At 38.9% G+C, this 230686-nt stretch carries 209 protein-coding genes, 1 tRNA gene and 36 pseudogenes (1 of these 246 cut by a window edge); 103 read left to right on the plus strand and 143 right to left on the minus strand.

Annotated features, from left to right (window positions below; genetic code table 11):
• The first annotated feature begins 134 nt into the window (after window positions 1-134).
• A pseudogene (locus JEU79_RS20350) lies at window positions 135-1289 on the plus strand (IS3 family transposase).
• 275 nt (window positions 1290-1564) lie between these two features.
• Complete coding sequence (dctP, locus tag JEU79_RS20355) at window positions 1565-1831, plus strand: TRAP transporter substrate-binding protein DctP (protein ID WP_198265539.1); 267 nt, start codon at window positions 1565-1567, stop codon at window positions 1829-1831.
• Between the two features lie 812 nt (window positions 1832-2643).
• Here the strand turns inward: dctP and JEU79_RS29130 are convergent.
• Window positions 2644-3793, minus strand: a pseudogene (locus JEU79_RS29130) (IS3 family transposase).
• A 36-nt stretch (window positions 3794-3829) separates the two neighbouring features.
• On the opposite strand from JEU79_RS29130, the gene JEU79_RS20370 reads away from it, so the two are divergent.
• The 3 genes from JEU79_RS20370 (at window position 3830) to JEU79_RS20380 (ending at window position 6781) form a co-directional block, all read left to right on the plus strand.
• Complete coding sequence (locus JEU79_RS20370) at window positions 3830-4051, plus strand: hypothetical protein (protein ID WP_198265541.1); 222 nt, start codon at window positions 3830-3832, stop codon at window positions 4049-4051.
• 45 nt (window positions 4052-4096) lie between these two features.
• Window positions 4097-5377: a TRAP transporter large permease gene (locus JEU79_RS20375; protein WP_198265542.1), complete on the plus strand. Its 1281-nt coding sequence runs from the start codon at window positions 4097-4099 to the stop codon at window positions 5375-5377.
• Between the two features lie 117 nt (window positions 5378-5494).
• Complete coding sequence (locus JEU79_RS20380) at window positions 5495-6781, plus strand: diguanylate cyclase (RefSeq protein WP_198265543.1); 1287 nt, start codon at window positions 5495-5497, stop codon at window positions 6779-6781.
• On the opposite strand, the gene pyrF is transcribed toward JEU79_RS20380, so the two are convergent.
• The 15 genes from pyrF to mtnA all read right to left on the minus strand — a co-directional run bounded on the left by pyrF (window position 6778) and on the right by mtnA (window position 23355).
• Window positions 6778-7485, minus strand: a complete 708-nt coding sequence (gene pyrF / locus JEU79_RS20385; RefSeq protein WP_198265544.1) for an orotidine-5'-phosphate decarboxylase — start codon at window positions 7483-7485, stop codon at window positions 6778-6780. The genes JEU79_RS20380 and pyrF overlap by 4 nt on opposite strands.
• A gap of 34 nt (window positions 7486-7519) precedes the next feature.
• The gene (gene lapB / locus JEU79_RS20390; RefSeq protein ID WP_198265545.1) at window positions 7520-8698 is read right to left on the minus strand and encodes a lipopolysaccharide assembly protein LapB; all 1179 of its coding nucleotides are present in this window, start codon (window positions 8696-8698) and stop codon (window positions 7520-7522) included.
• 28 nt (window positions 8699-8726) lie between these two features.
• The gene (locus tag JEU79_RS20395; protein WP_198265546.1) at window positions 8727-9017 is read right to left on the minus strand and encodes a LapA family protein; all 291 of its coding nucleotides are present in this window, start codon (window positions 9015-9017) and stop codon (window positions 8727-8729) included.
• Window positions 9018-9341: 324 nt separating this feature from the next.
• The gene (locus JEU79_RS20400) at window positions 9342-9641 is read right to left on the minus strand and encodes an integration host factor subunit beta (RefSeq protein ID WP_198265547.1); all 300 of its coding nucleotides are present in this window, start codon (window positions 9639-9641) and stop codon (window positions 9342-9344) included.
• A gap of 198 nt (window positions 9642-9839) precedes the next feature.
• A complete protein-coding gene (cmk, locus tag JEU79_RS20405) occupies window positions 9840-10535 on the minus strand; it encodes a (d)CMP kinase (protein WP_198265548.1) in 696 nt (231 codons plus the stop codon).
• The gene (aroA, locus tag JEU79_RS20410; protein ID WP_198265549.1) at window positions 10535-11905 is read right to left on the minus strand and encodes a 3-phosphoshikimate 1-carboxyvinyltransferase; all 1371 of its coding nucleotides are present in this window, start codon (window positions 11903-11905) and stop codon (window positions 10535-10537) included. Before aroA ends, cmk begins: the two co-directional genes overlap by 1 nt.
• 205 nt (window positions 11906-12110) lie before the next feature.
• Complete coding sequence (locus JEU79_RS20415) at window positions 12111-12905, minus strand: inositol monophosphatase family protein (protein ID WP_281400998.1); 795 nt, start codon at window positions 12903-12905, stop codon at window positions 12111-12113.
• Between the two features lie 38 nt (window positions 12906-12943).
• Window positions 12944-13489 carry a hypothetical protein gene (locus JEU79_RS20420; RefSeq protein WP_198265551.1) on the minus strand — a complete coding sequence of 182 codons (546 nt, stop codon included), beginning with the start codon at window positions 13487-13489 and terminating at the stop codon, window positions 12944-12946.
• Window positions 13476-14360, minus strand: coding sequence for a prephenate dehydrogenase (locus tag JEU79_RS20425; protein ID WP_198265552.1), 885 nt, complete (start codon window positions 14358-14360; stop codon window positions 13476-13478). Before JEU79_RS20425 ends, JEU79_RS20420 begins: the two co-directional genes overlap by 14 nt.
• Window positions 14357-15556 (minus strand): histidinol-phosphate transaminase, encoded by a 1200-nt coding sequence (gene hisC, locus JEU79_RS20430; RefSeq protein ID WP_198265553.1) that lies wholly within the window; start codon window positions 15554-15556, stop codon window positions 14357-14359. Before hisC ends, JEU79_RS20425 begins: the two co-directional genes overlap by 4 nt.
• A complete protein-coding gene (gene pheA, locus JEU79_RS20435) occupies window positions 15556-16689 on the minus strand; it encodes a prephenate dehydratase (RefSeq protein WP_198265554.1) in 1134 nt (377 codons plus the stop codon). The genes hisC and pheA overlap by 1 nt, the downstream gene beginning before the upstream one ends.
• An 81-nt stretch (window positions 16690-16770) precedes the next feature.
• The gene (locus JEU79_RS20440) at window positions 16771-17940 is read right to left on the minus strand and encodes a phosphoglycerate dehydrogenase (protein ID WP_198265555.1); all 1170 of its coding nucleotides are present in this window, start codon (window positions 17938-17940) and stop codon (window positions 16771-16773) included.
• Window positions 17941-18069: 129 nt separating this feature from the next.
• Window positions 18070-19152, minus strand: a complete 1083-nt coding sequence (serC, locus tag JEU79_RS20445) for a 3-phosphoserine/phosphohydroxythreonine transaminase (protein ID WP_198265556.1) — start codon at window positions 19150-19152, stop codon at window positions 18070-18072.
• A 250-nt stretch (window positions 19153-19402) separates the two neighbouring features.
• Entirely contained in the window at window positions 19403-22069 is a 2667-nt protein-coding gene (gene gyrA / locus JEU79_RS20450; protein WP_198265557.1) for a DNA gyrase subunit A, read from the minus strand.
• A 191-nt stretch (window positions 22070-22260) separates the two neighbouring features.
• Window positions 22261-23355 carry an S-methyl-5-thioribose-1-phosphate isomerase gene (gene mtnA / locus JEU79_RS20455; RefSeq protein WP_198265558.1) on the minus strand — a complete coding sequence of 365 codons (1095 nt, stop codon included), beginning with the start codon at window positions 23353-23355 and terminating at the stop codon, window positions 22261-22263.
• Window positions 23356-23547: 192 nt separating this feature from the next.
• Here mtnA and JEU79_RS20460 point away from each other — a divergent pair, with 192 nt between their 5' ends.
• The 3 genes from JEU79_RS20460 to gph all read left to right on the plus strand — a co-directional run bounded on the left by JEU79_RS20460 (window position 23548) and on the right by gph (window position 26396).
• A complete protein-coding gene (locus tag JEU79_RS20460; protein ID WP_198265559.1) occupies window positions 23548-24885 on the plus strand; it encodes a TRZ/ATZ family hydrolase in 1338 nt (445 codons plus the stop codon).
• A gap of 70 nt (window positions 24886-24955) precedes the next feature.
• A complete protein-coding gene (gene ubiG, locus JEU79_RS20465) occupies window positions 24956-25711 on the plus strand; it encodes a bifunctional 2-polyprenyl-6-hydroxyphenol methylase/3-demethylubiquinol 3-O-methyltransferase UbiG (protein ID WP_198265560.1) in 756 nt (251 codons plus the stop codon).
• A 31-nt stretch (window positions 25712-25742) separates the two neighbouring features.
• The gene (gene gph, locus JEU79_RS20470; protein ID WP_198265561.1) at window positions 25743-26396 is read left to right on the plus strand and encodes a phosphoglycolate phosphatase; all 654 of its coding nucleotides are present in this window, start codon (window positions 25743-25745) and stop codon (window positions 26394-26396) included.
• Here gph and JEU79_RS20475 read toward each other — a convergent pair.
• Window positions 26393-26611: a hypothetical protein gene (locus tag JEU79_RS20475; protein ID WP_198265562.1), complete on the minus strand. Its 219-nt coding sequence runs from the start codon at window positions 26609-26611 to the stop codon at window positions 26393-26395. The genes gph and JEU79_RS20475 overlap by 4 nt on opposite strands.
• A gap of 194 nt (window positions 26612-26805) precedes the next feature.
• On the opposite strand from JEU79_RS20475, the gene hpnC reads away from it, so the two are divergent.
• Both hpnC and JEU79_RS20485 read left to right on the plus strand, forming a co-directional pair.
• Window positions 26806-27720: a squalene synthase HpnC gene (gene hpnC, locus JEU79_RS20480; RefSeq protein WP_198265563.1), complete on the plus strand. Its 915-nt coding sequence runs from the start codon at window positions 26806-26808 to the stop codon at window positions 27718-27720.
• Window positions 27721-27853: 133 nt separating this feature from the next.
• Window positions 27854-29494 carry an RNA-binding domain-containing protein gene (locus tag JEU79_RS20485; RefSeq protein ID WP_198265564.1) on the plus strand — a complete coding sequence of 547 codons (1641 nt, stop codon included), beginning with the start codon at window positions 27854-27856 and terminating at the stop codon, window positions 29492-29494.
• On the opposite strand, the gene JEU79_RS20490 is transcribed toward JEU79_RS20485, so the two are convergent.
• Window positions 29488-29757, minus strand: a complete 270-nt coding sequence (locus JEU79_RS20490; protein ID WP_198265565.1) for a hypothetical protein — start codon at window positions 29755-29757, stop codon at window positions 29488-29490. The two genes, JEU79_RS20485 and JEU79_RS20490, sit on opposite strands and share 7 nt — an antisense overlap.
• A 233-nt stretch (window positions 29758-29990) precedes the next feature.
• On the opposite strand from JEU79_RS20490, the gene hpnD reads away from it, so the two are divergent.
• The 3 genes from hpnD (at window position 29991) to JEU79_RS20505 (ending at window position 33054) form a co-directional block, all read left to right on the plus strand.
• A complete protein-coding gene (gene hpnD / locus JEU79_RS20495) occupies window positions 29991-30851 on the plus strand; it encodes a presqualene diphosphate synthase HpnD (protein WP_198265566.1) in 861 nt (286 codons plus the stop codon).
• A 6-nt stretch (window positions 30852-30857) separates the two neighbouring features.
• Window positions 30858-32237: a hydroxysqualene dehydroxylase HpnE gene (hpnE, locus tag JEU79_RS20500; protein WP_198265567.1), complete on the plus strand. Its 1380-nt coding sequence runs from the start codon at window positions 30858-30860 to the stop codon at window positions 32235-32237.
• Window positions 32238-32310: 73 nt separating this feature from the next.
• Window positions 32311-33054 carry a YciK family oxidoreductase gene (locus JEU79_RS20505; protein ID WP_198265568.1) on the plus strand — a complete coding sequence of 248 codons (744 nt, stop codon included), beginning with the start codon at window positions 32311-32313 and terminating at the stop codon, window positions 33052-33054.
• Between the two features lie 28 nt (window positions 33055-33082).
• On the opposite strand, the gene JEU79_RS27770 is transcribed toward JEU79_RS20505, so the two are convergent.
• From JEU79_RS27770 to JEU79_RS28945, 7 genes and pseudogenes are all read right to left on the minus strand, one after another.
• Window positions 33083-34981, minus strand: coding sequence for an EAL domain-containing protein (locus JEU79_RS27770; protein WP_343075018.1), 1899 nt, complete (start codon window positions 34979-34981; stop codon window positions 33083-33085).
• Window positions 34967-35518, minus strand: a pseudogene (locus tag JEU79_RS27775) (DUF1631 family protein); the annotation flags it as partial. The gene JEU79_RS27770 and the pseudogene JEU79_RS27775, both read right to left, overlap by 15 nt.
• Window positions 35519-35827: 309 nt before the next feature.
• Window positions 35828-36637, minus strand: coding sequence for an IS3 family transposase (locus JEU79_RS20515; RefSeq protein WP_198263365.1), 810 nt, complete (start codon window positions 36635-36637; stop codon window positions 35828-35830).
• A 30-nt stretch (window positions 36638-36667) separates the two neighbouring features.
• Window positions 36668-36988: a transposase gene (locus JEU79_RS26950; RefSeq protein WP_198263033.1), complete on the minus strand. Its 321-nt coding sequence runs from the start codon at window positions 36986-36988 to the stop codon at window positions 36668-36670.
• 63 nt (window positions 36989-37051) lie between these two features.
• Window positions 37052-37255 (minus strand): hypothetical protein, encoded by a 204-nt coding sequence (locus JEU79_RS20520; protein WP_198265570.1) that lies wholly within the window; start codon window positions 37253-37255, stop codon window positions 37052-37054.
• Window positions 37256-37348: 93 nt separating this feature from the next.
• Entirely contained in the window at window positions 37349-37513 is a 165-nt protein-coding gene (locus JEU79_RS20525; RefSeq protein ID WP_198265571.1) for a hypothetical protein, read from the minus strand.
• Between the two features lie 107 nt (window positions 37514-37620).
• Window positions 37621-37827 (minus strand): annotated as a pseudogene (locus tag JEU79_RS28945) (transposase); the annotation flags it as partial.
• 414 nt (window positions 37828-38241) lie between these two features.
• Here JEU79_RS28945 and JEU79_RS26955 point away from each other — a divergent pair.
• The 4 genes and pseudogenes from JEU79_RS26955 to JEU79_RS26970 form a co-directional block, all read left to right on the plus strand.
• Window positions 38242-38322 (plus strand): annotated as a pseudogene (locus JEU79_RS26955) (hypothetical protein); the annotation flags it as partial.
• Entirely contained in the window at window positions 38319-38474 is a 156-nt protein-coding gene (locus JEU79_RS26960; RefSeq protein WP_198263364.1) for a hypothetical protein, read from the plus strand. The pseudogene JEU79_RS26955 and the gene JEU79_RS26960, both read left to right, overlap by 4 nt.
• The gene (locus JEU79_RS26965; protein ID WP_246540433.1) at window positions 38452-38604 is read left to right on the plus strand and encodes a hypothetical protein; all 153 of its coding nucleotides are present in this window, start codon (window positions 38452-38454) and stop codon (window positions 38602-38604) included. The genes JEU79_RS26960 and JEU79_RS26965 overlap by 23 nt, the downstream gene beginning before the upstream one ends.
• An 8-nt stretch (window positions 38605-38612) precedes the next feature.
• A complete protein-coding gene (locus tag JEU79_RS26970; RefSeq protein WP_198264404.1) occupies window positions 38613-39314 on the plus strand; it encodes an IS3 family transposase in 702 nt (233 codons plus the stop codon).
• Window positions 39315-39418: 104 nt separating this feature from the next.
• On the opposite strand, the gene JEU79_RS20540 is transcribed toward JEU79_RS26970, so the two are convergent.
• On the minus strand, window positions 39419-39847 hold the full coding sequence (locus JEU79_RS20540; protein WP_198265572.1) for a DUF1631 family protein: 429 nt from the start codon (window positions 39845-39847) through the stop codon (window positions 39419-39421).
• Window positions 39848-39979: 132 nt separating this feature from the next.
• Between JEU79_RS20540 and JEU79_RS26975 the strand changes: the two genes are divergently transcribed.
• The 6 genes and pseudogenes from JEU79_RS26975 to JEU79_RS28950 all read left to right on the plus strand — a co-directional run.
• Window positions 39980-40300 carry a transposase gene (locus JEU79_RS26975; RefSeq protein ID WP_198263033.1) on the plus strand — a complete coding sequence of 107 codons (321 nt, stop codon included), beginning with the start codon at window positions 39980-39982 and terminating at the stop codon, window positions 40298-40300.
• Window positions 40278-41141, plus strand: coding sequence for an IS3 family transposase (locus JEU79_RS20545; RefSeq protein WP_198263029.1), 864 nt, complete (start codon window positions 40278-40280; stop codon window positions 41139-41141). Before JEU79_RS26975 ends, JEU79_RS20545 begins: the two co-directional genes overlap by 23 nt.
• A 405-nt stretch (window positions 41142-41546) precedes the next feature.
• Window positions 41547-41970, plus strand: a pseudogene (locus JEU79_RS20550) (transposase); the annotation flags it as partial.
• 68 nt (window positions 41971-42038) lie between these two features.
• Window positions 42039-43199, plus strand: a pseudogene (locus JEU79_RS20560) (IS3 family transposase).
• 398 nt (window positions 43200-43597) lie between these two features.
• Window positions 43598-44027 (plus strand): annotated as a pseudogene (locus JEU79_RS20565) (transposase); the annotation flags it as partial.
• Window positions 44028-44095: 68 nt separating this feature from the next.
• Window positions 44096-45186: pseudogene (locus tag JEU79_RS28950) on the plus strand (IS3 family transposase); the annotation flags it as partial.
• A 215-nt stretch (window positions 45187-45401) separates the two neighbouring features.
• On the opposite strand, the gene JEU79_RS20590 reads toward JEU79_RS28950, so the two are convergent.
• From JEU79_RS20590 to aroC, 13 genes are all read right to left on the minus strand, one after another.
• Complete coding sequence (locus tag JEU79_RS20590) at window positions 45402-45908, minus strand: hypothetical protein (RefSeq protein WP_198265574.1); 507 nt, start codon at window positions 45906-45908, stop codon at window positions 45402-45404.
• Window positions 45909-46143: 235 nt separating this feature from the next.
• The gene (purF, locus tag JEU79_RS20595) at window positions 46144-47655 is read right to left on the minus strand and encodes an amidophosphoribosyltransferase (RefSeq protein WP_198265575.1); all 1512 of its coding nucleotides are present in this window, start codon (window positions 47653-47655) and stop codon (window positions 46144-46146) included.
• Window positions 47656-47670: 15 nt separating this feature from the next.
• The gene (locus JEU79_RS20600; RefSeq protein ID WP_198265576.1) at window positions 47671-48168 is read right to left on the minus strand and encodes a CvpA family protein; all 498 of its coding nucleotides are present in this window, start codon (window positions 48166-48168) and stop codon (window positions 47671-47673) included.
• A gap of 95 nt (window positions 48169-48263) precedes the next feature.
• Window positions 48264-48935: an SPOR domain-containing protein gene (locus tag JEU79_RS20605; protein ID WP_198265577.1), complete on the minus strand. Its 672-nt coding sequence runs from the start codon at window positions 48933-48935 to the stop codon at window positions 48264-48266.
• The gene (gene folC, locus JEU79_RS20610) at window positions 48932-50329 is read right to left on the minus strand and encodes a bifunctional tetrahydrofolate synthase/dihydrofolate synthase (RefSeq protein ID WP_198265578.1); all 1398 of its coding nucleotides are present in this window, start codon (window positions 50327-50329) and stop codon (window positions 48932-48934) included. Before folC ends, JEU79_RS20605 begins: the two co-directional genes overlap by 4 nt.
• 20 nt (window positions 50330-50349) lie before the next feature.
• Window positions 50350-51204: an acetyl-CoA carboxylase, carboxyltransferase subunit beta gene (accD, locus tag JEU79_RS20615; RefSeq protein WP_198265579.1), complete on the minus strand. Its 855-nt coding sequence runs from the start codon at window positions 51202-51204 to the stop codon at window positions 50350-50352.
• A gap of 58 nt (window positions 51205-51262) precedes the next feature.
• Window positions 51263-52084 carry a tryptophan synthase subunit alpha gene (trpA, locus tag JEU79_RS20620; protein ID WP_198265580.1) on the minus strand — a complete coding sequence of 274 codons (822 nt, stop codon included), beginning with the start codon at window positions 52082-52084 and terminating at the stop codon, window positions 51263-51265.
• A 71-nt stretch (window positions 52085-52155) separates the two neighbouring features.
• Window positions 52156-53379 (minus strand): tryptophan synthase subunit beta, encoded by a 1224-nt coding sequence (gene trpB, locus JEU79_RS20625; protein ID WP_198265581.1) that lies wholly within the window; start codon window positions 53377-53379, stop codon window positions 52156-52158.
• Window positions 53380-53442: 63 nt separating this feature from the next.
• The gene (locus JEU79_RS20630) at window positions 53443-54057 is read right to left on the minus strand and encodes a phosphoribosylanthranilate isomerase (protein WP_198265582.1); all 615 of its coding nucleotides are present in this window, start codon (window positions 54055-54057) and stop codon (window positions 53443-53445) included.
• 212 nt (window positions 54058-54269) lie between these two features.
• Complete coding sequence (locus tag JEU79_RS20635; protein ID WP_198265583.1) at window positions 54270-54794, minus strand: hypothetical protein; 525 nt, start codon at window positions 54792-54794, stop codon at window positions 54270-54272.
• Window positions 54795-54836: 42 nt separating this feature from the next.
• Entirely contained in the window at window positions 54837-55382 is a 546-nt protein-coding gene (locus tag JEU79_RS20640; protein WP_198265584.1) for a hypothetical protein, read from the minus strand.
• Between the two features lie 127 nt (window positions 55383-55509).
• Window positions 55510-56649 carry an MFS transporter gene (locus JEU79_RS20645; protein ID WP_246540435.1) on the minus strand — a complete coding sequence of 380 codons (1140 nt, stop codon included), beginning with the start codon at window positions 56647-56649 and terminating at the stop codon, window positions 55510-55512.
• A gap of 2 nt (window positions 56650-56651) precedes the next feature.
• Window positions 56652-57782: a chorismate synthase gene (aroC, locus tag JEU79_RS20650; RefSeq protein WP_198265585.1), complete on the minus strand. Its 1131-nt coding sequence runs from the start codon at window positions 57780-57782 to the stop codon at window positions 56652-56654.
• A 115-nt stretch (window positions 57783-57897) separates the two neighbouring features.
• Between aroC and JEU79_RS20655 the strand changes: the two genes are divergently transcribed.
• The 3 genes from JEU79_RS20655 to JEU79_RS20665 are packed head-to-tail and all read left to right on the plus strand — an operon-like array spanning window position 57898 to window position 60008.
• Complete coding sequence (locus tag JEU79_RS20655) at window positions 57898-58569, plus strand: response regulator transcription factor (RefSeq protein WP_198265586.1); 672 nt, start codon at window positions 57898-57900, stop codon at window positions 58567-58569.
• A gap of 15 nt (window positions 58570-58584) precedes the next feature.
• Window positions 58585-59823 carry a histidine kinase dimerization/phospho-acceptor domain-containing protein gene (locus tag JEU79_RS20660; RefSeq protein WP_198265587.1) on the plus strand — a complete coding sequence of 413 codons (1239 nt, stop codon included), beginning with the start codon at window positions 58585-58587 and terminating at the stop codon, window positions 59821-59823.
• Window positions 59787-60008 carry an ATP-binding protein gene (locus JEU79_RS20665; protein WP_198265588.1) on the plus strand — a complete coding sequence of 74 codons (222 nt, stop codon included), beginning with the start codon at window positions 59787-59789 and terminating at the stop codon, window positions 60006-60008. Before JEU79_RS20660 ends, JEU79_RS20665 begins: the two co-directional genes overlap by 37 nt.
• Here JEU79_RS20665 and prmB read toward each other — a convergent pair.
• Window positions 59995-60939 (minus strand): 50S ribosomal protein L3 N(5)-glutamine methyltransferase, encoded by a 945-nt coding sequence (gene prmB, locus JEU79_RS20670; protein WP_198265589.1) that lies wholly within the window; start codon window positions 60937-60939, stop codon window positions 59995-59997. The two genes, JEU79_RS20665 and prmB, sit on opposite strands and share 14 nt — an antisense overlap.
• 181 nt (window positions 60940-61120) lie before the next feature.
• On the opposite strand from prmB, the gene JEU79_RS20675 reads away from it, so the two are divergent.
• From JEU79_RS20675 to JEU79_RS20685, 4 genes are all read left to right on the plus strand, one after another.
• The gene (locus JEU79_RS20675; protein ID WP_198265590.1) at window positions 61121-62188 is read left to right on the plus strand and encodes a tetratricopeptide repeat protein; all 1068 of its coding nucleotides are present in this window, start codon (window positions 61121-61123) and stop codon (window positions 62186-62188) included.
• A 30-nt stretch (window positions 62189-62218) separates the two neighbouring features.
• Complete coding sequence (locus tag JEU79_RS26985; RefSeq protein ID WP_246540436.1) at window positions 62219-62527, plus strand: transposase; 309 nt, start codon at window positions 62219-62221, stop codon at window positions 62525-62527.
• Window positions 62505-63368, plus strand: coding sequence for an IS3 family transposase (locus tag JEU79_RS20680; RefSeq protein ID WP_198263029.1), 864 nt, complete (start codon window positions 62505-62507; stop codon window positions 63366-63368). The genes JEU79_RS26985 and JEU79_RS20680 overlap by 23 nt, the downstream gene beginning before the upstream one ends.
• Before the next feature lie 299 nt (window positions 63369-63667).
• Window positions 63668-63808: an EscU/YscU/HrcU family type III secretion system export apparatus switch protein gene (locus JEU79_RS20685; protein WP_281401088.1), complete on the plus strand. Its 141-nt coding sequence runs from the start codon at window positions 63668-63670 to the stop codon at window positions 63806-63808.
• Here JEU79_RS20685 and JEU79_RS20690 read toward each other — a convergent pair.
• From JEU79_RS20690 to JEU79_RS20760, 15 genes are all read right to left on the minus strand, one after another.
• Window positions 63805-64614: a TatD family hydrolase gene (locus JEU79_RS20690; RefSeq protein WP_198265591.1), complete on the minus strand. Its 810-nt coding sequence runs from the start codon at window positions 64612-64614 to the stop codon at window positions 63805-63807. The two genes, JEU79_RS20685 and JEU79_RS20690, sit on opposite strands and share 4 nt — an antisense overlap.
• Window positions 64615-64681: 67 nt before the next feature.
• On the minus strand, window positions 64682-65035 hold the full coding sequence (locus JEU79_RS20695) for a PilZ domain-containing protein (protein ID WP_425511156.1): 354 nt from the start codon (window positions 65033-65035) through the stop codon (window positions 64682-64684).
• Window positions 65036-65115: 80 nt separating this feature from the next.
• A complete protein-coding gene (gene holB, locus JEU79_RS20700; protein WP_198265592.1) occupies window positions 65116-66264 on the minus strand; it encodes a DNA polymerase III subunit delta' in 1149 nt (382 codons plus the stop codon).
• Window positions 66264-66890: a dTMP kinase gene (gene tmk, locus JEU79_RS20705; RefSeq protein ID WP_198265593.1), complete on the minus strand. Its 627-nt coding sequence runs from the start codon at window positions 66888-66890 to the stop codon at window positions 66264-66266. The genes holB and tmk overlap by 1 nt, the downstream gene beginning before the upstream one ends.
• A gap of 15 nt (window positions 66891-66905) precedes the next feature.
• On the minus strand, window positions 66906-67940 hold the full coding sequence (gene mltG / locus JEU79_RS20710) for an endolytic transglycosylase MltG (RefSeq protein ID WP_198265594.1): 1035 nt from the start codon (window positions 67938-67940) through the stop codon (window positions 66906-66908).
• Window positions 67941-67951: 11 nt separating this feature from the next.
• Window positions 67952-68854 carry an aminodeoxychorismate lyase gene (pabC, locus tag JEU79_RS20715; protein WP_198265595.1) on the minus strand — a complete coding sequence of 301 codons (903 nt, stop codon included), beginning with the start codon at window positions 68852-68854 and terminating at the stop codon, window positions 67952-67954.
• Window positions 68851-70350: an aminodeoxychorismate synthase component I gene (locus tag JEU79_RS20720; protein ID WP_198266098.1), complete on the minus strand. Its 1500-nt coding sequence runs from the start codon at window positions 70348-70350 to the stop codon at window positions 68851-68853. Before JEU79_RS20720 ends, pabC begins: the two co-directional genes overlap by 4 nt.
• Before the next feature lie 127 nt (window positions 70351-70477).
• Window positions 70478-71716, minus strand: a complete 1239-nt coding sequence (fabF, locus tag JEU79_RS20725) for a beta-ketoacyl-ACP synthase II (RefSeq protein WP_198265596.1) — start codon at window positions 71714-71716, stop codon at window positions 70478-70480.
• 205 nt (window positions 71717-71921) lie between these two features.
• A complete protein-coding gene (gene acpP, locus JEU79_RS20730) occupies window positions 71922-72161 on the minus strand; it encodes an acyl carrier protein (RefSeq protein WP_198265597.1) in 240 nt (79 codons plus the stop codon).
• Between the two features lie 322 nt (window positions 72162-72483).
• Window positions 72484-73227 carry a 3-oxoacyl-ACP reductase FabG gene (gene fabG, locus JEU79_RS20735; RefSeq protein ID WP_198265598.1) on the minus strand — a complete coding sequence of 248 codons (744 nt, stop codon included), beginning with the start codon at window positions 73225-73227 and terminating at the stop codon, window positions 72484-72486.
• A complete protein-coding gene (gene fabD / locus JEU79_RS20740; protein WP_198265599.1) occupies window positions 73224-74177 on the minus strand; it encodes an ACP S-malonyltransferase in 954 nt (317 codons plus the stop codon). The genes fabG and fabD overlap by 4 nt, the downstream gene beginning before the upstream one ends.
• A gap of 43 nt (window positions 74178-74220) precedes the next feature.
• Window positions 74221-75183, minus strand: a complete 963-nt coding sequence (locus tag JEU79_RS20745; RefSeq protein ID WP_198265600.1) for a beta-ketoacyl-ACP synthase III — start codon at window positions 75181-75183, stop codon at window positions 74221-74223.
• 252 nt (window positions 75184-75435) lie between these two features.
• Window positions 75436-76458, minus strand: coding sequence for a phosphate acyltransferase PlsX (gene plsX, locus JEU79_RS20750; protein WP_198265601.1), 1023 nt, complete (start codon window positions 76456-76458; stop codon window positions 75436-75438).
• A 191-nt stretch (window positions 76459-76649) separates the two neighbouring features.
• Window positions 76650-76820, minus strand: a complete 171-nt coding sequence (rpmF, locus tag JEU79_RS20755) for a 50S ribosomal protein L32 (protein ID WP_198265602.1) — start codon at window positions 76818-76820, stop codon at window positions 76650-76652.
• Window positions 76821-76954: 134 nt separating this feature from the next.
• Window positions 76955-77533, minus strand: a complete 579-nt coding sequence (locus tag JEU79_RS20760) for a YceD family protein (protein WP_198265603.1) — start codon at window positions 77531-77533, stop codon at window positions 76955-76957.
• Between the two features lie 266 nt (window positions 77534-77799).
• Between JEU79_RS20760 and JEU79_RS20765 the strand changes: the two genes are divergently transcribed.
• From JEU79_RS20765 to JEU79_RS20820, 13 genes and pseudogenes are all read left to right on the plus strand, one after another.
• Window positions 77800-79218: an acetyl-CoA carboxylase biotin carboxylase subunit gene (locus tag JEU79_RS20765; RefSeq protein ID WP_198265604.1), complete on the plus strand. Its 1419-nt coding sequence runs from the start codon at window positions 77800-77802 to the stop codon at window positions 79216-79218.
• A 122-nt stretch (window positions 79219-79340) separates the two neighbouring features.
• Window positions 79341-80075: pseudogene (locus tag JEU79_RS20770) on the plus strand (pyruvate carboxylase subunit B); the annotation flags it as partial.
• Window positions 80076-80153: 78 nt separating this feature from the next.
• Window positions 80154-81092, plus strand: a complete 939-nt coding sequence (locus JEU79_RS26990) for a hypothetical protein (RefSeq protein WP_246540438.1) — start codon at window positions 80154-80156, stop codon at window positions 81090-81092.
• Window positions 81093-81506: 414 nt separating this feature from the next.
• A complete protein-coding gene (locus JEU79_RS26995; protein ID WP_246539859.1) occupies window positions 81507-81704 on the plus strand; it encodes a hypothetical protein in 198 nt (65 codons plus the stop codon).
• Between the two features lie 223 nt (window positions 81705-81927).
• A complete protein-coding gene (locus JEU79_RS20780) occupies window positions 81928-82227 on the plus strand; it encodes a hypothetical protein (RefSeq protein WP_198262483.1) in 300 nt (99 codons plus the stop codon).
• Window positions 82228-82319: 92 nt separating this feature from the next.
• Window positions 82320-82484, plus strand: a complete 165-nt coding sequence (locus tag JEU79_RS20785; protein WP_198262596.1) for a hypothetical protein — start codon at window positions 82320-82322, stop codon at window positions 82482-82484.
• Between the two features lie 169 nt (window positions 82485-82653).
• On the plus strand, window positions 82654-83073 hold the full coding sequence (locus JEU79_RS20790) for a cupredoxin domain-containing protein (protein WP_198262481.1): 420 nt from the start codon (window positions 82654-82656) through the stop codon (window positions 83071-83073).
• A gap of 115 nt (window positions 83074-83188) precedes the next feature.
• On the plus strand, window positions 83189-83380 hold the full coding sequence (locus tag JEU79_RS20795) for a hypothetical protein (RefSeq protein ID WP_198262480.1): 192 nt from the start codon (window positions 83189-83191) through the stop codon (window positions 83378-83380).
• On the plus strand, window positions 83377-83550 hold the full coding sequence (locus JEU79_RS20800) for a hypothetical protein (RefSeq protein WP_198265606.1): 174 nt from the start codon (window positions 83377-83379) through the stop codon (window positions 83548-83550). The genes JEU79_RS20795 and JEU79_RS20800 overlap by 4 nt, the downstream gene beginning before the upstream one ends.
• A 14-nt stretch (window positions 83551-83564) precedes the next feature.
• The gene (locus tag JEU79_RS20805) at window positions 83565-84287 is read left to right on the plus strand and encodes an Eco57I restriction-modification methylase domain-containing protein (RefSeq protein ID WP_198265607.1); all 723 of its coding nucleotides are present in this window, start codon (window positions 83565-83567) and stop codon (window positions 84285-84287) included.
• 660 nt (window positions 84288-84947) lie between these two features.
• Window positions 84948-85091, plus strand: coding sequence for a hypothetical protein (locus tag JEU79_RS20810; RefSeq protein WP_198264411.1), 144 nt, complete (start codon window positions 84948-84950; stop codon window positions 85089-85091).
• 54 nt (window positions 85092-85145) lie between these two features.
• Window positions 85146-86234: pseudogene (locus JEU79_RS20815) on the plus strand (pyruvate carboxylase subunit B); the annotation flags it as partial.
• Window positions 86235-86857: 623 nt separating this feature from the next.
• On the plus strand, window positions 86858-87805 hold the full coding sequence (locus tag JEU79_RS20820) for an IS1595 family transposase (RefSeq protein ID WP_198262526.1): 948 nt from the start codon (window positions 86858-86860) through the stop codon (window positions 87803-87805).
• Here JEU79_RS20820 and JEU79_RS20825 read toward each other — a convergent pair.
• The 13 genes and pseudogenes from JEU79_RS20825 to JEU79_RS20885 all read right to left on the minus strand — a co-directional run.
• Window positions 87762-89066 carry a DUF2235 domain-containing protein gene (locus JEU79_RS20825; protein WP_198265608.1) on the minus strand — a complete coding sequence of 435 codons (1305 nt, stop codon included), beginning with the start codon at window positions 89064-89066 and terminating at the stop codon, window positions 87762-87764. The two genes, JEU79_RS20820 and JEU79_RS20825, sit on opposite strands and share 44 nt — an antisense overlap.
• A 138-nt stretch (window positions 89067-89204) precedes the next feature.
• On the minus strand, window positions 89205-90086 hold the full coding sequence (locus tag JEU79_RS20830) for a tetratricopeptide repeat protein (protein WP_198265609.1): 882 nt from the start codon (window positions 90084-90086) through the stop codon (window positions 89205-89207).
• 24 nt (window positions 90087-90110) lie between these two features.
• Complete coding sequence (locus JEU79_RS20835) at window positions 90111-91310, minus strand: retropepsin-like aspartic protease (RefSeq protein ID WP_198265610.1); 1200 nt, start codon at window positions 91308-91310, stop codon at window positions 90111-90113.
• Between the two features lie 15 nt (window positions 91311-91325).
• A complete protein-coding gene (gspM, locus tag JEU79_RS20840) occupies window positions 91326-91817 on the minus strand; it encodes a type II secretion system protein GspM (RefSeq protein ID WP_198265611.1) in 492 nt (163 codons plus the stop codon).
• A 13-nt stretch (window positions 91818-91830) separates the two neighbouring features.
• Window positions 91831-93285 carry a type II secretion system protein GspL gene (gene gspL / locus JEU79_RS20845; RefSeq protein WP_214660641.1) on the minus strand — a complete coding sequence of 485 codons (1455 nt, stop codon included), beginning with the start codon at window positions 93283-93285 and terminating at the stop codon, window positions 91831-91833.
• A gap of 68 nt (window positions 93286-93353) precedes the next feature.
• Window positions 93354-93596, minus strand: a complete 243-nt coding sequence (locus tag JEU79_RS20850) for a type II secretion system protein GspK (protein WP_198265613.1) — start codon at window positions 93594-93596, stop codon at window positions 93354-93356.
• A gap of 317 nt (window positions 93597-93913) precedes the next feature.
• Window positions 93914-95072, minus strand: a pseudogene (locus JEU79_RS20855) (IS3 family transposase).
• A 31-nt stretch (window positions 95073-95103) separates the two neighbouring features.
• Window positions 95104-95400: a type II secretion system minor pseudopilin GspI gene (gene gspI / locus JEU79_RS20860; protein ID WP_198265614.1), complete on the minus strand. Its 297-nt coding sequence runs from the start codon at window positions 95398-95400 to the stop codon at window positions 95104-95106.
• Between the two features lies 1 nt (window position 95401).
• On the minus strand, window positions 95402-95920 hold the full coding sequence (locus JEU79_RS20865) for a pilus assembly FimT family protein (RefSeq protein WP_198266099.1): 519 nt from the start codon (window positions 95918-95920) through the stop codon (window positions 95402-95404).
• Window positions 95921-95949: 29 nt separating this feature from the next.
• Entirely contained in the window at window positions 95950-96378 is a 429-nt protein-coding gene (gene gspG / locus JEU79_RS20870; RefSeq protein ID WP_198265615.1) for a type II secretion system major pseudopilin GspG, read from the minus strand.
• Window positions 96379-96420: 42 nt separating this feature from the next.
• Window positions 96421-97641, minus strand: coding sequence for a type II secretion system inner membrane protein GspF (gspF, locus tag JEU79_RS20875; protein ID WP_198265616.1), 1221 nt, complete (start codon window positions 97639-97641; stop codon window positions 96421-96423).
• A 199-nt stretch (window positions 97642-97840) separates the two neighbouring features.
• Window positions 97841-98104, minus strand: coding sequence for an ATPase, T2SS/T4P/T4SS family (locus JEU79_RS20880; protein ID WP_198265617.1), 264 nt, complete (start codon window positions 98102-98104; stop codon window positions 97841-97843).
• A pseudogene (locus tag JEU79_RS20885) lies at window positions 98097-98318 on the minus strand (transposase); the annotation flags it as partial. The pseudogene JEU79_RS20885 and the gene JEU79_RS20880, both read right to left, overlap by 8 nt.
• A gap of 262 nt (window positions 98319-98580) precedes the next feature.
• Here JEU79_RS20885 and JEU79_RS20890 point away from each other — a divergent pair.
• Window positions 98581-100083, plus strand: coding sequence for an IS66 family transposase (locus tag JEU79_RS20890; RefSeq protein WP_246540441.1), 1503 nt, complete (start codon window positions 98581-98583; stop codon window positions 100081-100083).
• A gap of 148 nt (window positions 100084-100231) precedes the next feature.
• On the opposite strand, the pseudogene JEU79_RS27000 reads toward JEU79_RS20890, so the two are convergent.
• The 5 genes and pseudogenes from JEU79_RS27000 to JEU79_RS28180 all read right to left on the minus strand — a co-directional run.
• A pseudogene (locus JEU79_RS27000) lies at window positions 100232-100961 on the minus strand (IS1595 family transposase); the annotation flags it as partial.
• Between the two features lie 75 nt (window positions 100962-101036).
• Window positions 101037-102584, minus strand: coding sequence for a GspE/PulE family protein (locus JEU79_RS20905; protein WP_281401005.1), 1548 nt, complete (start codon window positions 102582-102584; stop codon window positions 101037-101039).
• Between the two features lie 8 nt (window positions 102585-102592).
• Window positions 102593-104443: a type II secretion system secretin GspD gene (gene gspD / locus JEU79_RS20910; RefSeq protein ID WP_198265620.1), complete on the minus strand. Its 1851-nt coding sequence runs from the start codon at window positions 104441-104443 to the stop codon at window positions 102593-102595.
• Between the two features lie 20 nt (window positions 104444-104463).
• On the minus strand, window positions 104464-104952 hold the full coding sequence (locus JEU79_RS20915; RefSeq protein ID WP_198265621.1) for a type II secretion system protein N: 489 nt from the start codon (window positions 104950-104952) through the stop codon (window positions 104464-104466).
• A gap of 597 nt (window positions 104953-105549) precedes the next feature.
• Complete coding sequence (locus tag JEU79_RS28180; RefSeq protein WP_343074994.1) at window positions 105550-105912, minus strand: YgaP family membrane protein; 363 nt, start codon at window positions 105910-105912, stop codon at window positions 105550-105552.
• A 50-nt stretch (window positions 105913-105962) separates the two neighbouring features.
• On the opposite strand from JEU79_RS28180, the gene JEU79_RS20925 reads away from it, so the two are divergent.
• Window positions 105963-106706: a response regulator transcription factor gene (locus JEU79_RS20925; protein ID WP_198265622.1), complete on the plus strand. Its 744-nt coding sequence runs from the start codon at window positions 105963-105965 to the stop codon at window positions 106704-106706.
• Between the two features lie 16 nt (window positions 106707-106722).
• On the opposite strand, the gene JEU79_RS20930 is transcribed toward JEU79_RS20925, so the two are convergent.
• The 18 genes and pseudogenes from JEU79_RS20930 to JEU79_RS21025 all read right to left on the minus strand — a co-directional run bounded on the left by JEU79_RS20930 (window position 106723) and on the right by JEU79_RS21025 (window position 125038).
• Window positions 106723-107628 carry an ATP-binding response regulator gene (locus tag JEU79_RS20930; protein WP_198265623.1) on the minus strand — a complete coding sequence of 302 codons (906 nt, stop codon included), beginning with the start codon at window positions 107626-107628 and terminating at the stop codon, window positions 106723-106725.
• 28 nt (window positions 107629-107656) lie between these two features.
• Window positions 107657-108841 carry an ATP-binding protein gene (locus JEU79_RS20935; protein ID WP_198265624.1) on the minus strand — a complete coding sequence of 395 codons (1185 nt, stop codon included), beginning with the start codon at window positions 108839-108841 and terminating at the stop codon, window positions 107657-107659.
• Window positions 108838-109074 (minus strand): annotated as a pseudogene (locus tag JEU79_RS20940) (histidine kinase dimerization/phospho-acceptor domain-containing protein); the annotation flags it as partial. The pseudogene JEU79_RS20940 and the gene JEU79_RS20935, both read right to left, overlap by 4 nt.
• The gene (locus JEU79_RS28955; RefSeq protein ID WP_425511192.1) at window positions 109059-109286 is read right to left on the minus strand and encodes a HAMP domain-containing protein; all 228 of its coding nucleotides are present in this window, start codon (window positions 109284-109286) and stop codon (window positions 109059-109061) included. The pseudogene JEU79_RS20940 and the gene JEU79_RS28955, both read right to left, overlap by 16 nt.
• Window positions 109181-109828 (minus strand): hypothetical protein, encoded by a 648-nt coding sequence (locus JEU79_RS27005; protein ID WP_246540443.1) that lies wholly within the window; start codon window positions 109826-109828, stop codon window positions 109181-109183. Before JEU79_RS27005 ends, JEU79_RS28955 begins: the two co-directional genes overlap by 106 nt.
• A gap of 79 nt (window positions 109829-109907) precedes the next feature.
• Window positions 109908-110084 carry a YgaP-like transmembrane domain gene (locus JEU79_RS20950; RefSeq protein WP_198265627.1) on the minus strand — a complete coding sequence of 59 codons (177 nt, stop codon included), beginning with the start codon at window positions 110082-110084 and terminating at the stop codon, window positions 109908-109910.
• Window positions 110085-110151: 67 nt separating this feature from the next.
• Window positions 110152-111083, minus strand: a pseudogene (locus JEU79_RS28960) (IS3 family transposase); the annotation flags it as partial.
• 280 nt (window positions 111084-111363) lie between these two features.
• Complete coding sequence (locus JEU79_RS20975; RefSeq protein ID WP_198265629.1) at window positions 111364-112944, minus strand: peptide chain release factor 3; 1581 nt, start codon at window positions 112942-112944, stop codon at window positions 111364-111366.
• 34 nt (window positions 112945-112978) lie between these two features.
• On the minus strand, window positions 112979-113452 hold the full coding sequence (gene rimI / locus JEU79_RS20980; RefSeq protein ID WP_214660643.1) for a ribosomal protein S18-alanine N-acetyltransferase: 474 nt from the start codon (window positions 113450-113452) through the stop codon (window positions 112979-112981).
• Complete coding sequence (locus JEU79_RS20985) at window positions 113445-114296, minus strand: uracil-DNA glycosylase (RefSeq protein ID WP_198265631.1); 852 nt, start codon at window positions 114294-114296, stop codon at window positions 113445-113447. Before JEU79_RS20985 ends, rimI begins: the two co-directional genes overlap by 8 nt.
• 2 nt (window positions 114297-114298) lie before the next feature.
• Window positions 114299-115834, minus strand: a complete 1536-nt coding sequence (locus JEU79_RS20990; protein ID WP_198265632.1) for a 2-isopropylmalate synthase — start codon at window positions 115832-115834, stop codon at window positions 114299-114301.
• A 22-nt stretch (window positions 115835-115856) separates the two neighbouring features.
• Complete coding sequence (gene pssA / locus JEU79_RS20995) at window positions 115857-116663, minus strand: CDP-diacylglycerol--serine O-phosphatidyltransferase (RefSeq protein WP_198265633.1); 807 nt, start codon at window positions 116661-116663, stop codon at window positions 115857-115859.
• A gap of 325 nt (window positions 116664-116988) precedes the next feature.
• Entirely contained in the window at window positions 116989-118005 is a 1017-nt protein-coding gene (ilvC, locus tag JEU79_RS21000; protein ID WP_198265634.1) for a ketol-acid reductoisomerase, read from the minus strand.
• Window positions 118006-118052: 47 nt separating this feature from the next.
• Complete coding sequence (gene ilvN, locus JEU79_RS21005; RefSeq protein WP_198265635.1) at window positions 118053-118550, minus strand: acetolactate synthase small subunit; 498 nt, start codon at window positions 118548-118550, stop codon at window positions 118053-118055.
• A 76-nt stretch (window positions 118551-118626) separates the two neighbouring features.
• Window positions 118627-120357 (minus strand): acetolactate synthase 3 large subunit, encoded by a 1731-nt coding sequence (locus JEU79_RS21010; protein WP_198265636.1) that lies wholly within the window; start codon window positions 120355-120357, stop codon window positions 118627-118629.
• Window positions 120358-120750: 393 nt separating this feature from the next.
• Window positions 120751-121356, minus strand: a complete 606-nt coding sequence (locus JEU79_RS21015; protein ID WP_198265637.1) for a peroxiredoxin — start codon at window positions 121354-121356, stop codon at window positions 120751-120753.
• Between the two features lie 205 nt (window positions 121357-121561).
• Window positions 121562-123883, minus strand: a complete 2322-nt coding sequence (locus JEU79_RS21020; protein ID WP_425511193.1) for a Tex family protein — start codon at window positions 123881-123883, stop codon at window positions 121562-121564.
• 225 nt (window positions 123884-124108) lie between these two features.
• Window positions 124109-125038 (minus strand): response regulator, encoded by a 930-nt coding sequence (locus JEU79_RS21025; protein WP_198265639.1) that lies wholly within the window; start codon window positions 125036-125038, stop codon window positions 124109-124111.
• Between the two features lie 381 nt (window positions 125039-125419).
• Between JEU79_RS21025 and JEU79_RS21030 the strand changes: the two genes are divergently transcribed.
• The 6 genes and pseudogenes from JEU79_RS21030 to JEU79_RS21055 all read left to right on the plus strand — a co-directional run bounded on the left by JEU79_RS21030 (window position 125420) and on the right by JEU79_RS21055 (window position 131595).
• The gene (locus JEU79_RS21030; protein ID WP_198265640.1) at window positions 125420-126286 is read left to right on the plus strand and encodes a transposase; all 867 of its coding nucleotides are present in this window, start codon (window positions 125420-125422) and stop codon (window positions 126284-126286) included.
• A gap of 126 nt (window positions 126287-126412) precedes the next feature.
• Window positions 126413-127578 (plus strand): annotated as a pseudogene (locus JEU79_RS21035) (IS3 family transposase).
• A 427-nt stretch (window positions 127579-128005) separates the two neighbouring features.
• Entirely contained in the window at window positions 128006-128563 is a 558-nt protein-coding gene (locus tag JEU79_RS21040) for an IS66 family transposase (RefSeq protein ID WP_198264499.1), read from the plus strand.
• Between the two features lie 438 nt (window positions 128564-129001).
• Window positions 129002-129661, plus strand: coding sequence for a hypothetical protein (locus tag JEU79_RS21045; RefSeq protein ID WP_198265641.1), 660 nt, complete (start codon window positions 129002-129004; stop codon window positions 129659-129661).
• A gap of 53 nt (window positions 129662-129714) precedes the next feature.
• Window positions 129715-130876 (plus strand): IS3 family transposase gene (locus JEU79_RS21050; protein ID WP_198266103.1). Its coding sequence is split into 2 segments (ribosomal slippage): window positions 129715-129980 and window positions 129979-130876, totalling 1164 coding nucleotides; the frame shifts between segments, so codons are not numbered across the junction.
• Window positions 130877-131166: 290 nt separating this feature from the next.
• Complete coding sequence (locus JEU79_RS21055; RefSeq protein WP_198265642.1) at window positions 131167-131595, plus strand: IS66 family transposase; 429 nt, start codon at window positions 131167-131169, stop codon at window positions 131593-131595.
• Window positions 131596-131828: 233 nt separating this feature from the next.
• Here JEU79_RS21055 and JEU79_RS28965 read toward each other — a convergent pair.
• Window positions 131829-132860: pseudogene (locus JEU79_RS28965) on the minus strand (IS3 family transposase); the annotation flags it as partial.
• Between the two features lie 508 nt (window positions 132861-133368).
• Between JEU79_RS28965 and dinG the strand changes: the two are divergent.
• The 6 genes and pseudogenes from dinG to JEU79_RS28970 all read left to right on the plus strand — a co-directional run bounded on the left by dinG (window position 133369) and on the right by JEU79_RS28970 (window position 140918).
• Entirely contained in the window at window positions 133369-135558 is a 2190-nt protein-coding gene (gene dinG, locus JEU79_RS21075; RefSeq protein WP_198265646.1) for an ATP-dependent DNA helicase DinG, read from the plus strand.
• A 370-nt stretch (window positions 135559-135928) separates the two neighbouring features.
• Window positions 135929-137086 (plus strand): annotated as a pseudogene (locus JEU79_RS21080) (IS3 family transposase).
• A gap of 279 nt (window positions 137087-137365) precedes the next feature.
• Window positions 137366-137542, plus strand: coding sequence for a hypothetical protein (locus JEU79_RS27010; RefSeq protein ID WP_246540444.1), 177 nt, complete (start codon window positions 137366-137368; stop codon window positions 137540-137542).
• A 133-nt stretch (window positions 137543-137675) separates the two neighbouring features.
• Entirely contained in the window at window positions 137676-138929 is a 1254-nt protein-coding gene (locus JEU79_RS21085; RefSeq protein ID WP_246540445.1) for a flavin-containing monooxygenase, read from the plus strand.
• Between the two features lie 222 nt (window positions 138930-139151).
• Window positions 139152-139550: a hypothetical protein gene (locus JEU79_RS21090; RefSeq protein WP_198265647.1), complete on the plus strand. Its 399-nt coding sequence runs from the start codon at window positions 139152-139154 to the stop codon at window positions 139548-139550.
• Window positions 139551-139767: 217 nt separating this feature from the next.
• Window positions 139768-140918 (plus strand): annotated as a pseudogene (locus JEU79_RS28970) (IS3 family transposase).
• 738 nt (window positions 140919-141656) lie between these two features.
• Here JEU79_RS28970 and JEU79_RS21110 read toward each other — a convergent pair.
• Together JEU79_RS21110 and JEU79_RS21115 are read right to left on the minus strand one after the other, a co-directional pair.
• The gene (locus JEU79_RS21110) at window positions 141657-142364 is read right to left on the minus strand and encodes an IS3 family transposase (protein WP_198265648.1); all 708 of its coding nucleotides are present in this window, start codon (window positions 142362-142364) and stop codon (window positions 141657-141659) included.
• Between the two features lie 30 nt (window positions 142365-142394).
• Window positions 142395-142664 (minus strand): transposase, encoded by a 270-nt coding sequence (locus JEU79_RS21115; RefSeq protein WP_198266104.1) that lies wholly within the window; start codon window positions 142662-142664, stop codon window positions 142395-142397.
• Window positions 142665-142928: 264 nt separating this feature from the next.
• Between JEU79_RS21115 and JEU79_RS21120 the strand changes: the two genes are divergently transcribed.
• From JEU79_RS21120 to JEU79_RS21140, 5 genes are all read left to right on the plus strand, one after another.
• The gene (locus JEU79_RS21120; RefSeq protein ID WP_198265649.1) at window positions 142929-143222 is read left to right on the plus strand and encodes a hypothetical protein; all 294 of its coding nucleotides are present in this window, start codon (window positions 142929-142931) and stop codon (window positions 143220-143222) included.
• Between the two features lie 267 nt (window positions 143223-143489).
• A complete protein-coding gene (locus JEU79_RS27780) occupies window positions 143490-144272 on the plus strand; it encodes a transposase (protein WP_198265650.1) in 783 nt (260 codons plus the stop codon).
• Window positions 144235-144507 carry a transposase gene (locus JEU79_RS27785; RefSeq protein WP_198264247.1) on the plus strand — a complete coding sequence of 91 codons (273 nt, stop codon included), beginning with the start codon at window positions 144235-144237 and terminating at the stop codon, window positions 144505-144507. Before JEU79_RS27780 ends, JEU79_RS27785 begins: the two co-directional genes overlap by 38 nt.
• Before the next feature lie 260 nt (window positions 144508-144767).
• Complete coding sequence (locus JEU79_RS21135; protein ID WP_198265651.1) at window positions 144768-144932, plus strand: hypothetical protein; 165 nt, start codon at window positions 144768-144770, stop codon at window positions 144930-144932.
• 228 nt (window positions 144933-145160) lie between these two features.
• Window positions 145161-145391, plus strand: coding sequence for a hypothetical protein (locus tag JEU79_RS21140; protein WP_198265652.1), 231 nt, complete (start codon window positions 145161-145163; stop codon window positions 145389-145391).
• 18 nt (window positions 145392-145409) lie between these two features.
• On the opposite strand, the gene JEU79_RS21145 is transcribed toward JEU79_RS21140, so the two are convergent.
• The 9 genes and pseudogenes from JEU79_RS21145 to tnpA all read right to left on the minus strand — a co-directional run bounded on the left by JEU79_RS21145 (window position 145410) and on the right by tnpA (window position 150568).
• The gene (locus JEU79_RS21145; protein WP_198265653.1) at window positions 145410-146729 is read right to left on the minus strand and encodes an MFS transporter; all 1320 of its coding nucleotides are present in this window, start codon (window positions 146727-146729) and stop codon (window positions 145410-145412) included.
• 87 nt (window positions 146730-146816) lie between these two features.
• Window positions 146817-147080, minus strand: coding sequence for a transposase domain-containing protein (locus tag JEU79_RS21150; RefSeq protein WP_425511184.1), 264 nt, complete (start codon window positions 147078-147080; stop codon window positions 146817-146819).
• A pseudogene (gene tnpC, locus JEU79_RS21155) lies at window positions 147063-147712 on the minus strand (IS66 family transposase); the annotation flags it as partial. The pseudogene tnpC and the gene JEU79_RS21150, both read right to left, overlap by 18 nt.
• A 276-nt stretch (window positions 147713-147988) precedes the next feature.
• A pseudogene (locus tag JEU79_RS28975) lies at window positions 147989-149133 on the minus strand (IS3 family transposase); the annotation flags it as partial.
• Window positions 149134-149170: 37 nt separating this feature from the next.
• On the minus strand, window positions 149171-149395 hold the full coding sequence (locus JEU79_RS27800) for an IS66 family transposase (protein ID WP_281401093.1): 225 nt from the start codon (window positions 149393-149395) through the stop codon (window positions 149171-149173).
• 48 nt (window positions 149396-149443) lie between these two features.
• Window positions 149444-149548, minus strand: a pseudogene (locus tag JEU79_RS27805) (IS66 family transposase zinc-finger binding domain-containing protein); the annotation flags it as partial.
• A gap of 70 nt (window positions 149549-149618) precedes the next feature.
• Window positions 149619-149858, minus strand: coding sequence for an IS66 family transposase (locus JEU79_RS28980; protein WP_425511157.1), 240 nt, complete (start codon window positions 149856-149858; stop codon window positions 149619-149621).
• A gap of 162 nt (window positions 149859-150020) precedes the next feature.
• Complete coding sequence (gene tnpB / locus JEU79_RS21180; protein WP_198263387.1) at window positions 150021-150287, minus strand: IS66 family insertion sequence element accessory protein TnpB; 267 nt, start codon at window positions 150285-150287, stop codon at window positions 150021-150023.
• The gene (tnpA, locus tag JEU79_RS21185) at window positions 150284-150568 is read right to left on the minus strand and encodes an IS66 family insertion sequence element accessory protein TnpA (RefSeq protein ID WP_425511194.1); all 285 of its coding nucleotides are present in this window, start codon (window positions 150566-150568) and stop codon (window positions 150284-150286) included. Before tnpA ends, tnpB begins: the two co-directional genes overlap by 4 nt.
• Window positions 150569-150641: 73 nt before the next feature.
• On the opposite strand from tnpA, the pseudogene JEU79_RS21190 reads away from it, so the two are divergent.
• From JEU79_RS21190 to JEU79_RS21210, 5 genes and pseudogenes are all read left to right on the plus strand, one after another.
• A pseudogene (locus JEU79_RS21190) lies at window positions 150642-151797 on the plus strand (IS3 family transposase).
• A gap of 818 nt (window positions 151798-152615) precedes the next feature.
• Window positions 152616-153017: a beta-ketoacyl-[acyl-carrier-protein] synthase family protein gene (locus tag JEU79_RS21195; protein ID WP_198265656.1), complete on the plus strand. Its 402-nt coding sequence runs from the start codon at window positions 152616-152618 to the stop codon at window positions 153015-153017.
• Between the two features lie 100 nt (window positions 153018-153117).
• Window positions 153118-153549, plus strand: a complete 432-nt coding sequence (locus tag JEU79_RS21200; RefSeq protein ID WP_198265657.1) for a beta-ketoacyl-[acyl-carrier-protein] synthase family protein — start codon at window positions 153118-153120, stop codon at window positions 153547-153549.
• Window positions 153550-153902: 353 nt separating this feature from the next.
• Entirely contained in the window at window positions 153903-154064 is a 162-nt protein-coding gene (locus JEU79_RS21205) for a hypothetical protein (protein ID WP_198265658.1), read from the plus strand.
• A gap of 52 nt (window positions 154065-154116) precedes the next feature.
• Window positions 154117-154756 (plus strand): annotated as a pseudogene (locus JEU79_RS21210) (IS3 family transposase); the annotation flags it as partial.
• Between the two features lie 670 nt (window positions 154757-155426).
• On the opposite strand, the pseudogene JEU79_RS21220 reads toward JEU79_RS21210, so the two are convergent.
• Window positions 155427-156576 (minus strand): annotated as a pseudogene (locus JEU79_RS21220) (IS3 family transposase).
• 121 nt (window positions 156577-156697) lie between these two features.
• Between JEU79_RS21220 and JEU79_RS21225 the strand changes: the two are divergent.
• Complete coding sequence (locus JEU79_RS21225; protein ID WP_198266107.1) at window positions 156698-157027, plus strand: class I SAM-dependent methyltransferase; 330 nt, start codon at window positions 156698-156700, stop codon at window positions 157025-157027.
• A gap of 256 nt (window positions 157028-157283) precedes the next feature.
• Here JEU79_RS21225 and JEU79_RS28985 read toward each other — a convergent pair.
• Window positions 157284-158451, minus strand: a pseudogene (locus JEU79_RS28985) (IS3 family transposase).
• A 282-nt stretch (window positions 158452-158733) separates the two neighbouring features.
• On the opposite strand from JEU79_RS28985, the gene JEU79_RS21250 reads away from it, so the two are divergent.
• Entirely contained in the window at window positions 158734-159777 is a 1044-nt protein-coding gene (locus JEU79_RS21250; RefSeq protein ID WP_198265664.1) for an NAD(P)/FAD-dependent oxidoreductase, read from the plus strand.
• A 207-nt stretch (window positions 159778-159984) separates the two neighbouring features.
• On the opposite strand, the gene JEU79_RS21255 is transcribed toward JEU79_RS21250, so the two are convergent.
• The 4 genes from JEU79_RS21255 to JEU79_RS21270 form a co-directional block, all read right to left on the minus strand.
• Window positions 159985-161295, minus strand: coding sequence for a protein kinase family protein (locus JEU79_RS21255; protein WP_198265665.1), 1311 nt, complete (start codon window positions 161293-161295; stop codon window positions 159985-159987).
• Window positions 161296-161532: 237 nt separating this feature from the next.
• Window positions 161533-163044 (minus strand): B12-binding domain-containing radical SAM protein, encoded by a 1512-nt coding sequence (locus JEU79_RS21260; RefSeq protein ID WP_198265666.1) that lies wholly within the window; start codon window positions 163042-163044, stop codon window positions 161533-161535.
• A gap of 165 nt (window positions 163045-163209) precedes the next feature.
• Complete coding sequence (locus tag JEU79_RS21265; protein ID WP_198265667.1) at window positions 163210-164133, minus strand: hypothetical protein; 924 nt, start codon at window positions 164131-164133, stop codon at window positions 163210-163212.
• Window positions 164134-164227: 94 nt separating this feature from the next.
• Complete coding sequence (locus JEU79_RS21270) at window positions 164228-165199, minus strand: D-hexose-6-phosphate mutarotase (protein ID WP_198265668.1); 972 nt, start codon at window positions 165197-165199, stop codon at window positions 164228-164230.
• Window positions 165200-165320: 121 nt separating this feature from the next.
• On the opposite strand from JEU79_RS21270, the gene JEU79_RS21275 reads away from it, so the two are divergent.
• The 4 genes from JEU79_RS21275 to JEU79_RS21290 all read left to right on the plus strand — a co-directional run bounded on the left by JEU79_RS21275 (window position 165321) and on the right by JEU79_RS21290 (window position 169333).
• The gene (locus tag JEU79_RS21275) at window positions 165321-166187 is read left to right on the plus strand and encodes an esterase/lipase family protein (protein ID WP_198265669.1); all 867 of its coding nucleotides are present in this window, start codon (window positions 165321-165323) and stop codon (window positions 166185-166187) included.
• Between the two features lie 62 nt (window positions 166188-166249).
• Window positions 166250-166861 (plus strand): class I SAM-dependent methyltransferase, encoded by a 612-nt coding sequence (locus tag JEU79_RS21280; protein WP_198265670.1) that lies wholly within the window; start codon window positions 166250-166252, stop codon window positions 166859-166861.
• 7 nt (window positions 166862-166868) lie between these two features.
• Entirely contained in the window at window positions 166869-169136 is a 2268-nt protein-coding gene (locus JEU79_RS21285) for a transporter substrate-binding domain-containing protein (protein ID WP_198265671.1), read from the plus strand.
• A gap of 8 nt (window positions 169137-169144) precedes the next feature.
• Window positions 169145-169333 (plus strand): hypothetical protein, encoded by a 189-nt coding sequence (locus JEU79_RS21290; protein WP_198265672.1) that lies wholly within the window; start codon window positions 169145-169147, stop codon window positions 169331-169333.
• A 231-nt stretch (window positions 169334-169564) separates the two neighbouring features.
• Here JEU79_RS21290 and JEU79_RS21295 read toward each other — a convergent pair.
• The 3 genes and pseudogenes from JEU79_RS21295 to htpG form a co-directional block, all read right to left on the minus strand.
• Window positions 169565-170723 (minus strand): annotated as a pseudogene (locus tag JEU79_RS21295) (IS3 family transposase).
• 63 nt (window positions 170724-170786) lie between these two features.
• Window positions 170787-171119, minus strand: coding sequence for a group II truncated hemoglobin (locus JEU79_RS21300; protein ID WP_198265673.1), 333 nt, complete (start codon window positions 171117-171119; stop codon window positions 170787-170789).
• An 88-nt stretch (window positions 171120-171207) separates the two neighbouring features.
• Window positions 171208-173142 (minus strand): molecular chaperone HtpG, encoded by a 1935-nt coding sequence (htpG, locus tag JEU79_RS21305; RefSeq protein ID WP_198265674.1) that lies wholly within the window; start codon window positions 173140-173142, stop codon window positions 171208-171210.
• A gap of 344 nt (window positions 173143-173486) precedes the next feature.
• On the opposite strand from htpG, the gene JEU79_RS21310 reads away from it, so the two are divergent.
• The 7 genes and pseudogenes from JEU79_RS21310 (at window position 173487) to JEU79_RS21335 (ending at window position 181345) form a co-directional block, all read left to right on the plus strand.
• Window positions 173487-175145, plus strand: coding sequence for an alpha-D-glucose phosphate-specific phosphoglucomutase (locus JEU79_RS21310; RefSeq protein WP_198265675.1), 1659 nt, complete (start codon window positions 173487-173489; stop codon window positions 175143-175145).
• A gap of 359 nt (window positions 175146-175504) precedes the next feature.
• Entirely contained in the window at window positions 175505-175792 is a 288-nt protein-coding gene (locus JEU79_RS28990) for a PhnD/SsuA/transferrin family substrate-binding protein (RefSeq protein WP_425511195.1), read from the plus strand.
• A gap of 31 nt (window positions 175793-175823) precedes the next feature.
• Complete coding sequence (locus JEU79_RS27025) at window positions 175824-176144, plus strand: transposase (RefSeq protein WP_198263033.1); 321 nt, start codon at window positions 175824-175826, stop codon at window positions 176142-176144.
• On the plus strand, window positions 176122-176985 hold the full coding sequence (locus JEU79_RS21320; protein ID WP_198263029.1) for an IS3 family transposase: 864 nt from the start codon (window positions 176122-176124) through the stop codon (window positions 176983-176985). The genes JEU79_RS27025 and JEU79_RS21320 overlap by 23 nt, the downstream gene beginning before the upstream one ends.
• A gap of 495 nt (window positions 176986-177480) precedes the next feature.
• Window positions 177481-178640, plus strand: a pseudogene (locus JEU79_RS21325) (IS3 family transposase).
• Window positions 178641-178970: 330 nt separating this feature from the next.
• The gene (locus tag JEU79_RS21330; protein WP_198265676.1) at window positions 178971-179753 is read left to right on the plus strand and encodes an HD-GYP domain-containing protein; all 783 of its coding nucleotides are present in this window, start codon (window positions 178971-178973) and stop codon (window positions 179751-179753) included.
• A gap of 50 nt (window positions 179754-179803) precedes the next feature.
• Window positions 179804-181345, plus strand: a complete 1542-nt coding sequence (locus JEU79_RS21335) for a 2Fe-2S iron-sulfur cluster-binding protein (protein WP_198265677.1) — start codon at window positions 179804-179806, stop codon at window positions 181343-181345.
• Window positions 181346-181362: 17 nt separating this feature from the next.
• On the opposite strand, the gene JEU79_RS21340 is transcribed toward JEU79_RS21335, so the two are convergent.
• From JEU79_RS21340 to JEU79_RS21350, 3 genes and pseudogenes are all read right to left on the minus strand, one after another.
• On the minus strand, window positions 181363-182064 hold the full coding sequence (locus tag JEU79_RS21340; RefSeq protein WP_198265678.1) for a hypothetical protein: 702 nt from the start codon (window positions 182062-182064) through the stop codon (window positions 181363-181365).
• 145 nt (window positions 182065-182209) lie between these two features.
• Entirely contained in the window at window positions 182210-182749 is a 540-nt protein-coding gene (locus tag JEU79_RS21345; RefSeq protein WP_198265679.1) for a DUF1415 domain-containing protein, read from the minus strand.
• Window positions 182750-182914: 165 nt separating this feature from the next.
• Window positions 182915-183481: pseudogene (locus JEU79_RS21350) on the minus strand (IS3 family transposase); the annotation flags it as partial.
• Between the two features lie 33 nt (window positions 183482-183514).
• Between JEU79_RS21350 and JEU79_RS21355 the strand changes: the two are divergent.
• The gene (locus JEU79_RS21355) at window positions 183515-183730 is read left to right on the plus strand and encodes a hypothetical protein (protein WP_214660644.1); all 216 of its coding nucleotides are present in this window, start codon (window positions 183515-183517) and stop codon (window positions 183728-183730) included.
• Window positions 183731-183733: 3 nt separating this feature from the next.
• Here JEU79_RS21355 and JEU79_RS21360 read toward each other — a convergent pair whose 3' ends face one another.
• The gene (locus tag JEU79_RS21360) at window positions 183734-184243 is read right to left on the minus strand and encodes a M48 family metallopeptidase (RefSeq protein WP_281401009.1); all 510 of its coding nucleotides are present in this window, start codon (window positions 184241-184243) and stop codon (window positions 183734-183736) included.
• On the minus strand, window positions 184222-184485 hold the full coding sequence (locus JEU79_RS27810; protein ID WP_214660645.1) for a DUF45 domain-containing protein: 264 nt from the start codon (window positions 184483-184485) through the stop codon (window positions 184222-184224). Before JEU79_RS27810 ends, JEU79_RS21360 begins: the two co-directional genes overlap by 22 nt.
• 114 nt (window positions 184486-184599) lie before the next feature.
• On the opposite strand from JEU79_RS27810, the gene JEU79_RS21370 reads away from it, so the two are divergent.
• The 3 genes and pseudogenes from JEU79_RS21370 to JEU79_RS21380 all read left to right on the plus strand — a co-directional run bounded on the left by JEU79_RS21370 (window position 184600) and on the right by JEU79_RS21380 (window position 187019).
• Window positions 184600-184812, plus strand: coding sequence for a DUF3391 domain-containing protein (locus JEU79_RS21370; RefSeq protein WP_198265683.1), 213 nt, complete (start codon window positions 184600-184602; stop codon window positions 184810-184812).
• Window positions 184813-184843: 31 nt separating this feature from the next.
• Window positions 184844-185777 (plus strand): annotated as a pseudogene (locus JEU79_RS21375) (IS3 family transposase).
• A 138-nt stretch (window positions 185778-185915) separates the two neighbouring features.
• Window positions 185916-187019 (plus strand): HD-GYP domain-containing protein, encoded by a 1104-nt coding sequence (locus JEU79_RS21380; RefSeq protein ID WP_198265684.1) that lies wholly within the window; start codon window positions 185916-185918, stop codon window positions 187017-187019.
• Window positions 187020-187041: 22 nt separating this feature from the next.
• Here the strand turns inward: JEU79_RS21380 and JEU79_RS21385 are convergent, their stop codons facing one another.
• Both JEU79_RS21385 and lexA read right to left on the minus strand, forming a co-directional pair.
• Entirely contained in the window at window positions 187042-187818 is a 777-nt protein-coding gene (locus JEU79_RS21385; RefSeq protein ID WP_246540451.1) for an endonuclease/exonuclease/phosphatase family protein, read from the minus strand.
• Window positions 187819-187847: 29 nt separating this feature from the next.
• Window positions 187848-188318, minus strand: a complete 471-nt coding sequence (gene lexA / locus JEU79_RS21390; RefSeq protein WP_198265685.1) for a transcriptional repressor LexA — start codon at window positions 188316-188318, stop codon at window positions 187848-187850.
• Window positions 188319-189044: 726 nt separating this feature from the next.
• Between lexA and JEU79_RS21395 the strand changes: the two genes are divergently transcribed.
• On the plus strand, window positions 189045-189218 hold the full coding sequence (locus tag JEU79_RS21395) for a CopG family transcriptional regulator (protein ID WP_198265686.1): 174 nt from the start codon (window positions 189045-189047) through the stop codon (window positions 189216-189218).
• Window positions 189219-189237: 19 nt separating this feature from the next.
• Here the strand turns inward: JEU79_RS21395 and JEU79_RS21400 are convergent, their stop codons facing one another.
• Window positions 189238-194667, minus strand: coding sequence for a RecQ family ATP-dependent DNA helicase (locus JEU79_RS21400; protein ID WP_198265687.1), 5430 nt, complete (start codon window positions 194665-194667; stop codon window positions 189238-189240).
• A gap of 190 nt (window positions 194668-194857) precedes the next feature.
• Here JEU79_RS21400 and JEU79_RS21405 point away from each other — a divergent pair, with 190 nt between their 5' ends.
• Window positions 194858-197596: a DEAD/DEAH box helicase gene (locus JEU79_RS21405; RefSeq protein WP_246540452.1), complete on the plus strand. Its 2739-nt coding sequence runs from the start codon at window positions 194858-194860 to the stop codon at window positions 197594-197596.
• Window positions 197574-198608 (plus strand): SWIM zinc finger family protein, encoded by a 1035-nt coding sequence (locus tag JEU79_RS21410; RefSeq protein ID WP_214660646.1) that lies wholly within the window; start codon window positions 197574-197576, stop codon window positions 198606-198608. The genes JEU79_RS21405 and JEU79_RS21410 overlap by 23 nt, the downstream gene beginning before the upstream one ends.
• 117 nt (window positions 198609-198725) lie before the next feature.
• Here JEU79_RS21410 and JEU79_RS21415 read toward each other — a convergent pair.
• From JEU79_RS21415 to JEU79_RS21440, 5 genes and pseudogenes are all read right to left on the minus strand, one after another.
• Window positions 198726-198965, minus strand: a pseudogene (locus JEU79_RS21415) (HipA domain-containing protein); the annotation flags it as partial.
• Between the two features lie 195 nt (window positions 198966-199160).
• Window positions 199161-199496: pseudogene (locus JEU79_RS27030) on the minus strand (transposase); the annotation flags it as partial.
• A 48-nt stretch (window positions 199497-199544) separates the two neighbouring features.
• Window positions 199545-199862: a DDE-type integrase/transposase/recombinase gene (locus JEU79_RS21430; protein WP_198265690.1), complete on the minus strand. Its 318-nt coding sequence runs from the start codon at window positions 199860-199862 to the stop codon at window positions 199545-199547.
• The gene (locus tag JEU79_RS21435; RefSeq protein WP_214660647.1) at window positions 199823-200122 is read right to left on the minus strand and encodes an IS3 family transposase; all 300 of its coding nucleotides are present in this window, start codon (window positions 200120-200122) and stop codon (window positions 199823-199825) included. Before JEU79_RS21435 ends, JEU79_RS21430 begins: the two co-directional genes overlap by 40 nt.
• A gap of 16 nt (window positions 200123-200138) precedes the next feature.
• Window positions 200139-200324 (minus strand): hypothetical protein, encoded by a 186-nt coding sequence (locus JEU79_RS21440; protein ID WP_198263615.1) that lies wholly within the window; start codon window positions 200322-200324, stop codon window positions 200139-200141.
• Window positions 200325-200686: 362 nt separating this feature from the next.
• On the opposite strand from JEU79_RS21440, the gene JEU79_RS21445 reads away from it, so the two are divergent.
• Window positions 200687-200863 carry a helix-turn-helix domain-containing protein gene (locus JEU79_RS21445; protein WP_198265692.1) on the plus strand — a complete coding sequence of 59 codons (177 nt, stop codon included), beginning with the start codon at window positions 200687-200689 and terminating at the stop codon, window positions 200861-200863.
• On the opposite strand, the gene JEU79_RS21450 is transcribed toward JEU79_RS21445, so the two are convergent.
• Window positions 200840-201202 (minus strand): DUF2493 domain-containing protein, encoded by a 363-nt coding sequence (locus JEU79_RS21450; protein ID WP_198265693.1) that lies wholly within the window; start codon window positions 201200-201202, stop codon window positions 200840-200842. The two genes, JEU79_RS21445 and JEU79_RS21450, sit on opposite strands and share 24 nt — an antisense overlap.
• Before the next feature lie 176 nt (window positions 201203-201378).
• Here JEU79_RS21450 and JEU79_RS21455 point away from each other — a divergent pair, with 176 nt between their 5' ends.
• On the plus strand, window positions 201379-201807 hold the full coding sequence (locus JEU79_RS21455; RefSeq protein WP_198265694.1) for a hypothetical protein: 429 nt from the start codon (window positions 201379-201381) through the stop codon (window positions 201805-201807).
• Window positions 201808-201825: 18 nt separating this feature from the next.
• On the opposite strand, the gene JEU79_RS21460 is transcribed toward JEU79_RS21455, so the two are convergent.
• The 3 genes from JEU79_RS21460 to uvrB all read right to left on the minus strand — a co-directional run bounded on the left by JEU79_RS21460 (window position 201826) and on the right by uvrB (window position 204577).
• Entirely contained in the window at window positions 201826-202233 is a 408-nt protein-coding gene (locus JEU79_RS21460; RefSeq protein WP_198265695.1) for a DUF1810 domain-containing protein, read from the minus strand.
• 124 nt (window positions 202234-202357) lie between these two features.
• A tRNA-Val gene (locus tag JEU79_RS21465) sits at window positions 202358-202434 on the minus strand.
• Window positions 202435-202570: 136 nt separating this feature from the next.
• On the minus strand, window positions 202571-204577 hold the full coding sequence (gene uvrB, locus JEU79_RS21470; RefSeq protein ID WP_198265696.1) for an excinuclease ABC subunit UvrB: 2007 nt from the start codon (window positions 204575-204577) through the stop codon (window positions 202571-202573).
• Between the two features lie 140 nt (window positions 204578-204717).
• On the opposite strand from uvrB, the gene JEU79_RS21475 reads away from it, so the two are divergent.
• Window positions 204718-205923 (plus strand): pyridoxal phosphate-dependent aminotransferase, encoded by a 1206-nt coding sequence (locus tag JEU79_RS21475; protein ID WP_281401010.1) that lies wholly within the window; start codon window positions 204718-204720, stop codon window positions 205921-205923.
• Window positions 205924-206360: 437 nt separating this feature from the next.
• Window positions 206361-207227 carry a thioredoxin family protein gene (locus tag JEU79_RS21480; RefSeq protein WP_198265697.1) on the plus strand — a complete coding sequence of 289 codons (867 nt, stop codon included), beginning with the start codon at window positions 206361-206363 and terminating at the stop codon, window positions 207225-207227.
• A gap of 60 nt (window positions 207228-207287) precedes the next feature.
• On the opposite strand, the gene JEU79_RS21485 is transcribed toward JEU79_RS21480, so the two are convergent.
• The 8 genes from JEU79_RS21485 to ffh all read right to left on the minus strand — a co-directional run bounded on the left by JEU79_RS21485 (window position 207288) and on the right by ffh (window position 213174).
• Complete coding sequence (locus JEU79_RS21485) at window positions 207288-208037, minus strand: DsbC family protein (RefSeq protein WP_198265698.1); 750 nt, start codon at window positions 208035-208037, stop codon at window positions 207288-207290.
• 15 nt (window positions 208038-208052) lie between these two features.
• Window positions 208053-208535, minus strand: coding sequence for a YajQ family cyclic di-GMP-binding protein (locus JEU79_RS21490; RefSeq protein WP_198265699.1), 483 nt, complete (start codon window positions 208533-208535; stop codon window positions 208053-208055).
• A 179-nt stretch (window positions 208536-208714) separates the two neighbouring features.
• Entirely contained in the window at window positions 208715-209272 is a 558-nt protein-coding gene (locus JEU79_RS21495) for a methylated-DNA--[protein]-cysteine S-methyltransferase (protein ID WP_246540453.1), read from the minus strand.
• Between the two features lie 94 nt (window positions 209273-209366).
• Complete coding sequence (gene rplS, locus JEU79_RS21500; protein WP_198265700.1) at window positions 209367-209714, minus strand: 50S ribosomal protein L19; 348 nt, start codon at window positions 209712-209714, stop codon at window positions 209367-209369.
• Window positions 209715-209832: 118 nt separating this feature from the next.
• Window positions 209833-210618, minus strand: a complete 786-nt coding sequence (gene trmD / locus JEU79_RS21505) for a tRNA (guanosine(37)-N1)-methyltransferase TrmD (protein ID WP_198265701.1) — start codon at window positions 210616-210618, stop codon at window positions 209833-209835.
• Between the two features lie 18 nt (window positions 210619-210636).
• Window positions 210637-211254: a ribosome maturation factor RimM gene (gene rimM, locus JEU79_RS21510; RefSeq protein ID WP_198265702.1), complete on the minus strand. Its 618-nt coding sequence runs from the start codon at window positions 211252-211254 to the stop codon at window positions 210637-210639.
• Between the two features lie 19 nt (window positions 211255-211273).
• On the minus strand, window positions 211274-211522 hold the full coding sequence (rpsP, locus tag JEU79_RS21515) for a 30S ribosomal protein S16 (RefSeq protein ID WP_198266116.1): 249 nt from the start codon (window positions 211520-211522) through the stop codon (window positions 211274-211276).
• A 275-nt stretch (window positions 211523-211797) separates the two neighbouring features.
• Window positions 211798-213174 (minus strand): signal recognition particle protein, encoded by a 1377-nt coding sequence (gene ffh, locus JEU79_RS21520; RefSeq protein WP_198265703.1) that lies wholly within the window; start codon window positions 213172-213174, stop codon window positions 211798-211800.
• Window positions 213175-213348: 174 nt separating this feature from the next.
• Here ffh and JEU79_RS21525 point away from each other — a divergent pair, with 174 nt between their 5' ends.
• From JEU79_RS21525 to JEU79_RS21535, 3 genes are all read left to right on the plus strand, one after another.
• On the plus strand, window positions 213349-214152 hold the full coding sequence (locus JEU79_RS21525) for a cytochrome C assembly family protein (RefSeq protein ID WP_198265704.1): 804 nt from the start codon (window positions 213349-213351) through the stop codon (window positions 214150-214152).
• A 35-nt stretch (window positions 214153-214187) separates the two neighbouring features.
• On the plus strand, window positions 214188-215483 hold the full coding sequence (locus JEU79_RS21530; protein ID WP_198265705.1) for an HlyC/CorC family transporter: 1296 nt from the start codon (window positions 214188-214190) through the stop codon (window positions 215481-215483).
• Window positions 215484-215896: 413 nt separating this feature from the next.
• Window positions 215897-216511, plus strand: a complete 615-nt coding sequence (locus tag JEU79_RS21535; RefSeq protein WP_198265706.1) for an FHA domain-containing protein — start codon at window positions 215897-215899, stop codon at window positions 216509-216511.
• Between the two features lie 12 nt (window positions 216512-216523).
• On the opposite strand, the gene radA is transcribed toward JEU79_RS21535, so the two are convergent.
• Window positions 216524-217915, minus strand: coding sequence for a DNA repair protein RadA (radA, locus tag JEU79_RS21540; RefSeq protein WP_198265707.1), 1392 nt, complete (start codon window positions 217913-217915; stop codon window positions 216524-216526).
• Window positions 217916-218221: 306 nt separating this feature from the next.
• Between radA and JEU79_RS21545 the strand changes: the two genes are divergently transcribed.
• Together JEU79_RS21545 and JEU79_RS21550 are read left to right on the plus strand one after the other, a co-directional pair.
• The gene (locus tag JEU79_RS21545) at window positions 218222-219169 is read left to right on the plus strand and encodes an IS1595 family transposase (protein WP_198262526.1); all 948 of its coding nucleotides are present in this window, start codon (window positions 218222-218224) and stop codon (window positions 219167-219169) included.
• Between the two features lie 12 nt (window positions 219170-219181).
• Window positions 219182-219451 (plus strand): hypothetical protein, encoded by a 270-nt coding sequence (locus tag JEU79_RS21550; protein WP_198265708.1) that lies wholly within the window; start codon window positions 219182-219184, stop codon window positions 219449-219451.
• Window positions 219452-219730: 279 nt separating this feature from the next.
• On the opposite strand, the pseudogene JEU79_RS21555 reads toward JEU79_RS21550, so the two are convergent.
• Window positions 219731-220879: pseudogene (locus JEU79_RS21555) on the minus strand (IS3 family transposase); the annotation flags it as partial.
• A gap of 74 nt (window positions 220880-220953) precedes the next feature.
• Here JEU79_RS21555 and JEU79_RS27035 point away from each other — a divergent pair.
• From JEU79_RS27035 to JEU79_RS21580, 7 genes and pseudogenes are all read left to right on the plus strand, one after another.
• Window positions 220954-221049, plus strand: a pseudogene (locus tag JEU79_RS27035) (SCP-2 sterol transfer family protein); the annotation flags it as partial.
• A gap of 130 nt (window positions 221050-221179) precedes the next feature.
• On the plus strand, window positions 221180-221578 hold the full coding sequence (locus tag JEU79_RS21560) for a hypothetical protein (protein WP_198265709.1): 399 nt from the start codon (window positions 221180-221182) through the stop codon (window positions 221576-221578).
• A 46-nt stretch (window positions 221579-221624) separates the two neighbouring features.
• Entirely contained in the window at window positions 221625-221831 is a 207-nt protein-coding gene (locus JEU79_RS21565) for a hypothetical protein (RefSeq protein WP_198265710.1), read from the plus strand.
• A 119-nt stretch (window positions 221832-221950) separates the two neighbouring features.
• Window positions 221951-222224 (plus strand): annotated as a pseudogene (locus JEU79_RS21570) (transposase); the annotation flags it as partial.
• A gap of 66 nt (window positions 222225-222290) precedes the next feature.
• A complete protein-coding gene (locus JEU79_RS27040) occupies window positions 222291-222548 on the plus strand; it encodes a transposase (protein ID WP_198266583.1) in 258 nt (85 codons plus the stop codon).
• A gap of 41 nt (window positions 222549-222589) precedes the next feature.
• The gene (locus JEU79_RS21575) at window positions 222590-223453 is read left to right on the plus strand and encodes an IS3 family transposase (RefSeq protein WP_198263029.1); all 864 of its coding nucleotides are present in this window, start codon (window positions 222590-222592) and stop codon (window positions 223451-223453) included.
• Window positions 223454-223475: 22 nt separating this feature from the next.
• Window positions 223476-224606, plus strand: a complete 1131-nt coding sequence (locus tag JEU79_RS21580; RefSeq protein ID WP_198265711.1) for a hypothetical protein — start codon at window positions 223476-223478, stop codon at window positions 224604-224606.
• A 5-nt stretch (window positions 224607-224611) separates the two neighbouring features.
• Here JEU79_RS21580 and JEU79_RS21585 read toward each other — a convergent pair whose 3' ends face one another.
• The 4 genes in view from JEU79_RS21585 to dnaB are tightly spaced (at most 29 nt apart) and all read right to left on the minus strand, a layout consistent with a single transcriptional unit that may run on beyond the window.
• Window positions 224612-225727: an alkaline phosphatase gene (locus tag JEU79_RS21585; protein ID WP_198265712.1), complete on the minus strand. Its 1116-nt coding sequence runs from the start codon at window positions 225725-225727 to the stop codon at window positions 224612-224614.
• A gap of 27 nt (window positions 225728-225754) precedes the next feature.
• On the minus strand, window positions 225755-228415 hold the full coding sequence (gene pepN / locus JEU79_RS21590) for an aminopeptidase N (protein WP_198265713.1): 2661 nt from the start codon (window positions 228413-228415) through the stop codon (window positions 225755-225757).
• A gap of 29 nt (window positions 228416-228444) precedes the next feature.
• Entirely contained in the window at window positions 228445-229572 is a 1128-nt protein-coding gene (gene alr, locus JEU79_RS21595) for an alanine racemase (RefSeq protein ID WP_198265714.1), read from the minus strand.
• 3 nt (window positions 229573-229575) lie between these two features.
• A protein-coding gene (dnaB, locus tag JEU79_RS21600) for a replicative DNA helicase (RefSeq protein WP_198265715.1) crosses the window boundary here: on the minus strand, window positions 229576-230686 show its 3' portion. Its footprint extends 245 nt past the window's final position; 1111 of the gene's 1356 nt are visible here — the last part of the coding sequence; the start codon falls outside the window, past its right edge — the gene reads right to left on this strand; it ends in the stop codon at window positions 229576-229578.

A 230686-nucleotide genomic window follows, 5' to 3' on the forward strand; every position in this document is an offset into this window, starting at 1 on the left:
GACCCAATACAAACACTTATGAATAAACACTTCCTTCCTTTCTTTATTATTTTACTCGCCCTAATATTTAATGTGGCTATACTTAACCGGACACACAACTTAAAATAACTAAAAGATAAAAAGTGTGACCTAAAATGAATGATCAAACAAAAAAACCGAATAAAAGCTATACATCAGAATTTAAAGAATCAGCTGTCAAATTAGCTAATGAGACGGATCAACCCGTTTCTCAGACTGCCAGGGAGCTAGGTGTTAATGTAAATACTCTACATACCTGGATCAGTAAATATTCCAAACCGGTGAAGACGGTAGCCAATAGAAGTGATGAACACATTTATGATGAAGTAAAACGTCTGAAAAAGAATTGGCAAAAGTGATTCAGGAGCGTGATTTATTAAAAAGGCCACAGCGTACTTTGCAAGGGAAACTTTGTGAAGTACGCATGGATAACGATCAGGCTAAAGATTACCCGGTAACGATTCTGTGCCGTTTTATGGATGTTTCCGTAGTTGCTATTATGATTGGGTTAGCTCTCCTAAAACGGATAGAGAGAAAGAAAATGAAGCGCTTACTGAGCAGCTAAAAAACTGTTTGAAGACAGTCGCAAGACTTATGGAACCCGTCGTCTTAAAAGAAAACTGGCTGAAAAAGGCGTTCATATAAGCCGCCGGAGGTGGTCGATTAATGAAAAAGCCGGTTTGTTTTGTAAAACGAAGAGACGCTTTAAAGCGACGACTAATTCCAAGCATAATAAGCGTATATCTCCAAATTTACTGGAAAGAGAGTTTACTGTCTCTCAACCTGATCGCTACTATGTGGGTGATATTACCTATATTGCCACCAAGGAAGGCTGGTTATATTTAGCGGTTGTCATTGACTTATTCTCTAGGCAAATTGTTGGCTGGTCGATGGATGAGCGAATGAAAGCCAAGCTAGTCAATGATGCTTTACTGATGGCCATATGGAAGCGTAAACCAATGGATGGATTGCTTTGGCATACTGACCGAGGTAGCCAATATGCCTCTGATAGTCATAGAAAAATATTGTCGGATCATAACATAATTCAGTCTATGAGCCGCAAAGGAAATTGCTGGGACAATGCTGTATCAGAGAGCTTCTTTCATAGTTTGAAAACTGAATTGACGCACCATTGTCGATTCAAAACCAGAGTAGAAGCAAAGCAGGCAATATTTGAATATATTGAGGTATTTTATAATCGGGAGCGACTTCATTCGGCTAATGATTATTTGTCACCAGTCGATTATGAAATACAGCAGGAAATAGCTTAAATCGATTGATTGAAGAGGGTAAAAGGCGACATAAATGCCGCCCATTACCGTTGACGGCCATCGGCTCCTCAGCCTGTGCCGTGAAGATATTGTAACAGGATCATTACCGTTGTGAAAATACCTTGGGTGAATGGAACGGCTCTATCGTTCCAGAGGGCAAAGCCCTTTCTCTTCATCTGTTTAAAGTTAACATGAGAAACTAAAATGATAGGAAATACAAAATGACAAAAATCACTTGAAACAGCCAAAAAATATTTAGAAAACTGTCCGGAAAAGTGTTGACACATCATGATAAGATATCACAGGAAACCCTGCAATCATTTGGTGTCATACCCATTCCCCTTCCCTATGGTGATGTACTAGCGGGACTGCAAACCGGGCTTATCGATACGGTTGCCATGTCACCCATTGGGGCAATTGCTCTGCAATGGTATACCCAAATTAAATACATTACTGACATGCCCTTGCTCTATTCATTGGGGATTTTAGCGCTTAATAAAAAGCCTTTAATAAAATGTCTTCTGCTGATCAAAAATTGTTAGACAAGTGATGCAACAGGCTTTTGATAAAATAGAAGTGACCAACCGAAAAATAATGTTGATGCCTTAGCGGTCTTAAAACAATCTGGAATCAAGTTTATCAAACCTACAGAGGCAGAATACCAACAATGGCAACAACTATCAGACAAAGCCAATGAACAATTAGTCTCATCTGGCATACTCGATGCGCAGCTCGTTAAAAAAGTAGAACAGCTTTTATATGAGTTTCGCCATTAAATATATCGGCATTAGTAATAATTGATTTAAGAGTCAAGGGCTAATGGCTAAAGGGCAGGATTATCAATGAAATTTTCTCCTCCGGTATTTATTAGTATTTTACATAAAAACAGCTTACGCCTTGAAAGTATATTCTTGGTTTCGTTGTTTTTGTGATCCTGATAATTGCTGTGACACAAATGTTTTTACGAAATTTCTTTGATTTTGGTCTTTTATGGGCCGATACTTTTTGCGTATCTCGGTCTTGTGGCTGGGATTATTAGGTGCAGTTTTTGCCAGTCGAAATAATAATGATGTGTCAACACTTTTCCGGACAGTTTTCTAAATATTTTTTGGCTGTTTCAAGTGATTTTGTCATTTTGTATTTCCTATCATTTTAGTTTCTCATGTTAACTTTAAACAGATGAAGAGAAAGGGCTTTGCCCTCTGGAACGATAGAGCCGTTCCATTCACCCAAGGTATTTTCACAACGGTAATGATCCTGTTACAATATCTTCACGGCACAGGCTGAGGAGCCGATGGCCGTCAACGGTAATGGGCGGCATTTATGTCGCCTTTACCCTCTTCAATCAATCGATTTAAGCTATTTCCTGCTGTATTTCATAATCGACTGGTGACAAATAATCATTAGCCGAATGAAGTCGCTCCCGATTATAAAATACCTCAATATATTCAAATATTGCCTGCTTTGCTTTACTCTGGTTTTGAATCGACAATGGTGCGTCAATTCAGTTTTCAAACTATGAAAGAAGCTCTCTGATACAGCATTGTCCCAGCAATTTCCTTTGCGGCTCATAGACTGAATTATGTTATGATCCGACAATATTTTTCTATGACTATCAGAGGCATATTGGCTACCTCGGTCAGTATGCCAAAGCAATCCATCCATTGGTTTACGCTTCCATATGGCCATCAGTAAAGCATCATTGACTAGCTTGGCTTTCATTCGCTCATCCATCGACCAGCCAACAATTTGCCTAGAGAATAAGTCAATGACAACCGCTAAATATAACCAGCCTTCCTTGGTGGCAATATAGGTAATATCACCCACATAGTAGCGATCAGGTTGAGAGACAGTAAACTCTCTTTCCAGTAAATTTGGAGATATACGCTTATTATGCTTGGAATTAGTCGTCGCTTTAAAGCGTCTCTTCGTTTACAAAACAAACCGGCTTTTCATTAATCGACCAATTCTCCGGCGGCTTATATGAACGCCTTTTCAGCCAGTTTTCTTTAAGACGACGGGTTCCATAAGTCTTGCGACTGTCTTCAAACAGTTTTTTAGCTGCTCAGTAAGCGCTTCATTTTCTTTCTCTCTATCCGTTTTAGGAGAGCTAACCCAATCATAATAGCAACTACGGGAAACATCCATAAACGGCACAGAATCGTTACCGGGTAATCTTTAGCCTGATCAGTTATCCATGCGTACTTCACAAAGTTTCCCTTGCAAAGTACGCTGTGGCCTTTTAATAAATCACGCTCCTGAATCACTTTGCCAATTCTTTTTCAGACGTTTTACTTCATCATAAATGTGTTCATCACTTCTATTGGCTACCGTCTTCACCGGTTTGGAATATTTACTGATCCAGGTATGTAGAGTATTTACATTAACACCTAGCTCCTGGCAGTCTGAGAAACAGGTTGATCCGTCTCATTAGCTAATTTGACAGCTGATTCTTTAAATTCTGATGTATAGCTTTTATTCGGTTTTTTTGTTTGATCATTCATTTTAGGTCACACTTTTTATCTTTTAGTTATTTTAAGTTGTGTGTCCGGTTAAGTATAGCCACATTAATTGTTAGTTGGTATGGCTTACAATTAGTATTAATAGAGATAGAAGATGCGGGTATTGCTTTTGCCACCATTCCTACCTGGCTCACGGTCATTATTATTCCATTAAGTTTTTTTATTATTTTTATCCGTTATCTGAGCATGGCATTGTTATTATTTATTGGCTACGAAGTTGATGATAATGCAATACAATAACATAACGACAAAAAGATCATTTGCTTTGCTCATTGGTTTTATACAATGATATTTCTTATTGTTCTTAGCCTCTTAGTGCTCGCCTGGTTTGGTGCCCCCCTATTCACCCTGATCTTATCCGTGGCAATCATTGGCTTTAGCGTTCAGGATGTCGATCTCACTGTTATTCCCATAGAATTTTATCGCATCACTAATACCCCGCTATTACTGGCACTGCCTTTGTTTACTTTTAGTGGCTATTTAATGGGTGAAAGTAACACCTCACATCGTATTGTGCGTTTATCCAGTGCAATCTTCGGCTGGTTACCTTCAAATTTAGTATTAATCACTCTTGTTACCAGCGCCTTATTTACCGCATTTACGGGCGCTACGGGCGTTACGATTGTTGCTCTGGGTGCTTTGCTTTACCCCGCATTAAAACAATCGGGTTATAGTGAACAATTTTCTTTAGGTTTAATTACAACATCCGGTAGCTTAGGGCTTCTACTTGCCCCCTCCCTGCCTTTAATCCTTTATGTTGTCATCGTTCAACAACTTGATTTAGACCAAAGCATCAGTATTAAGCAAGTCTTTCTCGCAGGTATATTGCCAACATTGCTGATGATATTTAGCTTGTTTCTATGGAGCATCTGGGTCACACGAAAAACTCCCATAAAACGATCAAAAGTCAGTTTTAAAGAATTAACCGCAGCATTAAATGAGTCCAAATGGGAACTTCCAATGCCGTTCTTTATCCTTGGGGGTATTTTCTCTGGTGTATTTGCTGTGTCAGAGGCAGCGGCAATCACAGCCTTATACATTATTATTGTTGAAGTCTTCATCTTAAAAGAAGTAAAAATTAGCCAATTACCCACAATCATCCAGCAATCGATGACCATGATAGGCAGTATTATACTTATTCTTGCCTGTGCGTTGGCGATGACTAATTATTTAATTGATGCAGAGATTCCGGTATTGTTATTTGAGTGGATCAATCAACATATTAGCAGCCCAATTACCTTTCTCTTATTATTAAATGTATTTTTATTAGTCTTAGGGGCTATTCTTGACATCTTTTCAGCCATTGTCATTATGTCGCCCATTATTGTACCTGTGGCGATTAATTTTGGTATTCATCCAGTGCATCTAGGGATGATTTTTCTGGCTAATATGCAATTAGGCTATTTAACACCACCGGTTGGGATGAATTTATTTATCGCAAGTTATCGCTTTAAGAAGCCTATTTTCGATATTTATCGCTCAACTATTGTTATGATGTTGATACTTTTGCTTTGTGTGCTTATTATTACCTATGTACCTGCCTTAAGTTTATTTTTTATAGAATAATTAAATAACAACCAACACAAAAATAACAATAACAATAACAATAACAATAACAATAACAATAACAATAACAATAACTCTTACACCAACAAGGCTCTAAATTTTATGAAAGTGTTGATAGTGGAACGCTCAAGGCTACAACAAACCGTATTATCACGCATTTTTTCTGGCGAAGGTGTCATCGTGTCAGTGGTCCATGATTATCATCATGCCTTACAGCGTCTTGCAGACGAAAAAATCGATATTGTCTGTACTGCCTATCAACTTGAAGCTGACAAAAGTGGTGTCGATTTAGCCACTGAAATCCGTAAAATAAAAAAATACCGCGACATACCAATAATGTTAATGGCTTCTAATATTAAACATTTATCAACACTTGATGCCTATAATGCGGGTGTGACAGAAATTTTTGATCGGTCAAACTTTGAAGAATTATCCAACAATATTCAGTCCTTATTAAATCGCCGCGTCTGTTCAATCAATGCACACATATTGTACATCGAAGACAGTAAAACTGCCGCCATACTGACGATGCGTGACTTAGAAGCTTGTAACATGACCTTTGATCACTATATTAGCGCTGATGAGGCAATTATTGCCTATAAAAACAATCAGGACATTTACGATATGGTTATCACTGATGTCGTGGTAGAGGGTAAATTGGATGGCCTGGGCTTTGTAAGAGAGTTAAGAAAAATAACGCCTGAAAATTATAAAATGCCGGTACTTGCCGTTTCAGGTCTTGATGATGTGTCACGACGAGTCGAATTATTACGCTCAGGGGCTAATGATTATATAGTCAAACCCTATGTTAAAGACGAGTTATTAGTCCGTGTAAAGAACCTGATAACCACCAAAAATTTATTTGATCAGGTTGAGATACAGCAAGATTTACTCTATAAACAAGCAATGCAAGATCACCTGACGGGTTTATATAATCGTCATGCAATGGAAACCTTACTCCCTAAGTTTTGTAGTTCTGCAATTCGTCACCAAAAACCCATTGGCATTCTATTTTTCGATATTGATCATTTCAAACAAGTTAATGATACTCATGGCCATCTTGTTGGGGATAATGTACTCATTCAAATGGGTAAATTGATTTTATCTAATTTTAGATCTGAAGATTTCAGCGCACGTTATGGTGGTGAGGAATTTATTGTTATTTTATACGATACGGATTATGAACAAACTTTGACCATCGCAGAAAAATTCAGAAAGAATATAGAGTTCCATGATTTCTCAGACATTAAAATCACCATCAGTATTGGTGCGATCAACACGTTTTTAAATGAAAACTCGGATATTAATGAACTGTTTAAGGTGGCTGATAAAATTCTATATGAAGCAAAAGAATCAGGCAGAAACAAAGTGTGTTCGTTTGATTTAACGAATAGGGCAAACTAAAGCATATTACATTCCAAGAGAATATTTTTTAGTGCCTCTAAAGGTTTGTTGCTTTGCGTGATTGGACGACCAATAACAAGATAATCCGAACCTGCCAATAAGGCCTGTGAAGGTGTCATAACACGTTGTTGATCGCCTATATTAGAACCTGCTGGTCTAACCCCAGGCGTTACTAGACAAAAGTCAGAACCAATCTGCTGTTTTAATTCAGTTACTTCTAAGGGTGAACAAACTACACCATCCAGCCCAGACTCATTTGCCAGCTTTGCCAAACGCAAAACCTGTTCTGCAGGCTCTATATCCAAGCCCACTTCTGCGATATCCTGACGATTAAGACTGGTCAAAATCGTGACCCCAATCAACAATGGCTGGTGCTCACTTTTTTCAATGGCTTCACGGGCATATTGCATCATTTTACGACCACCGGAGGCGTGAATATTGACCATCCACACGCCCATATCAGCAGCAGCTTGGCAGGCAGCTGCAACGGTATTTGGGATATCATGAAATTTGAGATCTAAAAAAACATCAAAGCCTTTATCAATTAACTTTTTAACTAATGCAGGGCCACAACGCACAAATAATTCTTTGCCCACTTTTAAACGACACAATTGGGGTTCAAGTTGATCCACTAAGGCCATTGTACTTGCTTCATCTTTAAAATCTAAAGCAATGATAATTTTTGGATCATGAATAGAAATCATAGTTTTTCCTAAATAATATAATAGCCAAAAGAGTCTATTCGCCTTCTATACCCTGGATGGGTTTTATAGAACTCCAGGACTTACAACTGGGGCAATTCCAGTACATCGACTTGACATGAAAACCACATTGCGTGCATTGATAGACAGGTTTGTTTTCTTGTAGTTTATTGGTGATTTCCTGCAAAATTAACAAATTGTCATGCGCTGTTCCTTTGGTGAAATCAAGGCTCATATCAATCAATGAACTTAAACCACGCAAAGAGGGTTTTTTTCTTAAAGATTCAACAATGAATAATGCAGCGGTCTTATCATCAACACGACTTTGAATTTGCTCAGCATAAAGTAAAATTGAGGTAATACCACCGTATTTATTGAGCACATATTCTAAATAGGTTTTAACCTCTTTATTATTACCCAATTCCTTATAACAGTGAATTAGAGGCTCTAATACTTCTGAAATCAGTAAAGGATCTTGTTGCTCAACTCTACGATAGGCACGTGTGGCGGCCTTACAATTGCCCAGTTTATGGTGTATTTCACCTTCTAGTATACTGGCACGTACGGACTGTTTATCTGTACCCAGTGCTTTTTTCACCAGCTTTAGTGCTTCTTTACTATTACCCGATTGATAATTCGCTAGGGCAAGCTCACAATAAAAGTGAGCAACTTGTAATGAATAGGATTTATTGATAGCAGATTCGAGTTTTTTGGCCGTAATAATAGCCTCACTCCAGTCATGTTCCTGTTCATAGATTGACAATAGATATTTTAACGCAGAAGGCACATGGGATTGTTTTTGTAATAATGCCTGAAATAGATTTTCAGCTCTGTCTAATAAACCTGCGTGCATAAAATCACGGGCTAATTCATAGAGTGCATCATTTCTTTTCGCTAAGCTTAAAGAAGGTTTGGCTATTACATTTTGGTGGATTTTTATCGCTTGTTCGACTTCACCTCTTTGCCGGTAAAGATTACCCAGAGAGATGTGTGTATCAACTGTTTCTTCACCCACTTCTAACATACCAACAAAAACATCGATGGCTTTATCGGTTTGTTCATTTAAAAGGTAGTTTAAGCCTTTAAAGTAATCAGAGCTGAGTAAGTAACTTGAAGCAGAGTCATTGCTGTCATTTTTTTTTCGTCCTAGGAAATAACCCAGCATGAAAGCAAGAATAACGAAGGGCAAAACAATAATTAAAGGTGTATTTTCCATCATATAACCTGAACAAGACTTAATCTTATCAAATGTGTTTTTCAGGCGCTTGTAATACGGTTACGGATTTTTCATCAACTTTCTTCAATTGACGTTGTGCACGGCGAACCTGATGTCTTAAACTAAAAATAACCATACTATTAATAATTGTCGCTAACAAAGCCCCTATCATAATAGCACCCACCAATAAGATTGATAGTGGTTGAGTCATACTGCCATAATAAAAATTAAATTGTACTGGTTCGGCGTTAACAATCGCAATTGCCACACCAAAAGCCATAAAGATAAGTAAAACTAATATGCTAAACAATCGCTTCATGTATTATATCCAATTCATGTCAGAGATAAGAGTCAAAATTGTTCTGTTTAAATCTATAATTTAGTCAGTTGACGGGTTTTCACCGATGTTCAGAAGTATAGTAAAAATAGAGGAAATTATCTTCTTTTTTTACTCATTGATGAAAAATAATAGACAAGGGAGAGTTTCTTAAGCACTGAGTTGGTATTAAATTGTCAATGAAGATATTGACTGATAATTTAATACCAACTAAGCTAAGCTTGATTTTAAATAGCATCGATATAGATGGTTAATCTGTTTTTAAGTATTTCGTTTTACAAATAGGTTGCTTTATAACAAATCACTCTATAACAAATCATTGTTTCGTGTTTTATTAACACGTTCACGTAATTCTTTACCTGGCTTAAAGTGTGGAACATATTTTGAAGCAAGAGTCACAGCATCGCCGGTTTTTGGATTACGCCCCGTTCTTGGTGGACGGTAGTGTAATGAAAAACTGCCAAAACCACGTATTTCTATTCGCTCACCTGTGGCAAGAGTTTGAGCCATGAGGTCTAGCATTGATTTCACCGCTAATTCAACATCTTTATAGGCTAATTGAGATTGTTTTTGAGCTAGCGCTTCAATCAACTCAGATTTTGTCATTGTTTATATTATCCTTAGGTCGATTGGTATAAGTGCGTCTATGATATTTGGGAAATCATAGTTACATCTTAATCCACAATATAATTTAATGCCCACCGTAAATTCCGCTTTTAACTTCCCCCTTCTTTAGAAGGGGAAAGCTCGAACGGATGGACAAAAATTAATTATCTGTATAATTTTATATTGATGAAAATCTTATTATCTATTTTTTGTTTGAGCCATTTTAAACAGGCTCATGACCTCCTGAAAAACCTCATCAATTGTTAATTCAGAAGTATCAATAATATGTGCATCTGCTGCTGCCACCAGAGGCGACGCACTACGGTTCATATCCCGCTCATCACGCTCTTGAATTTCCCTAATCAAGTCGGCGAGTTTAACATTATTTCCTTTCTCTATCAACTGCTTATAACGCCTTTTTGCTCGTTCATCTGCCGATGCCGTTAAAAAAACTTTGACCATTGCATCGGGAAAGATGCTCGTTCCCATGTCGCGACCATCGGCTATCAGACCAGGAGCTTGCAAAAATGCTTTTTGACGCTTAAACAATGCCTCTCTTACTTCAGGAATGGCAGCCACTTTAGAGGCATTATTGCCCGCCACTTCAGTTCTTATTTTTGCTTCGACTTCTTGACCATCGAGTAAAATACCACCCTCAGGTAAAAATTTAACGGCTAAATTTTCAGCAAGCTGTGCAACAGCATTGGTCTGATCAAAAGTAATCTCATTTAACAGACAAGCGAGTCCCGTTAAACGATAAAGCGCCCCACTGTCCAGATAATTCCAATTGAGTTCAGCTGCCACTAATGCTGAAATAGTTCCCTTTCCAACACCACCCGGGCCATCAATGGTAATTATAGGAATGTTATACTCTTTATTTTGCAGTTCAGTCATTAAGAACTCGCCTTATCATCACTGCTGTCTGAAGATGAACTGACGTTTAAACCCGTTTTTTGTGCCAAAGCAATAAAATCAGGAAAAGAGGTATTCACATTGGCACAGTCCTTAATAGTAATTGTGCCTTGAGCCGCTAAGGCCGCCATAGCAAATGACATGGCAATACGATGATCACCTAAACTATCAACCGTGCCGGAAGACATTGTGCCACCATTGATAATCATGCCATCATCCGTGCCTTGACAATCAATGCCTAAAATTTGCAAGCCATCAACCATCGCTTGAATGCGATCACTTTCTTTAACACGCAATTCTTCTGCCCCGGTCAAAATGGTTTGACCATCAGCACAGGCCGCCGCAATTGCAATGGCGGGAAATTCATCAATGGCAAGTGGCACTTGATCTTCGGGAATGTGAATGCCTTTAAGTCGGGCATAGCGAACACAAATATCAGCAACCGGTTCCCCACCCACTTCCTGCTCATTACTCAGTGTGATATCAGCACCCATTGCTTTGAGAATATTGATGACACCAATGCGCGTCGGGTTTATGCCCACATGTTGCAAGGTAATATCCGAGCCTTTAGCGATACTTGCTCCGACTATAAAAAAGGCTGTAGAAGAGATATCTGAAGGCACGTCTATATCGCAAGCTATGAGTTTACCGCCCCCCTGCAAACATATTTTACGCCGTTGCTCATCAATATTTTGTACCTCAAGCGTATAACCAAAACCTTGTAACATACGTTCAGTATGATCACGAGTGGGGGCTGGTTCTGTCACACAGGTCTCACCCTGCGCATATAGTCCGGCTAATAACACACAGGACTTAACCTGTGCACTTGCCATAGGCAAGGTATAGTCAATACCGTTCAGTTGGGTGTTATTATCTGACTTGATTGTCAGTGGTGCAGTGCCATTGGTATTGGGTTCTATATTGGCGCCCATTTGAATAACGGGATCGGTTACACGTTTCATGGGTCGGGTTGATAGTGATTCATCACCAGCCAAGGTCAGGTCAAAGCCCTGAGCAGCTAACAAGCCTGTCAGCAAACGCATGGAAGTACCGGAGTTACCTAAGTCTAAAGGTGCTGCAGGTGCTTTAAGTCCATGCATTCCTACCCCTTCGATGACCACATTACCGAATTTATCAGGCCCGGTAATATTCACCCCCATTGCACGAAAAGCTTTTAGGGTTGCCAGAGAATCTTCACCCTGTAAAAAACCAGAGATTTTCATGGTGCCTTCACTAAGCGAACCAAGCATTATAGAGCGATGTGAAATGGATTTATCGCCGGGAACACGAACCTGTCCGGTTAAACAACCGCCTGCTTGTGCGGTATAGGTAATACGTTGTTCTACTGACATAAGAATCCTAATGTATTTTTAATCTTATGCCTTAGCATAAGCTGCTTAATAATTGAGCTATAGTTTACGAAAAAAATAACTTAGTGCAAGTTTATAAGCGTATTTAAACTGAGTTCTGGATAATAATTAACACTATTGTTTAGTATGCGCTATTGTGATGCGCTTCGTTCCTCAGCAGCATCCTACTACCCTACAACAAACAACATTAAGTTATGACTTTAAGCCATTGTTTTTGAAGTTTTTCATTGACGCTGGCAATCACTTTTTTAGGTTTTAAGGATTCTTCAAAAATAGTATTTGATTGTTCCTCTTCACCAAAAGAGCAAGCAACACAATCAGCTTCTTCAGCAATTAATAAACCCGCCGCATAATCCCATAACATCTGTTTACCATGCACATAAATATGTCCTCTACCCATAGCCAACCAACACCAGTCTAGTGCAATAGAACCGAAACTGCGTTGTGAACGATAGGGAGGACGAGTGATAATTTGGCATGACAGTGTAGTGCATAGACGTTTAAAATCAACGAGTGCCAGACAATCTTTTAGCTGTTGTGGTTCATTAGAACGACCAATTAATTTGCCGTTCATATAAGCCCCCTGCCCTTTAAGGGCAGTAAAACACTCATCTCTTACCGGGTCATAGATTAAACCTAATTGAGTTTCACCATTTATAATTAACGCCAAAGAAATGGAAAAAAAAGGCAAACCCGCAGCAAAATTACTGGTGCCATCAATGGGATCAAGACACCAATAGCCCGTTTGATTATGTAAGAAAAATGATTCTAAAGCTTCACTGGATAATTCCTCAGCAAAAAATCCATAGTCTGGATACAATTCAAGTAGTTTCTTTTCTATGGCATCTTGCACACTGATGTCAGCTTCGGTGATTAAAGAGCCATCAGCCTTTGTTTGTGCCTTTACCTGCTGGTAAAACGGCATGAGAATCGTCTTAGAAACTTCTTTAACTATGTTTTCTATTGAATTGATTTCTGTCATTTATTCTTGTTTTATTTTTTGATTGGCATCGTTTTAAATTACAAATCATGTTGATAAGTATGATTAAAAAAATAAGCAATATCTGTCATCGATTGATAATGTTCAATGGCGATATTGGCTTTTTTAAAATCTAAAGCATCGGGATAACCACTGGCTTTTTCAGCTTTTATTTTTGCTTCATTGGCCCAGCGGATAACCCAGAGTGAAATTTCAGCAATCAGTGCTTTATCAATATTGCCAATAGCGGTTGATAATATCTGATAAAAGCCATTTCTTGATAATGAGGTATAAATATCTGCCAGCATTTGCACTTGATGAGTACGTAAGGCTTGCTCCAATTGCAGTATTTTTTCATCCATTAAGGATTGACGAGTTATTTCTGAGTGGGATTTAAGTATATTTTGTATCGCTCGATAATTATCAGCACCTTGTGAGTCACTGGAAAAACTACTGACAAAGGCTTCTAAAACGACCAAAGCCTCATGTATATTCGCTGCATTACGAGAACGTTTAATGATTTTTTTGCAAAAGGCATCCAGCTCGACCGGTTCAACTTTGAAAGCCAGTGAGTTATTTTTTGTCATTGTTCGAACCTGAGTTCATAAAGCTATCACGGCTCTGTTTAGCACGAGTAAACACCGCTTTTAACTTTTCACCATCACCTTTTACCAAGGCAGACCGTAATTCCTGCAAATCATGGCTAAAGTGATCTAAGTGTTCTAACAAGGCATCTCTATTGGCTAAACAAATATCCTGCCACATGACGGGATCACTGGATGCAATTCGAGTAAAATCTCGAAATCCCCCTGCGGCATTTTCAAAAATTTCTTGTTTTTCGTCTAAAGTTGTCAGTGTATTAACCAGTGAAAATGCTAATAAATGCGGCAGATGACTGGTGGCGGCTAAGACTAAATCATGGTGCTGCGCAGTCATTGTAACCACTTTTGCCCCGGCTGCCTCCCATAATTCTTGCACACACTCAAGTGCCGAAGCATTACTGTTTTCAAGTGGCGTGAGAATGACTCGGTGATCCTGATATAATTCAGCAAAAGAAGCTTCTACGCCACTGTTTTCGGTGCCGGCAATGGGATGACCGGGAATAAAATTTTCCGGCACTTCAGTAAAGACGGCTTTGGCTGCTGCTATAACACTGGACTTGGTGCTACCAGCATCGGTAATAATTGCATCAGCTTTCATTGCCTCTTTCACTTCAGTAAGAATTTGCTGAAAACTGCAAACAGGGGTGGCGATAAAGATCAAATCGGCCTGTTTAACGGCACTTTGGATATCCAGATAAAAATCATCAATAACACCCAGTGCTAAAGCTTTTTCAAGATTTTGTGTATTTCGACCACAGCCAATAATTTTTTCAATCATACCAGCACTGCGTATAGCACGAGCAAAAGAGCCTCCAATGAGCCCGACACCAATAATTGTTAGCTGCTTAATTTTCATTTGTCTGTGCTTAGCTTACCCAGTACGTTTTGTAAGGCATTAATGACTCGTTTATTTTCATCCATACTGCCCAGTGAAATGCGTAAAAACTCCGGCATTTGATAATTTGCGACTGGACGTGTAATCACACCTTCATAGAGTAGTTTTTCATAAATCTGCGCGCATTCAGTACCAATGTTGACACAAATAAAATTCCCCGCAGAAGGAATATAGTCTAAGCCAAGCTGGGTAAACGACTCAATCAGGTAATTCATTCCCTGCCAATTCAGTGCGGCAGACCGTTCAATATGATTTTGATCTGACAATGCAATAGCAGCCGCTTCCAAGGCAAAGGTATTATTATTAAAGGGTTGTCTCACTCGGTTTAACAGATCTGCAATTACGCTGGATGAAAAAGCATAGCCCACTCTAAAACTGGCCAAGCCATAAGCCTTGGAAAAAGTTCGGCTGATCACCAGGTTCTCAAAATCATATAAGACATTGAGCATGGATTGATACTGTTCGACATAAGGTGAGTCTACAGATGAAGCATATTCTTCATAAGCTTCATCGATGACAACAACAATATTAGCGGGTACTTGTTTAATGAAATTCAATAAATCCTTTGCCGATAAGCAAGTTCCCGTTGGATTGTTAGGGTTGGCAATAAAAATTAAGCGTGTTTTATCTGTAATCGCCTCTAGCATTGCATCAAGGTCATGTCCCCAATTTTTTGCCGGGGTAATAACAGCAGTAGCGCCCACAGCCTGAGTGGCAATTGGGTAAACGGCAAAGGCATATTGAGAAAAAATCACTTCATCATTTTGACCGGCAAAGGTGCGGGCTAATAAATCTAAAATATCATTAGAACCATTGCCGAGGGTTATTTGATTAACAGATAACTGCAATGGCTCTTTAGAACGAGAAGTTGAATTACGCGTTGAATTAAAAGCAGAATAAAATTCCAATAACTTGTTTTTTAGGACAAAACCATTGCCATCAGGGTATCGGGCAAGTTCCTGCGGATGCAGTAACATTTGTTGCAAGTAATCAACGACTTTAGGACTTGGTCCTAAAGGGTTTTCATTGGATGCAACTTTTACGACATTACTGACGCCATACTCTCGTTCTAGTTCTGCGATCGGTTTGCCTGGCACATAGGGCGTTAATTGTGCGACATAATCTACCGCTTTAGGCGAGGCCACTTCGCTGCTCATTATAAAACAGCCTTGGGATAAGAGCCGAGAATTTTTAATAAGCTGGCACGTTCCTTTATTGCAAGTAAGGCATTGGCAACAGCAGGCTCTGAACTGTGACCATCGACATCAATAAAGAATAAATATTGCCATAAGCCACTCTTTGATGGTCTGGACTCAATGCGAGTCATGGATAAACCATTCTCTGCGATTGGCTTTAACAAATTATATAAGGCGCCTGACTCATTAGCAGATGTCACCATAATTGAGGTTTTATCCGCTAACATTGTATCTTCTGTATTCGCACTTGACTCGACTACTTGTTTGCCTAAAATGATAAAGCGCGTGGTATTATCCAGTTCATCTTCTATTTTTTCAGCCAGGACATTGAGCTTATATATTTCTGCAGCCGTTTCACTGGCAATAGCCACTGCACCGACTTCATTAGAGGCTAAACGAGCTGCTTCAGCATTACTATTGACCGGGATACGTTCAATACCGGGTAAACGATTATCAAGCCAATCCCGGCATTGCGCTAAAGACTGTTGATGAGAATAAACTTTAGTGATAGTGCTTAGCATACTAGAATCATCTAAGGTGATAGCATCCTGTTGCCCCATTAAATAATGATGGATTCTTAATGAAACTTCACCACAGATATTTAAGGGCGAGTCAATGAGCATATCCAAAGTATGACTGATAACACCTTCAGTGGAATTTTCCACCGGTACTACGCCATAATGACAAGAATCGGCTTCTACCTCACGAAATACCTCATCAATGCCGGAAAAAGGCATAGTGAGAACTGAATGACCAAAGTGTTTTAAGGCTGCGGCTTGGGTGAAAGTACCCTTAGGACCTAAAAAGGCAATTTTCATCGGTTGTTCAAGTGCTAGACAGGTAGACATGACTTCCCGAAATAAACGTGCCATTTCTTCATCACTAATCGGTCCGGTATTACGATCCATTACTTTACGTAATACTTGAGCCTCACGCTCGGGTCGATAAAAAATGGCGTTTTCACCCTCTTTTAACTCAGCCATTTTGACATCGGCTACTTTTTTGGCACAACGGGCACGTTGATTCAGTAACAACTGGATTTGCTGATCCAGTTTATCTATTTCATCGCGAATGGGTATAAGATCGTCACTCAAGACTCTATTTCCTTAATAAAAATCGTAGGATTGACATTTTATCATAAAATCGATCTGCAATTTATAACAAATGTAATCTGATTAATTTAATGTCCGTACTGCCAACACCCCTTTAATATTTTTTAGGGTGTCAACCACGTCATTATCCACACAATTATTAACATCAACAATTGTATAGGCTAAATCACCCTTGGATTTATTGACCATATCAAGAATATTAAGACCAGCATCGGCTAACAGAGAGGATATTTGCCCGAGCATATTCGGTACATTCGTATTTGCAATGGTGATGCGATAGCAACTTTCAGATTTGGGCATATTGATTTCAGGGAAGTTCACAGAGAGCTTAATATTGCCATTTTCAAGATAATCTCTCATATTTTCAGAGACGATAATGGCGCAATTATCTTCCGCATCCTGTGTGGATGCACCGAGATGAGGTAAGGTCACCACATTAGGCACATCTTTAAGGGTGTTATTGGCAAAATCATTGATATAACCGTATATATCGCCTGATTTAAGCGCTTCAACCATGGCTTCGTCATCAATAATGCCATTTCGAGCAAAATTAAGTATCGTTACACCCTTTTTTAATCGTTTGATTCGTTCAGCATTAAGCATATTACGAGTGACATCAATCAAAGGCACATGAAAAGTGAGAAAATCGACTTCTGGCAACATGGCATCAAAACTAGCAGTCTGCTTAACACTGGATGAAATCATCCAGGCACCTTCCACTGTCAAGCCGGGATCAAGGCCAATAACTTTCATACCCAGATCTTCGGCCACCTTAGCAATCGCACGTCCTATGGCACCTAAACCAACCACGCCAAGAGTTTTACCTGGCAACTCAAAACCACCGAAGTTTTTCTTCCCTGCTTCAATGGCCTTAGAGATTTCTTCATCACTACCTTCCTGACTTTTAGCAAATTCCCAAGCTGGGCCGATATGACGTGCTGACATAAGCATTCCGGCCAACACCAGCTCTTTGACAGCATTGGCATTAGCTCCAGGCGCATTAAAAACAGGAATACCCCTAGCACTCATTTTATCGATAGGAATATTATTAACCCCTGTGCCTGCACGACCAACGGCTTTTAAGCTTGTCGGAATTTCCATATCATGCATTTTGAATGAGCGTAGCAAAATACCATCAGGGTTTTGTATTTCAGAGGCAACCTCATAGTTTTCTCGTGGTAATCGTTCAAGACCTGCCACAGAAATATTATTTAAAGTCAAAATTTTATTCATAATAAATGATCGCATCCTTTAAAAAATCGTGACGTTTATTCATCTTTTTTTAAAGGTTTTGCTGTATCAAAAAAAGATGAACAAACTCTAGAGAAGTGGGGGAAGGTAATTAAATTTTCAATTGAATTATTAACTATTAGCCTGAGCAAATTCATTCATAAATTCAACAAGTGTATCAATACCTTCTTCTGGCATGGCATTATAAATACTGGCACGCATACCACCGACAGAGCGATGACCTTTTAGTGTTGCCAGGCCTTTTTTTGCAGCCTGTTCAAGAAATTCAGCATCGAGTGAAGCATCTTTTAAGGTAAAGGGAATGTTCATCCAAGAACGATAACGTATTTCAACTGGATTGGCATAAAAATCACCCTTATCAATCGCAGCATACAGTTTTTCTGCTTTGGACTTATTAATAGCACTAATGCCTTCTAAACCACCCTTTTCCAATAACCATTCAAATACTAGTCCTGCCAGATACCAGCTATAGGTTGGTGGTGTGTTATACATAGAATCAGTCTCAGCATGTGTCTTATAATTCAACATGGTAGGTGTCATAGCAGATGCATTACCCAATAAGTCTTCACGAATAATAACCAATGTTAAACCGGCAGGGCCAACATTTTTTTGTGCACCAGCATAGATCATGGCAAACTTTGATACATCAATCGGACGCGATAAAATAGTGGATGACAGATCAGCAATAAGAGGTACATTGCCAGTATCAGGAATGTAATCAAATTCGACGCCGCCAATGGTTTCGTTTGGCGTATAGTGAACATAGGCCGCATCGGGATTCAGTGTCCAGCTGGAAAAATCTGGTATCGTTGTAAAGCCTGAATCTTCAGAGCTTGCAACCACATTCACAGTACAATATTTTTTTGCTTCAGCAATCGCTTTTTTAGACCACATACCTGTATTAACATAGTCTGCGCTGGTTTTATCACCTAAAAGATTTAACGGAATGGCAGAAAATTGCTGGCTTGCACCACCTTGAAGGAATAGCACTTTATAATTGTCCGGGATGGACATTAGGGTTCTTAGATTGGCTTCAGCTTTGCTGGCGATAGACATGAAGGCTTTACCACGATGGGATATTTCCATCACGGACATGCCTTCATTATTCCATTCGAGCATTTCTTCACTGGCTTTTTTGATTACGGCTTCGGGGATCATGGCAGGTCCCGCACTAAAATTGAAAACTCTAGACATCTTTTATCCTTTTAGGTTTAAAAATAAAAAAAATGAGGTAACAGATCAAATAAGCAATTTACATTTGTAGGATGTGGTGAGTATAACGAACCGCATCAAAGACGCATATTTAAAACCATTGATGCGGTTCGTTCCTCACCACATCCTACGTCTGAGGTGTAAACTAAGGTTTGAACTGTGCCAAAATGAGTGCGAACAATATAATTATTAGGATCGTAGGTGGGCAAAAAAGCGTGCCCACCCTACAAATCTAGTCGTCTGAGTCTTCAGGCTTGGAAGACTCAGGAGTATCCGAATCAACTGCAGGTGAAGATTCAATCTCTTCACCTTCAACTACCTGACCTTCAAGAGGCTCACCATCAAGTGCTTCATCATCTTCATCAATCACGGTTTCACAAACACGTTCGATTTGTACGAGTTTTTCACCCTTAGTTAAACGAATTAAGCGTACGCCTTGGGTATTTCGACCGACTACTGAGATTTCTGTTGAACGGGTACGAACAATGGTGCCTCCATCAGTGATCAACATGATTTCGCTGCATTCATCTAATAAACAAGCACCAACCATAGCACCATTACGATCGGATGTTTTGATGGCTAATACGCCCATACCACCACGACCTTTAACCGGATACTCGGAAATCTTGGTACGTTTTCCATAACCGTTTTCGGTAGCCGTTAGCACATAACGATCTTCACATTCCGGTGGCACAACAATCAATGATACGATTTTCTGTTCGCCATTGAGCTTAATGCCTCTTACGCCCGTGGCAATACGCCCCATAGAACGAACCAGTGATTCATTAAAGCGTATGGCCTTGCCTTCAGTGCTAAACAACATAATATCTTGCTGACCATCGGTCAATTGCACATCAATTAATTTATCACCTTCGCGCAATTCAATCGCACGAATACCATTAGCCCTAGGGCGAGAATAATCTAATAATGGCGTCTTTTTAACTGTGCCGTTAGCGGTTGACTGTAGTATGAACTGCCCTTCAACAAACTCTTTAATCGGTAAAATAGCATTGACTTTTTCACCTTCTGATAAGGGCAGAAGGTTAATAATGGGGCGACCTCTGGAGCCGCGACTTGCCAAAGGCAATTCATAGACTTTCTTCCAATAGACCTGACCTGCATTGGTAAAGCATAAAATAGTATCATGACTGGAAGCCACAAAGAGCTTATCGATGAAGTCTTCATCTTTCATTGAAGTGGCTGATTTACCACGACCACCACGACGTTGGGCTGCATAATCAGCTAAAGGCTGAGTTTTTACATAACCTTCATGTGACAAGGTAACCACACGTTCTTCTTCTGTGATCATGTCTTCCATGTTGAGATCATCTTCTGATTCGCGGATCTCGGTACGACGTTCATCACCGTATTGTGCTAATACCGCTTCAAGTTCTTCGCGAATAACACCCATTAATACTTCATGACTGCCTAAAATAGTCAGATACCATTTGATTTGCTCAATGATTTCTTTGTATTCGCTAACTATTTTTTCGATTTCTAGACCGGTTAAACGATGTAAGCGTAAGTCTAAAATAGCTTGAGCTTGAACCGGTGATAGATGATAGCCATCATCTGAAAGACCGTATTGTTCCTCCAGACCATCAGGACGTGATTGCTCACCACCACCTGATAATAATTCTTTCACCAGACCGGGTTCCCAAGGACTGGCAATGAGTTTCTCTTTTGCTTCTTGAGGATTAGCTGACTCTTTAATGGCTTTAATTAGCGGGTCAATATTTGCTAAGGCGACGGCCTGGCCTTCAAGAATGTGCGCTCTTTCACGGGCTTTTCTCAGTTGATACACCGTACGACGGTTAACAACTTCACGACGATGGCGGATAAATTGTTCAATGAGTTCTTTGAGATTGAATAATTTAGGCTGACCATCAACTAGAGCAACCATGTTAATGCCGAAAACATTCTGCATAGCCGTGTGTTTATATAAGGTATTCACTAAAACATCAGTGGATTCACCGCGTTTTACTTCAATAACCATACGCATGCCGTCTTTATCGGACTCATCACGCAGTTCTGAAATACCTTCAATTTTCTTTTCTTTAACCAGTTCGGCAATGCGTTCAATCAAACGTGCCTTATTCACCTGATACGGCAGCTCTGTCACCACGATACGCTCGCGGCTATTTGGCATTTCTTCGATTTCTACTCGTGCTCTAACACGAATACGACCACGCCCGGTATGATAGGCTTCGTGTATGCCACGTGAACCATTAATGATACCAGCAGTTGGAAAATCAGGGCCGGGAATGATTTTTATTAAATCAGGGATAGTAATATCTGCATCATCAATAAAGGCTAAACAGGCTGTCACCACTTCGGTCATATTATGCGGTGGAATATTTGTAGCCATGCCCACAGCGATACCAGAAGAACCATTAATCAGCAGGTTGGGTATTTTTGTCGGTAAAACGACGGGTTCGTGTTCTGATTCGTCATAGTTGGCAGTAAAATTGACGGTTTCTTTGTCAATATCAGCGAGTAATTCGTGGGAGATTTTCGCCATCCGCACTTCGGTATAACGCATAGCAGCAGGTGAATCACCATCAACCGAACCAAAGTTACCCTGACCATCGACGAGCATATAGCGCAGAGAAAAATCCTGCGCCATACGAACGATGGTGTCATACACAGCTGTATCACCATGAGGATGATATTTACCGAGGACTTCACCAACAATACGTGCTGATTTTTTATAGGGTTTATTGAAATCCATGCCCGCTTCGTGCATGGCATATATGACTCGTCGGTGAACCGGCTTAAGGCCGTCGCGAACATCTGGGAGGGCTCGTCCTACAATTACGCTCATCGCATAATCCATATAGGACTGCTTCATCTCATCCACAATATTGATATGGAGGAGTTCTTTTGCAAAATCTGACATTGAGTGCTTATCTATCCGTTTTTTATGATTTTTCTCAGCAGACTAGAGTCACGATTTAAACTGTATGATGGATTAAAATTTAACTCAAAATAACAACTAAAACAGGTACTCTAAAAACTGCATTATATTAGCACAAATCAACCGCCTATGGTGCTTAAATTACTAATTAATGATGATATTTTTGACATTTATTAGGCATTTGTCATTAATCGCTGCATTTTATCAAGATTAGGCTTTAATACGACTCCTTTTTCAGTCACTATCGCATCCACTAATTCTGCTGGCGTCACATCAAATGCAGGGTTTCTGGCCTGCGCTCCCCTTGCTGCGACAGTTTTACCACTACAAGTCAAAACTTCCTCTGTCGAGCGCTCTTCAATCGGTATTTCATCACCACAAGTAATATTCATATCAATCGTAGTGGTTGGAGCCACCACCATAAATTTAATGCCATGATAGCGAGCTAAAATTGCCAAGGCATAAGTACCAATTTTGTTTGCTACATCACCATTTGCGGCAATTCTATCTGAACCGACAATAATCCATCGTATGGCTTGTTCAGTTTTATCTTGCTCGGCCTTGTCTTGCTTAAGCTGTGAGGTCTTAATTAAATGTGCGGCAGCACCTTCCACCAATACTGACACAGGGATATCATCATGAACCATTTCCCAGGCGCTAAGACGTGCACCTTGTAACCAAGGACGTGTCTCATCAGCATAAACATGACTAATTTTCTTATGCTTAAAGGCACTTCTAATCACCCCTAAGGCAGTACCATAACCTCCCGTTGCCAAAGCACCTGCATTACAATGCGTCAGCACAGCACAGGGCTCTTCAATTAAACTGGCACCTAGTTCACCCATTTTAACATTGGCATCAATATCATCCTGGTGAATTTTTTTGGCCAGGCTTAATAGGGTAGCGATGGGGTCAGCAACATCGATACTTTTAATGACCTCACGTAGCAAATCAATCGCCCAAAACAAATTAACTGCAGTGGGACGCGATTGTGCCAGAATTTGTAAGTCGGCTTCAATATTTTCCTTCCAGTTGATGGGGTCATCGTTAAATCGTTGTCGAGCGGCGACCACAATGCCATAGGCTGCGGTAATTCCAATGGCGGGTGCACCACGCACAACCATATCAGTAATAGCCTGTGCAATGGCCTGAACATCGTTGAGTCGAATATAGGTAAACTCATCCGGCAATAAGCGTTGGTCGAGTAATTGCAGGCAGTCATCCTGCCATAAAAAAGGTTTTATTGCGTCATAAGCTTGAGTGCTCATAAATATCCCTTATATTTATCGTGTTCTTAGAATAATCCTAAAATAATCAGTGCATAAGGCGCTCGCAGTAGGTTCAACTGATTTTTTTAGGACAATGGAGGCTTTATTTAATTGCTGGTCTATCTTATGATCATTTTCAGATAAGATGTAAGCTACTGGGTATAAAAGTCAATTATAACAAAAAAGAATACTATGAAATCACAATTGGTCGATTCTATAATACATGCTCGTTGGATAATCCCCGTTGAACCTGATGAAACAGTCTATGAGAATCATTCCCTAGTTACGCATCAGGGAAAAATTCTTGATATTTTAACCACCAAGCAATGCAAAAAAAAATATCATAGCCTGACCGAGCATCATCTTAACACCCATGCCCTTATCCCCGGCTTTATCAACACCCATACCCATGCATCAATGAGTCTCATGCGCGGGATGGCTGACGATTTGCCACTGATGGAATGGCTAACCGATCACATTTGGCCTACTGAGGCTCAATGGGTCAATTATCAATTTGTTAAAGAGGGTACTGATTTAGCCATTGCTGAAATGCTTCGTGGCGGTACGACAACCTTTAATGATATGTATTTCTTTCCTGACGCAGTGGCAAAGTCAGCCGATGAAGCAGGTATTCGAGTTTCACTCGGCTTAATTATGATTGATTTCCCCTCTGCTTGGGCAAAGGACAGTGATGATTATCTCCACAAGGGGCTGGAATTACATGAGCAATATCGGCATCACCCTTTAATATCCACCGCCTTTGCACCACATGCGCCCTATACGGTTTCAGATGAACCTTTGCAACAAATTAAAACCTATGCAGAAAAGTTGGATATCCCTATTCATATCCACCTGCATGAAACCCGCGATGAGGTCGAACAAGCGATTACTAATACTGGCATTCGCCCCATCGCAAGACTGGAAAAATTAGGCTTATTATCACCGCTTCTTGTTGCGGTTCATATGACCCAACTTAAAGATGATGAAATTGAATTATTACAGCGCTATGGGGTTAACATTGTGCATTGCCCTGAGTCTAACTTAAAATTGGCCAGTGGATTTTGCCCTATTGGGCGATTATTCCGTGCCAAGATCAATGTGGCTCTAGGGACTGATGGTGCTGCCAGCAATAATGATTTAGATATGCTCAGTGAAATGCGTACCGCTGCCCTACTGGCCAAAGCTGTTGCTGAGGATGCCTCAATTATTCCTGCGCACACGGCATTAAAAATGGCGACTTTAAATGGTGCAAAAGCATTGGGCTTGGATAGTGTTACCGGTTCTTTAAGTAGAGGTAAATCTGCTGATATGTGTGCCATTAATTTGCACACTATTGAAACACTTCCGGTGTTTAGTCCTATTTCTCAGATTGTCTATTCATCCAACAGAGAACAGGTCAGCGGTGTCTGGGTTCAGGGCAAGCATTTATTGAATAATCGACGTTTAACGACGCTTGACGAAGAACAGATTAAGGACCAGGCCATTATTTGGGCAGAAGCAATGCAGGCCAAAAAACCACAGAATAAATAATAGATGTTTCGACTTTTATAGAAAAATTTACGATAATAGTTAACATGTTCTTTTTATATACCGAGAAATCATGACTGCAACGCAAGCACAAAATAGCACAGAATCTGATGCCAAGTCTCATTATAATAATGTCGATCCGCAGGAAGTGGCCAAATTTGAAGCCATGTCTACACGCTGGTGGGATAGAGAGGGTGAATTCAAACCCCTGCACGATCTTAATCCTGCCCGTTTGGATTATATAATTCAACGCGCCAATGGTATCGAAGGTAAATTAGTATTAGATGTCGGCTGCGGTGGCGGTATTTTATCTGAAAGCATGGCGCATGAAGGGGCTAATGTCACAGGCATCGATATGGGTGATGCCAATCTGACCATTGCCAAAATGCATCTTTATGAATCCGGTGAAAAAGTCACCTATAAAAAAATAACAGTAGAACAACTTGCCGAACAACAGGCTGGAAAATATGATGTAGTCACCTGCCTTGAGATGCTTGAACATGTCCCAGATCCGGCGTCAATTATTGCCGCCTGTAATAAACTCGTCAAAACTGAGGGCGATGTCTTTTTCTCCACCGTGAACCGTAATGCCAAATCTTATGCAATGGCCATTATTGGTGCTGAATACATTATGAAGTTATTGCCCAAGGGCACTCACGACTTTAAAAAGTTTATCCGCCCATCAGAGATGGATCGTTGGATACGCGATGCGGGATTAAAGACCCAGCATATTTCCGGCATGGACTATAATCCCATCACTGGTGTTTGCAATCTTAGCTCAAATGTCGATATCAACTATCTTGTTCATGCGCGTAAAGATATTTCTTAGCACCTTTGATTCCTAATTTTAAGAAAAAACCATGATAAAAGCAGTCCTATTTGACTTAGATGGCACCTTTGCCGACACCGCACCTGACTTGGCTGCCGCCTTGAATCAAGTTTTAATCGAAGAAGGCAAGCCACCTTTGAATTATGAAATCATCCGCCCTGTTGTCTCACACGGTGGTATCGCACTTATCAAACTTGGCTTTAACTTTGACGAGCAACATATTGATTTTGAAAGGCTAAAACAACGATTTTTAGCTATTTACGAAGCCAATATCGCTGAGTTAACACGGGTTTTTGATGGCATTACAGCATTATTAGAAATACTCAAAGAAAAAAATATACCGTGGGGAATTGTTACTAATAAGCCTGGCTGGCTCACTGATCCCTTAATGCAACAAATGGGCTATGCACAATCCGCTGCAACCATCGTCAGTGGCGACACGACTGCACAAAGAAAACCCCATCCGGAACCGCTATTTTACGCTTGTAAAGAAATGGCTTGTGAGCCTGATGAGTGTATTTATATAGGGGATGCAGAACGCGATATTATCGCTGGCAATGCTGCAGGAATGCTCACTTTAACAGCCTTATTTGGCTATATTGAGGCAACAGACAAACCGGAAAATTGGGGCGCAGATGCAATGATTTCACACCCTAAAGAAGTTGAAGCGTTTCTTAATCGCTAAAAAGCGTCTTCTACTGCTTTCTTTGAATCATTATACATTTCCTGACTTTTTTTCGACACATCCTTTTGCAGTTCGTTAAACTTTTCACTAAATTCTTTCATACTGCTTTTATCTGCAAATGGGTTGGTCATCAATGGTTGATCCTTGCCTAAATTCACACCAAGCCATAGGCCGATTATGCCACCAATCAATAAACCTAATAATAAATCTTTCATAACACTAAATACCTCAAACATCTTCGCTTATTTAAAAGCCTCAGATTAAACTTTAGTTGAGTTAAAATTGAACAAATTGTTCAAAATAAAAAATTACTTTGCGCTTTATAATTATTCTTTGTAGACTGAGTATATTACACAATAGTTAAAGATGTGAACCTAATTCTTTCTTTTTTATATAAAATAGTCGATCAATGCCAAGTTCTGAGCAAAATATTCTACAGGCCTATCAATATTGTTTATCACTGGCTCACAGTCACTATGAAAACTTTCCTGTGGCTTCAAAGCTACTCAATAAAAAAATACGCCTGCCTGTTTCTGCCGTCTATGCCTTTGCCCGTACGGCTGATGATTTTGCCGATGAAGGCAATCAAAGTCCCAAGGAACGCTTACAGGCATTAAATGAGTATCAGAAGGAACTGGAACAAATCAAGCTAGCAATAGAAAACCATAATAATAAGCCTCAACAATCCTCTAAGTTGTTTTTCTATCCCAGCAACAATCCCATTTTCACAGCCTTAGCCGATACTATTTATAAATTTACTATCCCCGTACAGCTGTTTGCTGATTTAATTCAAGCATTCAAACAAGATGTCACGACAACACGTTATGCAGATTTTAATGAAATTCTCGACTATTGTCGCCTAAGTGCCAATCCAGTGGGGGGTATTTTATTACATTTAAATACTAGCGCCACGGCTGAAAATCTAAAAAATTCTGATGCTATTTGCACGGGACTGCAACTCATTAATTTTTATCAAGATATCGCCCAAGATATAATAGAAAATGATCGCTTATACTTACCAACCAAAGAGTTAGAAGATCATCAGATCAGTATTGATGAGCTGCGTCAACAAATTAACAATGAACATACTCATCAATTACTCACACTACAAATTCAACGTGCCAAAACACTCTATCATTCAGGCGCTCCACTTTGCACCGCACTCAAAGGGCGTTTTGCCATTGAAATCCGTATGATTTTTTTTGCCGGGAAACTGATTCTGCATAAGCTTGAACAAAATACCAATAACATTTACCTTCGTCCACGACTCACTCGACGAGATAAATTAAAGATTTTATGGCAGGCTTTATTTTCAAATCCTTAAACGAGTACATCCTTAAAGCATTAACACCCTTAAAGCATTCACAGCCTTAAAACATTCAGTATCATTATTTTACTTGCGTTTATCTCAGTAAATACAGACAATAATCAACATTTAAATAATAAATGATTATTCCATGCCCTCTATCGATCAAGCCAATACAATATCCTCTACCTCATCAGTCCGTAAACGCTTAACGCGAGATATTACTCTACTGGTATTGTTATTAATCTCATTTTTTATTGCCCTCTCCTATTTTTATTCAAAACAAGTTCAGGAAAATATTACTCAGGCAATTATGACTTCAGCCAAAAAGCTGGTGGTTGATAAGAGTCATCAATTATTTTTACCCATAAATAATAATTTAGTTTTATCTCGAAAATGGGCTGAATTTGAAACATTAACCCCAGAAATGCATGAAGTTTTTAATAAACGCTTTATCCCTGTCATGGAAACCCTACCGCAAATTGCCTCAGTGATTTTGGCAAGCTCCGAAGGCGATGAGTATTATTTCACTCGCAAAGACGATAATTGGTTATCAAGACACACCAGTCCAAGCAAATACGGTGATGATAAAGTTTTATGGCAACTTTGGAATAGTAATAACAAACTCATCAAGCAATGGCATGAAAAATCTAACTATAAACCCCAGCAACGTCCCTGGTTTAAATTGGCACTGACAACGAATAAAAAAAATCACATCAAATGGACGCCGCCCTATACTTTTTATACCCAGGAAACACCGGGAGTCACTGGTGTCACACATTGGAAAAGTGAAACCAAAAATGGCAAAAGTATCGACTACATTCTAGCCTTTGATGTCACCTTCGCTGATATTGCTCAGGCAATTTCCAGTGTCCATGTTGATGACAATGATATCTCCTATCTCATCAGCCCCAAGGGTGAAGTCATATTACCCCCAGGGAATCATCTAAACATTAAAGGCACTCCTTCAAAAGGCAGTATGTATATCCCCGGTAGCGAAAGCAACTATGTCATATTTGATTCAGTCAACAACTGGCTAAAACAGCAACGAAAATTAGATAAATCACATAGTTTTAGCCGTAATGGTAAACGCTGGTGGTATAAAATCTTTGTGCTGGATATTTATAGTAATGCCATCTACGCAGGTGTCATTGTGCCAGAAAAAGACTTAGTTGCCGTGCTCAATGACAATCTACGCTTTATTATCACCGGTATCCTGTTTTTACTGATCATTGCCGTGATTATGGCCAATATATTAGTCAAAAAGTATGCTCATCAACTCAAGGATGTGCCCAAAACACGTATATCAACACAAGATTTCACCAATGAAATCTATCATTTGCTCAGATTAGGTGAAAGTGAAACCCTAGAATTCAAATCCACTATGCGCAGAAACCTCAAAACCAATAAAAATGGCAAAGAAATTGAAATCGCCTGGTTAAAAGGTATCGTCGGTTTTATGAATACTCATGGAGGCATTTTATTAATTGGTGTCGATGATGACTCGAATATACTGGGGATAGAAGTGGACAACTTTGATAATGAAGATAAAATACTTTTGCACTTTAAAAATCTACTCAGCCAACATATTGGCCTAGAGTTTTCAAATTTTATCAACCTTATTATCAATCAGATTGAAGGCAAGACCATCTTGGTCATTGAGTGTGAACGTGCTGATCGCCCGGCATTCTTATACAATAAAAACAGTGAGGATTTTTACATCCGTAGCGGCCCTGCAAGTGTGCAACTTAGCGTGAGCAAAGTGCTTAAATACGTTAGAAATCGTTATTGAGTCGCTTCAAAATCCATTTGAATACCGACAGCCATGCCTGCTCTGGAAAATTTTCCATGATAACGACGTGCTTTCTCTAAATCATTGGTTTTTTTGATTACTACACGACTTGGAACATCACCAAAGAATTTCTTTTCGACTTCATCGTTGCTAAGGCGGGTAATACTTTCAAGATTTTTTATAACTTGATCTTTTTCAAAGCCCGTGACAATTTCTCCCATAAAAACTACAGAATAATTCACTTCTTTATCAATAGCAGACATCAACTTTGGCTCCTTTATAACTATTTACCACACAGGAAACATATAACTGACGGCATTTCTTGTATTATTTCATTAAAAATGATGAAAAAACATCTGTTTCCTATTAAACAGCGCTTTCACATCTTATAATAGTTCAAATTACGTTAAAGTAATGTGAAACATGATAGAAATTCTACATTTTTTTATCGTAAACTGTGAATCTATCCTAATTTTAAAGAATAATTCAAACTCAAATGACCCCAGACGAATATTGCCAAGACAAAGCTCAACAAAGTGGTTCCAGTTTCTATTATAGTTTTTTATTTCTAAATGAAACTCAACGCCAGGCGATGATAGCCTTATACGCATTTTGTCGAGTCGTCGATGACATTGTTGATGAATGCACTGAACCGATGATTGCCGCCAATAAACTGCAATGGTGGCGTGAAGAAGTTCATCATCTTTTTCATGATCAGCCCAGCCACCCTGTGTCTCTGGCACTAAAGACCAGTCTAAAACACTTTCCCCTGCAAGAAGAATATTTTCAGGAACTCATTAGTGGCATGGAAATGGACTTAAATGATACCCAATATGCCAATTTTGAAGATTTATCGGTGTATTGTTATCGTGCTGCGGGTGTCGTTGGCTTGCTCACCATTGAAATCCTTGGCTATAAAGGTCAATCCACACCTGAATACGCTCGAAATCTTGGCATTGCTTTGCAACTGATTAATATATTGAGAGATGTTAAAGAAGATGCTCTCAGAGGACGTGTTTACCTGCCTAAGGATGAAATGACTGAATTTGCTGTTACGCCCGAAATGCTCCTAAATACTGAGAATACACCCCAAACACTAGCACTATTTGCCCATCAGGCACAACGCGCCCAGCATTATTATCAAAAAGCATTTTCCCAACTAAATGAAAAGGATCGGTTCTCCCAAAGAACAGGCATTATTATGGCGGAAATTTATTATGCACTGCTGAAAAAGATTCAAACTAAGCATTTTCCGGTGTTAAAGAAACGCGTCAGTATTAATAAATTAAAAAAGCTTTGGATAGCTTGGACAACCGCTCGTCGTGAGTACAAACATGCACAATCACTTAAATCCTGATTTAGTATGAAAAATACCCACGATATCATTATCGTCGGCGCGGGTTGGAGTGGGCTTGCCTGTGCAATCACTTTAGCAGAACAGGGATATCACGTTTGTATTCTTGAATCGGCACAACAAGCTGGCGGTCGAGCAAGAGGCGTACAATTTAAACACTTTTTACCCAGGCAAACACTTGATAATGGTCAGCATATAATGCTGGGGGCATATCATTCAACGTTAGCACTGTTCAAACTCATTGGTGTTAATACCGATATACAGTTACAGCATGAAGCATTGCAATTAGCCATGTATACTTCAAAAAAGCAACCGTCTAAACACCCGTATATTCATTTAAAAGCCGCTTCCCTACCCTCCCCTTTGCATTTATTGTCAGGTTTAATGTTCATGCAGGGCGTTAGCTTTTCTGAACGACTATCCTTAATAAAAATGGCATTGATGCTTGCCATAAAACGCTATAAACTCAAATACGACATCAGTGTGCTGCAACTGCTAAAACAGTATGCTCAATCAGAAAAAGTCATTGCGGCATTATGGGAGCCACTATGCCTCGCCTCTTTAAATACGCCTATTCAATATGCTTCAGCCCAGGTTTTTCTGAATGTTTTGAAAGATAGTTTTAGCCATAAGCAAAGTGATTCCAGTCTCATTTTTCTTAAAAATAATCTTAGTACTCTTTTTACTTCACCAGCAATTGATTTTATTAAGAAACATAATGGGGAAATTAAATACACGGAAAAAGTCTTACAATTTTCCCCCACAAAGTATCAATCCTTGATAGTCACTACGTCAAAGCAGCAATATTCTTGTCATACTTTAATTTTAGCCACGCCAGCACATATCACTAATACGCTAATAAATGCACAATCGCCCATTAGTCAACAAAACATTCTAATACCTGGTCATGCCTCTCTAAAATTTAATTATGAGCCTATTTGCACAGTCTATCTACAATACCCTCCCGATACAGAATTGCCTAGCACAATGGTTGGCTTCTTTAATACCACAATACAATGGGCTATTGATCGACGTTTATGCAATCAAGCGGGTTTATTTGCCATCGTGATCAGTGCCTCAGGTAAACATGAAAGTCTTGCAAATGAAGCTCTCATTGCTCTAGTTCATCAAGAATTGAAGCTCTGTCTAGCTAATTTGCCTGAACTCATTAGCTCACAAGTTATTATTGAAAAAAAAGCCACCTTTAGCTGTGTCGTTGGCATTGAAAATCAGCGACCTGACAATGAAACTCACATTGCAGGTTTATATCTTGCGGGTGATTATACCAATACACATTATCCCGCAACTTTAGAGAGTGCCATTCGAAGTGGTCAGTCAGCAGCAAATAAAATCATGTTGTCGCTTTACCCTAGTGCTAAATATCGCTAAAATATTAAATGTATAGTCCTATCAACTCACCTTATTTATACGAATTTTAATTTTATCCACTGAGGATTTTTCAATGCATAACTACTCTGCTCCTGCACATTTATTAAAAGATCGTATTATTCTGGTGACCGGTGCGGGTGATGGGATAGGTAAAGTTGCCGCAAAAACGTTTGCAAGCTTTGGCGCTACCGTTATCTTATTGGGTAAAACCATAGACAAACTTGAAGTCGTTTACGATGAAATTGAGCAGGAAAATGGACCTCAGCCTGCTATCTACCCCATGAACCTTGAAGGTGCGACGGGTAAAGACTATGAAGATATGCAAGTCACATTGGATAAAGAATTTGGGCGTTTAGATGGTATTTTACATAATGCTGCCTTATTAGGTTCATTAATGCCGATTGCTCAATATGATATGGAACATTGGGGCAAAGTAATGCAAGTGAATTTGAATGCCCCCTATATGCTAACGCGTATGAGCTTGCCATTGCTGGAAAAATCAGCTAATGCCTCAGTTGTTTTTACCACTGATGATGTGGGTATAAAAGGTAAGGCCTATTGGGGGGCTTATGGCATCAGTAAGGCTGCTGGCGATAATCTCATGCAAATTCTTGCCGATGAAATGGAAGTAAACACCAATATTCGCTTCAATAGTATTAATCCGGGCAAAGTGACATCAACCATGCGTTCAAAAGCATTTCCGGGTGAAGACCCCAATACCATTGCCAAGCCTGATGATATTATGAATAGTTATCTGTATCTGATGGGTGATGATAGCAAAGCCGTGAATGGGCAAATTATTTGCGCACAGCCATAAAGGCGCTTATATCAATAAAAAGCTATTATTATGGCCTTGTTTCAAGGCCATTTTTTATCGCCATAAACTCAGAAATTAATATGGGTTTTTCAACGCCATAACCCTGCGCATAATCCACACCAATTTCTTCTAATACCGTTACAATTTCTTCATTTTCTACATACTCTGCAACGGTTTTCATCCCTAAGAAATGACCAATTTCATTAATGGATTTTACCATGGCTCTATCAGCTGAATTATTGACGATATCCTTAATAAAAACCCCATCAATTTTCAGATAATCAACAGGAAGATTCTTTAAGTAAGCATAAGATGAGAGCCCTGTACCAAAGTCATCCAAAGCAAACTTACAGCCCATTTCTTTTATTGAATGAATAATATTGGTCGCATAACTGACATTATGAATAGCCATGGTTTCTGTGATTTCAAAACAAATTAAGTCATGAGGGATATCAGAAAATTCTGCAAAGATATCAACAATAAAAGGATAAAAATTAACATCATTAAGACTTTGACCGGATAAGTTGATAGCAATTCCACCCATCATGGCTAATTGTTCTGGATTTTTACTGAACCAGTCAAGCACATAGCGAATTACCCAGCGATCTACGTCAACCATTTTATTGTAAAGCTCTGCTGCTTCAATAAATTCAGCAGGCGGAATAAATTTATCATTGTCATCCTTAACTAATAAGAGCATTTCATAGTGCTGTACTAATTTAATTTCACGCGATTCATTATTCAATGGTTGTAATAGTTGACAGCGAATATCCAGCATATTGTCATTAACCATCTGCTCTATTTTTGTAGCCCAGATTTGTAGTTCTTGACGATGATTTAATTCAATCGCATCATATTCAATATAGTGAACTCGATTGCGCCCCATTTCTTTAGCGATGGTGGTTGCTGTCACGACTGCCTTCAAATAAACATCAACTTCATTTTCTTCAGTAATTGAAACTAGGCCAATACTGGCCGTTAAAGCAAATTCTTTTTCATCCCATTTAAAATGATGTTCACTAATTGCCAAACGTTTTTCTTCAGCAATTTGCAGTGCTTTGGTTTGAGAGTATTCTGGCAACAAAAGAATAAATTCATCGATACCATAGCGGGCAATAATCACATTTTCAGCAAAATTTTGTTTAATAATTTGTGATATTTGTGAAATATAATAATCACCGGCTTCATAACCGCAAGTATCATTGATTAAACTAAATTGATCAATATCAATATGACAAATAACACAGGCAGAATTATTAGCACCTACTTCTAATTGACTCCGCTGATCAAACATTTCATGCATTTTGCTAATAAATTCTTTTTGATTGATTAGGCCTGATACATCATCAAGCGTACTTTCTTTTGCCATATCATCATGTACATCACCCAAAATATTGTATAAGCTTCGCTCTAAAATAGGTAAGTCATAATCACGTGTTTGTGATAATTGACCATTACTTAACATACTGACTACTTCATTTAGATTGAACACAGCATGCTGCTTGCCTGCTTTATCTGTAAACACAAAAACATTACGGGCATCACTCATCCAAGTCAATTGTATGCGAATTGATTTTAATATTGACTGATTTGACTGTTTAAACAAAACAAAATCATTGATATTCATTCGCATTGCTATGGCACGATTAGCAACAAACAAAGGATCAGCGTTTTCTTTATTTAAGCCAATAATTGCTTGCTTGTCAGCCAATGAATAGCCATTAATTAATAGCTTGATAATATCCTCATAATCATAAGCAACTTCATCATCAAAAAGTCCATGATCTAAAAAGGAGGCTATACCATGTAATGTTTTATTCCTATTCTCTCTACTGATAGTCGTGCTTTCTTTTAATGCCTGTTTAACAATAAATAAAACAGCCTCTTTATCAATGAGCTCATCATTGACTTCCTTAGTCATCGTCATAATTAAAATATCTAGCGCTTGCCAATTCTGACGCCACCGATGGCTCTCTTTACCGTATTTCAAATACGTAGAAACTAAAATAGAAAACCATTGTTCACTGATAAAATCTGCTATTACCAAAGGCATCATTTGCCCTGATAAACGATTGGCCATTTCTGTAGTAACAACTTGTTGAGCATGCCATTGTTTTATAACTTTCTTAATGTTTTTCTTAAATTTATCTGACTGAATTTGCAATAGTTCACTTAACACTTTTTCTACTTTAGCAAAGACACTCAAATCATCATTATAGTTTTTTAGAATAAAAATAATGAATGAGTGGGTTTTTCGGTAAAAATTATTAGTATCATTTTCCAGATGTACCATAGCTAATTTATTAATAAGAATACGTGCTGGATTTGACCATGACTCAAAAAAATCCTTATGTCGTAATGAAACTTTTAAAAAAGGAATTTGTAATAAGGATAATAATTTTTTTGCAGGATCACTCAGCCAATAGTCATTTTCAATCGAAGCAAATAAACGTTTAATCACATCAAGGGTATATTCAAATTCTGATGTGTCAACACTTTTCCGGACAGTTTTCTAAATATTTTTTTGGCTGTTTCAAGTGATTTTTGTCATTTTGTATTTCCTATCATTTTAGTTTCTCATGTTAACTTTAAACAGATGAAGAGAAAGGGCTTTGCCCTCTGGAACGATAGAGCCGTTCCATTCACCCAAGGTATTTTCACAACGGTAATGATCCTGTTACAATATCTTCACGGCACAGGCTGAGGAGCCGATGGCCGTCAACGGTAATGGGCGGCATTTATGTCGCCTTTTACCCCTCTTCAATCAATCGATTTAAGCTATTTCCTGCTGTATTTCATAATCGACTGGTGACAAATAATCATTAGCCGAATGAAGTCGCTCCCGATTATAAAACACCTCAATATATTCAAATATTGCCTGCTTTGCTTCTACTCTGGTTTTGAATCGACAATGGTGCGTCAATTCAGTTTTCAAACTATGAAAGAAGCTCTCTGATACAGCATTGTCCCAGCAATTTCCTTTGCGGCTCATAGACTGAATTATGTTATGATCCGACAATATTTTTCTATGACTATCAGAGGCATATTGGCTACCTCGGTCAGTATGCCAAAGCAATCCATCCATTGGTTTACGCTTCCATATGGCCATCAGTAAAGCATCATTGACTAGCTTGGCTTTCATTCGCTCATCCATCGACCAGCCAACAATTTGCCTAGAGAATAAGTCAATGACAACCGCTAAATATAACCAGCCTTCCTTGGTGGCAATATAGGTAATATCACCCACATAGTAGCGATCAGGTTGAGAGACAGTAAACTCTCTTTCCAGTAAATTTGGAGATATACGCTTATTATGCTTGGAATTAGTCGTCGCTTTAAAGCGTCTCTTCGTTTTACAAAACAAACCGGCTTTTTTCATTAATCGACCAATTCTCCGGCGGCTTATATGAACGCCTTTTTCAGCCAGTTTTCTTTTTAAGACGACGGGTTCCATAAGTCTTGCGACTGTCTTCAAACAGTTTTTTAGCTGCTCAGTAAGCGCTTCATTTTCTTTCTCTCTATCCGTTTTAGGAGAGCTAACCCAATCATAATAGCAACTACGGAAACATCCATAAAACGGCACAGAATCGTTACCGGGTAATCTTTAGCCTGATCAGTTATCCATGCGTACTTCACAAAGTTTCCCTTGCAAAGTACGCTGTGGCCTTTTTAATAAATCACGCTCCTGAATCACTTTTGCCAATTCTTTTTTCAGACGTTTTACTTCATCATAAATGTGTTCATCACTTCTATTGGCTACCGTCTTCACCGGTTTGGAATATTTACTGATCCAGGTATGTAGAGTATTTACATTAACACCTAGCTCCCTGGCAGTCTGAGAAACAGGTTGATCCGTCTCATTAGCTAATTTGACAGCTGATTCTTTAAATTCTGATGTATAGCTTTTATTCGGTTTTTTTGTTTGATCATTCATTTTAGGTCACACTTTTTATCTTTTAGTTATTTTAAGTTGTGTGTCCGGTTAAGTATAGCCACATTATTCTTTAATTAGTCCGTCTGAAAAAACAGCAATATTAATATGGTTATTAATTAGTGCATCAATATCAAAGGCTACTATGCCGTTTTCATTGATATCTCTAGCCTGTTGTTGTTGTATCTTGGTTAAATCAGCAATCAATAAATTTAATTGATTTTTATAATCGCTCGATTCATAAAAACCTTCTGCAACATTACCCCCCATTTTTATCCTGTTCATGCTCTATCAACAGGAGTTCTTTTAAGGTCTGATAAACGGGTTGTAAATTAATGTTATTTTGAATTGTGTTTATTTCAGCTAGGTGTGAGCGATCAGGTTGAGACGGGTTCCATAAGTCTTGCGACTGTCTTCAAACAGTTTTTTTAGCTGCTCAGTAAGCGCTTCATTTTCTTTCTCTCTATCCGTTTTAGGAGAGCTAACCCAATCATAATAGCAACTACGGAAACATCCATAAAACGGCACAGAATCGTTACCGGGTAATCTTTAGCCTGATCAGTTATCCATGCGTACTTCACAAAGTTTCCCTTGCAAAGTACGCTGTGGCCTTTTTAATAAATCACGCTCCTGAATCACTTTTGCCAATTCTTTTTCAGACGTTTTACTTCATCATAAATGTGTTCATCACTTCTATTGGCTACCGTCTTCACCGGTTTGGAATATTTACTGATCCAGGTATGTAGAGTATTTACATTAACACCTAGCTCCCTGGCAGTCTGAGAAACGGGTTGATCCGTCTCATTAGCTAATTTGACAGCTGATTCTTTAAATTCTGATGTATAGCTTTTATTCGGTTTTTTGTTTGATCATTCATTTTAGAGCCACATTATATTGCTATAGTTATTTAAATAATTTTCACTTCGCGGTGTTATTGTTTGTGAACTTTCATTGAAGCCAATGGAGGCAATAGGATTATTATTTTCTAATAAGCTGGGCTTGCTCGCATTAGTTTGAAGTATAGAGCCTGCTTGAGACTTAGCCTCTTTTCTTACTTTAAATTTATTTTCTTTAATGAGCGGTAAAATATTATTATCAATGAATATTTAATGTGGCTATACTTAACCGGACACACAACTTAAAATAACTAAAAGATAAAAAGTGTGACCTAAAATGAATGATCAAACAAAAAACCGAATAAAAGCTATACATCAGAATTTAAAGAATCAGCTGTCAAATTAGCTAATGAGACGGATCAACCTGTTTCTCAGACTGCCAGGGAGCTAGGTGTTAATGTAAATACTCTACATACCTGGATCAGTAAATCAAACCGGTGAAGACGGTAGCCAATAGAAGTGATGAACACATTTATGATGAAGTAAAACGTCTGAAAAAAGAATTGGCAAAAGTGATTCAGGAGCGTGATTTATTAAAAAGGCCACAGCGTACTTTGCAAGGGAAACTTTGTGAAGTACGCATGGATAACTGATCAGGCTAAAGATTACCCGGTAACGATTCTGTGCCGTTTTATGGATGTTTCCCGTAGTTGCTATTATGATTGGGTTAGCTCTCCTAAAACGGATAGAGAAAGAAAAATGAAGCGCTTACTGAGCAGCTAAAAAACTGTTTGAAGACAGTCGCAAGACTTATGGAACCCGTCGTCTTAAAAAGAAAACTGGCTGAAAAAGGCGTTCATATAAGCCGCCGGAGAATTGGTCGATTAATGAAAAAAGCCGGTTTGTTTTGTAAAACGAAGAGACGCTTTAAAGCGACGACTAATTCCAAGCATAATAAGCGTATATCTCCAAATTTACTGGAAAGAGAGTTTACTGTCTCTCAACCTGATCGCTACTATGTGGGTGATATTACCTATATTGCCACCAAGGAAGGCTGGTTATATTTAGCGGTTGTCATTGACTTATTCTCTAGGCAAATTGTTGGCTGGTCGATGGATGAGCGAATGAAAGCCAAGCTAGTCAATGATGCTTTACTGATGGCCATATGGAAGCGTAAACCAATGGATGGATTGCTTTGGCATACTGACCGAGGTAGCCAATATGCCTCTGATAGTCATAGAAAAATATTGTCGGATCATAACATAATTCAGTCTATGAGCCGCAAAGGAAATTGCTGGGACAATGCTGTATCAGAGAGCTTCTTTCATAGTTTGAAAACTGAATTGACGCACCATTGTCGATTCAAAACCAGAGTAGAAGCAAAGCAGGCAATATTTGAATATATTGAGGTATTTTATAATCGGGAGCGACTTCATTCGGCTAATGATTATTTGTCACCAGTCGATTATGAAATACAGCAGGAAATAGCTTAAGAGGGCAAAAGCCCTTTCTCTTCATCTGTTTAAAGTTAACATGAGAAACTAAAATGATAGGAAATACAAAATGACAAAAATCACTTGAAACAGCCAAAAAATATTTAGAAAACTGTCCGGAAAAGTGTTGACACATCAATTTGATTAATTTCTTTATAAACATCAAACAAGCAATTATCTACCACTTTTTCAAATTGATGATAAAGAATTAACAACACATCATTATTTATAAAATGATCATGAATCGCTTCACTAAAACTATTAAAAATAATTTCTGGAGAGAAAGGATTAATCATCGTAGATGAGGTGATAGAATCATTCGTTGACTGTTGATCAATCAATATTTTTTTTACGCGTGTTTCAATCTCTAACAATTCTTTTTCATAATTGGGTGAGACATTAACTATCAATTGATTGACCGCCAACCAACTTTCAAATTCATTCTGGTCAATAAGTTCTAGTTCATTAAGATTTTCATTGATATCCTGATTACGTTGATTAAAAGAATTAATATTCTTTTCTAATAGTCTCAAAAATGATTTTTAAGGGTATTTTTTCTTTATTCAGGGTATTAATTGCATCAAAGAAAAGAGATTGTTTAATGTGGCTATACTTAACCGGACACACAACTTAAAATAACTAAAAGATAAAAAGTGTGACCTAAAATGAATGATCAAACAAAAAAACCGAATAAAAGCTATACATCAGAATTTAAAGAATCAGCTGTCAAATTAGCTAATGAGACGGATCAACCCGTTTCTCAGACTGCCAGGGAGCTAGGTGTTAATGTAAATACTCTACATACCTGGATCAGTAAATATTCCAAACCGGTGAAGACGGTAGCCAATAGAAGTGATGAACACATTTATGATGAAGTAAAACGTCTGAAAAAAGAATTGGCAAAAGTGATTCAGGAGCGTGATTTATTAAAAAGGCCACAGCGTACTTTGCAAGGGAAACTTTGTGAAGTACGCATGGATAACTGATCAGGCTAAAGATTACCCGGTAACGATTCTGTGCCGTTTTATGGATGTTTCCCGTAGTTGCTATTATGATTGGGTTAGCTCTCCTAAAACGGATAGAGAGAAAGAAAATGAAGCGCTTACTGAGCAGCTAAAAAACTGTTTGAAGACAGTCGCAAGACTTATGGAACCCGTCGTCTTAAAAAGAAAACTGGCTGAAAAAGGCGTTCATATAAGCCGCCGGAGAATTGGTCGATTAATGAAAAAAGCCGGTTTGTTTTGTAAAACGAAGAGACGCTTTAAAGCGACGACTAATTCCAAGCATAATAAGCGTATATCTCCAAATTTACTGGAAAGAGAGTTTACTGTCTCTCAACCTGATCGCTACTATGTGGGTGATATTACCTATATTGCCACCAAGGAAGGCTGGTTATATTTAGCGGTTGTCATTGACTTATTCTCTAGGCAAATTGTTGGCTGGTCGATGGATGAGCGAATGAAAGCCAAGCTAGTCAATGATGCTTTACTGATGGCCATATGGAAGCGTAAACCAATGGATGGATTGCTTTGGCATACTGACCGAGGTAGCCAATATGCCTCTGATAGTCATAGAAAAATATTGTCGGATCATAACATAATTCAGTCTATGAGCCGCAAAGGAAATTGCTGGGACAATGCTGTATCAGAGAGCTTCTTTCATAGTTTGAAAACTGAATTGACGCACCATTGTCGATTCAAAACCAGAGTAGAAGCAAAGCAGGCAATATTTGAATATATTGAGGTATTTTATAATCGGGAGCGACTTCATTCGGCTAATGATTATTTGTCACCAGTCGATTATGAAATACAGCAGGAAATAGCTTAAATCGATTGATTGAAGAGGGGTAAAAGGCGACATAAATGCCGCCCATTACCGTTGACGGCCATCGGCTCCTCAGCCTGTGCCGTGAAGATATTGTAACAGGATCATTACCGTTGTGAAAATACCTTGGGTGAATGGAACGGCTCTATCGTTCCAGAGGGCAAAGCCCTTTCTCTTCATCTGTTTAAAGTTAACATGAGAAACTAAAATGATAGGAAATACAAAATGACAAAAATCACTTGAAACAGCCAAAAAATATTTAGAAAACTGTCCGGAAAAGTGTTGACACATCATACGTATGAATATGAAGCAACAAGGTACAAATAAAACCTATATAATGTGGCTATACTTAACCGGACACACAACTTAAAATAACTAAAAAATAAAAAGTGTGACCTAAAATGAATGATCAAACAAAAAAAACCGAATAAAAGCTATACATCAGAATTTAAAGAATCAGCTGTCAAATTAGCTAATGAGACGGATCAACCCGTTTCTCAGACTGCCAGGGAGCTAGGTGTTAATGTAAATACTCTACATACCTGGATCAGTAAATATTCCAAACCGGTGAAGACGGTAGCCAATAGAAGTGATGAACACATTTATGATGAAGTAAAACGTCTGAAAAAAGAATTGGCAAAAGTGATTCAGGAGCGTGATTTATTAAAAAGGCCACAGCGTACTTTGCAAGGGAAACTTTGTGAAGTACGCATGGATAACTGATCAGGCTAAAGATTACCCGGTAACGATTCTGTGCCGTTTTATGGATGTTTCCCGTAGTTGCTATTATGATTGGGTTAGCTCTCCTAAAACGGATAGAGAGAAAGAAAATGATAATGTGGCTATACTTAACCGGACACACAACTTAAAATAACTAAAAGATAAAAAGTGTGACCTAAAATGAATGATCAAACAAAAAAACCGAATAAAAGCTATACATCAGAATTTAAAGAATCAGCTGTCAAATTAGCTAATGAGACGGATCAACCTGTTTCTCAGACTGCCAGGGAGCTAGGTGTTAATGTAAATACTCTACATACCTGGATCAGTAAATATTCCAAACCGGTGAAGACGGTAGCCAATAGAAGTGATGAACACATTTATGATGAAGTAAAACGTCTGAAAAAAGAATTGGCAAAAGTGATTCAGGAGCGTGATTTATTAAAAAGGCCACAGCGTACTTTGCAAGGGAAACTTTGTGAAGTACGCATGGATAACTGATCAGGCTAAAGATTACCCGGTAACGATTCTGTGCCGTTTTATGGATGTTTCCCGTAGTTGCTATTATGATTGGGTTAGCTCTCCTAAAACGGATAGAGAGAAAGAAAATGAAGCGCTTACTGAGCAGCTAAAAAACTGTTTGAAGACAGTCGCAAGACTTATGGAACCCGTCGTCTTAAAAGAAAACTGGCTGAAAAAGGCGTTCATATAAGCCGCCGGAGAATTGGTCGATTAATGAAAAAAGCCGGTTTGTTTTGTAAAACGAAGAGACGCTTTAAAGCGACGACTAATTCCAAGCATAATAAGCGTATATCTCCAAATTTACTGGAAAGAGAGTTTACTGTCTCTCAACCTGATCGCTACTATGTGGGTGATATTACCTATATTGCCACCAAGGAAGGCTGGTTATATTTAGCGGTTGTCATTGACTTATTCTCTAGGCAAATTGTTGGCTGGTCGATGGATGAGCGAATGAAAGCCAAGCTAGTCAATGATGCTTTACTGATGGCCATATGGAAGCGTAAACCAATGGATGGATTGCTTTGGCATACTGACCGAGGTAGCCAATATGCCTCTGATAGTCATAGAAAAATATTGTCGGATCATAACATAATTCAGTCTATGAGCCGCAAAGGAAATTGCTGGGACAATGCTGTATCAGAGAGCTTCTTTCATAGTTTGAAAACTGAATTGACGCACCATTGTCGATTCAAAACCAGAGTAGAAGCAAAGCAGGCAATATTTGAATATATTGAGGTATTTTATAATCGGGAGCGACTTCATTCGGCTAATGATTATTTGTCACCAGTCGATTATGAAATACAGCAGGAAATAGCTTAAATCGATTGATTGAAGAGGGGTAAAAGGCGACATAAATGCCGCCCATTACCGTTGACGGCCATCGGCTCCTCAGCCTGTGCCGTGAAGATATTGTAACAGGATCATTACCGTTGTGAAAATACCTTGGGTGAATGGAACGGCTCTATCGTTCCAGAGGGCAAAGCCCTTTCTCTTCATCTGTTTAAAGTTAACATGAGAAACTAAAATGATAGGAAATACAAAATGACAAAAATCACTTGAAACAGCCAAAAAATATTTAGAAAACTGTCCGGAAAAGTGTTGACACATCATACGTATGAATATGAAGCAACAAGGTACAAATAAAACCTATATAATGTGGCTATACTTAACCGGACACACAACTTAAAATAACTAAAAAATAAAAAGTGTGACCTAAAATGAATGATCAAACAAAAAAACCGAATAAAAGCTATACATCAGAATTTAAAGAATCAGCTGTCAAATTAGCTAATGAGACGGATCAACCCGTTTCTCAGACTGCCAGGGAGCTAGGTGTTAATGTAAATACTCTACATACCTGGATCAGTAAATATTCCAAACCGGTGAAGACGGTAGCCAATAGAAGTGATGAACACATTTATGATGAAGTAAAACGTCTGAAAAAAGAATTGGCAAAAGTGATTCAGGAGCGTGATTTATTAAAAAGGCCACAGCGTACTTTGCAAGGGAAACTTTGTGAAGTACGCATGGATAACTGATCAGGCTAAAGATTACCCGGTAACGATTCTGTGCCGTTTTATGGATGTTTCCCGTAGTTGCTATTATGATTGGGTTAGCTCTCCTAAAACGGATAGAGAGAAAGAAAATGATAATGTGGCTATACTTAACCGGACACACAACTTAAAATAACTAAAAGATAAAAAGTGTGACCTAAAATGAATGATCAAACAAAAAAACCGAATAAAAGCTATACATCAGAATTTAAAGAATCAGCTGTCAAATTAGCTAATGAGACGGATCAACCCGTTTCTCAGACTGCCAGGGAGCTAGGTGTTAATGTAAATACTCTACATACCTGGATCAGTAAATATTCCAAACCGGTGAAGACGGTAGCCAATAGAAGTGATGAACACATTTATGATGAAGTAAAACGTCTGAAAAAAGAATTGGCAAAAGTGATTCAGGAGCGTGATTTATTAAAAAGGCCACAGCGTACTTTGCAAGGGAAACTTTGTGAAGTACGCATGGATAACTGATCAGGCTAAAGATTACCCGGTAACGATTCTGTGCCGTTTTATGGATGTTTCCCGTAGTTGCTATTATGATTGGGTTAGCTCTCCTAAAACGGATAGAGAGAAAGAAAATGAAGCGCTTACTGAGCAGCTAAAAAACTGTTTGAAGACAGTCGCAAGACTTATGGAACCCGTCGTCTTAAAAGAAAACTGGCTGAAAAAGGCGTTCATATAAGCCGCCGGAGAATTGGTCGATTAATGAAAAAGCCGGTTTGTTTTGTAAAACGAAGAGACGCTTTAAAGCGACGACTAATTCCAAGCATAATAAGCGTATATCTCCAAATTTACTGGAAAGAGAGTTTACTGTCTCTCAACCTGATCGCTACTATGTGGGTGATATTACCTATATTGCCACCAAGGAAGGCTGGTTATATTTAGCGGTTGTCATTGACTTATTCTCTAGGCAAATTGTTGGCTGGTCGATGGATGAGCGAATGAAAGCCAAGCTAGTCAATGATGCTTTACTGATGGCCATATGGAAGCGTAAACCAATGGATGGATTGCTTTGGCATACTGACCGAGGTAGCCAATATGCCTCTGATAGTCATAGAAAAATATTGTCGGATCATAACATAATTCAGTCTATGAGCCGCAAAGGAAATTGCTGGGACAATGCTGTATCAGAGAGCTTCTTTCATAGTTTGAAAACTGAATTGACGCACCATTGTCGATTCAAAACCAGAGTAGAAGCAAAGCAGGCAATATTTGAATATATTGAGGTATTTTATAATCGGGGGGTAAAGGCGACATAAATGCCGCCCATTACCGTTGACGGCCATCGGCTCCTCAGCCTGTGCCGTGAAGATATTGTAACAGGATCATTACCGTTGTGAAAATACCTTGGGTGAATGGAACGGCTCTATCGTTCCAGAGGGCAAAGCCCTTTCTCTTCATCTATTTAAAGTTAACATGAGAAACTAAAATGATAGGAAATACAAAATGACAAAAATCACTTGAAACAGCCAAAAAAATATTTAGAAAACTGTCCGGAAAAGTGTTGACACATCAGTTCGGTATTACTTGATGATTGGTCTGCTTGAACAAATAATGCATCATGAGCGACAGGCAAAAATTTATCTAACATCGTAGACATCTTCATGGTAAAACAAGTTTTTACAGAGTCAAAGATATTAAGGTTGCTTTGAGTCAGATGCTGATGAGGACTTGAGGTCTCCTCTGATTGCTGCTTTATACTTATTTCCGTAAGCGCATCAAGAGCCTGATTAAAAATAAGCACATCAAGGCCGTCTTCATTGACTTGAGCTACTTTAACTTCAAGGGAAAACTGAGAATTTGCTTGAGCGTTTGTTTCTAAGTGATTAGCGAGTGAAGTGTCTGAGAGTAAATCTGTAGTAAATGTGATTGTTAGCCTATCATTGACAGCAAGACTCTCTGGCATTGCATGCTGACTCAACCAACTTAAATGCAAACCATCATAAGCAAAATCTTTTATCACAAAATCCCACTTCTGTCCCATAGCGTTTGAAACAGTGGCATTAAGTCTTATGGGTGATCGAAGAAATTTATGCTGTGACAATGATAAACGACCTCAAAATATACAATAATACGGTATCGGACAGCCTGATTTATCATTTTTTTAAGCACAGGCTTATAACTCAAGTATAAATAGGCACACAGACCTTCTATTTATCTTATTTGTTAAGTATAGCCGGTTTTTTTTAAATAACAGCCTATTTAGTATTATGAATATCGAGAATTTCATTTTCTCTTTCTAAATTATTTTGCATGGCATTGTCATTACGACGTTGATTGATATCATTAAGATAATTCTGGTCAATATCACCTGTCACATATTGCCCATTAAAGACCGAACAATCAAAGTGAGTAATATTTTTATTACCACGATGGCATGATTGAATTAAATCTTCCAAGTCTTGATAAATTAACCAATCAGCACCGATTTCCTGAGCAATTTCTTCAAGACTCCGTTCATGAGCAACAAATTCTTGCGGCGATGGCATATCAATCCCATAAACATTTGGGTATTTAACGGCCGGTGATGCCGAAGCAAAATAGACCTTCTTGGCTCCTGCTTCACGTGCCATTTTTACAATCTGGCTTGATGTTGTACCACGTACAATAGAATCATCAACCAATAAAACATTTCTGCCTTTAAATTCAAGCTCCATGGCATTGAGCTTTTGTTTTACCGAACTTTTTCTTTGTTTTTGCCCGGGCATAATAAAGGTACGGCCAATATAACGGTTTTTAATGAAGCCTTCTCTATAACGAACACCCAATGAATTGGCAAGCTCAAGTGCCGAAGAACGACTGGTGTCAGGAATTGGCATCACCACATCAATGTCATGTTCAGGATATGTTTTTAATATTTTTTTAGCTAGCTTTTCACCCATTCTTAAGCGTGCTTTATAGACAGAAATATTGTCCATAATTGAATCCGGACGGGCAAAATAAACATGTTCAAAAATACAAGGTGAATATTGTGGATTATCGGCACATTGACGAGTATAAACCTGACCTTCGGCAGTAATAATCACCGCTTCTCCCGGCCTAATATCATTAATCAATTCAAAGCCCTGAACATCTAAGGACACACTTTCTGAGGCAATGCAGTATTCGGTTCCCGCCGCAGTTTCTCTTTTACCATAAACAACCGGTCTGATACCATTGGGATCACGAAAACCGACAATACCATAACCCGTAATCATTACGACACTGGCATACGCACCACGACAGCGTTTATGTACGGCTGAAATAGCCTTGAACACATCTTCTTCATTGACGCGGAGCTTATGTGAGGTTTGAATTTCATGGGCAAATACATTGAGTAATACTTCAGAATCAGAATCGGTATTCAAATGTCTGAGATCCTGATTATAGATTTCTTCTTTTAATTCGTTGGCATTGGTTAAGTTACCATTATGTGCCAAAGCAATGCCATAGGGTGAGTTGACATACAAAGGCTGTGCTTCTGCGGAGGAAGAACTGCCTGCGGTAGGATAACGTACATGCCCTATGCCCATATTACCCTGTAGGCGTAACATATCATTAGTAGAAAACACGTCTTTAACGAGGCCATTGCCCTTGCGTAAATGCAAGCGCTTATCATCGTAGGTTACGATTCCTGCAGCATCTTGCCCTCTATGTTGAAGAACCGTTAAACCATCATAGAGATCCTGGTTGACATTGCTTTTTGCAACTATACCAATAATGCCACACATAAGTTATATACCTAACTAATAATGAAGTTTTGCAGCGATATGGGGAGGAAGAAATTCCTTCATCATCAGCGCAAGTTGTTGAAAATGGGAGATTAGAACAGACTCTTTCCACCAAGGATCTTGTGGAACTAATGTAAAACCAGCCAATAAAATTAAAATACCAACGATTAGAATACCACGGGCAATCCCGAACAACATTCCAATTGCTCTGTCCGTACCTGACAAACCGGTTTTATCGACCAGTGATGCTATAAGGTTACTTACCAAAGCGGCAATAATCAAGGTGACAATGAATAATAGTGCAAAAGAAACCAGTGATAGAATTGAAGGGGGCAAATTTAAGTAGGGTGCAATAAAAACAGCCATAGAGGCCATATAAAACAGGCTCACCCATACCGCTAATATCCAGCCAGCCAATGCCAGTGACTCGCGCACAAAACCACGCAGCAAACTAATCACAGTCGATACAGCAATGATCGCTATAATAATATAATCAGGCCAGATAAGTGACACTTATTATTCTAATCTCATGTTTGATAAATTTATGAAAGACGCCACAAATAAGTACGGTATTTTATCACGTCAGATGATGATTTTACTAGGTTATATCAATATTTAACAATAACCGACTCTTTTAGTTTAAATTGCTTTTCAATTTGTTTTTTTATCGAGGCAATTTCTTTAAAGCGTAAATAAGGGCCCACTCTTAAGCGATAAATTTTACCATTGGCCATCTTTATCACCTCAATATAGGATTTAAAGCCTTTTTTTCTTAATTTCTTTTTTAATGCATCGGCATTATTTTTTACACCAAAGCTTGCAATCTGTAGCGTAAATGCACTTTCAATGGTTTTGCTGCTGGGCTTTTCAACTTTTTTATACTTTGGCGTTGATGTAGGTTTCGTTGTGACTTTAGATATAGATATGACTTTAGGTTTCGCTATAGCTTTTACAGTAGGTTTCTCTTTCTTAGTATTTTCAAGCTCTACAATATCCTCTTTCACCGCACGTTCAGGATAGGCACTTATTCTTTTTGCCGCAGGCATCAGCATAGGTTCGGGGACTTTTGGCAAAACCTTATTCAGTGCTTTAGGCATTTCAGGAATATTATCATCAGTTATCATCTGTTTAAAGTCGTTCTTTGTGGCTATATTACCCGTCAGCTCCTGATTTAACAGTCCTCCATTTAATAGCATAGGAATTAAAATAACACCAATAGAAACCAATACTAAAGCCCCAATTATACGTTGTTTAATATTGACCACTGGTTCATCACTCATAGATTTTCGGTATTCCCTTGTTTTATAATACCATTAAGGTCTAATACCTTTAAGGCATCTGTTACAGTAAAAAAAGAACCAAAGATGAGTAATTTATCGATTGAATTAAACATCAGCTTATTAGTCATAAAATCCTGATACGCTGTGGTGAAATTGGAAAAACAGTCTATTTTTACTCTGTCTTGCTCATCTGAGTCACTCTTGCTCTTCGCCAATATATCATTGCAGAGTAAATCATGCATCTCTTTTGCTGGCATTGCTCTAGGGCTATCCAGGTCGATCAGACGCCAACTTGCAACCAAGGGAGCAAGCACAGCAAGCACATCTGATACTTCTTTATCTTTTAACATGCCGACAATCACATGTAGCTTTCCAGATTTTTGTGTTAATTGCTCAAGTGATTTCTTAAGCGCCTGAGTTGCCTGGACATTATGTGCCACATCAAGAATAATCGTAGGCTCAGTTGAATAAATTTGAAAGCGTCCTGCCAACTGCACACTTTGTAAACCGCGTTTAATTTCAGCCTGGCTCACCGGAAAGTTAGACTTTACAAGCTCTAATGCTATCAACACATTAGTGGCATTTTTTAATTGAATATTGCCCATTAAATTGGGCAAAGGTAAATTGTAGCGAGTCTGAAAAACGCCATCCTTATCATTGCTTAACCAATTCCATTGATTGTTTTTTTCTTCATAATAATAATCTTCGCCGTATTGATAAAAATTCAATTGCTGTGTGGCAACAATCGTCTTAATGCTATCTGGGCAATCACTATCACCATAAATTGCCGGCTTATCGTGACGATAAATACCTGCTTTTTCAATACCAATGCTATCACGATCCGAACCAAGCCAATCCTGATGATCAATATCGACTGTTGTTACTAGGGCCACATCAGCATCAACAATATTCACTGCATCTAAGCGCCCGCCCAGACCGACTTCTAAAATAACAATATCACATGATTGCTGATAAAAAATATCAATGGCAGCCAAAGTGCCAAATTCAAAGTAGGTTAATGATAATGACTCTCTGGCTTGATCAATACGCTCAAAGGATTGACAAAGTTGGCTATCATTGACAGGATTTTGCTTGATTTTGATGCGTTCGTTATAACGCAATAAATGCGGAGAAGTATAACTGCCAACCTTATAGCCGGACTCGGTTAAAATGGCTTCCAACATGGCAACAGTTGAACCTTTACCATTGGTGCCTGCCACGGTGATAATAGTATAAGGTAACTTAAATGAAATCGATGCAACTGAAGCGGGTGACAAAGAGCACTCTGGCAATAATCGCTGCAAGACCTGAGCAACACGTTGCAAACCCAGATCGATTTCTGAGGGATGTAAGGTTTCCTGCCAGTCAAGCCAGTCTTGAAGGGATTTAGACATAGACTAATTTGTCAGACCAATCAGGCGCGTTTATTCATCAACATGGATAAAAGATTGACCAGCTTATCCCCCATTTCCAGGCGGGGCACGATCATGTCAATGGCACCGTGTTCCAACAAAAACTCACTGCGTTGAAAACCTTCCGGCAATTTCTCACGTACTGTCTGCTCGATCACACGTGGTCCAGCAAAACCAATCAAGGCATTTGGCTCTGCCATATTGATATCACCCAAGGTGGCAAAGCTGGCAGACACCCCACCCATCGTCGGATCGGTCATCACAGAGATAAATGGTAGACCACGCTTACGCATTTTACCTAAGGCAGCACTGGTTTTGGCCATTTGCATTAAGGAAAACAAGGCTTCTTGCATTCTTGCGCCACCACTGGCAGAAAAACACACAAAGGGTAACTCTTTTTCGATACAAACATTCACCGCACGGACAAATTTTTCACCGACAACAGCACCCATTGAACCACCCATAAAACGAAATTCAAAGGCAGCAACCACTAAAGGAAAATCATTGATTTTACCTTCCATCGTGATGAGCGCATCTTTCTCACCCGTGGCTTTTTGAGCGGTAATGATTCGATCTTTGTATTTTTTAGAATCTTTAAATTTAAGTTCGTCCACGGGTTCAAGATTATTTGATAACTCCACAATAGAACCATCATCAAATAAGTTTTCCAGGCGTTTTCTGGCTCTGATGCGCATATGATGTTCACATTTAGGGCAAACTTCCTGATTGCGTTCCAGCTCTACTCGATACAAAACAGCACTACAAGCAGGACACTTGTCCCATAAGCCTTCAGGTACGCCTTTTTTAGATGCACCATCGGTACTAATGGATGGCAATAAACGGGTAAACCAATTCATATTTATTTCTCGTATTGTTATTGTTCTACATTCAAAGTATAGCTAAAGAGACAAGACTCTACACGTCCAATGCTGTACGCATAGATTTTAATACTTGACTGATGTCTTCGATGATTTTTTTATTCGCTTCATTATTGCTTAAATTATGGGCGTGTTGTTCAACCAGATTGACCAAAGCACTACCGACGACAACCGCTTCTGCCACTTCGCCAACAGCCGCAGCAGTTTCTGCATTCTTAATACCAAAACCCACAGCAACAGGTAAATCTGTCACGGTATTAATGATCGCTAGTCGTTTTGCCACTTCAGCCGTATCGAGTGCTGAAGTACCGGTCACGCCTTTGACCGCAACATAATAAATAAAGCCACTGGCATATTGACAAATATACTGCATCCGCTCTTTTGTGGTGGTCGGTGACAATAAAAAGATCGGATCAAGGGCATATTTTTTTAGTATTGGAATATAATCTTCAGCTTCTTCCGGTGGAATGTCAACCGTAAGTATACCATCAACACCGGCATCACTAGCAGCCTGTGCAAAAGTTTCATAGCCCATCACCTCAATCGGATTAAGATAGCCCATTAATACTACAGGGGTGTCATTATTCGTTTCACGGAAACGTTTAATCATGACTAAAACATCGCTTAATGAAGTGCCATAAACTAAGGCTCGCTCACTGGCTTTTTGAATCACCGGGCCATCCGCCATTGGATCAGAAAATGGCACACCCAATTCAATAATACTCGCACCTGCAGCAACCATCGCATGCATGAGATCAAGGGTAATTTCAGGGTTGGGATCACCGGCTGCCACATAAGGCAACAAGGCTTTTTTATTCTGTTCTTTAAGCTGCGCAAAACAAGCTTTAATACGAGTCATCAACTACTTTCTCTTCAACTTATACCCATGATACTTGGAAGTGCACTTCCAAGTGTCGCGGGTATATACGATTAAAATTCAATACCATCTAAGGTCGCTACTGTGTGAATGTCTTTATCACCACGACCCGATAAATTCATAATGATAATTTGCTCTTTATCCATGGTTGGTGCAAGTTTGGTCACATAGGCAATGGCATGGCTGGATTCTAATGCCGGCATAATGCCTTCGGTTAAGGTCAAATCATGAAAGCCCTTTAGCGCTTCTTCATCTGTCACTGCAACATAACTTGCCCGACCAATATCCTTAAGCCATGAATGTTCAGGGCCAACGCCCGGATAATCAAGCCCGGCAGAAACCGAATGAGTCGGTATTATCTGACCATGTCTATCTTCCATTAAATAAGTACGATTACCATGTAAGACGCCAGGTTTACCCGCACATAAGGGGGCTGCATGCTCACCTGTTTCCAGACCATGGCCTGCCGCTTCAACGCCAATCATAGCAACGTCTGTATCATCCACAAAGGGATAAAATAGACCAATAGCATTGGAACCACCACCGATGCAAGCAACCAGAGTATCCGGCAAACGACCTTCATGTGTCATAATTTGTTCTTTAGCTTCACGGCCAATAATGGCCTGAAAATCACGCACCATCGCAGGATACGGATGAGGGCCAGCAGCGGTACCGATAATATAAAAGGTATTATCAATATTGGTCACCCAATCACGCATAGCTTCGTTCAAAGCATCTTTAAGTGTTCTTGAACCTGACTCAACAGATACGACTTTAGCACCGAGCAATTTCATCCGATAAACATTCAAGGCCTGACGTTGAATATCTTCAGCCCCCATGTAAACAACACACTCAAGCCCCAAACGTGCTGCGACAGTGGCGGTTGCGACACCATGTTGACCTGCACCTGTCTCAGCAATAATACGCTTTTTACCCATACGCTTGGCCAATAACATCTGTCCCACAGTATTATTAACTTTGTGTGCTCCAGTGTGGTTAAGATCTTCACGTTTTAAATAGATCTTTGCGCCACCGAGTTCACGAGACCAACGTTCAGCAAAATATAAGGGGGAAGGACGCCCGACAAAATTAGCTAGATCATTATCTAATTCAGTTAAAAATTCTTCATCCTGAAAATAATGAATATAAGCCTGATTTAACTCATTCAGAGGCTCCATTAAGGTTTCTGGCACAAATATGCCACCATATTGTCCAAAATGTCCCTGCTCATCAGGCATGTCAGACAGTTTAGTTTCTGTCTGTGTATTCGTTGTCATTATTGTTACTACCGTTTATCTCAAAATTTATAAATATTTGCTAAAGTAATTTGGCTTCTTTTTCTAAGCCTGTAACGCATTGGCTACAAATTGCTTCACTTTTCCAGGATCTTTAATCCCTTTTGTGGCTTCTACCCCACCACTGACATCAACCGCATAAGGTTTAGCCTGATGGATAGCTTCCATGATATTGTCTGCGTCTAAGCCACCTGCAAGTATAATAGGCAATTGTGGATCATGGGGTACTCTATGCCAATTGAATGTCTCGCCTGTTCCACCCGGTATGCCTTTTTTGTACGTATCAAGCAAAATGCCACGAGCACTGGAAAATTCATTTTGTACTGCAAGGAGATCTAAATCCTCTTTCATGCGTATGGCTTTTATATAGGGTCGCTGGAATGAGGCGCAAAACTCAGCACTTTCATTGCCATGAAATTGTAATAAATCCAGTGCAACCTGAGCCAAGATGTTTTCAACCTCTGCTTTGGAAGCATCAACAAATAAGCCAACACTAGTCACAAAAGGCGCTAATGAGTCCACTACTTCATGTGCTTGTTGAGCTGTCACAAAACGAGGGCTGGGTGGGTAAAACACCAGGCCAATGGCATCAGCACCTGCTTCATAGGCAATTTTTGCATCATTACAATTGGTAATGCCACAAATTTTAATACGGATCATAATACGCGTGAACCAGACTACTATAAAGGGGAAATTATCCCATATTTTTAAGTTTTTTCCTACAAATTACATTACTTTATAGAAAATTTAGTTTTAGATTTTAATAGGCTATTGAAGCACATATTGATGCACTTCGTAGCTCAATCGCACCTTAGGACAGAGTAAGATGTAAGGTATTTTTTTGAATGACTATTTTGAACGGCTAAAATGAATTATGTACGGCAATTAATTGTATAACTGGCCTTATTTGACTTGACAGCATCAGCCCAATTCGTTTCACCTGCGGGCAAAACATAAAACTGGTACCAACCTGTTTGTGGTGACTTGTAAGCATCGAACACTTTCATCAGATTACTCATACCGGAATTGTTTTCTTTGTGCATAAGTTGGGCAGTTTCTGGATCATTGCCCACATAAACAATTTTCTTTTGCACATCATATCCCACCCCATAAGCATCTGGATAGACTTCAAAGCGACCATTATTTTCAATTATTTCACCATTTACGACCCAGCGATAACTGAATTTTTTTAAGCCAGCGATATTCAAATCATTGTAGATCTTAACATTGAGTTCTATTGGATAGGGACAGAGATGAGATTGCTTAAAGGATATACTCCCTGCTTCAACCTTATTAATACCCATATCAAACTTCTTAGGCTCAGAATAGACGTTTTGACTAAGAAAATGGGTCAGTAAAATAAAGGCAGGGATCAATACAGGATTTATTTTTATCATATTATTTCCTTATAATACATTGTGAATTGAAATTTATTAACTTTATATTTTTACCGAAAAATTATATCGGTCATAATAACGCACAACAGAAGAAAGACGATCACAGGTATCGGTAGAAAGACTGGATCTGCCATCAATAATATCCTGCAAAAATTCAATAATGGTTAAAGAGTAATGATTCAAATGGCTTGCCTGCACCATCTCAGACAATAACTTTATGAGATGTATTGATATCTTAAACTGAACTAAAGAACCCAAATTATCTGATTTTTTATCGATAACCGGCTTTTGTATCGCTAAATTTGCGATTAATTGTTCAAATTCTTCAATAAAAACATCCACTTTTTGACAAGCTTTAATTTTTGAAAGCTCTAGTTCAAAGCTATTGTCCGAAAAAAGCTTGTTCTCTAAACTACTATTATTCAAATAATCATCTAACGATAAATCATTAACATCCGTTAACTGACGAAACGCATCCGCTCTTAATGCCAAAGACTCATCATGCATTTGGATAATATCTTCTGCAGAATGAAAAACATCCAAATCATAAGATTGAGGGGCGAAAACGGGGCTTTCTAATTCTGGCATTGGGATCACAAAATAATAGATTGTTATATCTGTCTATTTTAGCAAATTACAATATTAGTAAATATAAAGGTTTACCTTAAAGACACTGTTTATTATTAGGGTTAACGGAAGGGATAAGTCTTAAACTTTATCTCTTCGTGTATTTCCATGAAATGGCAAAGGCAATGAAGGAGAGTATTCCAGAAACGGTGAAGGTCATACTGGGGCCGGCACTTTCCCATAGATAGCCGCCATATAAACTACCAATGGCACCGCCTAGACCAAAGCTAATGCTGCTATAGAGTGCTTGTCCCTTGCCTTGATTTTTACCCTTAAAATAACGATGAATATAAGCAATAGCGACTGCATGATAAATACCGAAAGTCGAGGCGTGAAACATCTGGGCAAACAATGTCAGGTAAAGATTATCAATATAAAAGCCAATTAATAACCATCTTAAGGAACCTGAGAACAAGCTGGCCAATAGCAGTGTTCTCAGGCCAAAGCGTTTACTGAGCCAGGGCATCAAGGCAAAAGCGAGGACTTCAGATAATACACCGATAGCCCACAACAAACCTATCCATGAATGTGTGTAACCATTGGCTTCTGCATAGAGGGAATAAAAAGTATAATAAGGACCATGGCTGGCTTGCACCAATAAACACGCCAATAACAAGGCTATGACTTGCTTGTTTTTTAAACAATTGAGAATTGAGCCATGACCGCTATCATGTTTGATACCTGAATGGTCGGTGACTAGAAAGCTGGACACAAAAATACCGGCTAAAAGCATAATAATTATGATGGGTAAATCAGCAATATCAATCAGTTTAAGCAGCATACCAACAGATACAACAGCGACTACAAAACCTAGTGAACCCCACATTCTTATCCAGCTATACTGATGTTCATTATGCTCAAGATGATTAAATGTCAGCGCTTCAAATTGCGGTAAAATAGCATTCCAGAAAAAGCTAAAGGCCAATAAAACAATGAATAACTGCCAGTAGCCCTCAGCCAGAAAGATGCCTGAATACCCCAACACTGATAGTAGTGCGCCAAGGCGGATCAGTGAGAGTCGATTACCTCGATGATCAGCAATCCAGCCCCATAAATACGGCGCAACAATTTTGGTTCCCATCATAACGGCCATTAGCTGACCAATTTCTACTGCGCTAAAGCCTTTATCGGATAAATAAAGACTTAGGTAGGGAATAAGCGCACCCAAAGTGGCAAAATAAAACCAGTAGAAACTGGAAAGTCGCCAATAAGGAATGTGCTTTATCAAGATTACTTAAATCTATCAGGAATAGGACTAGCAGGGATAATAGGTGTCTGGGATTGAACTGCAGAATTTTGTGCTGTATGACGCATAAGATGATCCATCAAGGTAATGGCCAACATCGCTTCCGCTATAGGTGTCGCTCTAATACCAACACAGGGATCATGACGCCCTTTGGTGATCACTTCGATTGGCTGGCCATCCATATCGACACTTCGTCCTGGTAAATGCAGACTAGAGGTAGGTTTCAGAGCAATATGAACACTGATATCCTGACCAGAAGAAATGCCACCTAAGATACCGCCTGCATGGTTGGATAAAAAGCCTTCCGGGGTAATTTCATCCCTATGTTCGGTACCCATTTGTTCAATGCAATCAAATCCTGCACCAATTTCAACCCCCTTAACGGCATTAATACTCATCATGGCATGGGCGATATCAGCATCCAGACGATCAAAAATGGGCTCACCTAAGCCTGGCGGCATACCAGTTGCCACAACAGAAACTTTAGCACCGATAGAATTACCTTTTTTACGTAAGGCATCCATATAGTTTTCCATTTCTTCAACCAGTTCTTTGTTGGGAGAGAAAAAAGGATTGCTATTAACATTATCCCAATTAAAATTATCATCACCGGGTTGAGCTGTTTTTATTGACCCTAATTGAGATAAGTAACCACGAATTTCTATACCATGCACATCTTTAAGGTATTTTTTAGCAATACCACCTGCCGCTACACGCGAGGCAGTTTCCCGAGCCGATGAACGACCGCCACCACGGTAATCACGAAAGCCGTATTTTTGTTGATAAGTATAATCCGCATGTCCCGGTCGAAATGTATTTTTAATATTGCCATAGTCTTTGGAACGCTGATCTTTATTGAGAATCAATAAAGAAATAGGTGTTCCAGTGGTCTTACCTTCAAAAATCCCCGATAAAATCTGTACTTCATCATCTTCACGGCGCTGAGTAGTATGTCTTGACGTACCCGGTTTGCGACGATCCAAATCAAACTGCAAATCGGCTTCACTCAGTTCTAGTCCCGGTGGACAGCCATCAACAATACAGCCAATCGCCTTACCATGGCTTTCACCAAAAGAAGTAACGACAAATAATTTTCCAAATGAGTTTCCAGACATAGCTTTCTTACGTATCTATTAATTAAAAGGTTAATAATGAATTTATATTGTAGCAATAATTATTACCTAATGGGGTTATAATATTCAAAAAAATGAAATACTCGCCGGGGGAAATATGCGTGTACTGATTATTGAAGATGAAATCCAGCTTCAACAACAAATTACCAGTCAATTAGAAGCAGAAAACTTTGTCGTTGATGTGACCGGCAATGGTAAGGAAGGTCTATTTTTTGCCACCGAATATCCTGTCGATATTGCCATCATTGATATTGGCCTACCCGAACTTTCCGGCATCGATATTATTAAACAGTTACGCAAAAATGCCAGCACCCTGCCCATTCTCATTTTAACGGCTCGCAGTCGTTGGCAAGACAAGGTTGAAGGCTTAGAAGCTGGAGCCGATGATTATCTCGTCAAGCCCTTTCACATGGAAGAATTGCTCGCACGCATCAACGCCCTGCTTCGCCGCGCCTCCAATAGCATCAGTGAACAAATTTGTTATGGGTCAATCTGTGTGACACCGGATAGTCAACAAGCAATGCTTAATAATAAGCACTTGGAACTAACAGAATTTGAATATAAAATTCTTGAGTATTTAATGCGCCGCCATGGCAAAGTTATTGCTAAATCTGAACTAGCCGATTATCTGTATCCACATGATGAAGATCGTGATAGCAATGTTATCGAAGTCATTACCGGACGGTTAAGAAAAAAGCTAGACCCGGACAATTCACTAAAACCAATCGAAACTATTCGTGGCAGAGGCTATTGTTTCAAGCTAAGCTGAAACATGAAAGACAATATGAAAAATGATATTAAAATAAAAGGCCTAAACCTGTTCAAGTTAAGTTCTATTAATAACCGTATTATTTTTACCAGCATTATTGTTGTCAGCGCCTTCATTGTTATCACCGGAGTCACTTTAGATAAGACTTTTTATCGCAGTGCCTATTCAGCCCTGGAAGAACGATTGACCGGACAAATCTATCTTATTATGGCTGATAGAGAAGTAATTGCCAGCAGCATTGACAATCAATATGCGCAAATTCGTCTGCCTCATAATGGTGTATCATCACACTTGTCTGCTTTTATTACTCTATCTGATGGCAAAGTTTTATGGCAATCAAGAGATGCTTCTGAAGCTGCAATTCCCCCATTAAATATCTTTAATAGCGGTACAATTGAACATGGCAAAAAAACCTTTCAACAATTCAAAAAAAATAATACACGCTATATTGCTCTGAGTATCGCTATTTATTGGGATCAGAATAAATCAGAACAACCATTAATTTATCATATCAGCGATGACCTGACCGATTTAAACAATACCATCTCAGATTACCAATATAAATTATGGTCAAATTTAATTATTATGTCATTAATGCTTTTTATTGCATTATTTATTACCCTGCGTTGGGGACTCAAACCACTAAGAGATGTAGAGCAAGAAATTAAGGCTGTCGAACAAGGCAAACAGGAGCAGTTAGTTCAAACTTACCCCGATGAAATTACTCCACTTACGCGTAATATCAACCAATTAATTCAATTTGAACGTCAACAACAACTACGCTATAAAAATGCCCTGGCCGATCTCTCTCATAGTTTAAAAACACCCTTGGCCATTATTCAAGGACAGGAAGCTCAAGGACAAAAATTGAATGATAACTTCAGCGCTGAGAATAGAGAAGCTTATCAAAGCACAATCAACAATGCGGTTGAACGAATGAACTCCATCATTGAATATCAATTACAAAGAGCATCATCTGCCAGCCCAACATCCCATATAAAAAACTTACTATTAGCGCCTGTTATGAACAGCCTCATCGATAGTATGAAAAAAATATACCATGAAAAAAATATCACCTTTAATATAAGCCTTGATAATGACATTTATCTGAAAATGGATGAAGGTGATTTTATGGAAGTGATGGGTAATTTATTAGATAACGCCTGCAAATGGTGTCACAAAAGCATTGATATTAGTTTTAATAGCCAGAAAAAACATTGGCTATCGAAGTCTCCGATGATGGCCCCGGCATAGCGCAATCACTACTGAGTGAAATAGGCAAACGAGGTGTACGTGCCGACCAATTAACACCGGGACATGGTGTTGGCCTGGCAATCGTTCAAGACATCGTACAGACTTATAATGGTCAAATTAATTTTAGCAGTGACAAAGAATCAGTGCGTGGCCTAGTCATCCATATACAATTTAAGCTGCACTGAAATAGTTATCCAACTGCTCTTTTATCAGTAAAAAGACACCCTCACCACCCATTTCAAATTCTAACCAATAAAAGGGCAAATCAGGAAAGTGCTCTTGCAAGGCATACTCACTATTACCGACTTCAACGATTAATATACCACCAGGGTATAAATGCTCTGAAGCCTGCTCAAGCATTGGAATCACTAAATCGAGCCCATCTTCACCTGCGGCAAGGCCAATTTCAGGTTCAGAGTGGTACTCGGCTGGTAAATTCGACATGTCTTCAGCATCAACATAAGGTGGATTTGACACAATAATGTCATATTGCTTGCCTTGTAAGTTATTGAACAAATCAGATTGGATTATGTTAACCCGATCAGTCAAACCATGCTTTTCAATATTCTGTAATGCCACATCCAAGGCATCTTCAGATATATCTACCGCATCAACTTCAGCATTGGGAAAATAATAGGCATTAGCAATTGCTATGCAACCACTACCCGTACATAAATCCAGAATTTGCTCTACTCTATCTTCTCCCGAGTCTGAATCAACATTCAACCAGGGTTCATAATGATTTTGAATTAATTCAGCAATGGGTGAACGTGGCACCAAAACCCGCTCATCAACATAAAAAGATAAGCCCGCAAACCAGGATTCATGAGTTAAATAAGCTGCGGGAATATGCTCTTTGGCACGTCGAAATAGAATATCGATAACCACTTTTTTTTCATTATTAGTCAATTTAGAGCTAAAATAAACTGAGTGTGTATCCGGCTCAAGATTTAAAGTATGCAAAACTAGGTAGGCAGCCTCATCAATAGCCGTTGAATTACCATGCCCATAAAACAAGTTCTCCTGTTTAAAAAGACTGGCTCCCCAACGAATATAGTCGGTAATCGTGTCGAGTGTATCCTGTATTTCTGCTATTGTGTAATTAATACTAGCCATTGTCATCCCTTAAAAACTAAAAATATAAGCATAGAAAAAAATATAAGCTATTGTACTATATGAATCCAATTATTTTTATTACTAACAACAACTATTCAGAAATAAACCTAAACTCTGTTAGAATTACACTTGAATCATAATTCTATAATTTGGTCAGATACTTAGGATCGGAAACAAACTAATGAAATCTCAACTTAAATCGTTACTCATTTTACAATTGCTATTAGCCATCTTAATACCGTCAATAAGTTATGCCATTGAATCTGCACAGAACTTTATTCAAAAAGCCCATCAATCCGAAAAATCGGGAGAGTTTAAAACAGCCTTAATACATCTTAAGAATGCTGCTTTAAAACACCCGAAAAACAAACAAGTAAAACTGGCTCTAGCAGAGCTTTATATACAGATAGGCTTTGGTCCACAAGCTGCAATTGAGTTGGATAAGGCTACATACCTGGGAGCAAAGAAAAATGAAACTCAATTATTGAAAATCAAGTCCAAGTTAATTCAAGGAAAATTTGTTGATGTCACTTCACAAATCAGCGATATTCTTAACGTAAATACACAAGATATTGGACGAATTAGAGCATTGCAAGGGCAAGCATATCTTAATCAGGGCAATGTTGAAAAAGCCAGAAGCTTTTTTCTACGTGGTTCTCGTCTAGCACCTGATTCATTAGAAGTAAAAATTGGTCTTGCGCGATTATATACCATTGATAAGAAAAACGACGAAGCAAAGGCAATTATTCAGTCTTTATATAAAAGCTATCCCTATAATAGCAATATCCTATTATTAGCGGGAAATATGTATCGTGAGGAACAAAAATATAAATTATCCCGTGAAGTTTATCAACAGGCTATAGAAATACAACCCGGCAATACGGCTGCACGATTAGGAATAATTACAGCCTATTTAGGTGAACGTGAATTTGAAAAAGCTGATATTGCTGTTGGTAAGTTACTTGATGTCGATGCTGAGCATGAAACGGGCAATCACCTGCAAGCCGTCATTGCATACGAATTAAAAAATTATACTAAGGCCTTACAAGCAATAAAAGTCATTGAAAAAAACAATAGAAACAATAAGGGGATACTTCTTGTCTCTGGTTCTGTCTACTATCAACTAGGAAAATACGATATCGCCGAAGCACACCTCAGAGAGTTTTTAAAAGTCAGGTCTAATGATTTAGGGGCACGAAAAATGCTAGCTAATGTGGCTATACTTAACCGGACACACAACTTAAAATAACTAAAAGATAAAAAGTGTGACCTAAAATGAATGATCAAACAAAATAAAAGCTATACATCAGAATTTAAAGAATCAGCTGTCAAATTAGCTAATGAGACGGATCAACCTGTTTCTCAGACTGCCAGGGAGCTAGGTGTTAATGTAAATACTCTACATACCTGGATCAGTAAATATTCCAAACCGGTGAAGACGGTAGCCAATAGAAGTGATGAACACATTTATGATGAAGTAAAACGTCTGAAAAAAGAATTGGCAAAAGTGATTCAGGAGCGTGATTTATTAAAAAGGCCACAGCGTACTTTGCAAGGGAAACTTTGTGAAGTACGCATGGATAACTGATCAGGCTAAAGATTACCCGGTAACGATTCTGTGCCGTTTTATGGATGTTTCCCGTAGTTGCTATTATGATTGGGTTAGCTCTCCTAAAACGGATAGAGAGAAAGAAAATGAAGCGCTTACTGAGCAGCTAAAAAACTGTTTGAAGACAGTCGCAAGACTTATGGAACCCGTCGTCTTAAAAAGAAAACTGGCTGAAAAAGGCGTTCATATAAGCCGCCGGAGAATTGGTCGATTAATGAAAAAAGCCGGTTTGTTTTGTAAAACGAAGAGACGCTTTAAAGCGACGACTAATTCCAAGCATAATAAGCGTATATCTCCAAATTTACTGGAAAGAGAGTTTACTGTCTCTCAACCTGATCGCTACTATGTGGGTGATATTACCTATATTGCCACCAAGGAAGGCTGGTTATATTTAGCGGTTGTCATTGACTTATTCTCTAGGCAAATTGTTGGCTGGTCGATGGATGAGCGAATGAAAGCCAAGCTAGTCAATGATGCTTTACTGATGGCCATATGGAAGCGTAAACCAATGGATGGATTGCTTTGGCATACTGACCGAGGTAGCCAATATGCCTCTGATAGTCATAGAAAAATATTGTCGGATCATAACATAATTCAGTCTATGAGCCGCAAAGGAAATTGCTGGGACAATGCTGTATCAGAGAGCTTCTTTCATAGTTTGAAAACTGAATTGACGCACCATTGTCGATTCAAAACCAGAGTAGAAGCAAAGCAGGCAATATTTGAATATATTGAGGTATTTTATAATCGGGAGCGACTTCATTCGGCTAATGATTATTTGTCACCAGTCGATTATGAAATACAGCAGGAAATAGCTTAAATCGATTGATTGAAGAGGGGTAAAAGGCGACATAAATGCCGCCCATTACCGTTGACGGCCATCGGCTCCTCAGCCTGTGCCGTGAAGATATTGTAACAGGATCATTACCGTTGTGAAAATACCTTGGGTGAATGGAACGGCTCTATCGTTCCAGAGGGCAAAGCCCTTTCTCTTCATCTATTTAAAGTTAACATGAGAAACTAAAATGATAGGAAATACAAAATGACAAAAATCACTTGAAACAGCCAAAAAAATATTTAGAAAACTGTCCGGAAAAGTGTTGACACATCAGAATACCCATTCATGAAGATCCAGAATTAGCCGTTTTACTATCGCAATTGGAGTTGTATGAAGAAATACCAGAGTCTCTCTATCAGGTCGTTGCTGAAGCATTAGCCTTTGCCTATATTGTCTCTGGCAAAAAGCCCAAAGATTTTTAGAGTGTTTTCTCTAAGGAAAACAAACGAAAATAATTATCCCGTGTTATTTTAGCGATATGTTCAACACTCGTCCCGCGTAAATCTGCGAGATATTCTGCTACATAGGCAACATAGGCCGGTTGATTCTTTTTGCCACGCATTGGCACAGGCGCTAGATAAGGCGAATCGGTCTCAATTAAAATACGCTCATCCGGTACTACTTTCGCCACTTCCTGAATAGATTTGGCATTTTTAAAGGTGACTATTCCGGAAAAAGAAATATAAAAGCCCATCGCAAGCGCCTTTTCAGCAGTGGCAATATCTTCCACAAAACAATGCATGATGCCGCCAATTTTATGGGCATTTTCTTCTTCTAGTATCTTTAAAGTATCTTCACGCGCATCACGGGTATGAATAATTAAAGGTTTGCCGGTTTTTATTGCTGTTTGTATATGCACCCGAAAGCGTTCCCGCTGCCAGGCAAAGTCTTCACCAAGAGGATCCGAGCCATCATTCATATAGTAATCCAGCCCCGTCTCGCCTATGGCAATCACTTTTACATCGTCTGCTAATGCCGTTAATTGTGTGACACTGACTTGACTCTCAGGTACATGACAGGGATGTAAACCCACCGAGGCAGAGACATTGGGGAATTTTTTAGCCGTCTCTAAAATTCGTGGGAAACTTTCAAGATCGACGGCAATGCTCAGGAAGTCACTGACTTGATTATCATTGGCTTGTGCGATGACATTGGCCATATCATTATCAAATTCAGCCAAATCAAGCATATCAAGATGGCAATGGGAATCAACTAAATTAAGAGGCATATTTTAAGCAATTTGATGAGGATTTATGAGGTTAATATTTGTGAAGGTTTTAATTATATTAATTAAGTTACATAGTATGGGTAGGTCGATCTGACTTTAACGCACCAGCCAGATAGGTTTCAATTTTCTTTTGTGCCTGACCATTATCCTGATCACTGAATTGCACACCCACACCAGCAGCACGATTACCCTGAGAACCAATCGGTGTAATCCAGACAATTTTGCCAGCAACGGGAAGCTTGTCTTTTTCTTCTAACAAGGTCAGAAGCATGAATACCTCATCTCCTAACTTGTATTGTTTGTTGGTAGGAATAAATAAACCACCATTAGAGACAAAAGGCATATAAGCAGCATAGAGTGCATTTTTGTCTTTAATCGACAAGGATAAAATACTTTGTCTTGCCTGACCGGGTCGCATCATAGTATGGAAAACTCTCTCATATTATTTGAAACTTATTATAATGAAAAAAATTTATTTATGTATACTAACATAAAAATAGCTCAAATTTTGCAATTTTTCCAGTCGATTAATAACTTTTCAAATAATAAATTAATATTAATTTGCCCCTGAATTTCATAATAGGCCTTATTAATTGCATCAGAGAGTTTTAATAGCTTCTTAATAGACAATTGTGTGGAAATAAGCGTCATTTTATCCTCTAAATCGGTATTGGTGATAAGTGATAATTCACAGCCATGAGCAAGCCGTGCGATGTCAGATACTATGGCATCCAACCAGTAAATAACATCATAAGCCATAATGGGAAGCTGTTTGTTTTTACTCGGCTTTAGCTTACTAGAATTGAGCTTACTGGCTTTTACTTTAGGCATTTTTGTTGCTTTAAGTTTTGTGAGTTTGAACAACGACTCGGCAATGGCCACAGGATCGGTCGATGCTATGATAATTGATAATAAGTCATTCACTATTTGTTGACGACTATCCAATTGCGTACTCTGCGCCAAATGCAATGCCAGTAAGGGTGCGCCAGCAGCCAATGATAATAGTAAATTGGCATCCCTAGGGGTGCTATTTTCTATGGTATCGGGTAAATTGCCTTGTAACCACTGAACGGCTTGCTGAGTTTCAGGTAATGGTAAGTCAATGGTCTGACAACGGCTGCGTATTGTTGGCAATAAGGCCTGTTTTTTGTTGCTTAACAAGATAATAATGGTATTAGCAACGGGTTCTTCAAGGGTTTTAAGCAGGCTATTGGCAGCATTGACATTCATGCTTTCCGCAGGCTCAATAATGATCACCTTTCGGCCTTCCATCTGGCTGCTCATCACACTCCATTGAATCAAGTCACGAATTGCATCCACAGGAATGACCTTCTTATCCTCTGGCGTTGTAATGTAATTGAAATCAGGGTGGTTCCCCGCAGTAAACAACTGACAGGCGCGACAGCAGTGGTTATTAGCATGTACTTCAGCGGAAGAATTAATTTGGCAAGGCTCTAATAAACCTGATTGAGGATTCACTTGTGGTGACCTACAGAGCAGACCTCTGGCCAGAGTATTGGCCAATACTTTTTTACCAATGCCTGAAACACCTGCGAGTAATAAGGCATGGGGAAAGTGCTCTGATTCTAGTGGCTTGACATATATTTTCTGCCATATTGTCTTCTGCCAGGGATAGTAGCTAGTATTCATTATTGAGTCGTTAAATTATTCATTACAAGTGTCAATTGCTCTTGCACTTCAGTTATTGAATGGCGAGTATCAATAATATGAAAGCGCTCAGGATTCTCTTTAGCTAATTTTAAATAGGCATCACGAATACGATTAAAAAAGCTCAATTGCTCCTGCTCAAAGCGATCCGTTTCACCCCGCGCACGTACTCGTTCCATGCCTAAATCAACGGGAATATCTAATAATATCGTCGCATCAGGACGTAAATCGCCCTGTACCCATTGCTCTAATTGGGCAATTTTTTCCCATGACAAGCCGCGACCACCACCCTGATAAGCATAGCTGGCATCGGTAAAACGATCACTGATCACCCATTTTCCTGCTTCCAGAGCTGGAATGATTAATTCGTTCAAATGTTGGGCACGTGCGGCAAACATTAATAATAACTCGGCATCGTCACATAGGGCCGTATTGTCCTTATCCAACAATAAATCTCTCATTTTCTCAGCAATCGGTGTGCCTCCCGGCTCACGAGTACTAATAAATTCAATGTTTTTAGCGGTTAAATACGCCTGAACAAAGAGCAGATTAGTAGACTTCCCTGCCCCTTCAGAACCTTCGATAGTTATAAATTTTCCCTTAACCATATATTTTTATCACTTTTATTTTTTCTTTAAAATATACTTTCGTACTGCTCTATTGTGCTCTTTTAGCGTCTTGCTAAACTTATGTCCGCCGCTGCCATCTGCAACAAAATATAAATACTTGCCCTTGTCAGGATGCAATACAGCATGAATCGCTTCACGTCCGGGGATTGCAATCGGTGTTGGGGGTAAACGTTTAATTTGATAGGTATTATAAGCTGTTTTCTTATTTATATCTCGACGTCGAATATTGCCCTTATAGCTGTCACCCATGCCATAAATAATGGTCGGATCAGACTGTAGGCGCATTTTTTTATTCATTCGGCGAATAAACACCCCGGCAATTTTACCACGCTCACTACTCACTCCGGATTCTTTTTCCACAATAGAGGCAAGGATCAAGGCTTCATAAGCTGATTTTAAAGGTGTTTTTTTCTCACGTTTTACCCATTCATCGGCCAGAACCGCCTGCATATTATCGTAGGCACGCTTGAGAAACTGAAAATCTGTCGTACCCTTGGGGAATTTATAAGTATCAGGGTAGATCAATCCTTCTAAACGCATCGATTCGCTGCCTAGCTTATTAGCTAAAGCGGCTTCAGTTTTACTATTCAGGGCTTGAGCAAACTCAGCAGTTTTGACTAAATTCGAATCTTGACGAATACGTGCTATGGTTTCTTTAAATGTCCAACCTTCAACGATGGTTAAGGCATATTGATTCACCTTGCCTAAAACAAATAAATCAATCACATCCACCACTGTCATTCCGGATTTAAGGACATATTCACCAGCTTTAATTTTTTCTGCCTTATGCGACAAACGAGCATAAATGCGAAAATATTCAGGCTGCTGGATGATATCTTTTTGTCTTAAGTTTTCGGCAATATTTTTAACGCGATCACCTTTATTGACAGTAAACAAAGACTCCGATTGATGCTTTGAAATAGCAATCGGCTTACTTAAAGACAAGCTATAATCATTCCAAAACCAGGCCGCAACAGCTGTGCCAATCACAGCAAGAAAAAGCAATAATATCAGTAATTTTTTTATCATAATTTATCAATCTAGCAGGCACTTATTTCCGGTCGGTTTAATTCTTTGTTAATGTGTTTTGATAATTGAGCCACCACTATTCGCTGATTTTTATTAAACGTCCAGCGTGTTTGTTCATCAACCCTGAGCGATGCCATAGGAATGATACCCGAAAGACTATTACAAAAAAACACCTCACTGGCCTGTTTTAATATTTCTAAAGGATAATCAGCTTCTTCTATAGTGATGGATGATTTTGCGGCTAAAAGAAGAATTGCTTGTCTCATTGTACCTTGCACACCGCTATTAGCAATTTTAGGTGTCATTAATTGACCTTCGATCACAAAAAATAGGTTGCTAGCAATTCCCTCAATCATAAAACGTGTGAGAAGTGAATCATGATCCGAACATTCTAGCATTAAACCTTCTTGAAATTTATCATCAGAAAATTCATTGCGAGCCAGTACTTGCTCCAGACGATTTAGATGCTTTATACCTGCGAGTGCCGGCTGTTTTGCCAGACAGGTTCGAGCGACAAGTGCATCGATACCGGCTTGATAGTGTTGCAAAGGCCGTTCAGGCCAAGGAAGTATCTGGATGATCAGACTGGGCTTATTACACTCAGGAAATTGATAGCCCCGACCACCTATACCACGGGTAAGAATTATTTTAACAACTCTCTCAGGCGAGCCACTATCCAATTTATCCTGAGTCATTTTTAAATTAATTTGCGCTAATAAAAATGCTTCATCTGGTGGTTTTATTGCCAGACGTTCGCAACCCAAGACCAGACGCTGCCAATGTAATGCCCAATGATGTAATTGTTCATTGACAAAGGCAATGGTCTCAAATAAGCCGTCACCATAGGCTAGTCCCCGATCATTGACGGCGACATTAGCTAAAGTCTTATCCAAATTATGCTCAAGTTGTGTCATTTTAACTCAGCCTTCAACGCCTGGAGTAAGCCTTTTGCTTTAGCACGTGTTTCATGCAATTCTTTCTCTGCAATCGAGTCAAAAACAAGTCCTGCACCTGCCCGAAAACTTAATCGCTGGGCTGATTCTTCCAATAGATTATCTAATAGGCTTTCTATAACAAATGTCCGTATAAGAATATTAAAATCCATACTGCCATCAAGATTAATATAACCCATAGAGCCGGTGTAAGCACCACGAGAACATTGCTCTAATTCGGCAATAATTTCCATACAACGTACTTTAGGACAGCCCGTAATTGTTCCACCAGGAAACATGGCCTTAAGGATTTCACCGGGCGTTTTACCTGTTTGTAATTCCCCACTGACATTAGACACGATATGATGCACATGCGCATAGGTTTCATTGACCATCAACTCATCGACAACGACACTACCGGGCTTACATACCCGTCCTAAATCGTTACGGATCAAGTCGATTAACATAATATGCTCTGCTTGTTCCTTGGGGTGATCATGTAGCTCTTTAAGTAATCGTAAATCTTCTTCAAGTGATGTACTTCGTGGTCTTGTACCGGCAATAGGACGAGACTCCAAACGCTTATTTTTGACTCTAAGCAGGCGTTCCGGTGAGGAGGAAACAATACTGACTTCCCCCTCTTTAGAGTTACATAGTTCAGAATTAAAACTAGCGACACCTGAAAAAGGTGCTGGATTTTCCTGAGCTAATAATTGACTCAAAACAGCCACTTGTTCTGTGTGCTTCTGATTATTATTTTTCTTGGATAGTGTTGACTGCCACAAGCGGGATAAATTAACCTGAAAGACATCACCCTCTTTGATATAGGATTTGACCGTATCGACTGCTATAAGAAAACTATCAGCTGTTTCTTCAACAATTGGGAAATTAAAAACGTCTGTCTCAGTTGATTTACTGCTCTGTTGACAAATAAACTGCATATCAGCAAGTAAGGATTGATAGTGGCGCTGATGATCCATGTCGGATTCTGTCATAAAAAATAGACATTCTTTTTTATGATCATAGATCAGTGCTTTTTTTACCCTTGCCGCATAGGCAATCGGTAATAATTGCTTTTCAAAGGTCAGTTTTAAACAAGGTTCAACTTGCTGAGCTAATTCATAGGCCAAAAACATAAACCAGCCTCCCGTAAAAGGAAGTTCACTTTCTATTGCTTGCTCAGTCGATTCTTCTTCAGCGAAGAAAAGCCTGTCAAAATTATCGAGAAATGAACCATCTTCGGCAAAATTGATATTTGGGGATGAACTTAATTGTTTTTGATGATCAAGTTTCAACCATTGTTCAGGCTCGATAAATAAAATATCAAATTGAGAGGATTCTTGATCGGCTGATGATGAAGCGCTTTGACTGGACGAAGTGAATAAATAAGGGTATTTATGAGGAAAGTGACTATAAAATTGAATTAAGTCAGGACATTGATGCTTAGGGATTTCAGTTAGCTTACAGGCATAAGTCATATTCAATCAATTTTTTGAGAACTAATGATTTTTATAAATTTAAGCCTAAAGGTGAGCAGAACCCACCTTAATAGAGCATCATTAAATCTGAAAACTATCCTTTGCAAAAATCATACTTTACTAAAAATCATACTTTACCAAAGATTAAGGTACCATTCGTACCACCAAAGCCAAATGAATTTGATACCGCATAATCAATTTTCATTTCTTTAGGGACTAAAGGCGCATAATCTAAGTCACAATCATCACTCGGATTTTCTAAATTGATTGTCGGTGGAGCAACTTGGTCACGAATAGCCAAGGCAGTAAAGATAGCTTCAATGCCACCTGCAGCACCAAGCAAGTGCCCGGTCATTGATTTGGTAGAACTCATGGTCAATTTATACGCATGATCACCAAAAGTACGCTTAGCCGCTTCTGTTTCTGCTGCATCACCCGCTGGAGTAGAAGTACCATGTGCATTAATATAGTCAATCTGATCAGGATTAAGACCTGCATTACGCAGAGCAGAATCCATACAACGACTGGCACCTTCGCCACCTTTTGAAGGCAGGGTCATGTGATAGGCATCACCACTCATCCCAAAGCCAAGCACTTCAGCATAAATTTTAGCACCACGCGCCTTAGCAAATTCATATTCTTCCAATACGACTACACCCGCACCATCACTGAGCACAAAACCATCACGGTCTCTATCCCAGGGTCTGGAAGCGGCTTGCGGATCATCATTACGTTTTGACAATGCACGCGCTGCTGAAAAACCTGCTAAGCCACAATGTGAACTGGCCATTTCAGCACCACCAGAAATCATGACATCAGCATCGCCATACTCGATAATACGTGCGGCATCACCAATGCTATGTGTTGCTGTAGCACAGGCTGTGGCAATGGCGATATTAGGCCCTTTCATGCCATATTTAACTGACAGATTACCGGAAATCATATTGATGATATTACTGGGGACAAAAAACGGTGATACTTTACGCGGACCGCCTTTAAGGTAATTGTCATAGCCCTTTTCAATACCGGGTAAACCACCAATACCAGAACCAATATAAACACCTATTTTCCAGGCATTTTCTTCCGTCACTTCAAGACCGGAATCTTCAATTGCCTGTATTGCTGCCGCCATCCCATAGTGAATAAAGAGATCCATTTTTTTAGCATCTTTAGGTGATAAATAATCATGAATATCAAAATTTCTGATAGAACCACCGAATTTGACACTAAAAGCACTGGTATCCAGATGATCAATAGGTGCAATACCACTTTTTCCAGCCAAAATATTGTCCCAAGACTCAGTAACACTCAAGCCTACAGGACTAACCATGCCCATTCCAGTAATAACAACGCGTCTCTTAGCCAAGACCTTCTCCATAAAATCAGGGTGATGAATCACACCAGTAAAACATAAATACGACTGCTAACAGCTCGATAAAACCTGCTATACACAAACAAGGAAAGCCGAATTTAATAAGGCGAGAATTTCAGCGTTATTAAAAGCGGCTTTTCAAATAGTCATCTTTATTATCATCTAAAAGCTCAAATACAGCCTCAGATAAAAAGATTATTTAAGCGTCAGTGTTCGCACTGATATAATCAATTGCTAACTGAACAGTCGTAATTTTTTCAGCTTCTTCGTCAGGAATTTCAGTTCCGAACTCTTCTTCAAGCGCCATAACCAGTTCAACAGTATCTAGAGAATCAGCACCTAGGTCATCAACAAATGAAGCTTCAGATTTAACTTCATCTTCTTTAACACCTAATTGTTCAATAACAATTTTAGCAACTCTATCTTCAACACTACTCATTTTATTTATATCTCCATAATTCTTGTGCAACACACATATCTTCTATTCAGATGACAGAAAGGCCCTGAATATTAAGTGTGTTTATTTACGTGACGCTATTTTAGTGAAAACTTTAGCGATATACCAGTATTAGATGCTTAAATCTTCTTATTTAGTGATTTAATATATTAATAAATAAGGGATAACCATAGTTTTTTACTTATAATAAGCGCTAACTACCTAATTTTACATAAAACTGAACAGAAAGCCCTGATAAATCGCAATAACTATCACAATAAGGATGATAGTAAAGAATACTTTAGGGTCAGTAATTTTATTAGCATTAAGGCATATACATGCCACCATTCACATTAATGGTTTCACCCGTAATGTAAGTGGCTTCGTCAGAGGCTAAAAAGCCAACGGCTGAAGCAATTTCATCTGCCTCACCCAGTCTATTCAATGGAATTTGCTTTAATAAGGCCGCTTTGGCTTCTTCAGGCAAGTTTCGAGTCATATCGGTATCAATAAAACCAGGCGCAACGGCATTCACCGTAATTCCGCGTGAACCAATTTCTCTTGCTAGAGACTTGGTAAAGCCAAAAATTCCTGCCTTTGCTGCAGCATAATTTGCCTGACCCGCATTACCGGTCAAACCAACCACTGAGGCAATGGAAATAATACGCCCTTTTCTGGCTTTCATCATGGCGCGTAAGCAAGCTCTTGACAGCTTGAAGATTGAAGTCAAATTGGTTTGAATAATATCATCCCATTCTTCATCTTTCATGCGCATCATGAGATTATCACGAGTAATGCCTGCATTGTTGACCAAGATAGAAGGCATGGCATAATTATCTTTCATTGCAGATAAGACCGCATCAATACTGCTTTGATCAGTAACATTGAGTACCATGCCCTGACCTTTAACGCCATTTTCCTGCAAATAATCGCTGATGGCCTGTGCGCCCTTTTCAGAAGTCGCTGTACCAATAACGATTGCCCCCTTACTAGCCAATTTTAAGGCTATTGCCTTGCCGATTCCCCGACTTGCGCCACTGATTAGAGCGACTTCATTTTCCATGGTCATTTTGCTAATTCCTCAAACACTTTATCTATTGTTGCAGTATCAAACATCGGCATGGCCGGCATTCGACGATTTATACGTTTATTAAGTCCCGTTAATACCTTGCCGGGGCCACATTCAATAATTAAATCTGTCCCCTCAGCCACCATTTTATTGATGCTTTCAACCCATCTAACCGGTTGTGATAGCTGTTTTACCAGTGAGTTGCGAATTGAATCAATGTCATTTTCGATGGTGACGTGAACATTATTAATGACCGGAATCACTGGACGTTCAATAGAAATAGTGGCCAGCTTCTTAGCCAGTTTTTCTGCGGCACTGTCCATTAAAGAACAATGTGATGGGACACTGACCGGTAGCTTTATCGCTTTTTTGGCACCGCAACTCTTAGCCAATTCGATAGCCTGATCAACTGCATCAGCATGACCGGCAATCACCACTTGACCGGGTGAATTGAAGTTTACAGCAGAAACCACCCGGCCACTCGTCACCGCAGTTTCATCACAAACTTTGATCACATCCGCATCATCAAGCCCCAAAATAGCAGCCATTGCACCTTCACCGGCATTAACAGCATCTTGCATATAACGTCCGCGTGAGGCAACTAGCTCAATGGCATCAGAAAAACCCATCGCTTCAGCACAAACCAATGCGGTATATTCACCCAAGCTATGTCCGGCTAGAACCGCAGGCATTTGACCTTCTTTATGTTTCCAGATTTGCCAAATAGCATAGCTGGCCGCAAGCATTGCGGGCTGAGTATTTCGGGTATTATTGAGATCAGAGTCAGGACCGTTTTGCGTCATGCCCCAGAGATCAAATCCAAGTACATCACTGGCCTGTTGAAAAGTTGAAAGTATGATTTCACCATATTCTGGATTTTCATCAGCGATACTACCTAACATTCCAACGGATTGAGAACCCTGTCCAGGAAAAATGAAAGCTGTCGACATTGTTTATCCTATTTTTCAATGAAATTTAATATAAAGAATAGATTTAAAATTTGATCAGTGCTGAACCCCAGGTAAAACCACCACCAAAGGCTTCCAGAAGAATAGTTTCACCGCGTTTAATACGGCCATCTCTAACCGCAGTGTCTAAGGCTAAGGGCACTGAGGCAGCCGAGGTATTACCGTGGTTTTGTACTGTTATCACGACATGATCGGTAGACATTTTAAGCTTTTTGGCAGTCGCATTAATAATTCGAATATTAGCCTGATGTGGCACTAACCAGTCAATATCTGATTTTTCTAAATTGTTTGCAACTAAGGTTTCGTCGACGATGCGCCCCAGGGTATTTACCGCCACTTTAAAGACTTCATTGCCTTTCATTTCAATGTGGATTGAATCAAAACCATCGGGATTCTTATCAGAAATACCGCCATTGGTATTGAGTAATTCGGCATAACTACCATCGGCATGAATATGAGTTGAAAGGATTCCAGGTTCTTCACTGGCTTCAATAATCACCGCACCCGCACCATCGGCAAACAAGACACAAGTACCTCGGTCAGACCAATCAACAATTCGCGATAAGGTTTCAGCACCCACAACCAAGGCACGTTTTGCCGCACCGGTTTTAATAAATTTATCGGCAATATCTAAGGCATAGATAAATCCCGTACAAACGGCTTGTACATCAAATGCGGGACAGCCATGAATATCAAGACGTTGCTGTAGTAGACAGGCCGTACTTGGGAATATTTTGTCAGGTGTCGTCGTAGCTACAATAATCAAATCAATTGACTGCGGATCAATGTCTGCCGCCGCAATGGCGTTTTTGGCTGCAAATTCAGCTAAGTCACAGGTAGTCTGACCTTCAGCAGCAATATGACGCTGCTTGATGCCAGTGCGTTCAGTAATCCATTGATCAGTAGTATCTACTATCTTTTCCAGATCGTGATTGGTCATCACATTTTCAGGCAAATAACTGCCTGTTGCCATAATACGAGAGTACATCTATAAAGAGTATCCTATTGTTGCTGTAATTATAAAGTTTATTATACGCATAAGAGGCTTTATTAACAATTTATGACAAGCGTAAGTTTGTTTATATCCGTGATATTTGAAAATGCAGCGAGGCATTTTGACTAAGAGCCGATTGAGTGTATAAGTACTACATGATTGAGGCTTTTAGTTACATCTCTTAACCAAGAGAACGAAGCCTGCATTTCCAAATATCATGGGTACAAACCATATCACCAATAGGTACTAAGTAAAGGATTCTTCTAACACTTTGCTAATCCTTTGCGGTACTTTATTTTCAACTTCTAACATCGCCACTTTAATGGCATTACCAAAAGAAAATATATCTGCACTACCATGGCTTTTTACCACGATGCCCTTAAGCCCTAGCAAACTTGCACCATTATATATACGTGGATCAATTTTACTTTTAAAGGCATTCAAAACAGGCATCGCAATTAAACCCGCTATTTTAGTGAAAATATTACGATTAAATTCACGTTTAATATAATAAACGATCATTTTTGCCACACCTTCCGAAGTTTTCAGTGAAATATTGCCCACAAAACCATCGGCAACCACCACATCAACAACACCTTTGTAAATATCATCACCTTCAATGAAGCCATAATAGTTCAAGGAACTATTAGATATGAGGTTCGCCGCTTGTTGAACCTGCTCATTACCCTTCATTTCTTCTTGACCAATATTGAGCAAACCAATGGTTGGCTTGTCAATATCATCAATAGCACTGGTTAGTACCGATCCCATCACCGCAAACTCTAACAAGTGCTGAGCTGAAAGATCAATATTAGCACCCAAGTCAAGCATATGAGTATGCCCCTTTTGAGTAGGAATAGCGGAACAAATGGCCGGACGATCAATTCCTGGCAGAGTTTTTAACACAAAACGCGCAGTTGCCATCAAAGCACCGGTATTGCCTGCACTGATACAAGCATCGGCATCACCTGACTTGACCAGATTAATGCTAACCCGCATAGATGAGTCTTTCTTGCCACGTAAGGCAGAAGCCGGTTTTTCATCCATCCCAACCACTTGTGAGGTGTGATGAACCGTTATTTGTTGACGAACCTTAGCTGGGCAACTTTCCAACTGCTGTTCGATTTGACTTTCATCACCCACTAAAATAATCTTTAACTGACTGAATTTTTTAAGGATATTAAGAGCCGCAGGAACGGTAACATCCAAGCCCACATCACCACCCATGGCATCAATTGCTATTGTGCTGTTATGTAAGTTAGTTATCATTTTTTATCATACTTTTTATTGGTAGAGGCTATTGCTAAGAGGCTATTGATAAAATCTATTGGTAAAACTATTTAGTGTAGTACAAATACTGTAGTGCAAAAAAACAAAGCCTCAGAATATCTGAGGCTTTATTTTTAAATAGATCATTTAAAACTCAGGCTAAAAAGCCCGAGTTCAAACAGTCTGGAGTATTACTTACCTAAAACCTTACGGCCTTTGTAGTAACCATCAGCAGTAATATGGTGACGACGATGAGTTTCACCGCTTGTTGGGTCAATAGATAAAGTCGGTGCATTTAAAGAGTCGTGTGAACGACGCATGCCACGGCGTGCTGGGGTACATTTATTTTTTTGAACTGCCATTTGATTTTCCTTTTACTCTAAATTACAAAATTCACATTTATCATGTTGAAATAATTTCAACTAATAATTCTTACAACGCTTTATAAAAAAATACTATTTTATTAGTGGGTAGTACCCAGTCAATTAATACAGTATTATTTTTTTAATTGTTTCAAAATAGCAAAAGGATTATCTGTATCATTTTGCTCTTTTTCAATGCTGTGACTATTACTATCGTCATCAGCCATCAAATCATCCTGCTCAAGAAACGTCACGCGGACATCACAGGCTTTGCCTATTTCAGATTCCTCGTGCATTGGTATCTGCGGTAATGCCAATAATAGCTCGTCTTCAAGCAATGTTCTTGGATCTATTAATTCTTTTTTTGCCAGCCAGAAGATATCATAATTTGATTCTTCAGCTTGTTTTTGAGCAAGTTCACTTTGCACAAAAGCAATCGACAAGTCGCAGTTTAAATCCAGTGTGTAATTATCCATACAACGCTGGCACTGTAAAACAACCTGGGCTAAAACCTGCCCGGTCATAAATCGATTACCTAAAATATCAGTATCAAATTCCAAGTGATATTTAATATCACCGGTATTCTCAAGCACTGCATCATTCAGTCTAGGCATACTGGTGCCCGACTCTTCCAGTGATATCGAACCATCTAATGTGACACCCTGATCAGTATATCGACGAAAATCGATTCTTTGCGGGATGCGTTCATTCATGGCTTTTCACTATTTTTTATAATATAACTCTAGGTTTCTATAATATAACTCAAGCTTTCACAATACCACTCAAGATAATCCCTTATTTTATTGCTTTTAGACATTCTTGTCAAAATCTTTATTAATAAAAACAGCAAATATTTGAAAACCACCTCAACTTACATGTATTTAGAGTACATCAAACATTCTAATTTACTTTAACACATTGACAAAGCCCAAAAATAAGCCATATTTGATAATAGACCTATTCATTAGGGGGAAATAATGTGATCACTAAAATTCTCATTGCAAATCGTGGTGAAATTGCCGTGCGAATCATTCGCGCCTGTGCAGAAATGAATATCACTTCTGTGGCTGTTTATGCCGATACCGATCGTCATGCCTTACATGTTAAAAAAGCCGATGAGGCTTATTGCCTTGGGCCTGATCCGGTAGCAGGCTATCTTAATGCCCACAGATTAGTCAACATTGCCCTTGCATCCGGCTGTGATGCCATTCACCCGGGTTATGGTTTTTTATCTGAAAACCCTCTTTTTGCCAAAATATGTGAACGCCGTAATATCAAGTTTATCGGCCCTCGTTCTGAAGTGATTGAAAATTTGGGCAATAAAACCCATGCCAGAGCAACCATGATTGCTGCAGGCGTTCCCGTCACACCCGGCAGTGAAGGCAATCTTGCAAATATTACTGAAGCTTTATCCGTCGCCAAGACCATTGGTTATCCGGTAATGCTTAAAGCCACTTCCGGTGGTGGCGGTCGTGGCATTCGACTCTGTAACAACAAAACAGAATTAAAGAATAATTACCCCCGAGTCATTTCCGAAGCAACTAAAGCTTTTGGCTCTGCTGATGTGTTTATGGAGAAGTGTGTAGTCAATCCTAAACATATCGAAGTGCAAATTCTCGCCGATGAACATGGCAATGTTATCCATCTTTTTGAGCGCGACTGTTCCATCCAACGTCGTCATCAAAAGCTCATTGAAATCGCCCCTTCACCGCAATTAAGTCAGGCACAACGACTGGCTATTGGCGATCTAGCCGTTAAAGCAGCCAAAGCCACGGGTTATAGCAATGCCGGCACGGTAGAATTTCTAATGGCTGAGGATGATCAGTTTTACTTCATGGAAGTCAATACACGCTTACAGGTTGAACATACCATCAGTGAACAGATAACCGGTATTGATATCGTTCAGGAGCAATTTAGAATTGCCAGTGGCCTGAAATTACGCTTTAAACAAGCGGATATACAAATTCGTGGCTATGCCATGGAGTTTCGTATTAATGCCGAAGATCCTAAAAATGATTTTCTGCCCTCTTATGGCCGGATTACCCGTTATCTAGCACCCGGTGGGCCGGGGGTTAGAACCGATGCCGCCATTTATACCGGCTATGTTATTCCACCTTATTATGATTCGATGTGTGCCAAACTCATTGTATGGGCATTGGAATGGGATGAAGTTATTCAGCGTTCTAAACGGGCTTTAAAAGACATGGGTGTTTATGGGGTAAAAACAACTATCCCCTACCAATATGCCATTTTAAGTAATGAAGAGTTTATCAATGGCTCATTTAATACCAGTTTTGTAGAACAGCACCCTGAGCTTGTTAACTACTCGGTTAAGTGTTCTAAGCAGCATGTTGCATTAGCATTTGCAGCAGCAATAGCTGCACATCAGGGAATGTGAGATTTAATGTTTATTGTTTGTAATTACTCAGTATTTTGTAGCATATAGATAGAGTATCCGGTTGAATACGGAATATTACTGAATAATTACTCATGTTTAGTCAATTATCTTGGAATATAACAATGGCAAAGATTCGGGTTACTGAGACTGTTTTGAGAGATGGGCATCAGTCGCTTATTGCTACTCGTATGCGTACGGATGATATGTTACCTATTTGTGAGAAGCTTGATAGTATAGGTTTCTGGTCTTTAGAGGTTTGGGGCGGTGCTACTTTTGATAGTTGCATTCGCTTTTTAAAGGAGGATCCCTGGGAGCGTTTACAGTTACTAAAAAAGGCCTTGCCTAATACCCCTTTACAAATGTTATTGCGGGGTCAAAACTTGTTGGGCTATCGTCATTATTCTGATGACTTAGTCATAGCGTTTATTAAATTATCAGCTCAAAATGGCATTGATGTCTTTCGGGTTTTTGATGCCATGAACGATGTGCGTAACTTAAAAACATCGATTAAAGCCATCAAAAAAAATAATAAACATGCTCAGGGAGCTATTTCATATACTACTAGCCCGGTTCATAATAATAAAATATTTGTCAAAATGGCCAAGCAAATGCAAAGCATGGGCTGTGATTCTATTGTAATAAAAGATATGGCGGGCTTGCTCACGCCTTATAATACCTATGAGCTAGTTTCTGCACTGGTTGATGCACTGATTGTGCCTGTCCATATTCATTCTCATGCCACTTCTGGTCTGGCGGCAATGTGTCAATTAAAGGCACTGGAGGCTGGCTGTGAAGGTATTGATACGGCCACTTCATCCTTTGCCGAAGGTACTAGCCACCCTACCACAGAGAGCAAGCCGACAAATAAAGGTGTTGATAAATGCGATAAATTAAGCTATTATTCTTGTAAAATCAACATTTAAGGGGATATCTAAATGGATAAAATATCTTCTGATATAAAACAACCAAGAATTCCAGTTGAAATTAACGATATTCAGGTTAATTTTTGCAAAAATCCATTGTGCCAAAATTATGGTGTTCCTGCCAGCACAGAAAGCCAAGTTAAACTCCATAAATCACAAAAAGACTGCTACAAATTATCAAGTGGTAGTCGAAAGCCAGTTACTAAACTGATTTGCAAGTCTTGTAATGAGTTATTCCCAGTTAAGAGCAATCAAGGAATTTGGGATGAATTACAGCGAATTGAAGAATATTTAAAAGAAACTCCAGAGGTGTCATGCCCTGATAATTCATGTAAAAATAATCTCATTAGTATTAAGTTAGGAAAAGAATTTTACCAGTCTTTTGGGAAAACAAAATCAGGTTCTAGTCGTTATCGATGCAAGTCTTGTAAGAAAACATTTTCAGTTAAACAATCTACAACTGGTCAAAAACAGCCTCATAAAAACAATCTTATTTTCAAACTTCTAATGAATAAATCCCCTTTAAGGCGAATCTGTGAAGTTGCTGATGTTGGTATGGCGACTGTTTATGCAAAAATTGATTTTCTGCATAAACAGTGCATGACCTTTGTATCAGAAAGAGAACAGAGGTTAATTAAAAGCAATATAAAGCGACTTTATGTTAGCGTGGATAGACAGGAATATATTGTTAATTGGACAAGACGAGAAGATAAACGAAATATTAAACTTTCAGCAATCGGTAGTGCTGACAATGAAACAGGCTACGTATTTCAAATGAATTTAAACTATGATCCTTGTATTAGCCCTATTGAAATAGAAGAAAATGCTTTATCTGTTAATGATTATAATGCCCAATACGCCTATCGAAAACATGCAAGATTCTGGTTGAATGGTGATTATAAAGAGAGTGTGAAAAATTCAAGATCCAAAAGACAAATGGATCATCTTTAAGTGCCGATATATCAGCAACATACAAGGATGCAATTTCTCGTGATGATATAGAAGAATCAGAAGCTCTCTATCAAGTACAAAAATTGCCTCAAAATGGAATGCAGATCCATTCTGAATATACGATGTATGGACATTTCTTTTTATACATAAATTGTTCAGTGGTGTTGAAAAAATCAGATTCTTTTTAGATCAAGATTCTGGAATGAGAGCAACCTGCTTAACAGCTTTCCATAACGAAATAAAAAATAGAAGCTGTGATGCTTTTATGTTCGAATAACAAAGGATTTAACTGTTGATGAAAAGCGGAGAACTTTAAATGATTCCAGGAACTATTTTTCAGATCAGCAAAAAGAACACCCTGATTTATCAAAAAATAAAATAAAATTAAAAATAATAAAAGATCGATTAGAAAACATGCAGGAAATTGGAAACTGGAAAGATAAATGGCTTTTACACCCTTTTCCTAATATGTCTGAACCAGAAAAAGCGATTTGTTATCTTACTGATTATGGTGACTATGATGAAGACCATCAGGCATGGTTATATAACAAAGCCTCCATGCATGGGATTGATAATTTTTTATGCAGGTTAGACGTAGATTATCATTATTAGAGCGAGCTATTTCATCTGCCAGCAGTTCTGGCAGAAGGTGGTATGGGTATTCTGCTTACAACCCAAAGAACATTGTTAAGTTACTCGATATATTCCGAGTTTATTATAATTATTGTATTGCAGGAAAAGACAAAAAACACCCGCTATGCGTTTAGGTCTGGCAAAAGGCATTGTTAGTCCAGAAGACATCATTTATTTTTCACCTAATTAACTATGAGCCATTATGAATAAAACAATTTTCAAACAACTTAAGAAAGACAAAGGTAACTGGCTCAATGAAACAGAAGTACGCCAGGGATGGATAAAGATTATTGGTGATGCTTTAAATATTCCTTTTCAAATGGAGAGGCAAAGAGTTGATGCCAGTTATAACAGAGTTATTATTGAATTTAAGGATAAGGGCTTATTTAATGGCAGTACTTCCAGTTCTGCATTTAAAAATGCGGTGTTTGATCGCTTAAAAAATATATCCCGACTCGTGCTAAACTCGAATCCCTCGACAATGAGGATTATATTGGAATAGTTACCGATGCAGAGCATATTGCATTTGCACGGTACAGCCGAGGAAAAATAGTTCATGATGCATTATTACCATTAAGTGAATCCAGTGTATCTTTGATAGTTAAGGCTCTGACTGATTGTAAATGGGTTCCTGTTACATCAGAAAATCTAATCACTGATTTTGGTCATAGTTCTGATGCTGGCTGTAATATGTTACAGGCTTTATCTGACGCATTATCAGAGCGACTGGAAAAGAAAAATAATAATAAAATAAAATGATCTTTGAAGAGTGGAAAGCTCTTTATGGACAAACATCAAATCTTTCCATCAGCCAAGTGAATGGGATTCTTGATAATATTGGATTTCAAGTCAATTTCTCTGAACAAAAAAGTCTGAAGAATTGAAGATCCCTGTTGCACTTTTTGTCATACATACTTACAACTCTCTTTTGATAAAAATTCTTGGTGCAGAAGTTGTTGCCGAACATGCACTAACCACTTATAAAGGATTTATCAGAGAAACAGTCAGCCTTGATGGTCAATTATTAATTGACCGAATGGAATATGAAATTGAACAGGGTAATTTCTTTTCTGGTGCTGGAATAAATGGGTTTGGAGAAGAAGTTATTTTCAGTTGGTATCTTGATGTTGCAAGATTGAAACAACATCAAGCCAAAATAATTGATGGATTAAAAGGTATTTTGCTTTCATTCTCCATGTATAGAGCGGATAAATTAACTTCCGCACGTTCAAAAGATGTTCTTAAGTCGTTTTATCAAGATCTCGTGCCAAATGAGCTACGAAAAGTCTGGGTGAAGTTTATACACCAGAATGGTTGGTTGAAGTCACTCTGGATAGAATCAATGTAAAAATTTTTTAACTCAACGATTTCTTGATCCAACATGTGGTTCAGCTTCTTTCTTACTGGCTTTAATCAGGAAAATAAAAATACAAGCAACAGATGATGGGTGGGGTGATTTAGAAGTGTTAAAACACATCATAAACAATGTCTGGGGCTTTGATTTAAATCCTTTAGCAGTCCAGACTGCCCGAGTGAATATATTAATCGCTATTTCTGATTTATTAGACAATAACAAAGGAACAGATATAGAAATACCGATTCTTTTAGCGGATGCAGTGTATTCCCCAGCTCGAAATCCTAAAAAGATGAATTGATTGTCTCTTATAAAATTGGTAGTGAAGTAGCCGATCTTGAAATTTTATTGCCTTCAGAATTGGCTTTTGATAGAAGTCGTTTAGATTCCGTATTTTTACTAATGGATAATTTAGTTTCAAAAAGTACTCAGTGGCGTGAGACAGAAAAAAAATTAATACAAAAAAATTAATTACATCCAATGAAATGAAAGAATGGAGATCACCACTCAAGCATACTTATGAAAAAATTCTGGATTTACATGAAAGAAACTGGAATGGTATCTGGTTTCGTATAGTGCGTAATTTCTTCTGGTCTGCTATTGCAGGAAAGTTTGATGTGGTTGTTGGTAATCCACCTTGGGTCAGATGGTCAAAATTACCCGAATTATACCGTGAACGTATAAAGCCAACCTGTGATCATTATGGAATTTTCTCAAAAACAAAATTTCATGGTGGAAATGAACTTGATATATCAGGAATGATCACCTATACCGTTGCAGATAAATGGCTCAAAGATGAAGACGGAATTTTAGCATTTGTTATCACGCAAACTCATTTTCAATCACCATCTTCAGCAGGTTTTCGATCATTTTATATCGGAAATAATCAGATCATTCAACCTGTAGGGATTGATGATCTAAAAGCTTTAAAGCCATTTCCTGATGCAGCCAATAAAACAGCTATTTTTATTGCTAAAAAATGCAAAGGTAACACAATAAAATATCCTATACCCTATGCTATATGGGAAGCGGCTAAAGGAAATAAAAAGCAATCCCTGCTCACCTCACAAAACAAGAAGCTCTTGATTCAGTTGACATTGATAAGTGTGAGGCAACCCCTGTTACGGGAGGTGATTCACCATGGGCTATTACACCGAAAGGTGGTTTTAAAGCATTTAAAAGATCACTGGTGCAAGCACTTGGGTTAACGGCAGAAAAGGAGTAACCACAGAATTAAATGGTATTTATTTTGTAAAAATTATTGATACAAATAAAAATAATAATTTGGTGCAAATTAAAACCTGCCCTGACTTTGGAAGAAATGAAAAAGTAAAACCAGCAAGAAAGTTTTGGATAGAACCTGATTTTCTATATCCTTTAGTTAAGGGGCTGGAGATATACAGGAATGTTATGTCTCAATCAAAAAGATTTATATGTACTGGTGCCTAATAAGGATCACAAAACAGTTATTAGAAGATTGTGAAAATGACATGGAAGACAAACCAAAGTGTGAAGGATTTTTAGCACCTATCAAGACCAGCTTATTTTAAGATCAACATATAGCAAACGAATGACAGAACACGCACCTTATTTCTGTATTTCAAATGTTGGCAGTTATACTTTCGCACCATTTAAAGTGGTATGGCCTGAACAGCCTGGCAATAAATCATTTAGAGCGGCAGTCATTACAAAAGGTAACGATCCTATCAGTGGTCAAAAAGTTTTTGTTCCCGACCACAAATTGTTTTTGTTGATTTTATGATTCAGAGCCAGCCTATTATCTTTGTGGTTTACTAAACAGCTCTACAGTACAAGCTTTTATTGATAGTCATAATATTTCAATTCAAGTGGGTAATGTGTTTAAACACATGAATTTACCAGAATTTGATGCAGATAATAAGAAACATAAAGAGTTATCAGCATTAAGTGAAGTAGCACATAATGAAGATAACAAAATCAAAAGACAAGCATTGTTAAAAACTATTTCTAAACTTGGAAATTCATTACTTTGAGCAAATATGGGTGTTTTTATACAAAAATATCAACACCTTTGTTTATCGGCTTGCACAGAGAGCATGGTGGCAGCGCTTGTTGGCACAAAATATGACACTCAACTTGATTTGCCAGCACTACAGGCAATTGGCAGTTATTTTTATCAAGTACGTAAAAATATCATCAGTTTGAAAGTGAATTTACCGGACTGGATACTCGGGTACAAGTTAATCAAGTGCCCGGAGGAATGATTTCTAACTTATCAAATCAGTTAAGAGAACAAGGTGAATTAACTCGCATGAATGATGTGCTCGATGAAATACCCAGAGTTCGTGCTGAATTAGGCTATCCACCCTTGGTTACACCGACCTCACAGATCGTTGGCACTCAAGCGGTATTAAATGTCCTAACCGGTGAACGCTATAAAACCATCACCAATGAAGTCAAACTGTATTTCCAAGGCAAATACGGTAAAGCACCTGGTAAAATCCACAAGAAAACACAGCAATTAGCGATAGGTAATGAAGATGTCATTGACTGTCGTCCTGCTGATTTACTCAAACCTGAATTAGCCCAGCTAAAAAAGCCATTGGGAAATTAGCAAAAATAAAAAAGATGTGATGATTTATGCCATGTTTCCAGATATCGGTAAGGACTTTTTAGAACAACGTGTTGCTGGCACTCTAGAGCCTGAATACCTACAAGCCATGGGTGAAACGGAGGCTGTCTGTCCTAGCGCACCCACTGAGTTTTTAATCACCTTACACGGTGAAGAATACCATATTAAAGTCACAGGTACTGGCCATCCTAGTCAAGAGAGACGCCCTTTTTATATGAGTTTAGATGGTGTCCCTGAAGAGTTACAGGTTGAAATTTTATCTGAAATTGATACCACAGGATCTGGCATTGCCAGTACCGGTAAAAGCAGCAAGCAGCCCAAGGCCACTGAACCGGGTCATGTGACGACATCCATGCCCGGTGTCATTGTCGATGTATTAGTTAAGGCAGGTGATAAAGTTGAGGCTGGCACACCGCTTATTATTACTGAAGCCATGAAAATGGAAACAGAAATTCAAGCGCCCATATCAGGCAAAATAAGCCGGGTTTATGTTGCTAAAGGTGATACCGTCAATCCTGATGAGATTTTAATTGCTATTGAGTAAAGAGCAAACTAGAGACTAATCCAGCCCAAATTAGCAAACAATGCCAGCACAATAAAGCCACTAATAACATGTGCTAGCACATTAAATGCTTTTGCAAAAGAATGTTTGCTAACACGTTTTTCCTCATCATGAACAACTTTGGGCTGATTTTCTAAGACATCATCCCGAAAAGCACGCGATAATATTGTATGGCTTTTTTACTCTTTTTCTTATACCAAATGAGCACACTGACAATAGCAATAGACACAACACCAAAAAGTGGATTAATCAAGAGAAAATAATTGACGAAATCTTCAAATGTTTCCGGTACAAAATAATTAACAATCTGGCTTATATGCACAAAAAGTTATAGAGTGGATTGCTAGAACTTGCAGCGGGTGAAATAGGAAACTGCCATAACCATAAGGCGATTAAAACATAAAGAAGCGTTAGGCGAGCCAGAATACGATAAATACCCTGGCGAACATCAACCCATGAGTGTATAGCTGTTTTATGCTCAGTGAAAGACTTCTGGCTCATAGGCACATTATCAATCTTGATTACCCACAAAGCTCCGCCATATTTCGATAATTATACTATAATTATACTATAATTAAAGTATAGATTATGTGTGGAGTAGAATGATGTCAAAAAATAAAATTCAGTTTCAAGAAGGTTATAGTTTATTTGAGCTTTTTAATGATTATGGCACTGACAAACAGTGCCGACAAGCCTTATTTAAATGGAAATTTCCTGATGGATTTGTTTGCCCAGAGTGTGGCAATAAGACTTATTGCACTCTAGAACATCGCCATCTTTATCAGTGCCACCATTGTCATCATCAGACATCAGCAACCTGTGGGACAATATTTGATAGTACCAAACTGCCTTTATCTAAGTGGTTTTTAGCGATTCATCTTATGACTCAATTGAAGACAGCGGTTTCAGCATTAGAATTAAAGAGACAGCTTAAGGTAAGCTACAATACAGCCTGGAGTATGAAACAAAAGATCATGCAGGTTATGAAAGAACGTGATGACAGTAAACCTTTATCAGGCATCATTCAAATTGATGATGCCTACTGGGGTGGTGAGCACAGAGGCGGCTCCAGAGGTCGTGGTTCAGAAAATAAAACACCGTTCGTTGCAGCCGTTTCTACTAATGAAGATGGACACCCGATTGCAATGAATTTAAATGTGCTTAAAGGGTTTAAATCCAGTGAAATAAAACGATGGGCACAAACTCATTTAACACCTGGAAGTACTGTTTACTCAGATGGGTTAAATTGTTTTCCTGCGGTTAAAGAAGCTGACTGTAAGCATGTTCCAATCGTCACGGGTGGTGGTGCGGCAAGTGTTGATAAAATTGAGTTTATCTGGGTTAACACTATGATAGGTAATATTAAAAACTCTATGAAGGGAAGCTATCATTCCATTAACTCAAAACATTTACCTCGGTATCTTGCTGAATTTTGTTATCGGTTTAATAGACGCTTTAACTTAAAAGACATGATGCCAAGGTTTTTATGCGTGGCGATGAAAACGCCACCTATGAATGGAAAGCTCCTAAAAATGGCGGAGCTTTATGGGTAATCAAGTTATCAATTGTATCTGAATGCCCCGTATCAGCATCATCAACACTGGAGGATACCACCTTAAATTCCCGTGGAAACTCAGCCGGTGCATATTCAGAGGTGCGATATTTCATACGTGACAAGACTGAATTATGAATCTTTATCTCATCTGATGCTATCTTTCCTGATTCAGTACATAATTGCGGCAAATTTCTTGGTGCATAACGATAGTAAAATGCCAATCCATCTCGCGAATCATATAAGCGACCATGTACATTGACACGCTCTTTAATATTTTCGCAAAAGCCAGAAATAAATTTTAAACCATGTAGTTGCGCTCGTTCCAGCATCCAGTCAAAGGTTACATTTGATAAGCCTTTTCGTGTATAGCCACCACCAACATTACTATGCATGCCAGCAAACCAAACCTGCTCAATATTTTTAGGTCGCTCTAATGGTTCATCCGGTTTAGGGATCTCTCGCCAGACTTTAGGATGAAAAGTGCGCCTTTCGTCATCAAGGGATAAGGCATGAAAGACATGTTTTACATTCTCATTAAGCTGATAGTTATAAAACAAATGTGGGCAGCAACGGTTGATAATACCTTGAAAAGTAGCCATTATTGAGCCTGCTAAAGGACTTAAACCATCGGGAAACCCTAAGGCTGATACTGTATCCCAGACACCAATGAATTTAATCGGTACATTGCCATTGGGCACAAACGTCTCATGATGCAAGGCTGTTTTTGCTTTGAATTGTTCAGCTTGATGTGGTGTTTGAGGGCTATTAGGATCGTTCTTTTGGTAGCAGCAAAAGGCTTCATCCATTTCCCGGCCAAGCTCTTCGTCACATTTAAAAACTTTGTGACCATCAACGTCTAATGCATAATCACCATTGGTATTTTTTTTAAATTTATCGACCAAACCACAGATTTGTAAAAAACCGGCAAAACCACGAATGGTTGCTGCACCACGACTAAAACCAAACATATAAATATTATCGCCGGGTTCATATTGTCGTACTAAAAACTCATACAGATCTTTTACATTTTGCCCAAAACCAAAACCAAAAGCACCGGAAATGCCCTTTATGATTTTATTTTTTTGTGTACCAACACCATTTTCGTAAAAAACAACCTGTTCAAGAGCGGGGTCATGAATGTCAATTGCATTATAGAGTTGAAAAACATTCGTTTCAGCTCCCGCCCCCCCTTTATTGCCTGTACCATCAGAACAAAGTATTATATTTTTTGTTTTATTAGCATTATTAATCTGTGTCATAGCCGTGCCCTATTCCTTTATTAAGAAACATCCCCAAACCACTGATGCAAACTACATTCTGACACTATTGGCATACGACATCAAATAGTGTGACAAGACATGGATACCAGCATCTAAAATACCAGCCCGGATTATGGCTTATTCAAGCTCAACCGCTGTAAAATTATCCAAACGCCTTACCCATAATTTGGGGTCTTTAAGACGTTCTTGAATATTACTTAATACGATATTAGCATCACTTCTTGTCTCATAGGCACTATAACCAACACCATAGTCATGTTTTTTTAATTTAGACTGGTAAACAATGATGTGTTGACTAATATCCGGATACTGTTCTTTAAATGCTTGTACATATTGCTTCGCATAGGTGCTTGAATTGGTCATAATTAATTGAATTGTATATTTATTCCAATTTTTTTCAGGCTCTTTTTGCTGTGCTTTTGGAGATTGTTTTTCAGTTGAGCTATTTGTATCCTTCGTGACTAATTTAGGCTCAACAGCTAATGATTTTTTTGCTGCTTTCTTTTTGGGTGTAATTAATATTTCACCTTCTTTTAAAAGCATCGATGCATCTGTCGTATTAGCAGTTTTATCAATTCGTTTATTGCTTTCTGACTCAGGTAATAAATTAACTGCTGAGCATTTATTATCAGGTGTTAAGCCGTGTTTAATCAATACCAGTGCTTCAATGGCAGGTCGATATCCTGTATCGGCAGAAATAGTAATCCATTTAGTACCCTGTTCAGGATCAGATGTAACGCCATAGCCATAGTAAACCATATAACCCAGTAAATATTGGGCTTCTACATTGTTTTTATCAGCCAATGTTGATGCAATTTGGTATGCTTGCTTGTATTGCTGAGCAACAAAAAGATCTTTTGCTATTTGTAAATACGCATCATCTGAAATGGAATTAGTATTGGATATCACTTCATTTTCTGATGTATTTTCTTTGAAAAATGATGTCGAGCCACAAGCACTGAGTAAAGAGATCAGTACTAAAATAAAAATAAACTTCATAAAAAAAACCTTATCAATGTAATATTATATTTTGGGGGTTAAAAATAATCGTTTGGATTGTGGATCAATTGAAAAATTAAATTCATTTAAAAAATTCACCCCCAGCAAGCCTTCAAAATGCCTCTCACTATTTGCAGTTGCTTCGTTCAAAGGTGGTTCATTTAGAGGTGATTGTAGTTCAAGCTCTACAACGCGTATATTATTCACAGTAAAACCATCAATAGTCATACTTTTTACTTCATAGATATCAGCCTCAACTTTACCACCCGCGGTATAGACAGTATTTCTACCCACTTTTTTTGCTAACTGCTCATTCAGTAATTGCGCTAGAGTATAAGGTGATAGCGATGAATAAGAAGCACCCGTATCAATCATTAATTTAACTGGATACTCATCCGCAATGGTCATATCAACAATATAATGCTCTCCCTGTTTTTCAAGCTTAATACCCTTTACCGTATCATCCACAAAGGTACGTTCTAATAGTTCACTCGCTTGTATGCCATAATGAGGATCCGCAGTAATAAATTGTAGGTGCAATAAAGCTAGGTCTTTTTCATGATTTTTAATGTAGGATTTTGCCAGTGCTAAATGGTAATAAGCAAATTGTGCATCTTTTTCTATCAGCTTTTCAAAGAAATCGATACTTAGCGGCCAGTTTTTATCTGCTTGAAATTGCTCAAATGCCAATAGGCTAAAATCATGTATTAATTGATTGATTTCAATGTATTGCTCATTATCCTGAGCATAACTTCTAGCTAACAAATAAGAATTCAAAGCCGCCAGCCAGCGTTTATTATCAGTGTAGGCATTTGCCTGTAGCAGTAACAAGGCACTATTATCATAAAATTCTGACAAAAACACATCCAGTAAGCTAAAAACATCTTGTCCTGAATTTTCAAGCATCTCATGAATAGTTTTTTTCAAAATCATGTTTAATTTATTTTTCTTGTCAATACTTACCGCTTTAAACAAACTCAATGCCTGAGAATATTGCTTATCAAATAACAATTTTTCAAACTGACTGGTATCTTGGTCAATTGAAACGACATCTACTGCCTGTGTTACAGGTGGAATAGACACAGTTGTTTGGGGGGATACTTCACAAGCATTAACATCGGTATTTTTGTGCCAAACATCATTGAAAGCCGAATTAGAAAACCAACCGAGGAAAATACCTAGGCCAATAAAAATAAGGGCGAATTTAAGTTGTTGGTCTTGCATTATATCTGACTCAACTCAACTAGACTTTTTGAGCACAAGTCGAGCATTAACCAGTTTGGCATTATCCGAACGTTGCACATCTATTGTTTTTATCAAAATACCATAGCGGCCTTTCAGATAAGCAATATATTTAATCAATTGATCAAAATCTATTTTTTCAAATCTAAGGATAATATTGTCCTTACCCGAGCGTTCTAATGCTTTCATGTATTTAGTTAAACGATTTTGTTTGACACTTTTGTCGACTATATTGATAAAAGAACCAGAAAATTTACCAACCGGTGAAACTCCCCGTTTTAATTGCTGAATTTGAACACCCACTTGTTTTAACCAGAGGATATCTTCTTGTGCATATGAAATTTTTTGTTCAACATCCAATATTGATTTTTGATAGGGTTGCCATATATAAAAATAAATAATAGCAATGAGAATCACTGGAACACCATACATTATAAGTGTACGTTCACTTTCTTTTAAGGCTGACCATTTTTGCATTAATTCTGACATTGTTCGTTCCAAATTATTCTTTTAGTCTAAAGCTAATAACTGAGCGCACTTCACCCTTTACTCGGGAAGATGATCGTTCTTCAACCAGTAAGTCTTTATGCTTATTCTCAAGTGTGATTTTTATTTTGTTAAAAACAAAGCCCTTGGATACAATATCTAATTGTAAAATTCCATCATTATATTTCATGCTTTGAATTTTAATTTCTTTTATTTTTCGTACTTCATCACCCACCAAAGCCAATAAATTTAAAAACGAATAACTTGATGATGAATTTTTTTGTAGTTGACGTAAGTTATTTTGAGCTTGTGTACGCACATCAATGAGCCGTTTAGAACCTGGGAAGGTTTTAAAATAGAGCTGTTCAAGTTCTGTTTCAAATTTTTTCAGGGTATCATGGCTTGTTTTCCACTGATAAGTCATGAGAAATAACTGACTAAACAAGCCCAGCATAAAAATAACTATAAGTGATTTTAAAAAAGGTATTTTGACTGGCTTTAGGCTGGATGGTAGATATTTTCCTTGTAATAAATTAATGCCACTTTGACTTGCATTGCCTTTTTTAAGTAATTCACTGGCATTAGATAAGGAAAGATCAACTAAGTCAGTATTAATTATTTCTAGCTCTATGGAAAATTCTTCTGCAATAACACTGATTGTATCGAGTAGCGCACTATTGTGTTCACTATAGATACTAAATACATCGGGTAGTCCTTCGGCAGAAGTTAATTTGATTGTTTTTTTACTTTCTGATTCAGACTCATCATCCAGAGCATTATCTTCATCGCTATCAAATAATACTTCTTCGCTCACTTTAGCTTCTTCGTTTGCTAGTTCACTCAGAGCTTCTGTTGGCAAAACATTTTTTAATAATAAACGTAATGAAAAATTAATATTATGTATTTGATTAACAACACCACTTTGTTTACCTGTTCTAATCACAACATGATTGTGAACAAAACCAATTGACCATTTATTTTCCTGCCAGGGCAATAAAAAAATTTCAGAAGAGATCAGTGAAACAGGCAACGCTATTGCTTTAAACTGTTGGAAAAGCTTTTCTATAATAGAATAATTAGTAATGGCTACGTTACATTGTCCCGATTTAACATCGCCTAAAGCAAAATATTGCTTATCAATATTTTTCACCAGAGAATCTTCAAGCAAAAAGGGCATCGCCTGAAGAATACGACTTTTAGACTTGCTTGGCACAGTCAAAGTGCTATAAAGCACATCATTAGCTGGCAACAAAACCTGCACATCACGATAGGATTCTTTTTGTGTAATAAAACTTATAAAGTCATTAAAATTTCCCTTGAATATTTCATTGCTGTATCCGCTATCAGCTCCCAATAGAAAAGCAGACAGACTCATTTTTTCAAATAACAGACTATCGATTATACCATCAGGCTCTTTGGGTAAAGAATGAAACCAGAGCAATAGTTTATTCAAAACAAATTCCTTTAACATACATAATAAATTTCAATACCATCATCGTCTACTCAGTACCTTTATAAAAAGACTGGTTTTTATTGAGTCTATTTTTTTTCTGACAGCTTTTCATACCATAAGGATTCTTGACGACTATAAACTGATACTTTACTTTGTGCATCACGCTTAATAATGCTTTGCAATCTCACTTGTGTTTTATCTATCTGAATATGACTAATAACTGCAAAATAATTTGATGATACGCCCACAAGATTTGGATCAATACCCTTAGTTTTTATCATAGGGTCATTCATAAAATCTTTAATCACTGCAAAAGGCTGCTGTGCCATTTGTGAGACCATTGATTCAGCATCACTGATGTGTCAACACTTTTCCGGACAGTTTTCTAAATATTTTTTTGGCTGTTTCAAGTGATTTTTGTCATTTTGTATTTCCTATCATTTTAGTTTCTCATGTTAACTTTAAACAGATGAAGAGAAAGGGCTTTGCCCTCTGGAACGATAGAGCCGTTCCATTCACCCAAGGTATTTTCACAACGGTAATGATCCTGTTACAATATCTTCACGGCACAGGCTGAGGAGCCGATGGCCGTCAACGGTAATGGGCGGCATTTATGTCGCCTTTTACCCCTCTTCAATCAATCGATTTAAGCTATTTCCTGCTGTATTTCATAATCGACTGGTGACAAATAATCATTAGCCGAATGAAGTCGCTCCCGATTATAAAATACCTCAATATATTCAAATATTGCCTGCTTTGCTTCTACTCTGGTTTTGAATCGACAATGGTGCGTCAATTCAGTTTTCAAACTATGAAAGAAGCTCTCTGATACAGCATTGTCCCAGCAATTTCCTTTGCGGCTCATAGACTGAATTATGTTATGATCCGACAATATTTTTCTATGACTATCAGAGGCATATTGGCTACCTCGGTCAGTATGCCAAAGCAATCCATCCATTGGTTTACGCTTCCATATGGCCATCAGTAAAGCATCATTGACTAGCTTGGCTTTCATTCGCTCATCCATCGACCAGCCAACAATTTGCCTAGAGAATAAGTCAATGACAACCGCTAAATATAACCAGCCTTCCTTGGTGGCAATATAGGTAATATCACCCACATAGTAGCGATCAGGTTGAGAGACAGTAAACTCTCTTTCCAGTAAATTTGGAGATATACGCTTATTATGCTTGGAATTAGTCGTCGCTTTAAAGCGTCTCTTCGTTTTACAAAACAAACCGGCTTTTTCATTAATCGACCAATTCTCCGGCGGCTTATATGAACGCCTTTTTCAGCCAGTTTTCTTTTAAGACGACGGGTTCCATAAGTCTTGCGACTGTCTTCAAACAGTTTTTTAGCTGCTCAGTAAGCGCTTCATTTTCTTTCTCTCTATCCGTTTTAGGAGAGCTAACCCAATCATAATAGCAACTACGGGAAACATCCATAAAACGGCACAGAATCGTTACCGGGTAATCTTTAGCCTGATCAGTTATCCATGCGTACTTCACAAAGTTTCCCTTGCAAAGTACGCTGTGGCCTTTTAATAAATCACGCTCCTGAATCACTTTTGCCAATTCTTTTTTCAGACGTTTTACTTCATCATAAATGTGTTCATCACTTCTATTGGCTACCGTCTTCACCGGTTTGGAATATTTACTGATCCAGGTATGTAGAGTATTTACATTAACACCTAGCTCCCTGGCAGTCTGAGAAACGGGTTGATCCGTCTCATTAGCTAATTTGACAGCTGATTCTTTAAATTCTGATGTATAGCTTTTATTCGGTTTTTTTGTTTGATCATTCATTTTAGGTCACACTTTTTATCTTTTAGTTATTTTAAGTTGTGTGTCCGGTTAAGTATAGCCACATTAACCAGGTATGACCTGCCATATCTGCACGGCTACTTTTAATCCCCGCAGTCAACCATTTTTGCTCAATCGAGATATTAGAAATTTCATTTTTTGCCACCCATAGTGCAATGGTTTTTTCTTTAATGTGAGCACCGTGTTTGACACTATTGCCAGTTGTTGCAATAACCGCACCTAAGGCTACGGAAATCACTACCAGCGAGATAATGATTTCAATTAGAGTAAAACCTTTTTGTTGTATATTGTGCTTTTGCGAATAACTCATATTACAATGCTTCTGTGCGTTTGAGTGTTAGTTCACCAAATAAAGTGCTACTGAGTTGATATTCGGTTTCATCATTGCTGATCAACAATTGAAATTCACTGGTTTCACCCGTTGGTAAAAAATAGATCAAGTCCTTATCTTCTGTCAGTTTTGACTTATTACTTCCTGCCTTTGAATTATTAACAGGTGATGACAAAATAGTGCGCACTTGAATATCCTGACTCAACTTAAAACGACGATAAGGTTTCTTTTTTATTTCCACCCATTTCGCCTTGTCCAATTGCAAAAAATAATATTCCGTGCTATCGATATTATTTTTGAAGCTCATGGCCAGGCTTTGTCCAGTGATAATCGCATCATCACGAGCAAGTTGACTCATCGCCAAAATTCGTTTGGCCTGTGATTTAAGCCTATCATCACTGGTATCAATATATAAAACAGCCATGCTGGCGCCAATACCAATAATCAGCACCACTATCATCAATTCAATTAGGCTAAAACCAGCAGATTTTATGTTCATCAAGTAGTTATATGCTTATGAGCTTCGTTTTATAAGGAAAAATTATCAATATCCGCAGCGGCATCAACACCACCTTTGCGACCATCCGATCCATAAGAAAAAATATCGATTTCACCCTGTGTACCTGGGCTTAGATATAAATATTCATTGCCCCAAGGATCCTTGGGCACCTTCTTCATATAGCCTCTTTTTTTCCAGTTTTTTGCATCAGGTTGGCCACTGGGTCGATTAACCAGAGCATCCAGACCTTGATCGGTACTGGGATAATTAAAATTATCTAGCTTATAAAGGTTTAAAGCACCTTCAAGTGTTCGTATATCCTGCTTGGCTTTGACAATGCGTGCCTCATTGGGACTTTCCATCACATTGGGAACGACGATAGAGGCCAAAATGCCCAAAATAACGACTACGATCATAATTTCAATCAATGTAAAACCTGATTGTTGTTTTCTTTTCATTTGTATTTAAACCTTTTTCTTAATCAAAATGTTTAACAATGCCTACGCACCAACCAATTGGTTTAACTGGAATATGGGTAATAAAATGGCTATGACAATAAAAAGCACCACAGCACCCATCACCACAATGAGTAAGGGCTCAAAAAGACCCATTATGGTACTGGTAATAGTCTCAAACTCTTTTTCCTGGCTATTGGCTGCATGTTCTAGCATTTCTACCAAATTGCCACTCGTCTCACCACTGGCAATGAGATAAATTGTCATAGGCGGAAAACATTGGCTTTTTTCCAACGCAGGACTAATTGCAGCACCTTCTCTGACGCGTTCAGAAGCATCTAAAACGGCCTTTTTCATTCTTAAATTGCCCATCACACCAGCAGAAATTTTCATGGCTTCGAGGGCATTGACACCACTCCCAGCCAAAATACTAAAAGTACGTGCAAATATGGCAGTATTCATACCTTTAACCAAATGTGCTACGCCTGGAATTTTAAGTATAAAAGCATGCCATTTGTATTTGAATAAATCAGAGCGCAATAATAAACTGAAAATAAAAATACTTAAGGCGATTAATAAGGCGATATAAATACCGTAATTGCGTAAAAAATCACTCAGTGCGATTAGAAATAAAGTAATTCCCGGTAAGGCCTGATCAATATCCTCAAAAACCTGGATCACTTTTGGCACCACATAAGTGAGTAATACCACTGTCACCAGTATCGCCACAAATGTCAGCACCAAAGGATAGACCATTGCCAGCATGATCTTACTGCGCAATGCCTGACTATGTTCAACATGATCAGCCATTCGACTCAAAACAAAATCTAATTTGCCTGCCTGCTCACCTGATGCAACAGTAGCACGATATAAATGTGGAAAAATGTGTGGAAATTCATCCAATGCGGATGCCAAACTATAGCCCTCACGCACCCTAGAACGAACAACCATTAAAACCGTTTTAACACGTGCTTTATTAGTTTGTTGCAAAACTGCGGTTAATGCGCCTTCAACCGGACTGCCTGAACGTATCATCGTTGCTAACTGACGTGTCATTATGGACAATTGCGCAATTGATATACCACGTTTGACAAAGGGCATACCGGTTGAGTTTTTATTTTGTTTTCTTGATATCTCAGTTATTTCCAATGGCACTAAGCGTTTGGATTTTAGCTGCTGACTGATCTGACGGCTAGAATCACCTTCTAAAACACCTTTTTCAGTTTTACCCTGTGCATTAAGCGCACTGTATTCATATGCCGGCACTATTTATTACCTTATTATGGGACAGAACAAACCTACTTAACACATCGGATGTAGGATGTGGTGAGGAACGAACCGCATCAATATCTAAACCAAAGCCTTTAAATCAAGACCTTTGATGCGGTTCGTTGCACTCACCACATCCTACCAATGTAAAGATAAACGGGTTTATTAGATCTCCACCCTTATTATTACCTAGAAATTAATCGATGTTGCGAATAACACGAAAAATTTCATCGGTAGTCGTGATACCATTGGCCACTAGTCTTGCCCCATCATCCTGTATTGAGCCGGTTTTGGTTCTCGCCTGACGCTCTATTTCCTGTTCTGAAGCATCATCATGAATCATGTTACGAATTTCCGTATCAACGACTAATAACTCATAAACTCCAGTTCGTCCCTTATAACCATGATTATTACAAACAGGACAGCCCACAGCTTGATAAAATTTTACTTGATTACCCATAAAGCTCCGCCATTTTTAGGAGCTTTCCATTCATAGGTGGCGTTTTCATCGCCACGCATAAAAACCTTGGCATCATGTCTTTTAAGTTAAAGCGTCTATTAAACCGATAACAAAATTCAGCAAGATACCGAGGTAAATGTTTTGAGTTAATGGAATGATAGCTTCCCTTCATAGAGTTTTTAATATTACCTATCATAGTGTTAACCCAGATAAACGTAACTTCTCAATAAGTCTGTGCAAAACTTGAAATAAAAACAAAAAAAGTCTTGACAGCATTTTAGAGGACAAAAATTGCATTTTCACTGCCCCATGTAATTTATCCCTATAAATGATCCTGTCGATCTGTCTCAGATCGAAATAGAATATTTTTGAATATTATCTTAACTGAGAGGGAGTTTGATCAACACAGGGCAAACTAAAGAGCCTTAAAAGCCATGATACAATTGTTTTATTGAAAACAACCTGTATTGATTATAGTGAAAAAATTACCTCCAATTCCAGAGATACCTGAAGAAGAAAAGACACCGGTAGTCCGATTACTCCTTGCTTTCATGGAGCAACAACAGGAAATCATTCAAAACCAACAGGTTGAAATCGATGCCCTTAAAACAGAAGTTGCTAAGCTTAAAAAGCTACCTCCAAAGCCTAAAATAAGAGCCAGTAAATTGCCAAAGGATGATGACAATGATAATCCGACAGGTCATTCAGGAAGCAAGAAAAACAACTCAGGAAATGGGACTAGTAAAAGTCGTAAACGAAAGAAGAAATTGGCTATTCATAAAACCACCGTTATCAAACCAGATAACCTGCCAGAACATTCACGTTTTTTAGGGTATCAGGATTATTTTGTTCAGGAGCTGCTGATTAAGCCTTTCAATACTCGTTATCGATTGGCTCGCTATAAAACACCCGATGGTGATACCTGTATAGGAAAATTGAGCTTTGATACACATATAGGACATTTTGGCCATACATTACAGAGTTATATCGTTTATCAATATTATCACCAGAGAGTGACTCAGCCATTGATAATACAACAATTAACAGAATTAGGTTTTGATATTTCAACGGGTCAGATCAATGAGATTTTAATCCATGACAAAGACCATTTTCATACTGAAAAAAATACATTGCTAACTGCCGGTATCAACAATAGTACTTATATCCATGTTGATGATACGGGTAGTCGTCATGATGGAAAGAATGGTTATTGTACTCACGTTGGCAATGAAACCTTTGCCTGGTTTTCAAGTACTCGATATAAGAGCCGGATTAATTTTCTACAATTGTTACGAGGTGCTGCTGTTGATTATACGCTCAACGATGCAGCACTTGATTATATGAGAGCAGAAAAATTACCTCACAAGCCATTGAGCGTTATTGAACAAAGTCATCAGACTTGCTTTGATAATGAAGAAGCCTGGAAATACTATCTGCAGAACAATAGTATCATAACACAACGGCATGTTCGCATTGCCACAGAAGGCGCTTTACTGGGGGCATTAATTAACAGTGGCTTTCCAAGTGATTTGGTGATTGTGAGTGATGATGCAGGACAATTTGATATTTTGTTGCACGCATTATGTTGGATACATGCAGACAGAGTGTTTCAGCGGATACTACCACTCAATGAGCGACATGATAAAGAACTGAACTGGGTACATACTCAGATTTGGGAACTATTTTATGATCTCAAACAATATAAACTTGAGCCAGATGATCCGTTGAAGTCAGCGATTGCTGAACATTTTGATGAATTGTGCCGGACTAAAACAAGCTTTGAAACGTTGAATCAGGCACTGAAACGATTGGCAAGAAATAAAACAGAATTACTGCTGGTATTGGAACGGCCTGATATTCCTCTTCATAATAATTTGAGTGAAAATGATATTCGAGAATATGTTATTAAGCGTAAAATTAGTGGTAGTACACACGCTCAAAGGATGGGCAACTTTGCAGAGATACCTTTGTCAGTTTAAAGAAAACTTGTTTGAAACAAGGAATTTCATTCTGGGATTTTATTAATGACCGGATCAGCAAGAGAAATTTGATCCCATATCTGCCTGAGTTGCTGAAAGGTAAAGTTTGTGCTGTTTAAATGCACAGACTTATTGAGAAGTTACAGATAAACTCAATTTTATCAACACTTGCCGCACCACCACCCGTGACGATTGGAACATGCTTACAGTCAGCTTCTTTAACCGCAGGAAAACAATTTAACCCATCTGAGTAAACAGTACTTCCAGGTGTTAAATGAGTTTGTGCCCATCGTTTTATTTCACTGGATTTAAACCCTTTAAGCACATTTAAATTCATTGCAATCGGGTGTCCATCTTCATTAGTAGAAACGGCTGCAACGAACGGTGTTTTATTTTCTGAACCACGACCTCTGGAGCCGCCTCTGTGCTCACCACCCCAGTAGGTCATCATCAATTTGAATGATGCCTGATAAAGGTTTACTGTCATCACGTTCTTTCATAACCTGCATGATCTTTTGTTTCATACTCCAGGCTGTATTGTAGCTTACCTTAAGCTGTCTCTTTAATTCTAATGCTGAAACCGCTGTCTTCAATTGAGTCATAAGATGAATCGCTAAAAACCACTTAGATAAAGGCAGTTTGGTACTATCAAATATTGTCCCACAGGTTGCTGATGTCTGATGATGACAATGGTGGCACTGATAAAGATGGCGATGTTCTAGAGTGCAATAAGTCTTATTGCCACACTCTGGGCAAACAAATCCATCAGGAAATTTCCATTTAAATAAGGCTTGTCGGCACTGTTTGTCAGTGCCATAATCATTAAAAAGCTCAAATAAACTATAACCTTCTTGAAACTGAATTTTATTTTTTGACATCATTCTACTCCACACATAATCTATACTTTAATTATAGTATAATTATAGTATAATTATAGTATAATTATAGTATAGTTATCGAAATATGGCGGAGCTTTGTGGGTAATCAAGAAATTTTATATCTTCTGTGATATCAATACCCAGCTTTTGTTTTTCATGTTCGGTTGGCTCATAAGCTTCACGACAGACAGAACAAAGTACACGCACTAATCGTTGTGCCAATACTGCAACCAAACTGGATGAGAGTAAAAAAGGTTCAACACCCATATCTCGTAAACGTGTAATAGAACCAACGGCAGTATTGGTATGTAATGTAGAGAGTACCATGTGTCCTGTTAAACTGGCCTGTACGGCAATATTTGCGGTTTCACTATCGCGAATTTCACCCACCATCACCACATCGGGATCCTGACGTAAAATAGCTCGTAAACCACGGGCAAAGGTCATATCGACTTTATTATTAACCTGCGTTTGTCCCACACCTTCAAGATAGTATTCAATGGGATCTTCTACCGTGATAAGGTTTCGTTTGCTATTATTTAACTCGGTTAAAACGGCATATAAAGTGGTTGTTTTGCCCGAACCGGTAGGCCCTGTAACAAGAATAATTCCATGGGGCTTAACGATCAATTCTCTAAGCAATTTCTGTGTAGTTGTATCAATACCCATTTTTTCTATATTCAGTCGACCTGCCTGATTATCTAATAAACGTAATACCACCCGTTCTCCACCACCAGTGGGCAGCGTTGAAACACGAACATCAATAGCCTTGCCTGCAAGCTTTAGTGAGATTCGACCATCCTGAGGAATACGTTTTTCGGCAATATCAAGTTGTGCCATGACCTTGATACGTGACACTAAAAGACTACCCAACTCTTTGGGTGGCTGAATCACCTCACGCAGTACACCATCAACCCGTAAACGCACTATAAGCCGTTGCTCAAAGGGTTCAATATGGATATCTGAAGCATTTTCTTTAATCGCTTCGGCAAGGATAGCATTAATTAGGCGAATAATCGGTGCATCATCTTCACTTTCGAGCAAATCTTCAGGCTCTGATAATTGTTGTGCAACACTCAGCAAATCAACATTATCACCTAAATCAATATTTTCTATACTCTGATTATTCCCCTGTTCATAGGTAGAATGTAATAAGGTCTCAAAGTAATCATAGTCAATAAATTGAAAGATCAGCTTAGCGGAGGAAAGTCGGAGTAATTCTGAAATGGTGAGATGATCAACATCATCGCGGCAATAAACGATAGTTTCATTATCATTAATGCTATCATCATCGGATGTTGTATCGGTCTTAATAATCACACCCTGCCGTTTAGCATAGGCAAACGAAAGTTTTAAATCAACTACTTCAGCGTCGTCTAAACCCTCAGAGAATTGATCATATTGATTCTTTAAGTCATTATTAGATAAGTTTTCGTCGGCAGTTTGCTGTTCATTATTCTTTTGCTCAAGCTCATTCTCAACTTCTGGCTCGTATGCATCAAGTTGCTTTTCAAGCTCATTCATTTCTGCCAGCATTTCATCTTCAATATCCATTGCGATGGCATCATGAGAACCCCGGGAACTTGCTTCTGTCTGAGTGTTATTTTGATTCAGGTTTTCCATCCGTAATCCTACTGATAAAATGGATTAGGCAATACAACACTGCTACCATCCGGCTTAACATATTCAGGTAATACCGGAATTATTTCCGGTTCAATCAATCGAACACCTTTATCTTGTAATTCAATTTGCTTTGATCGTACAAACTGATATTTACTCATTGCCATCTCATTGGCGAGCACCGGATTACTCAAAATAGTAGGACGAATAAATACCATTAAATTAGCTTTTTGTGTTTCAACTTTAGAGGACTTAAAAAGCTCTCCAATCAATGGGATGTCGCCTAAAAGGGGCACCTTATTGACTGTATTTACTAAATCATCCTGTATCAAACCACCTAGCACCACCATGCCACGATCTTCTACCATCACGGTGGTTTCTATGGCACGTTTTTTGGTCACCAGATCCACCGCAGCGATATTTTGCACCTTGGGCAACACATTAGAAACCTCCTGATAAATATCCATAATGATAGTGCTGCCCTTATTCAAGCGTGGTGTTACCTTAAGGGTTAAACCAACATCCTTACGTTCAATGGTTTGAAAAGGGGTTGCTATGCCACCCTGAGTAGATTGTGAACCGGTTAGAAATGGTACGTTTTCACCAACTATGATCGAGGCTTCCTGATTATCTAAGGTCAACAAAGAGGGGGTCGATAAAATATTACTATCAGTATCACTTTGTAAAATTTTCAAAACAGCCTTAATGTCACCAGCACCATTCAAATACGTTAGAGAAAAAATATCTTTGAGTGCCAGCCCCGTATTGGCCTCACCTACTACACCTGAGCCTGAGACACTTGTATTCCATTCAACGCCCAGTTCTTTTTCTAACTTATAAGAAACTTCGGCAAGAATGGCTTCTATGTGTACTTGGGCTCTAGGAATATCAAGTTTCTTTACCACGTCTTTAATTTCAACAAACTTAGTATATGAAGATTTAACCACTAAAGAGTTTGAATTATCGTCCGCAGCAATAACAATATCTGATAAACCATTTGCGCCTTTAGCACCTACCGACATTTTAACAATTTCTTTTAAGATGGTCGCAATATCAGCAGCTTTCGCATAACTAAGATAAAGAACATGGGTATTACGCATGGTATTTACTTCTGAATCCAGCTTTAAAATCAGTGCTTTTAGATTCATACGGGTGGTTGCATCGCCACCAATTAATAAACTATTACTGCGAATATCGGCAACGACGACCTGAGACAAGGTTTTTTTTGTGCGATTCAAAGCAGAAAGCGTTTGCGCCAAATCTTTTGCGGAGGCATTTTTTAGATGTACCATTTCAATATTACCATCACCCGGCGTATCCAGTCGGTCTACTAACTCAACCAAGCGATTAATATTATTAGCTGAATCCGATATCACTATCATATTGCTATCAGCATATCCAGCTAGATAGGCATGTTGGGGAACTAATGGCCTTAAAATCTGCACCATTTGCATGGCCTGGGTATGCTGGATTTTAATCACTCGGGTCACCAGTTGATCCCCTTTAACTAAACCATTCAAGTCATTCGGCACTGCCTTGGACTTGGCCGTAATACCCTTGATAATTTTAAAAGTATTTGCCTCAATAGTCGGAACCACTGAGTATCCATGAACATCCAGCAGTGATAAAAAAATCTGATACACTTCTTCGGCCGACATGCTTTTCTTAGAAATAACGGTGACTTTACCTTTAATATTAGGATCAATGATAAAGTTTTTATTGGTCACATCGGCGACTGTGGCTATCATGGCCTTGATATCAACACCTTGCATATTAAACACATAGGTATCACGTGCAGAAGCGGACAAACTGATACTCAATAGTATGAGTGATAGAAATACTTTCTGTACTGAGATTCCCATTTTTTTGCTCTTGCTAATACTCATTGAATAACTACTTTTTTTATCATATTTTTTGGGCCATTGAATTGTTTTAGTGGCACGGTTTCCTCGCGGGAATTGTGCAGAATAACAATATGATCCGGTTGAATGGATTTTAGTGTGACATTGCTTTTTATTTTGTCACCCACTTTATAATATTTTATTTTTTTTGATAAACCAGCAATAATCACCCGCGCCTGACTATCCTTTGATGAGCTAATAATGCCAATGAGTTTTAAGCGTAAGGTGGATTTAGGCATGGAAACGCTTTGCTTGGCCTGATTTTTACCGAAAAGATGCCAGTTAACCATGGCCTGTGAGGAAGCGACACGGGCAGATTGTTGAGCCACAGGCGTTTTGGCAGATAAACGTGTTTCTGCAGGGGCTTGATTCTGTAGACGATAAAACCGTAAGGCATTTACCGTTGTCAATGCGATCAGCAGCCCTATAACCGCTAACACAATGATATTTTTGAATAAAATATTTTGCATTATCCTAATTATACTGATTGTATCCCTATCCTTGATATTGACTAATAATGAACTTAAGTCTTTATATAACAATATAACCTAAATTACTAAAAAATAAAGAAAAAGTTATAATAATTGTTAATTTTTTTTTATCGCACCTTAAAATAATAAGATTCAATTAGATTGTTTGATACTCTATGAGTTATTTATTGTGACAGTTCTAGTTTTATTTATTGTTGAGGATTTCACATAAATCCATTTTAGTGGCATTATTATATACCAGTAGTAGACTAAACATATCACATTTATGTCACGTTTATATCGCATTTATAACATACAGCAACATTGAGGCAATAAATGGATGGACACTCATTAGTGCCCATCCGTAAATAGGTTTTTTATATAAATAATCGTAGGGTGGGCATGGCTTTATCTGCCCACGCTGACTCAAGCGCTTATTATGTACACTTTCAGCGTGGGCACAAAAAGCGTGCCCACCCTACGGTCAAAATTATCAAATAATTTTAGAATAAACGGATGGACACTAATAAAAAAATGCAAAAAAAAGCACTCATAAGAATAATCTCATGAGTGCTTTTTAAAGAGCGATAAATGGTCTTATTTAGCCTGACATATTTGCGCTTCTGTTTTCATGCCAAGACGCTTGAACAGCCAACCTGGAGGACAAAATCCAGTAAACGTGCTCTGCATCATATTGAAGCCAACAAATAAGGTGAACCATGACCAATTAGTGTTAACATACATTGAAAGTAAAGTGCTGGCAATAACCATTACACTCGCTAATAAAAATAAACTGCGTTCAACTGACATTGTCGTCTCCTGAATATTTGTAATTTCTGTGATGAATTTAAAAATAAAAGCCATAAATTTAATAAGTAGTAATTGATAAGTATTTTCTAATGTTTTGATGCGTTTAACAAGCCCCCAAAAGAATAGTATTTTTTCAGAAAAATTAGACAAAAGTCTAATTTTAGGGTAAAAACGAGTATAGGAATAATTCAAACGACACAATGAATAAAATTAAACTCTTCATCCTTGCCCAGACTGACATTTTCCTTGAAGGTTTATTGCATATCTTCAAAGACAATCATGAAATACAAGTCAATCACTCCAATCAAATGCTCCCGCAACTCCTTAAGGAAATTGAACAAATTAAGCCGGATGTCCTATTAATTCAGTCACATGATGTTGAGTCTCCTTATGATCTATTTTTTAATCAATATAGAGCCCAACACCTACCACTTGAAGATAAATCCACACAATTAAAGATTTTGGTGTTTGGTCAGGTAATGGAAAATGACTTCCTACTGAATATCATTCGCTCTGGTGCTAATGGCTATATTAATTCGAATATGTCATCTGAACACCTGATTCAAGCAATAAAATATGTCCATAATGGTGGACTGTGGGCGGAAAATCATATATTGGAACAACTTGCCCAAGATGCATTACAAATGGAAAGTATTCTTGAAGAAATTGCGATGGAAAAAACCAGAATGATCAGTGAATTGCTGACGAAACGTGAAGCTCAGGTTTTTCAGTGGATTTTAAAAGGTTTATCTACCAAAGAAATAGCCGGGCAAATACACCTTTCTGAACAAAGTGTTAAGCTGCACTTAGGCAAGTTATTTAAAAAATTTGAAGTTACCAATAGACCCCAACTCATCCTATCAGCTTTTGAGCGGGTATCACCTGTCAATAATATTATTCCACTTATACAGGCGATACTGGAAAAGAAAAATTCAAAGCATTAGAACTCTTGCATTAAAGCTATAAAAATACCGTACCAACGACAGTGCTGCCATTGCCCTGATATTCAAGTTCATCAAAACAACGCTCTTTGGTAGCGGCTATGCCACGGCCATGCTGATCAAAAATCCGCTCAATAGACAATTGTAAATAAGGCTGCCAATCAAAGCCTTTACCCTGATCAGAAATGGTCACAACAATTTTATTGTCACTTTTTAATAATAAAATTTCACCCTGTCTGCAAGCATATTGCTTATCGTCCAGACGTTCATCAATTTCATCTATCCAATAATCCTTAGCCAACAAGGAAGATTTTGTTTCATAACCGATTTCAAGATTACCATGTTCAACAGCATTCATCATCAATTCAGAAAGTCCTGATATGACGCGCTCCGGATCAGGAAACATATTAGCCAAGGCAACGGCTAAGCGCTGACAATCTAATAGGGTTTTAAAATAAAACCGCCCTTCCTGGCAGTTTTTAAAAATTGAACTGATGCTTTTAACTTCTTTTTGCAGATAGGCATTACGCCTGAAATCACCCACAGCAACCTTTAGCAAGGCGATTAGTTTTTCCTGCACAACCGGTTTGGTCAGATAATAATAAGCACCATTATTCATCCCTTCCAGAATCGATTCATTAGAATTATCAGCTGTTTCCATAATGACAGGCAGGTTATAAAGCCTGCTATCTGCTTTGATCTTCTTTAATAGCTCAATGCCCGACATGCCGGGCAAGTTAATGTCCAATAACACACAGTCAAAGGTATATTGTTTATCCGATAAAATAAGCCAGGCATCTTCAGAACTACTGACACTGATACACTTATAATCTTCCTGACGAAGATATAAGGTCAATAAATCAGACATTAATGGATCATCTTCAACAATTAGAATTGAACCATTATTAAATCCCATAGAATTCATTCAGTAACATCCTTAAAACACATTAAAATTACGTCACAATAATAGTCTGACTATAACGTTTAAACTCAGTATATTTATTTTGGAAGGCTTGATATTGCTTGTCTTTTAACAAAGCTTCCAATTCACTCGCTAAATGTGTGAGCTCTGGAAAACCAAAACTACCACCACGTCCTTTGATATTATGCAGAATTTTTTGACAATTCAACCACTCTGACTGTGGAACAAGCGTATCCATTGTCTCTAATTCGTCAGCCAAGGAATGAAGAAAATGTTGTACTAATGTTTGAAAACTATCATTTCCGGGCTGTTTTATCACTACTTTTTTACTTTTGCTATCAGATTTTAACCATTTTTTTATCGATGAATAAAATTCATCTAAAATAATAGGCTTTGTTAAAATATCATCAAATCCAGCTTCAAGATAGGTTTCCCGCTCATTTTTTAATACATTGGCAGTCAAGGCAATGATAGGTGCAGTATAATCTGCTTCTCGTAAGTATTGAGTCGCTGTCAGGCCATCCATAATCGGCATCTGAATATCCATTAAAATAAGCTGATAATTTTCATTTAATGCTTTGTTAAAACCATCTTTACCATTATCAGCAATATCTATATCTAAACCTGCCTGACGAAGATACATGGAAATAAGTTTCTGATTATCAGCAATGTCTTCGACGAGTAGTATTTTGCCACTCAATGTAGGAATATTATTGCTAACATTATCAATAGAAAGGTCATTGTTTTTTATTTCGGTTAAACGCGGAGAATTTTTTAAATCACCGGTCACAATGGAAAAAGTAAAGACTGAACCTTCACTCATTTTACTATCAACTTCAATGTCCCCTCCCATCAAATTAACCAGACGGCGAGCAATCATCAAACCCAATCCAGTACCACCATATTGCCGTGAAGTGGATTTTTTAGCTTGCATATAGGGCTGAAATAAATGGTCAATTTGATCTTTTGACAAGCCAATACCATTGTCTTGAACACTCACGTGTAATTCTTCTTGCTGATAATGACAACTCAAGGTCACATTCACTTCACCTTCTCGGGTAAACTTCAGCGCATTAGAGATCAAGTTAAAAAGTACTTGTTTTAACCGCGTTGGATCATTATGTATTTTTTCTGGCAACGGTAAGTCATAACGAAACCTTAGTTTGACGCCTTTTTCTTTAGCCTGTATCGCCATCAATTGCTCAACTTCAGTCATGAGTTTAACCGGTGAAAAGCCAGGCTCTCAACTTCTAATTTGTCTGCTTCAATTTTTGATAGATCTAAAATATCATTGATAATATCAATCAGATGAATACTATTGCGATAAATGGTTTCCAGGGCTTCTTGTTGTTCTTCTTTATCCTCAATCCCAAAACGATACAGATTTTCAGCATAACCGTGTATCGCAGTCAAAGGTGTGCGAATTTCATGACTCATATTAGCCAAAAATAGACTTTTTGCACGGCTCTCTTCAAGGCCATTTCTTTATTTTCGACCACATTTTCAAGATATTTATTAGAATCCGTTAATCGTTGTTGCTGTATAGCCAACTCTTCTACCATGTGATTAAAGAAGCGTGATAAATAGCCGAATTCGTCGTTACTTTGAATATCCAAGCGCGTTGACAAATCACCTTCTGTAACGCTTTGTGTCGCATCAATGACCTTTTGAAAAGGGTCGTGTAAGGTATTTCTAATGACATAAACAAGATACAAGCCGAGAATAATGGTAAAATTACGATTAAACTCCCAAACTTCATGTGCTCTAATTCAATGGCTCGTTCTATAGAGGGGAAACAGATCATTAATAAGAAATTAACACTATCAGAGCTTGGTTTATGACTGATGGAATGCTGTGATGAGTGATTATAGGTGCTCGAATTTGGTAGGCATTGACCGACGACTATTTCTTTAGGGAATACTTTAGATATTGTTTTAGATGTGCTATTAGCTATAGTGGTTGAGGAAATATCAAGTTTTAAATAATCGAATTTATATTGCTTCTTTAACTTAAATATTTTTGCTCTTAATGACTCGCGTGATGATTTAGATTTTAAGTTCTGAGTGGCATCAAATTGCTGATCGATGCGAGTATGGATTTGTTCCAATTTCCATAAATGATCTTTGTTGATTTCCATTTCTAAAGAACTTAATAATGGAATGGTAATAGCGAAGGCTATGGGCATCACACCCCAAACAACCACCGCCGTTATTTTTCCTGCGATACTAGTAGACTTCCAATTTTTGGAAGTTCAGCTGTCTGTTCTTGAGATAACACAGGCTTCATCGAAAACCAACCCAGCGTAAAAACATAACCATCGGACAGATATTTGAGATTCCGGAAACAATCATCATGCCAGCCACATACCAAGGGAAAAACCACAAGACATCAGGTAAAGAAAAGAAAGAAATGACTAAAAATAGCACCACAATAAAACGCATCATACGTTCTGCTTCCACTTTACCAAAGACGGTAGTAATTAATTTATCCTCAGCTAAGTTGGCAGTATCAGTGATGTGTCAGAATTATGTTATGATCCGACAATATTTTTCTATGACTATCAGAGGCATATTGGCTACCTCGGTCAGTATGCCAAAGCAATCCATCCATTGGTTTACGCTTCCATATGGCCATCAGTAAAGCATCATTGACTAGCTTGGCTTTCATTCGCTCATCCATCGACCAGCCAACAATTTGCCTAGAGAATAAGTCAATGACAACCGCTAAATATAACCAGCCTTCCTTGGTGGCAATATAGGTAATATCACCCACATAGTAGCGATCAGGTTGAGAGACAGTAAACTCTCTTTCCAGTAAATTTGGAGATATACGCTTATTATGCTTGGAATTAGTCGTCGCTTTAAAGCGTCTCTTCGTTTTACAAAACAAACCGGCTTTTTTCATTAATCGACCAATTCTCCGGCGGCTTATATGAACGCCTTTTTCAGCCAGTTTTCTTTTAAGACGACGGGTTCCATAAGTCTTGCGACTGTCTTCAAACAGTTTTTTAGCTGCTCAGTAAGCGCTTCATTTTCTTTCTCTCTATCCGTTTTAGGAGAGCTAACCCAATCATAATAGCAACTACGGGAAACATCCATAAAACGGCACAGAATCGTTACCGGGTAATCTTTAGCCTGATCAGTTATCCATGCGTACTTCACAAAGTTTCCCTTGCAAAGTACGCTGTGGCCTTTTTAATAAATCACGCTCCTGAATCACTTTTGCCAATTCTTTTTCAGACGTTTTACTTCATCATAAATGTGTTCATCACTTCTATTGGCTACCGTCTTCACCGGTTTGGAATATTTACTGATCCAGGTATGTAGAGTATTTACATTAACACCTAGCTCCCTGGCAGTCTGAGAAACGGGTTGATCCGTCTCATTAGCTAATTTGACAGCTGATTCTTTAAATTCTGATGTATAGCTTTTATTCGGTTTTTTTGTTTGATCATTCATTTTAGGTCACACTTTTTATCTTTTAGTTATTTTAAGTTGTGTGTCCGGTTAAGTATAGCCACATTATCAGTTGCTTGTTTACCATAGCGAATTCTCGATACTATAGTGGGAATTCGCCAATTGGTGATACCTTCAAAGAGTAATATGAGGCAAAAAACAATCACCAGATGATTATTTTGGTAAATAGTCGAAATTAATAAACTAGCCCATAAAGCCATGCCTAAAATCAACCTAAACACTCTTTCGCTCATATTAAGCTCCTATTCATATCAAGCCCTATTTAGTGCTCCCGTGTTTTCAGGAATTCTATTTCTGGCCAGCGTTCCATGGTGAGGTTCAAATTGACCCGGGTGGGTGCAATATAGGTCAAGTCACCACTGCCATCAATGGCCAGATTATCACTGAGTTTTTTGCGAAAATCATTGATTTTATTTTCATCATCACAAGTGACCCAACGTGCTGTTTGTACATTGACCGGTTCAAAATCACAATCAACCTTGTATTCACCTTTGAGACGCTCCCGAACGACGTCAAACTGCAAAATACCCACCGCACCAAGAATCAGATCATTATTGTTCAAGGGTTTAAATAATTGTGTGGCACCCTCTTCACTTAATTGCTCTAAGCCTTTCATTAAGGCTTTCATACGCATCGGATCTCTGAGCCTTGCACGACGGAATAATTCTGGCGCAAAGTTTGGAATGCCAGTGAATTTTAAATCTTCACCTTGAGTAAAGGTATCACCGATTCGAATCGTACCATGATTATGCAAACCAATAATGTCACCGGAATAGGCACTTTCCACATGACTTCGATCCTGTGCCATAAAAGTGATGGCATTGGCAATTTGAATATCCTTATCAATTCTCACATGACGCATTTTCATGCCTTTGGTGTATTGGCCTGAGCAAATACGCATAAAGGCCACACGATCACGATGCTGTGGATCCATATTGGCCTGAATTTTAAACACAAAGCCGGTCATTTTATCTTCATGAGCATCAACCGTACGCGTTAATGTATTACGGTTCATGGGTGCAGGTGCATAATCAACAAAGGCATCGAGCATTTCATCTACACCAAAGTTATTAATAGCAGAACCAAAGAAAACAGGCGTTAATGCACCGCCTAGAAAGAGTTCCAAGTCAAATTCATTACTAGCACCACGGACGAGTTCGACTTCTTCTCTAAGCTCTTCCGCCTGTTCACCGATCAATTCATCTAACTTAGGATTATCTAGGCCTTCAATAATCTCACCGGCCTGAATCTTACCGCCATGGGTAGCACTGAACATGTGAACTTTGTCATTATAAAGATGATAAACGCCTTTAAAACGCTTGCCCATACCGATGGGCCAGGTAATGGGTGCGCAACCGATCTTCAGCACGGCTTCCACTTCATCCATTAGATCAATAGGGTCACGGCCTTCTCGGTCTAACTTATTAATGAAGGTTAAAATAGGCGTGTCACGTAGGCGACAGACTTCCATCAATTTAACAGTACGTTGCTCTACACCCTTTGCCACATCGATCACCATCAAGGCTGAATCCACTGCCGTCAGGGTACGATAGGTATCTTCTGAGAAGTCTTCATGTCCTGGTGTATCCAGCAGGTTGATGGTACAGCCTTTATAAGGAAACTGCATCACTGATGAGGTAACAGAAATACCCCGTTCTTTTTCCATATCCATCCAGTCAGAGGTGGCATGTCGCGATGCCTTACGGCCTTTGACTGTGCCCGCCATTTGGATAGCACCCCCATATAACAATAGTTTTTCTGTTAGGGTTGTTTTACCTGCATCAGGGTGAGAAATAATTGCAAAGGTTCGCCTGCGTCTTATTTCGTCTAAAAATTCACTCATTTAAAATCCAATTAAAATATAAAAAATGTATAGTTCAAGTTAGCTCACAAGCAAAAAGCTGGGCATCTTCTCTGCCTTTTTTTGCTGGGTAATAATCAGGACGAAGACCTAGTTCATTAAAGCCCATAGTTTCATAGAGATGTATCGCAGCATAATTAGAAGCCCTCACCTCCAAATATAATGTTTTACTACCCGAGTCACGGACATGGTTCATTAACCAGTTGATAAAAGCATGACCATAGCCTTTATTATGGTATTCAGGTGCGATACAAACATTCAACAAGTGTACTTCATCTAAAACGATACTATAAATAAGATAGCCTCGAATTTCATCGTCTACAGCATACACGAAGCACTGATAAGCAACTCGTAGACAATCAGCCATAAAGCCTTCAGTCCAAGGGAATTTATAGGCTTTTCGTTCTATTTGCATAACCGGTGGCAGATCAAACTCTGTCATTGTCCGCACAGATTGAGCAAAGTCATTTTCAGACAGCGTATTAGTCATTGAGTAATTGTTTCAACATGATTAAATCATTTAAAGCTTCTCGTTTATACAATGGGTTTCGTAATAAGTAGGCCGGATGATAACTCACAACCAGTGAATACTCCTGCTCATTTATGCTTAAACGATGAACCTGACCACGTAGCTCATTAAAGCTTTTTTTGCTTTGTAATAGGGACTGAGCTTGTGCTGCACCCCAAACCATAATAACTTGAGGTTTAACTTGCTCAATTTGTGCATGTAAATATTGACTACAATGAGCCACTTCTTCTTCACTATAAAGATAATCTGTTGCTGAATAACATTTGATTATTCCCGTTAGAAAGAATGATTCTTGCACATCGATACATTGAAACATGGCTTGTAATAAAGAGCCCTTTTGTTCATTGAGGTAATGACCGCTCCGATCTTCTTCTGCACTGGGTGCTTCACTGATCACAAAGACTTTAGCATCTATCGTACCCAGTCCCGTTAAAACACTTAAACGTGATTGCCGACTAGTGCACTGTTTACATTCTTTAAGCGATTGTTCCAATTCTGATGCGGGTGCAGCAAAGCTAATGACTTGCTTTTCAGGTGTCTTGCTGACAGAAGTTAAAACTTTACTCTCTGGAGTATTAGTTATAGGTGCTATTATTTCTTCAGCTGAACTTTCCGGCGCCATTACTTCAGGCGCTATAACTTCAGGCTCGACATCTCGGGGGACTTCCTGTGTTATTTTTGGCATCTCGACAATCGTCTGTTCGACCGCATCTTGCTCAGTGTAACAAGTAGCCTCAGCGGTTTTTAATTGCCAATTTTGTATGCCTATGGCATCCAGATAATAGTGTCGTCTTGCCTGATTCATAATTAAAGTTGTGGGTGTGCCCGTTCATCTACTTGAAAAAGCTTATTCAGTGCATTGATATAGGCTTTTGCAGAGGCTATAACGATATCGGTGTCAGCACCCTGACCATTAACAACACGCTCTTGTTTTTCTAAACGAACGGTAACATCTCCTTGCGCATCAGTACCACTGGTAATATTATTTACCGAGTATAATTTTAGTTCAGCCTGACTATTGATGATCCCCTCAATTGCCTTAAAGGCTGCATCTACAGGACCGCCACCTTCCGCACTGGCCGTTTCTTCTTTGCCATTGACGTTTAATATTAAACTGGCCTGTGGTGTTTCTCCGGTTTCAGAGCAGACTTTTAAGGAAACCAGTTTCACCACGTCATCCATATCGGCAGCCGATGTCTCAGAAACGAGTGCCTGTAAGTCATCATCAAAAATTTCATGTTTTTTATCAGCCAGTTCTTTGAAACGAGCAAAAGCGTTATTAAGACTTTCTTCTGACTCAAACTCTATACCGAGGTCTTTTAAACGACTTTTCAGCGCGTTTCGACCTGAATGCTTACCCAACACAATTTGATTCTTAGCCCATCCCACATCTTCAGCACGCATAATTTCATAAGTTTCACGATTTTTCAGCACACCATCCTGATGAATACCTGATTCATGGGCAAAAGCATTCGCTCCCACAATGGCTTTATTAGGCTGTACTGGAAAACCAGTGATTCCGGCAACCAATCGTGATGCGGGAATAATTTGCGTGGTATCCAATGTCGTATCACATTGAAATACATCCTGACGCGTACGAATAGCCATAACCACTTCTTCAAGTGAAGCATTACCCGCACGTTCGCCCAAACCATTTATGGTACATTCAACTTGTCGCGCACCATTCATTACTGCCGCCAATGAATTAGCCACCGCAAGACCTAAATCATTATGACAATGTACGGAAAAGATCGCTTTATCTGAATTGGGAATTTTTTCCAGCAAGTTCTTTAATAATGCCCCAAACTGCTGAGGTATATTATAGCCTACGGTATCCGGGATATTAATGGTTGTTGCACCAGCATCAATGACTGATTCAATAACGCGACATAAAAAATCAAGTTCTGAACGCCCAGCATCTTCTGGTGAAAATTCAACATTGTCTGTGTGTTGACGTGCTCGCTTAACCGCTGCAACTGCCTGTTCTACCACTTGATCAGGTGTCATACGCAATTTCTTCTCCATATGAATAGGAGAAGTCGCTATAAAGGTATGAATACGTGATGAATTAGCGCCTTTTAGGGCTTCACCCGCACGGTCAATATCTTTATCTAAGGCGCGGGATAAAGCACAAACTGTACTGTCTTTAATGGTGTCAGCTACCGCTTTGACCGCTTCAAAATCACCGGGACTGGCCACAGGAAATCCTGCTTCGATCACATCGACCTTCATACGCTCTAATACTTTAGCGATGCGGACTTTTTCATCCTTGTTCATGGAAGCACCAGGACTCTGCTCACCATCACGTAAGGTGGTATCAAAAATTATTAATTTATCGCTCATTTAATAGCTCTCCAGTCGGGCACTATTTAAGTTTTCTAAATTTACGTATGATGTAGCCCAATAAACCTGAAAAGGTATATAAGGCAAAAATACTGAATAAAATTAACGGGGGTTGATAAACAATGGAGACAAAAATCAACACCATAATCAGAATCGAAACAAAGGGGACCTTATTCTTCAAATCAAGATCTTTAAAGCTTCGGTACTTCACTGTACTAACCATTAGCAAGCCAGCCCCTACGGTAAATAATAGCACCAGATAACTCAAACTTTCTCCGCTGATACCATTTTCTGAACATAACCATACAAAGCCCACTAAAAAGCCTGCGGCAGCGGGACTGGCAAGCCCTTGAAAATAACGCTTGTCAGCATGCCCGACCTGAGTATTAAAACGTGCTAAGCGTAATGCCGCACCTACCACATAAATAAATGAGGCAATCCAGCCAATTTTACCTAATGTTGATAGAGACCAGGTATACATAATGAGTGCTGGAGCAATACCAAATGAAATCATATCCGATAGACTATCGTATTCAGCACCAAAGTCACTCTGAGTATTGGTCATCCGGGCAACACGACCATCAAGGCCATCGAGGATCATAGCGATAAAAATAGCTAAGGCTGCACCTTCAAATTGACCGTTCATGGCCGCAATGACGGCATAAAAACCGGCAAATAGAGCGCCTGTGGTTAAAGAGTTTGGCAGTAAATAAATGCCTCGTCGTTTAGCAGATTTTTGATCTTTCTGCTCAAATTCTTCAATCGCCTTATCTGGCTGATTATCAATTTTAGCGTCATTATTGTCGTCGTTTGAAGTATTATTATCCATATTTTTCTTTTTTTGTTTATTGATATATCCACGATGCTTGAATATAACTAGATTGGTCTATTATTGGGACTGACCAAATAAGCCTATTTATCTTTACACTTGTAGGATGTGCTGTGTGCAACGATCCACATCAAAAACGTTTGTTTAAAGCCATTGATGCGGTTCGTTCCTCACCACATCCTACATTTGAAGTGTAAAGCAGGTTGATCGGTACCCTATTATCCACAAAAATCCCCTTCCAAGCGAATAAAAGACACAAAAAAGCCTGCTAAAAGCAGGCTTTTTTTATAAATGACCCAAAAGTCACCGATGCAGCAAGGACAAATTAGTTCTTGTCTTTGTCAACGAGTGCATTTTCAGTGATCCAAGGCATCATTTCACGTAATTTAGCACCGGTTTGCTCAATGGGATGAGCCGCATTGTTACGACGCCATGCCGTCATTTCAGGATAGTTGGTCTGACCTTCCATTATGAAACGCTTAGCATAATTACCATTTTGGATGTTATCTAAGGCTTCTTTCATCGCTTTACGGCTTTCGTCATTGATAACTTTGTTACCAGTCACATATTCGCCATACTCAGCATTGTTTGAAATTGAATAGTTCATGTTAGCGATACCGCCTTCATACATCAAATCAACAATCAGTTTTAATTCGTGCAAACACTCGAAATAAGCCATCTCAGGCGCATAACCCGCTTCGGTCAGTGTTTCAAAACCGGCTTTAACTAATTCAACAGCACCACCACATAAGACTGCTTGCTCACCAAATAAATCAGTTTCTGTTTCATCTTTAAACGAAGTTTCAATGATACCAGTACGACCACCACCAACACCTGAAGCATAAGAAAGTGCGACATTTTTAGCATTACCAGAAGCATCCTGGAAGATAGCAATCAAATCAGGAATACCACCGCCCTTAACAAACTCAGAACGCACTGTGTGACCAGGTGCTTTTGGCGCAATCATGATAACATCTAAATCAGCACGAGGAACAACCTGGTTATAATGGATACTGAAACCATGAGCAAATGCTAAAGTAGCACCTTGCTTGATATTAGGTTCAATTTCTTCTTTATATAATTGAGACTGAAACTCATCAGGCGTTAAAATCATGACAACATCAGCCTCTTTAACCGCATCAGCGGTGTTTTTTACAGTCAGGCCTGACGCTTCTGCTTTAGCGGCAGAAGAAGAACCAGCACGTAATGCAACAGTTACGTCAACACCCGAGTCTTTCAGATTGTTAGCGTGTGCGTTACCCTGAGAACCATAACCAACGATGGTGACTTTCATGCCTTTGATGATGGAAAGATCGCAATCTTTATCATAATATATGTTCATTAATCCAAACCTTCTGTTTATGTTTTAAGTTATATGTTTTTTTACGTTTATATGTGCAGAGCTGAGCTACCGCGAGCAATACCCATGACACCGGAACGAACCGTTTCTAAAATTGATTCACAGTCAAAGGCAGCAATAAATGCATTGAGTTTATCAGTTGTGCCGGTCAATTCTACGGTGTAGATTTCTTCTGTGACATCAATGATATTACCGCGAAAAATATTGCTTAAGCGCATAATTTCATCTCTGGAAGCAGCAGGGGCTTTAATTTTTATCAACATCATTTCACGTTCAATATGCTGAACGCCAGCCACGTTCAAATCATTGAGTTTAACTACGTCCACTAACTTATTAAGTTGCTTGGTGATTTGCTCAATAATTTCGGCTGAACCCGTCGTAACTAAAGTCATTCTGGACAGTGAAGCATCTTCTGTAGGTGCAACAGTCAATGACTCAATATTGTAGGCACGAGCAGAAAACAGCCCTGCGACTCTAGACAAAGCACCCGCTTCGTTTTCCATTAAGATTGATATAATATGACGCATTTTATAACTCTTTAAATATATTCAAATAATTGCTTAGACAACGACTTGTAACAGCCGTGTGTAAAAGCAGTCGCTATTAAACCAGTTCGCTATCAGGCGCAAGTTCCATTTCATGATGACCTTTGCCATTGGCAATCATCGGATAAACATTTTCTTCTCGATTGGTTATGAAATCAATAAAGACCAGTTTATCTGTCATGGCAAAAGCTTCTTTTAACGCATCTTCAACATCGCTGGTTTGTTCAACTTTCATACCAACATGACCATAGCTTTCAGCTAGCTTAACAAAATCTGGAATGGAATCCATATACGACATCGCATAGCGACCTTCATAGAAGAATTCCTGCCATTGTCGAACCATACCGAGATAGCGATTATTCAGATTAATGATTTTAATTGGCAATTGGTATTGCATGCACGTCGCCAGTTCCTGAATATTCATCTGAATACTGCCTTCGCCGGTTACACAGGCAACGGTCTTGTCCAGATGTGCTAATTGTACGCCCATCGCAGCAGGTAAGCCAAAGCCCATCGTGCCTAGGCCACCGGAGTTAATCCAACGCCTCGGTTCATCAAAACCATAGTATTGAGCAGCAAACATTTGATGCTGACCCACATCAGAAGTAACAAAGGCATCACCCTTGGTTACTTCATGCAATTTTTCAATGACATATTGTGGTTTGATCGTCTTGGTTTTTTTATTGTAACGCAGGCAATTTTTCTTGCGCCATTGCTTAATCTGCTTCCACCAGCCCTTAATATCAGGTGTGGTATTAGCATCTGCATCTTTACTTTCCATGTCTTTAAGGATTTCTAACATGGAGGTCAATACATCGTCAACGTCACCCACAATAGGGATATCAATCTTAACGGTCTTTGAAATAGAGGCCGGATCAATATCAATGTGAATGATCTTAGCGGTGGGACAGAATTTTTCTAAATGTCCCGTGACCCGATCATCAAAGCGAGCGCCGACAGCAATTAAAACATCGGTATCATGCATCGCCATATTGGCTTCATAAGTACCGTGCATACCGAGCATGCCTAAATACAATTCATCGGTACTGGGGTAGGAACCCAGCCCCATTAAAGTATTGGTAATAGGAAAACCTAAGCGCCGTACTAAGGAGCGTAGCGATGAAGAGGCATTACTCAAAACAACGCCACCACCAGTATAAAATATCGGTTGCTTAGCTTGCAGCATTAAATCCAGTGCTTTTTTAATCTGCACAGGATGTCCCTTGGTCACGGGATTATATGAGCGCATTTCTACCGACGGTAAAAAAGTATAAGGTATTTTGATATTCGGATCAGTAATATCCTTTGGAATATCAACAACTACAGGGCCTGGGCGCCCCGTTGTTGCTACATAAAATGCTTTTTTCAGTGTTTCGGCCAAATCTTTGACATCTTTCACCAGAAAGTTATGTTTCACACAAGGACGCGAGATGCCCACTGAGTCAACTTCCTGAAAGGCATCACTACCAATCACGCCCGTAGGCACCTGTCCGGTAAGAACCACTAATGGAATTGAATCAAGATAGGCAGTAGCAATACCTGTCACGGCATTGGTCATGCCAGGGCCAGAGGTCACTAATGCGACACCCGGCTTGCCCGTAGAACGCGCATAGCCGTCTGCCGCATGAGTCGCCGCCTGTTCATGACGCACTAGAATGTGTTTGACTTTTTCTGCACGCAATAAGGCATCATAAATATGCAACACTGCCCCGCCTGGATATCCAAACAGGTATTCAACACCCTCATCTTCGAGGAATTGTGCAATAATTTCAGCACCTGATAATTCCACTATTTAACTCCCGTATAAGCTTATATTTAATAGTGTAAAACAGTAGTAACAAAGCATTGTAGTTAATAAGCTGATTCTGGATCAGTTATTATCACACCTCTTATTTATACACTACTGTTTAAATTTGTTTGTTTTGAAAACTCTTTCATGCAAATAATCTAATATTATATCGTGTCTTAACAAGGGTTTCAGCAAAAAAATGACACTTGTTGAGTTAATTTTGTAAAAAAAGCATTTAAATAGCTATAAAATTGTTTTTTGATAAAGTATTAGATGAAACTGAATAAAAATTTGGGAAAAAGAGGCAGAACGAAGTGAAGTAGAATAGAGAGACTCTTAGCGTATTTTTCTGGCATGAACCAGAAAAACGCCCTAAGAGAAAACAGTTAAAACTTATAGCTTATCTGCTTCTTCTGCTAAGTACTCAGCAACACCTTCAGTAGTTGCTTTCATACCAGTATCACCTTTGTTCCAACCGGCTGGACAAACTTCACCATGCTCTTCAGTAAACTGTAGGGCATCGATCATACGTAACATTTCATCAATATTACGACCCAGAGGTAAGTCGTTCACAACCTGGTGACGAACATTGCCAACCTTATCAATCAGGAATGAACCACGAAAAGCAACAGCCGCTTCAGGATGTTCAACATCATAAGCCTGACAGATTGAGTGATCAATATCAGCAACTAATGGATATTTTACTTCGCCGATTCCGCCATTGTTGATAGCTGTACTTCTCCACGCTTTGTGAGTGAAGTGAGAATCAATTGAACAACCAATGACTTCAACACCACGGCTAGTGAATTCTTCAATACGGTGATCAAAAGCAATTAGCTCTGATGGACATACGAAAGTGAAATCCAGTGGGTAAAAGAATAAAACTGCATATTTACCTTTAATGTGATCAGCAAAATTGAAACTTTCGTTAATTTCGCCATCTGCCATAACACAGTTAGCAGTAAAATCAGGTGCAGCTCTACCGACTAGTACGCTCATTATTTAATTCTCCTTAAGGCTTGGTCAAATTATTATTTTTTAACCAATAGATGGGTTAGTAATTCTTTAATAAGTCCACTTGCGCTTAATTCAAGAGCAAAATGGATTTTTATTTTTTATGGTAATAATCATTTAAAACTTAATCTTAATAACCAAGTAATTTAGTGGGTTATCTTATAGCGCCTGATAGCTTAAAGCAAGCCCATTAAGATTTTAATTTTGCAAAGGCATTTGCCATGGCATTATTGGCTGGTGCTGCCTGCTTGGCTTTTTGCATGCTACGTTTATTAACTACGCTATTTGGCTTTTGACCCTGAGAGTCATTGGCATTTTTACGCGGTGTTTCCACTTTTTCTTGCAAACGCATCGTCAGTGCAATTCGGTTACGTTTCAGGTCAACTTCAACGACTTTGGCCTTCACCACATCACCCGCCTTAACCACTTCACGCGGATCTTTGACAAATTTATCCGCTAATTGCGAGATATGTACCAAGCCATCCTGGTGCACGCCAATATCGACAAAGGCACCAAAATTGGTCACATTCGTCACCACGCCTTCTAGAATCATACCGGCTTGGAGATCTTTGGGCTCTTCAACGCCCTCTTTAAATTCTGCAGTTTTAAACTCAGGGCGCGGATCGCGACCAGGCTTTTCTAATTCTTTGAGAATGTCTCTGATTGTGGGCTCACCAAATTGCTCATCAGTAAATTCTGCTGGATTTAAGGATTTTAGAAAATTGGCATCACCAATTAACTGACGAATATCACAATTTTTCAATCTGAGTATTTTTTCTACTAAGGGATAGGCTTCTGGGTGAACCGCTGAGCTATCAAGAGGGTTATCACCATTCATGACCCGTAAAAAGCCCGCCGATTGTTCAAATGCTTTATCCCCTAGACGTGCAACTTTGAGTAATTCTTTGCGGTTTTTAAACGCGCCATTTTGTTCTCGATAAGAAACAATATTAGCCGCCATGGTACGACTCAATCCCGAAACCTGGGTCAACAAAGGCACTGAGGCCGTATTCAAGTCAACACCGACACCGTTGACACAATCTTCAACAATATTTTCTAGTTTACGGGTGAGTTGGGTTTGACTGACATCATGTTGATATTGTCCCACACCAATTGATTTAGGATCAATTTTAACGAGTTCGGCCAAGGGATCTTGTAAGCGTCGGGCAATGGATACTGCACCACGAATCGACACATCCAGATCGGGGAATTCATTAGAGGCCAATTCAGAGGCTGAATAAACCGATGCACCGGCTTCTGAAACGACAATTTTATTCATTCTCAAATCAGGGTATTGTTTGATGAGATCAGCGGCCAATTTATCCGTCTCTCTTGAAGCAGTGCCATTACCGATACTGATTAAGCTTGCCTGATGTTTTTTTGCCAACGCCGCTAAAATATGAATCGATTGATCCCATTGTCTTTTCGGGGCATGGGGATAAATAGTCGCATGATCCAAGTATTTGCCTGTTTCATCAACCACCACAACTTTAACCCCTGTCCGTAAACCGGGATCAAGACCAATAGTGACTTTTTGTCCGGCAGGTGCTGCTAATAGTAAGTCATTTAGATTTTTACCAAACACATCAATAGCCGCTTCATCGGCGCGTTCCCGCAAGCGCTTGATTAGATCCATATCCAATGAGGTTTTAATCTTAATACGCCAGGTCCATTTCACGGTTTCTTGCAACCATTTGTCCGCAGCTCTCCCCTGATCTTCAATACCAAAATGATGTGCTATTTTTCGTTCCATCAGTGACAATTGACCTGCCTCTACTGGCTGTTCTTCAACATCAGTATTAATAGTCAAAAAGCCTTCTTTTCTACCACGAAACAAAGCCAGAATACGATGCGAAGGCATTTCTTCTAATTTTTCTGTACTATCAAAATAATCTGAAAACTTATTCCCTGCTTCTTCCTGTCCTTCGACAACTTTGGAGGTCATCTGCCCCGCTTCCCATAAATGTTCACGCAGATTACCCACGAGTTCTGGATCTTCGGCAAAACGTTCCATAAGAATTTGCTTAGCGCCATCTAATGCATCTTTAGCCGTTGCTATAGCATTCTCATCTTTACTGGTGACAAAGTCTTCAGCCAGTGCTTCAGGTATTATTGTCGGGTCGTCTAATAAGCTATCCGCTAAAGGCTCAAGGCCAGCTTCACGCGCCAGTTGCGCCTTGGTGCGACGCTTCACTTTATAAGGTTTATATAAATCTTCCAGGCGTGTCTTGGTTTCAGCATCAAGTAGAGACGTTTCCAGAATAGACGTTAATTTACCCTGTTCTTTAATGGTTTTTAAAATCACCTCACGACGCTCATCAAGCTCTCGAAGATAATCCAAACGTTCATCCAGAAGGCGTAGCTGTATATCATCTAGCCCACCAGTGACTTCCTTGCGATAACGCGCCACAAAGGGGACGGTATCACCACCGTCTAATAAAGTGATTGTGGCTTCAATCTGTGACACATTGACGTTCAGTTCTTCTGCTATTCTTAAAGCGATTGGTTTTATAGCAAGCGGGTTCTTATCAGGGGTGGGCATTTGACGTTATATTCCATTGACGATTGTATTTAAACCTAAAATAATCAGTTGAACCAACTGATTATTTTAGGTTTAAAAGAGTATTTGCAAAATTGATTTAAAATATGAGTCAGGAATGATAGTGCAGAATAAAAAAAAAGGCTATTTCTTTTTAATAGAAATAGCCTTTTTTAACAGCAGTCATTGGGCAAAAAATTAATATAAGGCAAGATACACTGCAAAGGCTGATAAAATACCAATACCAGAAGCGATTATAGTGCCATAGGTAATACGCTTGGCCATTTTTTTGTTCGATTCATTAATCGCATCAGTCACCATCATCATGGATTCATGTGCTACCATACTGGCAGTTTCTTTCGCCGCATCAATAGCCTTAGACGTTGAAGACAGTCTTGCCACACTCTTAATTTCTTCTAAAGTTTCTGAGTCAATCTTAGAAATATTGTTCTTACCAACGCCATCTAACTTAGATGCCAATTCTGCCATGGACTCCTCAATATGATTAGAGATCTTATTGGAAAAAGAATTTATGCGTATATCGAAAACTTTCTCAGAAATTGTTTCCGCCTTAGTTTCATCACATAATTGCAGTTCCTGACGGAATTTTGATAATTGCTGTGCTGTGGTGCCAATCACCTGATAACGTACCGCTGCAGCAACAGCCGCTTCGGCTGTTTTTCTGACCATTTTTTCAATGTCTTCAGCAGAAATTTGATGCGCATCATTGGAAGCAACCTGACCTAATGGGATGTCAGGTAGATCATTCAACTTACGTACTACGGCATTGAGGTTATCGGGCGAGGCAGGCTTGGGTAAAATATCGAGTACACCATGTGAAATTACATTTTTTTCATATTCTTCACTGTCCTGAGAGGTATACATCACCACAGGAATAACAGCCGTTTGAGGATTTGTTTTAATTTTTTCGACGGTTTCAAGGCCATTGAGGCCAGGCATCATGTGATCCATAAAAATGGCATCAGGCTGATTGCTTTTTAGATAATCCAGTGCTTCTTCACCCGATTCAGCTAAGTCAGCGGTCAAATTAATTTTGCCCAGCATTTTTCTCAGCATAAATCGCGCTGATTTGGAATCATCTACCACAAGTACGTGTTTTACAGTCATACCCATTACCCTATGTTAACCTCTAAAAAAAACAAAATTGACAACCAATGAGCTGTCGAATCAAAAACGTATTCACGTCAAAAAAATTAAAAGAAAATAAAGTCTTAGATAAGCTTCTTGTAACTTCTCAATAAGTCTGTGCAAAACTTGAAATAAAAACAAAAAAAGTCTTGACAGCATTTTAGAGGACAAAAATTGCATTTTCACTGCCCCATGTAATTTATCCCTATAAATGATCCTGTCGATCTGTCTCAGATCGAAATAGAATATTTTTGAATATTATCTTAACTGAGAGGGAGTTTGATCAACACAGGGCAAACTAAAGAGCCTTAAAAAGCCATGATACAATTGTTTTATTGAAAACAACCTGTATTGATTATAGTGAAAAAATTACCTCCAATTCCAGAGATACCTGAAGAAGAAAAGACACCGGTAGTCCGATTACTCCTTGCTTTCATGGAGCAACAACAGGAAATCATTCAAAACCAACAGGTTGAAATCGATGCCCTTAAAACAGAAGTTGCTAAGCTTAAAAAGCTACCTCCAAAGCCTAAAATAAGAGCCAGTAAATTGCCAAAGGATGATGACAATGATAATCCGACAGGTCATTCAGGAAGCAAGAAAAACAACTCAGGAAATGGGACTAGTAAAAGTCGTAAACGAAAGAAGAAATTGGCTATTCATAAAACCACCGTTATCAAACCAGATAACCTGCCAGAACATTCACGTTTTTTAGGGTATCAGGATTATTTTGTTCAGGAGCTGCTGATTAAGCCTTTCAATACTCGTTATCGATTGGCTCGCTATAAAACACCCGATGGTGATACCTGTATAGGAAAATTGAGCTTTGATACACATATAGGACATTTTGGCCATACATTACAGAGTTATATCGTTTATCAATATTATCACCAGAGAGTGACTCAGCCATTGATAATACAACAATTAACAGAATTAGGTTTTGATATTTCAACGGGTCAGATCAATGAGATTTTAATCCATGACAAAGACCATTTTCATACTGAAAAAAATACATTGCTAACTGCCGGTATCAACAATAGTACTTATATCCATGTTGATGATACGGGTAGTCGTCATGATGGAAAGAATGGTTATTGTACTCACGTTGGCAATGAAACCTTTGCCTGGTTTTCAAGTACTCGATATAAGACCGGATTAATTTTCTACAATTGTTACGAGGTGCTGCTGTTGATTATACGCTCAACGATGCAGCACTTGATTATATGAGAGCAGAAAAATTACCTCACAAGCCATTGAGCGTTATTGAACAAAGTCATCAGACTTGCTTAATGTGGCTATACTTAACCGGACACACAACTTAAAATAACTAAAAGATAAAAAGTGTGACCTAAAATGAATGATCAAACAAAAAAACCGAATAAAAGCTATACATCAGAATTTAAAGAATCAGCTGTCAAATTAGCTAATGAGACGGATCAACCTGTTTCTCAGACTGCCAGGGAGCTAGGTGTTAATGTAAATACTCTACATACCTGGATCAGTAAATATTCCAAACCGGTGAAGACGGTAGCCAATAGAAGTGATGAACACATTTATGATGAAGTAAAACGTCTGAAAAAAAAAGAATTGGCAAAAGTGATTCAGGAGCGTGATTTATTAAAAAGGCCACAGCGTACTTTGCAAGGGAAACTTTGTGAAGTACGCATGGATAACTGATCAGGCTAAAGATTACCCGGTAACGATTCTGTGCCGTTTTATGGATGTTTCCCGTAGTTGCTATTATGATTGGGTTAGCTCTCCTAAAACGGATAGAGAGAAAGAAAATGAAGCGCTTACTGAGCAGCTAAAAAACTGTTTGAAGACAGTCGCAAGACTTATGGAACCCGTCGTCTTAAAAGAAAAAACTGGCTGAAAAAGGCGTTCATATAAGCCGCCGGAGAATTGGTCGATTAATGAAAAAAGCCGGTTTGTTTTGTAAAACGAAGAGACGCTTTAAAGCGACGACTAATTCCAAGCATAATAAGCGTATATCTCCAAATTTACTGGAAAGAGAGTTTACTGTCTCTCAACCTGATCGCTACTATGTGGGTGATATTACCTATATTGCCACCAAGGAAGGCTGGTTATATTTAGCGGTTGTCATTGACTTATTCTCTAGGCAAATTGTTGGCTGGTCGATGGATGAGCGAATGAAAGCCAAGCTAGTCAATGATGCTTTACTGATGGCCATATGGAAGCGTAAACCAATGGATGGATTGCTTTGGCATACTGACCGAGGTAGCCAATATGCCTCTGATAGTCATAGAAAAATATTGTCGGATCATAACATAATTCAGTCTATGAGCCGCAAAGGAAATTGCTGGGACAATGCTGTATCAGAGAGCTTCTTTCATAGTTTGAAAACTGAATTGACGCACCATTGTCGATTCAAAACCAGAGTAGAAGCAAAGCAGGCAATATTTGAATATATTGAGGTATTTTATAATCGGGAGCGACTTCATTCGGCTAATGATTATTTGTCACCAGTCGATTATGAAATACAGCAGGAAATAGCTTAAATCGATTGATTGAAGAGGGGTAAAAGGCGACATAAATGCCGCCCATTACCGTTGACGGCCATCGGCTCCTCAGCCTGTGCCGTGAAGATATTGTAACAGGATCATTACCGTTGTGAAAATACCTTGGGTGAATGGAGGCTCTATCGTTCCAGAGGGCAAAGCCCTTTCTCTTCATCTGTTTAAAGTTAACATGAGAAACTAAAATGATAGGAAATACAAAATGACAAAAATCACTTGAAACAGCCAAAAAAATATTTAGAAAACTGTCCGGAAAAGTGTTGACACATCATGCTTTGATAATGAAGAAGCCTGGAAATACTATCTGCAGAACAATAGTATCATAACACAACGGCATGTTCGCATTGCCACAGAAGGCGCTTTACTGGGGGCATTAATTAACAGTGGCTTTCCAAGTGATTTGGTGATTGTGAGTGATGATGCAGGACAATTTGATATTTTGTTGCACGCATTATGTTGGATACATGCAGACAGAGTGTTTCAGCGGATACTACCACTCAATGAGCGACATGATAAAGAACTGAACTGGGTACATACTCAGATTTGGGAACTATTTTATGATCTCAAACAATATAAACTTGAGCCAGATGATCCGTTGAAGTCAGCGATTGCTGAACATTTTGATGAATTGTGCCGGACTAAAACAAGCTTTGAAACGTTGAATCAGGCACTGAAACGATTGGCAAGAAATAAAACAGAATTACTGCTGGTATTGGAACGGCCTGATATTCCTCTTCATAATAATTTGAGTGAAAATGATATTCGAGAATATGTTATTAAGCGTAAAATTAGTGGTAGTACACGCTCAAAGGATGGGCAACTTTGCAGAGATACCTTTGTCAGTTTAAAGAAAACTTGTTTGAAACAAGGAATTTCATTCTGGGATTTTATTAATGACCGGATCAGCAAGAGAAATTTGATCCCATATCTGCCTGAGTTGCTGAAAGGTAAAGTTTGTGCTGTTTAAATGCACAGACTTATTGAGAAGTTACAGCTTCTTTAGATTCTGATTCTGTACAAATTGTTATTATTAATCTTAGTAAATATATTAAAAAATACAATAATTAGCAAAATTTATCCACTCTGAACCGATGAAAGGTGGCTCATTCAGGATAACATCTTAATAAATCAAGAGAGAAATTGGTAACTTCTCAATAAGTCTGTGCAAAACTTGAAATAAAAACAAAAAAAGTCTTGACAGCATTTTAGAGGACAAAAATTGCATTTTCACTGCCCCATGTAATTTATCCCTATAAATGATCCTGTCGATCTGTCTCAGATCGAAATAGAATATTTTTGAATATTATCTTAACTGAGAGGGAGTTTGATCAACACAGGGCAAACTAAAGAGCCTTAAAAAGCCATGATACAATTGTTTTATTGAAAACAACCTGTATTGATTATAGTGAAAAAATTACCTCCAATTCCAGAGATACCTGAAGAAGAAAAGACACCGGTAGTCCGATTACTCCTTGCTTTCATGGAGCAACAACAGGAAATCATTCAAAACCAACAGGTTGAAATCGATGCCCTTAAAACAGAAGTTGCTAAGCTTAAAAAGCTACCTCCAAAGCCTAAAATAAGAGCCAGTAAATTGCCAAAGGATGATGACAATGATAATCCGACAGGTCATTCAGGAAGCAAGAAAAACAACTCAGGAAATGGGACTAGTAAAAGTCGTAAACGAAAGAAGAAATTGGCTATTCATAAAACCACCGTTATCAAACCAGATAACCTGCCAGAACATTCACGTTTTTTAGGGTATCAGGATTATTTTGTTCAGGAGCTGCTGATTAAGCCTTTCAATACTCGTTATCGATTGGCTCGCTATAAAACACCCGATGGTGATACCTGTATAGGAAAATTGAGCTTTGATACACATATAGGACATTTTGGCCATACATTACAGAGTTATATCGTTTATCAATATTATCACCAGAGAGTGACTCAGCCATTGATAATACAACAATTAACAGAATTAGGTTTTGATATTTCAACGGGTCAGATCAATGAGATTTTAATCCATGACAAAGACCATTTTCATACTGAAAAAATACATTGCTAACTGCCGGTATCAACAATAGTACTTATATCCATGTTGATGATACGGGTAGTCTAATGTGGCTTCAAACAAAAAAACCGAATAAAAGCTATACATCAGAATTTAAAGAATCAGCTGTCAAATTAGCTAATGAGACGGATCAACCCGTTTCTCAGACTGCCAGGGAGCTAGGTGTTAATGTAAATACTCTACATACCTGGATCAGTAAATATTCCAAACCGGTGAAGACGGTAGCCAATAGAAGTGATGAACACATTTATGATGAAGTAAAACGTCTGAAAAAAGAATTGGCAAAAGTGATTCAGGAGCGTGATTTATTAAAAAGGCCACAGCGTACTTTGCAAGGGAAACTTTGTGAAGTACGCATGGATAACTGATCAGGCTAAAGATTACCCGGTAACGATTCTGTGCCGTTTTATGGATGTTTCCCGTAGTTGCTATTATGATTGGGTTAGCTCTCCTAAAACGGATAGAGAGAAAGAAAATGAAGCGCTTACTGAGCAGCTAAAAAAACTGTTTGAAGACAGTCGCAAGACTTATGGAACCCGTCGTCTTAAAAGAAAACTGGCTGAAAAAGGCGTTCATATAAGCCGCCGGAGAATTGGTCGATTAATGAAAAAAGCCGGTTTGTTTTGTAAAACGAAGAGACGCTTTAAAGCGACGACTAATTCCAAGCATAATAAGCGTATATCTCCAAATTTACTGGAAAGAGAGTTTACTGTCTCTCAACCTGATCGCTACTATGTGGGTGATATTACCTATATTGCCACCAAGGAAGGCTGGTTATATTTAGCGGTTGTCATTGACTTATTCTCTAGGCAAATTGTTGGCTGGTCGATGGATGAGCGAATGAAAGCCAAGCTAGTCAATGATGCTTTACTGATGGCCATATGGAAGCGTAAACCAATGGATGGATTGCTTTGGCATACTGACCGAGGTAGCCAATATGCCTCTGATAGTCATAGAAAAATATTGTCGGATCATAACATAATTCAGTCTATGAGCCGCAAAGGAAATTGCTGGGACAATGCTGTATCAGAGAGCTTCTTTCATAGTTTGAAAACTGAATTGACGCACCATTGTCGATTCAAAACCAGAGTAGAAGCAAAGCAGGCAATATTTGAATATATTGAGGTATTTTATAATCGGGAGCGACTTCATTCGGCTAATGATTATTTGTCACCAGTCGATTATGAAATACAGCAGGAAATAGCTTAAATCGATTGATTGAAGAGGGGTAAAAGGCGACATAAATGCCGCCCATTACCGTTGACGGCCATCGGCTCCTCAGCCTGTGCCGTGAAGATATTGTAACAGGATCATTACCGTTGTGAAAATACCTTGGGTGAATGGAACGGCTCTATCGTTCCAGAGGGCAAAGCCCTTTCTCTTCATCTGTTTAAAGTTAACATGAGAAACTAAAATGATAGGAAATACAAAATGACAAAAATCACTTGAAACAGCCAAAAAAATATTTAGAAAACTGTCCGGAAAAGTGTTGACACATCATGTTTCAGCGGATACTACCACTCAATGAGCGACATGATAAAGAACTGAACTGGGTACATACTCAGATTTGGGAACTATTTTATGATCTCAAACAATATAAACTTGAGCCAGATGATCCGTTGAAGTCAGCGATTGCTGAACATTTTGATGAATTGTGCCGGACTAAAACAAGCTTTGAAACGTTGAATCAGGCACTGAAACGATTGGCAAGAAATAAAACAGAATTACTGCTGGTATTGGAACGGCCTGATATTCCTCTTCATAATAATTTGAGTGAAAATGATATTCGAGAATATGTTATTAAGCGTAAAATTAGTGGTAGTACACGCTCAAAGGATGGGCAACTTTGCAGAGATACCTTTGTCAGTTTGATGTGTCAACACTTTTCCGGACAGTTTTCTAAATATTTTTTTGGCTGTTTCAAGTGATTTTTGTCATTTTGTATTTCCTATCATTTTAGTTTCTCATGTTAACTTTAAACAGATGAAGAGAAAGGGCTTTGCCCTCTGGAACGATAGAGCCGTTCCATTCACCCAAGGTATTTTCACAACGGTAATGATCCTGTTACAATATCTTCACGGCACAGGCTGAGGAGCCGATGGCCGTCAACGGTAATGGGCGGCATTTATGTCGCCTTTTACCCCTTCTTCAATCAATCGATTTAAGCTATTTCCTGCTGTATTTCATAATCGACTGGTGACAAATAATCATTAGCCGAATGAAGTCGCTCCCGATTATAAAATACCTCAATATATTCAAATATTGCCTGCTTTGCTTCTACTCTGGTTTTGAATCGACAATGGTGCGTCAATTCAGTTTTCAAACTATGAAAGAAGCTCTCTGATACAGCATTGTCCCAGCAATTTCCTTTGCGGCTCATAGACTGAATTATGTTATGATCCGACAATATTTTTCTATGACTATCAGAGGCATATTGGCTACCTCGGTCAGTATGCCAAAGCAATCCATCCATTGGTTTACGCTTCCATATGGCCATCAGTAAAGCATCATTGACTAGCTTGGCTTTCATTCGCTCATCCATCGACCAGCCAACAATTTGCCTGGTAGAATAAGTCAATGACAACCGCTAAATATAACCAGCCTTCCTTGGTGGCAATATAGGTAATATCACCCACATAGTAGCGATCAGGTTGAGAGACAGTAAACTCTCTTTCCAGTAAATTTGGAGATATACGCTTATTATGCTTGGAATTAGTCGTCGCTTTAAAGCGTCTCTTCGTTTTACAAAACAAACCGGCTTTTTTCATTAATCGACCAATTCTCCGGCGGCTTATATGAACGCCTTTTTTCAGCCAGTTTTCTTTTAAGACGACGGGTTCCATAAGTCTTGCGACTGTCTTCAAACAGTTTTTTAGCTGCTCAGTAAGCGCTTCATTTTCTTTCTCTCTATCCGTTTTAGGAGAGCTAACCCAATCATAATAGCAACTACGGAAACATCCATAAAACGGCACAGAATCGTTACCGGGTAATCTTTTAGCCTGATCAGTTATCCATGCGTACTTCACAAAGTTTCCTTGAAAGTACGCTGTGGCCTTTTTATAAATCACGCTCCTGAATCACTTTTGCCAATTCTTTTTTCAGACGTTTTACTTCATCATAAATGTGCCGTGATCACTTCTATTGGCTACCGTCTTCACCGGTTTGAATATTTACTGATCCAGGTATGTAGTGTTATGGAACGTGATGTATAGTATAGCTTTTATTCGGTTTTTTTGTTTGATCATTCATTTTAGGTCACACTTTTTATCTTTTAGTTATTTTAAGTTGTGTGTCCGGTTAAGTATAGCCACATTAGTTTAAAGAAAACTTGTTTGAAACAAGGAATTTCATTCTGGGATTTTATTAATGACCGGATCAGCAAGAGAAATTTGATCCCATATCTGCCTGAGTTGCTGAAAGGTAAAGTTTGTGCTGTTTAAATGCACAGACTTATTGAGAAGTTACAGAAATTGCTTCTATCTTATTGTTTTACATTAATTTTAACCTAATTAAAAGTATTTTTTAAATACGATGAAAAATAAGCTTATTATTCGGAAAGTCATGTTTTATAGCAATTATTCTCCTAACAGGGCAAAATCCCTCAATACATAGACAAATATAACCATGATACGTGGAAAATTTCGCTTAATAGCGTTTATTTTTACACATTTGATTAGATAAAAAACGAAAGACTACAAAGTGTGCTAACTGAAAAACTAAAAAAAACCATACAAGATGCTTATTCCAAAGTTCTGGAAAGCAAAGGAATAAAAGCCCGTTATGGACAACGGCTAATGATTGCGGATATTGCTCGAACCTTGGGCAATATTGATCAAGAGAATATTGATCAAGAGAATACCGAACAAACTAATATTTGCACGCTTGAAGCTGGGACAGGAACAGGCAAAACCATTGCTTATTTGGTTTCTGCCCTACCCATTGCCAAAGAAAACAAAAAGAAACTCATCATTTCTACCGCTACGATTGCCTTACAGGAACAAATACTGCTCAAAGATTTACCTGATATCCATCGCCATAGCGGTTTAAATTTTTCCTTTACCCTTGCCAAGGGACGCAAACGTTATGTTTGCCATTATAAATTAGAAAACTTCATCGCCCATCGGGATCAGCCTGAACTGGGGCTGGATATGCCCTCCAATGAAAGCCTGCTAAATAATAAAGATGATATGCAACTCTATGAAGCCTTACATCAGGCATGGAAGAAAAAACAATGGGATGGCGAAATCGACAGTTGGGATGATTTTATTGGTCAGAGTAGTTGGCTACCCCTAACATCCGACCAACACCAATGCAGTGGCAAGCGTTGCTCCTATTATAATGAATGTGTCTATTTCAAAGCCCGTGAATCCGTGTTTAAGGTCGATTGCATTATTGCCAATCATGATCTAGTGCTCAGTGACTTGAATATGGGTGGCGGCTATATTTTGCCACCGCCCAATGAATGCATTTACATTTTTGATGAGGGTCATCATTTACCGCTTAAAGCGATTAATCATTTCAGCTATTCATTTCATATCAATAGTAGTCTTAAATGGTTGGAGCAAGTCAACGCAACACTGAATAACTTTGCCTCATTGGCTAAGCCGCCAGCACAAATTCAACAAATCATTACAAATTTTCCTGAACTGGCCAAAGAGATAAGCACTGAGCTTAACCATCTGGATAGCATCACACGGCAATTCAAATTTCCTGAAAACCGATTCTCTGGGTCAAGCTCCTCAGCGCAAGCAGGCAATAATCAAAAGGAAATCTTACGATTTGAGTTCGGGCAAATTCCCGATATATTGAAAGAGCAATGTCAGCAGCTTTTAAAACAGTTTGATAAACTTTCTTCACAATTAATGCATATCAATAAAGTATTAAAGGACAGTCTGGAAGGCGAAATAACCGGTCTCAAAAGTGAAATAGCAGAACAATGGATGCCCGCACTAGCACCTATGGAGGGACGCGCCACAGCGGCCATGGATTTGTTCGAGTTTTTCACTAAGGCCGACAAACAAGGTATGCCCCCCAATGCTCGATGGTTACAAAAAAATGAAGCATCCTCTAACACCCGTAACGAACTGCTGGGCATAGAATTATCTTGTAGCCCTATTCTTGCTGCCAATACGCTGGAACAAATCCTCTGGTCACAATGTTATGGCGCGGTAGTCACCAGTGCGACAATAGCAGCACTGGGGAATTTTGATCGGTATATCTTAAACTCCGGTGTACCGGGTTTCTTTAATATCTTACCCAGCCCTTTTAATTATCAGGAAAATGTCGAATTTATTGTCCCTGCAATGCGTAGCGATGCGACTCAATATCAGGCACATACCGATGAGGTGGTTGAATTATTAACTCAGATCATCGATCCCAATAAGGGCACCTTGGTCTTATTTGCCTCCAAAAAACAAATGAGTGATGTGGAATACGAGTTATTGCGCAGTGATGACATCTGGAAAAAATTACTACTTACCCAGGGACAAAGAAATAAACAAGTGATTATCAATGATCACAAGAAACAAATTGACAAGGGTCATGGTAGCGTTATTCTTGGCCTCAATAGCTTTGCCGAAGGTATCGACCTCCCCGGGGAATATTGCGAACATGTTATCATAGCCAAACTCCCCTTTTCAGTTCCTAACAATCCCGTTGATGCTTCTTTAACCGAGTGGATTGAATCTCAAGGCCGCAATGCCTTTATGGAAATTGCTGTGCCTGATGCATCCATAAAACTAGTACAAGCCTGTGGTCGTTTGATCAGAAAAGAAACCGACTCAGGAAAAATCACCCTTTTGGACAAACGCGTAATCACAAAATTTTACGGTAAGAAAATTCTTAGTGCCCTGCCTCCTTATAAAATGCGCTTAAACGAAGTGATTGATTAAATGTATGGTAATGAAGTGTAAATATAATATGCGCTTGAAGTAAATCGCTCATTAAATTATCATCGAATAGACTATTTGCTCTTATTAGCAGTAATTATCCTAAAATAATCAGTTGAATCGTAGCGAGAGCGACTTAGGTTCTGAAGATTAAGGGTTTTACAGGTTATTTTGGCTTTATTCGTAGTCACCCTACGGGTGAAGTCAAAATGTTCTGGAAAATCCTTAAGATTCAGTACATAAGGCGGTCGCAGTAGGTTCAACTGATTTTTTTAGGATTATACCCCAAGGATAAAATATGCCTAATGTGGCTACACTTAACCGGACACACAACTTAAAATAACTAAAAGATAAAAAGTGTGACCTAAAATGAATGATCAAACAAAAAAAACCGAATAAAAGCTATACATCAGAATTTAAAGAATCAGCTGTCAAATTAGCTAATGAGACGGATCAACCCGTTTCTCAGACTGCCAGGGAGCTAGGTGTTAATGTAAATACTCTACATACCTGGATCAGTAAATATTCCAAACCGGTGAAGACGGTAGCCAATAGAAGTGATGAACACATTTATGATGAAGTAAAACGTCTGAAAAAAGAATTGGCAAAAGTGATTCAGGAGCGTGATTTATTAAAAAGGCCACAGCGTACTTTGCAAGGGAAACTTTGTGAAGTACGCATGGATAACTGATCAGGCTAAAGATTACCCGGTAACGATTCTGTGCCGTTTTATGGATGTTTCCCGTAGTTGCTATTATGATTGGGTTAGCTCTCCTAAAACGGATAGAGAGAAAGAAAATGAAGCGCTTACTGAGCAGCTAAAAAACTGTTTGAAGACAGTCGCAAGACTTATGGAACCCGTCGTCTTAAAAGAAAACTGGCTGAAAAAGGCGTTCATATAAGCCGCCGGAGAATTGGTCGATTAATGAAAAAAGCCGGTTTGTTTTGTAAAACGAAGAGACGCTTTAAAGCGACGACTAATTCCAAGCATAATAAGCGTATATCTCCAAATTTACTGGAAAGAGAGTTTGCTGTCTCTCAACCTGATCGCTACTATGTGGGTGATATTACCTATATTGCCACCAAGGAAGGCTGGTTATATTTAGCGGTTGTCATTGACTTATTCTCTAGGCAAATTGTTGGCTGGTCGATGGATGAGCGAATGAAAGCCAAGCTAGTCAATGATGCTTTACTGATGGCCATATGGAAGCGTAAACCAATGGATGGATTGCTTTGGCATACTGACCGAGGTAGCCAATATGCCTCTGATAGTCATAGAAAAATATTGTCGGATCATAACATAATTCAGTCTATGAGCCGCAAAGGAAATTGCTGGGACAATGCTGTATCAGAGAGCTTCTTTCATAGTTTGAAAACTGAATTGACGCACCATTGTCGATTCAAAACCAGAGTAGAAGCAAAGCAGGCAATATTTGAATATATTGAGGTATTTTATAATCGGGAGCGACTTCATTCGGCTAATGATTATTTGTCACCAGTCGATTATGAAATACAGCAGGAAATAGCTTAAATCGATTGATTGAAGAGGGGTAAAAGGCGACATAAATGCCGCCCATTACCGTTGACGGCCATCGGCTCCTCAGCCTGTGCCGTGAAGATATTGTAACAGGATCATTACCGTTGTGAAAATACCTTGGGTGAATGGAACGGCTCTATCGTTCCAGAGGGCAAAGCCCTTTCTCTTCATCTGTTTAAAGTTAACATGAGAAACTAAAATGATAGGAAATACAAAATGACAAAAATCACTTGAAACAGCCAAAAAAAAATATTTAGAAAACTGTCCGGAAAAGTGTTGACACATCAGCCTATTGAAAGTCCATCAGAAACAGCACAGGACAGCAATATACCAAAGGATGTACAAAAAGACTCTCAGCATTTTGAAACAGTAATCATCGGCACTGGATTTTCAGGTTTACTCGCGGCTATCCGTTTACAAAAAAGCATTTCAATGACTTTGTCTTATTAGAACGAAGTTCTGATATCGGTGGAACCTGGCGGGACAACTCCTATCCGGGTGCCGAAGTAGACATTCCAACGAGCTTATATTCTATTTCCTTTGTGCCTTATAAATTCAAAAAACATATTCACCACAGAGTGAATTGCTTGAATATACCAACTATATCATCAATAAATTTGATATTAGAAAGCACACAAAAACAAACCAAACCGTCACAAAACTTACATATAATGAAGATACTTTTTTATGGCATGTAGAGGTTGGGTCAGGAGAACACTATACCGCTCGGTTTATTATTGATACCAGTGGTGTGTTAGCCAATCCACATATTCCTGAAATTAACGGGGCTGATACTTTTCAAGGCGCTAAATTCCACACTGCGCGATGGGATCACAACATACCTTATGAAGGAAAACGTGTTGCAGTGATTGGGTCTGGATGTTCCGCAGCTCAGGTCGTTCCAGCCATTGCCAGTAAGGTTGAGCAATTAACATTATTTATGGGCAAGGCTCAATGGATCATTCCACGTTCAGACCGCAACTATAGTTCCACCGAGCGTTTCATTCGTAATCTTCCTGGAATACGGCATATTATTCGTTTTGCAATCTTTAGTTATCATGAAATCAGATTTCTTGCCTTTCGTCGCTATCCAATCACGACAAATCTCAGTAAATTCATTAAAAGTATTTATAGAAAGGTACTCAAGAAGAATCTTGAAAAATACATTGATGATGACAAGATACGCCAACATATGATGCCTGATTATGAATTGGGCAGCAGGCGAGTCATTCCGACAAATATTTATCTCCCGGCCCTTTCCCGAGACAATGTGACTGTTAATATCAGTGGCATAGAAGCGATTACACCAACAGGCATTAAAACCAAAGACGGTAAAGAAATACCTTTAGACATCATCGTCTATGCCACAGGCTTTTATGCTTATTCAAATATGAAAAAAGCACTCTCATTTCAGGTCTATGGTCTCGATGGTCGAAACCTCAATAGTGAATGGGAAACAGATCTGGTCTCTTATAAGGGCATCATGGTTTCAGGCTATCCTAATTATTTTAAAGTAAATGGACCTAATACCGGTACCGGTCATAGTTCACAATTATGCTATATGGAAGCAATGACCCATTATACCGTTAAGGCAATTGAGGCAATAAAAAGCGATACCAGCATCAAAGCCATCGACGTTAAACAGAACCTTCAGGATGAGTACGTTAAAAAAATGAGACAAACGATGCAATTGACCGTTTGGCAAAATAGTACTTGTACGGCTTTTTATAGAAAAAATATGACAGGTGATGTCACCAGCCTATCACCTGAATCTGTGGTCAACTTTATCTTTACCCGTAAATGGTTTCACTTAAGTGATTATAATTTATTAAAGTGAAATAAAACCATGTAATAAAACCTTAAAATATGCCAATTTATCTTTACATTTGTAGGATGTGGTGAGTATAACGAACCACATCAAAACGTATATTTAAAGCCATTGATGCAGTTCGTTATACTCACCACATCCTACATCTGAAGTGTAAACAAGGTTTAATATGTGCCCTTTGTGAACAGTCTGATAATTTCAAGGTAAATATTAATCATTCAGGGAATTGAAATGAGCAATAAGAAAGTAGGTATTACTACAGCCATAACTGCCATAATAATTATGGCCTTTTTAATCATTTATTTGGCCAAGCCCTGCGATGGGGACTATAAGTTTAGCCTAAAAGAAATGTCATTTGAGTGTTCTCTAGCAACAATAAACCCTGACCCAACCCCAGGCCCAAGTTCAGGTTCAAGTTCAGGTTCAGGTGATATCACAACAACGCCAGATGATTCTAATAACTCAGATAAAATTATCCATGCCTGTATCAATAATAAAATTGCCAGTCTAGAAGCAAAAACACGCCAAGAAGTTGTTAGTTTGGGTGTGGCCGCAGGTCTTGGCAAATATTTTGCTTGCAAAACTGTCACCGTTAACAAAGAAAAAATTAGCGCAAGGTCCAAAGTCTAATGAATATTTATCCGGCTCCCCTGAGTGTTCACTGGTTTCTGCCGAAGTTGAAGATAGAGCAAAAGTCATAGAGTGCGGTACGAAAAATGGTAAGCCTTTTATTAAAATTGAAGTAAAAGGTAAAGGCTGTGAATATTCAAATAAAGCAACATAATGTGGCTATACTTAACCGGACACACAACTTAAAATAACTAAAAGATAAAAAGTGTGACCTAAAATGAATGATCAAACAAAAAAACCGAATAAAAGCTATACATCAGAATTTAAAGAATCAGCTGTCAAATTAGCTACAACCTGTTTCTCAGACTGCCAGGGAGCTAGGTGTTAATGTAAATACTCTACATACCTGGATCAGTAAATATTCCAAACCGGTGAAGACGGTAGCCAATAGAAGTGATGAACACATTTATGATGAAGTAAAACGTCTGAAAAAAAGAATTGGCAAAAGTGATTCAGGAGCGTGATTTATTAAAAAGGCCACAGCGTACTTTGCAAGGGAAACTTTGTGAAGTACGCATGGATAACTGATCAGGCTAAAGATTACCCGGTAACGATTCTGTGCCGTTTTATGGATGTTTCCCGTAGTTGCTATTATGATTGGGTTAGCTCTCCTAAAACGGATAGAGAGAAAGAAAATGAAGCGCTTACTGAGCAGCTAAAAAACTGTTTGAAGACAGTCGCAAGACTTATGGAACCCGTCGTCTTAAAAGAAAACTGGCTGAAAAAGGCGTTCATATAAGCCGCCGGAGAATTGGTCGATTAATGAAAAAAGCCGGTTTGTTTTGTAAAACGAAGAGACGCTTTAAAGCGACGACTAATTCCAAGCATAATAAGCGTATATCTCCAAATTTACTGGAAAGAGAGTTTACTGTCTCTCAACCTGATCGCTACTATGTGGGTGATATTACCTATATTGCCACCAAGGAAGGCTGGTTATATTTAGCGGTTGTCATTGACTTATTCTCTAGGCAAATTGTTGGCTGGTCGATGGATGAGCGAATGAAAGCCAAGCTAGTCAATGATGCTTTACTGATGGCCATATGGAAGCGTAAACCAATGGATGGATTGCTTTGGCATACTGACCGAGGTAGCCAATATGCCTCTGATAGTCATAGAAAAATATTGTCGGATCATAACATAATTCAGTCTATGAGCCGCAAAGGAAATTGCTGGGACAATGCTGTATCAGAGAGCTTCTTTCATAGTTTGAAAACTGAATTGACGCACCATTGTCGATTCAAAACCAGAGTAGAAGCAAAGCAGGCAATATTTGAATATATTGAGGTATTTTATAATCGGGAGCGACTTCATTCGGCTAATGATTATTTGTCACCAGTCGATTATGAAATACAGCAGGAAATAGCTTAAATCGATTGATTGAAGAGGGGTAAAAGGCGACATAAATGCCGCCCATTACCGTTGACGGCCATCGGCTCCTCAGCCTGTGCCGTGAAGATATTGTAACAGGATCATTACCGTTGTGAAAATACCTTGGGTGAATGGAACGGCTCTATCGTTCCAGAGGGCAAAGCCCTTTCTCTTCATCTGTTTAAAGTTAACATGAGAAACTAAAATGATAGGAAATACAAAATGACAAAAATCACTTGAAACAGCCAAAAAATATTTAGAAAACTGTCCGGAAAAGTGTTGACACATCAACATTTAAAATGGTTGCCAATTACAAAAGAAATATTAATCAAAGCACCAGAAAACATATTGAAGCTGAATGCAAAAAAAATAGTGAGTGAACGGCCGCCCATTGGGATTGATATTCTGAGCAATTGAAAAATTTCACTACCCGGTATCGGTGACCAATCTGCTATAAGAACGGGATGCTTTTGTTCGCCAACCAACTGCGATGTCAGATACTGTGATGTGTCAACACTTTTCCGGACAGTTTTCTAAATATTTTTTGGCTGTTTCAAGTGATTTTTGTCATTTTGTATTTCCTATCATTTTAGTTTCTCATGTTAACTTTAAACAGATGAAGAGAAAGGGCTTTGCCCTCTGGAACGATAGAGCCGTTCCATTCACCCAAGGTATTTTCACAACGGTAATGATCCTGTTACAATATCTTCACGGCACAGGCTGAGGAGCCGATGGCCGTCAACGGTAATGGGCGGCATTTATGTCGCATCGACAATGGTGCGTCAATTCAGTTTTCAAACTATGAAAGAAGCTCTCTGATACAGCATTGTCCCAGCAATTTCCTTTGCGGCTCATAGACTGAATTATGTTATGATCCGACAATATTTTTCTATGACTATCAGAGGCATATTGGCTACCTCGGTCAGTATGCCAAAGCAATCCATCCATTGGTTTACGCTTCCATATGGCCATCAGTAAAGCATCATTGACTAGCTTGGCTTTCATTCGCTCATCCATCGACCAGCCAACAATTTGCCTAGAGAATAAGTCAATGACAACCGCTAAATATAACCAGCCTTCCTTGGTGGCAATATAGGTAATATCACCCACATAGTAGCGATCAGGTTGAGAGACAGTAAACTCTCTTTCCAGTAAATTTGGAGATATACGCTTATTATGCTTGGAATTAGTCGTCGCTTTAAAGCGTCTCTTCGTTTTACAAAACAAACCGGCTTTTTTCATTAATCGACCAATTCTCCGGCGGCTTATATGAACGCCTTTTTCAGCCAGTTTTCTTTTTAAGACGACGGGTTCCATAAGTCTTGCGACTGTCTTCAAACAGTTTTTTAGCTGCTCAGTAAGCGCTTCATTTTCTTTCTCTCTATCCGTTTTAGGAGAGCTAACCCAATCATAATAGCAACTACGGAAACATCCATAAAACGGCACAGAATCGTTACCGGGTAATCTTTAGCCTGATCAGTTATCCATGCGTACTTCACAAAGTTTCCCTTGCAAAGTACGCTGTGGCCTTTTTAATAAATCACGCTCCTGAATCACTTTTGCCAATTCTTTTTTCAGACGTTTTACTTCATCATAAATGTGTTCATCACTTCTATTGGCTACCGTCTTCACCGGTTTGGAATATTTACTGATCCAGGTATGTAGAGTATTTACATTAACACCTAGCTCCCTGGCAGTCTGAGAAACGGGTTGATCCGTCTCATTAGCTAATTTTTGACAGCTGATTCTTTAAATTCTGATGTATAGCCACATTAACTGATAGAGATCCTTACGTTCAGTGTGCTGTTATTTATTACCTATTAATCTGATTTTATGCATATCAGGGCATGCAGATGGTATTTTTTATGTAATAATTGTGAGGCTTTCATGACGTTCTCCAAATTGATTTGTGGTGAACTAATTTGATCATAGTTCGTCATGAAAGTCGATCAATTTCAAAATATTCAACGCGTTACTAAAAAACTCGCGGGGATAACTCAGGAGTAAATATTGAAGCAACTTATAAATATGAACCCTCATCACTTATTTCTTGTAAAATCATTAGCATCATTATGCATACTTGGGCTTGATATTTCTACTACTGTTTTTGCACTAGAAAATAATGCCATCGCAGAAAATTTTGATGCGACTACGGTCTGGTCTTATGGCTCACAAAATGGTGGTAATGCCATTATATCCAACAATACTGCTGAAAATTATCTTAATAGTCGCGGAAGCTTAAAGGCTAACTATCCCATTGCCTCTGGCGGTGTTTATAACTGGGCTCATAGGCTGGATCTTTAAAGCTATTGATTTATAAGGTATTATTTTAAAAATATAAAAAAGAGTAAAAAACAGCTATATTTAAGCATTTAAGTTGAACTATTAGGCGTTCAAATGATCAGATCAAGTAGACCAATACTTATAGCGAACTGATCAAATGAACAAAATCTATATTAAACAACTTGGAAATAAATGCAAAAAGTTTTTTTCAGAAAAGACATTAAATGATTTGGGAAATCCTTAAAACTGGCATCACGCTGTAGGCAAATAACACCTTACCGATTGGGCATGGCTTTTATAACGGTTCTTTCACAACATGAGATAAAAACAATAGCAGATCTTCATCGAGGATTTAATAATCTGTTTGGGATCAATATTGCTTATAAGCCATTTCATAACCAACTACGAAAGAAGCAATTCCCTGTTTTTATGCGTCATATGTTAGAACATTTACTCAATGAGTTTGCCTATCAATCACTGGCATTTAACAAAGGTAGTCCATTTGAAATATTTAAGAAAATCCTATTACAGGATGGTTCTTCTTTTGCTGTTAATCCCAAATTAAAAGACAAGCTTCCTGGTCGTTTCAGCCACTATAACCCAGCGGCAGTTGAGTTGCATGTTGCATTGGATTTATATTCAGAAACACCTGAGACGATTATATTAACTCCCGACACAAATGCTGAAGCCCAATATTTACCAAAGCCTGAGCAATTAGAAGACACTTTAATTATGGGAGACAGAGGCTATTTTAAAAAGGATTACATGTATCGTGTATTACAACAAAGCAGTGTTTATTGCATCATTAAAGCGACTTCAGCAATAAACCCTAATGTTAAAAAAGTACTGATCGATGATAAACAGCTTAAGAAATTTTCAAATAAAAAGCTCAAAGACATAAAAGAAAAATTATCTAAAACTGATGTAATTGATATGGATATTCAATGGGAAGAAAAAGATAAAATAATTAATTGCCGAATGATTGTTAGTTGGAACCCCAGTGGCCAATTACTTTCAATATTTAACGACAAATTTGCCACGAGATACATTTTCACCAGAACATATTATTGAAGCGTACCGACTTCGCTGGCAAATTGAGTTGATGTTTAAAGAATGGAAATCATTTGCCAATCTGAGGACATTTGTCACTGAAAAAGAAGCCATTGTTGAGGGGCTGATTTGGGCTTCCTTATGTGCGGCCATTTTAAAAGGTTTATTGCCCATGTTGCTCAAAAGGCGACAGGCGTTGCCATTTCAACACACAAAGTGGCTAAATCTGCTTGTTACTTTATGGGTGATATTATGAATTCAATAATACATGACCCCGATAAAATCAGAATGGCTCTTGAAAAAGCGATTCTATTTTTAAAAACAATACTCGGCGTGATAGTATAAAGCGAGATAAAAAATCTGGGCGATCAAAACTGGGGCTAAACCCTCTATATGGAGCGTAAATTTATGATGTTAAAAATTCATAATTCCTTAAGGTCCAGCCTATGTAACTGGGCTAGCCTTAACATTTCCAGTTGGCAAACAAATAGTATTAAAGTTGAGTTCTGGGCAAAAATGCCTAAGGCTCGACATGGCGTAAAATTTCTAAAGATTTTTAGTGGTCGCAACGCTAATAATACTAATTCAGGCTATGCAAACACCACTTTTGGCCTAGATTATACCGGCGGTGATAATGGTGGTATGTATCAGGTTTCTTTTGGTGACGGCACTAATATCTAAAATGATACAGCCAATGTTATTAATTTTGATGGTACATACCCGCAATGGATTGGCCGTTCATTTGGTATTGCCAAGATCTCTACGCCACAAAATCAACGCTGGTCATCAAGCAATTGGGGGGCTGATTGGCATCATTTTAGTTTTAAAATCAAGTTTAATAGCGGAACAACAGCAGAAAATGAGCTACCGGATGGAGAGTACTCCGTTACCATTGATGGTATTGTCTATGTGGAAGCCACAAGACTTTTTAACCGCCACTATTCTAACTCACTCATCGATAGAGTTGAATTACTTGGCTGGTCTCAAAGTGGTTCAGAGCCATTTGAAATTTGGTATGACAATGTCAAAGTTGAACAATATCCCTTAATCAGACCAACGGATACTGAAAAAACTTGCTGTCCCTCAGGCAATGTCATCAAGCTCATTAAAATGTCACAAGCAAAAGATAAAAGCCTTTAGCTGTATATAAAAAAGCCTTTAGCCAATGACTTGCTTAACGGTGACTGAAAAACGCCAATAAAGAAAGGTAAAGACCGCTAGATTTAAAAATCCAATCAAGGCAAATAATTGTGGCAAAGAAAAACCATTATCCAATAACATCATAGTGAATAAGGCTGATACCACCATAAACAAAGAATTGATAATATTATTAGCAGCAATTGTTCTAGAGCGTGACTCAATAGCACTATGCTCTTGTAGAATGACATATAAAGGTACAATATAAAGGCCACCAGAAACACCTAATAAAAGTACAGAGAAAAGCACATGGGCGGTCATCGGATCATTAAACAGAGCTTGCCAAGTAGAAAGCTCATTGACATTTTTCAGCAGATTATCAGTCATTAGCTGATTGCTTATCCAATAGAGATCAATAGCGGTTAGACTAATACCGATAGCACCCACAACAATCCACTTAACACTCTTTTTTAACGTTGCAGATTTACCCGCAACAATTGACCCAACACCCACACCAATGGAAAAAAGTGCCAGCAACAAAGTAATGACTTGTTCTTTAGCATGGAGGACATCCTGAGTAAATACCGGCAAGGGCAAGACAGATAACATGGTTGCGCCAACAAACCAAAACCAAGATATCGCAATTATCGCCCCAAAAATCAAGCGTGAGTCTGTGGATGATACAATAATATTCCATGTTTCTGTGAAAATATTCCAATTGATTATCAGGTTTTCATTGGCTGACTCTGCCAAAGGAATTTTACGACTTGCGAACCAGCCGAGTAGAGCGACACTGACCACGGTAATACTGACATAAACACGACCCAACTCCCCTTCAAGAATTAAGATGCCACCTAATAATGTACCTAATAGGATAGCCAGAAAAGTCCCTAGCTCAATCATTGCATTGCCTTTTAACAAGCCTTCTTCAGTAAGGTGTTGCGGTAGAATACTGTATTTTACCGGCCCAAATAAGCTTGACTGGCAGCCCATAAAGAATAATACGGCTAATAAAAACCAGATATTTTCTAAATAAAAACCTAGGGCTGCAAGGATCATTATATTGATTTCACCCATTTTTACATAACGGATGAGGCGTGCTTTTTCGTATTTATCAGCCAACTGCCCCGCAAGTGCAGAAAATAAGAAAAACGGCAGAATAAATATGCCGCCACTGAGAGGGATTAATAACTCAACTGAAATACTGGTATAGCTCGCTGCATTCATTGTCACCAAAATAATGAGTGCATTTTTATAAACGTTATCATTAAATGCCCCCAAAAACTGTGTCCAGAATAAGGGTGCAAAGTATTTGCTACTCAGTAAAGTATTAAAATTCATAGATTAAATGACAACTTATTTTAAATGAAGATATTATAGTGGGAATAATGATTTGTCGTATACGTCAAAACTTCCCACGTTGACGTATCATTCCACTTTATTTAAAGGCTGAATTTTTTCAGTCAAATTCCATGGCAACAATTGCTCTAAAGCCTCATCATCATAATGCCTGCCCAGCTTAGGTAACTCAGTCAGAATGTGTGTTAAAAAGGCAAAGGGCTCTAGGTTGTTTGCTTTCGCTGTTTGCACGATTGAATATAAAATAGCACTGGCCTCAGCACCACGAGGATTTTGGTTCATGACCCAGTTTTTGCGCCCAATCACAAAGGGTTTGATCCGCCGCTCTGCCATATTATTATCAATCTGGAGGTTGCCCTCTTCAAGATAGACAGTCAGATACTTCCATTGATTGATCACATAACGAATAGCGACACCCAACTTACTGTCTTTTGTTGTTTTAGTCACTTTATCATCACACCACTTTTTAAAGTCATCCAGTAGTGGTTTGCTTTTTCCTGACGGATCAGGTAACGTTGTTCAGCATTGAGCGGTTTGATTTGTTTTTCAATCGCATACAATTTAGCAATTTTACTGATCGCCATTTGTACCATGCCAGGCTTTTTCTGACTGTTCTTGGGTAATGCTTTTAAGGCATCATGGAACTTGCGACGAGCATGTGCCATGCAGCCTAATAAAGTGACTTCACTGTTCTCATTTTCGAATATATGATAACCGGGAAAGCCATCCGTTTGCAGGTAACCTGAAAACCCCGTTAAAAAGGTTTTGGCATGTTGGCCTGCACGAGTAGGCTGATACTCATACAAAACAATGGGACACTTGGAATGATAGCCGCCACTTTGATAGAGCCACATATAAGATTTAGGGCAATTCTCACGTCCATCATGGATCACTCGCATCGTTGTTTCATCGGCCTGGATGATTTTCTGCCTAATGAGATAATACAACAACTGATGTGTCAACACTTTTCCGGACAGTTTTCTAAATATTTTTTGGCTGTTTCAAGTGATTTTTGTCATTTTGTATTTCCTATCATTTTAGTTTCTCATGTTAACTTTAAACAGATGAAGAGAAAGGGCTTTGCCCTCTGGAACGATAGAGCCGTTCCATTCACCCAAGGTATTTTCACAACGGTAATGATCCTGTTACAATATCTTCACGGCACAGGCTGAGGAGCCGATGGCCGTCAACGGTAATGGGCGGCATTTATGTCGCCTTTTACCCCTCTTCAATCAATCGATTTAAGCTATTTCCTGCTGTATTTCATAATCGACTGGTGACAAATAATCATTAGCCGAATGAAGTCGCTCCCGATTATAAAATACCTCAATATATTCAAATATTGCCTGCTTTGCTTCTACTCTGGTTTTGAATCGACAATGGTGCGTCAATTCAGTTTTCAAACTATGAAAGAAGCTCTCTGATACAGCATTGTCCCAGCAATTTCCTTTGCGGCTCATAGACTGAATTATGTTATGATCCGACAATATTTTTCTATGACTATCAGAGGCATATTGGCTACCTCGGTCAGTATGCCAAAGCAATCCATCCATTGGTTTACGCTTCCATATGGCCATCAGTAAAGCATCATTGACTAGCTTGGCTTTCATTCGCTCATCCATCGACCAGCCAACAATTTGCCTAGAGAATAAGTCAATGACAACCGCTAAATATAACCAGCCTTCCTTGGTGGCAATATAGGTAATATCACCCACATAGTAGCGATCAGGTTGAGAGACAGTAAACTCTCTTTCCAGTAAATTTGGAGATATACGCTTATTATGCTTGAATTAGTCGTCGCTTTAAAGCGTCTCTTCGTTTTACAAAACAAACCGGCTTTTTCATTAATCGACCAATTCTCCGGCGGCTTATATGAACGCCTTTTTCAGCCAGTTTTCTTTTAAGACGACGGGTTCCATAAGTCTTGCGACTGTCTTCAAACAGTTTTTTAGCTGCTCAGTAAGCGCTTCATTTTCTTTCTCTCTATCCGTTTTAGGAGAGCTAACCCAATCATAATAGCAACTACGGAAACATCCATAAAACGGCACAGAATCGTTACCGGGTAATCTTTAGCCTGATCAGTTATCCATGCGTACTTCACAAAGTTTCCTTGCAAAGTACGCTGTGGCCTTTTTAATAAATCACGCTCCTGAATCACTTTTGCCAATTCTTTTTTCAGACGTTTTACTTCATCATAAATGTGTTCATCACTTCTATTGGCTACCGTCTTCACCGGTTTGGAATATTTACTGATCCAGGTATGTAGAGTATTTACATTAACACCTAGCTCCCTGGCAGTCTGAGAAACGGATTGATCCGTCTCATTAGCTAATTTGACAGCTGATTCTTTAAATTCTGATGTATAGCTTTTATTCGGTTTTTTGTTTGATCATTCATTTTAGGTCACACTTTTTATCTTTTAGTTATTTTAAGTTGTGTGTCCGGTTAAGTATAGCCACATTAAACCGATTATAAAAGGGTTTGAGTAATTCAGCTGATTTAAGCACCCAGTTGGACATACTGGCTCTGGAAAGTGTTATCTTATAGCGTTTAAATATCGCTTCCTGTCGATAGAGAGGCAAGCTGTCTAGGAATTTAGAAACAATGATATAGGCCAGCAGGCTGGGTGATGCAAAACTTCTAGGAATGGGCTGTGCAGGCTTAGGAGCAGTTTTAACGCCTTCCTCACAAGCACGACAGGCATATTTAACCTGAACATGTTCTACAACATATACCTGAGCAGGAACAATTTCCAGTTGCTCTGAGGTCTCTTCACCAATTTCATGCAAGTGATGACCGCAGTCACAGACTTGTTCTGCTTCAGATAACTCATGACGAACAACTTTACGAGGTAGGTCTTTAGGTAAAGGCTTACGACCGGGCTTTTACGCTCATAAGTAATGGTTTCACGGACTTCCGGTGCTTCTTCGGCGAACGTTTCTGCCTCATTAAAGAAGTCGGGGTGAACTTCTTTTCACTGGAAGTACCAAACCGTTTATGTTGCAACAGACGAAATTGTTCCTCATACCAGTCCACTTTTGACTGGAGTTCAAGCACCCTGTTTTTGAGCGTTGGTATCTCTTCTGGTAGTATTTTGTCTGTTGAACTCATGCGTTATATTATACTAAAATGAGCGTTAAATGCTTGTATTTATTCTGTTTAATGCGCATCTAAAGGGACTTTTTTAGTTGTTTTCCAGACCATGAATTTCAGGGTGAGCATGGTGTTGTGTGCAAGATAAACCATCCAGTAACCACTGTAATTCTCTCAGTGTTAACGAAAGAGTGGGTTGTTCTTTTTCCATCGGCCACTGGAATTTCCCTTTTCAAGTGTACGATAGTAAAGCCAGAAACCATTACGCTCCCAGTACAGTATTTTAAGTTTATCTCGCTGACGATTACAAAAAACAAAGACACTGCCATCAAAGGGATTGTGTTCCAATTGCTCTGAGACAATCAGTGATAGCCCATTGGTTGCTTTTCTCATATCGGTAACACCAGAAACCAGATAAACCTGATTGACTGTGATGCCCGTTATCATGAAACAGTCCTGAGCAAATCCAGAATGGACTTGAGCTGATTCAGGTTCGTATCAGAATTGATTTCCAAACTGAAACCATTGGTATGGCTTACTTTAATTGCATTGCTTGTGGGGGAATTGGCCAGTAAATTAATGGGAATGAGTTGATTGTTGGTGTTGACCTGTTTTGATGAGCTAACATAACCCAACTTCTTTCGATAATAGCTAAAAATATGAGAGGGTATCTTATGTTGTTGACAATAAACTGCCTGGCTTAAGTTACTGGCTTGGCAGGCCTCTATGTGTTGCTAATGTGGCTACACTTAACCGGACACACAACTTAAAATAACTAAAAGATAAAAAGTGTGACCTAAAATGAATGATCAAACAAAAAAACCGAATAAAAGCTATACATCAGAATTTAAAGAATCAGCTGTCAAATTAGCTAATGAGACGGATCAACCTGTTTCTCAGACTGCCAGGGAGCTAGGTGTTAATGTAAATACTCTACATACCTGGATCAGTAAATATTCCAAACCGGTGAAGACGGTAGCCAATAGAAGTGATGAACACATTTATGATGAAGTAAAACGTCTGAAAAAAGAATTGGCAAAAGTGATTCAGGAGCGTGATTTATTAAAAGGCCACAGCGTACTTTGCAAGGGAAACTTTGTGAAGTACGCATGGATAACTGATCAGGCTAAAGATTACCCGGTAACGATTCTGTGCCGTTTTATGGATGTTTCCCGTAGTTGCTATTATGATTGGGTTAGCTCTCCTAAAACGGATAGAGAGAAAGAAAATGAAGCGCTTACTGAGCAGCTAAAAAACTGTTTGAAGACAGTCGCAGACTTATGGAACCCGTCGTCTTAAAAGAAAACTGGCTGAAAAAGGCGTTCATATAAGCCGCCGGAGAATTGGTCGATTAATGAAAAAGCCGGTTTGTTTTGTAAACGAAGAGACGCTTTAAAGCGACGACTAATTCCAAGCATAATAAGCGTATATCTCCAAATTTACTGGAAAGAGAGTTTACTGTCTCTCAACCTGATCGCTACTATGTGGGTGATATTACCTATATTGCCACCAAGGAAGGCTGGTTATATTTAGCGGTTGTCATTGACTTATTCTCTAGGCAAATTGTTGGCTGGTCGATGGATGAGCGAATGAAAGCCAAGCTAGTCAATGATGCTTTACTGATGGCCATATGGAAGCGTAAACCAATGGATGGATTGCTTTGGCATACTGACCGAGGTAGCCAATATGCCTCTGATAGTCATAGAAAAATATTGTCGGATCATAACATAATTCAGTCTATGAGCCGCAAAGGAAATTGCTGGGACAATGCTGTATCAGAGAGCTTCTTTCATAGTTTGAAACTGAATTGACGCACCATTGTCGATTCAAAACCAGAGTAGAAGCAAAGCAGGCAATATTTGAATATATTGAGGTATTTTATAATCGGGAGCGACTTCATTCGGCTAATGATTATTTGTCACCAGTCGATTATGAAATACAGCAGGAAATAGCTTAAATCGATTGATTGAAGAGGGTAAAAGGCGACATAAATGCCGCCCATTACCGTTGACGGCCATCGGCTCCTCAGCCTGTGCCGTGAAGATATTGTAACAGGATCATTACCGTTGTGAAAATACCTTGGGTGAATGGAACGGCTCTATCGTTCCAGAGGGCAAAGCCCTTCTCTTCATCTGTTTAAAGTTAACATGAGAAACTAAAATGATAGGAAATACAAAATGACAAAAATCACTTGAAACAGCCAAAAATATTTAGAAAACTGTCCGAAAAGTGTTGAACATCATGCTTCATCGAAGCATCTTTTGAATGGTTGCTCATTTGTATCTCCAAATTACGAATTGAAGATCATAGTTTGAGCTAACTGAAGCTTATTGTGAACGTGGGTTTTAATTGACGTTTACGATTTGTCTAAACTAGCACATTAATATTGTACCATCAATCAAGTTTATGAATTTATCTAATGGCACAAAACATCCTATTAAGGATTAAGTTATAAATCCTTAAACCTTAAAAACTGCTTAAATGAGAAAATTTATAAGTAGTTCACCCTATATATCTTTGAATAATGGATTTGCTATAGTATAAATTGACTTGGATCAATTGAATATCACACTCTAATTTTAAACTCTAAACAGAAATAATTAATGAGAATGGACCAGTGATATTTCTCTAACGGATGAGATATTGTAAAATGGACGAAATGATTTTTGCCTTGGGCACTGCTGTTCCTGAGCATAAAATAGCACAAAAACAATTAACAGATAGAACAATTTCACCACTCAAGCTGCCTAGAAAGCTCGACTATTGGTTAAAAAAGTGTCTGAACTATCGGATATTCAGAATCGGTTTTCTGTGCTTGAAGACTATAAATCTCCACTTGCTCAAGGTGCTTTCTATGGTAAAGACTTTCCTGTGAAAGAGCCAACCATGAGTGATCGTATGGTAATTTATAAACAAGAAGCACCACGCCTTGCCCTGCAAGCAGCTAAAGAAGCCATTGCTCAATGGGGTGAGGATGCGAATAAAATCACTCATATTATTTCCATCTCCTGTACGGGGTTCATCGCTCCTGGCATCGAAGTTTCATTGATTAAAGACCTACAGCTTAACAATGATGTACGCCGTTTTGGCTTAAATTTTATGGGCTGTATGGCTGCCTTTAATGGTTTATCTGCAGCACAAGCCTTAGCTGCTGAAGATCCAAAAATCGAGTCTTAGTTGTTTGCACCGAGCTATGCACGCTCCATTATCAGCGTAGTGAAAAAGAGAAACCTTATTAGGTCACGTCTTATTTGGTGATGGTGCTGCCTGTGCTATTGTGGGCAACACACCAACAGAAAATGAAAACCCACTTTGGCGATTTGAAAACAAAGCCTCATGGCTATTGGATGATAGTCAAAATGAGATGACCTGGATATCTGGTGATAACGCTTATATTATGAAGCTCACATCAAAAGTTCCCAAGTTAATTAAAAAACAAATCCATGCTTTATTCTCTAAGCTGGTCAGCAAAGAACAATATAAAGATGCATTGTGGGCTATTCACCCTGGTGGCAAGGCGATTATTGATGGTATACAGGAATCATTAAAACTCAGTCATAAAGATACTCAAGAGTCACGTGATGTACTTAATGATTATGGCAATATGTCCAGCCCGACCATTCTATTTGTACTCAAACAATTGGCCCAAAAACGCCATGAAAAGAAATGGACATTTGCTTTAGGTTTGGCCGGACTGAGCATTGAATAATGTGGCTATACTTAACCGGACACACAACTTAAAATAACTAAAAGATAAAAGTGTGACCTAAAATGAATGATCAAACAAAAAACCGAATAAAAGCTATACATCAGAATTTAAAGAATCAGCTGTCAAATTAGCTAATGAGACGGATCAACCTGTTTCTCAGACTGCCAGGAGCTAGGTGTTAATGTAAATACTCTACATACCTGATCAGTAAATATTCAAACCGGTGAAGACGGTAGCCAATAGAAGTGATGAACACATTTATGATGAAGTAAAACGTCTGAAAAAGAATTGGCAAAAGTGATTCAGGAGCGTGATTTATTAAAAGGCCACAGCGTACTTTGCAAGGAAACTTTGTGAAGTACGCATGGATAACTGATCAGGCTAAAGATTACCCGGTAACGATTCTGTGCCGTTTTATGGATGTTTCCCGTAGTTGCTATTATGATTGGGTTAGCTCTCCTAAAACGGATAGAGAAAGAAATGAAGCGCTTACTGAGCAGCTAAAAACTGTTTGAAGACAGTCGCAAGACTTATGGAACCGTCGTCTTAAAAGAAACTGGCTGAAAAGGCGTTCATATAAGCCGCCGGAGAATTGGTCGATTAATGAAAAAGCCGGTTTGTTTTGTAAAACGAAGAGACGCTTTAAAGCGACGACTAATTCAAGCATAATAAGCGTATATCTCCAAATTTACTGGAAAGAGAGTTTACTGTCTCTCAACCTGATCGCTACTATGTGGGTGATATTACCTATATTGCCACCAAGGAAGGCTGGTTATATTTAGCGGTTGTCATTGACTTATTCTCTAGGCAAATTGTTGGCTGGTCGATGGATGAGCGAATGAAAGCCAAGCTAGTCAATGATGCTTTACTGATGGCCATATGGAAGCGTAAACCAATGGATGGATTGCTTTGGCATACTGACCGAGGTAGCCAATATGCCTCTGATAGTCATAGAAAAATATTGTCGGATCATAACATAATTCAGTCTATGAGCCGCAAAGGAAATTGCTGGGACAATGCTGTATCAGAGAGCTTCTTTCATAGTTTGAAAACTGAATTGACGCACCATTGTCGATTCAAAACCAGAGTAGAAGCAAAGCAGGCAATATTTGAATATATTGAGGTATTTTATAATCGGGAGCGACTTCATTCGGCTAATGATTATTTGTCACCAGTCGATTATGAAATACAGCAGGAAATAGCTTAAATCGATTGATTGAAGAGGGGTAAAAGGCGACATAAATGCCGCCCATTACCGTTGACGGCCATCGGCTCTCAGCCTGTGCCGTGAAGATATTGTAACAGGATCATTACCGTTGTGAAAATACCTTGGGTGAATGGAACGGCTCTATCGTTCCAGAGGGCAAAGCCCTTTTCTTCATCTGTTTAAAGTTAACATGAGAAACTAAAATGATAGGAAATACAAAATGACAAAAATCACTTGAAACAGCCAAAAAATATTTAGAAAACTGTCCGGAAAAGTGTTGCACATCAGAAAGCTTAATCTTAGAAAATAGCAATCCAATAAAGCGGCTTAAATGTTTCCATTCATCGCACAATATTTACCAAGCTTTAAAAATAGAAGCTATCAAAAGAACTGATCGACTTAGGCGAAGCCTATTATAGTGAAGAAGAATATTTTGATTGTTTGGAAAAGCTAGGAGCCGTCGGGCGCTTACTACAGTGGACCCCATTGTCAAGACAGCTTTCTCAAATATTAAGATATAATTCTGTTGGTTATTTATAGTATTAGTCTTATCCACATATCCACAGGTCTGCCAGTAGTCCAGAGACGCTTGCGATATATCTCAGGGCTACTGGCTTGGCCTGTGGATATGTGGACAAGGCGGTTGCCAGTAAAGTTGATTATCCTCTCATCATGCTGCCCGTTTTAAGTCTGGAACAACTTCTTTCATCACGCCATAGATCTCTGCAGGCGTTTTTCCACCGTGTGTACTGTGTGGTCGTTCATGGTTGTAAAACTCAAAATATTCCTTTAATGAGCTCTTTAGCTCATCAATACTTTGGTAATCCTTGAGGTAAATTTCCTCATATTTTACACTTCGCCAGAGTCGTTCAATCATAATGTTATCCATTGCTCTGCCTTTGCCGTCCATGCTGATTTTTATATCATTGGCCTTTAGAACACCTGTAAATGCTCTGCTAGTATATTGAGCACCTTGATCCGTATTGAAGATTTCTGGCTTTCCATATCGTCGCAGTGCTGTTTCCAGACTACTGATACAAAAGCTTTCTTCCATGCTGGTTGACACTTCCCAGGACAGCACAAAACGGCTACTCCAGTCCATAACAGCACTTAGGTAGACAAATCCATGTGGCATCCGTAAATACGTGATATCTGTGCACCAAACCTGGTTATTCCTATTAATATCAATTCCTTTGAGCAAATATGGATAGAGGTTATTTACTTTGCAAGGCTTGCTGGTATTGGGTTTTGGTGCCACTGAAACCAATCCCATGATCCGCATAAGCCGTTGAACTTTTTACGATTAATTTTATAACATTTCAATCTTAATGCATTACGAATTTGACGACTGCCATAGAATGGATGTTTTATGTACAACTCATCAATCAAATTCATTAATGTTAAATCTTTATTTTGCAGAGGCTTTTTAGGTTGATAGTAATAGCTTGAACGGTTCAGGCCGATAAGCTCACATTGTTTTTGATGCTCAACTGAGGGTGCTCTTTTCTATGCAACACCGCTTTTCTGCTCTACTCAGTTGAACATCTTCAACTTTTTGACAGCCAGTCAGCCTCTACTTTTAGTTGACCTATTTGGCTGTACAGGTGTTCTTTTTCCTTTTCATGTTCAGCATCTTTATTCTCTAATTTTTTGAAAAGTATCGGCTGCACCATCAAGCATCTGCTTTTCCAGCTATTGACCTGGGTGGTGTGCACTTCAAATTCTGACGCAATTTCTGCGACTGTTTTTTGACCTTTCAAAGCCTCAATGGCTACTTTTGCTTTAAATTTGTTGTTGAATGTTTTTCTTTTTGTGCTCATTTTTTGTTCCCCGTTAGGTTAGCTCTTATATCTTAACCTATTGTCCAGTTTTCGGGGTCCACTATATACTCGGTGGCGACAGAGCCACTTTGAAAAGTTTTTCCCATATTGAGCCAAAACTATTCTCGACGTTGGCTGTGGCGGTGGCTTTACTGCGCAATTGTTATCCAAAAAGTTTCACCAATGCTCAATTCTAGGCATAGATATGAGCAAAAAGCCATTGATTTTTGCCATCAACGACACAATAAAAAGTCCTAAACTTAACTTCAAACATCATATAAACAAAGGCATTGAAGCACCAGACAATAGTGTTGATATAGTCACATCGACTCTTGTCTGTCATCACATGAATGATGATGAGCTGGTTGAGTTTCTAGATCAGGCTCAACGTGTCGCCAAGCATGAAGTTATTATCAATGATGTGTCAACACTTTTCCGGACAGTTTTCTAAATATTTTTTGGCTGTTTCAAGTGATTTTTGTCATTTTGTATTTCCTATCATTTTAGTTTCTCATGTTAACTTTAAACAGATGAAGAGAAAGGGCTTTGCCCTCTGGAACGATAGAGCCGTTCCATTCACCCAAGGTATTTTCACAACGGTAATGATCCTGTTACAATATCTTCACGGCACAGGCTGAGGAGCCGATGGCCGTCAACGGTAATGGGCGGCATTTATGTCGCCTTTTACCCCTCTTCAATCAATCGATTTAAGCTATTTCCTGCTGTATTTCATAATCGACTGGTGACAAATAATCATTAGCCGAATGAAGTCGCTCCCGATTATAAAATACCTCAATATATTCAAATATTGCCTGCTTTGCTTCTACTCTGGTTTTGAATCGACAATGGTGCGTCAATTCAGTTTTCAAACTATGAAAGAAGCTCTCTGATACAGCATTGTCCCAGCAATTTCCTTTGCGGCTCATAGACTGAATTATGTTATGATCCGACAATATTTTTCTATGACTATCAGAGGCATATTGGCTACCTCGGTCAGTATGCCAAAGCAATCCATCCATTGGTTTACGCTTCCATATGGCCATCAGTAAAGCATCATTGTAAAGCATCATTGACTAGCTTGGCTTTCATTCGCTCATCCATCGACCAGCCAACAATTTGCCTAGAGAATAAGTCAATGACAACCGCTAAATATAACCAGCCTTCCTTGGTGGCAATATAGGTAATATCACCCACATAGTAGCGATCAGGTTGAGAGACAGTAAACTCTCTTTCCAGTAAATTTGGAGATATACGCTTATTATGCTTGGAATTAGTCGTCGCTTTAAAGCGTCTCTTCGTTTTACAAAACAAACCGGCTTTTTTCATTAATCGACCAATTCTCCGGCGGCTTATATGAACGCCTTTTCAGCCAGTTTTCTTTAAGACGACGGGTTCCATAAGTCTTGCGACTGTCTTCAAACAGTTTTTTAGCTGCTCAGTAAGCGCTTCATTTTCTTTCTCTATCCGTTTTAGGAGAGCTAACCCAATCATAATAGCAACTACGGAAACATCCATAAACGGCACAGAATCGTTACCGGGTAATCTTTAGCCTGATCAGTTATCCATGCGTACTTCACAAAGTTTCCCTTGCAAAGTACGCTGTGGCCTTTTTAATAAATCACGCTCCTGAATCACTTTTGCCAATTCTTTTTTCAGACGTTTTACTTCATCATAAATGTGTTCATCACTTCTATTGGCTACCGTCTTCACCGGTTTGGAATATTTACTGATCCAGGTATGTAGAGTATTTACATTAACACCTAGCTCCCTGGCAGTCTGAGAAACGGGTTGATCCGTCTCATTAGCTAATTTGACAGCTGATTCTTTAAATTCTGATGTATAGCTTTTATTCGGTTTTTTTGTTTGACCATTCATTTTAGGTCACACTTTTTATCTTTTAGTTATTTTAAGTTGTGTGTCCGGTTAAGTATAGCCACATTACAATGACTTACATCGTCACCCTATCGCCTACTATTTTTATTATTTTATGGCCCCAGTTTTATTTCGTAACCGTCTCATATCACAAGATGGTTTGCTGTCAATAAAACGTGCTTTTGTTCGCTCTGATTGGCAACACTATTTACAAAGAGCTGGAGTGAACCCAACGCATTATTCAATCAAGTGGTATTTTCCCTTTCGCTATATAGTGAGGATACAATGCAGTCAAAAACCATGCAGTCAGAAAAAATTGTAATCATTGGTGGTGGTGTTGGAGGCCTTGCGGCTGCTAACACACTAATTGATGGTGGTCATTCACCCGTTATTATCGAAGCCGGACATTATCCGGCCTATAAGGTTTGTGGTGAATTCGTGTCACCAGAAGCCTTGCCCGTATTAGCTAATTGGGGGATAAAGCCCACTCGAAGTATTAGTAGCATTGAGTTTATCAACAAAAAAGACAGTCGTTTTAGTTTAAAGATTGAGAAGAATGGTGGCGCTTTATCGCGAACTGACTTAGAAGATGCCTTAAGAAAAAGAGTATTAGATCATAATATCACATTATATGAAGGTGTTCGGGTTATTGATATCAAAAAAATTAATACCCATTATCAACTCACCCTCAGTAATGATAAAACCATTATTGCAGAGAAAATTCTAGTCAGTGCTGGACGCTTTTTTACTAAAACAGGTAAAAAACCCGAGAGTAAATACGTGGGTTATAAAGCACATTTTACTGGCAAACAAATTGATACTCTAAAAATGCACATGCATCCCGGTGGCTATTTTGGCTTTCTACCCTTAGAAGATGGCAAAATCAATGCAACTTTATTACAAGTTAAGGGACAGGATCATCTATTTGAAGAAATGAAAAAACACATGAAAGATTTATCAATTTGGGAGCCGGGCTGGATAAAAGTTGAAGCACCTGATTTTGGTTTTAAAAAAATACCCGTTGAAAAAAACATCTATTATCTTGGTGATGCTTGTGCTGCCATTCCACCAATTACAGGGCTTGGAGTCACCTTAGCTTTGCTGTCTGGAGTGGTTGCCGGAAAAACTTGTCTAGAGCTGAATTCTGAAGACTATAAAAAATTATGGCTAAAGAATTTTAAACGTCCGATTAAAGCCGGCTTATTTATTCATAAATTATCATTATACTCTGTGACTTTACCTTTATTTTTTGTTTTAAATCGCTTAAATAATAGTCTGACACAGTTCTTTTTTCGCCGTACCCGTGTATCTCAGCTCTATTTATCATAAAGTACCCAGTTCTATTAAACCAAAACAGATTAATTTAACATGAGTTCTGGATACAAGTTAACTTAATAGTGGTGCGCTTCGTTCCTCAGCAGCACCCTACGGTTGTCTGCAAGTGAAGTATTGGAGCAGTAGGATGCTGCTGAGGAACGAAGCACATCACAATAATACAAACTGAACAATACCGTTATTTATTATCAAGAACTCAGGTTAATTTACCAAGGCCAAAGTATCTTTTTGCACAGGCTTCATTGATTGCTTATTTTTTTCAGCTCGTTTGATGGCTGCTAGGCGATTTTTTTGTTTAATATCAGCTTGTGTTAACTTCAGCTCTTCAATATTTGTTACTAAATCAGGATATTGAGTTTTATTCTTTTGAGCAGCAGTATACTCACCGGGAAAGCGTATTTTTGTACGCTGTATTTCAGTGGGCACTTCAGCTTTAGTGTCAAACCATGCGGTATCCAGAGTATTAATGAGACTGAAAGTGGGATTTTTCATATTAAAGAATGTAATACCGGAAAGCATTAGAAAAAAGACGGTGCTGGCGGCAAGACCTGTCATTATTGGCGTTTTATTATTCAATAGAAATTGATTTAATACCCCTCTAATAGAGGACTCATCATGGTTGGTCTTTTGCTCCAAAATCACGGGGAAATTATCACGTATGGCAGTGATTTTTATATTGCTAACAGTTTCAAAAGCCTTATCTATTGCCTTATTATCAATACTATCATGTGCTAGGTGCTGATCGCTAACGAATGCTTCTGTTTGAATGTTTTGGCTTTTAAAAGCATCTTGTACCCGATTGATTTCCTGACGAAATTGCTGAATTGAATTAATTGAGTCATCCATCTGACTAGAAAACAATTTATTAATGGTTGTTTGCCAGCATTTTGCTCTTTTACCACTCAGGCCATAAACAGGAATTTCTAGATAAGGCGTTGTTTCTCTATTAAGTAATTTAAAAAAAACTAAGCCTAGGCAACTCAAGTCCGATTGTGTATCAACCAATTGATTGAGTAGTAGCTCATCTTCACTAAAATGAATATCAGGACAGTTTTTTAATATTTGCGGAACAATTTCATATTCAGATAGGATGGTTTGATTATCTTTACTCAGAAAAATATTGCGCGGTTGGATATTGCCATGTTCTAGTTTTATTTTATTTATATACTCAAGTGCATCAATTAACTGCTTAATGATCTGAGTAATTTGTTTCACTGGAAAGCCAAAAATCAATCTTGGGGCAATTGAACCATTAGGATAATAGTCCATAACGATATAACAATGCCGACCTGAAATTCCTGCATCATACACATGCATGCAATGCGTATGTTTAATTGATGTGAGTATTTTTATTTGCTTTTTAAATGCCTGACGAAATAAAAACTGATTGGAAAGTGATGAATGAATGACTTTTATCGCCCTGATATCGCCCTGCACATTATGTGCTAGATAGAGCGACGCATATCTTCCTTTAGCAATACGATATTTTATAGTGTAACCAGGTATGTCCATTTTACCCTTCCCTTTATCATGCCAATAGATGTAAAAATTAGTGATTGAAATTAGAGTTGTTGTTATTGTTTGTTTATTTGTTTATAAATAGATAGATAGATAGTTAAAAAAAGTCATGGGTGTTTTTAAAGCGGATTGGTTTAGAGCCAGCTTGATTCAGTTAAACATCCATTTCTAACTATCATTTTTACTAAGGGTAAATTATAAACATCTAAACGCGATTTTAATAGAGGAATTCTATTGTTTTATCAAGGGATTACCCTTAGAAGACCTCATGTTTTTATAAAACTCAGGCATGCCTTTTAAACCTGAAGATTTATAATCCTCCAATAGTGATGAAAGTATTTCTGCATTATCTTCATTAAAACAGTGGCTATAGCCATAATAAAGATAATCGTAGAGTTTCCTCATGGAAATTTGATGTGTTTTACCAGAGCTTTCATAGAGCCAATCAGTAAAAGCCAAAAAACGTTCAAAAGCTTGATCAGCTAATAAAACCTTGATTGATGAGGCAAAATTACCCGAATTAGCAATTAACTCCCAATAACGTGCAAATCGGCTAATCCTCTGAATCAGTAAAAAGTCTATTTTATTAGTTGCCAGAATACTATATGGGGCATTAGTATCAAATACCATTTGATACTGTTCCGTATGACGAATAATCGGTGTGCCTCGCAGTCGTTTTAAGATGCCCAATTGAATATCATGGGGTTGTAATTGATAAAGTTGATTAAAACCACGAGCAAAGCTGGTCAAATCTTCATCAGGTAAGGCAAAAATTAAATCAGCATGAATATGGGCATTTGAATGCTCTCTTAACCAGGCTAAATTTGCTACAGTTTTACTATTGTCCTGCTTACGACTGATCAATTGCTGCACTTCGGGATTAAAACTCTGCACCCCCATTTCAAACTGCAAACTCCCCTGTGGGAAACGTTTAATTATTTCTTTAAGCGCATCAGGCAAGCGATCAGGAATAATTTCAAAATGTAAAAAAAGTGTATCATCCATACGCTCCAGAAAAAATTCAAGAATTTTTAGACTAGTTTGTATTTTTAAATTAAAGGTGCGATCCACAAACTTAAAGTTGCGTGCACCTCGGTCATAAAGCTTTGACATTTCATTAAGAAACACATCAATATCAAAAGGAATAGAGGTCTTGTCTAAAGCGGACAAACAGAATTCACATTTAAACGGACAGCCACGTGACGCCTCGACATAGAGCACTCTATTTTTTATATCTTCATCGCTATAGTATTGATAAGGTAATTTTATTTGATCGAGCTCAGGCTCTTTTTCCTGAAAAACTTTAGAATGTATGCTCAAGGTTTTCGACGGGCTGTCATCTCGATTTAATAATTGTCTACATAAGCGAGCAAACCGCGTGTCTGCAGCACCGGTAATTAGATAATCTGCGCTTTGAAATATTGCCTGTTGTTCATATTCATAACTCACTTCCGGCCCACCAATGATAATAATGATTTCCGGACGAATATTTTTTATCAGCGCAATGACTTTACTCGTATGCTCCGTATTCCAAATATAGACACCAAAACCAATGATACATGGTGCTTTTTGCAAGAGCTTTTCAACAATGTCTGCTGGTCTCAAATTACTGGTAAATTCAAGGATATCGGTTTGTGCTTGTAGCTCGTTAAGATTAGCGTAGAGATAACGTAAGCCAACGGCGGCATGGATATAACTGGCGTTAATCGTACAAAGAAGAATATCAGATTGTTTAGCAATCATGTTTAATCACCAAACCCGTTGAAAGGAGTTTAACTTTAAAAATTGGATAGGTCTGCATAGCTATCAGTATAACCAATACAATAAAAATTAGTATCGGCAATACTGACGATAAGCCACTAAAACGTCACGAATAAAGACACTTTAGGGATAAAACAAACATATTTCTTATTGAGCAGGTTGTTGGTAAGGGTTGCCATATTGGTAAGGGTTTTGATAACCATTCTGATAAGCACCTTGATTACCATAGGGATTACCATATTGTGGCTGCCCGTATTGTGGTTGATACTGAGGTTGGCCATATTGGGGCTGAGCATAAGGTTGTTGATAATAGTTTTGTTGCTGAGGTGCTCCATATTGATATCCATAAGGTGTAGCTGCAGACTGTGCTTGAACTTGAGCGCTTACATCTTCAACCGCCTGCTCCGTCGTTTCATTAGCAGTTGTTGCCGCTGTATCAACAGCTTCTACCACGGGTGTCACAACAGTATCTACAGTCTGCATGGCAGAATCAGCCATTTTACCTGCCATATCAGCCATATTAGGCATCATACTTTGAGTGCTTTCAGGTATGTTGACTGGTTTGGATGTAGTTTCTGTTTTTAAGGCATCTGTTGCCGTATCTGTTACAGCATTAGCTTGTTGTTTTTCAGGCTTAGCCTCGGCAGCAACACCTGCTTCAACAGGAACAATCGCCGTTGTTACTACGGTTTTTTGTTCAATTTTTTCAACCACAACCGCTTCTGGCGTTGATTCAGTGGCTTCAATAGTAGCGATCGGGATGACTTCTACTGATTTAACTTTTTCAATTTGCACAATAATTGGCTCTAACACCATACCTTCATCTGTTCCCGCAACAGAGGCCATGTCACCATAACGTTGGGCACTATCATAAGAAATATAAAACCCCATACCAACAACCAATGCCAGTAGAATGACATAAAAACTCATATCTGAGGATGACGCTTGTGCCGAAGCTGTCTTTTTACCCTCTGAAGCCTTTTTACTCTCAGAAGCTTTGGAACCTTCGTTATTTATAGCACCCATTTTTTCCAGAGTGTCATTTAACTTATCACTTGTTTCTTTGTCCATGTCTCTCTCCATGTATTATTGTACAAAATAACCATTTAATATTTACTAATTATCTAATACTATATCAATTAGCAGACAAATTAAAGCGTCATTTTCATGCATCATCTACATGAATCTGACAACTTAATTTTAAACTTTGTCCTGGCGATAATGACGATTGATTATGCAAAACATTGGCTGGCTCAATACACACCATATTCAACCAAGCAGTCTCACCCATATCATTCATTTGAGCAGTTTTCTCCTGCCATGGATTCCAGATAATAGTTGATAATGAATCTGTTTTACTGACTTCAATCCCACGCTCAAATCCAGGATCAGATAATAAAACCGCTTGCTGGCTATCAAGATAAACCCGATCAGTTTCAGCCGTAAACTTTAACACTGAAGACTGTTTCGAGGATTTCCCTGCATTCAGCTTATCAATATAAATAGATTGCTCTAAGCCACTTATTTCGACATTGTGAATATCACTGACGGTAAAATAACTATGTAGAGCCTGACTTATCGGTATTATTGATTGACCTCGGTTTATAGTTTTTAATTCCAACTTTAATTCCTGATTGATTATAATTGTTAATTCCAGATCACAATTATAATACCTGGCCAATAAATGATAAGGTGGTTTTATCTTGTCTCGTGGTAAAGACAATATTATTTTTGTGCCGCCATCTGGCATCACTTGTGTCGCTTGGATCTGCCAATGACTAATTCTCGCATAACCATGAGCGGGCAAACTGTTTGTATCAATATTTGAATCGAATACAGGCTCTTGCTCTAACTCTTGCTCTAAGAAAGCATGCTGTTCAAATGCACCAAACCAGGGCCAACAAATGGGTATTCCCCCGCGAATGGCCTTATTTTTACTAAAAATGGCCTTTTTACTCAGCCAAATAATTGGCTCTTTCTGTGTATGGGGTTTAAAAGTCAGTAATTGCCCGCCATATAGGCTTATAGTGGCAGTAGCATGAGCATTATTGACTTTAATCAAAGGAAAACCTTGATTTACTTCAATAATCTCTAATGTACCGTCAAGACAAAATGCTTGCCATAGATTGTTAATCATATTCTCATTCTATTTAATAAAAATTACATTGATGTTAAACATTAAAAAGTAAGAAAAATATTGCTATAGTAATATCCGCAATATATGGGTATAGGTACTATGAATATAAAGGACTTAAGTTATGAAGGATACGTTATTGAAGCAATTATTTAAACCGTCACCTAAACAAAGGCTCATTTCCTTTTTCCTATTAATAGGTTTCATGTTACCTGGCCTAGTATTAGCAGATATTGCGGTCTTGATTCATGGTTATCATAGTTCAGGTAATGCCTGGCGCTACAATGGTATCACACGGATTTTAGCTGATAATGGCTGGCATGATGCAGGTTCTTACTCGGTCTATGGCAACAAACTCTCCTTAGATAATACCGGGAAGCATCTCGTGACGGTTGAACTGCCATCAGAAGCACCGATTGAAATTCAGGCCAACTTACTGAGCCAATACTTAGGCGATATAAGCAAGCGCTTTGCACAACAAAATTTGCACCTTATCGGCCATTCCGCAGGCGCACTTGTAGCACGTTTGTCACTGGTCAATGATTATGCGTTAGTTTCGGCTAAAAATTCCACCGTGAAAGCGGCTTTTTACCCTAAGGTAGAACAACTCATAAGTATTGCCACCCCACACTTGGGCTCGCCCATCGCAGACATGGCAGAAAAAGCCTCCGATACACCCATTGGTTTTTTTGCTCCACTCTTTGGTGCCGATGAAATTAATCGCTCATCACGACTTTATAAACAATTAGGGCAGGAAGATAAAAATTATTTTCTTTTTTGGCTCAATCGCCAGCCACATCCTCCGATGTACTACACTTCGATTATCAGAGCCAATGGTTCTATTCTCAAGGGTGATTGGTTAGTCCCACCCCGTAGTCAGAATATGGCATACGTGCCTGCAATTGGTGCAAAAGCAAGAGTCCTATTAACACCCGGTACACATGACCTTAAATTTGCCGATGGTCTACTACTCATCAGGCTTTTGCCTTAAAGCTAAAAAAATCAGGTATAATTGTAAAAAAATTAATTAACGTATAAGTAGGCTTCATATTTATGTCCCCCCCCAGTAAATATTTTCAGAATATCGAGCAATATCGTCAAGACTTGCTAATTCAAACTGAATTATGTGGTGAAGCCATGCAATTTAAAACCACTTGGGGACTTTTTTCACCTCGCGCTATTGATGATGGCACGAAATTGATGTTGCAATACATTCAAGTCAATGAGGACGACGATTGTCTCGATATTGGCTGTGGCTATGGACCACTAGGGCTCACGTTGGCAAAATTAGCCCCCAATGGCCACACCTGTTTAATTGATAAGGATTTCGTTGCCATTAAATACACCGAAAAAAACATTCAACTCAACAAACTTAATAATTGTGACACGTTTTTAAGTAATGGCTTGGATCAGGTAAGCGAAAAAATCGGCAGGAAAAAATTCAATCTTATTGTGTCTAATATTCCCGCCAAGGTTGGCAATGAATTATTGAGCCTCTTTATGGTTGATGCCTTAAACCACCTTGAACCCGGGGGACGTTTTTATGTGGTCACCATCACCGGCATTCGAAAATACATCGAACGTTCTTTTAAAGAGGTCTTTGGCAATTATAAGAAAGTAAAGCAAGGAAAAACCTATACTGTTGCTATGACGATCAAAGAATAAACTATCCATGATAACAGCCCCCTTTGGCCCCTTTGGTTTTTCGCCGCAAATATTAAAAAAATCCCTGACACTTTTTTTGTCCTTAGCGTTGCTGTTAGTATTAGTTTTTAACCTTATTTCATGCAGTGATGAACAATCATCTGCTAAAAAACAATCGACACCAGACACTGCTCAAGAAAGCAGTCAAAACACAGTCATTCATATTGATGTTGATAAAAGCATTAATAAAACAGATGCAATCAGGCCTCACTCTCAAACAAACTATAAACAAACCATCAATAAAGACGATTGGGCAGCCATTAAAGCATCAGGCAGCTTACGCATTATTGTCCCCTATTCTTTTCAACATAATGACTTTCTCCCACGACGTACTTTTTCATACAATAATGAGCTCAAATCCATTATCCGTTTTGCCGAAGAAAATAAACTGACACCGATACTGATATCAACCAAACGTTTTTCCAATATGCTGCCCTTACTTAAAGAAGGTCGTGGCGATATTGTTGTTGCCAACCTCACCATCACAAACAAAAGAAGAGAACTGGTGAGTTTTACTATCCCCGTTGATCAGAGTATTGAACAATTAGTGGTTGCACAATCATTCAAAAAGAAATTATCACTGACCACACTTGATGGACTAAAAATTGGCGTACGCAAAGATACCTCGTTCAAAGATACCCTGAACACCTTAATCGAAGAAGGCGAGCAAGCAATTGAGATTGTCATTTTAGATGATCGAATTTCCATCGATGAAAAATTTAACATTCTAAACTCAGGCAAGGTTGATGCTGTCATTGAAGACTCCAATCGACTCGAATTGTTTAAAGAATATCGCAATGATATAAAATCAGTATTAGATTTAGGAAAAGAACGCCCTATTGCTTGGGCGGTTAGAAAAAATAATCCTAACTTTCTCAAACAATTAAATCGCTTTATTCGCACAGAAAAATTACTGCAATATTTACCCGAGAAACGTCTAGGTGATTTAGACAGCATAAAAAAACACCGTCAATTACGTTTAATCACTCGGAACAATGCCTCAAGTTACTTTTTGTGGAAAAATCAACTCATGGGCTTTGAATATGACTTGCTCAAAGAGTTTGCTAAACAGCAAAAAATCAACTTAAAAGTCCTTGTGGCTAATGATTTTAAACAAATGGCACAATGGCTCGAAGAAGGCTATGGTGACATTGTATCAGCAGGTTTAATCATAACGCCTGAGCGTAAAAAATTGCCCATTAAATTCACTAATCCCTATTTGTTTGTGCAGGAAATTATTGTGCAACGCAAAAATAATAAGACCATTGACAATATTCAACAGCTTAATTCACGTACTTTTTATGTCCGTAAAAGCAGTTCTTATTGGGATACCTTAGCCCAATTACAAAACCAGTTAAAAACTGAAAACATTCATTTTAATATCGAGCTTGCTCCGGAAAACATGGAGACCGAAGAAATCATCAAACGCGTTTTAGACGGTGAATATGATTTAACCTTGGCTGACTCTAATATCATTGCAATTGAGAAAAGCTGGAATAGTGAATTACAGGCCTCATTGGCACTAACAAGTGAGCGCGGTCATCGCTGGTTGCTGAGAAAAAATGACTCTGAATTATTAGCCGCACTCAATCGTTTTATCAAAAAAGAATACAAAAAATTATTTTATAATGTCACTTATAACAAGTATTTTAAAAACTCTCGTAAACTATTTGATGTTAAAAAACGTGAGCAAAATAACCAAACAATCTCCATCTATGATGACCTCATTAAATCACTCGCCAAAGAGTATAATTTTGACTGGCGACTCATTGCCGCACAAGTGAATAAAGAGAGTAAATTTAATCCCAAGGCCAAATCATGGGCTGGCGCCAAAGGTCTCTTGCAAGTCATGCCAAGAACCGCGCGCGAAGTTGGCATAAAAGATTTAGATAAAGCAGAGAATGGCCTGCGAGCTGGACTCAAATACATGGACTGGCTTAACTCACAAATCTCTGATGAACTACCGGCTGATGTGCAGTTCTGGTTTATATTATCCGCCTATAACGCCGGTCTAGGCCATCTTAAAGATGCTCGCATCTTAGCGAAACAACAGGGACTCAATCCCAATCGTTGGTTTGGCAATGTTGAGCAAGCATTTTTAATGCTTTCTAAGCCCAAGTACCACAAAAAAGCGCGCTATGGTTATGTGCGTGGCACCGAACCTGTCGCTTATGTAAAAAAAATCCAGGCCTTATATGAGCTATACAGTAAAAAACATCCCGACACCTCTAATTGATAGTGACTATGAATAGCAGTACATCCGAACAAAACTTTTTTTCCTTTAAGCGTATTATTCACTCTGCTTTAGCCTATAAGCCGCAGTTAATTAAAGCCAATATTATTGCCATTATTGCCGCCCTTTTGTCTGTACCCATGATGTGTCAACACTTTTCCGGACAGTTTTCTAAATATTTTTTTGGCTGTTTCAAGTGATTTTTGTCATTTTGTATTTCCTATCATTTTAGTTTCTCATGTTAACTTTAAACAGATGAAGAGAAAGGGCTTTGCCCTCTGGAACGATAGAGCCGTTCCATTCACCCAAGGTATTTTCACAACGGTAATGATCCTGTTACAATATCTTCACGGCACAGGCTGAGGAGCCGATGGCCGTCAACGGTAATGGGCGGCATTTATGTCGCCTTTACCCCTCTTCAATCAATCGATTTAAGCTATTTCCTGCTGTATTTCATAATCGACTGGTGACAAATAATCATTAGCCGAATGAAGTCGCTCCCGATTATAAAATACCTCAATATATTCAAATATTGCCTGCTTTGCTTCTACTCTGGTTTTGAATCGACAATGGTGCGTCAATTCAGTTTTCAAACTATGAAAGAAGCTCTCTGATACAGCATTGTCCCAGCAATTTCCTTTGCGGCTCATAGACTGAATTATGTTATGATCCGACAATATTTTTCTATGACTATCAGAGGCATATTGGCTACCTCGGTCAGTATGCCAAAGCAATCCATCCATTGGTTTACGCTTCCATATGGCCATCAGTAAAGCATCATTGACTAGCTTGGCTTTCATTCGCTCATCCATCGACCAGCCAACAATTTGCCTAGAGAATAAGTCAATGACAACCGCTAAATATAACCAGCCTTCCTTGGTGGCAATATAGGTAATATCACCCACATAGTAGCGATCAGGTTGAGAGACAGTAAACTCTCTTTCCAGTAAATTTGGAGATATACGCTTATTATGCTTGGAATTAGTCGTCGCTTTAAAGCGTCTCTTCGTTTTACAAAACAAACCGGCTTTTTCATTAATCGACCAATTCTCCGGCGGCTTATATGAACGCCTTTTTCAGCCAGTTTTCTTTTAAGACGACGGGTTCCATAAGTCTTGCGACTGTCTTCAAACAGTTTTTTAGCTGCTCAGTAAGCGCTTCATTTTCTTTCTCTCTATCCGTTTTAGGAGAGCTAACCCAATCATAATAGCAACTACGGGAAACATCCATAAAACGGCACAGAATCGTTACCGGGTAATCTTTAGCCTGATCAGTTATCCATGCGTACTTCACAAAGTTTCCCTTGCAAAGTACGCTGTGGCCTTTTAATAAATCACGCTCCTGAATCACTTTTGCCAATTCTTTTTTCAGACGTTTTACTTCATCATAAATGTGTTCATCACTTCTATTGGCTACCGTCTTCACCGGTTTGGAATATTTACTGATCCAGGTATGTAGAGTATTTACATTAACACCTAGCTCCCTGGCAGTCTGAGAAACGGGTTGATCCGTCTCATTAGCTAATTTGACAGCTGATTCTTTAAATTCTGATGTATAGCTTTTATTCGGTTTTTTTGTTTGATCATTCATTTTAGGTCACACTTTTTATCTTTTAGTTATTTTAAGTTGTGTGTCCGGTTAAGTATAGCCACATTATAATGCCCGTAAGTCGCCAGCAATGGACATCTCATCCAGTGCATTTTTCATGCAAAGTAACCATTGGTCACTTTCTGACTGGCCAATGGTAAAGGGCATGTGGCGACGCCTTAAACGCGGATGCCCGTATTTTTCTATATATAAATCAGGCCCTCCCAGCCAGCCGGATAAAAATAAAAAGAGCTTTTCACGTGATGCTTTGAGGGATTTGGCATGCATTTGACGTATAGTGTTAGTCTCTGGCAGTGTGTCCATTTGATCATAAAATCGATCAACCAGTTCACGCAGTGGCTGTTCACCACCGAGTGCATCATAAGGTGTTTGAGTCATATTTAGTGCTTATTATGAGCTAAAAAAAAGGGCTGAATATGAATAAAACATATCCAGCCCTATTTGCTTGACGGTTTTATACCCGTGCTTAGCTGGTCAGTTCCAACAACATTTTATTCAATCGGCTTACGAAGGTAGCGGGATCTTCTAATTGACCACCTTCACTGAGAAGTGCCTGTTCAAATAAGATGCGAGTCCAGTCATCGAAACGCTCACCATCAACGTCTTTACTCAAACGCTTAATCAGAGGATGTTCCGGATTAAGTTCAAAGATAGGCTTATGCCCCATAACATCCTGACCGGCTTGCTGTAGTAGACGTTCTAGGTTAGCACTCATATCATGTTCACCTGTCACTAAACAAGCTGGAGAGTCAGTTAGACGATGCGTCATGCGCACTTCTTTGATATCATCACCCAATGATTCTGTGACACGCTTAAGGAAGTCTTTGTACTCTTCCTGAGTTTTTTCATACTCTTTCTTTTCTTCTTCATCTTCCATTTCGCCCAGGTCTAGTTCACCACGAGCAACAGAAACAATATTTTTCTCTTCATAAGTTGGCAATGAAGACATTAGGAATTCATCAACTCTATCAGTTAACAATAAGACTTCAATGCCCTTCTTACGAAAGACTTCAAGGTGAGGACTATTTTTAGCCGCTGCAAAGCTATCAGCAGTAATATAATAAATATCCTTTTGACCGTCTTTCATACGAGTAATGTACTCATCTAAAGAGACTGTTTGGTCTTCCTTGTTATCATTGGTACTGGAAAAACGGAGCAATTTGGCAATTTTATCTCGATTAGCAAAATCTTCTCCTGGCCCTTCTTTCATCACACGGCCAAATTCTTTCCAGAATGTCGCATAATCTTCTTTATCGTTATTAGCCATTCTTTGCAATAATGACAAAACTTTCTTCACTGAACCAGAACGAATATTATCCAGCACTTTTGAATTCTGTAAAATTTCACGGGAAACATTCAAGGGCAGATCATTAGAATCAATAATACCTTTCACAAAACGCAGGTAATTAGGCATTAACTTTTCGGTTTCATCCATGATGAAGACGCGACGTACATAAAGTTTAATACCATGCTGACGTTCACGATCCCACATATCAAAAGGTGCACGTTTGGGAATAAAGAGTAAGGAAGTATATTCATACTTACCTTCTACCTGATTATGAGAACGCGCTAGAGGCTCTTCAAAGTCATGACCAACGTGCTTATAAAACTCAGTGTATTCTTCATCAGTGATGTCTTTCTTAGAACGAGTCCATAATGCAGAAGCATTATTGACAACTTCATATTCAATCACATCTTCGATATCGTCCTTCGCTTCCTCTTCACCCTCTTCAGTCGGCATAGGTGGCATTGCTTCTTTAAGCATTTCGATGGGCACAGTAATGTGATCAGAATATTTACGTACAATCGTTCTTAGACGTGTACCATCAAGGAATTCATCTTCATCATCTTTAAGGTGTAGGGTGACTTCAGTACCACGTAGTTCTTTGTCCACTGTTTCAATGCTAAATTCACCTTCACCGGCTGATTCCCATAAAACAGCCTGATCAGCAGCCGTGCCTGCACGACGTGTACGCAGGCTAACTTTATCTGCAATAATAAAAGATGAATAGAAACCCACACCAAATTGACCAATGGCATTGGCATCTTTCTTTTGATCGCCAGTCAGTGAGTCTAAAAACTGACGCGTACCTGATTTAGCAATCGTACCAATATTATCCACCACTTCATCACGTGACATGCCGATACCATTATCAGAAATGGTGATGGTACGGGCTTCTTTATCAAAGGATAAAGAAATTTTCAGTTCCGAATCATTTTCGTATAGTTTGCTTTCGCTAATGGCTTCAAAACGAAGTTTGTCGATAGCATCAGATGCATTTGACACCAGTTCTCTAAGGAAAATCTCTTTATTACTGTATAAAGAGTGGATCATTAACTTTAATAATTGGTTGACTTCAGTTTGAAAGCCAAGTGTTTCCTTATGTGCTTCAACACTCATTCATTTTCCCCTTCAGGATTTAATTTTGACAATCGATCATTTAGCATTAATTGTGTGCCAAATGATTTTAGTAATAATGCTAGAAAATGTGGGGCTAAATTTGTCACTTTCAAGGGGATTTCTAACATTCTCTTGTTCTATATTGGGATAATGACCATTATCGGTTAAAATAGTCCTGTATTTCGAGTTTTGAAATATTTTAGAGTTATTTATCAGATTATTTATCAGATTATTTGTCAGATTATTTTACCCGATTATTTTACCCGATTTTTTTACCAAAGTTATTTAACAGATTTTTTTACAGAGTTACTACTTTCAATTTACTGATTAGAGAAGGATTTTCCATGCCATCCAGTATCATTTCTAAGAGCGCTTCTAAAACCATTTCTACTACGCCGTTTGATGACCAAAAACCCGGCACATCTGGTTTAAGAAAAAAAGTAACGCAATTCAAACAAGCTCACTATCTGGAAAATTTTGTCCAGGCTATTTTTAATTCAATTGGCAATATCCAGGGAAAAACACTAGTTTTAGGTGGGGATGGACGCTTTTATAACCAAGATGCCATACAAATCATTTTAAAAATGGCTAGTGCTAATGGCTTTTCTAAAGTCCTAGTCGGTCAAAATGGTATTTTATCCACTCCAGCGGCCTCGGTTATCATTAGAAAAAAACAGGCTTTTGGGGGCATTATTCTCTCTGCCAGTCATAATTCTGGCGGTCCAGATGAAGATTTTGGCATAAAATACAATACGGATAATGGTGGCCCTGCACCAGAAAAAATTACCGATGCAATTTATGCACAAACCAAAGTGATTGCTCAGTATCAAATCATTGAGCACACCTCTGATATTGATCTCAGCCAATTAGCCAGCCATGATTTGGCGGGTATGACAGTAGAGATCATCGATTCCGTGGCTGATTATTCTGAACTCATGAATGATTTATTTGATTTTGATGCCATCAGAAACTTATTTTCCAGTGGTTTTAAGCTTTGTTTTGATGCCATGCACGCTGTTACGGGGCCATATGCTATTAATATACTGGAACTGCAATTGGGAGCCTCTGCAGGTTCAGTTATCAACGGCATTCCATTAGAAGATTTTGGCGGTGGCCACCCTGATCCCAACCTGGTTCATGCCCATGAATTAGCCCAGCTCATGTTTTCTGATCATGCTCCTGATTTTGGCGCTGCATCCGATGGTGATGGTGATAGAAATATGATCGTGGGAAATAATATTTTTGTCACACCCAGTGATAGTCTGGCAATATTGACCGCTAATGCACATCTCATCTCATCGTACAATGGCAAAGTCATGGGCGTTGCCCGCTCCATGCCGACTAGTCAGGCTGCTGATCAAGTAGCCAAGAAATTAAAGATTGACAGCTATGAAACGCCCACGGGATGGAAGTTTTTTGGCAATTTAATGGATGCCGATAAAGTTACCTTATGCGGTGAAGAAAGCTTTGGCACAGGATCCAGTCATATTCGTGAAAAAGACGGTTTATGGGCAGTACTTTTCTGGCTCAATATCTTAGCCGTACGCAAAGAATCGGTGAAAGATATTGTCCAGTCACATTGGCAGGAATTTGGTCGTAATTATTATTCCCGTCATGATTATGAAGCCATTGATACTGATTCAGCTAATCAACTTATGGCCGGTTTACGTGAACAAGTAAAACACTTGAGTGGTAAAGAATTTGGATCTTTATGTGTCAGTTATAGTGATGATTTTTGCTATACCGATCCCATCGATAAGAGTGTAAGTGAACATCAGGGCATTCGCATCGGATTCACCAATGGCTCAAGAGTCATTTTTCGCTTGTCTGGCACGGGTACTAGCGGTGCAACCTTGAGAATTTATTATGAAAGTTATGAAGCAGAACAAGATAAAATGTATCAGGATACTCAGGAAGCATTGCTTCAGCTGATTCAACTCTCAACCGAGATTAGTCAGCTGACATCAATTTCTGGACGTACTGAAGCGACTGTTATTACCTAAGAAAGTTTGCTCCTGAATAATAATCATTTATTAAAAATGGTTATTATCTGATGCAAAATATTTGACGATATTACTTGTTTTTTATTAATTTTAAACTACATTTATTAGTAGTAAAATAGCTTGTATAAAAACTCATTCGGCATGTTTTAAAGATATTTCATTAATATTTTAGCCTATAGGGAAAGTGAATTTATACATTTCTAAATTATATAAGGGAATTTTCCTTTGTTATATATGATTGAAGATTTGACCATGAAAAAAATAGTATTTTTAAGCAGTTTGTGTTCCTTATTCCTAGCAATGAATTTACTTGCCGAAACACCCGATAAGAGTACTTATTCATTAGGGATTTCCCCTACCTGCCACCGCAAATTCTAAAACAACTACACACACCACTCGTGACTGAAATAAATGAATCAATGTCAAAAAAAATCGTAATGACTAGCACTTCAAGTTATGGCCGATTTATTGAAAACCTAAAAAACGAATCTTATGACATAATCCTAGTACAACCCTTTGACTATATATGGGCACACGATCAATATAATTACCAACCACTAGCAAAATATAGAACTCCCTTATCAGCTCTATTTATGGTGCCAATAGATAGTCTAATGTGGCTATACTTAACCGGACACACAACTTAAAATAACTAAAAGATAAAAAGTGTGACCTAAAATGAATGATCAAACAAAAAAACCGAATAAAAGCTATACATCAGAATTTAAAGAATCAGCTGTCAAATTAGCTAATGAGACGGATCAACCCGTTTCTCAGACTGCCAGGGAGCTAGGTGTTAATGTAAATACTCTACATACCTGGATCAGTAAATATTCCAAACCGGTGAAGACGGTAGCCAATAGAAGTGATGAACACATTTATGATGAAGTAAAACGTCTGAAAAAAGAATTGGCAAAAGTGATTCAGGAGCGTGATTTATTAAAAAGGCCACAGCGTACTTTGCAAGGGAAACTTTGTGAAGTACGCATGGATAACTGATCAGGCTAAAGATTACCCGGTAACGATTCTGTGCCGTTTTATGGATGTTTCCCGTAGTTGCTATTATGATTGGGTTAGCTCTCCTAAAACGGATAGAGAGAAAGAAAATGAAGCGCTTACTGAGCAGCTAAAAAACTGTTTGAAGACAGTCGCAAGACTTATGGAACCCGTCGTCTTAAAAAGAAAACTGGCTGAAAAAGGCGTTCATATAAGCCGCCGGAGAATTGGTCGATTAATGAAAAAAGCCGGTTTGTTTTGTAAAACGAAGAGACGCTTTAAAGCGACGACTAATTCCAAGCATAATAAGCGTATATCTCCAAATTTACTGGAAAGAGAGTTTACTGTCTCTCAACCTGATCGCTACTATGTGGGTGATATTACCTATATTGCCACCAAGGAAGGCTGGTTATATTTAGCGGTTGTCATTGACTTATTCTCTAGGCAAATTGTTGGCTGGTCGATGGATGAGCGAATGAAAGCCAAGCTAGTCAATGATGCTTTACTGATGGCCATATGGAAGCGTAAACCAATGGATGGATTGCTTTGGCATACTGACCGAGGTAGCCAATATGCCTCTGATAGTCATAGAAAAATATTGTCGGATCATAACATAATTCAGTCTATGAGCCGCAAAGGAAATTGCTGGGACAATGCTGTATCAGAGAGCTTCTTTCATAGTTTGAAAACTGAATTGACGCACCATTGTCGATTCAAAACCAGAGTAGAAGCAAAGCAGGCAATATTTGAATATATTGAGGTATTTTATAATCGGGAGCGACTTCATTCGGCTAATGATTATTTGTCACCAGTCGATTATGAAATACAGCAGGAAATAGCTTAAATCGATTGATTGAAGAGGGGTAAAAGGCGACATAAATGCCGCCCATTACCGTTGACGGCCATCGGCTCCTCAGCCTGTGCCGTGAAGATATTGTAACAGGATCATTACCGTTGTGAAAATACCTTGGGTGAATGGAACGGCTCTATCGTTCCAGAGGGCAAAAGCCCTTTCTCTTCATCTGTTTAAAGTTAACATGAGAAACTAAAATGATAGGAAATACAAAATGACAAAAATCACTTGAAACAGCCAAAAAATATTTAGAAAACTGTCCGGAAAAGTGTTGACACATCACAATGGCTTTATCTGACTACGCTGACTCAAGAGTTTATTATGTGCACTTTCAGCGTGGTTTCAAAAAGCGTGGCCGCCCTATAAATATTTATTGGACAGACTTTTAAATGCTTTTATGCTATATTGTAGTTCCTGAATTAATGTGGCTATACTTAACCGGACACACAACTTAAAACAACTAAAAGATAAAAAGTGTGACCTAAAATGAATGATCAAACAAAAAAACCGAATAAAAGCTATACATCAGAATTTAAAGAATCAGCTGTCAAATTAGCTAATGAGACGGATCAACCCGTTTCTCAGACTGCCAGGGAGCTAGGTGTTAATGTAAATACTCTACATACCTGGATCAGTAAATATTCCAAACCGGTGAAGACGGTAGCCAATAGAAGTGATGAACACATTTATGATGAAGTAAAACGTCTGAAAAAAGAATTGGCAAAAGTGATTCAGGAGCGTGATTTATTAAAAAGGCCACAGCGTACTTTGCAAGGGAAACTTTGTGAAGTACGCATGGATAACTGATCAGGCTAAAGATTACCCGGTAACGATTCTGTGCCGTTTTATGGATGTTTCCCGTAGTTGCTATTATGATTGGGTTAGCTCTCCTAAAACGGATAGAGAGAAAGAAAATGAAGCGCTTACTGAGCAGCTAAAAAACTGTTTGAAGACAGTCGCAAGACTTATGGAACCCGTCGTCTTAAAAGAAAACTGGCTGAAAAAGGCGTTCATATAAGCCGCCGGAGAATTGGTCGATTAATGAAAAAAGCCGGTTTGTTTTGTAAAACGAAGAGACGCTTTAAAGCGACGACTAATTCCAAGCATAATAAGCGTATATCTCCAAATTTACTGGAAAGAGAGTTTACTGTCTCTCAACCTGATCGCTACTATGTGGGTGATATTACCTATATTGCCACCAAGGAAGGCTGGTTATATTTAGCGGTTGTCATTGACTTATTCTCTAGGCAAATTGTTGGCTGGTCGATGGATGAGCGAATGAAAGCCAAGCTAGTCAATGATGCTTTACTGATGGCCATATGGAAGCGTAAACCAATGGATGGATTGCTTTGGCATACTGACCGAGGTAGCCAATATGCCTCTGATAGTCATAGAAAAATATTGTCGGATCATAACATAATTCAGTCTATGAGCCGCAAAGGAAATTGCTGGGACAATGCTGTATCAGAGAGCTTCTTTCATAGTTTGAAAACTGAATTGACGCACCATTGTCGATTCAAAACCAGAGTAGAAGCAAAGCAGGCAATATTTGAATATATTGAGGTATTTTATAATCGGGAGCGACTTCATTCGCTAATGATTATTTGTCACCAGTCGATTATGAAATACAGCAGGAAATAGCTTAAATCGATTGATTGAAGAGGGGTAAAAGGCGACATAAATGCCGCCCATTACCGTTGACGGCCATCGACTCCTCAGCCTGTGCCGTGAAGATATTGTAACAGGATCATTACCGTTGTGAAAATACCTTGGGTGAATGGAACGGCTCTATCGTTCCAGAGGGCAAAGCCCTTTCTCTTCATCTGTTTAAAGTTAACATGAGAAACTAAAATGATAGGAAATACAAAATGACAAAAATCACTTGAAACAGCCAAAAAAATATTTAGAAAACTGTCCGGAAAAGTGTTGACACATCACAAGTCACACCCGTCGTCGATAAAATGACGGAGTCTGTATTGGAAAATCATAACGCCTTACTGGGTCTTTCTCGCATTCGCAACATGGATACCTACACCTTCGAGCATTCCGTTAATATTGGTGTGCTGATGATGTCATTTGCTAAAGGTCGTGGCATGTCTGCTGAAATCATTCATGAAGTAGGTGTCGGTGGCCTATTGCACGATATTGGCAAAGCACGTACACCACCGGAAATTCTTAACAAGCCCAGCAAACTTACCGATGAAGAATTTGTGATTATGCGCCAGCACGTGGTGGATAGTCGTATCATTTTATCCCAAACGCCTGGCGTCAGCCAAAACGCCTTAGATGTTGGCGCTCTACACCATGAGAAATATGATGGCTCAGGCTATCCCGATGGTAAAAAAGGCGATGAAATTAGCCTCATTGGACAAATGTCCGCCATTGTCGATGTGTATGATGCCCTGACAGCAGATCGTTGTTATCACAAAGGCCAAGATCCTTCTGTGGTACTAAAACGCATGTTGTCATGGACGGGTTCACACTTTAATCCACAATTGATGCAAGAATTTATTCAGTGTGTTGGCATTTACCCGCCCGCCACTTTAGTCATGCTCAGTAATCATCGTCTTGCCGTAGTGATTGAAAATAATAGCAACATTTTGCTGCCACGCGTGGTGGTTTTTCTTAATACTAAAAGCAATGAAACACTTGAACCAACCGTTATTGATTTGTCAAAACAGGATAAACTGAAAATAATTAGCTCTGAATCCGATCACAAGTGGAATGTTGATCCACAAAAATACCTTGATCTGATTTAAGTTTTTCACTTTATATAGACCTATTATTTTTTACCAGACAGGAATAAGCAATGGATCGCCATTTATCTCTTTCTCAGGCCGCTCGCCTTATTGGTGTTAAACGCGGTGATATTCAAAAAAAGATTCAGGAAAACAAGCTCACGGTCATGGAAGGCACGGTGGTACTTTCTGACTTAAAGCTAGCCTTTCCCGATGCGGTTTATGAAGATAATACCATGCTGGAAAAGATGGAAAAGTTCATGAAAGATGCCGTGCATAAAATGGCTCAAAGTGAACGCGAAGGCGCACATGTTGACGCACTGAGCCGACGTCTGGTCGCAGTCAGCAAAGAACTCAACGATGAACATAACCGTGTCAGTCAAATGGAAGCACTCATTGATGGCATGAAACAAAAGCTCATGGATCTCTCAGCCAATAACACTCATGAGCAATCACTCCAGGAAATAAATGACTGGTTTGAGACAGCTCTATCTTCCCTCAATGAAGAAAAAGCAAGTCCACCCATCACATTAGAACACCAGATAAAGCAGTTTATGCTTCCGCATGTACGCTTATTACCCAGTCGCCATGATTATATTTCAGACAAATCAGAGACTTTGCTAGAGTCTGCACTTCGCTCTGGTTTAGCCGTTGATTATGGCTGTAATAATGGTAAGTGTGGCAAATGTAAAGCCAAGCTATTGTCTGGGCGAGTAGAGAAAACAGCCCATCAGGATTATGTGTTTTCTGAAAGTGAAAAAAGCCAGGGCTTTATTTTGACCTGCGCCAATACGGCTGTGACCGATATTACTTTGGAGTCAGAAGAAGCGGTGAGCTCAGACGATATTCCACAACAAAGTATTGCCACCAAGGTGAAAAAATTACAGCGAATTAATGATAATGTCATGGTACTAACCTTAAAAACACCACGCAGTCAGCGTCTAAGATTTTTGGCGGGACAGCATATTGAATTAGCACTGGATAACTATCTGCAACAGCATATGCAAAACAATCAGAGCGATGAAGAAAAACCGCCCATTATTGCGGAATACTCAATCGCCAGTTGTCCTTGTGAGCCCGCTAATCTGGAGTTTCATATTCCGATTGGTGCCGATGAACCCTTTGCCAAGGTGATTAAAAATGATTTGAAAACCGGGGATAGTCTGACCCTGAATGGGCCACACGGTAGCTTTGTACTCAATGAAGACTCACCCAACTCTTTAATTTTTGTTGCCTGGGATACCGGCTTTGCGCCAATTAAAAGTCTGATAGAACATGCCATGTCTCTGGAACATGCAGAAACGATTCACTTATATTGGATGACCACTAAAGTAGAAGATCACTATCTGGATAATCTCTGCCGTTCCTGGCACGATGCCCTGGATAATTTCACTTATACCCGCATCATGTGTGACGCGAAAACAGATGTGGTAGCCGACTCGCTGATGCAGCATTTACATGATGAGCATAGTCATTTATTGAATTTTGACTTATACATCGCTGCACCGAGTCACCTCAACCATTTACTTAAACCCTTGCTCATTTCACATGGCATCAAGGGGCAGAACCTACACTTTGAAAGCATTTTTCACGGTAAAGAGATTAGGGATTAATTTTTAATGCTTAATTTTTAATTGGGTAGCTTAGATTTTAATGCTACACGGTCAAACCACCAATTATCTTCACCGACAATTGCACCGACGACCATGCCCATGCGTGGCAGGAAGACATCGGGATCTCTAAGGTCGAGTTTATCCATCCAGACATCTAGGCCAACTTGAGTTTCTACTTTGCTATGGCGTAGAGCAACTTTGGCTAACATATTTGAGGTCAGTATTTTTAAGTCATCACGTTTTTTGCCTTCGGTACGCTGATCGACAATAAAATGTGCGGTAATAGCAGCCAGTGCCGCGCCATCAGCATCATCGCTGGTTTCATTAATGACATTGTTCAACATATTAATACTGTATTCTGGTTCAACGGGATAAGTGACCGACAACCAAACACCATGCCCAAGTGCCACAATGGATGAAGGTAATTCAGTCTGATATAACATATCACAAGCTTCAATGGCTAATTGCCACTCTTCATGGGCAATGCACACGTCAAAGGCCGCTTTGGCATGATTCCAAACATCACTCATTTGTGTCATACCCAATTCAGCATTTGCCAAATCCAATAATAGTCTGGCTCGGATCATTGGCTCGACGACAGATGGCAGTTTTTCTAATTCTTCGGCTAATTCAACCACTTTGGCCGCAAGAAATTCACGTGATTCCTTGGCATCAGAGGTTTCAATAAAATCTGTTTTTTGCTCACTTTCCTGGCTCATGTAAATTCTCTCAGTTCATTTTCTACTACAAGATGTTTCAATTATAAGATGTTTCAACTATAAGGTTTTTCTACTACAAGAAGAAATCCTGACTAATTTGCTATAGATTGGGGCTGTTCCGTGCTGATTCAACCCTTTTCTATCTTCAGTCAGTCATACATTTTGCTAACATTTGTTGCATTTTTTCCAAACCAAGGGTCTGACAATACTCAATATTTCGAACGGGTATCAGTTCTGGCTCTGGATAATTCTGTAGTGCCTGCTCAAGACTTTTTTCACGAATAATATGCAAGGTAGGATAAGGAGAACGATTGGTATAATTAGCAGGATCTTCATCATCACTGCCTGCAAAACAGTAATTGGGATGAAAACTGGCTAATTGATAAATTCCTTCGCAATCTTGCTCAATCAGCAATTGATTAGCAATCTCCAAGATATCTAAATACTCATTAAAGTCATGGCCGATATGAGCCAACATAAACAAGGTGGTTTCAATTTCAGGCTGTTCATCCAAGCGCTCCCATTCAAGCACCAATTGCTCCAGCATTTGGCTCATTTCTTCTGCTTGTGAAACAAAGAAACGAATACGCCCTTTGTCTCGTTCTTGTTTCGCAAAAGGGCAGATATTATGCTCGATAATAACCGAGTCTAACCAGCATTGTGTCGCTTTAATTATATTTTCCATACGTGTTTATCCTAGGGGCTTACTCATATCTTAGAGCTTCATTGAGGTAATTTTTTTGGCTTATTTTTTGAACCTGAATTATTCAGGAATTTTTCAAACATTGAGTGTGATTGTCATCAACCTGTCATGAAATCTCGCTAGCATATACCCATGACACTTGGAAATTCAGCGAGGCATTTTGACTAAGAGCCGATTGATTGTATGATGTGTCAACACTTTTCCGGACAGTTTTATTTCATAATCGACTGGTGACAAATAATCATTAGCCGAATGAAGTCGCTCCCGATTATAAAATACCTCAATATATTCAAATATTGCCTGCTTTGCTTCTACTCTGGTTTTGAATCGACAATGGTGCGTCAATTCAGTTTTCAAACTATGAAAGAAGCTCTCTGATACAGCATTGTCCCAGCAATTTCCTTTGCGGCTCATAGACTGAATTATGTTATGATCCGACAATATTTTTCTATGACTATCAGAGGCATATTGGCTACCTCGGTCAGTATGCCAAAGCAATCCATCCATTGGTTTACGCTTCCATATGGCCATCAGTAAAGCATCATTGACTAGCTTGGCTTTCATTCGCTCATCCATCGACCAGCCAACAATTTGCCTAGAGAATAAGTCAATGACAACCGCTAAATATAACCAGCCTTCCTTGGTGGCAATATAGGTAATATCACCCACATAGTAGCGATCAGGTTGAGAGACAGTAAACTCTCTTTCCAGTAACACATTATTATGCTCTTTGTCGGCACAGAAGGATTGATCAAAAATGAGTCTCCGGATAGTCTGGCCTCATTAAGCTCAATTGGTTCAGGCTTTTTCCATTTTCCCGGCATGCATAGCTTAATCATTGTCGGCGCCCTGGGTCTTACCTTTATTGTTTGGTTGTTAACCCGTAATTTATGGAGCAATGTTGACAATAAAAAATATAAGCGCGCAAACAAACAAGAAAAGTCCTCGACACAGCCGCAGTAAACTTTATGAGTAAAAAATCCAACAAGGCAGGTTTTTCGTCTCCTGATTGACTTGCTTATCCCTCACTCGAGCATCACTCATTAAACTTTCCAAATGAGTCCAAAAAGACGCTGAGTGATTCATTTGCACCGTATGAACCAGTTCATGTACTAAAATATAATCCAACAAGACTTCATCAATAAATAATAAACGATAATTAAGGTTAATGTTCTTTTTTGCAGAACAACTACCCCAGCGAGTTTTTTGTGCTCGCACAGTCAAGCGATTGTAGGGTAACTGATATTGCTCACTATAATGATCCAGCTTTTCCTTAAAATAACTGCGCGCATAATCTTTAAAAAAGCTTTCCAATAAGGCAAATACCGATTTCTTATGCTCTAAATTTCCTCTAATTTCTAATTGTTGTGCTGCGACCAACCTTAACTTTAAACTACGACCCGACATAGCCGATTCAGTACGGTAAACAATAGAAAAATTTTCGCCCAATGCTTTTAGAGCAACGTTTTCAGGCAATAGACATTCATCAATTGATCGGGTCGCAACACCGCTGTCACGTAGTTTTTAACCGCCTGCTGTAACCAGCTCTGCTTCTCGTTGATAAACTGTGGTACAACTTGCTGTATTTTTTGTTCACTCATTGTTGCAGGGACTACAACGACAATTCCTTTTTCTAAAGAAACCGTCAGGCGTATGTATTTTGCCCGCTTAGACCACCGGATAGTATAGTTTTCAAGTGTCAACTCAGATGATAACAATTTGTATTTAGAACCTTTTTAGTAAATGTTAAGCAGCACTTAGAATTATACCATTTTTACTGCTATGCTGAGATTAAAGCATGTAATATAAAAACAAATAAGTGGCTGACATAGATGGCTGAAGTAAGCTCTACTGAATACATTGAACTCAAACGTTCTGTTGATTTACTTGAATTAGGCATGTTTGTTGCCCGTCTGGATCGTCCCTGGGAAGAAACCGACTTCATTTATCAGGGTTTTCAGATTAATACGCTGGATGAATTACACGCACTCAAAGCAGTCTGCGAGTATGTAATGTGGCTATACTTAACCGGACACACAACTTAAAATAACTAAAAGATAAAAAGTGTGACCTAAAATGAATGATCAAACAAAAAAACCGAATAAAAGCTATACATCAGAATTTAAAGAATCAGCTGTCAAATTAGCTAATGAGACGGATCAACCCGTTTCTCAGACTGCCAGGGAGCTAGGTGTTAATGTAAATACTCTACATACCTGGATCAGTAAATATTCCAAACCGGTGAAGACGGTAGCCAATAGAAGTGATGAACACATTTATGATGAAGTAAAACGTCTGAAAAAAGAATTGGCAAAAGTGATTCAGGAGCGTGATTTATTAAAAAGGCCACAGCGTACTTTGCAAGGGAAACTTTGTGAAGTACGCATGGATAACTGATCAGGCTAAAGATTACCCGGTAACGATTCTGTGCCGTTTTATGGATGTTTCCCGTAGTTGCTATTATGATTGGGTTAGCTCTCCTAAAACGGATAGAGAGAAAGAAAATGAAGCGCTTACTGAGCAGCTAAAATACTATGTGGGTGATATTACCTATATTGCCACCAAGGAAGGCTGGTTATATTTAGCGGTTGTCATTGACTTATTCTCTAGGCAAATTGTTGGCTGGTCGATGGATGAGCGAATGAAAGCCAAGCTAGTCAATGATGCTTTACTGATGGCCATATGGAAGCGTAAACCAATGGATGGATTGCTTTGGCATACTGACCGAGGTAGCCAATATGCCTCTGATAGTCATAGAAAAATATTGTCGGATCATAACATAATTCAGTCTATGAGCCGCAAAGGAAATTGCTGGGACAATGCTGTATCAGAGAGCTTCTTTCATAGTTTGAAAACTGAATTGACGCACCATTGTCGATTCAAAACCAGAGTAGAAGCAAAGCAGGCAATATTTGAATATATTGAGGTATTTTATAATCGGGAGCGACTTCATTCGGCTAATGATTATTTGTCACCAGTCGATTATGAAATACAGCAGGAAATAGCTTAAATCGATTGATTGAAGAGGGGATACCTTGGGTGAATGGAACGGCTCTATCGTTCCAGAGGGCAAAGCCCTTTCTCTTCATCTGTTTAAAGTTAACATGAGAAACTAAAATGATAGGAAATACAAAATGACAAAAATCACTTGAAACAGCCAAAAAATGTTTATGTCCGAGCAGCCAAGCAAACCTGGCAAACAGATCAAAGCACCAGTACTGAGAAAACGGAAACGCCTCAAGTAAGTACCAAGGAACGTATTTCCTACATCAACAAGATCCCCATCGATCAAGAATTAAACACCGCCCGCTCAGCCTATAAAGATGCCTGTGCACAAACCAGTGCCATTCTTGATACCATTCGACTCAGCGGTGAGCTTGACATCAAACAGGTCAATGACGTGGTTGATGACTGTGTTGACAGCATCTTACGCAATGACTCCGCACTCGTCTGGCTTACTCAGATCCGCACTAAAGATAACTATACTGCCGAACATTCCCTGCGCGTCTGTATTTACGCCATTGCACTGGGCAGAGAGCTGGGTTTTCGTGAGCTAGAATTGCAAAATATTGGGGTTTGTGGACTGCTTCATGATGTTGGAAAGGTACGCATTCCCAAAGAATTGCTACAAAAACAAGAAAATCTCAGTGCTGAAGAAATAGAGATTATGCAACAACATCCTACTTATGGCAAAAAGTTGCTTATTTCAAAATCAGGTGTTTACCCTGGTGCGGTCGATGTGGCATATTGCCATCACGAACGTCTTGATGGCTCGGGTTATCCTCGTGGTATTACTGCCGAGCGCATCCCCTATTATGCCAAAATCATTGGCATTCTGGATTCCTATGATTCCATGATATCCGATAAACCCTATAGTAAGGGTATAACAACACTGGATGCTTGCCGACATATCTACCAATGCAAAGATAGTCTGTATGACAAAACCATTTTAGGGCATTTTATTCATTTTATTGGTATTTACGCACCGGGTAGCCTAGTTGAAATGAATACCGGTGAAGTGGGGATCATTATTGAAACCAATAACGAAGATGGCATCAAACCCAAAATCTTATTAGTGCTAGGCTCGGACAAGCAGGAAAAAAATGAACGTGTCGTGGATTTAAAGCGAGGCGATATCACCTTTACCAATACCCTTTATACCATCAAAAAATCACTCTCTAATGGGGCTTATGGCATACAAATAGAAGAGTATCTGGACAAGGGTACCATTGGATTGGCCGTTAACCAATAGCGCCGGTTATAAGCCCCGCATATTATTTATCAGGAAACTTAAAAATTGCGCCAATCGGGAGATGATCGGATAATTTACGCCAACGCTTATGTCGAAAAGAGAGTGTTTCCTGTAACTCCAGACCTCGGTAGTAAATCCTATCCACCTGTAAAGTTGGTCGCCAGACAGGGAATGTTCGAGCATGCTGTCCCGAATCATTCAAAAAAGCTTCCTTCAGCCCCAGATCGATTTTCATATGATCCAATGCCCGTTTACGCCAATCATTAAAATCACCCGCCATAATCAACGACTCATCCTCAGGAATAGTCTGTTCTATGGTTTGCGCAATCATATCCAATTGCGACTCTCGTTCTGCTTCAAATAAGCCCAAATGTATACAAACTAAATTGAGGTGGGTTTGATTGGGTAATAAAATTTTGGCGTGCAAATAACTACGACTAGCAAATTTTGCCTTAGATAGGTTGGTGTTTTGCCAGGAAATAATAGGGAATTTACAGAGCAAGCCATTGCCATGATGACCTTTTTTATACACTGCATTTTTTGCATAGAGAGAGAACGGCCAAAGGTTTTCGGCAAGGAATTCCCCCTGAGGCTTAAGCGGCCAGGTGGCAATTTTACGACGGCGTTTATGATGCTCACCCTGCAACTCCTGCAAAAAAATCACATCAGGATCGATATCTTCCAATGCTTCGCGGATTGCAAACAAAGTAAAGCGCCTATTCGCGATACTGAAACCTTTATGAATATTATAGGTCAGTATTTTTATAGTATTGGGCGCTGAAATCGATTTATCTGTCACTTAGTTTGCAAATATTTAGTTAGCGAATATTAGTGGAAAGTTCTCACTATGCCGGAAACCACACCTAATATTTGCACCTCTTCATTTTTAAGAAAAATAGGATCCATATCCGGATTAGCCGGTTGCAAGCGAATACCATTTTTTTCAATATAGAATTTTTTCAGTGTGACTTGTTCATTGTTGATCAAACAAACCACAGACTGACCATTTGTCGCACTGACTGTTTTCTCAATAATCACCACGTCACCATCCTGAATATTATCATCAATCATGGAATGACCGCGTACTTTCAATGCATACGTGTTCCGACTGACCATATTCTCAGGCACCGCAACGGACTCATTCTGCTCCACCCGTTCGATAGGCTGACCCGCAGTAATAAAACCCAACAATGGTACCGACACAAGTGCCTCTGTACTTAAGTCATCCAGCACTTCTAATTCTGGCGTCCAGACTGAGTGCTTATTTTTTGGCAATAAATAACTAATTTCTGTCGACATACAACCACCCCCCAACATATTACCTTTATAATTAAGTTTAAGAGTATACACTTTATGTACATTATTCAAGGTATTATTTGATATTTTTGACATACTTTTAAATTAACTTTAATTAGCAGGAGCCAGTCCTCGATTGATGGCGCTGAATTACATAAACCTAAAATAATCAGTTGAATCGTAGCGAGAGCGACTTAGGTGCTGAAGATTAAGGGGGTTACAGGTTATTTTGGCTTTATTCGTACACCCTACGGGTGAAATCAAAATGTGCTGGAAAATCCTTAAGATTCAGTGCATAAGGCGGTCGCAGTAGGTTCAACTGATTTTTTTTAGGTTAAACTCTGAGAATATCAATGGAATTATGCTCATGTTCATTTTTCCTGAACTTTTAATAAAATTCACTACAATTAACTAATATTCATCCTTGTTACTTGACTTTCCATACAAACACGACAGGATACATTTCATGACGTCATTACGTCATGAAAACTTTAACCTTAAAATAGGAATTTATTATGTCTAAGAAATCAAAGTCGGTAAAAAAAGAAATCAAAGCACGCTCAGCAAAAATTGCTAAGCAAGCTAAGAAAATTAAAAAGCTAAAAAAATCTTTAAAGAAGTAAATTGAGAAAGGTGACTAGTTGATAGTAATAGCAATATTGAAAATCTATCACTAAATTCTCAAGGGCGTAGCATTATGGCTGCGCCCTATATTTATTGAGGTCTGTTATGAATGTAAAACAAAAACAAAAAAAATCTGAAAAAAGCAAAAGCAATAAAAAAAACACCTCATTACGTTTAGATAAACAAACCCTAAAAGCACTAAAAATTAAAGCCATCGAACAAGAAACCAGTATTCAAAATTTAATTGAATCTCTGATATTGAATTATTTAAAAAATTAATTCAACACATTTAAAGGCTTTAGCCTCTTAAAATCACCTCGATCACTGGTACCCACCAACAACTCATTTTATTATGCGTATCATACTCATTTTCCGAATCAGTCTGACGCTGAATTAATGCAATAACTTTTGCCTGATAAGGCCTGTTAAGCAAATGCGCCAATTTATCCTGACCCTGACGTGACAATCTAATGACATCACTCTTATTGAATTGAAAAAACAATTGCTCTTTATCATTCATCTTTAACTTAAGCTCATCACCCACAGACAATTTTTCCAGTGACTGATTAACAATATGAGCGGCTGGAAATTTAGCCGCATAGCTTAAATACAACTGGCTTAATCCTATCGTATAAAAAAACATGGGCTGTTTAATCTGTTCGGCGGCCTGACTATATTCATTATCACAATAGGTTTTATCAATGAGACTGATATGTGGGTTTGGCATATTGGAATATTGCATCAACACGAGATGTTCAATGCTACGGGTCATAGCCACATAATAAAGTCGGCGCTCTTCTTCAATTTTATTTTTATCCAGTGTTTTAAATTGCCATTGACCATCCAATAAAATCACATGCTTAAATTCTTCACCTTTAACCCCATGCACGGTACTGAGCAAGATCCCTTGTCCATAACGAGTTTGTCGTTTCTGTTCAAGTAAATAGTCATTGAATTGTCGGACAAAGTGAGAACTGGCTAATGACTGATGACCAAATTGCATTTGCCAGTCAATAATGATGTTTTCTAATAGTTGTTGCCAGTGATTTTTTTCTTCAGGTAAATAACTTAGCATCTGCTCAGTGGATATCATTATACTTTGTTCACTACTGAGCCAGTTTTTAAATTCTATAATCTCTTTGACAGCATGTAGTGGAAATGAATCCTCTTTGACAGCGCTATAACAATAGTTGATACCCGCTTGATGCAGCACCGAACGTACACTTGATAGTTCTATTTTATCAATGCCGTGACGCGCTAGCACCGCAATATCCTCATTCTGAACACTATCATCTAGGATTTGAATATGGCGTATTTGTTGTAAAACTGCATTGGCTTGTTGTTCGACATTATTACAATGAATGATAGCAACTTTTCCCTGAGTGGCTTTTCCCAGCGAGAGTTGTCCCACTGAGCTTTTTCCTATAGAGCTATCTCCTATAGAGAGTGTCGTAATAGACTGCCAATGCCCACCAGGTAATTCCATCTGTCTGGCTTGGTTAATTTCAATGGCATGCTCCGTTTTCATTCTATCCTGATTGGCTTCAATCAAAGAGTTAGCAGCAGCAATGATATTTTTTGTGGAACGATAGTTTTCTGTAAGATAGTGCTTTTCAGCTTGATAATCCTGCTGAAATTGATGAATATATTTAACATTTGCCTGACGAAACTGATAAATAGATTGATCATCATCACCCACCACCATTAAAGACAGCTTTTCATCTTCCGCAAGATGTTTGCCGGTTAATGCTGAAATCAGATTATATTGCAGTTGATCCACATCCTGGTACTCATCCACTAGAATATGTTCTACACCATCTAAAATAGCAGCACGCTGATGCAGAGTGTCCATCCCCAATTCATGTGCTTCGCCGGTCAGTAGATTGATTGCCTGATGAATTAATTGGTCAAAGTCCGTTGCACCATTTTTTCCCGTCATTTGTTGCGGATCAAATGTCTGTCCCAGTATGCGTAAAGCCAGTCCATGAAAGGTATGAATGCGCACAAAGCGGGCATCCACTGCCAATAATTCAACAAGACGCTTTTGTAATGCCAATGCCGTATTATGATTAAAACACAGCACCAAAATTTTATTTGCCGGTACTTGTTTTACCCGTACTAAAAAGGCGATTCGATGCAAAATTACTTTTGATTTTCCTGAACCGGGTCCAGCCAGTACTAATTGATTTTTTCGAATGCTGGCATGAACGATTCTTTGTTGCGCTTGATTATTTAAAGCGACAACAATATTATTCCATGACTCCTGGCTGGTGGCTCGCTCCAGCATGGTTTTTCTATTGTTAAAATACTGGCGAACAAAAGATTCATTGAGCAGGGAAAAATAATCTTTTATCAGCCCCATTGCCAGCTTTATTTGTTCCATACCCAACCGAGCATATTCATTCATTACATGAATTTGAATGATTTTCTGCTGATAATGATCATCCAGTTGATGATAATTATTTTTACTATAACGATGGTGATTAGCTGTATTAAGGTTTATTTCCATCGCCTGTTTAAACACCGCCATGCCATTTTGTAGTTCAATGGCTTTATGGGCATCTAAAAATAATAATGCCCGCTCAATGCCTTTGAGCAGAAATTCATCTTGCGCAACGGGGGATTTATCACTTAATAGCGGCGCTATAAACAGATCGTTTTTTAACACTGTGATCGCTTCTTCCAAAGAGAATTCCAGCATGACTTTCTTCTTTGATTGCGCGTTCTGAGAACTCAAGCGAGCATAAAGAAAATCCACAATCTTACCCGTCATCTCCTGGCGCTGTTGCACCACTTGTTTTATCTCTGACCAACTACGATTTAACTGCACATTAAACTGCTCTCTGGCAATAAAGGCAAAGCTAATCGAACCCGTACTACCGGATAATTTGCCATCCTCACTCCATGTTTTTAGTAACTGGCGAATTATTCGTGTGGATGATTTTAATTGACAGTCATTAATCAAGCTTGAATTAACAGCCCGTATATCCAATTGATGAGTCATTTGTAGGTCTTCATCCGAGGAAGACTCTGGTAAGAGCTGCAATAAGGTATTCTCAATATGACTGATAGATTTAAAGGTATAACGACTATTATCACAGCCTTTAGGCCGCAACCAGGCGGTCATGGAAAGCCCTTTGCTCAGCAGACCACAACTGGCCATTTGCGCCAGGATTTCCATAATACGTTGTGGGGTCATTAATTGTTTTTGCTGCTGTTCTTGATGATGTTCCTGGTGTTGGAATTTGATGCGACTGAGCACTGAGTCTAGAATGTCATCAGCATTGAGGCCTTCATCATCTTCAGCATTGATTAAGGCTTCTAAAATTAAACGCCATTCCTGTCTGGCACTGGCAGACAATTGCAATGTCTGTAGTTTTACTTCAGCTTCTTGTAGGTCGGCAAATAGTGGCTTGCCCTGAAACACACTATTAATGTTATCATCACGCTGTAAAAAACCTTCTCGCTCTAGCCAGGCCAAAGCTGTTTTCACTTTGGTATCAGCCATCCGGTCTTCAACACTGATATCTGAATTCATATAATCAGAACGCAACAACTCCTTACTGGTCGCAACCACACGACCATCAGTGGACTTTGCCCGATAGCGAAGTTCTTTGAGAATTTCTGTAATATCTTTTAAGCGGATTTCAGAATGCTTGCTCAGTTTAAACTGTTGCTCAATATCTTCTTTATCAAATAGTAATATACATTGGGCTGGTTGCTGATCACGCCCTGCCCGTCCAGCTTCCTGTAAATAATTTTCAACTGATCCGGGAATGTCATAATGAATCACCAAACGCACATCTTCTTTATCAATCCCCATACCAAAGGCGTTGGTGGCACAAATAAGTCGAAACTCACCCGCCACAAAGCGCTCCAGAATATCCCTTTTTGCCGATGCATCCAGACCGGCATGAAAATAGCTCACGGACAAATCTTGTGCCTGACTGAGATCTTCGGCAAGTTGTTCTACTTTTTTTCGGGTCGCACAATAAATCACACAACTACCACTTTGCCCATCCGCAAAGCAATTTTTGGTCAGTTCAATAATTTGTGCAAGTTTATTATGTGCCTGAGCAGGCACCACGTCATAGAGCAAATTTTGTCGCTCAACTCCACCCTCAAAACGTCTTAAATCACAGCCCAATTGCTGTTTGAAATGATGACAAATATCATCAATAACATCCATCTTTGCCGTAGCGGTATAGCACCAGATAGGCGGAGGCGTTTCTTTTTGTTGTGCTGCAATCTGCGCAATCACCTTGGCACAATATAAATAATCAGGCCGAAAATCATGTCCCCATTTTGATAAGCAGTGTGCCTCATCAAACACCCAGGCACCAATCTGACGGGATAAAAGTACCTGTTTGACGCGGCGATTACGTAATTGCTCAGGCGATAGATATAAGATGCTAATGTCGCCCAGACGCACCGCTTCTAGCACCGCACTTCGTTCTGTCATGGTGAGCATGCCATAAACGGCTGCAACACTTTCAATGCCGACTTTATCTTTGAGGTTATCAACCTGATCTTTCATCAAAGCCTGTAGTGGTGAAATAACAATCGTCAATGCCCCATTGCGTTTGTTCTTTATCAAGGCTGGTAATTGGAAGCAAAGTGACTTGCCTCCGCCAGTCGGTAGAATAGCCAATAACGACTCAGATCGAATTGCCGCATCAATAATTTCTTTTTGTAAGGCTGTGCCATCTGCCTGCAAGCGAAAATCATCCCATTCATAATAGTTTTGCAGATGCAATCGGGCATCAAAATTATCGCGACAATAATCACATGATACATCACCACAAGGTGTTTCACGTAGTTGATGAATCAGTATTTTTGTCGCGGGAAACTGGTGCCATACCCAGGCAGGTAAAATAGAATTAGTATCAGCAAGCTGTAGCCAGGCAACTGCATAGGCCAAACTAAGTGCATGAATTTTTTGTTGCCGAAAATCTTTTATTAACTGCCGTAATTGATTGGCACAACACTTATCCACCAGACAATCAGCTATCAGCATCTCAATTCTTCTAATAGGCTTTTCTGCTACCACTCCGGCTTTCTTCTCAGCCTTCTTTTCAAATAGCACCTCATGGCTCACATCGGCCATCACTTCCGCCAGCCCAATAGTATCTATAGTTGAATCAGAATGATGCCGAAAAAGACTGGCATAAAGGTCAATTAAACTAGGATTCTGCCGATATTGCTGCTTTAATGCGTCATACTGTTCACTAAAAACGCTCAAAGCCAACTGCGCATCAGCAACCGGATTGTTATAACTATCCTTAATGATTTTATAGTCTTTTATCAGACGGTGATATGGATTTTTTGGAAAGGCTAGTGGGGATAGGAATAAAGTGTCGATAACCGGTAAAGTGTCGATAACCGGTAAAGTGTCGATAACCGGTAAAGTGTCTACAACCGGCAAAGTGTCTACAACCAGCAAAGTGTCTACAACCAGCAAAGAGTCTACAACCAGCAAAGAGTCGATAACGGGTTCTGCCAAATTAGCTAGTCTCTGCTGTTTCAGCCAGGGTAAATCATGATGTAGAATATTATGCCCTAGGAGGAATTTAGCTTTTTCAGCTAAGCGATTAAGCTGTTCAATAGCACCGGCATAATCATTGCGAATATCCAGCCTTTGCTCACCAAGCACAGCCCCCAGATGCAATAATTTTTTTGCATCTTTACTGATTTCTAAATCTAAGGATAAAATCTGTTCAAGAGGCATTATTATCCTGTCTATTAAAACCTAAAGTAAAAGTTGAAAGCTCAGTGAAAAATCGTCTAACGCATTCATACTATAACACTTTATTTGATAATAGGTCATTTCAAGAGAAGAATAAATATCATTAATATGGTAGTATTTATTGTTCAATATTGAGCCATCTTATGTCCAGTTGGAGTGAAATCTTATAGCAATGTCACAAGTAGCAATGTCACAAGTAGAAATGTCACAACATATTACTGTTTTACCTTCTGGTCATCTCCAGTATCATCATGATTTAGCACATAAGCAGGCAGAACAAACCCAAGCCCAGCACATTGACCAAGCTTTCAAACAATCGGTTGCCGCCGGTTTATTTGCCTTAGTTTGCCTTAAAGATGATAAGGACTTATCAATATCACTCAAATATTGGCGATATTTTACTCATCAATATATGGCCGCCCGGTGCCATGAAAGTGCCACAGAACAAGATATTCAAGCCATTTCTCCACAGTTGGACAGTCATTCTTTACTCAAAAACAGACCACCCATGCAGGGCAGTGAATATTTATCTGCTGAAACTTATAATAAACTCTGGTTTGATTTTGACCAATGGTTTTGCCAGCAGGTCAATACCTCAAGCGATACCTTAGAAAACTTTTTAAAGAAAACAGCCCCGCAATGGCATCAGGTTGGCCGAGTCTGTTTTCATTTAGCCGAAAACAAAAATGATATCGACTACCCTTTTGCCTTTATCGCAACCTATGTACCCAAACAATCCAAGCAGGGAAAAACTCAACATAAACCTTTGGGCAAAGCATTAGAAGAATATGCGGGATCAGATAATAAAAAAGAATTGATCCACTTATTAAAGCCTATCAATCTAGCCAGCCAAACTAGCCCATTAATTGCAGATTTAGTCTCAAGCGGTGATATTTATTCACCCCTTGCCTGGACCAGTGTCGAAGCCTATGAATTTTTAACCTCAGTACCCGATTATACTGAAAGTGGTGTTATTGTTAAGCTACCTAACTGGTGGAAAAAAAGAGCCCGTCCCACTGTTAGCATCAGCATAGGCAATGCCTCACAAAAAAACTTTTCCACTGACCATTTATTAGATTTCAATCTCAATCTGGTGTTGGGCGATGAACAATTAAGCCCACAAGAACTGGAGCAAATCTTATCCTCTGACGAGGGACTGATCTTTTTAAAAGGTCAGTGGATTGAAGTGAATAAAGATAAAATTAACCAGGCGCTGGCACACTGGCAGTCAGTTGAACAGGAGTATGGTGCAAATGGTATTAGTTTTATTGAAGGTATGCGATTATTAGCAGGCACCACCTCTGACTTAAACGATAAACATTCTAATGAGCAGGAACAGCAATGGTCATTTGTCAATGCAGGTCAAGGCTTAAGTAGCATATTGGATGGTCTGAGAAACCCTGAAAACATCAAAGCCAACCAGCCTGGCAAAGCACTAAAAGCCTCATTAAGAGACTATCAATCAATTGGCGTCAATTGGTTACATGAACTCAGCCAACTCGGCCTAGGGGCTTGTCTTGCTGATGATATGGGCTTAGGAAAAACTATTCAGATTATTTCTTTATTGCTCATATTAAAAAAACAGGCACTCAAGAAAAAAGACCTCATTTCTTACCCCTCTCTGCTAGTGTTACCGGCTTCATTACTGAATAACTGGAAAGATGAAATCACTAAGTTTGCCCCGTCGCTCAATTGTTTTTTTATTCACGGTTCAATGATTAGCAAATCTGAATTGATAAAAATGGCCGAAAACAGTACCACAATGAATGTTTTTGAACATTATGACCTAATCATTACCAGCTATGGCACTCTCATGAGACAGGACTGGTTATTGGAATTAAACTGGCATCTGGCCATTATTGATGAGGCTCAGGCAATCAAAAATTCCAATAGTCGGCAAACTAAACAGGTGAAAAAAATAAAAGCCCGTTCACGTATTGCTTTGACTGGCACCCCCATTGAAAACAGGATATCTGATTTATGGTCATTGTTTGACTTTATATGCCCAGGCTTGCTTGGCAGCCCAGCTAAGTTTAAACAATTTATAAAATCACTGGAAGCCAGAAAGGTACAACAATACGCCCCCTTACGCAATTTGATCAGTCCTTATATTTTAAGGCGCTTAAAAACAGATAAAAAAATTATCAGCGATTTACCCGATAAAACCGAAGTTCAGTCTTATTGTCAGCTGACCAAGAAACAAGCGGTTATATACCAAAAAACGGTCAAGCAACTCGCCAAAATTCTGAATGAAGTCAAAGGCATCAATCGCCGAGGCCAGATTCTAGCATTCATGTTAAAATTAAAACAACTTTGCAATCACCCCTCGCAAATGAATGGCGATGACGAATATCTTGCCAAAGACAGCGGCAAATTTTTAAGATTGGCAGAAATCTGTCAGGAAATTGCTGATAAGCAGGAAAAAGTATTAATTTTTACCCAATTCCGAGAAATTATTGCGCCAATGAATCTTTTTTTAAACAACTTATTCGAACAACCTGGCTTAGTTTTACATGGTGGAACGTCAGTCAAAAAACGCAAAGAAATGGTTGATTTATTTCAGGATGAAACCGGTCCCAGCCACTTTATTTTATCACTAAAAGCAGGCGGTACCGGACTCAATCTAACCGCTGCCTCCCATGTTATTCACTTTGACCGCTGGTGGAATCCTGCAGTAGAAAATCAGGCAACTGATCGGGCATTTCGTATCGGACAAAAAAATAATGTGCTGGTTCACAAATTTATCTGCAAAGGTTCCATTGAAGAAAAAATCGATGCCCTTATCAATGATAAAACAAAATTGGCCAGTGAGATATTGTCCGATAATGGCAAAGAAGTAAAACTGACAGAAATGAGCAATGAGGAACTCATCCAACTTGTTTCCTTAGATGTTAATCAAACCCAGACTTAACGAAGAGAATACGATGTCTTATTATGGTTATGCCCCCTATGTTCCCGTGGCCAAACGTAAAGAAAAAGCCAAAAAAGAAATGCGTAAACTGGCCAAGAAAGGTATTGAGATCCAGCCTATTACTATTCAGGGGCGCATCATCAGCAAGTCTTTTTGGGGCAAGGCCTGGTGTGAGCACCTAGAACAATATAGCGACTTTTCCAATCGCCTCCCAAGAGGACAAACTTATGCGCGTAATGGCTCTGTCTGTCATTTGTCCATAGAACAGGGACTTATCAATGCTTATGTTTATGGTTCAGAGCTCTATAAAATCATCATAAAAATAAGCCCTCTAGACAAGAGTAAATGGCTTGATATACAAACAGAATGTGCAGGTCAAATTGATTCATTACTCGCCTTATTACAGGGAAAAATATCCGATAGCGTCATGCAAGTTGTGACTGATCCGAAAAAAGGTCTTTTTCCCCTCTCAAATGAAATCAAGATGCATTGTGATTGTCCCGATGGTGCTTATCTCTGTAAACATATTGCTGCCGTTATTTATGGTGTAGGCCACCGTCTGGATACTGCACCTGAAAGCCTTTTTTTATTACGCAAAGTCGATCAAAACAAACTGATTTCAAAAATCAAATTACCCATTTCTGATAAGCCTAAAAAGCGTCAGCTCAAAGGTGAACTAAGTGATATTTTTGGCATCGATCTTGGTGATGAAAATAGCATTAATATCGTAGAGCGCCCCATAAAAAAACAAACCACGCGCAAGCCCATCTCAAAAACAAAACAAAAAATTAGAAAAAGAACTATCCGCCCCACAGGAAAAAGTATTAGCCGACTGAGGAATAAATTTGCTATGAACATCTCTCAGTTTGCCCGCTTAATTGGCGTCAGCAACACCACCATTGCCAACTGGGAAAAGCGAGACGAGCGATTAATCTTAAAAGAAAAACACTATGAGGCCTTACTATTAGTTACTGACTTAGACAAGGAACAGGCTTGGGAGAAATTAGAATAATCAGCGACTCTAGTCCAAACCCAAATAAAACAAAGAGACCTAGCACCTTACCAGGACAGCCTGAGATTCGCAGCAATTTCATTGCTCAGAATTTTAGGTACATCATACTGCTCCGCCAGCGCCGGGCATTTTATAGTCCACATGAGCAATCGCACTCAGGGTCTGCACGTGCATTTTTTTATTAGAAGAGCGATCAAAACGCTGGGTAATAAAGTGTCGCTGATTGCCTTCATGCAGTAGTTTACAAGGCATCATATTAATACCACAGGCTGTGGCCAGCAAGTGATAAACATATTCCATTGCACCATAACCCTGAGGATCAGCAAAGCTTTCTTTATTTTTATTATGTTCACTTACAGTGGACCCCATTGTCAAGACAGCTTTCTCAAATATTAAGATATAATTCTGTTGGTTATTTATAGTATTAGTCTTATCCACATATCCACAGGTCTGCCAGTAGTCCAGAGACGCTTGCGATATATCTCAGGGCTACTGGCTTGGCCTGTGGATATGTGGACAAGGCGGTTGCCAGTAAAGTTGATTATCCTCTCATCATGCTGCCCGTTTTAAGTCTGGAACAACTTCTTTCATCACGCCATAGATCTCTGCAGGCGTTTTTCCACCGTGTGTACTGTGTGGTCGTTCATGGTTGTAAAACTCAAAATATTCCTTTAATGAGCTCTTTAGCTCATCAATACTTTGGTAATCCTTGAGGTAAATTTCCTCATTTTTTTACACTTCGCCAGAGTCGTTCAATCATAATGTTATCCATTGCTCTGCCTTTGCCGTCCATGCTGATTTTTATATCATTGGCCTTTAGAACACCTGTAAATGCTCTGCTAGTATATTGAGCACCTTGATCCGTTTGAAGATTTCTGGCTTTCCATAATGTTATCCATTGCTCTGCCTTTGCCGTCCATGCTGCTGATTTTTATATCATTGGCCTTTAGAACACCTGTAAATCAAATGCTGATCCGTATTGAAGATTTCTGGCTTTCCATATCGTCGCAGTGCTGTTTCCAGACTACTGATACAAAAGCTTTCTTCCATGCTGGTTGACACTTCCCAGGACAGCACAAAACGGCTACTCCAGTCCATAACAGCACTTAGGTAGACAAATCCATGTGGCATCCGTAAATACGTGATATCTGTGCACCAAACCTGGTTATTCCTATTAATATCAATTCCTTTGAGCAAATATGGATAGAGGTTATTTACTTTGCAAGGCTTGCTGGTATTGGGTTTTGGTGCCACTGAAACCAATCCCATGATCCGCATAAGCCGTTGAACTTTTTACGATTAATTTTATAACATTTCAATCTTAATGCATTACGAATTTGACGACTGCCATAGAATGGATGTTTTATGTACAACTCATCAATCAAATTCATTAATGTTAAATCTTTATTTTGCAGAGGCTTTTTAGGTTGATAGTAATAGCTTGAACGGTTCAGGCCGATAAGCTCACATTGTTTTTGATGCTCAACTGAGGGTGCTCTTTTTCTATGCAACACCGCTTTTCTGCTCTACTCAGTTGAACATCTTCAACTTTTTTGACAGCCAGTCAGCCTCTACTTTTAGTTGACCTATTTGGCTGTACAGGTGTTCTTTTTCCTTTTCATGTTCAGCATCTTTATTCTCTAATTTTTTTGAAAAAGTATCGGCTGCACCATCAAGCATCTGCTTTTTCCAGCTATTGACCTGGGTGGTGTGCACTTCAAATTCTGACGCAATTTCTGCGACTGTTTTTGACCTTTCAAAGCCTCAATGGCTACTTTTGCTTTAAATTTGTTGTTGAATGTTTTTCTTTTTGTGCTCATTTTTTTGTTCCCCGTTAGGTTAGCTCTTATATCTTAACCTATTGTCCAGTTTTCGGGGTCCACTATAGTAAAGACCCATTAGTATTAGTTAAACTTAAAGTCTTCAGTAATGAAGATCATAGTTAATTGGATATTATCACTGATACAATTCTTTGATATTGCCACTTATAGCCTGTAGCCTCATAGTCATCATATCAATAAAATTTTGGCATGACTATCTAAGAAGCATCTTCAGCAAGAACCATTTTTGCCAAGAACATGAAGAACATCAGGCTAGAACAGGGAATTTCTCAGGAAAAACTTGCTGAATCATCTGGTTTACACCGAACTTATATTGGGTCTGTTGAAAGATGTGAACGAAACATTGCTATTGATAACATGGAGAAGATTGCTATAGCACTATCAGTTTCTTTAACAGAACTTCTTTCTAAGTAGGTTTGCCTTCTGTTGTCTGAAATCAAACACCCTAATACCCTGTTGCACAGCTAGGTTATGCATAGACTCAGTACCTTTACCACCAGGAAATAACACTACAGCATCCGCATATATTGCCATTTTTTTATTGCGTATCGGCCCAGCAGCACGTCCATATTGCTTCCAGTCAGCTTTGAAGGCTTTAACTGATATGTTGTGTATGTCAGCCCAATGTTCACCACTAGCGTCCACACCCTTTGCACCGCCTGAAACCACCTCAGTAATATCCAACATATTTAGTTTTATATAATCTGATTCTGTTAAATGGTAGTCACGTCCACCTGCAATGATAACTTTCATAACTTACTCCAATTGGTAAATTAATACGGGCAGGAATAGTTTGCTCTAATACCCCTCTTGCCTTAGCATCCTATTTAAAAATATACTGTATAAAATAAAATATAAATTAACAAGAAAAAACTAATGATGCTCAACAGGAATTTTTTACTTCTGGTACACTGAGAAATTATTATGATGTGAAAAAATATGAAGTTGCTCTTAAAATATGGCTACCAGAGACTGTTAAGCTTGCTCTGATTGAAATGTGCTCATTTGCTGATGCCAGTCTATCTGATATTATAAGGCAAACGCTTTTTACTTATCTGTATGGCCGTTATGACCTTATGCACTCAATTGAAAAAGGTGAGCATGATTTTTCATTTAATGCCTCAGTAAAATACTCTAAAGTAAGCACTAAGAGCGATAAAGTAGAACTAGGTAAAAATGCTTTTGATGTGAAAGTATGGATTGCAATAAAGATGAAAAATGATCTTCAGCAACTCGCAGATAAAACTGGGTTAAAGTTATCTGAATTTATACGCGAAATTTTAATTTCTAATCTTTTTGGTCTCACTTACCTTCCTGAACACGATGAGATGATTTTACTTAGAATAGAGTTTGATTAGCGATAAGTCTCAATATTCTCAGAAATTAAGTATTTGAAGTGTCTTAAGATCATGTTGACCATTAAAATACTTGTTCAGAACCTTTTGAAATACCAAGTTATCTCTGGCAACCTCTGTAAACAAGGTCATTGATGACTTTAATTTCATATCATCTGGATGACCAAATATCTCTAAAGTCCGTTTTCCTTCAATTGCCAGTACTGCCTCAGTACATTCTATTAAACGCTTACCAAGAACAGGATGGCTGATATATTTATAAGCTTCTGAGATGCTTTCAATTGCATAATATCTTGCTGTTGAGCTATGTCCAAGCCCTTTAATTTGCGGAAAGATAAACCACATCCAGTGAGTTTTTTTCTGACCTGAATTAAGCTCTTGAAGAACCATTTCATAAATGGGATCTTGTGCCTCTATAAATCGATTCATCAAAAATTACCGGAGGGAAGTATTATTATGACAATAAAAAATGCTGCTTCTGGCAACTCAGAATTTCAAGGTGATGTTTAACAAAGAATAGCGACCAAAAACAAGTTTACAATCAACAAGTTATTGGTAGGCGCGAGTGGATTCGAACCACCGACCCCCACCATGTCAAGGTGGTGCTCTAACCAACTGAGCTACGTGCCTATAGGGTCAAATTTCCTGAGATACGAGATGTATCGGAAACGATGCGTATAATACCGAGGCTGGGGTGTTTTGGCAAGTCTTTTTTAACTAAAGATAAGCTAAAATTAAAAAATTGGCTAAAGTTGGATAAAATAGGCTAGAGCCGGATAAATTTGTCTTGTAGGACTTTGATTTGGTCTCGTAAATGCGCGGCTTCTTCAAATTCCATATTTTGTGCGTGTGAATACATCTTGTCTTCCATTTCTTGCATTTGTTTTTCCAGTTCAGAGCGTGTCATTATATCATAACGACCTGATTCTTCGGCAATTTTTCTATTTTTTGCCACTGCCAGGCCTGCACCGGGGATGGTGGCTTCGAGAATATCTTTAACCGACTTTTTAATACCCTGAGGGGTGATTCCATGTTGTTTATTATAGGCGATTTGTTTTTCCCGCCGTCTGGCCGTCTCACTCATCGCTCGTTCCATTGAGCCGGTGATACGTTCTGCGTATAAAATGACCGAGCCATTCACATGCCGGGCTGCCCTTCCCATGGTTTGAATCAGCGAACGCTCAGAACGTAGGAAACCTTCTTTATCGGCATCCAAAATGGCCACCAAGGAGACTTCCGGAATATCCAGTCCTTCTCTGAGTAGATTAATACCTACCAGAACATCAAACTCACCCAGGCGTAAGTCACGGATGATTTCTACTCGCTCTACCGTATCAATATCTGAATGTAGGTAACGCACTTTAAGGTCATGTTCCAGATAATAGTCCGTGAGGTCTTCAGCCATGCGCTTGGTTAACGTCGTCACCAGTACGCGCTCATTTAATGCAATGCGTTTATGGATCTCAGAAATCAAATCATCAACCTGTGTTGTAGCACTGCGTACTTCAACAGGCGGATCAATTAAGCCCGTGGGGCGCACGATTTGTTCTGCAACCACGTTTGACTTTTCAGCTTCATAATTGCCTGGTGTGGCTGAGACAAAAATGGTCTGGGGGGCAAGTCGTTCAAATTCAGCGAATTTTAAGGGGCGATTATCTAAAGCCGATGGTAATCGAAAACCATACTCAACGAGATTTTCTTTGCGTGATCGATCACCTTTATACATCGCCCCCACTTGTGAGACCGTTACATGACTTTCATCAATAAAGATAATGGCATCATCAGGCAAGTAGTCTAAAAATGTTGGCGGTGGTTCACCGATTGCTCGCCCTGATAAATAACGTGAGTAATTTTCAATTCCAGAGCAATAGCCTAATTCCAGAATCATTTCTAGATCCAGCTGGGTACGTTGTTCTAAGCGCTGCGCTTCGACTAATTTATTGGCATCATAAAGTACCGCTAAACGCTCCTTAAGTTCGACCTTAATTTTTTCAACAGCCTCTAATAGGGTTGCTCTTGGTGTTACATAATGAGTTTTTGGGTAGACAGTGATCCTTGGAACACGACGTAATACTTCACCCGTTAGTGGATCAAAATAACTCAGGGCCTCTACTTCATCATCAAATAATTCAATGCGCACTGCTTCACTATCAGAGTCAGCGGGATAAATATCAATCACATCGCCACGCACTCGATAGGTTGCCCGATGCAATTCCACATCATTGCGCTTGTATTGCAACTCTGCCAGTCGTCTTAAAATAGTACGTTGATCAACAACATCACCTTTAACAACATGCAAAAGCATTTTCAAGTAGGATTTAGGATCGCCCAAACCATAAATACAGGAAACAGAGGCAACAATGATGACATCTTTACGTTCTAGCAGTGCTTTGGTGGCAGATAAGCGCATCTGTTCTATGTGTTCATTAATGGAGGCATCTTTTTCAATAAACGTGTCCGATGCAGGGACATAGGCTTCAGGTTGATAGTAGTCATAGTAGGAAACAAAATATTCCACCGAATTGTGGGGAAAAAACTCTTTCATCTCACCATAGAGTTGTGCTGCCAGGGTTTTATTGTGAGCTAAGATCAACGTTGGCCGTTGCAGATTTTGCATCACATTGGCCATGGTAAAGGTTTTGCCAGAACCAGTGACACCCAATAGCGTCATTGCGGCTTCACCATCCTGCAGGGCTTCAGTCAAACGTTTTATTGCCGCAGGCTGATCGCCATCGGGGGTATATGATGAGACTAGCTCAAAGGGTTTGCCCATGATTTGTTTCTCTTTGCTCTATATCATGACTAAATGGTTAAAAGTATTTCCTTCCAACACAAATGTGCTAAAATTACTACTAATATTTATAACTTTGTTATCTTGTATTTTACGCTCATTTTACGCTAGAGGTGCTTCACTTGGCTACACACCCGACTAAAATTAATCTGTCTAATCGAGTTCAATTAGTTAAACCATCTGCGACTTTAGCCATTACTGCAAAAGCAAAAGCATTGCGTGCAGAAGGTAAGGATATTATTGGTCTGGGTGCTGGCGAACCGGATTTTGATACCCCCGACCATATAAAAAATGCAGCAATTCAGGCAATTAATGATGGCTTTACAAAATATACCGCAGTCGGTGGCACTCCGGAGTTAAAGCAGGTTGTATGTGACAAATTCAAACATGATAATTCGCTTGATTATAGCCCTGAGCAAGTATTGGTTTCCAGTGGTGGTAAACAAAGTTTTTATAACCTCTGTCAAGCTTTATTGAATGATGGTGACGAAGTCATTATCCCTGCTCCGTATTGGGTCTCCTATCCCGACATGGTCATTCTAGGTGGTGCAACGCCGGTCATTATCAGCACAGGGATCGATGAAGGTTTTAAGATCTCCCCTGAACAATTAAAGGCCGCCATTACAGATAAAACCCGTCTGATGGTGTTAAACACCCCTTCTAATCCAACGGGTGTCACATATACTCGCGCTGATTTAGCCGCCATTGGTGAGGTGCTTAAAGAGCATCCTGATATCATTATCGCCAGTGATGATATGTATGAACATATTGTCTGGTCTGATGAGCCTTTCTGTACCATTGCCGAAGTTTGCCCTTATTTATATGATCAAACAGTGACCATGAATGGTGTCAGTAAAGCCTATTCAATGACGGGTTGGCGGATTGGTTATGCTGCCGGACCAAAGGATTTGATTGCAGCAATGACCAAAATTCAATCACAAAGCACTTCTAACCCCTGCTCTATTTCTCAAGTGGCGGCACAAGAAGCACTCAGTGGTGATCAAAGCTGTATTGATACCATGTTAAAAGCGTTTAAAGAACGCCATGACTTTGTGGTTGATGCCGTCAATGCCATTGCAGGTATGCAAGCCTTACCTTCACAGGGTGCTTTTTATACCTTTGCCAATATGCAAACATTAATTGATCAGACCGAGGGTGTGAGTGATGATGTTGAATTGGCAGATTATATTTTAAGTCATGCAGAAGTGGCTCTAGTGCCTGGCTCAGCATTCGGTGCACCGGGTTATATGCGCTTCTCTTTTGCAACCAGCATGGATAACTTGCAAGAGGCGATTAGTCGTCTGCAAAAGCTTTTTAGCACAACTTAAATGGCTTAAATGGCTTAAATGGCTTAAATGGCTTAAAGTTAAATTGCTTGAAACTTAAGGAAAGATAAAAGCGACAAGCATAAAAAAAGGCGGCCGAGATAAACTCTGCGCCGCCTTTATTACCTCCTTACCAAGCTGTTTTAGAACTAACTAAAACCCTGCTTGCGGTCAATCCTTCGACCCTTTCCTCCTGACTCGTTCCGTCTTACGTCTTCCTTGAATTAAACTTTTCAAATCTTTTAAAAAGTAGATTTCCTAAACGTTGCAAGGATTCTATCAGACTCCACTCAAGGCTCAACTAGGGATAACCCCTAGCCGTTATAAAATGTGAACTAGGTTGCAGCTTGAAAAAGGACTTCATCAACCTCATTTTATAGACTATAGAAAATATGCTATACCCCTAAGCCTTCTAATGCCAAAAATCAGGATCCCTATCTATGAGTAATTTTCCATTTGTCGTCGATATCAGCGATGCCGGACATTTTGAACAACAAGTTATTGAAGCTTCTAAACAACAACCTATATTAGTCGATTTCTGGGCTGAATGGTGTCAGCCCTGTAAAGCACTGATACCATTGCTGACCAAACTGGCAGAGGATTACAAAGGAGCATTTATCCTCGCCAAAGTGAATGCTGACGAACAACAAGAACTAGTGGCTGCGGCAGGTGTACGAAATTTACCTACCGTCAAACTCTACAAAAATGGTGTGATGGTCGATGAATTTATGGGAGCCAAAGCTGAAAGTGAAATACGCAAGATGCTTGATACCCATGTTGAAAATGAAACCAGCAATAAAATTGCTGAGGCATTAGCATTATCAGAAGCCGGAGAGCATCAGCAGGCCACAGAGCAGCTTAAAGCGCTCAATCAACAAGAGCCAAGCAACTCTAATGTCCATATTGCCATTGCAAAGGTCTATTTACAATCAGGTGATTTTGAAAACTGTGAAGCGATTATTAAATCATTGCCAGCCAATATACAGCTTAGCGATGATGTAAAGAAGCTTCAGGATGAACTGAATTTAGCCCGTTCTACCAGCGATAGTCCTGAAGTGGAGGAGTTGTTAGCCCAACTTGAAACTGATCCAGAGCAACACGACATCCGACTCCAATTAGCGAATCAATACATAGTGAGCCATCAATATGAACTCGCTTTGGAAGCCTTAATGTATATTTTACAACAGGATATGAATTTTCAGGAAGGTGCCGCCAAAGCGGCTATGCTAAGCATTTTTGAAACATTGGGTGCTCAGGAGGCACTGACGCGGCAGTATCGGAGTAAATTAGCTAGCTTAATGTACTAGTAATTTTCCCTGCCACTTTGTGTTCCCCTCCCATTTAAGGAGGGTTGTTATAAGTTAAGTTTATTTTGCCTTAATTGTTGCAGACAGACGCTTGGCAGGCACATAACCCGGCATACTGGTACCATCTTCCAAAAACATGGCTGGTGTGCCCTGTACGCCCAATGCCTGACCTAGCTCAAACTGCTGAGCAACGGGATTATCACAGCTTTTATCAGGAATAACCTTACCTTCTTTGGCATCACCCATCGCTTTAGCGGGATCATCCGAACACCAGACATTGACCGCTTTTTGATAAGAACGACTACCAATTCCAGCTCTGGGATAGGCCATATAGCGAATAGTAATGCCTTCGGCATTATAGTCAGCCATTTCACGGTGTAATTTGACGCAATAGGGACAGTCAATATCGGTAAAAACAGTCACTTTCGCAATTTCATTTTTTGCTGGGAAAACAATCATCTTGCTTTCATCCATGACACCCAATAATTTACCTCTGGCTTCACCACGCTTTTTCTCAGTTAAATTAACGCGCTTTTTGACATCAATAATATCACCACGGAACATTAAAGAAGCATCTTTATTAAAGTAAAAAATGGTTGAGCCAAAGCTCACTTCATAAAGACCCGGCATCGCAGTTTCTTCAATACTACTGGGCGTATTTTGTGGCATCAGTGTATTTAAGGCCGCATCCAGCTCAGGGGTGGATTTAGCAATACTGACTGAGCTTGCCAACACAACAAGCAAGGAAATCATTCCCATCATAAGGCTTTGAGCAAGGTGTTGTTTTGTCTTTATGTCTTTAAAAATCATTCATTATTTTCCGTATTAATCTCTAAAATTTGTAAATTGCAATGCCACAGAGAACTCCTCTTTTTTCAGCATTGCCATTACGGCTTGTAAATCATCGCGCTTTTTGCCGGTTACCCGAACTTGTTCACCCTGAATAGAAGACTGCACTTTTAGTTTTTTATCTTTAATCAGTTTCACAATTTTTCTGGCATTGTCTTTATCAATACCCTGACAAATCAGTAACTTCTGTTCCATCGCCTTGCCATTAGGCTTTATATCACCCTGCTCTAAGCTTTTTACATCCACTTTCCTGCGCACTAACTCCGTCAACATAATATCCAGGAGTTGTTGCACTTGAAATTCGCTTTCACTTATCAGGGTAACTTCTTCCTTTGACTGCTTAACTGTCGTTTCAGTTCCCTTAAAGTCATATCTTTGTGTAATTGCTCGATTCGCATTACTGACGGCATTGGTTAATTCATGCATATCAATTTCTGAAACAATATCAAATGAAGGCATTTCTAGTTCCTGTAAAACAATTAGAGTAATTAATCTTGAAGAAGAAAATCTTATCCATTGTAATTAGCAATACACAATTGTCAAATTTAAACTCTGAATAATCCTAGAAACCTCAGTTGAACCTACTGCGAGCGTCCAATGTACTGGAGATTCAACTGAGGTTTCTAGGATAATCGCAACTACTCAGCTTTGTTTTTAAAACAAGCTTCATGAGCAAGTAAACTTTGCTTTATTTTCATAAAGTTTATCTTACCCTTTTGCAAGGCCAGGGTATCACCGGCGTAACCGCCCACTCCTGATGCAGAGACAATACGATGACAGGGAATAACAAAAGGGAAATGGTTATTTCGACAGGCATTGCCTATCGCTCTGGCACTAGTATTGAGTTCTTTGGCTAGCTCACCATAGGTTTTTACCACACCAGAAGGAATTTTCCTTAAGGCCTGCCACACCCGTTGCTGAAAGACTGTACCCTGATAGATATTGCAGGCAATGGTGAATTGAAAATTTGCCTGATGAAAATAACTGTCCACTTGCGCTATAATTTTTTTAGCAAATTGCTGTTCAATCACATCCCTGAGCAATGCAATCTGCTTACTCAGAAAGTCTATCCCCTCAGCTTTTTCATAGCTGATACCTGTGATCATAGTTTGTTTAAAACGCACACAGAGATGAACATCGACAAGATCGAATTGTTCATATTCATGCAGCGGGATCATAATCCTTGCTGTATTCATCATGCTAAAAGCATAATTTTAGCGAAAAAAAAGGGCTGTTTGAATTATCAAACACCCCTTTTTCTTTTGCTTCGTCATATCGCAATGATAAGACTTAAGCCAACTTCTCTTTGATACGTGCAGACTTGCCGCGAAGATCACGTAGATAGTATAGTTTTGAACGACGTACATCACCACGACGCTTGACTTCAATACTGTCAACCATAGTGCTGTAAGTTTGAAAAACACGCTCAACACCTTCACCATAAGAAATTTTACGGACAGTGAAAGCAGAATCCAGACCACGATTACGCACAGCGATAACAACGCCTTCGAAAGCCTGAATACGCTCACGCTCGCCTTCTTTTACTTTTACGTTTACAACCACTGTGTCACCAGGGCCAAACTTAGGCACTTCACGTCCCATTTGTTCTGCGTTTATAGCATCAATTATATTGCTCATTCATTTGCTCCAATTAGCTCAGGCCCTGAACCCAGGCTGGTCTTTTTTAAAAAAGGGTTAAAAAAAGGGTTAAAAAAACAGTTTAAAACGGCTTATAAACATTACATTAATAAGCTTATTATTTCTCTTCTTGAATGAACGCTTGCAACAATTGCTGCTCTTGTTCACTCAATTGGCGATCTTTCAATAAATCTGGCCTTCTCTGCCAGGTGCGCCCTAAAGACTGCTTGAGACGCCATTGTTCTATATTTTCATGATGACCGCTGAGCAACACATCGGGGACTGCGTCTCCCTTTTGTTCAGAATTGCCATCATCAAAATGTAACATTTCTGGACGAGTGTAATGCGGATGATCCAGTAAACCGGAGTAAAATGAATCATTCGGTGCCGATTCGTGATGCCCTAAAGCACCTGGTAATAAACGAATCAAGCTATCAATCAATACCATTGCCGGTAATTCACCGCCACTGAGTACATAGTCACCAATTGAACATTCATAATCAACAAAGTGTTCAATCAGGCGTTCATCAACACCTTCGTAGCGACCCGCTAATAAAATTAGCTGCTCATTTTCTTCGTGCAACGTTTTGACAATATTCTGTGTCAAAGGCTGACCTTGTGGCGATAAATAAACCACTTTAATTTTTTTGCTATCCGAAGTAGCGGCCGCTTTTTCTTTCAGCGCCTGTATTGCCTTGCTAAGAGGCTCTACCTTCATCAGCATACCGGGACCACCACCATAAGGTCGGTCATCCACTGTTTTATGTTTGTCTGTGGTGAAATCTCTGGGATTGGTTATCGCCAGACTGATTAAACCTTTTTTTATTGCCCTGCCGGTTATTCCCGACTGTATCGCTACAAACATTTCTGGAAACAAACTGATGACATCAATATGTTTTAGCATGTTTGCTTAGCTATCACTCTAGGCATCGATCTTGTCATTGTCATCATTGTCGTCATTGTTATTACTATGACTATCGCTGTCCTTGTTTTGCTCTTCATTCCAAGCAATTGGCCAATCAACAATTATTTTTCCTTCATCCAGCGTCACTTTTTTCACATAGTGTTCTAAAACAAAGGGGACTAGTATTTCTGTTTTGTCTTGAGCCGACTCAATGACTAATACATCATTAACAGCAGTCTCAATTAAACGACTAACTTTACCCAACTCAACATCTTCTAAGTTGCTGACCTTCAGGCCAATTAAATCAGTCCAGTAATACTCATCTTTTCCAGCGGCTTTAAACTCAGACCGCTGAACCGCTAATTCTGCACCGATTAAGGTTGCGGAGATTTCGCGGCTATCATAACCGGAAAAATGTGCGACCACCCCTTTACCATGGGCTTTGCCATTATCCAGCTGAATGTCTTGCCAGGATGTATTGCGATTATTACCCAGCTTTATTTTTAAAGCTTTGTAACGAACAATGTTCTCTCTGGGCTGGGTATAGGAATAGATTTTCACCCACCCTTTAACACCATAATAACCAGAGATTTTACCCAGGATATGTAAATCCTGGTCATCAGACAATTCAGACATTCTTTAAGTCAGAACAGGCTTAAGCAGCCTTGTTAGACTCTTTAAGTAATGTGTTTACACGAACTGAAGTTTGTGCGCCCTGACCAAGCCAGTGTTCAACACGTTCTTTTTTCACTTCAAGACGTACTTCCTGGCCACGCGCCATAGGATTGAAGTAGCCAACTTTTTCGATGAAACGACCATCACGAGCAGAACGGCTATCTGTTACAACGATCTGATAAAATGGGCGCTTCTTAGAACCACCACGAGCTAGACGTATAGTAACCATTAAACTAAATTCCTCAATAAAATCAATAAGCTCCAGAAACAAACTAACTGGACTGTTTTTTCTTAGTAAGCAGAATCAAAAACCAAGTAAATAAAGGGTCTGATTTCATGGCACTTAAGCCAGCTCTGAAAAGACGGGCATTTTACTCTAATTCCACACTTAGATAAAGCAATATTTCGTTTTTTTTAGTCTTATTTTTGCTTCAATGACTCGATGCTTGTTTGGAAGCAAAATAAGCGCTATTTATAAGCGACGATTAGTCCCTTAGAGTTTTTCTAAAAAGGCATTTTCCCCATACCACCACCCATTCCCGGTGGCATGCGACCTTTTAGGCTACGCATCATATTTTTCATGCCGCCCTTGGAAAACTTCTTCATCATTTTTTGCATTTGTTTAAATTGCTTCAACAAACGATTAAGATCCTGAATTTGTGTCCCTGAGCCTGCCGTGATACGTTTTTTTCTAGAACCTTTAATGAATTCAGGTTTTTGACGTTCATAAGGTGTCATGGAGTTAATCAACGCTTCAATTTTGATCAATTCCTTATCATTCACCTGTTCTTTCACTTGGTTGGGAATGTCACTCACTCCGGGTAACTTGTCCATCAGACTGCTCATGCCACCCATTTTTTTCATTTGTAGAATCTGATCACGAAAGTCATCTAAATCAAAATTCTTACCTTTTTTGATTTTTCTAGCGAGCTTGGCGGCTTTTTTATGATCGACTTTATTTTGTGCATCTTCGACCAAACTGAGAATATCACCCATGCCCAGAATACGAGAAGCCAGTCTATCCGGATGGAAAGCTTCTAAAGCATCAACTTTTTCACCCACACCCATAAATTTAATGGGCTTGCCCGTGATTTGACGAATCGATAAAGCCGCACCACCACGCGCATCACCATCGGTTTTGGTCAGAATCACACCAGTCAATGGCAGTGCTTCATCAAATGCCTTGGCGGTATTCGCCGCATCCTGACCGGTCATGCTATCTACAACGAATAAGGTTTCGACTGGATTGATAGCAGCATGCAGGCTTTTGATTTCACCCATCATTTCATCATCAATATGCAATCGACCAGCAGTATCGACAATCACCACATCAAGATGTTTTTTACGGGCATAATCAATAGCATTGAGGCCAATGTCTACCGGCTTTTGAGAGGTGTCACTGGGAAAGAATTCTACATCGACTTCTTTGGCCAGTGTCGCTAACTGTTCTATTGCCGCAGGACGATACACATCAGCACTGGTCACCAGCACTGATTTTTTTTCTTGTTTGAGTAAGCGGGCGAGTTTGGCCACACTGGTGGTCTTACCAGAACCTTGTAAGCCCGCCATTAAAATAACCGCTGGCGGCTGAGCACTTAGATTCAGTGCATTATTACTTTCACCCATCATGACGACAAGTTCATCATTCACTATTTTAATGAATGCCTGACCGGGCGAAATGCTTTCAATGACTTCTTTACCAATAGCTCGCTTTTTTACCTGTTCGATAAAGTCTTTAACCACTGGCAAGGCAACATCCGCTTCTAAGAGCGCCATGCGGACTTCACGCAGTGTATCCTTGATATTATCTTCTGATAAGCGTCCCTGACCGCGTAAATTCTTGACCGTTTTGGCAAGACGTTCCGTTAAACCATCAAACATATTCTCAATGCACCTTAAAATGTTCTGTAAAACAGAGTATTATAATCGCTATTCCACAGACTAGAAAGGCTTATTTGCCAAGATAGCCTAGACTATTGACTTAACAAGCATGAAAATAATTGCCATTCGCAATAAAGCATTCTATTATAGCGAATCACTCACAGACGAATTGATATGTTTATAACTGGATTTATTACTGCCACCCTTTATCTTGCTTCCGGAGCCTGGTTAGGCTTCAACCTGTTAAATGCCAAAATTATTCAGGATGAACCCAATAAAAAGATCCTGGCTATCGGCTTTTTGGCATTGCTTATTCATGCCATCATTTTATATGCCGACACAGTGACTCGTGATGGGCTGAACCCTTCTTTTCTTAATAGTTTTTCGCTGGTTTCCTGGTTAGTCGTCTTACTTTATTTAGTGGCTGAATTCCGCAAACCGGTAGAAACCCTGGGTGTATTAATTTTCCCCACGGCAGCGATTGCGGTCTTTTTACAATTATTCTGGCCTAATGCGACGACACTCGACAATCTCAGCTTTGAACTTGAAGTACATATTTTATTATCGCTACTAGCTTATGGCCTACTAGCCATTGCTGCGGGTCAGTCGGTATTATTGTTGATTCAAACCTATTATTTGAAAAACAAGCATCCCGGTGGGTTTATCCGTTCTTTGCCTGCCTTGCAAAGTATGGAAATGCTACTCTTTCAAATGATCATCGTCGGCTTTACCCTGCTGACGCTGGCGCTACTCAGTGGTTTTCTTTTTCTGGACAATATTTTTGCCCAGCATCTGGTGCATAAAACGGTATTGTCCATTATTGCCTGGCTCTTATTTGCCACACTTCTCTTGGGACGTTGGCATTTTGGCTGGCGTGGAAAAAAAGCCATTCACTTTACGCTAGGCGGTTTTATCTTTCTGATGCTATCCTATTTTGGTAGCAAGCTTGTGCTAGAAATCATTTTGCAAAAAGTCTGATACTGTTAATATCCATAAATTAGGTTGACTGAGCATTGAACGATATCCCCATTAGTATTTTACTTTCCGTTTTAGGCGTACTTATCCTCTTGTCCGGTTTCTTTTCCGGTTCAGAGACTGCTTTGGTCAGTCTTAATCGTTATCGCCTCAAACATTTAGTTAATTCCGGCCACAAGGGTGCAAAAATAGCCAGTTCATTACTTGCCCGTCCGGATCGTCTTTTTGGCCTGATTTTAATTTTTAATAATTTTGTTAATATTTTAGCCTCCGCTATTGCAACCATTATTGGTCTCAATTTATTTGGTGAAGCCGGTATCGCCATCGCAACGGGGATTCTAACCTTTATTATTTTAATTTTTGCTGAAGTGACGCCAAAAACCTACGCTGCACAACACCCTGAACAATTGGCATTTCCTGCCGCTTATATTCTCAAGGGACTAATGTTTATATTTTATCCCCTAGTTTACTTTATTAACACCATCACCAATGGCCTGCTGACTCTTTTTGGCATCCATAAGCCTGAAAACAATGATTCCCTAAGCCCTGAAGAGCTACGCACCATCGTTAATGAAACCGGCTCATTGATCCCAGCTAAACACCAAAAAATGCTACTGAACATTTTGGATTTAGAAGCCGTAAAAATTGAAGATATTATGATTTCTCGAAATGAAATCGTTGGTCTGGATATTAATGATTGCTGGGATGATATATTGGAACAGCTGACCCATAGTCTGCATACTCGCCTGCCTGTTTATGAAGATGATATCGATCATATTTTTGGCATTATACACTTACGTAAAGCATTGAGTATTGTGTCCAACCCCAATGCCAAGAAAGAAGATTTAAAGAAAATTATTGCCTCCTGTTATTTCATTCCAGAAGCCACTCCACTGAACAAACAATTGCTTAATTTTCAGCATAACAAACGCCGTACAGCCTTCGTCGTCGATGAATATGGTGATATACAAGGCATGATCACTTTAGAAGACATTCTGGAAGAAATTGTCGGGGAATTTACCACTGATCCAGCTGATACACTGATGAAAGAAGTACATCCTCAGGAGGATGGTACAATTCTTGTAGACGGAAGTGCCAACATACGCGATCTAAATCGCATGATGAACTGGAATTTACCAACCAATAATGCCAAAACAATTAATGGCCTGATGCTGGAATATTTAGAGTCCATTCCAGAGGCTGGCACTAGCGTCTTAATTGATAATTATCCTATTGAAATCAAGCAAATCATGGGGAATACGGTAAAAACAGTTAAAATTGAACCACAGATCAATCAGCAAGATGCGCTTGAAGAAGACGAAGATAATATATAAACATAAGATAACTAAGCCGAGTTCTGGATAATAAATAACGGTATTGTTTAGTTTGCACTATTGTGATGCGCTTCGTTCCTCAGCAGCATCCTACTTTCTACATCACTTGCAGACAAGCGTAGGGTGCTGCTGAGGAACGAAGCGCACCACTATTAAGTTAACTTGCTCGTAATTATTATCCAGAACTCGGCTTAACTATTCTGTATAAACCCGTACCCGATTGAACCGTTTATCGGTTCTTCTGTAATGTCTGTCTGTAAATTCATTTAAACACTGATAGATTGTGAACCAGGCCATGAAAAATATCAGAATTTTTACTATAGTTAGCCTGTCTGCACTTTAGTAAACGATTAGCTTAATAAAAATTAGCTTAAAAAAGAATAGCGTTAATTTATTTGTAAGGATTGGTAATAGTGTCACAAGTGAGCCTTTTATTTAAAGACCGCATATTGAGTGTTAACCACTTGGATCAAAACACTCATTTTATTATTGGTCATGCCCCAGAGTGCCAAATTCACATTGATAGCCTGGCCGTCAGTCCTCATCACGCTCGTATCACCTATGAAGATCGTGCTTATACCATAGAGGAACTCGGTAACGAAACCGATATTCTCATCAATAACAAGAAAATTGATACCAGTGCCGTACTATCGGACGGCGATCAAATCAGTTTGGGGAAACACACGCTAATTTTTACCTTTGATGAACGCAATGAAAACCGTGAATTCAGAGAACCTGAGCCTCCACCCGTTACCATGAAGAAAAGTGGCAAGGGTTGGGTACAATATCTAAATGGCCTAAGAATGGGCAAAACCATTCAGATCAAGAAAAACATGACCAATATCAGCGATGATAAAGCAAAAAGTGTTGCGCTGATTTCTAACCGTGCTGATGGATTTTATATTTCCTATCTTAAGGGAGCTTCCCCCAAAGTTAATAATGCAGTCATTGGAGAGAAAAGCACACTATTGCCAAGCAATAGCCGAATCTCACTTGGCTCTCAGGATATTTTATTTTATATAGAATAAATACTTCCGGTATTATTCACGCATAGCATCCAAGGCATCAATAGCTTCCACCAAGGTATCTACAGGATATACGGTGATGCCTGTAGGCAATTTCTTAGGTGTATTGGCCTTGGGGCAAATGCAATGCAAAAATCCCTGCTGTGCTGCCTGTTTTATACGCTCTAAACCACTGGGCACGGCACGTATTTCACCTGACAATCCCACTTCACCAAAGGCTAACCAGTCCTGTGGAATCACGCGATCCTGAAACGATGAAACCATCGATAAAATCAAAGGCAAATCGGTACTGGGATCAGATATTTTTAAACCACCCACCAAATTAACATACAATTCCTGATCAAAAATGGCCAGGTTACCATGGCGCAAAAGAATCGCCACAAGCATATTCAAGCGATTCTGATCTAGGCCAACCGCCAAACGGCGTGGATTGCCCTGACTCGACTCAACCACCAATGATTGTAATTCGACTAACATGGAGCGAGAGCCTTCCCATAGCGCAGCCACCATTGAACCTGGATGAGGCTTGCGACTACGGTTCAAGAAAATGGCAGAGGGGTCAGTCACTGCACGCAAATAACCGTTGTCCGGCATCATCGCTAAAATACCCAGCTCGTTAATAGAACCAAAACGATTTTTTTGGGAACGCAATTCACGAAAACGTGAGCCTTCCATCACCAACAAATGCATCATCACGTCAGCAATGTGCTCGACTACTCTTGGCCCTGCAACCCCACCATCTTTAGTAGTATGGCAAATAACAATCATCGCCACACCATTTTGTTTGGCATATTGTGTTAACGCATGAGCACATTCTTTTAATTGCGTTACGCCACCAGGCACGCCCTGCACATCGGGATGATACATAGACTGCAAGGAATCAATCACCACTATCTTAACTTTCAATTCGTTGATCATGGTTAAAACAGCTAAGACATCCGTTTCTGCTGCAATATCCAAGTGCTCAGTCACTAATTTAAGTCGAGCAGCCCGCATAGCGATTTGTGACAATGATTCTTCACCGCTGAAATAGATGGCAGGTATGTTATGACTCAATTCGCAAAGAGTCTGCAAAGTCAGAGTTGATTTCCCCGCACCCGGTGTACCAGCCAACAAAATCACACTACCAGGAACAATTCCCCCACCCAGCACTCGATCAAACTCACTATTTTGGGTGCTAAATCGGGGTAATTCATCCAACCTAACATCACTGAGCTTTTGCACTGACTCTTTTGCGCCCGCATAACCTTTCAGGCTCACTGGCCCTTTGGGACTTTTAATACCCTTCGGTTCTTTAAACTCATTTAAAGTATTCCATGCACCGCAGCTTTCACATTGCCCCTGCCATTTGGAAAACGTGTCACCACATTCGTTACAAAGAAATATTGCCTTATCTTTTTTTGCCATTTGCCCATTTCACTATAAATGCCTAGGGCTTCCCCCAAGCTTAATAAGAATATTAGTAAGTACCATTCTATTTGTATCTAAAATAAATTACTATACCTGAATCAAGTTATAAATATAAAAATTCAATAGCAACTTATTACTAATCAAGCAACTTAACAAGGAGAGCATCATGGAACTTTTTTCAGAAGACTGGATGAAAAGATTTACTTGATTACCCACAAAGCTCCGCCATATTTCGATAATTATACTATAATTATACTATAATTATACTATAATTAAAGTATAGATTATGTGTGGAGTAGAATGATGTCAAAAAATAAAATTCAGTTTCAAGAAGGTTATAGTTTATTTGAGCTTTTTAATGATTATGGCACTGACAAACAGTGCCGACAAGCCTTATTTAAATGGAAATTTCCTGATGGATTTGTTTGCCCAGAGTGTGGCAATAAGACTTATTGCACTCTAGAACATCGCCATCTTTATCAGTGCCACCATTGTCATCATCAGACATCAGCAACCTGTGGGACAATATTTGATAGTACCAAACTGCCTTTATCTAAGTGGTTTTTAGCGATTCATCTTATGACTCAATTGAAGACAGCGGTTTCAGCATTAGAATTAAAGAGACAGCTTAAGGTAAGCTACAATACAGCCTGGAGTATGAAACAAAAGATCATGCAGGTTATGAAAGAACGTGATGACAGTAAACCTTTATCAGGCATCATTCAAATTGATGATGCCTACTGGGGTGGTGAGCACAGAGGCGGCTCCAGAGGTCGTGGTTCAGAAAATAAAACACCGTTCGTTGCAGCCGTTTCTACTAATGAAGATGGACACCCGATTGCAATGAATTTAAATGTGCTTAAAGGGTTTAAATCCAGTGAAATAAAACGATGGGCACAAACTCATTTAACACCTGGAAGTACTGTTTACTCAGATGGGTTAAATTGTTTTCCTGCGGTTAAAGAAGCTGACTGTAAGCATGTTCCAATCGTCACGGGTGGTGGTGCGGCAAGTGTTGATAAAATTGAGTTTATCTGGGTTAACACTATGATAGGTAATATTAAAAACTCTATGAAGGGAAGCTATCATTCCATTAACTCAAAACATTTACCTCGGTATCTTGCTGAATTTTGTTATCGGTTTAATAGACGCTTTAACTTAAAAGACATGATGCCAAGGTTTTTATGCGTGGCGATGAAAACGCCACCTATGAATGGAAAGCTCCTAAAAATGGCGGAGCTTTATGGGTAATCAAGAAGATTTATGACGGAATGGAATAACGAAGCATCACTAGCCGGTGAACTTGCAAAAATCGGTTTTAATTCAACCATCGCTTATGGTATAGACGGAGAGGAACAGCCTAGAGGCATTATTCATATTGAAAATGGCAAAGCAACTGCTGCCGGTGCATATAATGGCGAAGATAATAATTGGGACTTACGAGCAAAAGAAGATACTTGGAAAAGCTGGATGAAAAAAGAAATGGGCATGATGGGATTAGGTGCAGCCTATACCACTCGCAAATTAAAGTGATGTGTCAACACTTTTCCGGACAGTTTTCTAAATATTTTTCAAGTGATTTTTGTCATTTTGTATTTCCTATCATTTTAGTTTCTCATGTTAACTTTAAACAGATGAAGAGAAAGGGCTTTTGCCCTCTGGAACGATAGAGCCGTTCCATTCACCCAAGGTATTTTCACAACGGTAATGATCCTGTTACAATATCTTCACGGCACAGGCTGAGGAGCCGATGGCCGTCAACGGTAATGGGCGGCATTTATGTCGCCTTTTACCCCTCTTCAATCAATCGATTTAAGCTATTTCCTGCTGTATTTCATAATCGACTGGTGACAAATAATCATTAGCCGAATGAAGTCGCTCCCGATTATAAAATACCTCAATATATTCAAATATTGCCTGCTTTGCTTCTACTCTGGTTTTGAATCGACAATGGTGCGTCAATTCAGTTTTCAAACTATGAAAGAAGCTCTCTGATACAGCATTGTCCCAGCAATTTCCTTTGCGGCTCATAGACTGAATTATGTTATGATCCGACAATATTTTTCTATGACTATCAGAGGCATATTGGCTACCTCGGTCAGTATGCCAAAGCAATCCATCCATTGGTTTACGCTTCCATATGGCCATCAGTAAAGCATCATTGACTAGCTTGGCTTTCATTCGCTCATCCATCGACCAGCCAACAATTTGCCTAGAGAATAAGTCAATGACAACCGCTAAATATAACCAGCCTTCCTTGGTGGCAATATAGGTAATATCACCCACATAGTAGCGATCAGGTTGAGAGACAGTAAACTCTCTTTCCAGTAAATTTGGAGATATACGCTTATTATGCTTGGAATTAGTCGTCGCTTTAAAGCGTCTCTTCGTTTTACAAAACAAACCGGCTTTTTTCATTAATCGACCAATTCTCCGGCGGCTTATATGAACGCCTTTTTCAGCCAGTTTTCTTTTAAGACGACGGGTTCCATAAGTCTTGCGACTGTCTTCAAACAGTTTTTTAGCTGCTCAGTAAGCGCTTCATTTTCTTTCTCTCTATCCGTTTTAGGAGAGCTAACCCAATCATAATAGCAACTACGGGAAACATCCATAAAACGGCACAGAATCGTTACCGGGTAATCTTTAGCCTGATCAGTTATCCATGCGTACTTCACAAAGTTTCCCTTGCAAAGTACGCTGTGGCCTTTTTAATAAATCACGCTCCTGAATCACTTTTGCCAATTCTTTTTTCAGACGTTTTACTTCATCATAAATGTGTTCATCACTTCTATTGGCTACCGTCTTCACCGGTTTGGAATATTTACTGATCCAGGTATGTAGAGTATTTACATTAACACCTAGCTCCCTGGCAGTCTGAGAAACGGGTTGATCCGTCTCATTAGCTAATTTGACAGCTGATTCTTTAAATTCTGATGTATAGCTTTTATTCGGTTTTTTGTTTGATCATTCATTTTAGGTCACACTTTTTATCTTTTAGTTATTTTAAGTTGTGTGTCCGGTTAAGTATAGCCACATTAAAGTTTGCCAATGGCGATTACAAAGCCATGATAAAAGAACCTCGTATGGCGGGTCCTTTTATTAAAAGTTTTACTGTGATGGGTCGGGTGTAAAATAATCGCCTTGAATAGAATACCTATTTTCTACTCTGAAACTGTTACCATGTAAATTCCGAGGAAAAAATATGACATAATATACATAGTCCTCTATACTCAGTATAATTATCTGGCAACACTATGAATTATGTATAAATTACAATTACGTCTACCAAAAATTAAATTTGCTGCTGAGCAAGCCAATAAAGTGACACCAAAGGGTGTTAATGAATGGTTGCAAAAAATTGATTTTTCAAACAATTCAAAAGCTCACAGCTATTTTTTAGAAACCCTGAAAAAGATTAATCGTATCGACCTCGATGTTACTATCCGCATGGAGGTCATGGATATCCTTGAACCCACCATCAAAATAATATTGGATGAAACCATCCAAAAATCCACTAGCACTAGCGGCTCACTTAATGAAAAAAATCTGGAAATCAGTAAACAAATACAATTTCTATTGGTAGAAATATCAGCAGCCTATAAAATCATCATCAAACAAATAACTGACAATGATGATTTAATGGCAAAAACACCTAGGTGATTTTTTACCCCAAGCCTGTTACAAAGTTATTCATAGTCTCTCTTGCTTGCTGATAGAACGCTATCAAAAATACCTATCAGAGCCCTCTTACGTCTGGTTTGAATTAAACCAAATTTATCATACCGCTGAACGCCTCGGAATTTTTGATCTTGAATTAGACAACCAACAAACTATCTTAAATGAATACATTCGTATTTCTGTGATTCGAATTTCAGATCCCTATCGACTGATGCCGGTTGAAATCCGTAAGTAATGTGGCTATACTTAACCGGACACACAACTTAAAATAACTAAAAGATAAAAAGTGTGACCTAAAATGAATGATCAAACAAAAAAACCAAATAAAAGCTATACATCAGAATTTAAAGAATTCAGACTGCCAGGGAGCTAGGTGTTAATGTAAATACTCTACATACCTGGATCAGTAAATATTCCAAACCGGTGAAGACGGTAGCCAATAGAAGTGATGAACACATTTATGATGAAGTAAAACGTCTGAAAAAAGAATTGGCAAAAGTGATTCAGGAGCGTGATTTATTAAAAAGGCCACAGCGTACTTTGCAAGGGAAACTTTGTGAAGTACGCATGGATAACTGATCAGGCTAAAGATTACCCGGTAACGATTCTGTGCCGTTTTATGGATGTTTAATGTGGCTATACTTAACCGGACACACAACTTAAAATAACTAAAAGATAAAAAGTGTGACCTAAAATGAATGATCAAACAAAAAAACCGAATAAAAGCTATACATCAGAATTTAAAGAATCAGCTGTCAAATTAGCTAATGAGACGGATCAACCCGTTTCTCAGACTGCCAGGGAGCTAGGTGTTAATGTAAATACTCTACATACCTGGATCAGTAAATATTCCAAACCGGTGAAGACGGTAGCCAATAGAAGTGATGAACACATTTATGATGAAGTAAAACGTCTGAAAAAAAGAATTGGCAAAAGTGATTCAGGAGCGTGATTTATTAAAAAGGCCACAGCGTACTTTGCAAGGGAAACTTTGTGAAGTACGCATGGATAACTGATCAGGCTAAAGATTACCCGGTAACGATTCTGTGCCGTTTTATGGATGTTTCCCGTAGTTGCTATTATGATTGGGTTAGCTCTCCTAAAACGGATAGAGAGAAAGAAAATGAAGCGCTTACTGAGCAGCTAAAAAACTGTTTGAAGACAGTCGCAAGACTTATGGAACCCGTCGTCTTAAAAAGAAAACTGGCTGAAAAAGGCGTTCATATAAGCCGCCGGAGAATTGGTCGATTAATGAAAAAAGCCGGTTTGTTTTGTAAAACGAAGAGACGCTTTAAAGCGACGACTAATTCCAAGCATAATAAGCGTATATCTCCAAATTTACTGGAAAGAGAGTTTACTGTCTCTCAACCTGATCGCTACTATGTGGGTGATATTACCTATATTGCCACCAAGGAAGGCTGGTTATATTTAGCGGTTGTCATTGACTTATTCTCTAGGCAAATTGTTGGCTGGTCGATGGATGAGCGAATGAAAGCCAAGCTAGTCAATGATGCTTTACTGATGGCCATATGGAAGCGTAAACCAATGGATGGATTGCTTTGGCATACTGACCGAGGTAGCCAATATGCCTCTGATAGTCATAGAAAAATATTGTCGGATCATAACATAATTCAGTCTATGAGCCGCAAAGGAAATTGCTGGGACAATGCTGTATCAGAGAGCTTCTTTCATAGTTTGAAAACTGAATTGACGCACCATTGTCGATTCAAAACCAGAGTAGAAGCAAAGCAGGCAATATTTGAATATATTGAGGTATTTTATAATCGGGAGCGACTTCATTCGGCTAATGATTATTTGTCACCAGTCGATTATGAAATACAGCAGGAAATAGCTTGACACATCAAAGCTCCATAAACTCATGATCAATTGGTCTCAGTATTGTCAGATTGCCAACATTGCTGATAACGATATCAAACAATTTCATATTGTTGATTTAAACAAAGAATATGCCCCAAATAATTACTGGGCACTGAAAAGTCCAACTCAGGGCGAGCTACGAATATTTCAACTGGAAGAACTCAAAGTACATATTGATGAAAAGTTAAGAGATAATCAGGAAAAAACGGGCACTCACGCAATTAATGCCCGCTTAGATAAAGAAATGTTACTGCGTTTTAGACAACAACTGTCCTTTTTAGGCTCACAAAAAGAACAACGTTCCGAATCCCAGGAAAAAGTCAGCTTAGTAATAGGTATGACAGCTTGTCATTATTTTATTCGTGGTGAAATCGATTTTGATCCTCAAAAAGAAATCCAGGCTATACAGGAAAAATCAGAAAGAAAAGGCATTAAAGACAAAACAGAATTCAGTCTTTCTAACCTATCTCTCGTTTCTTTGGGCGAAGAAAATATCACCCACGAGAAAAAAAGCCGTATTGATAAACTTAGAAAAATTAATCCTTTTTTAAGTGAAGACATGTTAATGGAAGACAGTTGGGATCAGATAAATTCATCGAATGTTGTTAACGCCAAAGTCAGTTCAGGTAGCTATACACACACACTGGATGATCTCTATCGTGAAGAATTTTGGCAGGAAAAAAACAAAAGTGACGGCGGTATGATGTTATTTCGGGATACTCAATCCAGTAACATCCTTCAAGTTGGTATGCTCATCGCCTATCGCCGCAACATTGAAAGCACTATTGAAGATGAAAAAAAGTACAGTTTAGGCATTATTCGCTGGCTTCGAATTGATTTACAAAAAGGCGTTGTTATTGGCATTTATAACTTGTCTGATGAATGTGATGCCGTTGCAGTCAAAGCACTAGAAGGTGTTGGCAAGGGAAGTGACTATAATCCGGCATTATTAATATCATCAACTAACAACTCAATGAAGCAAAGCTATTTATTAGTGCCTTCAGGTGTTTATGACACTAATACAATATTAGAACTTTGGTTTGAAGAAAAGTTGATTAAAATAAAAATCACTCATAAAATAATGACCACAAATACCGTTACTCAGGTTAAATTTGAAATATTTAAAGACTGATTTTCTCACTTTTGACGGAGGTACCCGTTCAGAATTTGACCAACTTTGGCATTATCAATAATGCCAGTAAAATCTTTAGCTCCTTTACCATAAGAAAAAATAGGCACCATTTCTGCGGTATGCTCTATTCGTGAAAAAGATGACTCTGATACGATTTTGTTTGCAAGCGAACCATTATGAATAGCAAAACCACCCGTTTCATGATCCGACAAAACAATGATCAATGTTTGAGAGTTTGTTTTGGCAAAATTTAAGCCAACGCCTACTGCTTCATCAAAATCCAACATTTCTGAAATAAGATAATCCTGCTCATTAGCATGACTACCCCAATCAATTTGCGAGCCTTCAACCATAAGAACAAAACCCTGTTTATTTTTTGCTAAAATGCTAATAGCCTTTTGAGTCATTTGTACCAGGCCTGGCCTTCTTAGATTTACTTTTGGCAACTCGTTTATAGCAAATAATCCAACCACTGAATTAATATCACCCAATTGATTAAATTCGTCTTCACTACTTATAACCAAAGGAAAATTGAGTAGCAAGTCCTGTTCATCATTTCTTAGGCTAGTAGGCTTTGAACCTGGTATAAAATAACCTCTACCGCCACCAAAAAGAACATCCATGTGACTCTCAGAAATTTGCTTAGCAATCAATGCCTCTTTTTTTCTATTATCAACATGCGCCATAAATGCCGCTGGCGTTGCATGGGTAATTGAGCTAGTAACAACGATTCCTGTTGCCTTATTAGCCTCTTGAGCATATTCCATAATCGTTTTTAGAGGCTTGCCCTCCTTCGTTACTGAAATGAAATGATTAATTGTTTTATAGCCCGTGGCAATTGCCGTGCCCGCTGCAGCTGAGTCAGTTACTAAGGCATCTTGAGAATGGGTTGTCAGTAAGCCTATGTGTTTAAATTGCTCAAGATTGAGTTGACCTTTAACAATTTTTCCTGCGCTAATGTGGGCAATACCCATACCATCACCGATAAAAATAATAATATTTTTAGGGGGTATTTCGGAGTCAGCATCAGATAAAAAATTGTCACTCGTAGAAGCAAAAGAAAGTAATGGAATAGCCCAAATAAACAGCAAAGTTAATACTCTACATTTAAATAACTTCATCGCTAATGCCTTACCTTCCGCTAACAATTATTTTAAACTTTTACTGACAATCTCAAACATATCGGGTGACAATTTTTCTTTGGCTGCACGTTGTAATTCAGCTTTCATTAAATCTTGTCGGGTTTTGTCATAACGCTGCCAACGACTGAATTGTTTTACCATACGTGATGCAATTTGTGGGTTAAATTTATCTAAAGCCAAAATTTGCTCCATCACATACCGATAGCCTGAGCCATCGGTATTATGAAATGCTTGTAAATTCATACCAGCAAAAGCACCAATTAAGGAACGCACTTTATTTGGATTTTTGAGGTCAAAACAGGGATGCGACATCAATTCTTTTACTTTAGCCAATACCCCATCATGCTGAGCAGCCGCCTGAACAATAAACCATTTATCCATTACTAGGGCATCATTGTTCCAGCGTTGCTCAAAAATCCTCAACGCTTGCTGGCTAATCTCTGATTGAATGTGTGATAACAATGACAAGGCCGCAATGGAGTCGGTCATATTATTAGCCGCTTCGAAGTGTTTGAAGCCTAATGTTGCAGCAGCCTCATCACCTGACGCCATCAAATAGCTCAGAGCGAGATTACACAAGCTACGCTTGCCCGCTTCTTCGGCATTAAACTGATATTCACTCGTAATACTAAAATCATCATAAATAGCCTTAAACTGTGTTTCTAAGCGTTCAGATATAATTAACTTAAGTTGCTTACGAGCATCATAAACAGCATCAACATTGGCCACTTCTAATTGCTCTAATAAATAAGCTTCAGCAGGCAAAACTAATGCCTGAGACTTTAGCGCATTATCCAATGACGTGTCAGCGAGAATTTCGCCACAACCATGAATAAATTTTTCTAATTCATTGCTATTGAACTGCATCGGACTCGCACCCGACACCGCATCAATAATTAACTTTCCTGCTAACTGTTGACCCGCTTCCCAACGATTGAAAGGGTCTGAGTCATAGGCCATTAAGAATGCCCGATCTTCGGTAATTTTTTCTTCTGCTACATCATCAGCGTATGCCAGGATAATAGGTGCAGAGAAGTCTCTCAATATTGACAAAACCGGTGCTTGTTCAATATTGTTATATTCAAAGCATTGCTCAGGCTGAGTTAAAATCATCATATCTTCAAGAATTTGCTCACCGGATTGATCAAGCAAGCCCATTTTAATGGGGATGTAAAAGGGATCTTTTACCTTTTTTTCAGGACTATTGAGTGTTTCATAAGGGGTAATGGCACAAGACTGTTTCAGCTCAATAATAAATTTATTCTCAGCAGCCCGATATTCGGTTTTTACCGTGACTCTAGGTGTACCGGCCTGATTATACCAACTATCAAATTGGCTTAAATCAATCCCACTGGCATCTGCCATAGCACTGATAAAATCTTCTGTCGTTACCGCCTGACCATCATGACGCTCAAAATAAAGCTGCATACCTTGTTGAAAATTCTCTTCTCCCAAGACGGTGTGAATCATACGGATCACTTCAGCACCCTTGTTATACACAGTGACTGTATAGAAGTTATTAATTTCCATATACTGCGCCGGACGAATAGGATGCGCCATAGGACTGGCATCTTCGGCAAATTGATGGGCGCGTAAAATTTTCACATCAGCAATACGTTTTACTGCACGCGATTGCATATCAGAAGTAAATTCCTGATCACGAAAAACCGTTAAGCCTTCTTTTAAACTGAGCTGAAACCAGTCACGACAGGTAACACGATTGCCCGTCCAATTATGAAAATACTCATGTCCAATAACCGCTTCAATGCCTTCAAAATCAGCATCGGTAGCACTTTGTGTATCCGCCAGCACATACTTAGCGTTAAAGACATTCAAGCCCTTATTTTCCATGGCGCCCATATTGAAGTCTTCGACGGCAACAATCATATAAATATCCAGATCATATTCCAGGCCAAAGACTTCTTCATCCCACATCATGGCATTTTTCAGTGAATTCATAGCATGTTCACATTTTTCACCATTTTGTTTTTCAACAAAAAGCTGCAAGACGACATTTTTACCACTGATTGTAGTATATGAATCTTCTATTTTTAATAAATCACCGGCCACCAAGGCAAACAAATAACAGGGCTTTTTAAAGGGGTCATGCCAAATAGCATAGTGACGCCCTTCGGGTAATTCACCCTGCTCCACAAGATTGCCATTCGATAGTAACACCGGGTATTTTTCTTTGTCTGCAAGAATAGCCGTGGTGAAAGTGGACATCACATCAGGCTGATCCAGATAATAAGTAATACGTCTAAAACCTTCCGCCTCGCATTGTGTGCAAAAATTGCCACTAGACTGATAGAGACCTTCTAGGGCTTTATTTTCTTCGGGTTTGAGCCAGGTTTCAATTTCCAACACAAAAGAAGAAGGTATATCATTGATAATTAAAAATTCATCTGTACGCTGGTAATCTTGTTCAGCCAGCGATTCACCATTGAGTATGACGTTTTTTAAGTCTAGCCCCTGGCCATGTAACTTTAAGCATTTATCCGTAGCCTGAGACTGCTCATTACGTGAAATTTCCAAACGACTTTTTACAATCGTAACCGTATCTGTTTCGTCAATTGCAACTTCCAACTCAAAACTCAGCTCAGTACGATTGATAACATAGGCTGGTTGTTGGTAATCTTTTAGGTAAATGGTTGTATTGTTAGTCATCTTGTACTCATATCATTATTTGTATTGTGTTATTTATATTCAAAAGAAACTCTGGGGGTTATCTGGCATAATAATTCATAGGCAATGGTATCTGCTTGATGTGAAACATACTCAATAGGCAGGCCATCGCCCCATAAAATAGCATTATCACCCACTTGCGCTGTTTTTTCCTGCGCCTGCAAGGGGCTTAAATCAACTGTGATCATATCCATAGACACACGGCCAACGAGTGGCACTTCAGCGCCCTGAATTAATACCGGCGTACCCGCTTTGGCATGACGCGGATAACCATCACCATAACCAATAGCAATAACGCCAATGGTCATCGCTTTCGGACAACACCAGCTAGCACCATAGCCAATGCAATCGCCCTGCTTTAATTGTTTGATGGCGATTAATTGAGAAGACAAGGTCATCACCGGCAGTAAATTTTCGTCCTTACCCGTACGACCAGCAAATGGTGATACACCATAAAGCATAATGCCTGGTCTTAACCAATCATAATGGGCATCTGGCAGAGACAAAATAGCAGCAGAATTAGCCATACTTAAACTCAATTTGTCTGAGTTATTGACTTTAGAAAAGCTCTCATACTGTTGCAAAAACTTTAAATTTTGTACCTGATTGAGCTTATTATCTATTTCATCCGCGCAGGCAAAGTGCGACATAAAACCACTGGGGGAAAAGCGTGCTGTGAGTGTTTGATATTGATGACTCAGGCCATTCAATTCATCTGCCGATAAGCCCAGTCGATGCATACCCGTATCAACTTTTAACCAATAGTCAAAGGACTTCTGTTCACCTTTTGAACCCAGCCATTGCAAAGTATCAAACAAGCATTGGATTTGTTCCAGGGTATGCAAAACCGGCTCAAAGTGCTGGTCAATGCAAACCAGAAAATCTTCTCTGCTATAAACACCGCCGAGAATAACAATCTTCTTCTGTACTTCCTGCTGACGTAAAAAAAGGGCTTCATCAAATCTAGCCACGGCATAAGCATCGCTTTCTGATAATGCCTTTGCCACGGGTAAAACACCATGCCCATAGGCATTGGCTTTAATGACACTCATCACTTTACATTGAGGTGCCCGTTTTTTTACTTGCGACAAATTATGCTTTAATGCCTGCAAATTAATTGTTGCTTTAACCACAGCCATTATTTAATCTTCGTAATCAATCGAGGCATGATTTTCAAAGCGGGTAAACTGACCAATAAATGTCAGTCTGGCAGTGCCTAAAGGGCCATTACGGTGCTTACCAATAATAATTTCAGCCGTTCCCTTATCAGGACTATCTTCGTCATAAACTTCATCACGGTAGATAAAAACGATTAAATCCGCATCCTGCTCAATCGCACCTGATTCCCGTAAGTCTGACATCACCGGACGTTTATTAGGTCTTTGCTCCAGGCCACGATTAAGCTGTGATAAAGCAATGACTGGCACATTCATTTCTTTTGCCAGTGCTTTCAAACCACGGGAAATTTCAGAAATTTCATTCACCCGGTTTTCTGAACCACCTTTGACCTGCATTAACTGCAAATAATCCACGACAATTAAGCCGATGTTATGCTTGCGCTTCAAGCGCCTGACCCGGGCACGCATTTCTGTGGGAGACAATGCAGGGGTATCATCGATAAATAATTTGGCCTCATTCAAGATGGATACAGCAGATGTCAGGCGTGGCCAGTCATCCTCGTCCAATTGTCCCGAACGCACTTTAGTTTGATTGATTCGTCCCAGAGAAGACAACATACGCAAGGTCAGGGATTCAGCGGGCATTTCCATACTGAAAACGGCGACGCCCACACCGGCATCAATGGCTGCATTTTCTGCCAAATTCATCGCAAAGGTGGTTTTACCCATCGATGGTCGTCCTGCAACAATCACCAAATCGGCGGGTTGCAAGCCGGAAGTCATTTTGTCAAAGTCCGTGAATCCAGAAGGAATTCCCGTGAACGTTCCCCCGTTTTGAAACAATTCATCAATCCTATCCACGGATTTTTTCAATAATTCCGTCATACTCTTAAAATCATTGCCTGAATTTGCCCCTTTATCGGCAATTTCAAACACGGTTTTCTCGGCGGCTTCTAAAATATCATCACTCTTACGCCCATCCGGATTAAAGGCACTATCAGCAATTTCATTACCCACTTGAATCAATTTTCTCAGTACCGAACGTTCCCGCACGATATCAGAATAAGCCCGGATATTGGAGGCACTGGGGGTGTTATTGACCAAACTCCCCAAATAGGCCAAGCCACCGGCATCA

Source organism: sulfur-oxidizing endosymbiont of Gigantopelta aegis (assembly GCF_016097415.1).
GTDB lineage: Bacteria > Pseudomonadota > Gammaproteobacteria > GRL18 > GRL18 > GRL18.

Bases quoted from the DNA above. Each gene is read 5' to 3' on its own strand.
- trmD (WP_198265701.1), bottom strand. From the start codon at position 210,618: ATGCTAAAACATATTGATGTCATCAGTTTGTTTCCAGAAATGTTTGTA.
- JEU79_RS21485 (WP_198265698.1), bottom strand. From the start codon at position 208,037: ATGATTTTTAAAGACATAAAGACAAAACAACACCTTGCTCAAAGCCTT.
- JEU79_RS20985 (WP_198265631.1), bottom strand. From the start codon at position 114,296: ATGAATCAGGCAAGACGACACTATTATCTGGATGCCATAGGCATACAA.
- JEU79_RS20400 (WP_198265547.1), bottom strand. From the start codon at position 9,641: ATGACAAAATCTGAGTTGATTGAAGCGCTAGCTCAAAAACAATCTCAA.
- alr (WP_198265714.1), bottom strand. From the start codon at position 229,572: ATGGCTGTGGTTAAAGCAACAATTAATTTGCAGGCATTAAAGCATAAT.
- JEU79_RS20745 (WP_198265600.1), bottom strand. From the start codon at position 75,183: ATGTACTCTCGTATTATGGCAACAGGCAGTTATTTGCCTGAAAATGTG.
- holB (WP_198265592.1), bottom strand. From the start codon at position 66,264: ATGAATACTAGCTACTATCCCTGGCAGAAGACAATATGGCAGAAAATA.
- JEU79_RS21370 (WP_198265683.1), top strand. From the start codon at position 184,600: ATGGCTGAAGTAAGCTCTACTGAATACATTGAACTCAAACGTTCTGTT.
- JEU79_RS26950 (WP_198263033.1), bottom strand. From the start codon at position 36,988: ATGAATGATCAAACAAAAAAACCGAATAAAAGCTATACATCAGAATTT.
- JEU79_RS20415 (WP_281400998.1), bottom strand. From the start codon at position 12,905: ATGACAGAAATCAATTCAATAGAAAACATAGTTAAAGAAGTTTCTAAG.
- pssA (WP_198265633.1), bottom strand. From the start codon at position 116,663: ATGGATAATAATACTTCAAACGACGACAATAATGACGCTAAAATTGAT.
- JEU79_RS21580 (WP_198265711.1), top strand. From the start codon at position 223,476: ATGATCAATTGGTCTCAGTATTGTCAGATTGCCAACATTGCTGATAAC.
- JEU79_RS21560 (WP_198265709.1), top strand. From the start codon at position 221,180: ATGTATAAATTACAATTACGTCTACCAAAAATTAAATTTGCTGCTGAG.
- plsX (WP_198265601.1), bottom strand. From the start codon at position 76,458: ATGATAACTAACTTACATAACAGCACAATAGCAATTGATGCCATGGGT.
- pepN (WP_198265713.1), bottom strand. From the start codon at position 228,415: ATGACTAACAATACAACCATTTACCTAAAAGATTACCAACAACCAGCC.
- JEU79_RS20690 (WP_198265591.1), bottom strand. From the start codon at position 64,614: ATGCCTCTTAATTTAGTTGATTCCCATTGCCATCTTGATATGCTTGAT.
- JEU79_RS21290 (WP_198265672.1), top strand. From the start codon at position 169,145: ATGAATAGCAGTACATCCGAACAAAACTTTTTTTCCTTTAAGCGTATT.
- radA (WP_198265707.1), bottom strand. From the start codon at position 217,915: ATGGCAAAAAAAGATAAGGCAATATTTCTTTGTAACGAATGTGGTGAC.
- JEU79_RS20850 (WP_198265613.1), bottom strand. From the start codon at position 93,596: ATGGCACAGCAGCCTTTTGCAGTGATTAAAGATTTTATGAATGACCCT.
- cmk (WP_198265548.1), bottom strand. From the start codon at position 10,535: ATGACTGAACTGCAAAATAAAGAGTATAACATTCCTATAATTACCATT.
- JEU79_RS20865 (WP_198266099.1), bottom strand. From the start codon at position 95,920: ATGAACATAAAATCTGCTGGTTTTAGCCTAATTGAATTGATGATAGTG.
- hpnC (WP_198265563.1), top strand. From the start codon at position 26,806: ATGCCAAGTTCTGAGCAAAATATTCTACAGGCCTATCAATATTGTTTA.
- JEU79_RS20975 (WP_198265629.1), bottom strand. From the start codon at position 112,944: ATGAGTGAATTTTTAGACGAAATAAGACGCAGGCGAACCTTTGCAATT.
- JEU79_RS27770 (WP_343075018.1), bottom strand. From the start codon at position 34,981: ATGACGATGACTAAGGAAGTCAATGATGAGCTCATTGATAAAGAGGCT.
- JEU79_RS21400 (WP_198265687.1), bottom strand. From the start codon at position 194,667: ATGCCTCTTGAACAGATTTTATCCTTAGATTTAGAAATCAGTAAAGAT.
- JEU79_RS20640 (WP_198265584.1), bottom strand. From the start codon at position 55,382: ATGCCAGAATTAGAAAGCCCCGTTTTCGCCCCTCAATCTTATGATTTG.
- JEU79_RS20880 (WP_198265617.1), bottom strand. From the start codon at position 98,104: ATGGGTAATCAAGTAAAATTTTATCAAGCTGTGGGCTGTCCTGTTTGT.
- gspI (WP_198265614.1), bottom strand. From the start codon at position 95,400: ATGAGTTATTCGCAAAAGCACAATATACAACAAAAAGGTTTTACTCTA.
- JEU79_RS27040 (WP_198266583.1), top strand. From the start codon at position 222,291: ATGAATGATCAAACAAAAAAACCGAATAAAAGCTATACATCAGAATTT.
- JEU79_RS20605 (WP_198265577.1), bottom strand. From the start codon at position 48,935: ATGAGTGATGAACCAGTGGTCAATATTAAACAACGTATAATTGGGGCT.
- JEU79_RS21285 (WP_198265671.1), top strand. From the start codon at position 166,869: ATGATAACAGCCCCCTTTGGCCCCTTTGGTTTTTCGCCGCAAATATTA.
- JEU79_RS20440 (WP_198265555.1), bottom strand. From the start codon at position 17,940: ATGAATAAAATTTTGACTTTAAATAATATTTCTGTGGCAGGTCTTGAA.
- JEU79_RS26990 (WP_246540438.1), top strand. From the start codon at position 80,154: ATGGATAAAATATCTTCTGATATAAAACAACCAAGAATTCCAGTTGAA.
- JEU79_RS20835 (WP_198265610.1), bottom strand. From the start codon at position 91,310: ATGCAAGACCAACAACTTAAATTCGCCCTTATTTTTATTGGCCTAGGT.
- pyrF (WP_198265544.1), bottom strand. From the start codon at position 7,485: ATGATTTCTATTCATGATCCAAAAATTATCATTGCTTTAGATTTTAAA.
- JEU79_RS21395 (WP_198265686.1), top strand. From the start codon at position 189,045: ATGAATGTAAAACAAAAACAAAAAAAATCTGAAAAAAGCAAAAGCAAT.
- JEU79_RS21255 (WP_198265665.1), bottom strand. From the start codon at position 161,295: ATGGACATACCTGGTTACACTATAAAATATCGTATTGCTAAAGGAAGA.
- JEU79_RS21490 (WP_198265699.1), bottom strand. From the start codon at position 208,535: ATGCCTTCATTTGATATTGTTTCAGAAATTGATATGCATGAATTAACC.
- rimI (WP_214660643.1), bottom strand. From the start codon at position 113,452: ATGACTAATACGCTGTCTGAAAATGACTTTGCTCAATCTGTGCGGACA.
- gph (WP_198265561.1), top strand. From the start codon at position 25,743: ATGATAAAAGCAGTCCTATTTGACTTAGATGGCACCTTTGCCGACACC.
- JEU79_RS21145 (WP_198265653.1), bottom strand. From the start codon at position 146,729: ATGAATTTTAATACTTTACTGAGTAGCAAATACTTTGCACCCTTATTC.
- JEU79_RS21585 (WP_198265712.1), bottom strand. From the start codon at position 225,727: ATGAAGTTATTTAAATGTAGAGTATTAACTTTGCTGTTTATTTGGGCT.
- JEU79_RS20830 (WP_198265609.1), bottom strand. From the start codon at position 90,086: ATGAAGTTTATTTTTATTTTAGTACTGATCTCTTTACTCAGTGCTTGT.
- JEU79_RS21340 (WP_198265678.1), bottom strand. From the start codon at position 182,064: ATGAGCCAGGAAAGTGAGCAAAAAACAGATTTTATTGAAACCTCTGAT.
- folC (WP_198265578.1), bottom strand. From the start codon at position 50,329: ATGTCTAAATCCCTTCAAGACTGGCTTGACTGGCAGGAAACCTTACAT.
- JEU79_RS21460 (WP_198265695.1), bottom strand. From the start codon at position 202,233: ATGAATCGATTTATAGAGGCACAAGATCCCATTTATGAAATGGTTCTT.
- accD (WP_198265579.1), bottom strand. From the start codon at position 51,204: ATGAATTGGTTTACCCGTTTATTGCCATCCATTAGTACCGATGGTGCA.
- JEU79_RS21525 (WP_198265704.1), top strand. From the start codon at position 213,349: ATGTTTATAACTGGATTTATTACTGCCACCCTTTATCTTGCTTCCGGA.
- gspM (WP_198265611.1), bottom strand. From the start codon at position 91,817: ATGTCAGAATTAATGCAAAAATGGTCAGCCTTAAAAGAAAGTGAACGT.
- JEU79_RS20420 (WP_198265551.1), bottom strand. From the start codon at position 13,489: ATGACAAAAAATAACTCACTGGCTTTCAAAGTTGAACCGGTCGAGCTG.
- lexA (WP_198265685.1), bottom strand. From the start codon at position 188,318: ATGTCGACAGAAATTAGTTATTTATTGCCAAAAAATAAGCACTCAGTC.
- aroC (WP_198265585.1), bottom strand. From the start codon at position 57,782: ATGTCTGGAAACTCATTTGGAAAATTATTTGTCGTTACTTCTTTTGGT.
- JEU79_RS20630 (WP_198265582.1), bottom strand. From the start codon at position 54,057: ATGATCCGTATTAAAATTTGTGGCATTACCAATTGTAATGATGCAAAA.
- trpB (WP_198265581.1), bottom strand. From the start codon at position 53,379: ATGACAACGAATACACAGACAGAAACTAAACTGTCTGACATGCCTGAT.
- JEU79_RS20475 (WP_198265562.1), bottom strand. From the start codon at position 26,611: ATGAAAGATTTATTATTAGGTTTATTGATTGGTGGCATAATCGGCCTA.
- trpA (WP_198265580.1), bottom strand. From the start codon at position 52,084: ATGACTCGTATTAAAGCTTGTTTTGCGCAGCTTAAAGAACAGAATAAA.
- JEU79_RS21265 (WP_198265667.1), bottom strand. From the start codon at position 164,133: ATGGACAAAGAAACAAGTGATAAGTTAAATGACACTCTGGAAAAAATG.
- JEU79_RS26985 (WP_246540436.1), top strand. From the start codon at position 62,219: ATGATCAAACAAAATAAAAGCTATACATCAGAATTTAAAGAATCAGCT.
- JEU79_RS20780 (WP_198262483.1), top strand. From the start codon at position 81,928: ATGAATAAAACAATTTTCAAACAACTTAAGAAAGACAAAGGTAACTGG.
- JEU79_RS21150 (WP_425511184.1), bottom strand. From the start codon at position 147,080: ATGGCAGAGCGGCGGATCAAACCCTTTGTGATTGGGCGCAAAAACTGG.
- JEU79_RS21280 (WP_198265670.1), top strand. From the start codon at position 166,250: ATGTCCCCCCCCAGTAAATATTTTCAGAATATCGAGCAATATCGTCAA.
- pabC (WP_198265595.1), bottom strand. From the start codon at position 68,854: ATGACACAACTTGAGCATAATTTGGATAAGACTTTAGCTAATGTCGCC.
- rplS (WP_198265700.1), bottom strand. From the start codon at position 209,714: ATGAGCAATATAATTGATGCTATAAACGCAGAACAAATGGGACGTGAA.
- JEU79_RS21310 (WP_198265675.1), top strand. From the start codon at position 173,487: ATGCCATCCAGTATCATTTCTAAGAGCGCTTCTAAAACCATTTCTACT.
- JEU79_RS21135 (WP_198265651.1), top strand. From the start codon at position 144,768: ATGCCTAAGGCTCGACATGGCGTAAAATTTCTAAAGATTTTTAGTGGT.
- mtnA (WP_198265558.1), bottom strand. From the start codon at position 23,355: ATGAGCACTCAAGCTTATGACGCAATAAAACCTTTTTTATGGCAGGAT.
- JEU79_RS20820 (WP_198262526.1), top strand. From the start codon at position 86,858: ATGTCAAAAAATAAAATTCAGTTTCAAGAAGGTTATAGTTTATTTGAG.
- hpnD (WP_198265566.1), top strand. From the start codon at position 29,991: ATGACCCCAGACGAATATTGCCAAGACAAAGCTCAACAAAGTGGTTCC.
- JEU79_RS21055 (WP_198265642.1), top strand. From the start codon at position 131,167: ATGTTTCAGCGGATACTACCACTCAATGAGCGACATGATAAAGAACTG.
- htpG (WP_198265674.1), bottom strand. From the start codon at position 173,142: ATGAGTGTTGAAGCACATAAGGAAACACTTGGCTTTCAAACTGAAGTC.
- JEU79_RS20505 (WP_198265568.1), top strand. From the start codon at position 32,311: ATGCATAACTACTCTGCTCCTGCACATTTATTAAAAGATCGTATTATT.
- serC (WP_198265556.1), bottom strand. From the start codon at position 19,152: ATGTCTAGAGTTTTCAATTTTAGTGCGGGACCTGCCATGATCCCCGAA.
- JEU79_RS21250 (WP_198265664.1), top strand. From the start codon at position 158,734: ATGCAGTCAAAAACCATGCAGTCAGAAAAAATTGTAATCATTGGTGGT.
- gspG (WP_198265615.1), bottom strand. From the start codon at position 96,378: ATGAAAAGAAAACAACAATCAGGTTTTACATTGATTGAAATTATGATC.
- JEU79_RS20905 (WP_281401005.1), bottom strand. From the start codon at position 102,584: ATGGAAAACCTGAATCAAAATAACACTCAGACAGAAGCAAGTTCCCGG.
- JEU79_RS21270 (WP_198265668.1), bottom strand. From the start codon at position 165,199: ATGATTAACAATCTATGGCAAGCATTTTGTCTTGACGGTACATTAGAG.
- JEU79_RS20520 (WP_198265570.1), bottom strand. From the start codon at position 37,255: ATGGGGGGTAATGTTGCAGAAGGTTTTTATGAATCGAGCGATTATAAA.
- acpP (WP_198265597.1), bottom strand. From the start codon at position 72,161: ATGAGTAGTGTTGAAGATAGAGTTGCTAAAATTGTTATTGAACAATTA.
- JEU79_RS21345 (WP_198265679.1), bottom strand. From the start codon at position 182,749: ATGGAAAATATAATTAAAGCGACACAATGCTGGTTAGACTCGGTTATT.
- JEU79_RS21335 (WP_198265677.1), top strand. From the start codon at position 179,804: ATGGATCGCCATTTATCTCTTTCTCAGGCCGCTCGCCTTATTGGTGTT.
- JEU79_RS20810 (WP_198264411.1), top strand. From the start codon at position 84,948: ATGAATTTACCAGAATTTGATGCAGATAATAAGAAACATAAAGAGTTA.
- JEU79_RS20375 (WP_198265542.1), top strand. From the start codon at position 4,097: ATGATATTTCTTATTGTTCTTAGCCTCTTAGTGCTCGCCTGGTTTGGT.
- JEU79_RS20925 (WP_198265622.1), top strand. From the start codon at position 105,963: ATGAATAAAATTAAACTCTTCATCCTTGCCCAGACTGACATTTTCCTT.
- JEU79_RS20915 (WP_198265621.1), bottom strand. From the start codon at position 104,952: ATGCAAAATATTTTATTCAAAAATATCATTGTGTTAGCGGTTATAGGG.
- uvrB (WP_198265696.1), bottom strand. From the start codon at position 204,577: ATGGGCAAACCCTTTGAGCTAGTCTCATCATATACCCCCGATGGCGAT.
- JEU79_RS20935 (WP_198265624.1), bottom strand. From the start codon at position 108,841: ATGACTGAAGTTGAGCAATTGATGGCGATACAGGCTAAAGAAAAAGGC.
- JEU79_RS20395 (WP_198265546.1), bottom strand. From the start codon at position 9,017: ATGAAGCGATTGTTTAGCATATTAGTTTTACTTATCTTTATGGCTTTT.
- fabG (WP_198265598.1), bottom strand. From the start codon at position 73,227: ATGACCATGGAAAATGAAGTCGCTCTAATCAGTGGCGCAAGTCGGGGA.
- JEU79_RS20760 (WP_198265603.1), bottom strand. From the start codon at position 77,533: ATGAATGAACGCATCCCGCAAAGAATCGATTTTCGTCGATATACTGAT.
- JEU79_RS21260 (WP_198265666.1), bottom strand. From the start codon at position 163,044: ATGATTGCTAAACAATCTGATATTCTTCTTTGTACGATTAACGCCAGT.
- JEU79_RS20635 (WP_198265583.1), bottom strand. From the start codon at position 54,794: ATGATAAAAATAAATCCTGTATTGATCCCTGCCTTTATTTTACTGACC.
- JEU79_RS20805 (WP_198265607.1), top strand. From the start codon at position 83,565: ATGAAAGAATGGAGATCACCACTCAAGCATACTTATGAAAAAATTCTG.
- JEU79_RS20675 (WP_198265590.1), top strand. From the start codon at position 61,121: ATGAAATCTCAACTTAAATCGTTACTCATTTTACAATTGCTATTAGCC.
- JEU79_RS21025 (WP_198265639.1), bottom strand. From the start codon at position 125,038: ATGACTGTAAAACACGTACTTGTGGTAGATGATTCCAAATCAGCGCGA.
- ffh (WP_198265703.1), bottom strand. From the start codon at position 213,174: ATGTTTGATGGTTTAACGGAACGTCTTGCCAAAACGGTCAAGAATTTA.
- mltG (WP_198265594.1), bottom strand. From the start codon at position 67,940: ATGATAAAAAAATTACTGATATTATTGCTTTTTCTTGCTGTGATTGGC.
- JEU79_RS26975 (WP_198263033.1), top strand. From the start codon at position 39,980: ATGAATGATCAAACAAAAAAACCGAATAAAAGCTATACATCAGAATTT.
- rpsP (WP_198266116.1), bottom strand. From the start codon at position 211,522: ATGGTTACTATACGTCTAGCTCGTGGTGGTTCTAAGAAGCGCCCATTT.
- JEU79_RS20720 (WP_198266098.1), bottom strand. From the start codon at position 70,350: ATGACTTATGCCTGTAAGCTAACTGAAATCCCTAAGCATCAATGTCCT.
- JEU79_RS20990 (WP_198265632.1), bottom strand. From the start codon at position 115,834: ATGAGCGATAAATTAATAATTTTTGATACCACCTTACGTGATGGTGAG.
- JEU79_RS21445 (WP_198265692.1), top strand. From the start codon at position 200,687: ATGAAGAACATCAGGCTAGAACAGGGAATTTCTCAGGAAAAACTTGCT.
- JEU79_RS21480 (WP_198265697.1), top strand. From the start codon at position 206,361: ATGAGTAATTTTCCATTTGTCGTCGATATCAGCGATGCCGGACATTTT.
- JEU79_RS21275 (WP_198265669.1), top strand. From the start codon at position 165,321: ATGAAGGATACGTTATTGAAGCAATTATTTAAACCGTCACCTAAACAA.
- JEU79_RS20490 (WP_198265565.1), bottom strand. From the start codon at position 29,757: ATGTCTGCTATTGATAAAGAAGTGAATTATTCTGTAGTTTTTATGGGA.
- aroA (WP_198265549.1), bottom strand. From the start codon at position 11,905: ATGTCAGTAGAACAACGTATTACCTATACCGCACAAGCAGGCGGTTGT.
- JEU79_RS20930 (WP_198265623.1), bottom strand. From the start codon at position 107,628: ATGAATTCTATGGGATTTAATAATGGTTCAATTCTAATTGTTGAAGAT.
- JEU79_RS21090 (WP_198265647.1), top strand. From the start codon at position 139,152: ATGAGCAATAAGAAAGTAGGTATTACTACAGCCATAACTGCCATAATA.
- tmk (WP_198265593.1), bottom strand. From the start codon at position 66,890: ATGGTTAAGGGAAAATTTATAACTATCGAAGGTTCTGAAGGGGCAGGG.
- JEU79_RS21545 (WP_198262526.1), top strand. From the start codon at position 218,222: ATGTCAAAAAATAAAATTCAGTTTCAAGAAGGTTATAGTTTATTTGAG.
- gspD (WP_198265620.1), bottom strand. From the start codon at position 104,443: ATGGGAATCTCAGTACAGAAAGTATTTCTATCACTCATACTATTGAGT.
- prmB (WP_198265589.1), bottom strand. From the start codon at position 60,939: ATGGCTAGTATTAATTACACAATAGCAGAAATACAGGATACACTCGAC.
- JEU79_RS28980 (WP_425511157.1), bottom strand. From the start codon at position 149,858: ATGAGTTCAACAGACAAAATACTACCAGAAGAGATACCAACGCTCAAA.
- JEU79_RS26995 (WP_246539859.1), top strand. From the start codon at position 81,507: ATGCAGGAAATTGGAAACTGGAAAGATAAATGGCTTTTACACCCTTTT.
- gspL (WP_214660641.1), bottom strand. From the start codon at position 93,285: ATGTTAAAGGAATTTGTTTTGAATAAACTATTGCTCTGGTTTCATTCT.
- JEU79_RS20695 (WP_425511156.1), bottom strand. From the start codon at position 65,035: ATGATGCGACCCGGTCAGGCAAGACAAAGTATTTTATCCTTGTCGATT.
- ilvC (WP_198265634.1), bottom strand. From the start codon at position 118,005: ATGAACATATATTATGATAAAGATTGCGATCTTTCCATCATCAAAGGC.
- fabD (WP_198265599.1), bottom strand. From the start codon at position 74,177: ATGTCGACAGCTTTCATTTTTCCTGGACAGGGTTCTCAATCCGTTGGA.
- rpmF (WP_198265602.1), bottom strand. From the start codon at position 76,820: ATGGCAGTTCAAAAAAATAAATGTACCCCAGCACGCCGTGGCATGCGT.
- ilvN (WP_198265635.1), bottom strand. From the start codon at position 118,550: ATGCGTCATATTATATCAATCTTAATGGAAAACGAAGCGGGTGCTTTG.
- lapB (WP_198265545.1), bottom strand. From the start codon at position 8,698: ATGGAAAATACACCTTTAATTATTGTTTTGCCCTTCGTTATTCTTGCT.
- JEU79_RS20660 (WP_198265587.1), top strand. From the start codon at position 58,585: ATGAAAAATGATATTAAAATAAAAGGCCTAAACCTGTTCAAGTTAAGT.
- ubiG (WP_198265560.1), top strand. From the start codon at position 24,956: ATGACTGCAACGCAAGCACAAAATAGCACAGAATCTGATGCCAAGTCT.
- JEU79_RS27780 (WP_198265650.1), top strand. From the start codon at position 143,490: ATGGCTTTTATAACGGTTCTTTCACAACATGAGATAAAAACAATAGCA.
- rimM (WP_198265702.1), bottom strand. From the start codon at position 211,254: ATGTCTGAATTGTCTGATGACCAGGATTTACATATCCTGGGTAAAATC.
- JEU79_RS21495 (WP_246540453.1), bottom strand. From the start codon at position 209,272: ATGAATACAGCAAGGATTATGATCCCGCTGCATGAATATGAACAATTC.
- JEU79_RS21450 (WP_198265693.1), bottom strand. From the start codon at position 201,202: ATGAAAGTTATCATTGCAGGTGGACGTGACTACCATTTAACAGAATCA.
- JEU79_RS21410 (WP_214660646.1), top strand. From the start codon at position 197,574: ATGTTAATCAAACCCAGACTTAACGAAGAGAATACGATGTCTTATTAT.
- JEU79_RS20425 (WP_198265552.1), bottom strand. From the start codon at position 14,360: ATGAAAATTAAGCAGCTAACAATTATTGGTGTCGGGCTCATTGGAGGC.
- JEU79_RS20485 (WP_198265564.1), top strand. From the start codon at position 27,854: ATGCCCTCTATCGATCAAGCCAATACAATATCCTCTACCTCATCAGTC.
- tnpB (WP_198263387.1), bottom strand. From the start codon at position 150,287: ATGATAACGGGCATCACAGTCAATCAGGTTTATCTGGTTTCTGGTGTT.
- hpnE (WP_198265567.1), top strand. From the start codon at position 30,858: ATGAAAAATACCCACGATATCATTATCGTCGGCGCGGGTTGGAGTGGG.
- JEU79_RS21550 (WP_198265708.1), top strand. From the start codon at position 219,182: ATGACGGAATGGAATAACGAAGCATCACTAGCCGGTGAACTTGCAAAA.
- JEU79_RS27025 (WP_198263033.1), top strand. From the start codon at position 175,824: ATGAATGATCAAACAAAAAAACCGAATAAAAGCTATACATCAGAATTT.
- purF (WP_198265575.1), bottom strand. From the start codon at position 47,655: ATGTGTGGCATTATTGGTATAGTTGCAAAAAGCAATGTCAACCAGGAT.
- gyrA (WP_198265557.1), bottom strand. From the start codon at position 22,069: ATGTCAGATTTTGCAAAAGAACTCCTCCATATCAATATTGTGGATGAG.
- JEU79_RS21300 (WP_198265673.1), bottom strand. From the start codon at position 171,119: ATGACTCAAACACCTTATGATGCACTCGGTGGTGAACAGCCACTGCGT.
- hisC (WP_198265553.1), bottom strand. From the start codon at position 15,556: ATGAGCAGCGAAGTGGCCTCGCCTAAAGCGGTAGATTATGTCGCACAA.
- JEU79_RS21015 (WP_198265637.1), bottom strand. From the start codon at position 121,356: ATGAGCGTACTAGTCGGTAGAGCTGCACCTGATTTTACTGCTAACTGT.
- JEU79_RS20460 (WP_198265559.1), top strand. From the start codon at position 23,548: ATGAAATCACAATTGGTCGATTCTATAATACATGCTCGTTGGATAATC.
- JEU79_RS21405 (WP_246540452.1), top strand. From the start codon at position 194,858: ATGTCACAAGTAGCAATGTCACAAGTAGAAATGTCACAACATATTACT.
- JEU79_RS20655 (WP_198265586.1), top strand. From the start codon at position 57,898: ATGCGTGTACTGATTATTGAAGATGAAATCCAGCTTCAACAACAAATT.
- JEU79_RS20825 (WP_198265608.1), bottom strand. From the start codon at position 89,066: ATGACACAGATTAATAATGCTAATAAAACAAAAAATATAATACTTTGT.